The following is a 230,686-nucleotide window of genomic DNA, read 5'->3' on the forward strand; positions in this document are numbered from 1 at the left end:
ACGCGCACTGGACGCCGGTTTTGACCGAATGGCTGGACGCCATTTTGCAGGCGCCTCTCAACGAGACGGGCGTGAGTTTGAGCCAGCTATCCGCGCGTGAAAAACAGGTGGAGATGGAGTTTTATCTGCCGATTTCGCAGCCGTTGATGGCCAACCAGCTTGATGCGTTAATTCGCCAATACGATCCGCTCTCGGCGGGGTGCCCTGCGTTGGACTTTATGCAGGTTCGCGGCATGCTGAAAGGTTTTATTGACCTGGTATTTCGCCACCAGGGGCGTTATTACCTGCTCGATTACAAATCGAACTGGCTGGGTGAAGACAGCTCCGCCTATACGCAGCAGGCAATGGCCTCTGCCATGCAGGCGCATCGCTACGACCTTCAATACCAACTTTATACCCTCGCGCTGCATCGCTACTTACGCCATCGCATTGCTGATTACGATTATGAACGCCATTTTGGCGGCGTTATCTATCTCTTCCTGCGCGGCGTTGACAGTGAAAATCCGCAGCAGGGAATTTACGCGACCCGACCTGACGGAGAGTTGATTGCATTGATGGACGAGATGTTTGCCGGTGCGGTGCAGGAGACGATGTTATGACAATCCAGAAACGATTTCTGGAGGCTGTTGAGCAAAAACAGCTCCGGCCTCTGGATGCTCAGTTCGCGCTGGCGGTTGCCGGAAGTGACAACCCTGCCGTTGCGCTGGCTGCGGCGTTGCTCAGTCGTGAAGCGGGAGAAGGGCACGTCTGCTTACCGCTTTCACGGTTATCTCTGAGCGAGGACGCGCATCCTCTGTTAAGCGCCTGGCTCGCTGAAACGGGCGAACCAGAAGACTGGGCGGAATGTCTGCTGGCTTCCAGTGCGGTAAGCCGTGGCGAGCAACCCACGCCGCTGGTGCTGTACGGCGATCGCTTGTATCTGAACCGGATGTGGCACAACGAACGTACGGTAGCTCGCTTTTTCAGTGAAGTGAACCACGCTATTGAAGTGGATGAACAACGGCTGACCCACACGCTGGCGGCGCTGTTTCCGCCATCGGAGGGGGTTAACTGGCAAAAAGTAGCCGCTGCTGTTGCGCTCACCCGCCGGATATCGGTGATCTCAGGCGGACCGGGGACGGGAAAAACGACAACGGTCGCAAGGCTGCTGGCGGCGTTGATTCAAATGGCCGACGGTGAGCGCTGTCGTATTCGACTGGCGGCGCCAACGGGAAAAGCGGCTGCGCGCCTGACCGCCTCACTAGGCGCGGCGTTACGAGAACTACCGCTAACCGATGAGCAAAAGAAACGCATCCCCGATGACGCCAGTACGCTGCATCGATTATTAGGCGCTCAGCCTGGCAGTCAGCGCCTGCGTCATCATGCGGGAAACCCGCTGCATTTGGATGTGCTGGTGGTGGATGAAGCCTCGATGATTGATTTACCGATGATGTCGCGCCTTATCGATGCGCTGCCGCCGCACGGACGGGTGATTTTTCTGGGCGATCGCGACCAGCTCGCTTCCGTCGAAGCGGGGGCCGTGCTGGGGGATATCTGTGCTTTCGTCGGTGACGGGTTTACCCCGGAACGCGCCCGCCAGCTCAGTCGCCTGACCGGGAGCGCTATTCCTGCCGGTTCGGGAATTCAGGCAGCAGCGTTGCGCGACAGTCTGTGCCTGCTGCAAAAGAGCTACCGTTTCGGCAGCGATTCCGGAATCGGTCAGTTGGCCGCGGCGATTAATCGCGGCGACAAAACTGCGATAAAAACGGTGTTCCAGCAGGGATTTAGCGACATCGAAAAACGCACGCTACACAGCAGCGAGGATTATGCCGCGATGCTGGATGAGGCGCTGGCGGGATATGGGCACTACCTGGATTTGTTGCACGAGGGTGCGGAGCCGGGGGCTGTCATTCAGGCCTTCAATGAGTATCAACTGCTATGCGCCCTGCGGGAAGGTCCGTTTGGCGTTAGTGGTTTGAATGAACGCATTGAGCAGGTGATGGCGCAAAAACGTAAAATTCATCGTTCGACGCATAGCCGCTGGTATGAGGGAAGGCCGGTGATGATCGCGCGCAATGACAGTTCGCTGGGATTATTTAACGGTGATATCGGCATTGCCCTTGACCGTGGACAGGGCCTGAGGGTGTGGTTTGCGTTGCCGGATGGTTCTATCAAATCGGTGCAGCCCAGCCGCTTGCCTGAACATGAAACCACCTGGGCGATGACGGTGCACAAATCGCAGGGATCTGAGTTTGACCACGCGGCGTTGATTTTACCCAGCCAGCATTCACCCGTGGTTACCCGCGAGCTGGTCTATACCGCCGTTACCCGCGCGCGCCGCCGCCTGTCGCTGTATGCCGATGAGCGGATATTGAGCCGCGCCATTGCTACCCGCACTGAACGCCGCAGCGGACTGTCAGCATTATTTAATGACGGCATGATGTAGATGTAGGCCGGATAAGCGTCAGCGACATCCGGCCTAAAAAAGATGTGCCAGCGATGTAGGCCGAATAAGGCAGTTATGCCGCATCCGGCAACCACTCCTATGCCAAATCCGCCATCAGCACTTTTGACCGCCGCTGATAGTTGTACATCTCTTTCTTGCTTTCCGGCAGCAGGTCGATATCCACCGGCGTGAAGCCGCGTTCCTGGAACCAGTGGATGCTGCGTGTGGTTAACACAAACAGCTTGCTCAACCCCATTTGCCGGGCCTGCGCGGCGATTCGTTCCAGCAACACTTCCCCGCGTGACGAGCTACGGTAGTCCGGATGCACTGCTACACACGCCATTTCGCCAATTCTCTCTTCCGGGAAAGGGTACAGAGCGGCACAGGCGATGGTCAGGTTATCACGCTGAATAATGGTGAATTTGTCGATCTCCATTTCCAACTGCTCGCGCGAGCGGCGCACCAGAATACCTTGCTGCTCCAGCGGGCGGATAAGCTCCAGAATCCCGCCGATATCGTTAATGGTAGCGCGACGGATCTGCTCGGCACTTTCCATTACGATCTGCGTACCGATCCCGTCGCGGGAGAACAGTTCCTGCAGCAATGCACCATCTTCCTGATAACTGATCAGATGGCAACGGCGTACGCCACTGCGACAGGCCTTCACTGCCCCACGCAGGAAGCGCACCGTGCCGGAGCTGTAATCGCCTTTCTCTTCCTGCAACTCAACACGAGCCTGAGCTTCGTTAGGAAACAGCTCGGAAATAATATCGCCGTCATCGTTGGTGACACCCTGAGAGGAGCAAAAGCCGATCATTTTCTCGGCCTTCAGTTTGATAGCCAACTGCGTGGCGACCTCCTCTGACGTCAGGTTAAAGCTCTCACCGGTGACAGAAACGGCAACCGGGCCCATCAGCACAATTGCGCCGCTGTCTAACTGGCGGTGAATGGCATCTTCATCAATACGACGAATACGCCCGCTATGGCAGTAATCTACGCCGTCATCAACGCCCAGCGGCTGAGAGATAATAAAATTACCGCTAACCACATTGATGTGAGCACCCTGCAATGGCGTATTATTCAGGCTCATCGACAGGCGGGCGGTAATATCAAGCTGAAGTAATCCCGCAGCCTGCTTGACCAGCTCCAGCGTTTTAGCGTCGGTAACGCGCGTATTTTTGTGGTACACCGGCTCATGATGATGCGCCGCAAGATTGGCATCAATCTGCGGTCGTGCGCCATAGACCACGACCAGGCGGATGCCGAGGCTATGAAGAAGACCAATGTCATTGACGATACTGGAAAAGTTTTCATGCTCGATGGCTTCGCCGCCCAGCATAATGACAAACGTTTTTCCCCGATGGGTATTGATATAGGGAACAGAATGGCGGAATCCCTGTACCAGTTCGGTTCTACGCTCCTTCACCACGGCACACCCTCATTGCATGATTATTCGTAATTTGTGTATTTTTATTCTGTTTTTGCGCTGTGCGCAAGCGTAATTTTTACCCATGCCGAAGATTTTTCTCAGTAATGCCGTGAATATAAAAAGAATGTTTACCCTTTTATAGATGACAGATTATGCGTCATTCGCTAAAGTTTCCGGTCAATTCGGACGTTTTACGTATTACCTCTAAAAAAGATTTCTTTTGCTCGGGAGAAGCATGTCGGGATCCAATTCAGCAATCAGTCGCCGCCGTTTATTGAAAGGTGCGGGTGCTATGTGGCTTTTGAGCGTCAGCCAGGTGGGTCTGGCGGCCGTGAGTCAGGTCGTTGCCGTACGTATCTGGCCTGCGTCCAGCTACACTCGCGTCACGGTAGAATCTAACCGTCTGCTGAAATACAAACAGTTTGCCCTGAGTAATCCTGAGCGTGTGGTTGTGGATATTGAAGACGTTAATTTGAACTCGGTGCTCAAGGGTATTGGTACGCAGATTCGTCCTGACGATCCGTATATTAAGTCGGCGCGCGTTGGCCAGTTTGATCCAAAGACCGTGCGGATGGTGTTCGAGCTGAAACAGAATGTGAAGCCGCAACTTTTTGCGCTGGCTCCGGTGGCAGGCTTTAAAGAACGTCTGGTGATGGATCTCTATCCCGCGAATGCCCAGGACGTTCAGGATCCGCTGCTGGCATTGCTGGAAGATTACAACAAGGGCGATCTGGATAAACAGGTGCCACCTGCACAAAGTGGCCCGCAGCCGGGTAAAGCGGGGCGCGATCGTCCCATTGTCATTATGCTGGATCCAGGCCACGGCGGAGAAGACTCCGGTGCGGTGGGGAAATACAAGACGCGTGAAAAGGATGTGGTGCTGCAGATTGCCCGCCGCCTGCGAGCCCTCATAGAGAAAGAGGGCAACATGAAGGTCTTTATGACACGAAATGAAGATATCTTCATTCCGCTTAAAGTCCGCGTGGCGAAAGCGCAGAAGCAGCGTGCTGACCTGTTTGTCTCTATTCACGCCGATGCCTTTACCAGTCGACAACCCAGCGGTTCGTCGGTGTTTGCGCTCTCGACCAAAGGTGCGACAAGTACCGCCGCGAAATATCTGGCGCAGACCCAGAACGCCTCGGATCTCATTGGTGGCGTCAGTAAGAGCGGTGACCGCTATGTCGACCACACCATGTTCGACATGGTGCAGTCGCTGACCATCGCCGACAGTCTGAAGTTTGGTAAAGCGGTATTGAGTAAGCTTGGCAAAATCAACAATCTGCACAAGAACCAGGTTGAACAGGCCGGGTTTGCGGTACTAAAAGCGCCGGATATCCCGTCTATTCTGGTCGAAACGGCATTTATCAGTAACGTTGAGGAAGAGCGCAAACTCAAAACGGCGACCTTCCAGCAGGAAGTTGCAGAGTCTATTCTGGCAGGGATTAAAGCCTACTTCGCCGATGGGGCGACGCTGGCGAGAAGGGGATAACAAAAAAGCGCTGAAAAGCGCTTTTTTTATGGGCGGCAGAAACAAAAAAACACCCGTTAAGGTGTTTAATGTGTTGGTTGCGGGGGCCGGATTTGAACCGACGACCTTCGGGTTATGAGCCCGACGAGCTACCAGGCTGCTCCACCCCGCGTCACCGTACTGCTTATATTTTATCAAATTTGATTGGTTGCGGGGGCCAGATTTGAACTGACGACCTTCGGGTTATGAGCCCGACGAGCTACCAGGCTGCTCCACCCCGCGTCCGTCTTTTTGCTTCGTATTTCAAACTACATCAGCGTTGGCTTTCCTCGTTCACCTCAGTCACTTACTGGAGTAAGCTCCTAAGGATTCACTGCGTCGCCGCCTTGCTGTGATTCGAACTACTTTGCAAAAATCTTACATCAAATTTTAATTGGTTGCGGGGGCCAGATTTGAACTGACGACCTTCGGGTTATGAGCCCGACGAGCTACCAGGCTGCTCCACCCCGCGTCCGTGGATGCGCACTATACTCTGCTCGCATTTTCATGCAACCCTTTTTTCACCTTGATCACGTTTTTAGGGTGAAAATGAACAAAAACAACGCATTCTGGATTATTTTTTGCTCAAAATTTGCGTTCGGGTATGTATACGCATTTCATTAGGTTCGGGGGTTTGTTATCTTCGTCTCGCATTCAGGCAACATAAGACGAGAACAATGAAAGGACGTTGGGCAAAATATCTTCTGGCGGGAGCTGTAGTCGCGATGCTCGCCGCGTGTTCCTCAAAACCCACCGATCGTGGGCAGCAGTATAAAGACGGGAAATTTACCCAGCCTTTCTCACTGGTGAACCAGCCTGATGCGGTTGGCGCGCCAATCAATGCCGGTGATTTCGCCGAGCAGGTTAATCAAATTCGCAGCGCTTCGCCACGTTTGTACGGCAACCAGAGCGACGTCTACAACGCTATCCAGCAATGGTTACGTGCGGGCGGTGATACGCGCAGTATGCGCCAGTTTGGTATTGATGCCTGGCAAATGGAAGGGGCGGACAACTACGGTAACGTCCAGTTTACCGGTTACTACACACCGGTTATCCAGGCGCGCCATACGCGCCAGGGCGAGTTTCAGTATCCTATCTATCGCATGCCGCCAAAACGTGGGCGCTTACCCTCTCGTGCCGAGATCTACGCGGGCGCGCTAAGCGACAATTATATTCTGGCATACAGCAACTCCCTGATGGATAACTTCATTATGGATGTTCAGGGCAGTGGTTACATCGATTTTGGCGATGGCAGCCCGCTCAACTTCTTTAGCTATGCCGGGAAAAACGGCCACGCCTATCGCAGTATCGGTAAAGTGCTTATCGACCGTGGCGAAGTGAAAAAAGAAGATATGTCGATGCAGGCTATTCGCCACTGGGGTGAAACGCACAGCGAAGCCGAAGTGCGTGAGCTGCTGGAGCAGAACCCATCGTTTGTCTTCTTTAAACCGCAATCTTTTGCTCCGGTGAAAGGGGCCAGCGCGGTGCCGCTGATTGGCCGCGCGTCCGTAGCTTCTGACCGTAGTATCATTCCTGCGGGCACAACGTTACTGGCGGAAGTCCCGTTACTGGACAATAACGGCAAGTTTACCGGCCAGTACGAACTGCGCCTGATGGTGGCGTTAGATGTGGGTGGGGCTATTAAAGGGCAACACTTCGACATCTATCAGGGTATTGGCGCTGACGCCGGACACCGTGCCGGGTGGTATAATCACTACGGTCGCGTATGGGTACTAAAAACAGCGCCGGGTACGGGTAACGTGTTCAGCGGTTAATGGCGGGATGGCACTTCGCTTATCAAGCCTACATTATTGAGTAGGCCTGATAAGGCGTAGCCGACATCAGGCAGTCAGACTGCTCGGTATTAATGAATTTGAGGTTCTATGTCTGTGGTTATTAGCGATGCCTGGCGCCAACGTTTTGGCGGTACGGCACGTCTGTATGGCGAAAATGCGTTGCAGCTGTTTGCCCAATCACACGTTTGCGTTGTTGGGATTGGTGGAGTAGGGTCATGGGCGGCGGAAGCGCTGGCGCGAACCGGTATTGGCGCTATCACACTCATCGATATGGATGATGTGTGCGTCACCAATACAAACCGCCAGATCCATGCGCTGCGTGATAACGTCGGTCTGGCAAAAGCTGAAGTGATGGCGGAGCGTATCCGACAGATTAACCCGGAGTGCCGGGTGAACGTGGTCGATGATTTTGTTACGCCAGATAACGTTGCTGAATATATGAATGCGGGATTTTCGTACGTCATCGATGCGATTGATAGCGTGCGCCCAAAAGCGGCACTGATCGCGTACTGTCGGCGTAACAAAATTCCGCTGGTGACCACCGGTGGTGCGGGCGGACAGATCGATCCTACGCAGATTCAGGTCGTTGATTTGGCAAAAACCATCCAGGATCCGCTGGCGGCCAAGCTACGTGAGCGGCTGAAAAGCGATTTTGGCGTGGTGAAAAACAGCAAAGGCAAGCTGGGCGTGGACTGCGTGTTCTCGACCGAAGCGCTGGTTTACCCGCAGGCGGATGGCTCGGTATGTGCGATGAAAGCGACGGCGGAAGGGCCGAAGCGTATGGATTGCGCGTCCGGGTTTGGCGCGGCCACCATGGTGACAGCCACATTTGGCTTTGTTGCTGTCTCCCATGCGCTGAAGAAGATGATGGCGAAGGCCGCGCGTCAGGCCTGATAGTGTCGGATGTCGCTACGCTTATCCGACCTACGGTTCGTGCAGTGTTGTAGGCCGGATAAGACATATCAGCGTCGTCATCCGGCTTTCTGGGCCGCCTCGAGAATCGCCTCGTTCAGAGCATGTAGTCCCTGGCTACGCGAGGCGCTGAGCTGAGCGCGTAAACCCAGTTCGTCAAATAACGCCATCGGAGAACGCGCCAGTAACTCGGCTGCCGTTTTACCTTCGACCGCGGTGAGTAATACCGCCAACAGTCCACGTACTATTCGACCTTCGCTGTCGCCGAAGAAATGCAGAGTGCCATTCTCATGAAGAGTATGCCCCAGCCAGACGCGGTTTTCGCAGCCCGCAATTTCTTTGGCCTGCGCCTTTAGCGCATCCGGGAGCGCCGGCAACTGCTTACCCAGCAGAATCAGCTGGCGATATTTATCTTCCCACTGAGTAAGCGGGATAAAGGTATTGCGTAACGTCTCTTCGGTTACGGTTGTGCCAAACGGGTGTCCGGCGAACTGAGGGCTTGTCATTAATCCACCAATATTTCCAGCGCGCGGTCGACGGCTGCGACCAACGCATCCACATCGCTTTGGGTATTATAAGGGGCAAATGAGGCGCGTAGTGTTCCGGATACGCCAAGTTCCGCCAGCAGCGGTTGTGCGCAGTGTTGCCCCGCGCGCAGCGCAATGCCATATTCGGCCAATAGAGTGACCATATCGCTGTGATGAACACCCGCGAAATCAAAGGCTAACAGACTGGAGTCCTGGCAGCGGAAGGAACGAAAGCCAGGGCGTTTCGCGAGGGCATCTTCTGCCAGCGTCGCCAGACCCCGGCTCCAGTTTTCGGCCTGCGCAACGTCGACGTCCGCCAGCCATTCGAGCGCCGCGCTTAGCCCGATAACGCCTGCAACGTTAGGCGTACCGGCTTCCAGCTTCCATGGTGCGGGCTGAGTGGTGAAACCGTCAAAACTGACTTCGCTAATCATCTTACCGCCCCCAAGCCAGGGAGACATGGCTTCCAGCAGTTCCGGCTTACCGTACAGCACGCCAATACCGGTGGGGCCATATAGCTTGTGGCCTGAAAACGCATAGAAATCAATATCCAACTGCTGTACATCGGCAGGGTAATGCACAATCCCCTGGGCACCATCAACCATCACCACCATGCCAGCCGCATGGGCGAGCGTAATGGCGCGGACCAGATCCGGGCAGCCACCGGTGACGTTCGACATTTGCCCGAGCGCCAGAATGCGGCTGTGCGGGGTAATGAGCTGCGTGAGGCGCTCAACGTCTGGCAATAAATGGGGGGTGAGTGGGAGTTTGACGACCTTAGCCCCCGTTTGCTCCGCGACCATCAGCCAGGGAACGAGGTTGGCGTGATGTTCCGCTGCGCTAACGATAATCTCATCACCCGGTTGAAGGCGTGGACGCGCATAGCTTTGGGCAACCATGTTGATCGCTTCCGTTGTGCCGCGGGTCCAGACGATGGTTTTGTCATCCGACGCATTAATCAGGTGTGCGACTTTTTCCCGCGCGGCTTCATAGCGTGCGGTCAGGCGCTGGGCTTCAGCAAACTGGCTGCGATGGACGTTCCCGGCACTCAGGCTATAAAACTGATGGGTAGCTTCAATGACCGCCTGTGGCTTCAGCGCCGTAGCAGCACTGTCGAGATAGACGCCAGCATCGTTGAGTGCGGGAAATTGTGCGCGAAACTGCGCGGGGTTAAAAGCGTTCATGGTATTCCTCAGTTCAGTAAACCGATCGTGGCGCAAAAAGGGCATTGATACAAGGGTTGTGCTAACCATCGGAATACTCTGGATATCCTGGCAAAGCCCGTTCAGTGTCTTATGCTAAATAGCGTTAGGCGAACAATTTTGCCTGTTACGGAGTATGTTTTTAATAGCATAAATCGCTTTAAGGAGAAGAAGATGAAAAAGACTGCCGCCATTATTTCTGCCTGTATGCTGACTTTTGCCCTGAGCGCCTGTTCTGGTTCGAATTACGTGATGCACACCAATGATGGTCGATCAATCGTAGCTGATGGTAAACCACAGACCGATAATGAGACGGGGATGATTTCGTATAAAGACGCTAACGGCAACAAACAGCAGATTAACCGCACTGACGTGAAAGAGATGGTAGAACTGGAGCAATAATAGCCGGTCGGCCATCGACGAAACGTGGACAAAAAAAAGCACCGCAATTTGGCGGTGCTACATTAATCACTATGGACAGACAGGGTAAATGTACAGGAAGTGAAAAAGGGTAGCTTTGCTACCATGGTCTGAATCGCAGACCAATTGCAAACACAACAACACAACATCACAACCGTAAGCCAAAAGCCCACCAGAACACGCATTCCGATAAAACTTTTCGTTCCGGCTTCAGGAAGTGCCGCCACTATAGGTATTTGCTGGTAGAACCTCAACGGACAATTTATAATGGCTCAGATAAAAAAAACTAATAGGTTACAGCCTGTTAGCTAATTGTTAAATTCATTTAACATCAAAGCCTAAAAGTCATGTCAAAACGATTACCACCCTTAAATGCGTTACGTGTTTTTGATGCTGCAGCGCGTCATTTAAGCTTTACTCGCGCAGCAGAAGAGCTTTTTGTGACGCAGGCCGCAGTAAGTCACCAAATCAAGTCACTTGAGGATTTTTTGGGGCTAAAACTGTTTCGTCGACGCAATCGATCTTTGCTGTTAACGGAAGAAGGTCAAAGCTACTTTCTCGACATTAAAGAGATTTTTTCGCAATTAACCGACGCGACGCGTAAACTTCAGGCACGCAGTGCAAAAGGTGCGCTTACCGTTAGTTTATTGCCCAGTTTTGCGATCCAATGGCTGGTGCCCAGACTCTCTAGCTTTAACTCAGCTTATCCGGGAATCGATGTCAGGATCCAGGCGGTGGACCGTCAGGAAGACAAACTGGCTGATGATGTTGATGTGGCGATTTTCTACGGACGCGGTAACTGGCCGGGTCTGCGCGTTGAAAAATTGTACGCAGAATATTTATTGCCGGTCTGCTCTCCGCTGTTGCTTACCGGTGATAAACCGCTAAAGACACCGGACGACCTGGCAAAACACACGTTATTGCATGATGCGTCGCGACGAGACTGGCAAGCCTATACGCGCCAGCTTGGCCTGAATCATATCAACGTGCAGCAGGGACCTATCTTCAGCCATAGCGCCATGGTGCTACAGGCTGCAATCCATGGACAGGGGATCGCGCTGGCTAACAACGTCATGGCGCAGTCCGAAATTGAAGCCGGACGTCTGGTCTGTCCGTTTAACGATGTTCTGGTCAGCAAAAACGCATTTTATCTGGTTTGTCATGACAGTCAGGCAGAACTGGGTAAAATAGCCGCCTTCCGTCAGTGGATTCTGGCGAAAGCGGCCACGGAACAAGAAAAATTCCGCTTTCGTTATGAACAATAATTTACGTAGGGTATTCAAATGACCAGCCGTTTTATGCTGATTTTTGCCGCCGTAAGTGGCTTTATCTTTGTGGCGTTGGGCGCCTTTGGGGCACATGTTCTGAGCAAAACCCTCGGTGTTGTTGAAATGGGGTGGATTCAGACCGGCCTTGAGTATCAGGCGTTTCATACGCTGGCTATCTTTGGCCTGGCCGTCGCCATGCAACGGCGCATTAGTATTTGGTTTTACTGGAGTAGCGTGTTTCTGGCATTAGGTACAGTGCTGTTTAGCGGCAGCCTGTATTGTCTCGCGCTCTCTCATTTACGCCTGTGGGCGTTTGTTACCCCTGTCGGCGGCTTCAGCTTCCTCGTAGGCTGGGCGCTGATGTTAGTGGGCGCTATTCGATTGAAACGTAAGGGCGTTAGCCATGAATAAGGTTGTATTGTTGTGTCGCCCAGGTTTTGAAAAAGAGTGCGCCGCAGAAATTACGGATAAAGCAGGACGCCGGGAAATCTTCGGTTTTGCCCGCGTGAAAGACAATGCGGGTTACGTCATCTTCGAATGCTATCAGCAGGACGATGCTGAAAAGTTAGTGAAAGAGCTGCCGTTTAGTTCGCTGATTTTTGCTCGTCAAATGTTTGTGGTGGGCGAGCTGCTGCAATACTTACCGCCGGAAGATCGTATTACACCGATCGTTGGCATGTTGCAGGGCGTGGTGGAAAAGGGTGGCGATCTGCGAGTAGAAGTTGCCGACACCAATGAAAGCAAAGAGCTGGTTAAATTTTGCCGTAAATTTACCGTACCGTTGCGTGCAGCGCTGCGCGAAGCGGGCGTACTGGCAAAGTATGAAACGCCAAAGCGTCCGGTGGTTCACGTCTTCTTTATCGCCCCTGGCTGTTGTTATACCGGCTATTCCTGGCCTGACAATAACTCACCGTTTTACATGGGGATTCCGCGTCTGAAGTTTCCAGCCGATGCGCCGAGCCGTTCAACGCTCAAGCTGGAAGAAGCGCTGCACGTGTTTATCCCTGCCGATGAATGGGATGAGCGTCTGGCGAACGGAATGTATGCGGTGGATTTAGGCGCCTGCCCTGGCGGATGGACCTATCAACTGGTTAAACGCAATATGTGGGTTTACTCCGTGGATAACGGTCCGATGGCGCAAAGCCTGATGGATACCGGGCAGGTCACCTGGCTACGTGAAGACGGATTTAAGTACCGTCCGAATCGCAACAACATTTCGTGGATGGTCTGTGACATGGTGGAGAAGCCGGCGAAGGTTGCCGCGCTGATGGCGCAATGGCTGGTCAACGGCTGGTGTCGTGAGACGATCTTCAACCTCAAGCTGCCGATGAAAAAACGCTACGAAGAGGTATCACAGAACCTGGCTTACATTCAGGCCCAGCTTGATGAACATGGTGTAAATGCCCAGATTCAGGCGCGTCAGCTGTATCATGACCGTGAAGAAGTAACCGTTCACGTACGTCGTCTGTGGGCTGCCGTCGGCGGTCGTCGCGACGAGCGATAAGGCTACAACCCAGGCCGGATGGCGGCGTAATCGCCCTATTCGGCCTGGATTGCTTCAATCAGCTGTGTATCTGAAACAATATGCGTCACATCATCCAGATGCCCAATTCTGGCCTCTCCCGAACGATTAAATTTACTTTTATCGATCAGTAATAAAGACTGCGATGCACGCTTAAGCAGAATGGATTTGAAGTCTGCGTTGGTTGCATTTGAGTCCCAGAGCGCGCCGTCGCTGTCGATCCCTTCACAGGAAAAAATAAACAGGTCAATCTCGAGTGGTTTTAGCTGCGAGATAAGCGAGGGATTAACGTAGCAACCGTATTTGCGCTCAAGGCGACCGCCGGAGCTGATAAGCTGAATGTGTTCACGTTTAGCCAATTCCTGGCAGATGGGCTGGCTGTTGGTAAAAACGTGAATGTTGATGTCCGGTAACTGTCGCGCAAGATACCAGCAGGTAGAGCTGGCGTCTAAGGCAATCACCATACCTTCTTCGATCCATGCCAACGCTTCACGGGCGATATCCGCTTTGTGTGCATAGTGGCTTTTGAGTCGAATATGAAATGGGTCACCGCTGTCCTGATTTTCCCGGTGAATAACTTTGGCCCGACCGTGGTTGCGTAACACTTTTCCCTGGGTCTGTAACTCGCTGAGATCGCGGCGGATGGTCTCTTTGCTGACGTTAAGCTGCAAAGCCAGGGCTTCGGTTGTCAGGCTTTTGTGGTTAGTAAGCAGATCTACGATTGCCTGCTGGCGCGCCGCTTTCATGTTCTGATCCTCATCTTATGATGAATGCCCGTACCTGACGGGCATTCTGACCAGAGATTACGGCGTTACCCCTTTTTTTAAAAGAATATTCCCGTACTTTGCCCGCTCTCCTGTGATAACGATCGCAAACGCCTTTTGTGCTCGTTCGTAAAAGGCATAGCGGTCAATACGCGTGATGTCCGGGCAGGGGGTCTGCAATGAAAGCGCCTGACGATAGCGAGTCTCAACGTCAGGATCGAGAGTGTCACCTTCAACCGCAGCCATCATCACCAGCGGTGGGGCGTAGCTGTCCAGTTCAAATAGCGGAATAAGCGCCTGCAGCAGATCGCTGACCAGCAGACCGTCAGCGCGGATGACCTGTGGCCCCATGCTGTTGGCCGGGAAGTGGGCATCGGAAAAGATAATCTCATCGCCGTGTCCCATTTCGGCCAGCACTTTCAGTAAGTCGGGGGAAATTAAGGGAGATATCGTTTTAAGCATGTTACTCGACTCCTGTGAGTTCGGATTCGGTTTGCGGATAGAAGTAACGGTACTGATAGCGCACCTGTTCGCGTGCCTGCTCCGGAGAGGTAAATTCCCCGATGCCTGACCAGGCAAACATTGCGGCGCCTGCCACGGTGGTTTCGGCATCATCCAGCACTTTGACAGGGATCCCGAGAACGTTCGCTTTGATTTGGTTCCACAAGATGTTGCGGCTGCCCCCGCCAACTAATAGCAGTTCAGTGGCCTGGAAATGGCCGATTTTTTCCAGCGTTTGCAGATTCCGCTGCAGCTGTTCTGTCAGTCCTTCCAGCGCGGCGCGATAAAAGTGTCCACGGGTAGTATTGAGGGTAACCCCTTGCCAGCCCGCATTCTGACAGGCCAGCAGGTCGCAGTGCATCTTCACCCCTTCGGCACCAGCGGGAATATCCCGAGCTTCATCAATCAACGTTTGCCAGGGCGTGTCCGCGGTCCATAACAGCTTACGAACCCATTCAAGCACACCGGAGGCCAGCCACTGCATACCGGGATTGTTAAGCCCAGTCTGACTATCCAGCTCACAGGTGGAGCCCGCATAATGACTGAGCAGGGAGGTGTTTACCTGCGCACTGCGTACCATCAGAATTTCCCATGTGCCGGAAGAGAGTACCGGTTCATCCTGTTGGGCTCCTGCGCCAAATAGCGCAAACTGTGTGTCGTGTCCGGCAGAGATGACTGGAATACCCTCTGGAAGTCCGAGCTGGCTGGCGGCCTCGCGTTGCAGTACCCCAATTTGTTCGCCTGCTTCAACCAGGCGCGGAAACAGGCGACGCGGTATGCCTGTTGCCTGCAAAATGTCCTGGCTGAAATCACGTTGCTGGATATCCAGCATCTGGCTGGTTCCCGCCATGGTGATGTCAGTTGTGAACTCGCCGGTTAAACGTTGGTTGATAAGCGACGAGATAAACAGCCAGGCGTGCGCCTGTTCCAGTAATTGCGGGTGGTTCTCTTTCAGCCACACCAGTTTGTACAGCGTATTGAAGCTAAACGCCCCAACGCCGGAGATTTCCTGCAGTTGCTGCGGTGACATGTAGCGATGGATATTCTCCATTACCGCTGCGGTACGTGGGCATTTCCAGCTGATCACCGGGTACAGTTGTTTGCCGTTCTTATCCACCAGCGCGCCATCCACGCCGAAGGTGGTGACGGCGATCCCGCGAATTTGGCAGGCGGCCAATTGTGAGGAAAGCCGCTGACAGCAGTCGGCAAAGCGCTGCAGAATGGCCTCCAGCGACCATTGGTGCCAGGCACTGTTTTCTGCGGCGATGTCACTGGCGTTCGGGGTCGCTGCGCGGGCGACAATCTTTCCCTGTCGGTCAACGGCAATGGCCCGTACGTTGGTCGCGCCACAGTCGAGAACCAGAATAACCTCTTGTTTCATAATTGCTCCTGGGAGATTACCTATTGCCGGATGGCGGCTTCGCCTTATCCGGCCTACAAAACCGTGTGCTTCGTAGGCCGCGCCGCCATCAGGCAATCGCTCGATGTTTAACGCTTATACAGCGGACCGTAGTTCTGACAAGCGCGGTAATCCTGACCTTCCGTATCCATACCGTGGGCGGCCCAGGAGGAAGGACGATAAATTTTCTCGTCTTCCACGTTGTGCATGCACACCGGGATACGCAGCATGGCAGCCAGAGTGATAAAGTCCGCACCTACGTGACCAATCGTCAGCACCCCGTGGTTAGCGCCCCAGTTAGCCATGACGGAATAGACGTCGCTGAACGGGCCCTTGCCGGTTAAGCGCGGAGCAAACCAGGTGGTTGGCCATGTGGAGTTGGTACGCGCATCAAGCTGGTCGTGCATATCTTTCGGCAACTCCACGCTCCAGCCTTCCGCGATTTGTAGCACCGGCCCCAACCCTTTGATGATGTTGATACGGCTCATGGTGAACGGCACACCGCCTTCAGTCAGGAAGCGAGATGAGTAACCGCCCCCGCGGAAGTATTCGTGAATAGCCGGGCACCATTCGGTTGCCGCCAGGCATTCATCCGCCTCTTTCTGCGAGATTTCCCAGTGTGGTTTCATGGTCGGTTTACCTTCGCTGTCGCGCTGTTTGCAGGAACCGTCCAGTGCCGCAGAACCGGAGTTAATCAAGTGAATAATGCCGTGCTCAGCAAGACCGGTCAGCGGTTTACCCGTGACGCGTTCAACCGCCTCTGGCGACCAGTAGGTACGCACATCGGCAAAGACCTGGGCCGTGCCGGTGAGTTGATGGCCGAACAGCATCGCCACGCCGTTCAGGCTGTCGTTTTCGGTTGCGACAACGAACGGTTCACGAACGCCATTCCAGTCAAAGGAGCTGTTGAGCAACGCTTCGGCGGTATCGCCATTTGGGTATTGATCGGTCCAGTGACGCTGGCCCTGGAAGCCTGCGGCGATCGCGTTATAGCCCAGGGATTCTTCGACCAGACCTTTGTCTGCCAGCTTTTTGTTACCCTGCATCATGTCGCGAATGCACATAGCCATCAGCAGGCTTTCTTTTAGCACTGCGCGGCTTTGTTCTGCGTTACGCTTATATTGCTGCGCGTTCTGATCTTCGCCGTAGCGGAAGTTTTTGTCCGCCCACGCCAGCGCCATTTCCAGCTCGGTTTCATCATAGATTTTCTGGTCAATGCGACGACGCAGTTCGGTCATATCAACCGCCTGCACCTTCATACCCAGCCAGGATTCAAAGAAGTTATGGTCGACGATAGAACCGGCGATGCCCATTGATACACCACCGACAGACAGGTAGCTTTTCCCTTTCATACTGGCGACCGCTAAGCCGGCACGGGCAAAGCGCAGCAGTTTTTCTTCAACATCGGCAGGGATAGATGTGTCGTCTGCATCCTGTACGTCATGACCATAGATGGAGAAGGCAGGAAGGCCTTTTTGGCTGTGAGCTGCCAGTGCGGCGGCCAGGTAAACCGCCCCCGGACGTTCCGTGCCGTTGAAGCCCCAGATCGCTTTAGGGCGCATCGGATCCATGTCGATGGTTTCACTGCCGTAGCACCAACATGGGGTAACGGTAATCGTCACGCCAACATTCTGGCTGCTGAATTTTTCTTCACAGGCTGCGGATTCCGCCATGCCGGCGATACAGGTATCGGCAATCACACATTCAATTTGTGCGCCGCAGGCATGACGAAGTTTTTCAGTGATAAGCGCTGCGGTAGCTTTAGCCATATTCATGGTTTGCTCTTCGAGCGACTCACGTACACCCATACGACGTCCGTCAATAACCGGGCGAATACCAATTTTTGGTAAGCTGATTTTTTTCATCACAGATTCCTCACGTTATTCGGATAAATATTCAGTTGGCTGCCGTTTGTGAACGGAAGCGGGCAAAAATAAAGATGATGGCGAAGCAAAGCGCCGGGACCAGTTCAGCGGTCGGGATATTGCCAGCGGCATCGCTGACAAAGCCCATCACCGGGGTCACAATGCCGCCGCCAATGATGGTCATGACGATAAAAGACGAGCCGTATTTGGTGTCTTGTCCCAGATTTTTGATCCCCAGAGAAAAAATGGTTGGGTACTGAATCGACATAAATGCGCTGCACAACGTCAGGGCCAGCAGGCCGATCTGGCCACCGGTGAAGGCGGAAATCAGGCACAGAATCATGGCAAGCAGGGCATATGCGGCCAGCACTTTATGCGGCGCAAAGCGACTGATAAGCCAGGTGCCGGAGAAACGACCGATAAAGAAGCACACCATGGTGCCGGTCAGGTAGTTGGCGGCGAAACCTGGCGTCATGCCTGGGATCTCTTCGATTGCGTAGCGAATCAGGTAGCTCCAGCAGGCAGTTTGTGCACCGACGTAGCAGAACTGCGCCAGTACCGCCCAACGCCAGTGGCGAATGCGCACCAGGCGGGAAAGGGACGCGGAGAATGAACTCTGAGCGTTGTCACTGTGATCGTCACTTTGCAGGGTCGGAAACTTGGTAAACATGATCAGCAGGGCGACCAGCAAAACGACCGCGACGATGATCATATAAGGGGTTTGAACCGATAACACCAGGCTGTGCTTGTAGGCGCTTAGCTGTTCTGGCGCCATCTTATCGAGTACGTCTTGAGATTGATGTGGCACATTAGACAAAATAAGACTTTGCCCAAAAACAACCGCAATAATGGCACCAAATGAGTTAAAAGTTTGCGCGAGATTTAATCGGAAGTGACCGCCGCTTTCCGGGCCCAGTACGGTTACAAAGGGGTTGGCAGCCGTTTCCAGACAACCTAAGCCCGCCGCAATAATAAATAGACCGATCAGGAATAAGGTGTAATTCATTACCTCAGCCGCTGGCCAGAATAATGCTGCACCGATGGCATATAAAAATAATCCGGTAATAATGCCTGCTTTATAACTAAGTTTTTTCATCAGGATCCCGGCTGGGATTGGAATGACGAAATAACCAAAATAAAAAGCAGATTGAATCAGACCAGCCTGAAAGTTTGTTAATGTAAAAGCTTGCTGAAATTGTGGTAATAAAATGTCATTAAGATTATTGGCAACCGCCCAAAGAAAAAACAGTGAACAGAGTAACGCGAAGGGAATGACATAATTTTTTGTCTGCCCCCGCTCTACCGCATGAAAACTTTGTGTTTGTATTGATGTGTTTCCCATAGCATCCTCATCAGTTCATAAGCATGTTCAACAGCTTAAGAGTACGATTGGTGATTTTTACCAACCTGCTAATCCAGGTGAGTTCCGGTAACCTGCCAGATAAAATTGGCCTTCATGAATGAACTCATGAATTCATTTTCAAATAAAAACCGGCCATTAATATGATGGTGGTCACATTTATGCTCAGGGTGTGGGTTTATGTGATTATCATCACTTTAATTTCTTTAAAACAATGACCGTTTGAGAAAAATAAATTAAAAAGCCACAGGGATAATGCCCGAATTAATTAGTTAAGTGGAAAACGGGCAATGGTAACAATTTATTCGCAAATGACCGTTTTACAATGGTTTTATTAAGAACGGACATTTTGGAATTGTAATATTATGCCTGCATGTTTTTATTCAGCGTTATTAGTTGATGAACATCACAAAATCCAGTGCTAAAAATTCCCTTCTCTTTATTCAGCATGATGATAGTTAGCAAATACCCGCTTAAATCAACAGAGCGTCGAGGTATTAGCAATGTTCTGTTGTCGCATTTTGACTCACTGAGAGAGGTAAGTAATGGAACGAAATACGCTGGCACGGCAGATTATCAATACCTGCCTGGAAATGACCCGTCTGGGGTTGAATCAGGGGACTGCGGGTAATGTAAGTGTGCGTTACCAGGACGGGATGTTAATTACCCCGACGGGTATTCCGTATGACAAACTCACCGAATCCCACATAGTGTACATCAACGCTGAGGGGCAGCACGAGGAAGGGAAATTACCTTCCAGCGAGTGGCGGTTCCATATGGCCGCTTATCAGACGCGTCCCGATGCTCAGGCGGTGGTCCATAATCATGCCGTGCATTGTACTGCTGTTTCTATTCTCAATCGGCCAATCCCGGCAATCCATTACATGATTGCGGCGGCTGGCGGTAACTCAATTCCCTGTGCGCCATATGCGACATTTGGTACGCGTGAGCTTTCCGAGCACGTTGCGGTAGCGCTGAAAAACCGAAAAGCAACGCTGTTGCAGCATCATGGGCTGATCGCCTGCGAGGAAAATCTGGAAAAAGCCCTGTGGTTAGCGCATGAAGTGGAAGTGCTGGCGCAGCTTTATCTCAGCACGCTGGCGATTACCGATCCGGTTCCGGTACTGGACGATGAGGCTATCGCTATTGTGCTGGAAAAATTCAAAACATATGGATTGCGTATTGAGGAATAGGAGATAAAACGATGGCGAACAGAATGATTCTGAACGAAACGGCATGGTTTGGCCGGGGAGCTGTTGGCGCATTAACCGATGAAGTTATTCGTCGTGGTTATCGCAAAGCGTTGATTGTGACTGATAAAAATCTGGTGCAGTGCGGCGTTGTTGAGAAGGTGACTTCCCGAATGGATGCTTCAGGTCTGGCATGGGAAATCTATTCAGGCGTTATTCCTAATCCAACCATTGCGGTAGTGCAGGAAGGATTGAGTGTCTTTCAGCAAAGCGGCGCAGACTATCTGGTCGCCATTGGCGGTGGCTCCCCGCAGGACACCTGTAAAGCGATTGGCATTATTAACAATAACCCGGAGTTTGCGGATGTACGCAGCCTTGAAGGGTTATCGCCGACACGCTTCCCGAGCGTGCCAGTTATGGCTATCCCAACCACTGCGGGAACGGCGGCGGAAGTGACCATTAACTACGTGATCACTGACGAAGAGAATCGGCGTAAGTTTGTTTGTGTCGATCCACATGACATCCCGCAGGTGGCGTTCATTGATGCTGACATGATGGACGGCATGCCTGCTGCATTAAAAGCGGCTACTGGCGTAGATGCACTGACTCATGCCATTGAAGGCTACATCACGCGGGCTGCGTGGGCGCTTACCGATGCGCTGCACATTAAAGCCATCGAAATTATTGCCGGGTCATTACGCGGTTCCGTTGCGGGCGACAGCCAGGCGGGGGAAGCGATGGCTCTGGGCCAGTACGTTGCCGGGATGGGTTTCTCCAACGTAGGTCTGGGATTAGTGCATGGCATGGCACACCCGTTAGGCGCGTTCTACAACACGCCGCACGGCGTCGCGAATGCCATTTTGCTGCCGCACGTGATGCACTATAACGCCGAATTCACCGGGGAAAAATTCCGCGATATCGCCCGGGTAATGGGGGTTAAGGTTGAAGGACTGACGCTGGCAGAGGCACGCAAAGCGGCGGTGGATGCCGTCTTCGCCCTTAATCGCGATGTAGGTATCCCACTGCATCTACGCGATGTTGGCGTCCGTAAAGAGGATATTCCTGCGCTGGCGCAAGCCGCATTTGACGATGTTTGTACCGGGGGAAACCCGCGTGAAGCGAACCTTGGGGATATCGTTGAGCTGTACCATACCGCCTGGTAATCACCTGGCACTTATCCGGCCTACAGGGTTGTACAATAAGTAGGCCGGATAAGCGCAGTGCCATCAGGAAATAAGGCTACCGCGCCAGTCGTAGCTGCTGTAGGTTTCCGTCGATATGTAAGTCTGTTTGCAGCCGCGCGATATCGCGGCACAAAAATGCCATCTCCCGATGTTCTTCGAGTTTCTTGCGCCATTTCTCCGGTACGTCATCCAGGTGTTCATACAGCGCTTCCAGCGTTGGAAACTGTGCCAGCAGTTGTGTGGCACTTTTAGGACCAATACCGGCAACCCCCGGTATTTTAGAACTGCTGATCCCGGCCAGTCCCCAGTAATCTGGCAGCTGTTGCGGCAGTACGCCAAACTCTTTCTCGATAAACGGCGCATCCAGCCAGCGTTTCTGGAAATAATCGCGAATCCGCAGCGTTGGGGAGAGTAGCTGACAGTAGCCTTTATCGGTTGAGACGATAGTCGCCTGGTGTCCCGCCTGGCTAACTTTCACCGCCAGAGTGGCGGCTAAATCATCGGCTTCATTCCCGCTGGATACCCAGCAGCAGACGCCGCGCTGTTCAAAAGCGGCGCGTAAGGCGGGCATTTCCTGGTGTAAATCGTCAGGCATCGGCGGGCGACCGGCTTTGTAGTCAGGTAACCGTTGGTGACGCCAGCCGCTGTTACGCGCTTCGTCATCAAATACCGCCACGGCGTGCGTGGGCTGACTGTGCACAATCAGCTGATCGAGCGCGTGCTGGCATGTCTCCACGCAGGGGGAGCCCTGTACGGCGTGAATACGGCGGATGAGATTCAGTGCATCAACAATGAGCAGGTGGACGGCCACGGTGTTCTCCCTAACAAATTAGTCTGTAGGGTAACATTCACGACGAGTGGAGACGAGCATTGCGAAAGAGCGCTATCCGTAAGCCTGATAAGCGAAGCGCCATCAGGCAATAAAAGCCGGATGCGGCGAGCGCCTTATCCGGCCTACAGATACAAAAATGTGCTGAGAATTAATCGCAGGTGACAATCTTCATCGCCAGACCACCACGAGAGGTTTCGCGGTATTTGGCGTTCATGTCTTTACCAGTTTCGTACATGGTCTCGATAACTTTATCGAGGCACACGCGTGGTTCACTGGTACGGCGCAGCGCCATACGTGCAGCGTTCACCGCTTTAACCGAAGCAATGGCATTACGCTCAATGCACGGTACCTGAACCTGGCCGGCAACCGGGTCGCAGGTCAGACCCAGGTTGTGTTCCATACCGATTTCTGCCGCGATGCACACCTGCATTGGGCTACCACCCAGCAGTTCAGCCAGACCAGCCGCTGCCATGGAGCAGGCGACGCCAACTTCACCCTGACAGCCGACTTCGGCACCAGAGATAGAGGCGTTCATCTTGTACAGTGAACCAATGGCGCTCGCGACCAGCATGTAGCGTGCCAGCGAGTTAGCGTTCACTTCACGGATAAACTTGTCGTAATACGCCAGTACGGCAGGAACAATCCCGCATGCACCGTTGGTTGGTGCAGTCACCACGCGTCCACCGGCTGCGTTTTCTTCGTTCACGGCCAACGCGAACATGTTGATCCAGTCAACAACCGCCATCGGGTCGGTGGTGGTTTTGTCGCTGCTGACCAGCATGCGACGCAGCGCAGCAGCACGACGCGGAACGCGCAGTTTGCCCGGCAATACACCTTCGGTGGTGATGCCGCGTTCAATCCCGCTACGCATCACTTCCCAGACGTTAGCAAAGTGCTGTTCCAGCTCTTCTTTGCTGTGCAGCGCCAGTTCGTTTTGCATCATCAGACCGGAAAGCGACAGGCCGGTTTCCTGGCAATGACGTTGCAAATCAGCTGCGGATTTATACGGATATGGCACGTTTACCGGAGAGTTGTTCGGTAAACCAAAATGTTCTTCATCAACGATGAACCCACCGCCAATGGAATAGTAAGTCTGGCTGTAAATAGCCTTTTCGCCCGCCAGTGCGGTAATGCGCATCCCGTTTTCGTGCAGGGACAGATTGTCCGCATGGAAATTCATGCACTTGTCGACCGGGAACTCGACCTCATGTTGACCGTCTGCCAGCAGCAAACGCCCATGAGTATTCACATCCTGGATAAAGGACGGAATGGCATCAATGTCTACGGTATCCGGCAGATTACCCGCCAGGCCCATAATTATCGCGATGTCGGTATGGTGACCTTTCCCCGTCAGAGATAAAGAGCCATAGACATCAACCACTACGCGGGTTACGTCAGTGAGAATTCCGCGTGCAATCAGGTCATCCGTGAATTGTTTGCCTGCTTTCATCGGGCCAACAGTGTGGGAGCTGGAAGGGCCAATGCCGATTTTGAAAATATCGAATACGCTAATCATGAGGCGTCCATTGTGTATCGAGGTGCGCCGCCCCGAGGAGCGGCGCAGGGGAATTAACTGAACAGAGAGTAGAAAATAGCGGAGATAGCGATCAGGCCCATAATCACAACGAAGACGTTGCTGATATGGCCGCTGTACTTACGCATTGCCGGTACTTTCTGAATGGCATACATCGGCATCAGGAACAGAATCATCGCGATGATTGGGCCACCCAGGGTCTCAATCATGCCGAGGATGCTTGGGTTCAGCGTCGCCACAATCCAGGTGGTTACCAGCATGAACAGCGCAGTGATTTTGTTCAGTTTGTTGATTTCGATGGATTTGCCTTTGCCACGCAGAGACTTAATCACCATACCATTGAAGCCTTCACGTGCGCCCAGGTAGTGGCCCAGGAAGGATTTGGTGATAGCGATAATCGCGATGATCGGTGCCATCCAGGCAATAATCGGCGCGTTAAAGTGGTTCGCCAGGTAAGACAGAATCGAGATGTTCTGCTCTTTCGCTGCAGCCAGGTCCGCCGGAGTCAGGCTGAACACGCAGCTGAAGACGAAGAACATAACGGTCAGTACCATCATGATGTGAGCGAATGCCAGAATCTTGGAGCATTTTTTCTCTGCTTCATCACCGTACTCTTCACGCTTCGCCACGGCGAAGGAGGAGATGATCGGGGAGTGGTTGAAGGAGAACACCATTACCGGAATTGCCAGCCACAGGGTCAACAGCAGGCCGTTGCCGGTGGTTGCCGCAGAGTCAAAAGACATGGTTTCCAGAATCGCACCGCTCCACTGAGGGATCAGGTACAGCGCCAGCAGCATCAGAGCCGCAACAAACGGGAATACCAGGATGCTCATCGCCTTAACGATCATCTGCTCACCGAAGCGCACGATGGTCATCATGCCGACAATCAGGATCAGTGACAGGATTGCGCGCGGCGGCGGCGTAATCGCCAGCTGGTGGGTCAGGAAGCTTTCAACCGTGTTGGTGATCGCTACGCTGTAAACCAACAGAATCGGGTAGATAGCGAAGAAGTAGAGCAGGGTAATCAGTTTACCTGCACCAACACCAAAGTGTTCTTCTACAACTTCGGTGATGTCTTCACCCGGATTTTTACCGGACAGCACAAAGCGAGTCAGACCGCGGTGTGCAAAGAAGGTCATTGGGAAGGCAAGGATCGCCATGATGATCAGCGGGATCATACCGCCTACGCCTGCGTTAATCGGCAGGAACAATACACCCGCCCCAATCGCCGTGCCGTAAAGGCCCAGCATCCACATGGTGTCTGTTTTGCGCCATGCGCTGCGGGTCTGGCCCGTAACGATAGTGCTGGTTTGAGTGTTTTCCATCTATTTCTCCTGGAGGAAGCTTAAAAAGTCGGGTTTGGGGTCAATCCAATGAGAAAGTACCCGACTGTAAATCGAAATTCGTTGAGCGATTTTTATATAATTTTTCGCCGTAATAATTTTCGGGCGGAAAGATACATTTTAGTAATGAATGTATCAGTGATCGGGATCCCAAATGCAATAATCCACCTTTTATGTGGATAAATTTGGGCCATTAATCTGTTAAAAAATAGTCAAAGCGAATTTACGGGCGCGAAGGCTAACATTAACGACATATCTCGTGAAAGCGAAGGCGCGAAGATAGGCGTGTTCAGCTGTAAAAACTGTTGTTTTTAGATGATTTCGGCGACTAATAATAATTTTCTAAGATAAATCACGGTTGGTTTTTCAAGGTAATCGTTTGCGTGACGCGCTGTTTTTAATGAATCATCACTGGTATTTATATGATTGTCGGGGCTATGTGACTGGTATCACTAAAAAAAGCCGGGAGGCAAGTGCGCCAAACCCGGCTTTGATATGGACAAAACTGTCACCGCTATAGCGCTGCTAGCGGGTGTTGAAGGTTAGGCGCAGATCTCGTAACAAGGGATATACGCAGTGCCCGGTAACTTCATACGATGTTGTGCAACAAAGCCCTGCAGGAGATCGTCCATGCGTCGCATCATTTCGCGGTCACCGTGGATTTTGTACGGGCCAAACTCTTCAATAGCGCGGATCCCGACTTCCTTCACGTTACCTGCCACAATACCGGAGAATGCACGCCGTAAATCGGCGGCCAATACTTCAACGGGTTGATCCGGGTACAGCTTCAGGTTGGCCATGTTTTCATGGGACGGCTCGAACGGCATCTGCAGATCGGGCGCGATACGAATCGACCAGTTAAAGCTGTAAGCATCTCCTGTGTCGCGACGGTTTTCTTTCACCAGCGGCATCGCTTTTTTCATCAAACGCGCAACTTCCGCCGCATCGTCAATGATAATGCGATAGTGGCGACGCGCATCTTCCCCTAGCGTGTGCACGATAAATTCGTCCAGCACGCGGAAGTAATCCGCACTCTCTTTTGGTCCGGTCAGGATCAGCGGTAGAACCTGATCTTTGTTGGCCGGATTCATCAGGATCCCCAGCAGATACAGCAGCTCTTCTGCTGTCCCTACGCCACCCGGGAAGATGATAATACCGTGGGCGATACGCACGAACGCTTCCAGACGTTTTTCAATGTCCGGCATAATGATCAGTTCGTTTACCAGCGGGTTAGGCGGTTCAGCGGCGATGATTGACGGTTCGGTCATGCCAATAAAGCGGCTGTCTTTGTATCGCTGCTGGGCGTGACCGACCGCAGCGCCTTTCATTGGCGCTTCCATCGCCCCCGGACCGCAGCCGGTACAGATGTTCAGTTCGCGTAGACCCAGTTGGGTGCCGACGCGACGGGCATACAGGTACTCATTTTCGTTGATTGAGTGACCGCCCCAGCAGACGACCATGTTCGGCGCTTCACCAACGTGTAGCGCCCGCGCATTACGCAGGATCGAGAATACGAGGTTGGTAATATGTACCGAGCTTTCGAGATCCAGATGCTGAAAACGACCGGCGTTATGGATCTGTCCATTGACGAACAGAATGTCGCGCAGTACGGCAAACAGGTTAGCCTGTAGCGCACGAATAATGCGTCCATCAACAAACGCATCTTCAGGTGGGTTGATCAGTTCCAGCTTCACGCCCCGTTCGCGGCGCAGTACGTTAATATCGAAACTTTCAAAGCGGGACAGCAGTTCTTTACTGTTGTCGGTCAAACTGCCGGAGTTCAGAACGGCAAGCGAACAGTTACGAAACAGTTGATACAGGTCGCTGCTGGCCGTGCGTTTAAGCATATCGACTTCCAGCTGCGACAACATGTCCATTGAGCCAAGCGGGCTAATATGTGTAATCAAGTAAACTCCTTATGGGACGCAACACGTCATTCCCTATTGATTACAATAGCCCTGGCTTATGACCTTTCACAACCTTGCGCGCGGAATCCGGCACGCAAAATTGAGAAAAAAGATTACTGACGTACCAAACGACCGGTTGCCGGAGTGAAATCGGTGTTGGTGCGCCATGGGTTAATGTCCAGGCCGCCACGTCGCGTGTAGCGTGCATAGACGCTCAGTTTCTCTGGCTGGCAGAAGCGCAGAATGTCATTGAAAATACGTTCCACGCACTGCTCATGAAATTCATTATGGTGGCGGAAGGAGACCAGATAACGTAGCAGCTTCTCTCTGTCGATTTTCCGTCCACGATACTGAATTTGTATGGAGCCCCAGTCGGGCTGGTGGGTGATCAGACAGTTGGATTTCAGTAGATGGCTGACCAGCGTCTCTTCGACTGCCTTTTCACCGCTCACGGCATTTTCCAGATACGCAGTGCTGAACTGATAGTTGTCGATGACGATATCCTGATTGTCGATACAGGTCCCATTAAAGTGGGCTATCGGCTGCCCTTCCAGTTCGTCAAGGCGGTACAGCGCCACGCTGACATCGCCCTGAGCGCAGGCGCGCAGATCGTTTTCCAGCGTCTGGCGTACCGCGTCCCAGGAATCAAAACGCGTCTGGTTAAAACTGTTCAGGTACAGCTTAAAGCTTTTAGATTCAATCAGATTTACGCTGGTGTAATCCAGCTCCACATGACCGACCGCAACCTGCGGTAAGCCGTTGGCATTCAGCCACGACAGTTCATATAGCGTCCAGATATCCGCACCGTGAAAAGGCAAGTTATCGGCCTTTAAATCCAGCGGGTCGCGATTCAGGCTGCGCGGAACGCCCTGCAACAGACTTGCATCGTAATTGTCTCGGTAATCCGTTGATTTACCGAGTGTCAGGTCGTTAAGCGCCTGATGATTTTCATAAGAGGACATGTTTCACCGTCATAAACCAGATACACTATGCGACAAGTGTATCCTGGCTTTTGTGAAGAGAGAAATCAGTGGACGAATTGACAGCGCAGGCGTTGATAGCCTTTACGACGCGTTATTGCGACGCATGGCATGAAAAAAACAACAGTTGGCCGCTCAGCGAAGAGCTGTATGGCGTACCTTCTCCGTGCATCATTTCTTCCACAGACGATGCGGTATTTTGGCAGCCTCAACCTTTTGTCGGCGAAAATAACCTCAATGCGGTTGAACGGGCCTTTGATATTGTGGTACAACCTGCCGTTCACGCTTTTTACACCACCCAGTTTGCTGGTGATATGCACGCGCAGTTTGCGGATGAAAAGCTCACGCTGCTGCAAACCTGGAGTGAAGATGACTTCAGGCGCGTTCAGGAAAACCTGATTGGTCATCTGGTAACGCAAAAGCGCCTCAAGCTATCACCTACGCTTTTTATTGCCACACAAGATAATGAGCTTGACGTCATTTCGGTGTGCAATCTGTCCGGTGAAGTGTGCAAAGAAACGCTGGGAACCCGTAAACGAACGGTGCTGGCGGCCTCACTTGCGGAATTCCTCACTCAACTTAAGCCAGTTCTGTAATCCAGTTTGCCCTGAATCTTGTGAGAGATCTCTTACAAACCCTGTAGGACATTGCCAGGTGATAAGTAAAGACTTAATGAATTGATAAAATAATAATTTATTATTATTCAATTGGTTAGTGTTTTATTGTCAACTTTCATACGAAAATAATCGTAAGGGTAAGCCTGTAAGCATCTTGTAAGACAAAGCGAAACAGGCGATTCTATATCTGTCGACAAGGAGTCGCACAACGAAGAGAACATCAGGATGATGGCTCTTCGTCAGGACACACCAGGACGGTGTTGCAAGGACAGGCTTCAGGACGAAGCAAAGAGGAAGACGCTGGATGCGTTAAAGGACACCTCCAGGATGGAGAATGAGAGCCGGTCAGGATGTTCGGCGGGTCTGGATGGCCAGGATACTTCAGGATGAAGTTTTCACATCGGGGTGATGTGAGCAGGATGCAAAAGTTCAGGATGAACACGGTCGCAAGACCACAGGAAAAGTTGTCAAGGATGAGCAGGGAGCACTAAAAGTAGCTGGAATGCTGCGAAACGAACCGGGAGCACTGTTTTTACAGTGCTCCCTTTTTTTATTTCCCTCCACTAGTGCTATTCTTCGCGCCAGATTTTTCATCATTGAGGTTAATTTCATGACGACTCATGACCGTGTGCGCCAGCAGTTACACGCACTTGAAGCGCTACTGCGTGAACATCATCACTGGCGGATGGATGAGCCAGCAGAGCATCTGTTTACCAGTACGCAGCCTTTTTGTATGGATACCATGGAACCGGTCGAGTGGCTGCAGTGGGTGTTGATTCCCCGCATGCATACGTTGATTGATAACGCGCAGCCGCTTCCGCAGGCTTTTGCCGTCGCACCGTATTACGAAATGGCGCTGGCAGCCGATCACCCGCAACGCGACATTCTTCTGGCGGCATTGCAGGAGCTGGATGCGCTGTTTACAAGTGATAACGCCTGATGCTGGAAATTCTTTATCAGGACGAATGGCTGGTCGCCGTCAATAAACCTTCGGGCTGGTTGGTTCACCGCAGTTGGCTCGACCGGGATGAGAAAGTGGTGGTGATGCAAACGGTGCGCGACCAAATTGGTCAGCACGTATTTACCGCCCATCGACTCGACAGACCAACCTCCGGCGTGCTGCTGATGGGACTGTCCAGCGAAGCCGGGCGTTTGCTGTCCCAGCAGTTTGAACATCATCAAATTCAGAAACGCTATCATGCGATTGTGCGTGGCTGGCTGATGGATGATGCCGTGCTGGATTACCCGCTGGTCGAAGAGCTGGATAAGATTGCCGATAAGTTTGCCCGCGATGATAAAGGCCCGCAGCCTGCTGTCACCCATTATCGTGGCCTGGCAACGGTAGAAATGCCGGTAGCGACCGGGCGTTATCCGACTACCCGTTACGGGCTGGTGGAGCTGGATCCTAAAACCGGTCGCAAGCACCAGCTCAGACGCCATCTGGCGCACTTGCGCCATCCGATTATCGGCGATAGCAAGCACGGTGATTTGCGGCAAAACCGCAGCGCCGCAGAGCATTTCGGTTGCCAGCGATTGATGCTGCATGCCAGCCAGCTTGCGCTGACCCATCCTTTCACCGGTGAACCGCTGGTTATTCGCGCCGGACTGGATGACGTCTGGATGCAGGCGTTATCACAGTTTGGCTGGCGTGGACTTCTCCCTGAGAATGAAAGGGTTGAGTTCAGCGGGCTGTCAGGTCAGGATGAGCAGATAGATTCTTAAGTCCCAGGAGATTACGGTTATGGCGGAAATTGGAATTTTTGTCGGCACGATGTACGGAAACGCGCTGCTGGTTGCCGAAGAGGCCGAAGCTATTTTGACGGCGCAGGGTCATAAAGCTACGGTGTTCGAAGATCCGGAACTTAGCGACTGGCAGGCATATCAGGATAAATATGTACTGGTGGTGACTTCCACGACCGGGCAGGGCGATCTGCCGGATAGCATCGTGCCGCTGTTTCAGGGGATCAAAGATAATCTCGGTTTCCAGCCAAATCTGCATTACGGGGTAATTGGGCTGGGCGACAGTAGCTACGTTAATTTCTGCAATGGCGGCAAGCAGTTCGATGCGCTGTTGCAGGAACAAAGCGCCCACCGTGTAGGAGAAATGCTGCTGATTGATGCCAGCGAGCATCCTGAACCGGAAAGCGAATCCAATCCCTGGGTAGAAAACTGGGGAACCTTGCTTAAATAACTCCCTCGCCCGTACGGGCATGCAACCCCCATTTGAACCGCAAGCCGGGCCAGGCGAAGCCGCCACCCGGCAATAAAACCCCAATTACGTGAACTAACTTCCACTACTTTGGGCTTATGCCCCAAACAACTTCTCACTGTCTCCCTAATGTTGTGTTCATGCACGGTGAGGGCAAGTGGCACTCCTTCATATACTTTTCCCGTCAGTTCCCGGAATGGCAGCGAGTCAGAATAAAACGGCCCTGAGCTGTACCAACACTGCCACACACTAACCTCTCATTCTGATCACCCTACAGGTGCTGTACAGAATGAACTGGCGAAAGCCAGGATTCAGGAGTGCAACAATGAGTTCATTAAGTCAGGCGGCGAGCAGCGCGGAAAAACGCACTAACGCTCGCTACTGGATAGTGGTGATGCTGTTTATCGTCACATCCTTCAACTACGGCGATCGCGCCACCTTATCCATTGCCGGTTCGGAGATGGCCAAAGACATCGGTCTGGATGCGGTAGGGATGGGGTATGTATTCTCCGCTTTCTCATGGGCCTATGTTATCGGCCAGATCCCCGGCGGCTGGTTGCTCGACCGCTTTGGTTCAAAACGCGTTTATTTCTGGTCCATCTTTATTTGGTCCATGTTTACCCTGTTGCAGGGTTTTGTCGATATCTTCAGTGGCTTCGGCATTATCGTTGCGCTGTTTACTTTGCGCTTCCTCGTTGGTTTAGCTGAAGCGCCCTCTTTCCCCGGCAACAGTCGTATTGTGGCGGCGTGGTTCCCGGCACAGGAAAGGGGCACGGCGGTCGCTATCTTTAACTCTGCGCAATACTTTGCCACCGTTATCTTCGCGCCAATCATGGGTTGGCTGACCCACGAAGTGGGTTGGTCGCACGTGTTCTTCTTTATGGGCGGTCTTGGGATTGTTATCAGCTTCGTCTGGCTGAAGGTGATTCATGAACCTAACCAGCATCCAGGCGTAAACCAAAAAGAGCTGGAGTACATTGCCGAAGGTGGGGCGCTGATCAACATGGATCAGGCGGCAGCCAAAACAAAAGTGCCGTTTAGCGTGAAGTGGGGGCAAATCAAACAGCTGCTGGGTTCACGGATGATGATCGGGATTTACATCGGCCAATACTGCATTAACGCGCTGACCTACTTCTTTATCACCTGGTTCCCGGTTTATCTGGTACAGGCTCGCGGTATGTCGATTTTGAAAGCCGGTTTTGTTGCTTCGGTTCCGGCCATTTGCGGATTCGCCGGCGGCGTGCTCGGCGGCATTATTTCCGACTGGCTGATGCGCCGTACCGGTTCGCTGAATATCGCCCGTAAAACGCCAATCGTCATGGGGATGCTGCTATCGATGGTGATGGTGTTCTGTAACTACGTCAACGTCGAGTGGATGATCATTGGCTTTATGGCGCTGGCCTTCTTCGGTAAAGGCATCGGCGCGCTGGGATGGGCGGTGATGGCTGATACCGCACCTAAAGAGATCAGCGGTCTGAGCGGCGGTTTGTTCAACATGTTTGGCAACATCTCCGGCATCGTCACGCCAATTGCTATCGGCTACATCGTCGGGACTACCGGCTCGTTTAACGGCGCGTTGATTTACGTCGGGGTACATGCGCTGATTGCGGTGGTGAGCTATCTGGTGCTGGTGGGCGATATTAAACGTATCGAACTGAAACCTGTCGCAGGACAATGATGATGACAACACAATCGAGTCCCGTTATTACCGATATGAAGGTCATCCCGGTGGCCGGTCATGACAGCATGCTGCTCAATATTGGCGGCGCGCATAACGCATACTTTACTCGTAATATCGTGGTGCTCACCGATAATGCCGGAAACACCGGTGTCGGTGAAGCGCCTGGTGGTGAAGTGATTTATCAGACGCTGGTGGATGCGATTCCGCAGGTGTTGGGCCAGGAAGTGGCGCGCCTGAATAAGGTGGTGCAGCAGGTGCATAAGGGCAACCAGGCCGCTGATTTTGACACCTTTGGCAAAGGCGCCTGGACCTTTGAACTACGGGTCAATGCGGTAGCAGCGCTGGAAGCCGCATTGCTCGACCTGCTGGGTAAGGCGCTGAACGTGCCGGTTTGTGAACTGTTAGGGCCGGGCAAGCAGCGCGATGCGGTCACCGTACTCGGCTATCTGTTCTACGTGGGCGATCGCACAAAGACCGATTTACCGTATCTGGAAAGTACGCCGGGAAACCATGAGTGGTATCACCTGCGTCATCAGCAAGCGATGAACAGTGAGGCTGTGGTACGTCTGGCTCAGGCTTCGCAGGATCGCTACGGCTTTAAAGATTTCAAACTCAAGGGCGGTGTACTGCCTGGCGAGCAGGAAATCGACACCGCTCGTGCGCTGAAAAAATGCTTCCCGGATGCGCGTATTACGGTTGATCCCAACGGTGCCTGGCTGCTGGATGAAGCCATCTCCCTGTGTAAAGGGCTGAACGATGTTCTGACCTACGCTGAAGATCCATGCGGCGCTGAACAGGGTTTTTCTGGCCGCGAAGTGATGGCCGAGTTCCGCCGTGCAACCGGTCTGCCGGTAGCAACGAACATGATAGCCACCAACTGGCGTGAAATGGGCCATGCGGTGATGCTGAATTCAGTAGATATTCCGCTGGCCGATCCGCACTTCTGGACCCTTTCTGGCGCGGTACGCGTGGCACAGTTATGCGATGACTGGGGCCTGACCTGGGGCTGCCATTCTAACAATCATTTTGATATTTCCCTGGCGATGTTCACCCACGTTGGTGCGGCTGCGCCGGGTAATCCAACGGCTATTGATACCCACTGGATCTGGCAGGAGGGCGATTGCCGCCTGACCAAAAATCCGCTGGAGATTAAAAACGGAAAAATTGCGGTACCCGATGCGCCCGGTCTGGGCGTGGAACTGGACTGGGATCAGGTACAGAAAGCGCATGAAGCCTATAAGGCGCTGCCCGGCGGCGCGCGTAATGACGCAGGCCCAATGCAGTATCTGATCCCCGGATGGACTTTTGACCGTAAACGTCCCGTTTTCGGCCGCCACTAATTTTGAATAAGGACTTAATTATGAGCGCACAATTTTCTACCCCATTGGTTACCTCTATGCAGGTTATTCCGGTTGCGGGTCATGACAGCATGTTGATGAACCTGAGCGGCGCACATGCTCCGTTCTTCACGCGCAATATTGTGATTATTAAAGATAACTCCGGTCATACCGGCGTGGGTGAAATTCCCGGCGGCGAAAAAATCCGCAAAACTCTGGAAGATGCGATCCCGTTGGTGGTAGGTAAAACGTTAGGTGAATACAAAAACGTGCTGAATGCAGTACGCAATACTTTTGCCGATCGTGATGCGGGCGGTCGCGGTTTGCAGACCTTCGATTTACGTACCACTATTCATGTGGTTACAGGGATCGAAGCGGCCATGTTGGATCTGTTAGGTCAGCATCTGGGTGTAAACGTCGCCTCTTTGCTGGGGGATGGCCAGCAGCGTAGCGAAGTTGAAATGTTGGGTTATCTGTTCTTCGTGGGTAACCGTAAGGCAACGCCGCTGCCGTACCAGAGTCAGCCGGATGAGAAATGCGACTGGTATCGTCTGCGTCATGAAGAAGCGATGACCCCGGATGCGGTAGTGCGCCTGGCGGAAGCCGCGTATGAGAAGTATGGTTTCAACGACTTTAAACTGAAAGGCGGTGTGCTGGCCGGGGAAGAGGAAGCAGAATCTATCGTTGCGCTGGCGAAGCGCTTCCCGCAGGCCCGCGTCACGCTGGATCCGAACGGCGCGTGGTCGCTAAATGAAGCGATTAAGATCGGCAAATATCTGAAGGGTTCTCTGGCCTATGCGGAAGATCCGTGCGGTGCCGAGCAGGGCTTCTCTGGTCGTGAAGTGATGGCGGAGTTCCGCCGCGCCACCGGTCTGCCGACCGCCACCAACATGATCGCCACCGACTGGCGTCAGATGGGGCATACGCTGTCGTTGCAGTCTGTGGATATCCCACTGGCGGACCCGCACTTCTGGACTATGCAGGGTTCTGTCCGTGTGGCGCAGATGTGCCATGAGTTCGGGCTGACCTGGGGATCGCACTCTAACAACCACTTTGATATTTCGCTGGCGATGTTTACGCATGTTGCGGCGGCGGCTCCAGGAAAAATAACCGCTATCGACACCCACTGGATCTGGCAGGAAGGCAACCAGCGCTTGACCAAAGAGCCGTTTGAAATCAAAGGCGGCATGGTGCAGGTTCCGGCAAAACCGGGTCTGGGCGTGGAGCTGGATATGGATCAGGTCATGAAAGCGCATGAGCTGTACCAGCAACATGGACTGGGTGCGCGTGATGATGCGATGGGTATGCAGTATCTTATCCCGAACTGGACGTTTGATAATAAGCGTCCGTGCATGGTTCGCTAAGTGATCCAGGACCGCTCCTATAGAGTGAGCGGTTTTGCTCCTGGTGTATGCTTAACATAATCAACATGCGTAAGGATGCTTTATGAAAATAGTAATCGCACCCGATTCCTATAAGGAAAGTTTGAGTGCGCTTGAGGTGGCAACGGCTATAGAGCTGGGGTTTCGTGAGATCTGGCCCGATGCGGATTACGTGAAGATTCCGGTTGCAGATGGCGGTGAAGGAACGGTCGAAGCGATGGTTGCCGCAACGCAAGGTCACCTTGTGCATGTTGATGTTACCGGCCCTTTGGGCAACACAATTCAGGCATTTTATGGTTTATCTGGTGATGAGCGCTCGGCGTTTATCGAAATGGCGGCCGCCAGCGGACTGGAACAGGTTCCTGTGGGGTTACGCGATCCGCTGAAAACGACATCCTGGGGAACCGGGGAGTTAATTCGTCATGCGCTGGACGCTGGCGTTGAGCATATCATCATTGGGATTGGCGGTAGCGCCACCAATGATGGCGGTGCCGGGATGGTGCAAGCGCTGGGAGCAAAACTGCTGGATGCGCAAAATAACGAAATTGCGCAAGGCGGAATCGGTCTGGAATCTCTGTCCCGGATTGATATTTCTCAGTTAGACAGCCGTCTTGCCGGGTGCCGTATAGAAGTTGCTTGCGATGTGACCAACCCGTTGACTGGAAAAGAGGGCGCATCTGCGGTTTTTGGTCCGCAAAAAGGGGCTACGCCGGAGATGATTACCCGCCTGGATCGGGCGCTCACGCACTATGCGCGACTTATTGCCCGCGATCTGGACGTCAACGTGCTGGATCTGGCCGGTGGTGGTGCGGCGGGTGGTATGGGGGCGGCACTGTATGCGTTTTGCGGCGCACAGTTACGCTGCGGTATTGAGATAGTGACCGATGCGTTACACCTTGATGCCTGCGTTGCGGATGCGGATTTAGTGGTCACAGGTGAAGGACGCATTGATAGTCAGACCATTCACGGTAAGGTTCCGGTTGGCGTGGCGAAGGTCGCAAAGCGTTACAACAAGCCGGTTATCGGTATCGCAGGTAGCCTGACGGCCGATGTCGGTGTGGTCCACGAGCATGGGCTGGATGCGGTTTTCAGTGTCATCTATACCATCTGTACCCTGGATGAGGCGCTGAAGAACGCGAGCGACAACGTACGAATGACGGCGCGAAACGTAGCCGCAACGCTTAAAGCAGGGCAGCAATTACGCTGAGTTGTAGGTCGTATAAGGCGTTTACGCCGCATTCGGCGATGTGCCCGATGCGCGACGCTTATCGGGCCTACGGTAAACAGCGAAGCCTGTAGACCGGATAAGGCGTTTACTGCCCGATGCGCGACGCTTATCGGGCCTACGGTAAACAGTGAAACCTGTAGGCCGGATAAGGCGTTTACGCCGCATCCGGCGAATATCACCCCAATATCCGTTTCGCTTCGCGCGCAACGTTGTCCATTTCATCCAGAAGCTCTAAAAACTCAGGTTCCAGCTCTTCTTCTTTGGTTCCACTGCGTAGCTGTTGTTCAATGAGCTGACACAGGTTTTTCATGCGGGGGACACCACTATAACCGCAACTGCCGTGCAGCTTGTGAATCATATCCACTAGCCCTTCGGGGTTCTCTCCGACCAGTTGCTCTTCGATTTTGTTACGCACCTCAGGCAGAAAATCGATCAGCATTTGCAGCATATCCCGCGCCAAATCGTTCTTACCCGCGGCTTGCCTTAATGCCAGTTGCCAGTCGAGCGTCGTGTTCGGATTGACGACCGGCTCAAGAGGTTCTGCGGTGAGTGCCCGCAGCGATGTGCTTGCGCCCGGTTTGTAACGTAACAGCAGATTATGCAGCTTATCTTCCTCGATAGGCTTCGCCAGGTAATCGTTCATCCCGGCGCTGAGCAGCTTCTCTTTCTGCCCGGCCATGGCGTGTGCGGTGACCGCAATGACTGGTGTCTGCTGTTGATGAGGAAGCTGGTGGATCAGTTCGCAGGCACGAATGCCGTCCATGTCTGGCATCTGAATATCCATCAGGATCAGGTCAAACGGCATTTGTCTGGCGCGATCCACCGCCTGATGCCCGCTGTCGCAAAGCACGACGTGCTGGACCTTATCTTCCAGCAATGCGCCAATCAGCTTGAGGTTCGCCGGGTTGTCGTCTACCGCCATGACGGTCATCGCGATTTTGCTCTCATCTAACAGCAGCGGATCCGCGCTGTGGTTCAGCTGACAATACTCTGTCAGCGCAGGCAGTAAGCGGGTTGAGGTGAGAGGTTTCAACAGACACGCCGCCGCGCCGCCCTGTTTCAATTTCTCAGCGTTAATTTGTGCATGACAAGGCAAGGCTAGCAACAGGAAGTCGGTCATCGCTGCTGCGCTTGCCAGCCGCTCATGCTGCATGGTGAGTGGTTCGCGCATAGTGACCGGAATGCCCAGCAACAGAATGTCGTAGTGCTCCGCTGGCAACCCGGAGAACGAAGGGCTGTAAATCACCTCCAGCGGTGTTTCACTCAAGATATCTAACGTGCATTGTGCGGCGGTGGCGTTAGGTTCGACGTAGGCCAATCGTTTACCGGCAAGGCATCGGGTTGTCGAACGATCAATAAGCACGTTAGGGTTGAGATCGAGGCTGATATGGAACCAGAACGTGGAACCCCGATTAGGTTGGCTGTGGAAGGAGATATCCCCACCCATTTCGTTGACCAGTTTTTGCGTAATGACCAGACCTAGCCCGGTTCCGCCATGACGCCGGGAAATACTGGCATCCGCCTGACGGAAAGCCTGGAACAGGCGGGATTGATCGCGCTCAGGAATACCGATCCCGGTATCGCGGATTTGTACTTCAATTTGCACTTTCGTGTTACTAAGGGCTCGCTTCTCGACCAGAATGTCGATGTTGCCGCCCTCGGTAAATTTGATGGCATTGCCGACCAGATTGGTGATCACCTGCTGTAAACGCAGCGGGTCACCGATGACGTTGTCCGGTACGTCATTCTTAATATTCAGCGTCAGCTCAAGCCCTTTATCATGGGATGAATGCGCTAACAGCGTAACGACGTCATCCAGCGTGCTGCGCAGCGGGAACGGAATGCTTTCCAGAATCAGCTTGCCCGCCTCAAGTTTGGAGAAGTCGAGTACATCATTGATGATGGCCAGCAGATTGTTAGCCGAGCGTTCAATGGTATTCAGGTGATCGCGCTGTGTGGTGTTGAGCTCGGTTTTTAGCGTTAGACGGGTGAAGCCAATCACGCCATTCAGCGGTGTTCGCAGCTCGTGGGACATGTTTGCCAGAAACTCAGACTTAATACGTGCCGCTTCCTGGGCGCGTTTCTTCGCCAGATCCAGCTCGACGTTCTGGATTTCCATCTGCTCCAGCGTTTCGCGCAGGTCAGAGGTGGCCTGATCGATGTTGTGCTGCATCTCTTCATGGTAAGCAGCGAGAGACATCGCCATCGAGTTGATACCATTTTTGAGCATATCCAGCTCGCCCAGCATGAAACCTTCCACGCGGCTGTCGAGCTGTCCTCTACGTATTCGGTCAACGGTATTCACCATATTGCGAATCGGGCCGGTCACGTCGCGCATTAGACGCCAGCCGAAAATTAACGCAATACCAATACAAAACAGCATCATTACGCTGGAGATAAAGATCTCTTTGTACTGCTGCAATCGTACGGACTTAAGGTCCAGCTCAAGCGCCACATACCCCAGCATATTTTTGGTGTTTTTGGCGTCGCTTACGGCGGATTCATCCGGTGAATAGCTTTCCGATATAATAGGGGTTCGCAGGATCATGATATCCCCGTGCCGGGTGACGCTCAGCTTCCGGGGAAACGGTGAACCTGTCGCCAACTGCATTTCAGACGGATCGAGATGAAAATTTGAGGTGACGAACAGTCGGTTATTTTCGTCATAAACAGAAATTGCCCGCACGATATCGGAATGGCGACGATGCAGCACGCTGATAAGCTGGCCGATGGATTCCCTGTTTTGCAGGTTCATGCCATATTCGCTGGAGACCGCGAGTGGTTCAATGATGCTGGCACCAGCATCTTCCAGTTGACGCTGCAAGTCGTTATAGCGATGCACAACAAAAAAGATACTGAGCAACAAACCTATCAGGACGGTCGGGGCCAGGATCAGAATCATCATGCGTGCGCGCAGGCTGTAGTTGGTCATGGAGTTCCGTTATGGGACAATTAGGGTCACACTGTTAAATAGAGAAATATCTCGTCGATGGCGCAATTCTACTCTGCAAAACGACGCGTGACGACGCGTCAGATCATAACCGTTACCGTCAATGACCTTGATCCTTTCGGTCAGGGCGTCGCTCGCCATAACGGAAAGGCGTTGTTTATACCGGAATTGCTACCCCAGGAAAGCGCCGAGGTGGTGATTACCGAAGATAAAAAACAGCTTGCCCGCGCGCAAGTAAAACGACGTTTAAACGACAGCCCACAGCGTGAAGTGCCACGTTGCCCGCATTTTGGCGTGTGCGGCGGTTGCCAGCAGCAGCATGCCAGCATCTCATTGCAGCAGCGTAGCAAAAGCGCAGCGTTGTCGCGTTTAATGAAATGTGAGGTGTCGGATGTTATAGCTGATGCCCCGTGGGGCTATCGTCGTCGCGCACGTTTGAGTCTGAACTATCGGCCAAAAGAACAAAAATTGCAGATGGGGTTTCGCAAATCCGGTTCCAGCGACATTATCGATGTCAAACAATGCCCTATTTTGGTGCCCCAGCTTGAGGCGTTATTGCCCCATCTCAGAGCGTGTCTGGAAAGTCTGCAAGGGTTACGCCATCTAGGCCATGTCGAACTGGTGCAGGCGGGAAGCGGAACCCTGATGATTTTGCGCCACACGGCACCATTGAGTGCTGCGGATAAAGAAAAACTGGAATGCTTTTCGCATTCTCAGGGGCTGTCTTTGTTTCTGGCCCCGCAAAGCGAGATACTGGAATCAATATCAGAAGAATCGCCCTGGTATGATTCAAATGGACTACGGTTAACCTTCAGCCCGCGCGATTTTATTCAGGTCAATGAAGGGGTAAACCAACAAATGGTCGCCCGTGCGCTGGAATGGCTTGATGTGCAACCTGAAGATCGTGTACTCGATCTGTTCTGTGGCATGGGAAATTTTACCCTACCGCTGGCAACTCGGGCAGCAAGCGTGGTTGGCGTAGAAGGTGTTCCTGCGTTGGTGGAAAAAGGCCGAGAAAACGCGCTGAATAACGGATTACACAATGTGACATTCTTTCATGAAAACCTTGAGGAAGATGTTACCCGACAGCCGTGGGCGAAAAACGGATTCGACAAAGTATTGCTCGATCCTGCGCGTGCGGGGGCTGCAGGTGTGATGCAACATATTATAAAATTAGAACCTATACGCGTTGTTTATGTATCCTGTAACCCAGCAACGCTGGCTCGTGACAGCGATGCTTTGCTCAACGCTGGATACGCCATACGGCGACTGGCGATGCTCGATATGTTTCCGCACACTGGACACCTGGAATCAATGGTCCTGTTTGAGCGTTTGTAATGAATTTTGTACCCATTGGATTTCGGGTTGTAATGCAGCATGAAAGACGATGGGTAGGGCTTGTCGACTTCGACAGGCCTGGCCCCTTAAGGAGAGGACAATGGTTGCGGTAAGAAGTGCACATATAAATAAAGCTGGTGAGTTTGATCCAAAGAAATGGATCGCGAGTCTGGGGATCTCCAGCCAGCAGTCGTGTGAACGCTTAGCCGAAACCTGGGCGTACTGCCTCCAGCAGACACAGGGGCATCCGGATGCGGATCTGCTGCTGTGGCGTGGCGTGGAGATGGTAGAAATTCTCTCCATGTTGAGCATGGATATCGACACGCTGCGTGCAGCAATGCTGTTCCCTCTGGCTGATGCCAACGTGGTCAGTGAAGACATCCTGCGCGAGAGCGTGGGCAAATCCATTGTTCATCTTATCCACGGTGTGCGTGATATGGCGGCAATACGCCAGCTTAAAGCCACGCATACCGATTCAGTTTCTTCCGAGCAGGTCGATAACGTCCGCCGTATGCTGCTGGCAATGGTAGATGACTTCCGCTGTGTGGTCATCAAGCTGGCAGAGCGGATTGCCCATCTGCGTGAAGTGAAAGACGCGCCGGAAGATGAACGCGTTCTGGCGGCAAAAGAGTGCACCAATATCTATGCACCGCTGGCCAACCGTTTGGGAATCGGGCAATTAAAATGGGAGCTGGAAGATTATTGCTTCCGTTATCTGCACCCGGCTGAATACAAACGCATAGCCAAGCTGCTGCATGAACGTCGTATCGACAGGGAACATTACATTGATGAGTTCGTCGGTCATTTGCGCTCAGAGATGAAAACGGAAGGCGTCAAAGCCGAAGTGTATGGACGTCCGAAGCATATCTACAGCATCTGGCGCAAAATGCAGAAAAAGCAGTTGGCCTTCGATGAGCTGTTCGATGTACGCGCAGTGCGTATCGTGGCAGAGCGTTTACAGGACTGCTATGCCGCACTCGGGATAGTACATACTCACTATCGCCATCTGCCGGATGAGTTCGATGATTACGTTGCTAATCCGAAACCCAATGGCTACCAGTCAATCCATACGGTTGTACTGGGGCCGGGCGGGAAAACCATCGAAATTCAGATCCGTACCAAACAGATGCACGAAGATGCCGAACTGGGCGTCGCGGCGCACTGGAAGTACAAAGAGGGCACCGCTTCAGGCGCGGCGCGTTCTGGTCATGAAGATCGCATTGCGTGGCTGCGTAAGCTGATTGCCTGGCAGGAAGAGATGGCGGATTCCGGTGAAATGCTGGATGAAGTCCGTAGCCAGGTCTTTGATGACCGCGTGTACGTCTTTACGCCAAAAGGCGACGTTGTAGACTTACCTGCGGGCTCCACGCCGCTCGATTTTGCTTACCACATTCATAGCGATGTGGGGCATCGATGCATTGGCGCGAAAATTGGCGGGCGCATCGTACCGTTTACCTACCAGCTGCAGATGGGCGATCAAATTGAAATTATCACCCAGAAACAGCCAAACCCAAGCCGCGACTGGCTGAATCCTAACCTTGGCTACGTAACCACCAGTCGTGGGCGTTCGAAGATCCACGCCTGGTTCCGTAAACAGGACCGCGACAAAAACATCCTTGCTGGTCGCCAGATCCTCGACGATGAGCTGGCGCATTTAGGTATCAGCCTGAAAGAGGCGGAAAAACACCTGCTGCCGCGCTACAGCTTCAATGAGCTGGACGAGTTGCTGGCGGCGATTGGTGGGGGAGACATCCGCCTCAACCAAATGGTGAACTTCCTGCAGGCGCAGTTTAATAAGCCAAGCGCTGCCGAACAGGATGCCGCCGCGCTGAAACAGCTTCAGCAGAAAACGCAGGCACCGCAGAGCCGTCGTAAAGACGACGGTCGTGTGGTGGTGGAAGGGGTAGGTAACCTGATGCACCACATCGCCCGCTGCTGCCAGCCGATTCCTGGCGATGAGATTGTCGGGTTTATTACCCAGGGACGCGGTATTTCCGTGCACCGGGCGGATTGTGAACAGCTGGCTGAGCTGCGCTCCCATGCGCCGGAACGTATTGTTGATGCAGTCTGGGGCGAAAGCTACTCGGCAGGGTATTCGCTGGTGGTTCGCGTCCAGGCCAACGATCGCAGCGGCTTGTTACGTGATATCACTACGATTCTCGCCAACGAGAAGGTGAACGTGCTGGGAGTTGCCAGCCGAAGTGATACCAAACAACAGCTGGCCACCATCGATATGACCATCGAAATTTATAACCTGCAGGTGCTCGGGCGCGTGCTCGGCAAGCTGAACCAGGTACCGGATGTGATCGACGCACGTCGCTTGCACGGTAATTAATGATTTTGTAGGCCGGATAACCTTGTAGGCCTGATAAGACGCGTTAGCGTTGCCATCAGGCATTGCTATGTTGCCGGATGTCGGCTATCGCCTTATCCGGTCTACTGTATTGAAATTTCAGGATATCCCAATGAATCAAATCGACCGACTGCTCGGTATTATGCAGCGCCTGCGCGACCCGGAAAACGGCTGTCCGTGGGACAAAGAGCAGACATTCTCCACTATTGCCCCATACACCCTCGAAGAAACCTATGAAGTGCTGGACGCGATTGCGCGTGAAGATTTTGACGACCTGCGCGGAGAGCTGGGCGACCTGCTGTTCCAGGTGGTGTTTTACGCCCAGATGGCGCAGGAAGAAGGGCGCTTCAACTTCGATGATATTTGTGCTGCGATAAGCGATAAACTTGAACGCCGTCATCCACATGTTTTTGCTGATGTTTCTGCCAGTAACAGTACTGAGGTTTTGACCCGTTGGGAAAAAATCAAAAGTGAAGAACGTGCCCAGAAGGCACAGCATTCCGCACTCGACGATATTCCCCGCAGTTTACCGGCATTAATGCGCGCCCAAAAAATCCAGAAACGCTGCTCAAATGTTGGTTTCGACTGGAAAACATTAGGACCGGTTGTCGACAAGGTTTACGAAGAGATCGACGAAGTCATGTTTGAGGCTAAGCAGGTTGTTGTCGACCAGGCTAAACTGGAGGAGGAAATGGGCGATCTGCTGTTTGCTACGGTTAATATGGCCCGGCATTTAGGCACTCAAGCAGAGACCGCATTGCAGAAAGCGAACGAGAAGTTTGAGCGGCGTTTTCGTGAAGTTGAGCGAATTGTGGCTTCGCGCGGTCTGGAAATGACTGGTGTTGATCTGGAAACTATGGAAGAAGTCTGGCAACAGGTAAAACGGCAGGAAATTGATCTCTAAGGGATTTCGTCGGTCAAGGGCGATTTGTGTGATTTTTTAAATAACAAGCGCTTGATTTACGTCAAAAACATTTACCCAAAAGAGGCTATTTTCTCTTCCCGTTATGTTGATGAAACACCTTGTATACTGCCTCTTCGAGTTATTCGAGTCGCAACAAGGCGGCGACTGAAAGAATCCCCAGGAACATAGAAATGCTATGTGACTGGGGTGAGTGAAGGAAGCCAACACCGGTGCGGCTTGAAGAACGAAGGAGAGGGGATAATGAAAGTTTGTGGCGCTCGTCATGTTCGGGTATACTACTTTCCCGTCTTGGTAATTCCATCGTTTCACCCTAACTTCTCAGGTCCAGCATGACAACGAACTATATTTTTGTGACCGGCGGGGTCGTATCCTCTCTGGGAAAAGGCATTGCCGCAGCCTCCCTGGCAGCCATTCTTGAAGCCCGTGGCCTCAATGTAACCATGATGAAACTGGATCCGTACATCAACGTCGATCCAGGTACTATGAGCCCAATCCAACACGGGGAAGTGTTCGTTACCGAAGACGGCGCTGAAACCGACCTGGACCTGGGTCACTATGAGCGTTTCATTCGTACCAAAATGAGCCGCCGCAACAACTTCACTACGGGTCGTATCTACTCCGACGTTCTGCGTAAAGAGCGCCGTGGCGACTACCTGGGCGCAACAGTTCAGGTTATCCCGCACATCACGAATGCCATTAAAGAGCGCGTTCTGGAAGGCGGTGAAGGTCATGATGTTGTTCTGGTCGAAATCGGCGGAACCGTTGGGGATATCGAATCTCTGCCGTTCCTTGAAGCGATTCGCCAGATGGCCGTAGAAATTGGCCGTGAGCACACGCTGTTTATGCATCTGACGCTGGTTCCGTACATGGCGGCGGCTGGTGAAGTCAAAACTAAACCGACTCAGCACTCTGTAAAAGAGCTGCTTTCTATCGGTATTCAGCCAGATATCCTGATTTGCCGCTCCGATCGCGCAGTTCCGGCTAATGAACGTGCAAAAATTGCATTGTTCTGTAACGTTCCGGAAAAAGCGGTGATTTCTCTGAAAGATGTCGATTCCATCTATAAAATCCCGGGCCTGTTGAAATCTCAGGGCCTTGACGATTATATTTGTAAACGATTCAGCTTGAACTGTCCGGAAGCTAATCTGTCAGAATGGGAACAGGTTATCTACGAAGAAGCGAATCCGGCAGGCGAAGTGACTATCGGTATGGTCGGCAAGTACATTGAACTGCCGGATGCCTATAAGTCAGTTATCGAAGCGCTGAAGCACGGTGGTCTGAAGAATCGTGTCACCGTCAACATCAAGCTGATCGATTCGCAAGATGTCGAAACGCGTGGCGTTGAGATCCTGAAAGGTCTTGATGCAATCCTGATCCCAGGCGGCTTCGGCTACCGTGGTGTTGAAGGTAAAATCGCGACGGCGCGCTTTGCGCGTGAGAACAATATTCCTTATCTGGGCATTTGCCTGGGTATGCAGGTTGCGTTGATTGAGTTTGCACGTAACGTAGTGGGTATGGATAACGCCAACTCCACGGAATTTGTGCCAGACTGTAAGTACCCGGTGGTGGCCCTGATTACCGAATGGCGCGATGAAGACGGCAACGTCGAAGTCCGTACTGAGAAGAGCGATCTGGGCGGCACAATGCGCCTTGGTGCGCAGCAGTGTCAGTTGAGCGACGATAGCCTGGTTCGTCAACTGTACGGCGCGCCGACAATTGTTGAACGCCATCGCCACCGTTACGAAGTCAACAATATGCTGTTGAAACAGATTGAAGCTGCGGGTCTGCGTATTGCAGGCCGTTCCGGTGATGATCAGTTGGTCGAGATCATTGAGGTACCGAATCATCCGTGGTTCGTGGCCTGTCAGTTCCACCCGGAATTTACTTCCACGCCACGTGATGGGCACCCGCTGTTTGCCGGCTTTGTGAAAGCCGCCAGTGAACATCAGAAGCGTCAGGCGAAGTAAGAAGTAAATAAGTTAGAACGGCAATGCACCCATTAGGGTGCATTGTTTGTCTGGAGTTTTAGTTTAACTTGTACTGAGGAAAATCTAATGTCCAAAATCGTTAAAATCATCGGTCGTGAAATCATCGACTCCCGTGGTAACCCGACTGTTGAAGCCGAAGTACACCTGGAAGGTGGTTTCGTTGGTATGGCAGCAGCTCCGTCAGGTGCTTCTACTGGTTCCCGCGAAGCACTGGAACTGCGCGATGGCGACAAATCCCGTTTCATGGGTAAAGGCGTACTGAAAGCTGTTGCAGCTGTTAACGGCCCAATTGCTCAGGCTCTGCTGGGTAAAGATGCTAAAGATCAGGCTGGCATCGACAAGATCATGATCGATCTGGACGGTACTGAAAACAAATCCAACTTCGGTGCAAACGCCATCCTGGCTGTGTCCCTGGCGAACGCCAAAGCAGCAGCTGCTGCAAAAGGCCTGCCGCTGTATGCACACATCGCTGAACTGAACGGTACTCCGGGTAAATACTCCATGCCGGTTCCGATGATGAACATCATCAACGGTGGTGAGCACGCTGACAACAACGTCGACATCCAGGAATTCATGATTCAGCCGGTTGGCGCTAAGACTCTGAAAGAAGCCGTTCGTATGGGTTCTGAAGTGTTCCACAACCTGGCTAAAGTTCTGAAAGCTAAAGGTATGAACACTGCAGTTGGTGACGAAGGTGGCTACGCGCCGAACCTGGGTTCCAACGCTGAAGCTCTGGCTGTAATCGCTGAAGCGGTTAAAGCAGCTGGCTACGAGCTGGGCAAAGACATCACCCTGGCGATGGACTGTGCAGCTTCTGAATTCTACAAAGACGGTAAATACGTTCTGGCTGGCGAAGGCAACAAAGCATTCACCTCCGAAGAATTCACTCACTTCCTGGAAGAACTGACCAAACAGTACCCGATCGTGTCCATCGAAGATGGTCTGGACGAGTCTGACTGGGACGGTTTCGCATACCAGACTAAAGTACTGGGCGACAAAATCCAGCTGGTTGGTGACGATCTGTTCGTAACTAACACCAAGATCCTGAAAGAAGGCATCGAAAAAGGCATCGTTAACTCCATCCTGATCAAATTCAACCAGATCGGTTCTCTGACCGAAACTCTGGCTGCGATCAAAATGGCGAAAGACGCTGGCTACACCGCTGTCATCTCTCACCGCTCTGGCGAAACTGAAGACGCTACCATCGCTGACCTGGCTGTTGGTACCGCTGCAGGCCAGATCAAAACTGGTTCTATGAGCCGTTCTGACCGCGTTGCTAAGTACAACCAGCTGATTCGTATCGAAGAAGCTCTGGGTGAACAAGCACCGTACAACGGTCGTAAAGAGATCAAAGGTCAGGCGTAATCCTGTTCTTTAACTCTTAACGTAAAAACCCGCTGCGGCGGGTTTTTTTATGTCTGTAATTTATTCTTAATTGAAAATTTTGATGAACAATTTGATCTTTCTCACTTTGTTATTATTTTATTAAGAGTAATTTAATGATGTGGTTATTTTGTATGTATTTTTTATATTTATCATTAACAATAATAGAAATATTGAATGAATAACGAATTGGAAGACATACTGGCGAAAGCGGGCATGAAAAAAAAGGATGCTGCTATCCTGATAAAGTTGGCAAAACTGAAAAATATCAGCTTAAGTCGGGCATTTTTTCTCTATGCCTGGAAATATTATGCCTGGTGTGCGGCTTTGCTATTGGCTGTGATTTTTTCATCACTTTCTGAGGGTATAGATTTCTTCATAGTAAACGTTCTCTTCTGTATTGGTGTAGGTCTCATTTCACTCTTCTTTACGCCCTTTGTCACAAATTTAATCTGGAGCATTAAGATTCAATATAAATTGTTCGGGAAATAACAGGAGGTTATTTTGAGTAGTTATGGATTAATGAATTTGCAACGTGAAAAAGAAAAGATTGACCGGCTTGTCTATGATATCAGTTTTCAATATATTCATGATCCGGCTATAGGTTCAAAATATATGATTGAGGAACATAGATTTACATCAGATTGCCTTGATGAATATCGGTATGGGAAATTAGATTTCGGTAGGGCGATGGATAGATTACGTGAATACCATATGTCTTTAACTAAATATCATATGCAATTAAGGATGGGGGCTATTAAATTATATGCAATAGCTGAACGAGAAAGAGGACGGCACTCTTCGCTTACAATAACATTAAAGCGAGTTGGATTCATTAGTGGAGCAATGCAAGTTATCGGTGGGTTTGGTTTGTGTAAAGCAAGCCTTGATGCTGCATGTAAAAGTTATGGGATCCCTTTAATGATGCAGGGAAGTGAGAATGTTTGGGAAAATGGTTATTATTTATTATATCATGAGGATCCTAAGAGAATGCCTTTGAGGTATGCCTACCGCCAGGCAGCAAAGCTTTTGGGTGGGGATGACAAGGATGGTGATATTGCTTTTTCAACGGGAGATCTTATTCTGTCTTTCGGTTCAGCTTCAACGCGGATGTTGAGAACAGATTCATGGAAATTATTCCACTATATACAGGAAGATTATATTCGCAGCTGGAGAAACCTGGGAGTTGTTGGGGGGACTAATGAGTTAATTGGCGATACAGTTAGCGGATTCACTATTTATCAACTTCTTGGTGGAGAAAGTACTAACTGGACCGAATTGAGGGAATAAGGAAATGTTCTTCAAAACATATGATCAGAATGATAAAGCTTTAATTGAAAGTATTAAACTTGCGGGTTTAAGTGAATATAAAGTACAGAAACTTATCCGCTTTGCTAATGAAAATAAAGTAAATATACAAAAAGCCTATTTATTGACAGATGCAAATATCATTAAAGTTGATGTTATTCTGTTTTTAGTTATATCTTTTTTTGTCTTTTCGATTGCACAAGAATCTTCCAGGGAACTATGGGCTTTTTTTTTAATATTCGGCTTATCGTTTTTTGTTATTGAGTTAACCTGTCGGTTTCATAAAAATTATTTTAAAGTATGGAAAGTTTATATCAAGTTACGAGGGATTTAAATGAGAACCGGGGAATCTTACCTTAAACGGTCGCAGCGTATAACCCGTTCCCGGAGTCTGTGAGAATTTTTGCTTATTTTCAGACTGAGAATGCTAGCAGCATTCAGTCATGAGATGTTCCAGACTTAGCAAGAAGAGGGGGAACTTTGCCGGCGTCCCCATCATTATTGTTTGTAATCCTGTTCTTTGACTCTTAACGATAAAACATCGATGGCTTCAAAGCAGTAGCGGTAGGGTTGCACTCGCCGTTTGCTGACTCACATCGCTGTACTGATCATCCAGCGCAATCAGCGACGTGGTGAGCAGTTCTACTAACAGCATCACTCCCACCTTGGCATTTAGCGCGCCAGCACTCAACGGACCTTCCGGTTTGGCTGCGACCAGCTGAATATCACTCAGCGAAGCCAACGGGCTGCGCGGCGTATTACTTAACGCCAGTACGCGCACGCCTTGCTTACGCGCCAGTTTAACGACATGCAGTAGATCGCGCGTCGAACCTGAACTGGAAATCGCTACCACCAGCGTGTCTTTGTTAAGCGTTGTGGCGTTCATGGCTGCACGATGCATGTCACTGAACAATTGTGCAGGTTTGCCGAGGCGCAGGAGTTTGTAATGTAAATACTCACCCAGAATAGCGCTGGCCGCTACGCCATAAATCTGTACCGACTGGGCCTGATGCAGCGCCAAAGCGGCGGATTCCAGTAATGTCCTGTCGAGTAATTTTGCTGTGTCCTGCAGCGCTTGTACGGATTCATTGACCACATTGTCAATCTCATCTCCGCTGTGCTCTACCGGCTGTCCTTGCTGGAGATCGAGTGCCAGCGCCATTTTGAATTCGTTATAACCCTTACACCCTAGTGCGCGGCACAGACGTGTGACGCTCGCCTCGCTGGTGTCGCTTTCACGCGCCAGTTCGGTAATCGTCAGGTAGACAACTTTTGCCGGATCGCTGAGCACAAACTCTCCCAGCTTCTGCTGTGTTCGGCTATATCCGTCAACGCCCTGGCGCAATCTCAGCAGCAGGTTTTCATTTTCTGACATGCAAAATCCTTAATGCGTTTCTCTGTTGATAGTGTGGCGGAAAGCAGGGGAGAGATGCCAGTCATTTTAAAAAAGTATGATCGACTTCCTGGATTTTGATGATAATTTTCATTTTACAAATTAAATATGGTAAAAATTTTCATCATTAATCGGGGAGATGAAAAAATGATGCAAATGTTTAGCGGCGCTTCATCGGGCGCATGGTTCGAAAAGGCACAGCGGTTCGGCAAATCGTTCATGCTGCCGATTGCGGTACTGCCCGCTGCGGGGCTGTTGTTAGGGATTGGCGGCGCGCTGTCGAATCCAAACACATTGACTGCTTATCCGTTTTTGGACGTTGACTGGTTACAGGCAATCTTCACGATCATGACCAGCGCAGGTTCTATTGTGTTTGCCAACCTGTCGGTGCTCTTTGCGGTGGGTGTTGCAGTAGGACTGGCTAAAACGGATAAAGGCACCGCTGGGCTTGCGGCATTGCTGGCATTTCTGGTGATGAACGCCACCATCAACGCTTTATTGACGCTCAACGGAACGCTGGCACACGAGAATCCCGGTGCCGTAGGCCAGGGGATGACGCTGGGTATTCAGACACTGGAAACGGGGGTGTTCGGTGGGGTGGTGATTGGGCTTGTCACCTGCGCGCTGCATAGCCGTTTCAATAAAGTCTCATTACCTCAGTTCCTTGGTTTCTTCAGCGGTTCGCGCTTTGTACCGATTATTAGCTCCCTTGCCGCGATTGTCGTGGGTGCGGTCATGACGGTGGTTTGGCCGCATTTCCAGAAACTCATTTTTGGACTGGGTGGTCTGGTGGATGCGACAGGCTATCTGGGGACGCTGTTGTACGGCTTCATCCTGCGTATGCTTGGCCCACTGGGGTTACACCATATCTTCTATTTGCCGTTCTGGACGACGGCGCTTGGCGGTAGTGAAATCGTCAACGGCCAGTTAGTTGAAGGTACGCAGCGTATTTTCTTCGCGCAACTTGCCGATCCGAATACGCAGCAGTTCTATGCGGGCACCTCGCGCTTTATGTCAGGGCGCTTCATCACCATGATGTTTGGCCTGCTTGGCGCATGTCTGGCGATGTACCACACCGCCAAGCCTGAGAACAGAAAACTTGTCGCCGGTCTGCTGTTGTCTGCGGCACTGACCTCTTTCCTGACAGGGATCACTGAGCCTATCGAGTTCTCATTCCTGTTTGTCGCACCCGTGTTATACGTCATTCACGCCTTCTTCGATGGTCTGGCGTTTATGATCGCGCATATTTTACATATCACCATCGGGCAAACCTTTTCGGGTGGGCTTATCGATTTCCTCCTCTTCGGCGTGCTACAGGGGGAAGCTAAAACCAACTGGATGTACGTCCCATGGTGGGGATCCCGTGGTTCTTCCTTTACTACTTCACCTTCCGCTATTTGATTAACCGCTTTAACTGGTTGACACCAGGTCGTGAAAACGCAGCGCCGACTGAATCCGGCCTGCCGCAGAGTGAGCGAGCAGCGGCAGTGATCGCCGGGCTGGGAGGTAAAGAGAATCTGGAAGAGGTGGATTGTTGTGCCACACGCCTGCGCGTGACGGTGAAAGAGAGCAGCAAGGTCGATGAAGCGGCGCTGAAAGCGACCGGGGCCCGTGGCGTAATTATTCGCGGCAACGGGGTTCAGGTGATTTATGGCCCGCATGTCACCATCATTAAAAACGAAGTCGAAGAGATCTTATCGTAATGAAAACTGTACTGGATTCCCTGAAAGGTAAATTAATTGTCTCCTGTCAGGCGCTGGAAAATGAGCCTCTGCACAGCCCGTTTATTATGTCACGTATGGCGCTGGCGGCAGCGCAGGGCGGTGCGGTAGGTATTCGTGCGAACAGCGTGGTGGACATTCGTGCGATCAAAGAGAGCGTCTCCCTGCCGGTGATTGGGATTATCAAGCGTGATTATCCGGGTAGCGATGTGTTTATCACGGCCACTTTACAGGAAGTCGATGAACTGATGACCGTTGAGCCGGAAATTATTGCTCTGGATGCGACAGCGCGCCCGCGCCCCGGTGGGCAAACGCTGGAAGAACTGGTTACGCAGATCCGCGCTCGCTATCCGTCCGTACTGCTGATGGCGGATATTGCCACCGTAGACGAAGCGGTGACCGCCGAGCGCCTGGGCTTTGACTGTGTGGGCACTACGCTCTACGGCTATACCGCTGATACTGCCGGGCATGTGCTGGCGGAAAACGACTGCGGTTTTTTACGTGATGTGTTGGCTGCGGTTAGCGTACCGGTTGTGGCGGAAGGGAACGTTGATACTCCTGAACGTGCTGCACGATGCCTGGCATTAGGTGCCCATACCGTGGTGGTTGGTGGGGCTATCACGCGTCCGCAGCAGATAACGGCACGCTTTGTCGCAGCGATCGCCTCGTAAAGCATCGATGGGGCATGATACTTTGGCGGGGATCTGCGATAATTATCGTTTATCCCCATATTGAGAGCGCTATGCAGTACCCGATTAACGAGATGTTCCAGACCCTGCAAGGTGAGGGTTACTTTACCGGCGTCCCCGCCATTTTTATTCGTTTACAGGGATGCCCGGTTGGCTGTGCCTGGTGCGATACCAAACACACCTGGGATAAGCTTGAGGATCGGGAAGTCTCCCTGTACAGCATCCTGGCCAAGACCAAAGAAAGCGATAAATGGGGTGCTGCGAGCAGCGAAGATCTGCTGGCGGTCATTTCGCGTCAGGGCTATACCGCCCGTCACGTGGTGATCACCGGTGGCGAGCCCTGCATTCATGACCTGATGCCGCTGACTGACCTGCTGGAAAAGAACGGCTTTAGCTGCCAGATTGAGACCAGCGGCACGCACGAAGTACGCTGTACGCCGAATACCTGGGTGACCGTATCGCCGAAGGTGAATATGCGCGGTGGCTATGATGTGCTGTCACAGGCGCTGGAGCGCGCGAATGAAATCAAGCATCCGGTTGGTCGCGTTCGCGATATTGAAGCGCTGGATGAACTGCTGGCGACGTTGAGTGACGACAAACCGCGAATCATCGCCTTACAGCCAATCAGCCAGAAAGAAGATGCGACGCGTTTGTGCATTGATACCTGTATTGCGCGTAACTGGCGTCTGTCGATGCAGACCCATAAGTATCTGAATATTGCCTGATAACTGTGCCGGGGGCGTTTCGCTTACCCGGCCAGAGTTTGTTGCTCGTTGCAGGCCGGATAAGACGCATTGCCATCCGGCAAGCCTATAATCACTCGCCGCGGTATACGCAGCCCGCTGTGCAGGTTTCTTTCACCATTACGGCACTCAGCAGAGGGACCACAGGTTTAACCTGATCCCAAATCCATTTGGCCAGCACTTCGCTGGTTGGATTTTCTAAGCCAGGAATATCGTTCAAATAGTAGTGATCGAGTCTGTCGTAAGTCGGCTTAAACGCGGCTTTTAACTCAGCAAAATCCATGATCCAACCGGTATGCGGATCGACTTCACCGGTAATTTCAAGACGCACCATAAATGAGTGACCATGCAGACGGCCACACTTATGCCCTTCCGGTACATGCGGCAGGTGGTGAGCGGCTTCGAAGGTGAAATCTTTAAACAAGGTGGTGGACATTTTTTACTCTCAAGAATGCGAAAAACCGCGGTAGGGTACCGTAAAGAGGAAATTTTATCATTATTTATACACGCCATTCTTTAAGCTGCTTCTTTGTTGGCTGCCTTTGCTCGCCCCAGTCACTTACTCATGTAAGCTCCTGGGGACTTGCTCAGTTGCCGCCTCGATGCATCTTAAATTATTTACTGTATAAAAGGATGCTCAGCACCAAAGCTACATATTCATACAATCAATATTGATTAATTATTTATATATCAAATGTTTATATAATCTGTTTTGCTGTTAATAACTATAACTAAAACAGGTTAGTCCATTTGGTTATTTGTTATTTCCATCCCTTCTTTAATTGTTACTATCCCCGCCGTTAACCTTATCTTCAGTTTGGGTTTTATTGCTGAAATCCGCTTTGCTTACTGGAACATGACAACGCATGACGACACAGGCCCCACCTTCCGCTTTGCTACCGCTAAACCCGGAGCAACTGGCACGCCTTCAGGCGGCCACGACCGATTTAACTCCCGCACAGCTTGCGTGGGTTTCTGGCTATTTTTGGGGCGTGCTGAATCAGCAGCCTGTCAGCAACGCGGTGGCGACTGCGCCTGTCGCTGAAATGCCTGGCATTACGCTTATCTCCGCCTCGCAAACCGGTAATGCGCGCCGTGTGGCGGAAGCCCTGCGCGATGATCTGATCGCCGCGAAGCTCAACGTCACTCTCATCAACGCTGGCGACTATAAATTCAAACAAATCGCCAATGAAAAACTGCTGATCGTGGTGGCGTCGACGCAAGGGGAAGGTGAACCGGCGGAAGAAGCCGTGGCGTTGCATAAATTCCTGTTCTCGAAAAAAGCGCCGAAGCTTGATAACACCGCTTTTGCCGTGTTTGGTCTTGGCGATACCTCTTATGAGTTTTTCTGCCAGGCAGGAAAAGACTTCGACGCGAAATTGGCTGAGCTGGGCGGTGAACGTCTGCTCGACCGCGTCGACGCCGACGTCGAATACCAGGCCGACGCCGCGCAGTGGCGTGCTCGTCTGGTTGATGTCCTGAAAGCGCGTGCGCCTGCGGCACCGTCTGTGCAAGTTGCCGCCAGCGGTGCAGTAAATGAAGTACACACCAGCCCATACACCAAAGAAGCGCCGCTGACGGCGTCGCTTGCGGTGAATCAGAAAATTACCGGCCGCGACTCTGAAAAAGACGTGCGCCATATTGAAATTGATTTAGGCGATTCTGGCCTGCGTTATCAGCCGGGCGATGCGCTGGGCGTCTGGTATCAGAATGACCCGGCTCTGGTTAAAGAACTGGTTGAACTGCTGTGGCTGAAAGGTGATGAGCCGGTCACGGTTGAAGGCAAAACCCTGTCGCTCGCTGAAGCGTTGCAGTGGCATTTCGAGCTGACGGTTAACACCGGCAATATCGTAGAGAACTATGCCACCTTAACCCGCAGCGAAACTTTGCTGCCGTTAGTCGGTGACAAAGCACAGTTGCAGCATTACGCCGCAACCACGCCCATCGTCGATATGGTGCGCTTCTCTCCGGCACAACTGGATGCTCAGGCGTTAGTTGAACTGCTGCGTCCGCTGACGCCGCGTTTGTACTCCATTGCTTCTTCCCAGGCGGAAGTGGAAAGCGAAGTGCACGTCACCGTGGGCGTGGTGCGTTATGAGATAGAAGGTCGCGCTCGTACTGGTGGAGCTTCCAGTTTCCTCGCCGACCGCGTGGAAGAAGAAGGTGAAGTTCGCGTGTTCATTGAACACAACGACAACTTCCGTCTGCCGGCGAATCCGCAAACGCCGGTAATTATGATTGGACCGGGTACGGGGATTGCGCCGTTCCGTGCATTCATGCAGCAACGTGCGGCTGACGGAGCCGAAGGCAAAAACTGGCTGTTTTTTGGTAACCCACACTTTACCGAAGATTTCCTGTATCAGGTGGAATGGCAGCGTTACGTCAAAGAGGGCGTACTGAGCCGTATCGATCTCGCCTGGTCCCGCGATCAAAAAGAAAAAGTCTACGTACAAGATAAACTGCGCCAACAGGGCGCGGAACTGTGGCGCTGGATTAACGACGGTGCGCACATTTATGTCTGCGGCGACGCCAATCGCATGGCGAAAGACGTTGAGCGGGCGTTGTTGGAAGTGATTGCCGAATTCGGTGGTATGGATATCGAAGCGGCGGATGAATTTTTAAGTGAGCTGCGCATTGAGCGCCGTTATCAGCGAGATGTCTACTAATGAGCGAAAAACATCCAGGACCATTGGTGGTCGAAGGCAAACTGTCCGACGCTGAGCGTATGAAGCTGGAAAGCAACTATCTGCGCGGTACCATTGCCGAAGATTTAGACGACGGCCTGACCGGCGGGTTTAAAGGCGACAACTTCCTGCTGATCCGTTTTCACGGTATGTACCAGCAGGACGACCGCGATATCCGCGCCGAACGTGCCGAGCAAAAGCTGGAGCCGCGTCACGCGATGCTGCTGCGCTGTCGTCTGCCAGGTGGGGTGATCACCACCAAACAGTGGCAGGCGATCGATAAGTTCGCCCATGACAACACCATTTACGGTAGCATTCGTCTGACCAACCGTCAGACCTTCCAGTTTCACGGCATTCTGAAGAAGAACGTTAAGCCGGTACACCAAATGCTGCACTCCGTCGGCCTGGACGCGCTGGCGACAGCCAACGACATGAACCGTAACGTGCTGTGCACCTCCAACCCGTATGAATCTGAGCTGCACGCGGAAGCCTACGAGTGGGCGAAAAAGATCTCCGAACATCTGCTGCCGCGCACCCGCGCCTATGCAGAGATCTGGCTGGATCAGGAAAAAGTCGCGACTACCGACGAAGAGCCGATCCTCGGTCAAACCTATCTGCCGCGTAAGTTTAAAACCACGGTCGTGATCCCACCGCAGAACGACATCGATCTGCACGCCAACGACATGAACTTTGTGGCGATTGCGGAAAACGGCAAGCTGGTGGGCTTCAACCTGCTGGTGGGCGGCGGTTTGTCGATTGAGCACGGCAACAAGAAAACCTACGCCCGCACAGCAAGCGAGTTTGGTTATCTGCCGCTTGAGCATACGCTGGCCGTGGCGGAGGCTGTGGTGACCACGCAGCGTGACTGGGGTAACCGTACCGACCGTAAAAATGCCAAAACCAAATACACCCTTGAGCGCGTCGGCGTCGACACCTTCAAGGAAGAGGTTGAGCGCCGGGCGGGGATCAAGTTTGAGCCGATCCGTCCGTACGAGTTTACCGGTCGCGGCGATCGTATCGGCTGGGTGAAAGGGATCGACAATAAATGGCATCTGACGTTGTTTATTGAAAACGGCCGTATCCTCGATTATCCGGGCCGACCGCTGAAAACCGGTCTGCTTGAGATCGCGAAGATCCACAAAGGTGAGTTCCGCATTACCGCGAACCAGAACCTGATCATTGCCGGTGTTCCTGAGAGTGAAAAGGCGAAGATCGAGAAGATTGCGCAGAAGAGTGGCTTAATGAACGCGGTCACTCCGCAGCGTGAAAACTCGATGGCCTGCGTCTCGTTCCCGACCTGTCCGCTGGCGATGGCGGAAGCTGAGCGCTTCCTGCCAACGTTTATCGACAACATCGACACGCTGATGGCGAAGCACTGCCTGAGTGATGAAAACATTGTCATGCGTGTGACCGGCTGCCCTAACGGCTGCGGCCGCGCGATGCTGGCGGAAGTTGGTCTGGTGGGTAAAGCACCCGGGCGTTATAACCTCCATTTAGGGGGCAACCGTATCGGAACCCGAATTCCCCGGATGTTTAAAGAGAACATCACCGAGCCGGAAATTCTGGCATCGCTGGATGAACTGATTGGGCGCTGGGCGAAAGAGCGCGAAGCGGGTGAAGGCTTCGGTGACTTTACGGTGCGTGCGGGCATTATTCGCCCGGTGCTCGATCCCGCCCGGGATTTCTGGGAATAATGTGAAATTGACTTATCGGGTCTGCTGAATCGGTAGGCCTGATAAGCGCAGCGCCATCAGGCAAGGCAAACAGTGAGGAACTTATGTCCAAACTCGATCTCAACGCGTTGAACGAACTGCCGAAAGTTGAACGCGTTATGGCGTTGGCACAAACCAACGACCAACTGGAAAAATTGAGCGCCGAGGATCGCGTAGCGTGGGCGCTGGAAAATCTGCCTGGTGAATATGTACTGTCATCAAGTTTTGGTATCCAGGCGGCAGTGAGCCTGCATCTGGTAAATCAGGTTCGCCCGGATATCCCGGTGATCCTCACCGATACTGGCTACCTGTTCCCGGAAACCTATCAGTTTATTGATGAGTTAACGGACAAGCTTAAGCTTAATCTGCAAGTCTACCGGGCAAAGGAAAGTGCGGCCTGGCAGGAAGCACGCTACGGCAAACTGTGGGAGCAGGGCGTTGAGGGTATTGAAAAATACAATGACATCAACAAAGTCGAGCCGATGAACCGGGCGCTGCAGGAGCTGAACGCGCAAACCTGGTTTGCCGGTCTGCGTCGAGAGCAATCAGGCAGTCGTGCGCATTTGCCGGTGCTGGCTATCCAGCGCGGCGTGTTTAAAGTTCTGCCGATCATCGACTGGGATAACCGTACGGTTTACCAGTATCTGCAAAAACACGGTTTGAAATACCATCCGTTGTGGGATCAGGGCTATCTGTCGGTAGGCGATACCCACACCACCCGCAAATGGGAGCCGGGTATGGCGGAAGAAGAGACGCGTTTCTTCGGATTGAAGCGCGAGTGCGGACTGCACGAAGGGTAAATTACCCGTGATGAGCCAGCATTGTACAAATGCTGGCGTTATCGTTAGTTTCCCAACCCTGTCCGTTTATTGTAATAACCCGCTTCACCTTCTGGCGAAACCAGAATCATCTGCGCCGCTGGGCGATGTTGTTTCTTACGGAACAGCTCAAGCTGTTCATCGCTGGGGAGTAAAAAGTCGCCTGATTGTTTACGCCACCACGACAGGCGTACTGATAACCGGCTCATTTCCCATCGGAAATCGCCTTCATCGACGACGGGATGAAACTCACCCTCCTCATTTTGCCATGCGAGGTAAACATCCACGCTCTCTTCGCCCAGGCGAGTCGAAAATTCTCTGTCTTTGTCCCATAAAAAATCGCTGGCTTCCCGATCATAACCGAGATCGTGACGTAACAGATTTTGTGCGGCAACTGATCGTTGGCTGAGTACTTTACCGAAGGCAATATCGGAAAGTGTCTGTAAGCCCGCCGGAGCAGCTATCTCCTGCTTGTAGACGCCATCCACTAATGCTCTGGCGTTTTCTGGCATACGGATTTCTCCGTGCTGGCGCAGCACTGCCTGGGTACGCCACAAACAGGCATGATCGGCATAAACAAAGCCGGTTCCTTTTAGTTCTTGCCCCAGCCAGCCCTCTTCAGCTTGTTCCTGCCATTCCGGCACCAGAATATGCAATACCGGTGGCTGGCGACCATCAGGCAATGTGGGTTTACGCTGCCCATCAGCATCGCGGATATGACGTTGCAGACGACCAGCGCGCTGGATTAATAAATCAATGGGGGCCAGATCGGAGATCATCCAGTCAAAGTCCAGATCGAGGCTCTGTTCAACGACCTGCGTGGCGATCAATACTTTACCCCGTCGTTCTGAAACGGGAGCGTTATTACCGAACCAACTGAGCGTTTTATTTTCAATATCAATACGATCGGTAAAAGCGAAGCGACTGTGGAAAAGTAACAGATCCTGTTCTGGCAGCATTCCTTCGTGAAGTAACTGCTGGTAAACGTCTCGCGCATCATCCACCGTGTTACGAATCCAGCAAACACATTGCCCGGCTGCCACAACACGATAAATAATATCCAACGCTTGCTGGCGTTGCTGTATCCATTTTATGGTTACGGTACGTTGGACCTCGGGGCGCGTATCCAGCGGTTGCTCCAGCAGACCGCTGGAAGATAGATGGCTTAGCCAGGGGTAGCCCGCATCCTCGTTGGTTTCAGTAGCCGTAAAATCGGCACCGTCATTGAATGCGTGGAGTAGTTTCTCTCGTAAGGCGGCAGGAAGCGTCGCACTCAGAATAATGGCGCTGCCCCCCTGTGCGGCATGGAATCTCAATAGCCCTTCCAGTAATTTCACCATATAGCCATCGTAGGCGTGGACCTCATCCAGCAACAGAATTTTATCGCGCATTCCCAGCAGGCGGAGCGACTGGTGGCGAAAAGGCATGACGGCCATTAAGAGTTGATCAAGCGTTCCGACGCCAACTTCTGCCAGCAGCGCTTTTTTGCGTGAATCGGCAAACCATGCGTGGCACTCACTGTTCGCGTTACCATCATTGTGAGCATAATCTTTCGCCGTATCTCTATCTGGTTGCCAGATAGATTGTCGGAAGGCGTCAGTCATTTCTCGCCCACCGTGCGCCAGAATTAGCGAGGGTCTGGAATCATCGGTAAAAAGCGCGTGATAGGCCGCGGCCAGACGTTTATACATGGCGTTTGCAGTGGCCATAGTCGGTAGTCCAACGTAGAGACCGTGGCCTTTATTGGCTGACATTAAACGATGAGTCAGGATCAGCGCAGCCTCTGTTTTGCCGGCTCCGGTAACGTCTTCCAGAATAACCAACTGTGGGCCGGGGGCTGAGATATCTAATGTGGTTGCCCGCTCCTGCAGTGGGGTCAGCGTATGAATGAACGGAAATAATGCCTGGTGGCTCTGATAATGGCTATGCTGCGATAACGGGGGCATTTTAAGAATGGCCTGCTGCGCTTTTTCACAAGCAAGAGGCCAATAATCGACCAATGGCATAGGCTGGCTAAGCAGAGGGAACTGCGTTTCGTCAGATCCCATCCAGTCAGCGAGGGTGACGAGACCTGCAAAAAACCAGCTATGTTGCTTTAAGCATTTTCTGCCTGCTTTAGTCTTCCATTCCTGCGGGATCGTAAAGGGGAATAACTGACTTAATGCTTCCAGATAATGTGTTGCTGCAACAATATCTTCATCAGCGAATGCCAATGAACTTCTGTTCTTCATGGTTTCCGGTGGGATGCCATGATGTCCGGTGCTAATGAGCATCCAGGTATTTAAGGGGCTTTCAAATCTGGCACGGTTTTCAGATTCAATGCCTGCGATAATTTCATTACTACCTGAACACCACGCTTCAAATAATTTCCCCCACAAATAGAATCCTAAGGAATCATGTCTCTCAAATGCGGAAATCCCACTAACAGGAGGAAATAAAGGGGAGTCGGGGAATTCTGCATATCTTTGAAATCCTCTGGCGAATTTTCCAATATCATGACTGGCAAGAAACCAGATTAACCAGTTTTCGGCATCCGTGCCAGTAATGCCGCATTTCTGTAATATATCTTTAGAGTCAAATATATTGTTTTCAATTATGTAATACCCGCATGCGGCAACATCGAGGCAATGGTATGCCAATAAATGATAATTATTAATTATGTTTTTAGTTGATTTATTGGTTTTCCCCCAATATCGGAGGTAGTCAATGTTTTCTATTTGCGTCATCTTTTTACTGTAAGGAGGAAGATAAATGATGTCCATTTTAATACAGAGTAAGTAAATTATTGGGCTTTTTGAGAAAAACTGAGGTTACCCCCGCTGGCGCGGGGAACGTTTTGCTATTCAGACTGTATCTACGGTTTATCCCATAACTTAAGGGAACGTATTAAAGATAACAAATAATAATAAAAAATACATTGTATGATTTAAGACTGTATCTACTTTTTATTTATGTTTTCGTTTTTGAAAAAATGGAGTATAACTCCAATGGAAGTATTAAATGGAAATCTCAGAACGGAGCTTACCTGTGGGTAGGTAATATTTCAATTGGCTTGAGAAATAGTCTTACAGGAGTAATTCTATGGATTTAACCAGAGAGAAATGGCTTCCCGTCATATTCTCAAGCGGCGAGAAAAAGAGAATATCATTAAGCGAACTTCTGGATAACAATATTCAGGATCTTGCATACCCTCGGGCCGATTTTCAGGGGGCGGCATGGCAAATGCTGATTGGTATTTTGCAATGTACCGTCGCGCCGGAAGATAAAGAAGAATGGGCTGATATCTGGCATGACGGTATCGAATTCGAACAATGGGAGAAGACGTTAACAACGTTCTCTCTGGCTCTACAGTTCGGCGAGCAAAAGCCCTCCTTCCTGCAAAGTTTCGATCCTCTGGATAGCGAATATGGATCTATTGCCGGGTTGTTAGTCGATGCGCCTGGCGGCAATACGCTTAAGCTCAATAAAGATCATTTTGTTAAACGCGGCAATGTGGAGCAAATTTGCCCGCACTGTGCGGCGATAGCGCTGTTTGCGATTCAAGCCAATTCACCTGCCGGTGGGGCGGGCTACCGGGTCGGAATGCGCGGCGGTGGTCCGCTCACCACGCTGGTGGTACCGCAGGAAGAAGATAAATACCCACTCTGGAAAAAACTCTGGCTAAACGTCTTACCGCAGGAGGCTAAGCCTACCGTCGCACAGTATCCCCTTATTTTCCCGTGGCTTGCGCCGACAAAAACCAGTGAAAATGCCGGAAATGTGGTGACGCCGGAAAATGCCCACCCGTTGCAAGCTTACTGGGGAATGCCGCGGCGTATCGAGCTGGATTTCTCCCAGACTATGGCAGGTATCTGCGATTTGTGCGGAGAACATCATGAGTCGCTGTTACTGCAAATGCGCAGTAAAAACTATGGCGTTCAGTACGACAGTTGGCTGCATCCCTTCTCTCCTTATCGGCAGGCGCTGAAAGATCCTTCTGCGCCATGGCTGGCGTTAAAAGGGCAACCAGGCGGGTTAAGTTATAAAGACTGGCTGGGGCTGATGCTCAATCGCGAGGATAAGTTCAACAAAATGCAGCCTGCGAAGGTAGTTCGTGCCGCCGGTCAGCGGAACAACATGAGCCTGTGGTGTTTTGCATTTGATATGGAGAATGCCAAGGCTCGCTGCTGGTATCAGAACCGTATTCCCCTCATTAGTGTTTCCCATGAAGAGCAATTTCTTGCCGCGCTGAATACCGTGTTGGTGCTGGCTAGCGAGGCGTTGTCGTTATTAAGGAATGCCTTAAAGAGCGCCAAATTCGAGACGCCGAAAGAAGCCAAAATGGATTTCAGCATGGTTGATATCGCCTTCTGGCAGGAAACTGAGCCTGCTTTTCGGGTACTGCAAGAGGCGCTGGTTGCTGACCCATTACGTCAAAATCCGCTGACTCACCGCGCAGTTCGCCAGTGGGAGCAGGAATTAGCGCGTTATTTATTTCACGTTTTTGACCGTGATGCCCTGACCAACCCCGATTGCCCGGACGATATCCTGTTGCGCCAACTGACGGCCAGGCAGGATTTTGCCAGCAGCTATCGTAAACATAAAGCGCGCAAGGATGTGTTGGCGCTGGTCGAATAACCGAAGGATCTAAATATGCTGAACAGTAATACCGCAGCGTTATGCAGAATTCTCAACTCTGACGCGCAGAAAGCGCTCCTTGACTGGTTTGCCACGCTGTCTGAGCGCTATGAGCGCAAAGATGATAAACGAATCAACGGTCGAGCCTGGCGGGCTGAGTTGAAAAGAATGGCGCCGCCTTATGGCGTGATGATGTGCGAGGGGTATGACGCGCTTCGTCAGGCGCTACTGAAACATATGCCGCTGCAACCTCTTGATGAAATGGCGCTGGCGCTGTTTGTCAGCGTTGCCGCACATATTAAGAGTCATAAGGAAAAAGCCAGTTTTGCCGCGCAACTGGGGGAAAAGCTAAAAGGTTCCACGCCGTGCGTTTCTGCATTGCGTTTTGAACGTTTACAAAAAGCGTCCGACCCGGAGACGTTTTGTCTGTTGTTGATTCAGGCGGTGAAAATTCGTGGAACAGAAGGGGTGAATGTTCTGTCGCTGGCCGATGGAATATTCCTGTGGATGGAAGAGTGGCAACGACGCGAAAACCATCAGCCGGAACCCGCCAATCCCTTTGAACGCAACCGTACACGTTGGGCGAATGAATACCTTTCCATGTCGCGCGGCAAATAATCATTTTTAGAAGGATTTAACGATGACCTCTTTTATTCAACTGCATTTATTGACTGCTTATGCGCCTGCTAACCTGAACCGTGATGAATCCGGACGCCCGAAAACGGCTTATATGGGCGGTGTAGAGCGCCTGCGCGTTTCGTCGCAAAGCCTGAAACGCGCCTGGCGTGTGTCGGAAACCTTTGAGGGCGCGATGGATGGATTTATGGGTAAGCGTACCCGCCGAATTGGCGTGGATTATGTTTATCGCCCGATGACTGCCGCTGGCGTTATTGGGAAAACAGCGAAAAGCGCAGCGGAGAAAATTGCGGCGCAGTTCGGCAAACTGAAAAGTGACAAAAACGCGCCTGAAGAAAAGAATCTTGAAATTGAACAGATCGTTCACGTCAGCAACCATGAAATTAGTTTGATCAAACAGTTGGTCGATACGCTAATTGCCGAAAAACGCGAACCCAGCGATGAAGAAGTGAAGCTATTACGCAAAGAGCAGCGAAGCGTAGATATGGCGCTGTTTGGGCGTATGCTGGCGTCATCACCGGAGTTTAACGTAGAGGCGGCCTGTCAGGTCTCGCATGCGCTGGGCGTAAGCGCTGTGACCGTTGAATCTGATTTTTTCACCGCCGTTGACGATCTGAATAATAAAGAAGAAGACGCAGGCTCCGGACATATGGGCGAACAAGGTTTTGCCTCAGCGCTTTTCTATACCTATGTCTGCATTAGCCGCGATCTGTTGGTGGAAAACCTCGGCGGTAATGAAGATCTGGCGAAACGCGCCATCGCCGCGCTTACCGAAACGGCGTTAACGGTCTCTCCGACCGGAAAGCAAAACAGCTTCGCTTCTCGCGCCTACGCAACCTATGCGCTGGCGGAAATCGGTCAAAAACAACCGCGTTCTCTGGCGGCGGCGTTCTTCCAGCCAGTGCGTGATACCGATCAAATTCCCGCAGCAATCGCCCGTTTAACACAGCAGCGCGCGAGTTTCGATAGCGTATACGGGAATTGTGCTGATGATTATCGCGAGCTGAACGTTCAGGAAGGCACGGGTTCTCTGGCGGAATTACTGGCCTTTGTTAGCCAGTAAGGATGAATAATGAAGGAATATCTGGTTTTCCAGCTCTATGCACCGCTGGCGTCGTGGGGGGAAGAAGCATCTGGCGAGATTCGCCATTCTGCAACGGTTCCCACGCGATCCGCATTATTGGGGATACTTGCCGCTGCGCTAGGAATTCGTCGTGACGAAGAAGAGCGGCTGAATAGCTTTAATCAGCATTACCATCTGGCGGTACACGCGCTAGCTTCACAAGATCGCTGGTTGCGGGATTATCACACGGTTAGCGCGCCGCGAGAAAATAAAAAGTATCGCTACTACACGCGCCGGGATGAATTGACTCTCGCGCCGGATGAAGTAGGTACTCTGATCTCGCAGCGGGAATATCGCTGCGATGGCTACTGGCATGTGGCAATAAGTGTAACGCCCGATGCACCGCATACGCTTAGCGAAATGCGAGCGGCGCTACTGACCCCACATTTCCCTCTCTATTTGGGGCGAAAATCTTGCCCTCTGGCGTTACCGTTGGCACCACGTTTAATGACGGGCGCGTTAAAAGAGATATTCACTCAGGCTGTTGAGGAGCTGTCCGCTGCGGAGTTAAGCGGCTTTACCCTGCGTGAAGGCGTTTGTTACTGGGACGATCCTGACGAAGCGAGTTTGGTCTGGCAGCAAAAGCAGCATAGCAATAATCAACCTGTTAGCCGCCAGCGCTGGCAGTTTGGTAGCTATACCCGGTTCTATGGCCCCTTACAGGAGAGAACATAATGTATCTTTCTCGTATCCAGCTTCGGTTTAATCAATTGCGACCGGAAATGCTGGAAAAATGGCATTCAGCCAGGCCTTATGCCAGCCACCAATGGCTATGGCAGCTTTTTCCTGAACAAGAGTCACGTCAGTTTTTATTTCGTGAGGAAGCGCATGGCGGTTTTTTCATGCTTTCGGCGATACCGCCGTTAGCTCAGCATTCCCTGTTTCTCGTTGAAACCAAAGCGTTTAATCCACAGCTGACCAATGGTCTTATGCTTGATTTTCAACTTCGCGCAAATCCTGTCATTACTCGTAACGGTAAGCGCAGCGATGTGATGATGGATGCGAAGTTTCAGGCAAAAACGCAGGGAGTCGCGCAGGAACAATGGTGGGAGCTGCAACAGCAGGCTGCACAGGCCTGGCTGGAAAGGCAAGGGCAGCAGCATGGTTTCCGTTTGCTTGAGGAGGAGACTGATGATTTCGCCCAGTGGGCAGGCGCGGAACAGAGTGAAATGCAGGCGCGTTGTGGGTGTGTGCAAGCCTATCAACAACATCGTTTTGTCCGTAACGATCGGGAAGAGTCGATTGCTTTCAGTAGCGTTGATTTTAGTGGAACGCTTTGCATTACTGATGCCTCACGATTTGAACAGGCGCTGTATTCTGGATTAGGTAAGAGTAAAGCGCTGGGCTGCGGAATGCTGATGGTGAAAAGGAAGCGCTGATGGCCTGGCTACCGTTGAACCCCATCCCGTTAAAAGATCGCGTATCGATGATTTTTCTCCAGTATGGGCAGATTGATGTTATCGACGGCGCGTTTGTATTGATCGATAAAACGGGCGTTCGTACACATATCCCCGTTGGCTCGGTTGCCTGCATCATGCTAGAACCGGGGACGCGTGTTTCCCATGCGGCAGTACGTCTTGCCGCGACGGTGGGGACATTGCTGGTGTGGGTGGGGGAAGCAGGCGTTCGTGTTTATGCTTCGGGGCAGCCGGGCGGGGCTCGTTCAGACAAATTGCTTTATCAGGCGAAACTCGCACTGGATGAGGATTTGCGGCTGAAGGTAGTGCGTAAAATGTTTGAGTTACGTTTTGGCGAACCCGCGCCAAGCCGTCGTTCCGTTGAACAATTGCGCGGCATTGAAGGTAGTCGCGTACGGGCAACCTACGCATTGCTGGCGAAGCAATATGGCGTGAAGTGGCAGGGGCGTCGTTACGATCCGAAAGATTGGGAAAAAGGCGATGTGATTAATCAATGCATCAGCTCAGCAACTGCCTGTCTTTATGGTGTGACGGAAGCGGCGACATTGGCAGCTGGGTATGCGCCTGCGATCGGTTTTGTGCATACGGGGAAGCCACTATCTTTTGTTTATGACATCGCTGATATCATTAAATTTGATACCGTCGTACCGAAAGCATTCGAAATAGCAAAGCGTAATCCTACCGATCCCGATCGCGAAGTCCGCCTTGCTTGCCGGGATATTTTTCGTAGCGGTAAAACGCTGGCTAAATTAATACCTCTTATCGAAGATGTTCTCGCAGCAGGTGAAATCCAACCGCCGTTACCTCCTGAAGATTCACAGCCCATCGCAATCCCACTTCCTGTTTCTGTGGGGGATTCTGGCCATCGGAGTAACTAACGATGAGTGTGTTGGTTGTTGTTACAGAAAACGTACCACCTCGCTTGCGAGGCCGACTTGCCGTCTGGTTGCTGGAAATTCGAGCTGGTGTATACGTTGGTAATGTTTCAACGAAGATCCGCGAGATGATATGGCAACAGGTCTCCGTTCTGGCAGAAGAAGGGAACGTTGTCATGGCGTGGGCAACGAATACGGAGTCGGGCTTTGAATTTCAGACGTGGGGTGAAAACCGACGTATTCCGGTGGATCTCGATGGATTACGATTAGTGTCGTTTCTGCCTGTTTTAAATCAATGAGTTAGCGATCTTTAAAAATACGGAAAAGTTGGTGGATTTCTTGTATGCCAAAAAAGGCTTAAAATTCAGTTGGGTAGTTTTAGAGTGTTCCCCGCGCCAGCGGGGATAAACCGTATTACCGCGAAAACATGCCCGCGTTTAAGTCGTGTTCCCCGCGCCAGCGGGGATAAACCGAATCATTTATTTATCCCTGATTATTTATTAATGTGTTCCCCGCGCCAGCGGGGATAAACCGTACCACTGGCGCGGGCTGTCTTTCCAGTACATGTGTTCCCCGCGCCAGCGGGGATAAACCGGAATTTAACCTTCACGCCCTTCTCTGTGATTTGTGTTCCCCGCGCCAGCGGGGATAAACCGATTTAACCTCGGCAGGTGTGTTGAACGCCCCGGTGTTCCCCGCGCCAGCGGGGATAAACCGGCCGCGGATCAGGACGGCAATGAGCGCACCTAGTGTTCCCCGCGCCAGCGGGGATAAACCGGAAGGAGCTGGCTTTCCTCCGGCGGTTTAAAAGTGTTCCCCGCGCCAGCGGGGATAAACCGATTTTGTTCTTCCACATCATCAACTCCGTATGGTGTTCCCCGCGCCAGCGGGGATAAACCGCGCGTTCCCAAGCGTGGCCGCCTTTAAACCAGGTGTTCCCCGCGCCAGCGGGGATAAACCGTGTCGATCAGCACTAATTCGCCGGTGTTCAGGGTGTTCCCCGCGCCAGCGGGGATAAACCGCTGATCATCGTGAGCGAGAACGAACGCCTGTTGTGTTCCCCGCGCCAGCGGGGATAAACCGCGCTGGCATCAGGCGTACCGGCACTTTAATTCGTGTTCCCCGCGCCAGCGGGGATAAACCGTAAACCGTTGTCAGCCGCTTATGCATTGCCTCGTGTTCCCCGCGCCAGCGGGGATAAACCGGTGGGTTAAGTCGCTGTTGATAATACGATGTTGTGTTCCCCGCGCCAGCGGGGATAAACCGTGAGGTTTTGAGCGAAACAGTCGTTCGCTCGTGTGTTCCCCGCGCCAGCGGGGATAAACCGCCCCGGTCATTTCCTCTGATATCGACTAGTTTGTGTTCCCCGCGCCAGCGGGGATAAACCGTTTTATGCGACCGTTTAAACAGGCAGCGTGGCGTGTTCCCCGCGCCAGCGGGGATAAACCGAAAAAGATCTTGATAATGATGCTGATGTAAAAGTGTTCCCCGCGTCAGCGGGGATAAGGTAATTTTAGCGTTACGTATTGAGCCGATGATGTCGTATTCTCTGCTGGCACAGGGACGAAAATGATAGCCCAACGTCTTCATCTAAAAAGGTGCTAAGAGTTTTTACCCGCTTTTGCCAGTTCTTTTACCAGCGGCAGCATAATGCGTACCACGTCGCGGCTACGGTGCTCTATCCGGCCCGGTAACGCTTTATCAATGTGCTGCTGGTTATCCAGTCGCACATCGTGCCAGCTGTTGCCTGCCGGGAACGAGGCGCTTTTGGCGCGCTGTTGATAGCCATCTTTCTTGCCCAGGTTCCAGTTGGTCGCTTCAACGGAGAGAACGGAAATGCCCGCGTTGTCGAAGACCTCTGCATCGTTACAACATCCAGTGCCTTTCGGATAGTCTTTGTTCAGACCTGGATTGGTGCTGGCAACGATACCGCGGCTGTGCGCGATAGCCAGTGCCCGGTCGCGCGTCAGTTTTCGCACCGCTTCCGGGGTTTTCTTACCGCTATTGAAATAGAGCTTATCGCCGACGATCAGGTTATCGAGGTTGATAACCAGCAGCGTGTTTTTCTTCTCGGCGGCGCTCATTCGCTTCAGGATGTTCTCCGCGCCCAGTTTGCCTTCTTCCTCGCCGCTGGTGGCGATAAATCGAATACCGTACTGCGTCGGCACGTTTTTGAGTTTTTCCGCCAGTTCCAGCATTACGCCAACACCTGCGGCGTTGTCATCGATACCTTGCAGGGTTAATCCACCCAGATTGGCATCGGAGTCGGCGTCGCTTTGTGCGGCGTAGGTGTCGAGGTGCGCCATAATAATAATCTGCTGCGGCGCTTTGCCTTCATGTGCAGCAATAACGGTGCTTCCCGTTACGTTATGCCAGTTTTTACGGTTATCTTTGGCGGTATAAACATAACGGCTATTAAACGTCCGAATATCGCTGCTATAACCCATCTGCTGAAATTGTTGACGTATATAATCAGCAGACAACATTTCTGCCGGAGATCCCGTCACGCGGCCTGGGAAAAACGTTGCGATATATCGAGCCTGGGTATTTGCGATATCTCCGGGCTTCGAAGATGTTGCCTGTGCGGGAAGGATGAAGCACGCGCCGAGCGCCATGGCTGCAAGAAGGTGGCGCAATGCGAGAAACATGATGAGTCCTTAAATACCAAGCAGAAATTTTCAGCCGCTAAATAGCTGCGCGGAATAGTAGATCACTGAAAGGGAACTCAGCCCGGATTGTGCGATCTGATCAATCGCCAAACCAACCAAAATCACCAACCGGACTGAGCGATGCCGATCATAGTACCAATACCCCGTGGCGAACGACGCCTGATGCAGAAAGCTATTCATAAAACGCGTGATAAAAATCATGCCCGCAGACTCACGGCCATGCTGATGCTTCATCGGGGTGAACGGGTCAGCGATGTTGCCAGAACTCTCTGTTGTGCCCGTTCATCCGTTGGTCGCTGGATTAACTGGTTTACGCACTCAGGTATTGAAGGCCTGAAATCCTTACCCGCAGGGCGCTCCCGACGCTGGCCTTTTGAACATATCTGCACCCTGTTACGTGAGCTGATAAAGCATTCTCCCGGCGATTTTGGTTATCAACGTTCACGCTGGAGCACCGAATTACTGGCAATAAAAATCAATGAGATAACCGGTTGCCAGTTACATGCAGGAACCGTTCGCCGCTGGTTGCCATCTGCGGGGCTTGTATGGCGCAGGGCCGCGCCAACTCTGCGTATCCGTGACCCACATAAAGATGAAAAGATGGCGGTAATCCACAAAGCGCTGGATGAATGCAGCGCAGAGCATCCGGTATTTTATGAAGATGAAGTGGATATCCACCTTAATCCTAAAATCGGTGCGGACTGGCAGTTGCGCGGACAGCAGAAACGGGTAGTGACGCCGGGGCAGAACGAAAAATACTATCTGGCCGGCGCACTGCACAGTGGCACGGGTAAAGTCAGCTACGTGGGCGGCAACAGCAAAAGTTCAGCGCTGTTTATCGCTCTGCTGAAGCACCTGAAAGCCACTTACCGGCGGGCGAAAACAATCACGCTGATCGTTGATAACTACATTATCCATAAAAGCCGCGAAACACAGCGCTGGTTGAAAGCAAATCCCAAGTTCAGGGTAATTTACCAGCCGGTTTACTCGCCGTGGGTGAATCATGTGGAACAGCTATGGCAGGCACTTCATGACACGATAACCCGTAATCATCAGTGCCGCTCAATGTGGCAGTTACTGAAAAAGGTCCGCCATTTTATGGAAACCGCCAGCCCATTCCCCGGAGGAAAACATGGTCAGGCAAAAGTGTAGCGGTATTAGGCGCAGCTATTTAGTATGAAACCGTGATCGAGGTAAAACAATTTCATTTGCTCTTAAATGCCCGAATTCCGGTAGCTTAAGCACTTTTTGATATTTGCTTTTCCGGATCGTTATTCCTTTGAGGAACTACTCATTCCAATTCGTAATTTCATTCGCCCCCTTGCCCTCCCTATAGTCAGGTTATCTGAGCATCGTTAGCAAAATAACGGCATTACATAGGAACGGTTATGGATCAAAAACGACTTACCCACCTGCGGCAACTGGAAGCGGAAAGCATCCATATCATTCGTGAGGTGGCCGCCGAGTTTTCTAATCCGGTGATGATGTATTCCATCGGCAAAGATTCCAGCGTAATGCTGCATCTGGCGCGTAAAGCGTTTTATCCGGGCACGCTGCCGTTCCCATTGCTGCACGTTGATACCGGCTGGAAATTCAGCGAAATGTACGAGTTTCGTGACCGCACGGCGAAAGCCTACGGCTGCGAACTGCTGGTGCATAAAAACCCGGAAGGGGTGGCGATGGGCATCAACCCGTTTGTCCACGGTAGCGCCAAGCATACCGACATTATGAAAACTGAAGGGCTGAAGCAGGCACTGAATAAATACGGTTTCGATGCCGCGTTTGGCGGTGCTCGTCGTGACGAAGAGAAATCGCGTGCCAAAGAGCGTATTTACTCTTTCCGCGATCGTTTTCATCGCTGGGATCCTAAAAATCAGCGCCCGGAGCTGTGGCACAACTACAACGGGCAGATTAACAAAGGCGAAAGCATTCGCGTCTTCCCGCTCTCTAACTGGACTGAACAGGATATCTGGCAGTACATCTGGCTGGAAAATATCGACATCGTGCCGCTGTATCTGGCGGCGGAGCGTCCGGTGCTGGAACGCGACGGCATGCTGATGATGATTGATGACGACAGAATCGATCTGCAACCCGGTGAAGTGATTAAAAAACGCATGGTGCGTTTCCGTACGCTCGGTTGCTGGCCGCTGACAGGCGCGGTGGAGTCGAATGCGCAGACGCTGCCGGAAATTATCGAAGAGATGCTGGTTTCAACCACCAGTGAACGTCAGGGCCGCGTGATTGACCGCGACCAGGCGGGCTCCATGGAGCTGAAGAAACGTCAGGGGTATTTCTAAGGAGCCGCCATGAACACGACACTTGCACAACAAATTGCTAATGAAGGCGGCGTTGAAGCCTGGATGGTTGCCCAGCAACACAAAAGTCTGCTGCGCTTTTTAACCTGCGGTAGCGTGGATGATGGGAAAAGTACCCTGATTGGCCGCCTGCTGCACGACACGCGTCAGATTTATGAAGACCAGCTTTCATCGCTGCACAATGACAGTAAACGTCACGGCACTCAGGGCGAAAAGCTTGATCTGGCGTTATTGGTTGACGGCTTGCAGGCCGAGCGCGAGCAGGGCATCACCATCGACGTGGCGTATCGTTATTTCTCTACCGAGAAGCGTAAATTTATTATTGCGGACACTCCCGGGCATGAGCAGTACACCCGTAACATGGCGACCGGTGCGTCGACCTGCGACCTGGCGATCCTACTGATCGATGCGCGTAAAGGCGTGCTGGATCAGACTCGTCGTCATAGCTTTATCTCCACGCTGCTTGGGATCAAACACCTGGTAGTGGCGATCAACAAAATGGATCTGGTGGACTTTAGCGAAGAGACATTTAACCGCATTCGCGAAGACTATCTTACTTTTGCTGAACAACTGCCGGGCAACCTGGATATCCGGTTTGTGCCGCTCTCTGCGCTGGAAGGCGATAACGTGGCTTCGCAAAGCGCCAGTATGCCGTGGTACAGCGGTCCGACGCTGCTGGAAGTGCTGGAAACCGTTGAGATCCAGCGCATTGTTGATACTCAGCCGATGCGCTTCCCGGTGCAGTATGTGAACCGACCGAATCTGGATTTCCGTGGTTATGCCGGAACGCTGGCCTCCGGTAGCGTGAAGGTTGGACAGCGCGTCAAAGTGTTGCCGTCCGGCGTGGAGTCGAGCGTGGCGCGGATCGTAACCTTTGATGGCGATTTACAGGAAGCGCATGCGGGTGAAGCGATCACCCTGGTGCTGAAAGATGAGATCGATATCAGCCGGGGCGACCTGCTGCTTGATGCCGGTGAAACGCTGCCGACAGTACAAAGCGCTGCAGTTGATGTGGTGTGGATGGCGGAACAACCGTTGTCGCCCGGGCAGAGCTACGACATAAAAGTCGCAGGCAAGAAGACCCGCGCACGCGTTGATAGCGTGCAGTATCAGGTCGATATAAACAACCTGACCCAACGTGACGTTGAAGCGCTGCCGCTGAACGGCATCGGTCTGGTTAATCTGACTTTTGATGAGCCGCTGGTGCTGGATACCTATCAGCAGAATCCGGTTACGGGCGGGCTGATTATCATTGACCGCCTGACTAACGTTACCGTTGGCGCGGGACTGGTGCGTGAGCCAATCGTCCAGGAGCTTGCCACAGCTTCTCAGTTCAGCGCGTTTGAGCTGGAGCTTAATGCACTGGTGCGTCGCCACTTCCCACACTGGGGTGCGCGCGATCTGCTGGGAGGAAAATAATGGCGCTGCATGACGAAAACGTCGTCTGGCATGCCCATCCTGTTACACCGCAACAGCGGGAACAACGCCACGGTCATCGTGGTGTTGTGCTGTGGTTTACCGGGCTGTCAGGTTCCGGTAAATCCACGGTAGCAGGGGCGCTGGAAGAGGCGCTGCATAAGCTAGGGGTGAGCACCTATCTGCTGGATGGCGATAACGTGCGTCACGGTCTGTGCAGCGATCTTGGGTTTAGCGATGCCGATCGCAAGGAGAATATTCGTCGGGTTGGTGAAGTGGCTAACCTGATGGTAGACGCCGGCCTGGTGGTGTTGACTGCGTTTATCTCTCCACATCGCGCCGAGCGAAAAATGGTTCGCGAGCGCGTGGGCCAAGGGCGTTTTATTGAGGTTTTTGTCGATACGCCATTAGCAACGTGCGAAGCTCGCGATCCAAAAGGGCTGTATAAAAAAGCGCGAGCGGGGGAGTTGCGCAATTTCACCGGAATTGACTCGGTTTACGAAGCGCCTGAATCGCCAGAGATTCATCTTGATGGTGAACAATTGGTAACAAATTTGGTTCCTCAATTATTAGACCTGCTGAGGCAGGAAGATATTATCAGATCCTGAGACACCCGAGCTTGCATGCCCGGTCAGTCACGGTCACAGGATTAGATATGCGTAACAGCCATAACATTACTATTACAGAGTCAGATACCTTCGCCGCCGACGACGAAACTACCTGGTCACTCCCAGGAGCCGTGGTCGGTTTTGCCGCGTGGTTGCTGGCGCTGGGATTCCCGTGTCTGATGTATGGCCCTAACACACTGTTTTTCTTCCTCTATACCTGGCCCTTTTTCCTCGCGTTGTTGCCCGTGGCGATTGTCGCGGGTATTGCCCTGCATTCGCTATTGAAGGGGAGATTGCTGCTGAGTATTGCCTGTACCCTGCTGGTGGTTGGCGCAATGTTTGGCGCACTGTTCCTGTGGCTACTGGGTTAGGCATACGTCCTTTCACGCGATCGCCGCTGTTGTTCACTGTCTGGCCATAATTCAAACCGTAACCAACAATGAGATTATGTTCTCCTTACATGGGGTATACGTAACAACGGGCAAATGTGGTACATTTGCCCGCGTTGTCGCGGCATTCCCGTCCGTTGATGTAAAGTTGTCAGCGGAGTTTATGGGATGTTGATGCCGTTTTTCAGGGGGCAGGATGGGTAAACTTACGTTGCTGTTGCTGGCTTTATTAGTCTGGCTACAGTATTCGCTGTGGTTCGGTAAGAACGGCATACATGACTATAGTCGCGTCAACGATGATGTTGCGGCGCAGCAAGCTACAAACGCGAAACTGAAAGCGCGTAACGATCAGCTTTTTGCCGAAATTGACGATCTCAATGGCGGGCAAGAGGCTATCGAAGAGCGCGCGCGTAACGAACTCAGTATGACTAAGCCAGGCGAAACCTTTTATCGTCTGGTGCCTGACGCGTCTAAACGCGCTCAGACTGCAGGGCAAAACAATCGATAAACCGTCCAGGGATTTAACATGGCAGCCACTTTAATGGACGTTTGCGCCGTGGTGCCGGCTGCCGGGTTTGGCCGCCGAATGCAAACAGAGTGTCCTAAGCAGTACCTCTCTATTGGCAATAAAACCATTCTCGAACACTCGGTTGATGCGCTGCTGGCTCATCCCCGGGTGACGCGAGTCGTCATCGCTATTAGCCCAGGCGACAGTCGCTTTGCCCAACTTCCACTCGCAGCGCACCCGCAAATTACCGTGGTGGATGGTGGCAACGAGCGTGCCGATTCTGTCCTTGCTGGTTTGCAAGCCGCAGGTGAGGCCAGTTGGGTTCTGGTGCATGATGCCGCGCGTCCGTGTCTGCATCAGGAAGATTTATCTCGTTTGCTGGCAATAAGTGAAACCAGCCGCATCGGCGGGATCCTTGCCGCGCCGGTGCGCGACACGATGAAACGCGCGGAGCCGGGCCGAACAGACATCGCCCATACGGTCGATCGCACCGATTTATGGCATGCGTTGACGCCGCAGTTTTTCCCTCGCGAGCTGTTGCATGACTGTCTGACCCGTGCGCTAAACGAAGGCGCAACCATTACGGACGAAGCCTCGGCGCTTGAATATTGCGGTTTTCATCCGCTGCTGGTCGAAGGACGCGCTGACAACATCAAAGTCACCCGCCCGGAAGACCTGGCGCTGGCGGAATTTTATCTGACCCGAACTATCTAGACACATCATTCTTCAGGCTGCCTGGAGATGTTGTGTATATCAGGAGAAGGCATAATGCGAATTGGACACGGTTTCGACGTACACGCTTTTGGCGGAGTTGGCCCAATTATCATTGGTGGTGTGCGCATCCCGTATGAAAAAGGATTGCTGGCGCATTCTGATGGCGACGTGGCGTTACACGCGTTAACCGATGCACTGCTGGGCGCGGCTGCGCTGGGGGATATCGGTAAACTCTTCCCGGACACCGACCCGGCCTTTAAAGGTGCAGATAGCCGTGAATTATTACGTGAAGCCTGGCGGCGTATTCAGGCTAAAGGCTATACGCTTGGTAATGTGGATGTGACGATTATTGCTCAGGCGCCGAAGATGCTGCCGCACATTCCGCAGATGCGCGTGTTTATTGCCGAAGATCTCGGCTGCCATATGGATGATGTTAACGTGAAAGCGACCACCACGGAAAAACTCGGTTTTACCGGGCGTGGGGAAGGGATTGCCTGTGAAGCGGTGGCGTTACTCATTAAGGCAACAAAATGACTGCGTTTGAAGATCTGACGTATATCCACGGCAAACCACAAGGCCATGGCGTTCTGAAAGCGAATCCGGAAGACTTTGTCGTCGTCGAAGATTTAGGCTTCGAACCGGATGGCGAAGGTGAGCACATTTTGGTGCGTATCCTGAAAAACGGCTGTAATACCCGTTTTGTGGCTGACGCGCTGGCGAAGTTCCTGAAAATTCACGCCCGTGAAGTGAGCTTTGCTGGCCAGAAAGACAAGCATGCAGTCACGGAACAGTGGCTGTGCGCGCGCGTGCCGGGCAATGCAATGCCTGATTTAAGCAAATTTGAACTCGAAGGCTGTAAAGTGCTGGAGTACGCGCGCCACAAGCGTAAGCTGCGTTTAGGGGCGCTGAAAGGTAACGAATTTACGCTGGTGCTGCGTGAAGTGAGCCAGCGAAATGACGTTGAAGCGCGTTTGCAGACGATTAGCGAGCGCGGCGTACCGAACTATTTTGGTGCTCAGCGTTTTGGTATTGGCGGCAGCAACCTGCAAGGGGCGCTGCGTTGGGCGCAAAGCGATACGCCGGTGCGCGATCGCAATAAGCGCAGTTTTTGGTTGTCGGCGGCCCGTAGTGCGTTGTTTAATCAGATAGTCAGTGAACGCTTGAAAAAAACAGACTTTAATCAAGTTGTTGACGGCGATGCGCTACAATTGTCGGGACGCGGAAGTTGGTTTGTCGCCACGCAGGAAGAACAAACCGAATTACAGCGTCGCGTCGATGATAAAGAATTGATGATTACAGCAGCATTACCGGGCAGCGGTGAGTGGGGAACTCAGCGCGACGCGCTGGCGTTTGAAGAAGCCGCTATTGCTGATGAAACCGCGCTGCAGTCGCTGTTGTTGCGCGAGAAAGTAGACGCATCGCGTCGTGCTATGTTGCTGTATCCACAACAATTAAGCTGGAACTGGTGGGATGACGTAACCGTTGAGTTACGTTTCTGGCTACCGGCAGGTAGCTTCGCCACCAGTGTTGTAAGGGAACTTATTAACACAATGGGTGATTATGCGTATATTGCTGAGTAACGATGATGGGGTCCACGCACCCGGTATACAAACGCTGGCGAAAGCGCTGCGTGAGTTTGCTGACGTACAGGTGGTTGCCCCGGATCGTAACCGCAGTGGCGCGTCTAACTCGCTGACGCTGGAATCCTCACTTCGCACGTTCACCTATGATAACGGTGATATCGCCGTACAAATGGGTACACCTACCGATTGCGTCTATCTGGGCGTGAACGCATTAATGCGTCCGCGTCCGGACATTGTCGTGTCTGGTATTAACGCAGGTCCTAATCTGGGCGATGATGTTATCTATTCCGGTACCGTTGCGGCGGCGATGGAAGGTCGTCACCTGGGCTTTCCTGCGCTGGCGGTCTCACTTGATGGGCATAAACACTACGATACTGCTGCCGCAGTAACTTGCCGTATCTTACGGGCGCTGAGTCGCGAACCGCTGCGCACCGGGCGAATTTTGAATATCAACGTGCCGGATTTACCGCTGGATCAGATTAAAGGTATCCGCGTCACCCGCTGTGGTAGCCGCCATCCTGCGGATCAGGTGATCCCACAGCAGGACCCGCGCGGTAATACGCTGTACTGGATCGGGCCGCCGGGCGAAAAGTGCGACGCCGGACCGGATACAGATTTTGCCGCCGTCGATGAAGGCTATGTTTCCATTACGCCGCTGCATGTCGATTTAACCGCCTACGGCGCGCATGAAGTTGTTTCTGACTGGTTAGACAGCGTGGGAGCCGACACGCAATGGTAAGCAGACGCGTACACACTCTTCTTGAACAATTACGTGCGCAGGGCATCAGAGATGAGCTTGTTCTCGATGCACTTGCCGCCGTGCCGCGTGAAAAATTCATTGATGAGGCGTTTGAACATAAGGCCTGGGATAATATTGCCCTGCCGATTGGTCAGGGGCAGACGATTTCGCAACCCTATATGGTTGCGCGGATGACCGAGCTGCTTGAGTTAACGCCGCAGTCCCGGGTGCTGGAAATTGGTACCGGCTCTGGCTACCAAACGGCGATTCTGGCGCACCTGGTGCATCATGTGTGCTCTGTTGAGCGCATTAAAGGTTTGCAGTGGCAGGCGCGTCGTCGACTTAAACAGCTTGATTTACATAATGTTTCTACCCGTCATGGTGATGGATGGCAGGGCTGGCAAGCGCGAGCCCCGTTTGACGCTATCATTGTTACGGCAGCGCCGCCTGAGATCCCAACCGCATTGATGATGCAGTTGGATGAAGGCGGTATTCTCGTCTTACCCGTGGGCGACGAGCATCAGTTTCTGAAACGGGTGCGTCGTCGGGGAGGCGAATTTATTATCGATACCGTGGAGGCCGTACGTTTCGTTCCCTTAGTAAAAGGGGAGCTTGCGTAGATACAGGCTCTGAATACCTGGAGTTTTCCTGGATATTCTGGAATTAGTAAGCGTATCGTGGTCACGTTTCCAGTGCCCAGTCCGATGCCTTGCACGGTGATTACGTCACTGGTTTTAACCAAATTTTCCTGGGGGATAAATGAGCGCGGGAAGCCACAAATTTACCGTCCGCCGCATTGCGGCATTGTCACTGGTTTCATTATGGCTGGCAGGTTGTTCAAATACCTCGAATCCACCTGCACCGGTCAGTTCCGTTGATGGCGGTGCATCAACGAACACCAATTCCGGCATGCTGATTACGCCTCCACCAAAAATGGGCTCGACGTCGACAGTACAGCAAACGCCACAGATCCAGCCGGTGCAGCGTCCGACCACACAGTCAACACAGATCCAGCCTGTTGCGGAACAGCCTGTGCAGATGGAAAACGGTCGTATTGTGTACAACCGTAAGTATGGGAACATTCCGAAAGGTAGCTATACGGGCGGCAGTACCTATACTGTTAAGAAAGGCGATACCCTTTTCTATATCGCCTGGATTACCGGGAACGATTTCCGTGATCTCGCACAACGCAATAACGTTCCGGCCCCGTATGGCCTGAATGTCGGTCAAACTCTGCAAGTGGGCAACGCGTCGGGTACACCGATTACTGGTGGGAATGCCATCACCCAGGCGGATGCAGCACAGCAAGGAGTTGTGACCAACCCTGCACAAAATTCCACCGTTGCTGTTGCTTCGAAACCAACAATTACGTATTCTGAGGATTCAGGTGAACAAAGTGCTAATAAAATGTTGCCGAACAACAAGCCTGCTGGGACCGTTGTCACAGCGCCTGTAACGGCTCCAGCAGTTAGCGCAACCGAATCAACTGCAAGCTCAACGTCAACCAGCTCGCCAATCTCTACCTGGCGCTGGCCGACTGACGGCAAAGTAATCGAAAACTTCGCGGCTACTGAAGGTGGCAATAAAGGGATCGATATTGCAGGCAGTAAAGGACAGGCTATTGTCGCGACCGCAGATGGACGCGTCGTATATGCCGGTAACGCACTGCGCGGTTACGGTAATCTTATTATCATCAAACATAACGATGATTACCTGAGTGCCTACGCCCATAACGATACAATGCTGGTCCGGGAACAACAAGAAATCAAGGCGGGGCAGAAAATAGCTACCATGGGTAGCACCGGAACCAGTTCAACACGCTTGCATTTTGAAATTCGTTACAAGGGGAAATCCGTAAACCCGCTGCGCTATTTACCGCAGCGATAATTCGGCGGAACCAGGCTTTCACGTGCTAGTTCCGTTAGGGATCACGGGTAGGAGCCACCTTTATGAGTCAGAATACGCTGAAAGTTCATGATTTAAATGAAGATGCGGAATTTGATGAGAACGGAGTAGAGGCTTTTGATGAAAAAGCCTTGAGTGAAGAGGAACCCAGTGATAACGACCTGGCTGAAGAAGAGCTGTTATCGCAGGGGGCCACACAGCGTGTGTTGGACGCGACTCAGCTTTACCTTGGTGAGATTGGTTATTCACCACTGTTAACAGCCGAAGAAGAAGTTTATTTTGCGCGTCGCGCACTGCGTGGGGATGTCGCTTCTCGCCGTCGCATGATTGAAAGTAACCTGCGTCTGGTGGTGAAAATTGCTCGTCGTTATGGCAATCGTGGTCTGGCATTGCTGGACCTGATTGAAGAGGGCAATCTGGGACTGATCCGTGCCGTCGAGAAGTTTGACCCGGAACGCGGGTTCCGCTTCTCAACATACGCAACCTGGTGGATCCGCCAGACGATTGAACGGGCGATTATGAACCAAACCCGTACGATCCGACTGCCGATCCACATTGTAAAAGAGCTGAACGTCTATCTGCGTACCGCGCGTGAGTTGTCGCATAAACTGGACCACGAACCGAGCGCAGAAGAGATTGCTGAACAACTGGATAAACCGGTTGATGACGTCAGCCGTATGCTCCGACTCAACGAGCGTATTACCTCGGTAGACACCCCGCTGGGTGGCGATTCCGAAAAAGCGTTGCTGGATATTCTGGCCGATGAAAAGGAAAACGGCCCGGAAGACACCACGCAAGACGATGATATGAAACAGAGCATCGTCAAATGGCTGTTCGAACTGAACGCCAAACAGCGTGAAGTGCTGGCACGTCGTTTTGGTCTGCTGGGGTACGAAGCTGCGACACTGGAAGATGTGGGCCGTGAAATTGGTCTCACCCGTGAACGTGTTCGCCAGATTCAGGTTGAAGGTCTGCGTCGTCTGCGTGAAATCCTGCAGACTCAGGGACTGAATATCGAAGCGCTTTTCCGCGAGTAAGCACAAGTTCTATCAAGAAAGGCCAGTCTCATTGGGACTGGCCTTTTTCTATGTTTGTTGCCTGATGGCACTGCGTTTATCAGGCCTGCGGGGAGCAGGACTTTGTAGGCCGGATAAGACATTTATGTCGCCATCCGGCAGATTAGTTCATCATCTTACGCACCAGACGTGTGAACTGCTCGCGTTCTTCTTCGCTAAGTCTGCCCAGAAACTCATCATCCACGCTATCGCCTAACGGAGTTGCGCTGGCCAGTAATGCTTCTCCTTGCGCGGTCAAATAAACAAACCGTCGACGCTTATCTGCCGGGTCATGTTCACGCCTGACCAGCTCCCGTTTTTCCATTCGGCTCAGCATTTCCGCAAGGGTTGCTTTGGTACAGACTGCGGCTTCGGTCAGGTCAACCTGCTCAATGCCGGGACGTTCAGCAATGGCGCGCATCACCGCATACTGTGGTTTGGTCAGATCCGGTAATTCATGTTGCCAGCGGGACGTATGCTGCTGGAAGAGCTGACGTAAAAGGTGAAATGCTTTATTTCGTAACGGCATGAGCGCTCCGGAATTCCTGTCAGTCTCTATCATAGCGGGTTACGCATCTTTTTTTAACAATTGCGGCTTTAGCGATCTGTGCTCGATGACCTTGCCCGAAATGTTATGTGAGAGTATTTTAATCAAAACGTTCGTACACGAACAAAAAATCGAGAAACTAAATGAGACTGATTGTCGGAATGACCGGGGCAACCGGTGCGCCCCTTGGTGTGTCGCTATTGCAGGCGCTGCGGGAAATGCCCGAGGTGGAAACCCATCTGGTGCTGTCAAAGTGGGCCAAAACCACTATTGAACTGGAAACACCGTACAGCGTCCGTGATGTGTCTGCGTTGGCCGATTTTTGCCACAACCCGGCGGACCAGTCGGCAACCATCTCCTCTGGATCGTTTCGTACTGACGGCATGATCATTATCCCCTGCAGTATGAAAACGCTGGCCGGTATTTGTGCAGGCTACGCGGAAGGGCTGGTGGGGCGCGCTGCTGATGTGGTGCTGAAAGAAGGGCGCAAGCTGGTTCTGGTTCCGCGTGAAATGCCGCTTAGCACGATTCATCTGGAAAACATGCTCGCACTTTCCCGCATGGGCGTGGCGATGGTCCCGCCGATGCCCGCGTATTACAACCACCCGCAAACGGTCGATGACATCACTCAGCATATCGTTGCGCGTGTGCTCGATCAGTTTGGTCTGGAACACCCCAACGCCCGTCGCTGGCAGGGTTTACGGCAGGCGCAGAATTTTTCACAGGAGAATGAATAATGGCATTTGATGATTTGCGCAGCTTTTTACAGGCGCTGGATGACCAGGGGCAATTGCTGAAAATCAGTGAAGAAGTTAACGCCGAGCCGGATCTGGCTGCGGCAGCCAATGCGACCGGGCGCATTGGTGACGGTGCGCCAGCGCTGTGGTTTGACAATATTCGTGGTTTTACCGATGCCCGCGTGGCGATGAACACTATTGGTTCGTGGCAGAATCACGCCATCTCTTTAGGCCTGCCGCCAAATACCCCGGTGAAAAAACAGATTGATGAGTTTATTCGCCGTTGGGATAAATTTCCGGTTACGCCGGAGCGTCGCGCCAATCCGGCGTGGGCCGAAAACTGTGTTGATGGTGATGAGATCAACCTGTTTGATATTCTGCCGCTGTTTCGCCTGAACGATGGCGACGGCGGTTTCTATCTTGATAAAGCCTGCGTGGTGTCGCGCGATCCGCTGGATCCGGACAACTTTGGCAAACAGAACGTCGGCATTTATCGTATGGAAGTGAAGGGTAAACGCAAGCTTGGCCTGCAGCCGGTGCCGATGCACGATATCGCGCTGCACCTGCATAAAGCCGAAGAGCGCGGTGAAGATCTGCCGATTGCCATCACGCTGGGTAACGATCCGATCATCACCCTGATGGGGGCCACGCCGCTGAAGTACGATCAGTCGGAATACGAAATGGCGGGAGCACTGCGTGAAAGCCCGTATCCGATCGCTACCGCGCCGCTCACCGGCTTTGACGTGCCATGGGGTTCAGAAGTGATCCTCGAAGGGGTCATTGAAGGTCGTAAGCGTGAAATCGAAGGGCCGTTTGGCGAGTTTACCGGGCACTATTCCGGTGGACGTAATATGACGGTCGTGCGTATCGATAAAGTCTCTTATCGCACCAAACCTATTTTTGAATCGCTGTATCTGGGGATGCCGTGGACGGAGATTGACTACCTGATGGGGCCGGCAACCTGCGTACCGCTGTATCAACAGTTGAAAGCCGAATTCCCGGAAGTGCAGGCGGTGAATGCCATGTATACCCACGGTTTGCTGGCGATTATCTCCACCAAAAAACGCTACGGTGGCTTTGCCCGCGCGGTGGGGCTGCGCGCAATGACGACGCCGCATGGCCTGGGTTACGTGAAAATGGTGATTATGGTTGATGAGGATGTAGATCCGTTCAACCTGCCGCAGGTGATGTGGGCGCTGTCTTCGAAGGTCAATCCGGCGGGCGATCTGGTGCAATTGCCGAATATGTCGGTGCTGGAGCTTGATCCGGGTTCCAGTCCGGCGGGGATTACCGACAAGTTAATTATTGATGCGACCACGCCGGTTGCGCCGGATAACCGTGGGCACTACAGCCAGCCGGTATGTGATTTACCGGAAACGAAAGCCTGGGCAGAAAAACTGACCGCCATGCTGGCCAACCGTAAATAAGGAGTAGCAGATGATTTGTCCACGTTGTGCCGATGAACATATTGAAGTGATGGCAAACTCGCCGGTAAAAGGAGTCTGGACGGTATATCAGTGCCAGCATTGTCTATACACCTGGCGTGATACTGAGCCGCTACGCCGTACCAGCCGCGAGCACTACCCGCAAGCGTTTCGCATGACGCAGAAGGATATTGATGACGCACCGATGGTGCCGAGTATTCCACCGCTGCTGGCAGAAGATAAGCGCTAATCAACACGCCGGGTGCGGCTTTGCCTTACCCGGCCTACATATAGTGATATTTTATAGGCCCGATAAGCGTATCACCATCGGGCATTACGGCGTTACACCAGACTCTTCAACCGGTAGATCCACTCCAGCGCCTGGCGAGGCGTTAGCGAATCCGGGTCGAGATTTTCCAGTGCTTCAACGGCGGGTGACGTTTCTTCCGGAGCTGACAGGAGCGACATCTGTGTGCCGTCGACCTGGGTCGCAGCAACATTCGGCGCGATGCTTTCCAGTTCGCGCAGTTTTTGCCGCGCGCGTTTAATAACCTCTTTCGGCACGCCTGCCAGGGCTGCTACTGCCAGACCATAGCTCTTGCTCGCCGCACCATCCTGTACGCTGTGCATGAAGGCGATGGTATCGCCGTGCTCTAACGCATCCAGATGCACATTCGCGACGCCTTCCATTTTCTCCGGTAACTGAGTCAGTTCGAAGTAGTGGGTGGCAAATAACGTTAATGCTTTGATTTTATTGGCTAAATTTTCTGCGCACGCCCACGCCAGCGACAGGCCGTCGTAGGTGGAGGTCCCGCGTCCAATCTCATCCATCAGCACCAGGCTGTTCTCGGTGGCGTTATGCAGAATGTTGGCGGTTTCGGTCATTTCTACCATGAAGGTGGAACGACCGGAGGCCAGATCATCCGCCGCGCCCACGCGGGTAAAGATGCGGTCGATAGGCCCGATCTCCACTTTCTGCGCCGGAACGTAGCTGCCGATGTAGGCCAGCAGCGCAATTAACGCAGTCTGGCGCATATAGGTACTTTTACCCCCCATGTTCGGGCCGGTGATAATCAGCATCCGTCGCTGAGGCGAGAGGTTAAGTGGGTTGGCGATAAACGGCTCGGTCAGCACCTGTTCAACCACCGGATGACGTCCCTCGGTAATACGAATACCAGGCTTGTCGGTGAAGGTCGGGCAGGTGTAATTCAGGGTATAAGCGCGTTCCGCAAGGTTGACCAGTACGTCCAGTTCTGCCAGCGCGCTGGCGCTTTGTTGCAAATCAGCCAGGTGCGGCAGCAGCATGTCGAACAGCTCATCGTACAGCTGTTTTTCCAGCGCCAGCGCTTTGCCTTTTGATGTCAGAACTTTGTCTTCGTACTCTTTCAGCTCCGGAATAATGTAGCGTTCGGCGTTTTTCAGCGTCTGGCGACGCACATAGTTAATCGGCGCCAGATGACTTTGCCCGCGACTGATCTGAATGTAGTAGCCGTGAACGGCGTTAAACCCAACCTTCAGCGTATCAAGGCCGGTGCGCTCGCGCTCACGGATTTCCAGTCTGTCCAGATAGTCAGTTGCGCCATCAGCCAGCGCTCGCCACTCGTCCAGTTCTTCGTTATAGCCGGGGGCGATGACGCCACCGTCGCGAACCAGCACAGGTGGAGCTTCCACTACGGCACGTTCCAGCAGTTCACGCAGCTCAGCAAACTCACCCATTTTCTCGCGCAGCATCTGTACGGGGGCACTGTCTACGCTTTCCAGTTGTGCGCGCAGTTCCGGTAATTGCTGGAATGCATGACGCATACGGGCCAGATCGCGCGGACGCGCGGTACGCAGGGCCAGACGTGCAAGGATACGTTCAAGATCGCCGACCTGACGCAGCACGGGTTGCAATTCACCGGTGGAATCCTGTAGCGCGCCGATGGTCTGTTGGCGCTCAGTGAGGACTTTGGTGTCGCGGACCGGCATATGCAGCCAGCGCTTGAGCATACGGCTGCCCATCGGCGTCACGGTGCAGTCGAGTACTGAAGCCAGCGTGTTTTCAACACCGCCCGCCAGGTTCTGGGTAATTTCCAGATTGCGGCGCGTGGCGGCATCCATAATGATACTGTCCTGCTGACGTTCCATGGTGATGGAACGAATATGCGGCAGCGAGGTACGCTGGGTATCTTTTACGTATTGCAGCAGGCAGCCAGCCGCGCATAATCCACGCGGGGCGTTTTCTACGCCAAAGCCAATCAGATCCCGCGTGCCAAACTGCAGGTTTAGCTGCTGGCGAGCGGTATCGATTTCAAATTCCCATAGCGGACGACGACGTAATCCGCGACGTCCCTCAATCAGTGAAGTTTCAGCGAAATCTTCGGCATACAACAGTTCAGCGGGATTGGTGCGCTGCAATTCTGCGGCCATGGTCTCGCGGTCGGCGGGTTCGCTAACACGAAAACGCCCGGAGCTGATATCCAGCGTTGCGTAACCATAACCTTTACTGTCCTGCCAGATAGCGGCCAGCAGGTTGTCCTGGCGTTCCTGTAACAGCGCTTCATCACTGATGGTGCCTGGCGTGACGATACGCACCACTTTGCGCTCGACCGGACCTTTGCTGGTCGCCGGATCGCCAATCTGTTCACAAATAGCGACGGATTCACCCTGGTTGACCAGCTTGGCGAGGTAGTTTTCTACCGCATGGTGAGGAATGCCCGCCATCGGGATTGGCTCGCCCGCAGACGCGCCGCGTTTGGTCAGGGAGATATCAAGCAGCTGAGACGCACGTTTCGCATCGTCATAAAACAGTTCGTAAAAGTCGCCCATGCGGTAAAACAACAGTATCTCCGGGTGCTGGGCTTTCAGCTTGAGATACTGCTGCATCATTGGGGTGTGGTTCGTGAAGTCCGTATCAAGTGACTCTTTCATATCGCTTTTGCTCTTTTTTTAATCTTTTTGGGGACCTGGGCAGTCTCACGTGAGCCCCTGGAAACTCACATAAACCCACAAATTTGTCATTCGAAAGCCGCCTGATGGGCAGTAACGACGAGCGTTGGCTCTACCTGAATGGTCTATCTTATCACCGACAACGACCGAGATTCATCCGTAGGTTTTACCGCCAGGGTGCTGACGGATTATTGATTTTCCGGCAAAGCATAATTCTGGCAGTACAGATAGGGGATCCCCTCTTTGGTAATCAGGTATGTCGCGCTGTTCAGTGCAAAAAAATCGACGTTGGATACGCTGGTGTTGGTCAGGAAAAAATCGGGGAGGAGTTCCTGAATAAGGCTGGCGGGAGCTGTTTCGCGATTGGAAATTTGGATTTTCTGTGAAATCCAAACCGGGCTTGAGCCGTAGCTGGATTGTGTAAAAAGTACCATGCGTTGCACGGTTTGCTCATTATTTTCGGCATCTTTGATAATACCATCAATATTCACAATACCTTTACTGCCCCCGGTTTTAATATCAATAATCCCTCGGAACGAGCTTGTATTGCGTACAATTTCGATGGCAGAGCGGCAGGTGAGATCATGTAACTCGCCATTGTTCTTACTGTACCGATAGACGACAGTAAGAATAAGCGCAGCAAAACAAAGCAGCAGGATAATACCTGTCTGGATGCGGTACGTTCGGGGATATAAGTTCATTAGCTATCATACCGTGGGTAATATACCGACTGACAGGCATTTTCTTGCCTGGCTTTTATCGGTGAGCGACACACCAGTACGGACAGTTTCTTAGACTCAGGATAGGTCGTGATATAGATAAATTTATGGCTCTGACACAGTCCTGGGTTTTTGTCGATAAACGCGGTATGCCGGGAGAAATTACTGGCATCGTTATTGAAATAATACTGACAGCCAGTGGGTGCTTTATCCGCAGTTATATAGCCGGAGAAATAATCATCGCTGGCTTGCCACGGATATAATATAAGCACACAAATTATCAGGGTAAGTGCCAACATTACTGTTTCTGCAGCCGTTATCAAAGGTTGACGCGGTGTGTCAGCCAAAAATTCCTCAATGGTGGCATCTGGCGCTAAGGATTCTTCAGCAGAAGCAGAGTTCTCCTCCGGTGTTTCAATGACCTGAATATCAAACTCTTCTTGAATGATCAGCCCTTTGCGGGGGATCGTTGTGATCAGCGGTTGTTCAAGCTCCAGCTGCAGTAAGCTTTTACGCAACGAGAGAATGCTTTGATAAAAGGCGTTGAAACTCACCTGCCGGTGATTTTTACCCCAACCGAATTCCAGTAATTCGTTTTGAGAAACCACTTGCCCGCGATGTTGAATAAGTAATAAAAGACATAACGACGCTGATTGTTTGAGTTTTATCCGCTGATTGGGGTGATCTACCCGCGCCAGACATTGTGTGGCTGGCGTAAATATTATTCTATTTTCAATCAGATAACTGACATTGCCAGTCTCAGACATATTGTCTCTACTCTTGATGATGCGTCTGGTGGTTGTTTAGTCATGATACCACTGAGCCTATAAAGACCACCAGCATGGACCTGATCCCACAGCGAGAACCGCGAAGTGTTGCAATTTGGTATCATGATATAACAAGAATGATAACTTTTTAATGAAAATAAAACCCATTAAAATCAATTAATTGTATCTTTTTGGCTACTCTGCAAAGAACAGAAAGATGAAAAAATGTCGACAAAGATGATTGCCATTAATTCTTTATGGACAGCGCCATATACTGCCTGACACCACCACGCGAAAACAGCATGAACCTTAACGCGTCAATGGCACCAGGGAATGCCGGTGGTAGATGTAGATGGGAATAAATGTCAGCTTGTTTGCGAGCTGACATTTATTTTTAGTGCTGAGTAAATTTAACCATCTTTTTGACTAAGCCATAATTTGCGGTAGAGAGTCCCATGTTCCAGAAAGAAATTGAAAATGCTGTAGTGCTCGTTGGCGATGAAATGAAGAAGTCGGATAATGCCTGGCTGTCGTTACGTAAAAAACGTCAGCGTATTGATTTGAAGACCGATGGACAAATCTTATTTCTGGAGAAAGGGACTGTCTCTGTTTATCGTGTGGAAAACGATTTAGTCACGGTGAGTATTTCTGCACCTGCTATTCTCGGCCTGCCACAAATGCGTACGGAAGTGGCTGGCCACTATTTGCGTTGTGATACCGATTGTGAAATGTGGGCGATGAGCGTCCAAAATGCCGATCACCTGTTTACGACCAAAAACTTATGGAAGCAGGCGTTTGATATCTTAACGCATCATCTTCAACGTTATTTTCAGCGTGAAGCGTTGCAGTCGCACCGTACTATTCGTGAGCAGATTATTGAACACGTAAAATATATCTGGTCGATGGAACCAGAGGTTCGCGAGAAAACATCCGTGTATACTTTTATTTTGACCCGTAACCATATTTCACGTAGTGCTATCCATAAGGTGTTACAGGAGCTGGTTAATGACGGGAAAATCACCCTGAATCGTGGAAAGCTCTCTTTTTGCACGCCGTTATAAATTCATGCGCTCCCCGGCAAAATGTAAGGGAGCGCAACCGATCAACGTTCTCTGAGTGCTTCCGCGCGTGCGCGAATAATCGGTTTTAACAGGTAGCTCAGAATCGTTTTCTTGCCGGTGAGAATATCGACGCTCGCCACCATGCCGGGAATGATCAGCATCGGATGCTCTTTTGTTCCCAGGTAATTTTTATCCGTCTGCAAACGCACAATATAAAAGCTTCGCCCCTGCTTATCGGTAACGGTGTCCGGGCTTATCTGCACTACTTCGCCTTGCAGACCGCCATAGATGGTGTAATCGTAAGCGGTAAATTTCACCATCGCATGTTGACCCGGATGGAGGAAGGCGATATCGCGCGGCTGGATTTTGGCTTCGATTAACAGTTTGTCATCCAGCGGAACGATTTCCACCAGATCGCTGCCCGGTTGAATGACGCCGCCGATAGTATTCACCATCACCTGCTGGACGATACCCCGCACCGGTGAGGTGACCATGGTACGGTTCACCCGATCCTCCAGTGCTTTAACACTTGCTTGGGTTTTACTCAGATTGGTGCGAGCTTCATTGAGTTGGGCCAGCGCATCGCTCTGGAAACGGCCACGGCTTTCACCGATTTTATTCTCAATCTCTTTAATTTCTGACGTGGCCTTGGGGAGCGACAGGCTAATAGAATTGAGCTGCCCGGCGGTTTCCACTTCGGTACGACGCAGTCGCAACAGTTCGACTTTTGAAATGGCGCCTGAAGCGAGCAGCGGCTCGGACATTTTGATTTCCTGACGGATTAACCCGAGGCTGTGCTTAAACTGATCCTCCTTTGACTCAAAGTCGCGCAGCTCCTGTTTTTTCTGCACCAGCTGTTCTTCGAGCCCGGAAATTTCGTTGTGAAATTGTTCCCGACGGCTGTTGTACAGCTCGGTTTCTCCCCGGGCGACTTCCGGCGCCTGGCTGGCTATCTCGGGTGAAATCACAAAGTCCCGGTTTTCAACTTCCGCGGTCAGGCGTTCTACCTTGGCGCGCAGACCGAGTTTGTCGGCTTCAGTTTCACCCACGTTGGAGGCGAAGCGCGTGTCATCTAGGTGCAGTAGTGGAGTTCCGGCGTTAACGATTTGCCCTTCATGCACGTACAGCTCGGTGACAATTCCCCCTTCCAGGTTCTGGATTTTTTGCAGTTTTGATGAAGGGATCGCTTTGCCTTCACCGCGTGTCACTTCATCAATTTTTGCAAAACCAGCCCAGATGAAGGACAGCGCCACCAGCGCGAGGATCACCCACAACGTCAGTCGTATCACTCTTGGGGCGTCATCAATTATGGCCTGACTGATCTCATTAATACTGTCGGTTTGATTTTCATCACGACCGCGAAAATAGTGCTGCATATAGCTGCGGGCACGAGTCAGAAGATCAGCGAGACGCATTAATTTGCCCCTTTTTCAACGCATCCATCACTACCCCTTTCGGACCGTCTGCGATGATGCGACCTTTATCAACAATAATCAGACGGTCAACCAGCGACAGCATGGAAGCGCGGTGCGTGACCAGTAATAACGTTTTTCCCGCAATACAGGGGGCCAGCGCGTGTTTGATCTTCTCTTCGCTGGTGTTGTCCATCGAACTGGTGGGTTCATCCAGTAGCAGGAGAGGGGGATCAAGCAACAGTGCGCGCGCGAGCGCCACCGCCTGCCGTTGCCCGCCGGAAAGCTGGGAGCCGCGTTCGCCGACCTGCAGGTTATAGCCGTCAGGATGCAGGCGTGCGAATTCGTTGACGCCAGCCAGTTCTGCCGCTCGCAGCATGGTTTCGTCATCGACATAGCGCGCTCCGCACAGCAGGTTATCGCGCAGCGTGCCGTTGAATAGCTGGATGTCCTGTGGCACGTAGCCGATGCTGTGGCGCAGATCGTTCACATCCAGCTGACGAGAGTCGATACCATCGATCAGCAGGTTCCCGGCGCTCGGCTGGTATAAATTGACGATTAGTTTACTCAGCGAACTTTTACCGGAACCGCTGCGCCCGATAATGCCGATGCGCTCACCGGGCTGAATGGTCAGATTAATTTTGTGCAGCGACAGGTTTTGTTGCTCCGGATAGCTGAAATCCACATCGCGAAATTCAATACTGCCCTGTAACTGTTCACGCTTGAGTGGGTTTTCATCCGCACGGCGCTCCTGCGTCAGCGACATCATTTTCTCAGTGTTTTTGATGGTCAGTTTCGCCTGCTGATAGCGGGCGATAAGGCCAGTGAGCTGACCCAGCGGCATCAAGGCGCGACCATTGAGCATGTAGCAGGCGATCAAGCCACCCATACTCAGTTTGCCGTCGATAATCATGTACACCCCGACGATGATCATCACCACGCCTGAAATTTGCTGGAACCAGCCGGTGAGGTTGCTGGCCAGGCTGGACAAGGTTTTCACCCGCAGTTCGAGACGGCTCAGGCTACCCAGCGTTTGTTCCCACTGGAACTGGCGTTCGCTTTGGGCATTATTCACTTTGATGGCATCCAGACTGCTCAGGGTTTCAATCAGTAGTGCCTGACGTTCGCTGGCGAGGCTCATGGTTTTTGCCACCGCAGCGTTGACCGGCTTTTGTAGTGCCCAACTGCACAATAGGGCAATCGGTAATGTCAGTACCGGGATCCATGCCAGCGCGCCGCCGATAATGCCAATAACAACCAGCAGTAACAGGGTGAAGGGCAAATCGATAATTGTCGTCAAAGTGAGGGATGAGAGGAAATCACGCAGTGACTGAAACTCGTGAATGTTTTGTGCAAAGCTGCCCACGCGCGCCGGGCGCTCTTTCATCTCCATACCGACAATGCGCTCAAACAGGGTTGAAGAGATGATGAGATCGCTTTTCTTACCTGCAATATCAAGGCAGATACCGCGCAGCATTTTTAAAATCAGATCAAAGACAAAAGCCAGGCAGATGCCGACTGCCAGCACCCATAGTGTGACCGTTGCCTGGTTTGGCACGACGCGGTCATACACATTCATGGTAAAGAGCGGTGTGCCGAGCGCAATCAGGTTGATTAACAGACTGGCCAATACCGCATCCATATACAGAAAACGCGACAGCTTCAGCGTGTCTTTAAACCAGGATTTGGTGCGCGGCAGAAAGGCCTCTGCCTGCAAATCGAATTCGTGGCGCGGATGCGCAAAAATGACTTTGCCCGCATAGTTTTGCTCAAGCGTGGCGGCATCAACGCAAATTTCCCCACCTTCGCTTTCGCTGGGCATAAAGCGGGCGCTGCCGTCATCGTTCCATGCCAACAACACCCCGGTTCCCCCTGCGTTCAATAACAAGACAGCAGGCAGAGACATTGCCGGAATTTTATCGAGCGTGCGCGTGACGACTCGCGCCTTTAAACCGGCCCTTGCCGCTGCGCGTGGAAATATATTCAGCGTGAGCCGATCGTTTTCTAATGGCAGGCCACTGCTTAATGTTGAACGACTCGCCGGTTTACCGTGCAGAGAACACAGAATCAGTAAGCTATCTAATAACGGGTCGTCATTATGGCTACGTGGGTCGTGATGTTGAGAATTAGGACGAGCGTAATTCTCAGGGACGTCATTTAATAATTCGGCTTGTGCACTCATTTTTGCAACCATTCTGACCGTGCACGGTTAAATAATAGCAAGCTAATTATAAGCGTGCAGGTCAGAGATTTATTGGGGGTTAATAATTATTAATGAAGTTCCGGTAAGCTATTTTCTTCTGCTGAATCTACCGGTTGTCCTGAAGGCGGCGGTGTGATTTTTAGAATATTCATTAATTCCCCGGTGCGTTCGCTAATACGATAGCCACTGGTCATGGCCAGATAACGTAATTCAACAAGACGGCGTTTAGAGGAGAACACTTCATTTTCACTATCGAGTAAATCCAGCAGCGTGCGCTCGCCAAGACTAAATTGATCCTGATAAGCCGTGCGCACTTTGACGCTGCGGTCGGCATATTCTTCCGCCGAAGGAAGCTGAGCGCGTGCGTTTTGCAGTGCGGTCCAGGCCAGGCGCAGCTCCTGATTCAGCTGGCGCAGCGTGTTATTACGTACATCCTGAGCCTGCTTGTGCAGATAAGCGCGGGAGTTCATGTTGGCTTTGTCGCTGCCGCCCTGGTACAGGTTGTAGTGCAGTTTTACCATCGCTTCCCACTCTTCGGTGTGTGCGCTGGTGGTATCGGTGTTGTTGCTAATCCCGCGGGAAAGCTCAACGTCCACACGTGGATAGAAGGTGGATTTCGACGCTTCATACTGCTGGTGCGCAGCTTCGATGTCCGCATTGGCAGACTTCAGTAATGGATTATTTTTTTCCATCCGACTTTTGGCATCTTCCAGCGAGGTTGGCAGCTGAGAGTCAATGCTCTCTGGCTGGCTTAAGCCCTGCGGATCCATGCCCGTCACGCTGACAAAGGTGGTTTTCGCGTCTTCAAGGTTAGTCTGCTCGGTCAGCAGGTTGTTTCGCGCCTGCGCCAGACGCGCTTCGGCCTGCATAAAATCCCCGGAGCGCCCAACGCCCTGATCGGTACGCAGTTTTATCTGGTCGTAAATGCGCTCGTGGTTCGCCAGATCGTCTTCAGCAAGGCGAACAAACTCTTCGCGTTGCAGCACGTCGAAATAGGCCTGAATCACCGCATAAGCGGTGCTTTCACTGGTGTTCATCACACCGTAGGCGCGTGAGTCAACGGTCGCTTTTTGTCGCGCCACTTCGCTGTTGGTCGCAAAGCCGTTAAACACATTCTGCTCGAGGCTGATAGTCGCCTCGTTAGGTGATTGAGTCAGACCGTTATTCCGCCCTGTAGCGCGGGTAGTTGCATCATCAACATTTTTGCGCCCGGCCTCGGCATTTAAATTCAGTGATGGCAAATAGCCACCTTGTGCCGCCCGCAGTTCTTGCTCCGAGGAATAACGGCTATTTATTGCAGCATTAACTTCAGGATGATTCGCTAATGCATCTTTAACGGTATTTTGTAAGTCTTCTGCGTTTACTGCATTTATTGAAAAACATGAAAGCAGAAAAACTAAAAACTTCTTCATGACATGAATGCCCTATATCTCACGGTTATGACATCCAGGTGTCGTCGCTATCATCCATTTTTACAAACACGTTATATTAATTAACAAATATGAATTGTCTTAATTGATGACTGTAATCAGCTATTCAGCGACATGTTTTGTCACATCGTGTTTTATTTTTGGTTATTTTTTATTATATTCATTTGCCAGTCAAGTCTCATGTAATTGCATTCTATAAAATGTGTTTTTTTCTACATTGAGATATTAATGTTTACATTAATTGAATGTGATATTTGTTCGTTAATATATTAACGAGTTTATAAAAATAATGATGGTAATTAAGTGAGGTTACGGTGAGCAAATTACTCGGTGTGATCAAAGCAATTATTGGACAGGTTTACGTAGTTGACGCCAATGGTGCACAACGACTGGTTCATGAAGGCGACAGGGTATATAGCGGTGAAGAAATTGTGACCGGTGCCAGCGGCGCGGTAAGTATCTCTTTACCAGACGGAAAAACGCTGGATATAGGCCGTAATAGCCATTGGGGTGAGCACGGGTTACAGGTTAGCCATCATCCGGAAAGTAGTGCTCAGGATATTGCCGCCGCACAAAAGGCCATTGCCGATGGCGCTGACCCGACGCAGGTGCTGGAAGCCACCGCGGCGGGTAATGAAGCACCGGTAACATTAGAAGGTGGCGGCGGGGGGCACACTCTGGTTCAGCTTGAATTGACCGGGCAGGTGGTTGATCCGACAGCAGGTTTTAACACCAAAGGTCTGGGAAGCCCGAACTGGGATATCAATCTGCCGATAGGGGGCGTTACCGCAGGTTCCGCGAGTGTTTTCCCGCCTGAGGTACAAATTACCGAGTTTGCCGGCAACGACGGTTTCATTAACAAAAGCGAATTCCATCAGACCCATTTAAGCGGCACCAGCAATCAAAATCACATCACACTCACCTTCACCGATAGCCAAAAAAACACATTCACCGTTACTGTTCCGGTGAGCAACGGGCACTGGAATATTGATACCGATCTGGGGGGACTGGTCCCGGGAAATGTAACAGTGGTGGCAATAGCCACCGATGTGACGGGACGGACGGCAGAAAGTTTTGATCATGCGCTGATTGATATTACCGGACCACACATCGACATTACCGTTGATAATGTCACGCCGGATAACCTCATTAACTACGAAGAGTCGCGTCAACCGCAAACCCTGATCCACGGGTCGGTCGGCGGCGATACTAAACCCGGCGATATCGTTACTTTATTGGTTGATGGTAAAGAATATACCGGTGTTGTTACCGACCCAGGAAATGGGACGCTGACTTATACCATCCCGGTACTGACCCAGGGGTTACTGCATGAACCGAACATCCACGCCACGTTAACCTCTACTGACGACGCAGGAAATACCACCATTGTTTCCACAGATCATCATGTCGATAACGACCTGTATGCGCAAAATGCCGTGACCATTGAAACGGTGGCGAATGATGATGTCGTCAACGCTAATGAGTTTCGTATGCCGACCATTATTTCTGGCATTGCCAGCGGTGATGCGAAAGCGGGTGATCCGGTCACGTTGACCATTCAGGGCAAAGCGTTTCACGGTACGGTTTTCGACGATCATGGCCAGCTACGCTATGAAATCGTTGTGCCTTCCGCAACCCTCAACGAGGGGGCTAACGATGTGCAGGTGACGCTGGTAAGCCATGACGCGGTAGGCAATGAAGCCACTGCCGTGACGCACCGCACCGTGGTACTGGACACCCAGGCGGCCAACGCCATCAGCATTGATACCGTGGCAGGGGATAATGTCGTGAACCGCAGTGAGTCGCGGATGCCGACGCTGATCAGCGGGGCGGTGACCGGGGATGCGCAGCCGGGCGATAACGTTGCGGTGGTGGTGAACGGCAGGACCTTTACCGGCCTGGTGGTGACCGATGAACACGGGGCGCTGCGCTATGAAGTGGCGGTCGACTCGTCGGTACTGACCGAAGGCAGTAACAATGTGGAAGTGACGGTGACCGGGGTGGATACGGCAGGCAACACCGCGGTGGCGGTGCAGCACACCACGGTGGTACTGGATACCCAGGCGGCCAACGCCATCAGCATTGATACCGTGGCAGGGGATAATGTCGTGAACCGCAGTGAATCGCGGATGCCGACGCTGATCAGCGGGGCCGTGACCGGGGATGCGCAGCCGGGCGATAACGTTGCGGTGGCGGTGAACGGCAGGACCTTTACCGGCCTGGTGGTGACCGATGAACACGGGGCGCTGCGCTATGAAGTGGCGGTCGACTCGTCGGTACTGACCGAAGGCAGTAACAATGTGGAAGTGACGGTGACCGGGGTGGATACGGCAGGCAACACCGCGGTGGCGGTGCAGCACACCACGGTGGTACTGGATACCCAGGCGGCCAACGCCATCAGCATTGATACCGTGGCAGGGGATAATGTCGTGAACCGCAGTGAATCGCGGATGCCGACGCTGATCAGCGGGGCCGTGACCGGGGATGCGCAGCCGGGCGATAACGTTGCGGTGGCGGTGAATGGCAGGACCTTTACCGGCCTGGTGGTGACCGATGAACACGGGGCGCTGCGCTATGAAGTGGCGGTCGACTCGTCGGTACTGACCGAAGGCAGTAACAATGTGGAAGTGACAGTGACCGGGGTGGATACGGCAGGCAACACCGCGGTGGCGGTGCAGCACACCACGGTGGTGCTGGATACCCAGGCGGCCAACGCCATCAGCATTGATACCGTGGCAGGGGATAATGTCGTGAACCGCAGTGAATCGCGGATGCCGACGCTGATCAGCGGGGCCGTGACCGGGGATGCACAGCCGGGCGATAACGTTGCGGTGGCGGTGAATGGCAGGACCTTTACCGGCCTGGTGGTGACCGATGAACACGGGGCGCTGCGCTATGAAGTGGCGGTGGACTCGTCGGTACTGACCGAAGGCAGTAACAATGTGGAAGTGACGGTGACCGGGGTGGATACGGCAGGCAACACCGCGGTGGCGGTGCAGCACACCACGGTGGTGCTGGATACCCAGGCGGCCAACGCCATCAGCATTGATACCGTGGCAGGGGATAATGTCGTGAACCGCAGTGAGTCGCGGATGCCGACGCTGATCTGCGGGGCCGTGACCGGGGATGCACAGCCGGGCGATAACGTTGCGGTGGCGGTGAATGGCAGGACCTTTACCGGCCTGGTGGTGACCGATGAACACGGGGCGCTGCGCTATGAAGTGGCGGTGGACTCGTCGGTACTGACCGAAGGCAGTAACAATGTGGAAGTGACGGTGACCGGGGTGGATACGGCAGGCAACACCGCGGTGGCGGTGCAGCACACCACGGTGGTGCTGGACACCCAGGCGGCCAACGCCATCAGCATTGATACCGTGGCAGGGGATAATGTCGTGAACCGCAGTGAATCGCGGATGCCGACGCTGATCAGCGGGGCCGTGACCGGGGATGCACAGCCGGGCGATAACGTTGCGGTGGCGGTGAATGGCAGGACCTTTACCGGCCTGGTGGTGACCGATGAACACGGGGCGCTGCGCTATGAAGTGGCGGTGGACTCGTCGGTACTGACCGAAGGCAGTAACAATGTGGAAGTGACAGTGACCGGGGTGGATACGGCAGGCAACACCGCGGTGGCGGTGCAGCACACCACGGTGGTGCTGGATACCCAGGCGGCCAACGCCATCAGCATTGATACCGTGGCAGGGGATAATGTCGTGAACCGCAGTGAATCGCGGATGCCGACGCTGATCAGCGGGGCCGTGACCGGGGATGCACAGCCGGGCGATAACGTTGCGGTGGCGGTGAACGGCAGGACCTTTACCGGCCTGGTGGTGACCGATGAACACGGGGCGCTGCGCTATGAAGTGGCGGTGGACTCGTCGGTACTGACCGAAGGCAGTAACAATGTGGAAGTGACGGTGACCGGGGTGGATACGGCAGGCAACACCGCGGTGGCGGTGCAGCACACCACGGTGGTGCTGGATACCCAGGCGGCCAACGCCATCAGCATTGATACCGTGGCAGGGGATAATGTCGTGAACCGCAGTGAGTCGCGGATGCCGACGCTGATCTGCGGGGCCGTGACCGGGGATGCACAGCCGGGCGATAACGTTGCGGTGGCGGTGAATGGCAGGACCTTTACCGGCCTGGTGGTGACCGATGAACACGGGGCGCTGCGCTATGAAGTGGCGGTGGACTCGTCGGTACTGACCGAAGGCAGTAACAATGTGGAAGTGACGGTGACCGGGGTGGATACGGCAGGCAACACCGCGGTGGCGGTGCAGCACACCACGGTGGTACTGGATACCCAGGCGGCCAACGCCATCAGCATTGATACCGTGGCAGGGGATAATGTCGTGAACCGCAGTGAATCGCGGATGCCGACGCTGATCAGCGGGGCCGTGACCGGGGATGCACAGCCGGGCGATAACGTTGCGGTGGCGGTGAATGGCAGGACCTTTACCGGCCTGGTGGTGACCGATGAACACGGGGCGCTGCGCTATGAAGTGGCGGTGGACTCGTCGGTACTGACCGAAGGCAGTAACAATGTGGAAGTGACAGTGACCGGGGTGGATACGGCAGGCAACACCGCGGTGGCGGTGCAGCACACCACGGTGGTGCTGGACACCCAGGCGGCCAACGCCATCAGCATTGATACCGTGGCAGGGGATAATGTCGTGAACCGCAGTGAGTCGCGGATGCCGACGCTGATCAGCGGGGCCGTGACCGGGGATGCGCAGCCGGGCGATAACGTTGCGGTGGCGGTGAACGGCAGGACCTTTACCGGCCTGGTGGTGACCGATGAACACGGGGCGCTGCGCTATGAAGTGGCGGTCGACTCGTCGGTACTGACCGAAGGCAGTAATAATGTGGAAGTGACAGTGACCGGGGTGGATACGGCAGGCAACACCGCGGTGGCGGTGCAGCACACCACGGTGGTGCTGGACACTAAAGCGCATAACACCGTCAATATTCATGATGTCACCGCCGACAACACCCTGAACTTTACTGAGCTGTCGGCGGCGAAGCAGGTGATTACCGGAAACGTGCGCGGGGAAGACGCGAAAGCGGGCGACCCGGTGCTGGTAGAGATTAACGGCTACCAGTATCACGGCCAGGTGATTGATACCGGGAAAAATACCCTCGGTTATCGCATCGAGGTGGATTCTGCGGCGTTCTCTGACAACGTCGGTCATGTGCTGAAAGAGGTGACGGTCCATGTCAGCGTCACCTCCCACGATGCGGCGGGCAATCTGGCGATTGCCACCAGCAGCCATGATGTGCATATCGACAACTTCGCGGAAAACACGGTACATATCGATACCGTCGCGGGTGATGACCTTATTAATATTAAGGAATTTTCCGCGAACGGCGGCTTTACGCAGATCGCCGGTACCGTAACCGGCGTGGATGCGAAGATAGGGGATGCGGTTACCCTGGCACTGAAGGGCGGCGAGGTGATTCACAGTGTGGTTATCGCGCTGGCGGGCGGTGGACTGGGCTATAGCATCCCGGTAAATAGCCATAAGCTGGTAACTCATCCGGAATTTACGGTTTCTGTTACCTCTACGGATCCGGCAGGGAACAGCGTCACGCATTCTGAAACCAAAACCATCAGCGCCGATCTGTATACGCAGTCGTATATCACCATTGATGACGTGACGGCTGATAACTTTATCAACATCAAGGAATCGACGGACAATCACGGCAAGACCACCATCAGTGGCACGGTGAGCGGCGATGCAAAAGAGCATGACACCGTTCAGCTGGTGATTAATGGTCAACACTATTCGGGGGAAGTGGAGAAGCTGGCGAACGGCAATCTGGTCTACCATATCCCGGTGGATACCCAGAACCTGGTCAACAACCCGGTGATTCATGCCAGCATCCATACCACGGACGAGCATGGCAACGAAATGACGGCGGTGACGAAACACCACGTTGGGCTGGATCTGGACGCCAGCGCCATTATCGAGATCGATACCGTTGCAGGCGATGACATTATCAGTAAGGCAGAGTCCGATCTGCATACCACCACCATCACCGGGCCGGTCGGCGGCGACGCGCATAAAGGCAATGACGTCACCTTAACCTTCAATGGCCAAACCTATCATGGCACGGTATTTGAACGGCCTGATGGCTCTCTGGGCTATAGCATTCCTGTCAGCACCGACAACCTGCAGGATGGCAGAGACCAGAAGGTTTATGTCTCCATCTCAACCGTTGACAAACACGGCAACCCAGCAACGGCAACAGCCGAGCATGCGGTGCATATCGATCTGCACGCAGAGGCAACCATTACGGTTGATGATGTGACTGCCGATAACACCCTGAACCATAGCGAGCTGAATATGGCTCAGCAAATCATCTCCGGCACCGTCGGCGGGGATGCGAAAGTTCATGATGTTGTCAGGCTTGAGATCAATGGCCGCACGTTTACGGGTGAAGTCATTACGCTGAATAACGGCAAACTGGGCTACCAAATCCCGGTCGATCCGTCGGCGTTCAGCGACAACCAGGGCGACCAGGATAAATATGTCAACATCAGGGCGACGGTTGTCTCGCATGATGCGGTAGGCAACGAAGTGACGGCGATCAGCAACCACAGCGTGCATATCGACAACTTTGCGGTAAACCAGGTGCATATTGGTACCATTGCCGGTGATGACGTTATTAATATCAAGGAGTTTTCCGCAAACGGCGGTATCACGCAGATCGCCGGTACCGTCACCGGCGTGGATGCGGCGGCCGGGGATGTGGTGGAGTTGCAGCTGGATGGCGTCCCGGTGATGCAAGGCGTTGTTGTCACGCTGGCGGGCGGCAAGCTGGGCTATAGCTTCCCGATGAATACCCATATGCTGATGAGTCATCCGGAAATTACCATTTCGGTCACCTCCAGCGATGCGGCAGGGAACAGCGTCACGCATTCTGCGACGAAAACCATTAGCGCTGATATGTACACCCAATCGCATATCACCATTGATGGCGTGACGGATGATAACTTCATCAACATCAAAGAATCGACGGACCATAACGGTAAGACCACCATCAGCGGCACGGTAAGCGGCGATGCGAAAGAGTACGATACCGTTGAGCTGGTGATTAATGGTCAGCACTACTCAGGCACGGTGGAGAAGCTGGCGAACGGTGGCCTCGGCTATCATATCCCGGTGGACACCCAGAACCTGGTCAACGATCCGGTGATTCATGCGAGCATTCACACCACGGATAGTCATGGTAACGAAACCACGGCAACCGCGGATCGTACCGTGGGTCTGGATCTGGACGCCAGCGCCTCTATCGGCATCGATACCGTCGCAAGTGATGACATTATCAGTAAAGCCGAGTCCGACCTGCATAAGACGATCATCACGGGGCCGGTTGGCGGCGATGCGCAGAAAGACGATGTTGTCACCTTAACCTTCAATGGCAAAACCTATAGCGGCAAGGTTATTGAACTCTCTAACCACTCGCTGGGCTACAGCATTGAAGTCAGCACCGATAATCTGAAAGATGGCAGCGACCAGAAGGTCCATGTCTCCATTTCAACCGTCGATGAACACGGTAACCCGTCAACGGTAACGCACGACCATATGGTGCATATCGATCTGCACGCGGAAGCGACGATTACGATTGATCCGGTGACGGATGATAACGTACTCAACCATTTCGAGTTGGACAAGACCTGGCAGTTGGTTAGCGGCGTCGTGGGTAAAGACGCCCAGGTTGACGATGATGTGCGCGTTGAGATTAACGGTAACACCTATACCGGCAAGGTTATCGTTCTGGGCAACGGTCAATTGGGGTATCAAATCCCGGTTCTGTCCTCTGACTTTAGCGACAACCAGAGCAACCAGGACAAAGATGTCACCTTCAAGGCTACCGTAACGTCGCACGATGCCGTGGGGAACGAAGTTGTCAAGTCCACGACGCATACAGTAAAAATTGATAACCACGCCCAGGCAGGGATTACCATTGATACCGTGGCGGGCGACAATATGATTAACGGCGCCGAGTCCACAAAACACACCACCGAAGTGATGGGTACCGTTTCTGGTGATGTGCACATGGGCGATAAAGTGATTGTTACCGTCAATGGTCACCACTACGACGCAACGGTACAGAAACTCCCGGAGCACAATAATGCGCTGGGCTATAAGCTGGATGTGCTGACGGGCGATCTGGTGAAAGATCCGCATATCGTTGCGCAGGTGGTTGGGGTCGATAATGCTGGCAACCAGCAGAGAGCTGAAGCCACGCATGATTTGGCGGTGGATTTGCACGCGAAAGCGCTGCTGACTATCGATCCGGTCACTGGCGACAATATGATTAACGGCGCGGAGTCGCATAATCAGTTTACGATGGTCACCGGTAAAGTCGGCGGCGATGTGCATGTAAACGACATCGTGTATCTGACCGTCAATGGTCACACTCTGACCGGGAAAGTCATCGATCAGGGTGGGCATCTCGGGTATAGCATCAAAGTCAGTACTGCCGATCTGCTGTCCGACCCGCATTTAACGGCGACTGTTAGCACCACCGATGTTGCGGGTAACCCGGCAACGGCCAATGCTCAGACCACGGTGGTGATCGATACCCTCATCGACGCGACAATTACTATTGATTCCGTTACGCCAGACAACACGCTGAATTATGATGAGCAGCATCAGACCACCACCGTCGTGACCGGCACCGTGACCGGTGAAGTTCACAAGGGTGACCCGCTGGTCATGACGATCAACGGCGTCACTTATAAGGGGTCGGTGGACGATATCGGTGGTCATCTGGGCTACCGTATTATCGTCAATACCGCCGATCTGGTCGCCAGCCCGCATATTGAAGTTTCCATGGACGTTACCGATGCAGCGAAGAACCATGCGCATGTGGTGGCGCACCATGACGTTAATCTGGATGACCGGGCCGTTGCCGCAATCACCATCGATCGCGTGACGGGTGATGACGTTCTGAACGGTACTGAACTGCAGGCGCCGAAAACGATCATCAGCGGTACGGTGGGCGGCGATGCGCAAAAGGGGAATATCGTTCATCTGGTGATTGGCGGCCATGCAGTCGATGCGACGGTTGTTGAACTGCCGAAGCTGGGGGCGCTGGGCTATAGCATCGAGGTTGATACCCAGTGGCTGAAAAACGATCCAAATATTACGGCGACGATTACCACCCATGATGCCGCAGGAAATACCGCGACGGCGGATGCGACAAGCACGGTGAAAATAGACGATCGCGCCGAGGCTATCGTCCATATTGACCCGCTGGTGACGGATCATAATGATGATGTTATCAGCTACAAAGATGCGCATAACCCGCTGACCACCGTGACCGGTACCGTGGGTGGCGATGTACGAGTGGGGGATCTGGTTGAACTGACCATCAACCATCAGACCTACTATGCCCCGGTGCAGGATGGCAGCAACGGTCAGCACGTGTTTAGCACTCAGGTTTCAACGCTCGATCTGCTGATGGATCCGAATATCCATGCCGAGGTGACGGCAAAGGATGCGGCTGGCAACGTTGCGTACGGGCATGATGATAGGCCGGTGGAGATTGATACCGTTGCTCAGATTGGCATCACTATTGACTCAGCTAAAAACTGGGTTCCGCAAGACCTTGCTGCTGGAGCCAGACCTGATTATGTGACGGTTGTGGGACATGTTGATCATGATGCGCAATTCGGCGATCTTATCCATATTGACGTAGGTCATGGAAACAGATTGGACACCACTGTTATCACCTTACCGGATGGGAAGCTGGGATACACACTGAACATTAGCACTGATTATTGGGATGATGACGGCAATATTACTGTAACTGTCATTGGCCACGACAATCATGGCAATGTCGCTATGGCGGTGGCACATCAATATTATGACCTACCTTGGGTAGCACAAATTCCTGTTGCTGGCGGTAGCAGTTTTAATACCAATTTGCCGCCAATCACTACATCTACAACCGGCACAGGAACCTCGCTACCACAGAAACCGCATGTCCACCTCACCGTCGATCCGGTGACGGGCGATGATGTAATCAACCAAGTTGAAGAGGGTAAATCCACTACGCCGATTCGTGGTCTGATAACTGGGGATGTAAGCGTCAATGATACGGTTATTGTCACCATTAACGGCAATCAATACCCTGGCAAAATGATCGCGATTCCTGGCCTGCCGGGTGAATTAGGCTATCAGGTTGATGTTCCTACCGACGTACTTAAGGCGCACCCGACATTTGAGGTATCAATTACCGTCAGTAACTCCGCGGGTAGCGACACCTCGAGCGTGCTGAAAACCATTCAGGTCGATATCGATAACCCAGTCCACATCACCATGGACAATGTCGCCGGTGATGACGTTATCAATGGTTCGGAAGCGAAAAGCGGCACAACAACGATCAGCGGTACGGTCAGCGGCGAAGGCATCCATGACGGTAGCGTAGTCTCGCTGCAGGTGAATGGTAATACTTTAACCGCTGTGGTACATGCAGGCACCACGGGATGGGTCTGGTCGCAGGATGTCAGCATCAACGATCTGCGTAATAACCCGGACATTACCGCGTCGGTAAGCGCTACCGATGCTGCCGGAAACACTGGTACTGACTCGACGTCGAAGCACGTTGAGGTCGATCTCAACGCTGATGCGGGCGTTACGATTGATAACATCACAACTGATAACGTACTGAACTCGCAAGAAGTTGGACAAGCAAAGACCACGGTGAGTGGTTCCGTTTCCGGCGATGTTAAACCCGGTGAAAACGTGACCTTGACGGTCAATGGTCATGATTACAATGCCGTTATTAATGCAAGTAATCACTACACAGTTGATGTAAATACGTCAGACCTGGTAGCTGACCATACCATCGACGCTAAAGTGACCGGCCACGACAAGGCTGGCAACGTTCAGGACACCAGTATCATCAAAGCGTTTTCTGTCGATACCACGGCATCGGCAGCGGTAACGGTTAATACCGTGGGCGGTGACGACGTTATCAATGCCGCTGAGATTCAGGCTGGCAAGGTTGAAGTCAGCGGTACCGTGGATGGTGACGTACACAAAAACGACAAGGTCTATATCACCGTTAATGGCAACCAGGTTGAGGCCACTGTCATTGAGCTGCCGCATATGAACGGGCAGTTGGGGTATAAAGCATTCGTGAGTACCACGGATCTTCAGACTGATCCGACTATTCATGTCAGCGTGACGGGTCATGATACGGCAGGGAATATCCAGACTGCGACGTATGACAAAACCGTGATAATTGACGATCGCGTGGATGCGACAATTGTCCTGGACCCAGTGTCCAATGATGACGTGTTGAATAACGTTGACGCCGGGCAACCGACCACCATCATCACCGGTTCTGTGACCGGCGACGTTGAGGTCGGCGATCAGGTTACCGTCACCGTCAATGGCAAAGATCTGCCGGCGATAGTCTCCGACAGCGGCGGTAAGAAGGTGTTCCGCGTTGAAGTCAGTACGGTTGATTTGGTTCATGACCAGCATATTACTGCCCATGTCGTCGCCCATGACGATGCCGGTAACCGCCAGCAGATTGATACCGATAAGACGATCCTCATCGACCGCGTGGCTTCAGGTAGCGTCGACATTGACAGCATCACGGTGGATAACGTCCTCAACCACCAGGAGCTGTCGGGGCAGAAGGTGACCATCACCGGCCATGTCGGCGGTGACGCGCAGCTTTATGATCCGGTTACCTTGACCATCGGCGGGCATAAGTATCAAGGGAGCGTCATCACCCTGAGCGGCGGCGGTCTGGGCTATCAGATTAACGTGGATTCGGCGGTTCTACGTAGTGATGCGCACAAAGTTATTGACGTTGAGCTTACCGGCCATGACGCGCCGGGGAACCCGTTCACCGCAAAATCGACACATACCTATTCCGTTGATGAGCAGGCCAACGGTGCAATTACCATTAATGACCACATCGCAGGCGACAACGTCGTTAACCTGAATGAATCGAAGTCAGACACGGTGATTAAATTTACGGTTTCCGGCGACACTCACCCGACCGATGTCGTTGATGTTAGCGTCAATGGCAACAACATGAAGGCTTCGTTGGTACCTGGCTCCTCGACGGTTTATCAGGTTGCGGTTCCGGGAACGTATCTGAATGAGGGCGATAATAAGATTGAGGTGAAAACGACGTTACACGATGACGCAGGGAATACGTTAGACGTGCACGATCAGAAAAACGTGGTGCTGGATACTCATGCCGATGGTGCGATTACTATCAATGACGGCATCGCAGCAGATAACGTCGTTAACCTGAAAGAATCGCAGTCAGACACAGTGATTCGCTTTACGGTCTCTGGGGATACCCATTCTACCGATGTTGTTGAAGTGAATATCAACGGTCACCTTATGAAGGCTACGCTGGCACCTGGATCATCAACGGTTTACCAGGTTGCTGTCCAGAGCGCATATCTGAAGGAAGGTATCAATGATATTGATGTGAAAACGACGTTACACGACGACGCGGGTAATACAATCGATGTGAGCGATCACAAAACCATCGTCCTTGATACACACGCTGACGCCAGTATCGTGGTAGATAAGATCGCCGGTGATAACCACATCTCGCGTGCCGAATCACACGATACCGTCACGCATATTACCGGCAGCGTAAGCGGTGATGTAAATGATGGCGATCATATTAAAGCGCTGGTAAATGGTCATCAGTACGATGCCATTCTTCATCAGGGTATTAATGGGTTGACCTATGACATTGAGGCCGATACCTCCGCATTCCGTGCCGGTCATAACCGTGTGAACGTATTGGTCGAGGCGCATGATAACCACGGTAATATTACGCCTTATAGCCAAACGCTGAACGTGACGATGGACGAGCCTGCACCAGTGAAAGGACATACGGTGGATAAAGGGAATCATGCTGCGATGCAACAGGCGCTGCATAACCTGTTCGACGACAACGCATTATCTCTGTCTTATGCACCAGCAGCGACCGGACACGGTCAGGCGACAGCGGTACTCAGCGCCGATGATAAGGCGAAGGGGGTGCTTGAAAAAGTCGATCTCAGCGATCTGGCGCGTGAACTGCATGAAGGTGTGGATATTGCGAAGTACATTCAAAGCGGCGGCGATCATCACCTGATCGCCAGTCCGGCAAAAGTGGCGCATGGAATAGATACCGCGCTGTCTACTCCGGCAAGCGGCGATCTGCATTCTCCGACCTACTCGTTGGATCACCTGATTGCTAAACCCGATCAAAACCACACTCACTAACGATTGCCTGCTGCCCTGTGTAAACAGGGCAGCAGCGTCATGCAAAATGAAAAGGCACTGATATGAATTCTGATTCATCTGCTGCAAACGTGCAGGCAGAAGGCGTGGCAAAAAGTCCTGAAAATGACAACCAGCAGGCTTTAGCGATGCTGCAAAAAAGCGACCTGGAGATGGTTCGCGTGCTCGACGATTTGATTTACCTGTTGATCCGTAAAGGCGTGATTGCCATTACCGATCTTCCGCCGATGGCGCAGGTTAAATTAATGAATCGCGCGAACGCGCGCCAGGAACTTGGCGGGTTAGAACAACTGCTTGGCAACGATGATCGTATATTTTAGCTGATGCAGGCAGTTTGTAGGCCGGATAAGCGTAGCGCCATCCGGCTATACAAAGGCGTATCAAGACGCCAGTTTTATCACAATGGTGCGGGCTCACCTAATAATTGCCCCATTGCACCATCAATCCCTAATTCTTGCAGCACCATAAGCTCACCTTCCGTTTCAACTCGCTCGGCAATGAGCGGTAAATCAATACTGCGCGTGGCACTGCACAATACTTCAATAAACAAACGCTTATCATTTTCCTCATCAATTTTGCGGATATAGCTGCTGTCGATTTTCAGATAGGCAAGACCCCATTGCGACAGATGACCGATCATATCGAAACGGCTACCGAAGTGTTGCAGTCCCAGCGCGCAGCGATGCTGACCTACGGCTTTAACAAATGCCGCCATCTGATGGGGGCCTGGTAACTGATTTTCATCCAGTTCCAGAATCAGCTTGCTGGCTAATTTCGGTGAGTACCGTAACGGATTGAGCAGGTCTGCAATGGCGGTCGCGCTGGCGACAGAACTGCCAGAAATACTCAACGCTAGTTTTCCGGGCGCGGTTTTCAACTGGTTCAATGTGAGCTTCAACATGACTTTATCGAGTCGATGACTCCAGCCAAAGCGGTGGATCCAGGGCAAGAACCGCCCCGCGGTAATGGCGTTACCCTGCTCATCAATAATGCGCGACAGTACCTTGTAATGCAGGATTTTGTCCGGCTGGCGGCAATCGACCACCGGCTGATAAACCAACTGAAACTGTTGATTTGTCAGCGCATGCTCCAGACGAACAAACCACAAATGCTGATCTTCTGTAGCTGCAGGTATTTCGGTGGTAGGAACGACCTGATGGTTGGTGTGTGTTTCCGCTTCAACCAGCAGGCGATCGGCCTGGATCAGCAATGACTGGGCATTTTCTCCGGCGCTGAATGGCACCATGCTGGTATAGGCAACCGGCTGTTGGTCTGACATTCCAGTAGCGTAAAAGGCCGTGAGTTTCTGAGACAATGAATTACACAGCTCCAGCATTTCTCCGTGCGTCACGCCAGGGCAGAGTAGGGCGAATTCACCGCCGCGAATGCGGGCGAGCGTGCTGTCGAGAGGGGCATACTTTTCTCTGTGTGCGTTCAGCAGGTTGGCGATGTTGAGCAACAGCTTATCAGTATGCGGTCCGCCAAAGCGCTGATTCAGGCCACCTAAATCCTGAACGCGAACCAGCATCAGATATCCTGGTGCCGTATCGGCATCACTCAGTCGCGCCTGGAGCTGCATATCGAATGCCCGGCGGTTGGCTACCCCGGTCTGGCTGTCGAGATAAGCTTCATTGTGCAGGCGTTCGCTGTAGATAGCTTGTTCTTCAAATAACGATTTAAGCTTAGCTGCCATTAAATTCATGGCGCCTACAACGCGGCGTAATTCCGGCGTTTTGGGTAACTCGTGGAGTGTCAGAAACTCGCGACGGGTAATAGCTTCGGATTGTTTTGCCATGTAATTGAGTGGGCGCAGCAGTTTGCGCAGCAGCAGAATACCGGCGATTAAGCAGGCAAGGCTACAGGACAGCATCCACAACAGATTGCCTAAGGTATTGTCCCACAGACGCTGCACGGCAAAGATAGGATCGCTGGTCACTTCCACGCGAGCTGCCTGCTGCCAGCCGCGCATAATCGTTGCTTCACCGGTTTGCGGGGTGACATCCACCAGATCGACGAACCAACCGGGAACGTTGGGAATTGTCGCTACCGCGCTACGCTCAAGCATTATTTTGCCGTTTGCCAGATCGACGATGCGGATTTTTTTGTAGTAGCCGCTATCGAAAATGGAGCTGACCATCAGCTCGATCATTGCCGGGTCGTTGACGTTGGGCGTCAGCGAAACGCCTAAATAGCTGCGCGGAATAGTAGATCACTGAAAGGGAACTCAGCCCGGATTGTGCGATCTGATCAATCGCCAAACCAACCAAAATCACCAACCGGACTGAGCGATGCCGATCATAGTACCAATACCCCGTGGCGAACGACGCCTGATGCAGAAAGCTATTCATAAAACGCGTGATAAAAATCATGCCCGCAGACTCACGGCCATGCTGATGCTTCATCGGGGTGAACGGGTCAGCGATGTTGCCAGAACTCTCTGTTGTGCCCGTTCATCCGTTGGTCGCTGGATTAACTGGTTTACGCACTCAGGTATTGAAGGCCTGAAATCCTTACCCGCAGGGCGCTCCCGACGCTGGCCTTTTGAACATATCTGCACCCTGTTACGTGAGCTGATAAAGCATTCTCCCGGCGATTTTGGTTATCAACGTTCACGCTGGAGCACCGAATTACTGGCAATAAAAATCAATGAGATAACCGGTTGCCAGTTACATGCAGGAACCGTTCGCCGCTGGTTGCCATCTGCGGGGCTTGTATGGCGCAGGGCCGCGCCAACTCTGCGTATCCGTGACCCACATAAAGATGAAAAGATGGCGGTAATCCACAAAGCGCTGGATGAATGCAGCGCAGAGCATCCGGTATTTTATGAAGATGAAGTGGATATCCACCTTAATCCTAAAATCGGTGCGGACTGGCAGTTGCGCGGACAGCAGAAACGGGTAGTGACGCCGGGGCAGAACGAAAAATACTATCTGGCCGGCGCACTGCACAGTGGCACGGGTAAAGTCAGCTACGTGGGCGGCAACAGCAAAAGTTCAGCGCTGTTTATCGCTCTGCTGAAGCACCTGAAAGCCACTTACCGGCGGGCGAAAACAATCACGCTGATCGTTGATAACTACATTATCCATAAAAGCCGCGAAACACAGCGCTGGTTGAAAGCAAATCCCAAGTTCAGGGTAATTTACCAGCCGGTTTACTCGCCGTGGGTGAATCATGTGGAACAGCTATGGCAGGCACTTCATGACACGATAACCCGTAATCATCAGTGCCGCTCAATGTGGCAGTTACTGAAAAAGGTCCGCCATTTTATGGAAACCGCCAGCCCATTCCCCGGAGGAAAACATGGTCAGGCAAAAGTGTAGCGGTATTAGGCGCAGCTATTTAGCGCCGTTGCGGCATCCTGGGCATGTGAAAGGAGTTGGTTATTGGACTGATTGCGAGAACTCTCCAGCGTCACAATAAAATTGCCGCTGAACACAACCATCATAAAGAGAGAGATTGCCAGAAGTAACTGTTTAAAAAGAGACACGGGCGATTCCTATTTATCCATCGGGAAGCCTTCTTCCCGCATTTTGGTGAAAACTTGCTGCCAGCGAGAAAGCCTCTTGCTGTCCCCAACGCGTTTATTGTTTTGATTGCCGGGAAGCCAAAGGCCAGTGTTGTTAAAGGAGTAGACGGGTAATAAGTCCATGCGCTGCGTAGCAGGCGAAATGGTGCTGGCCAGGCTGTCGAGCACCAGAGGAATCGCCCCAGGGGTGGCGTACCAGGTGAGCACCATATGCGCGCGATTTAAACGCAGGGCTTTAACGTAGGTGATGCGAAGTTTGTCTTCTGACACGCCCAACTGGCGGAGGGTGAAATATTTGGCGATTGCGTAGTCTTCACAATCCGCCTCACCTTTGCGCAGCGACTCGATAGGGGTTGCCCAGTAATCGACGTTATGCCAGACATCAATATCTTCGGTATAGCGGATCTTCTCGTTAAAGAATTGGTTTACGGTGCGTAATTGCGTTTGCTCGTCAGCATTACGCAACTGGAGCAGAAGCTGTTGCCAGGCGCGGATCCGTTGCTGTGCTTCTGGTGTTGCCGGGCCATATAGCGCATCGGACTTTTGTTGAATATTGGCAAAATCCCAGGCCGCGCGTAGCGAATGGGCTGACAGCAATAGCAGCAGCGTCCCGGGGATTTTCCACAGGCGTAGCAGGCGGTGGCGTAAGCAGCGGCGGATAATGTTCAATGGCTATGCTGGCAACTGCCCGGTGACGGGTTTTTCAGCTTTTCGCAGGACCAGGGGGACAACCACTTTTTACGTAATTGCACGTTGGCCGGCGAGGCAAAAAAATCTTTCAGCGTACTGTCAACAAACGTCACAAACTGCGGATCGTTTTTCCTCATCATAATGGCATAGTGCATCTCATTGCCGATGCTCTCAGAAGAGACGCTGAACAGTTCAGGTTGCTCGCTATGATTAATCAGCGGCCAGGCCAGAATGTCATCGACAAAGAAAGCGGCGGATTCATTATGCGCCATTTTCTCAAATGCGCCGTTTATGGTGGTGGTGGTAATCGTTGAAATATTAAGGTGTTGCTCTCTGTTGGCTTTATTAAATTCCAGCAAATCTTTAGAGCTACCGGTCAGACTTACCGTGCGTCCTTTTAGATCGGCAATTGAATTTATATTATTTTTACGCAAAGAGATGATACGCATTTTCGCGGTGTAGTAGTTGAGCGAAAATGAAACGCTGGAGGTCCGCTCCGGTGCGTTAGTATTTACACCACAGTCCATATCTATTTTCCGTGTGTTTAATGCGGAGAAGCGTTCTGCAAAATTCACGGGAATATAATGAATGGTTAAGCTGTTGAGCTTCAAATACTGGCGCAACTTATCGGCAATCATGTTACATACCGCGATGGTATAACCCGTGACTTTGCCATTGTGGTCAGTAAAAGAAAACGGTGGCAGCTGGCGATAACCCACGTTGAGCACGCTGCTGTTCTGAATATGATCGAGCGTCGCGGCGTTCTGCTGCGCCATCAGCGCGGGGGTGATACCGATGCCTGCCAGTAAAAACAGCCATTGCACTATGCGGTTCACCCTTGTCATCTCACGATTAATTATATTTTTCATAATCAAAACTGATCTTCTTTTTAGCAGACGTTAATGCTTTCAGGTTATCTGACATGGGAATGTTTAAATTAATGGCTTTCGGCGGGATCGGTGACTGAAACCATTTATTGTACAGCGCAGTAAATTCGTTGCTGGCCATCAGCGAGGAGAGAGTGTCATCAACAAATTCTTTAAATTCTTTATCGTGTAACGGGAGTAACAAGCCGGCCGGTAGCGGGGCGCTGAGCGCAATGTCGGAAAGTTTATAGTCTCCAGGATTAGGCGTTTGCGCGATCATCCCTTTGAGTAAAACCGTACTGGAGATCAGTGCAGAATACTCACCATTCTTCAGTTCATTGAAGGCGGTAATGTTGTTGGTATCGAGTTGAATATTAATATCCAGGTCATTGGCGGCATTCACTTTTTGCAGTTGCTCAACGTAAATCGTGCCGCTTTTTACCAGTACGCTATGTCCGGAAAGCTCTGCCAGATTGTCGTTGCTTTCATTTTTACGCATGACGAAGCGGGTACTTGAAAAATAAAACGGCAGCGAGAACTCGCTAATGCTGTGGCGACTTTTCGAATAAAAGGCCGGGATACACATGATGTCTGCCATGTGATTTTTAATCAGGACAAACTGCGAGGCCGAGTTAGCTTTTACCCACTCGACCTTCAGGTTTTTAAGCTGAAGTTTTGTCTTGAGCGCGCTGACGATACTGTTGCAAATATCAATGGAATAGCCGGCAGGTACGTTGCCATTCTGCCAGGAGAAAGGAAACGCATCATCCTGATAACCAAGGGTAATGCTTTTCTTGCTGGCGATTTGCTCCAGCGTGTGCAACGGCAGGGCTGAGCCTGCTAAGCATGGCGTTGCTGAAACAATTAACAGGGCAAAAATCGTCAGCATGCGCTTTACCGGGCGAAAGAAGTCAGACATTGCACAGTCCTTCTTCAATGACCTCTTTGGCAAATGCGGAAAGCACTTCACGCTCGCGCAGCGGATAGCTAAAGAAATAGCCCTGAACATTCTGGCACTCAATGTCGCGCAGAATGTCACGCTGCTGCGCGGTTTCTACCCCTTCAGCGGTGACCGACATATTGTACTTATGGGCAAACTGAATCAGCATCACAATCAAATACTGACTGGCATTATCTTGCTGGAGCTTATCGACCAGCGTGCGCGCAATCTTGATGCGAGTGAAAGGATAGATCAGCAGATAATCCAGCGCCGCGTAGCCGGTGCCTAAATCATCCATCGCGATTTCAATGCCCAGTGAGCGGATCTCTTGCAGCACGGGCAAGGCAATCGACTTATCCAGCTTTTCGGATTCGGTAATTTCTATTTCAAGGCGCTCGGCTGAAAGTTGACTGATGCGTAACGCATCTTTGATAACGTCAACCAGTCCTGGGCTGTGCAGCTGGTAGGCCGATATATTGACGGCTACCCTGATACGCTCCGGCCATTTGGCAGCGGCTTCACAGGACTGACGAATAATCCATTCGCCCAAACGGACAATCAGACCGGAGTTCTCGGCGATGTTGATAAAATAATCAGGGTAAATCAGACCCTTGGTGGGATGATTCCAGCGTATCAGCGATTCGTAGCCATATACGCTTTCATCTTCCAGATTGATGATTGGCTGGTAATGAAGCTCGAATTCCTTGTTATCAATACCATCGATGATTTCCTGATTAATAAACAGACTGTGGGTATGCTTCATCACCATGCCGTCTTCGAAGAAATGGAAGCAACCCCGGCCATGATGTTTTGAGGCGTACATGGCAAGGTCGGCATTGATCATCAACGCCGAGGTATTATTGCTCTGATACGGCGCGGTGGTGATACCGATACTGCAGCTGATGGAAAAAGTATGCGTACTCCAGGTAAACGGGGTGCTCAGCGCACGAATAATCCGCTTCGCCAGCCGATTCGCTTCTTTGATGGCGTTATCGCTGACATGTTGCAGAATGGCGAATTCATCACCGCCCAGACGCGCTGCGATATCGTTAGGTCCCAGCAAGAGCTGCAGGCGCTGGGCAACGCTGATTAACAGCTCATCGCCCGCTTTATGACCAAAGGTGTCGTTTACTGGTTTGAAGTTGTCGAGGTCAATCAACAGCAGGTTAAACGGTTTTTCATCCTGATGGATTTCACTGACGCGCTTATCTAACGCCTGGCCAAACGAAACGCGGTTGGGCAATCCGGTCAGTGAATCATGATGGGCCATATGCTCCATCTTTTGCGACATTTCATGCATTCGTTGCAGATAGCCACGTTCTTTCATGGCGACGCGCAATTTTTCAATCGCCCCGGCCAGATGTCCAATCTCATCGTCCTGATCAAGATAGGGCGTTATACAGTCCGTCTCTTCATGGGCGATGCGGGTAAGGGAGTTAATCAGCAGCGGAACCGGACGGAATAAACGGCGCATAAACATCGTGACCAGTGCCAGCGTTACCAGCAAAATCAGGACAAAAATGATACTGCTTTTTTTCAGCATCGCATCGTAGGTGGCGTAGAGATCGCTTTTTTTACCAATGCTGCTTATCAGGCTACCGAGGATCTCACCTGAAGGCGTCAAAATAGGAACGGCGCTGATAAAGCACTCTTCGCCATTAATTTGGGCGAAGCCAACATAGTAGTTACCCAGCACATCGCGCGGCAGACGACCGGGGAAAGAGATGATCCCTTCACCCTCTTCTGACTTGTTGTTGATGCCAACAAACCCTTTCTCCGGCGTATACAGAAACAACCAGGTGGGGCTATGCGTCTGTACTGATGCCAGTGCCAGAACGTCAACCGGGTTATAACCGGTTTGCATAATAGAGTCGGTGTCACCAATCTGTCTGTCGGAGACAATGCGGGATATCTGCCCTGCATCGCTGGTTTCGACCGAAACGGTGGTATACACGTTGCGGATGATGTAGGTCATAATCTGTGCATTCGCTTCAGCCCGCTGTACCCACTGCTGATAAGAAAAGTTATCTATCAGGCTCCAGTTGGTAAACGCGCCAGCACTAAACGCAATAACGATACCCGCCAGCAAGAATTGCGTTATTTTGCCAGTGATTGAATGTTGCCACCCTTTTATTGCTTTAAGGGAAAACAGAGACTTTGCCACGGATTATGTTAATTCCTGAAAAGATTGTTCGGTGCTAAAATTAATTTCTGTTATTACTTGATGGAATATTATTGTTGCAAATAAGTAGATGAAAGATGTGAAACGTAATGACGTAACAAATAACTAACATTGAACCATGGTGAGTAATGACAAAAATAACGGTATGCGAATATAGATAACGCTGCTCTTTTCGTCAATAGGCAAAAGTGTACATAAAAATACATTTTCTGAATGCCCCTTTCAGGATATTAATGTTGACATTCATGGTGCTTGAGAAGATTTTTTATACGTACTGGTTGGAGGTGTTGGGAAACTGACAGCGGCTTTTTTGTTTTTTGCGGAACATCAATGAATTAGCGGTTTTTTGGACAGGCGTTTTAGTGATTTAATCCCCACAGGATGTCCATTTTTGTCTATAAATGGGTATTTATTTCCTGATTTGATATGAATAATATGCTCTCTTCATTATAGAACCTTATTTTATTTTCTCAGTGCGCGGTCAATGTTGACAATTTTGCTATGGTTCATCGGCTGACCCAAAAGGATTTGTTTGTGACATTCGAGTCTGGATTAAAGTCCTATTGGTATAGTGCATAGCGGATAAATTGATTTGGACGCAATAATAAATTCAAACACGATAAAAAACATTCGGGAATGGTGCCTGCCACTTGTCTTACCTGGCCTTTTTTACCCGCTGGCACAATATCTTAACGGTTATAGCATTCTCAATAATACTATTTTAACAGTTTACGATCTCAAGCTAGCCGTATTTTCTGCCGCATTGGTCTTGTTTGGTTTTCGGGTGTTGCCGGGATTTCTTCTGTTCCTGACGGTCATGTTTGTGGTCGGTCCGCAAAATGAACGGGTAGATGCGTTGTGCCTGATCATCGCGTCGACCTTAAGTTATGCCGCGTACCGCAAATTCACCGGCAGACGCAGCTGCGTTAGCTTTGGTCGCATCAAAATTAGCTTTAATCGTCTGCTCTGGCTTTGTGGCTACAACGTCCTGCTGTATCTGGTGTTCAGCAAACTCTTTGCAATGTTTGTCGCCCACGGACAACGCCCCGATGTGGATAACATTCCGGCGTTGAGTCTGGGCATGCTGGTACGTATTCAGGGGATCATCAACGGTTGCCTGACGGGGATCCCTTTATTTTACAAGATTTACCGCATCATTCGTCGACCGTCTTTCCTGTTGACCTTTCTGCGGGCCATTGCCGAACAGTGTAAAGGCAATATCGGCGTCTACGGCGTTATATCCTGGTGCATCTTGCTGTTTTTTCTGATGTTCTTCTTAACATCACCGGATAATTTGGATGTTTTTTTCTCTATCTATAGCCTGATCCTGTTATTTCCGTTGATGTTGTGGGGAGCAATCAAGATTGGCCACTTGTTCACAATGCTGGTGTGGACGATCGTATTAATCATCTTAGGCAAACATAACGACAGCTATATCGCCAGCGATGTTAACTTCATGCTGCATCAGGCGCTGGTTTCGACGTTGATCTTTGTCTTTTCGCTCACCATTGTGATCATGGGGGTACTGGCAAAATTTACCCGTCAGCGCTTTAACCAGGCGCTGCTGTTGGGGCTGACTGACCCGATGACAGGCATGGCAAATTTACGGGCGCTGAAGACGGAGCTATTTACCACTGAACGCGCGACTGTATGTCTGATACAGATCCCCGAGCTGGAGCTTTTTTCGCGTCGCTATGGTTTTCATTTCCGCGCCCGCTACCAGAAGATCCTTGCTGAGCATTTGCGCAGACATCTGGTGAAAAGCGAGAAAGTCTATTACCACGCGGGTTATGATCTGCTCATCCGGCTGGAAAATGGCACCTGGGAGCGGCTATGCGATCTGTATCAGGCCGCCAACAGTTTTCGTCTCTTTTACAACAACCATCGGTTGGGTTTTCGCAGTGGTTTGGGCTATTGCCTGATTAACGATCTGAGCGATGACATTTATCAGTTGGTGGGGAAACTGGGCATGGTGGCGGGTTTATCACTCACCAACGGCAGGCCGGAAAACCTTGAGGCGCAGCATAGCCGGATCCTTGGCAACCACATTGTTGATAAAACGGAAATTCGCACTGCGCTGCAAAATGCGCTGGATAACAATGCGTTTGTCCTGATGGCACAGCCGATAGTCAGTACCCACGGTGAAGCGCCGTATCATGAAATATTGATCCGTATGCTTAACGAACGGGGAGAATTTATTCCACCGAACAGTTTCCTGCCGGTTGCTCATGATGCGGGACTGGCACCGGATATCGATCTCTGGGTTATCGAAAATACCCTCAAATTTATGCGTAACCACCCACAGCATTGTTTTTCTATTAACCTGGCACCGGTGACGGTGTGTCGTTCAAATATTGTCATGAAGATCACCCAACTCCTGCACGACTACGCGGTGGAGCCACAGCGGATTATTTTTGAAATAACGGAAGCAGATACGTTATCAGACAAAGAACAAACCGTGGAAACGCTACGTTTAATACGTCAGCTGGGATGTCGGGTGGCAATTGATGACTTTGGCACCGGGTTTGCGAGTCATGCGCGCTTGATGAACATCGAAGCAGATATCCTGAAAATAGATGGCTCTTTTATTCGACGGATCACCGAAAGTGAAATTAGTTACTACATCGTTGAGTCATTCTGCCGCGTTGCTGAAATGAAAAAAATGCAGGTGGTCGCTGAATTTGTCGAGAACGCCACTATTCAAGCCTGTCTGGAAAAAATGAATGTGGGCTGGTTACAGGGATATCACATTGGCAAACCTACGCCGCTGTTCACGCTCGAATCACAGGGCGCTAGCTCCTGATGACCAAAAAAAGAGTAATTTCTTCTCAGGTAGAGAATAAAAATCATGAGTGACATTATTAAAGTAAAAAATCGAACGGCGAATACCACCAGTGAGGGACCGCGCGCTCGACTATTGTCCTGGCTGCACAACATCCATCCCGGTGTGGCGATGAAGCTCGGTATGATTTTGGTTGTTTGTATCGCAACGTTGCTGATTGGCGCCTCTTTTATATTATCGTCTTATCTTTCCAGAGAATTGCAGGTCAATGCGCTTGAGATGATTAAAACCAACACGCGGATATTCCACAACAGTATTTCTAACGAGTTTCAGCGTGTGACTCGTGATGCGGAACATTACAGCAATGTTTATATTAATAATTATCAAAACGTTGCCAATAAACCGCTGCGTTATATGGACTCTACTGAATTAAAAGCGGTGCTGAGCAACCCGAACACCAACGCGCACTTCACCGAATTAACCAGCGTATTTGCCAGTACGTTTATTCTGCAAGGCGAGCAATTTGTACGTGTCAGCAGTACGTTACTGGCGAGTTCAGGCAATACGGCAACAGCAACAGCGCTAGGGCATGATAATCCTGCGTTGCCGCTGCTTTTGAAAAATAAACCCTTTTCCGGTGTGGTCACACTGTTCGGTAAACAGTTTATTAGTCACTACGAACCGATTGCCGACAAATATGGTCAGGTCGTGGGGGCCGTCGCGGTGGGTTTCGACGTCAAACAGAGTTTGCAACCGATCATTCAGCGTTTGTTGAATGTGCATATTGGTAAAGATGGCTACGCCTATGTGCTGGATGCCGGATTTGAACCTGGTCGTATGTTGGTCCACCCCTCGTTGAGCAACCAGCAGGCAATTAATATTACCGATGCCAATGGTTTTAAGCTGTTTGCCGACATGCTCGAACACAAGAATGGCATCACTTACTACAACTGGGTGAGCGGTTATGGCGCATTGCCGAAGACCAAAGTTGCCGTTTATGAATACGTTGAAGGGATAAACTGGATAATCGCCACCACCAACTATGTTGATGATGTCGCCAAGAGCAGCAATCTGGTGCGTAACGGTCTGCTGCTGTTTACCGCGCTGCTGCTGCCCATCATTTTACTGCTGATTGCTGTGGCCAGCCGTTTCCTGATTTCCCGGCGCTTAAATCGTGTCCTGGGGATTGCACAAACCATTGCCGAAGGCGACTTAACGGTGGATGTTCAGGTCGATCACCACGATGAGATCGGCGAACTGCTGAGTGCGGTGGAGATGATGCGTCAGCGTCTGCACTCGTTGGTAGGCGGTATGGTTTCTCATGCAAATTCGGTACATCAGGCATCTTTGCATATTACCGAAGCGGTCGATGGGCAGGCATCAACCAGCGTGGAAACCTCATCTTCAGTGGCTGAAATTACCTCCACCATGGAAGAGCTGTCTGCCTCATCGACACAGATAGCCGAACACTCACGGGCGGTTGTGGATATTGCCAACCAGACGCTCGAGGACTGCAATAAAGGCTCCGAGTCGATGTCGCAATTGCTGATGCGTATGACGGATATTGATACCGACAATCAGCAAAATATGCGTGAAATCATGATGCTTGGTAATAAGTCGACGGAAATCAGTCGCGTGATGGTGATCATTAACAGCGTCGCGGATCAGACGAAACTTATCGCCTTTAACGCAGCGCTCGAAGCTGCCAGCGCCGGGGAAGCCGGTAAGCGTTTCTCGGTGGTGGCGGCTGAAATCCGCCGTCTGGCGGATTCGGTGACGGAATCGACGGTTGAAATTGAAAATAAGATCAACGAGATCCAAAACGCGATTAATCGTCTGGTGCTGAACGCGGAAAAAGGCGGCGAGAGCATTAAAGCGGGCGCAATAGCCTGTAAAGTCAGTGCTGAACATCTGAACGATATCGTTGTTACGGCTGAGCAAACCTCGACGGCGGCGCTACAAATATCGCTATCAACACAGCAACAGAAAACGGCGAGTAATCAGGTGGTCATGGCGCTACGTGAGATCGTTGTTGCCAGTAACTATACCTCGCAATCTATCAAAGACATTCTGGTTGTCAGTCAGGATATGACACAACTGTCGAAAGCGCTGAAAGAGGCTTCGTCCTCATTCACACTGACGGAAACAGATGCATGAATAGCAGCAACATTCGGGTGCTGATCCTCGACCTGGGCAGCGCATCGCGTAATGAGCTGGTCAGGCAACTGGAGGATCACCCGCACATTAAGGTGGTGGGGCAAGCAGCCCATCGCAGACAGGCGATCCGACTGTTGCAACAGCTGATGCCGGACCTGCTGATTCTGACGCTGGATATTTCGAGCGCCGATAACGTCGAGATCGTGGAAACGATCATGGCAACCAGCGCAATCCCGATCCTTGTCATGAGATTTTGTCCAGAGAATCAATGGGATGATGACTACATTTCCCGTGGTGCGTTGGCGGTGTTGCACCATAGCAGTGATTCACCACTCTCAACGGATGCTTTGCATCGTAAAGTAGAATTATTGGTCGGTGTAAAAGTCATTCGACATATCAAGGGATTACGCTATCCAAGCGAACCGGTAATCCCCACTGCACGACCGATGACAGACGTTGTAAAAACGCCACAAGACTGGCCTTTTGTGCTGGCGATTGCCTGTTCGACGGGCGGGCCGCAGGCGCTAAGTAAGCTGTTACAGGATCTGCCCGGTACGTTCCCGTGCCCGGTACTTATTGCCCAACATATTGCCGATGGCTTCGCGAAAAATATGGTGCATTGGCTGGATAGCGTGACCGATCTGAAGGTGCGACTGGCGCAGGAGGACGATCGGGTGGAAGCGGGGTATGTGTATATATTGCCGCCGGAGCAGCACCTGATCGTCAAAAGCAACCAGCGTTTAGCGGCGATCCCAAGACAGGAAAGCGACGTTTACCATCCCAGTTGCAACCTGTTGCTGGAGTCGGTGGCTGAGGTGTTTCGCGAAAAAGCCGTCGGACTGATTATGACCGGCATGGGCAGCGATGGCTGCCGCGGCATTGAGCTTATTGTCCGCCGTGGCGGAACAACGCTGGCGCAGGACGAAGAAAGTTCGGTGGTATTCGGTATGAATAAGAACGCGATCGACAAGCAACTAATACACCGCACGATCCCTCTGGATGGCCTTGCTGCGGTACTGCTTTCGATGGCTTGCCACGGGCATGTTGAGAGTAAATTTCCATGATCCCTAATCTTCCTGACTACGCTCGCCTGATCAAAGAACGGGTCGGTTTGCACTTCGATAACGCCATGGAAGCATTGCTGAAAACGGCGCTGGGTCGGCGAATGGCCGAGCGAAAAATCAATGATTACTATGAATACTATGAACAACTGCGTAGCTCGCAGAATGAGTTTGATAGTTTCATCACGCTGATTACGATTAACGAAACCTATTTTTTCCGTGAAAGCGATACGCTGGATTTAATCTGCGATAAATGGATCCCGCGTCTGTTGCAACAGCGCAGCGGCCCGGTGCGTATTCTGAGTGCCGGATGCTCTTCCGGAGAGGAAGCCTACTCGTTGGCGATCAAGCTGCATGAGAAATACCTCGGCGGGATGGCCCAGCGCATCGAAATTTACGGCTGTGATATTGACCCGGCAATCCTGGCAAAAGCCCGCAACGCCTGCTATTCAAGCTACTCGTTTCGCGGCGTCGACCCGAGTATTCAGCAACGCTACTTTACCCGCTCGGGAAACCTCTACCGGCTGCATGATGAGATCCGTGAGAAGGTCTCCTTCCATCGCACCAACATTATAAAAGAACAGTTACTGCCGGAAGTGGACATCATTTTGCTGCGCAATGTGTCCATCTATTTTGATACGCCAACGCGTCGCGAGCTGCACGGTAATTTGCTGAAGATGTTGCAACCGCAGGGAGCCTTATTTTTTGGCAATGCGGAAACGCTGGCTAACAATTTCGACATTCTGAAGCTGGAGCAGGAAGAGGGGATTTTCTATTTTTGCCACCATCGTGAAGCGGCAAGGGTTGTGCCTGTCCCCAGAGTTGCGGTGCGCATTCCGCAGTCGAGAGTGGTGGTTGAACAGGTTCCTCTGGTGCCCACGGCGCAGCAGAGTAATGACTGGCTGAAGAAAGCGCGCGCCAGTCTCGATGAAAAATGTTTTTCTGAAGCTGAAAAGTGTATCGCCTGTGTATTACGTGACGATCCCCGTAATCAGGATGCGCTTTTGATCCAGGGCGTTATTGCCCTCGAGCAGCGTGAATTTTCTCAAACAGCCGGAAACGCACAGCAGATCCTCGCGCAGGATGAGTGGTCGGCAGAGGCCAAAATGCTGCTCGGCCTGGCGATGATGTGGCAACACCAGACCCAGCAGGCCATCGCCTGGTTCAAGCAGGTGGTTTATCAGGAACCCGGCTACTGGCCTGCGCACTATTATCTGGCTGAAATGTACCGGCAAAGCGAGTTATACCAGCCTGCTCAACGGACTTATCGTGTGGTGATGCAGTTACTGAACGACGAGATAAACAATCCGTCATCGGTTTGTCGTCTGCGTTTGCCAATGGTATTTCCTGGCAATACGTTTCGTTTCCTGTGTGAACATCAACTGGCGCAATTCGCCCATCAAAGTGGCTAATAAGAGCGATTATGGCTATCGATCTGAAAAAATTCGTTCTGCGCTTTATTGATGAAGGGAGAGGTCATTTGCAGACGATCAGCGAAGGGGCGTTTCTCCTCTCCGCTGATGAACATACCGACGCCTGGATAGGTGAGATGTTTCGCGCTGCGCATACCCTGAAAGGGGGCGCGCGGATGCTGAAGCTGCAAAGTATTGCCGATGTCACGCATCATCTTGAAGATGTATTGAGTGAACTGCGTGATAACAAACTGACGCCGGACAGGTCGCTGGGCAATCTGATCCATGAGTCTGTGGAGTATCTTTCTGGTCAGCTTACCCAGCTTTTTGTCAGCGAAGGGGATAATCAGTTGCCACCAGCGGATGCCGGGCTGTGCGAACGCCTTGCCCGTGCCAGTCGGGGAGAGGATATCACGCTGGCTGTCGAAACTGCCGGGGCAACAGAAAAACCGGTAGTCCCAGCGCCTACGACACCTTCCAGCATGGATGCCGGTATTAAGCAGGCGGATTTCGTTCGGGTAAAGCTGAACAAGCTCGATGGACTGATCGACATTCTGGGGGAGGTGCTCGCCGGACATGATCGCCTGGAACAGCAGATACAAAACCTGAGTCAACTGGTACCACGGTTACCGGGATTAAGCGCTGAACAGCTTCGCCAGCAGATCCACGACTTTAGCGCCCAGTTAAAAGAAAGCGTTCAGCTCCAGCATTTGCAGATGTTTGAACTATACGATGTGGCGGCGCGGATCCGTATGCTGCCACTTTCAACATTGTTTGAACCCATTTCGCTGCAGGTCAGCGAACTGGCTTCCACACTGAACAAGCAGGTGGTGTGCCGCTTTGTTGGCGGAGAAGTGGAAATCGACCGCCAGCTCATTGATCGGCTTTCGGAGTCGCTGACGCATCTACTGCGTAATGCCGTCGATCACGGGATTGGTGAGATCGATGAACGTCTGGCGCTCGGTAAATCCACTCGTGGCACGATTACCATCACTACTCAGCAGGACGGCAGCGGGATATTACTGCGTATCGAAGATGATGGCCGTGGTCTGAACTATGAGGCCATCAGCGCGAAGGCGGTCAGTAAAGGTCTTGTTCCCGCTTCAATGGTCGGGCAGCTCTCCGAGCAAGAATGTAATGAGCTGATTTTTCATCCCGGCTTTTCGACCAGCAAGATAGTCTCCGAGCTTTCTGGTCGCGGCGTTGGTCTTGATGTGGTGCGCAAAACGGTGGTGACCGACCTGCAAGGCGATTTGCAGGTTTATAGCCGTCCGGGAGTCGGAACCAGCTTTAACCTGCGGTTGCCTGTTTCGTTAACCATGATGCGGATTTTGCAATTTGAAGAGCAGGGGCACCTTTTTGGACTGGCTGCGCAGTATGTGGTTGAGGTGGTGGAATGCACGCCACAGGGGATCAGCGATATCGCCGGACGTCCTGCCATTATCTTGCATAACGAGTTTATCCCGGTGGTTTGCGTAGGCAGCTTACTGGGCATTCATGAACGCCAGAGCAGCTTTTCAACGCCCGGACAGCGATTAATCGTGGTGCAGAACCAGTACAGCAAAATGGCGCTGCAAGTGGATAAGCTCCTCGATGAACGCAAGATGATGATCAAACCGTTACCGAAGCATATGCAACAGCAGTCGCTGGTCTCCGGGATGGTACAAATACCGGATAACCAACTGGTCAGCATCCTGCACGTTCCCGCGCTGATGGCGATGGCGCAACAATCACGGCAAACCAGTACACCAGCGCCCGCCACGAACGTAACGCAGGATGCCTGGCATGTGCTGGTGGTTTATGACTCACTGAATACCCGTGAGATAGAAAAGAACGTGCTGGAAGCGCACGGCTATCAGGTGACTCTGGCAGAAGACGGGCTGTCGGGGCTGCAAAAAGCGAAACTGACCCAGTTTGATGCCGTACTGACGGATGTCGAAATGCCGTTTATGGATGGTTTCACCTTCACCAAATCGTTGCGTGGGGAGAAAAACTACCAGCATACGCCAATCATCATCGTGACGTCCCGCGCGAAGGAAGAGGACCGGCGACGGGGGATTCAGGTGGGCGCGGATGCCTACATCGCCAAGGGCGATTTCGAGCAGGACAGTTTGATAAAAACATTAAAAATGCTTTTGTGCTGATGGCGCAAAATCGAGAGAGAAAATGCGAATTTTATTAGTTGATGATGATCTTTTTGCGGCTGAACTGGCATCCATATTTTTGCAAATGGACGGCTACGATGTGGTGATTGTGGAAAGCGCGATTTCCGCCCTGGCGTGCCTGGACTCGGATAACAACATCGACCTGGTGATTAGCGATCTGCATATGCCAGAGATCAGTGGGTTGGATTTGCTGGCGCTGTTACGCGCTCAGGATTGGGCTAAGCCTTTTATTTTACTGAGTGCCAATGAAGTAACGGGCAGCGACGCTCTGTACGACCGTTGGGTGAAAAAAGATGAAAACCTCGCGGAAAATCTGGGGGCTGCTGTCAATGCGCTACTGCAACCATCTGCGATTAACTGAATAAGCCTACGTGTTTGATGAAACAAGAAAATAAGCATATAGCGATGGCGGCAGCGCAGGAAAAAATAGCGCGTTTGCGGCAGGGGTTTCTACGCCGAATTCCCGACATGCTGGCACAAGCGGAAAGATTACTCGTTCAACTGGTCGCAGAGCCTAGCGAAGCCTGTCGCAAACAGCTACATATCCTGCTGCACAGTATTCACGGTTCGGCAGGGTCCTTTGGCTTTAGCCCGCTGGCGAATGCCTCAGCAGAAGGTGAGCGTTTACTAACAGAACCGGAAACAGAGCAAAGCACATTGCATTACGATGAGCTGCGGCGAATCATCAGGTGGTTGTACACCCTGACCCAGGAGCAGCTCAATCTTGAACATCGTATCAGCGATACGGAGTTCACATTACCGATCGCCGCGCAGCGCCCGGAAGAGGGATATGTTCGGCGGGCCAGTAAGCCTATCTACCTGTGTGATGATGATATTGACCAGGTCGAGCTTCTCGCGACCCAACTGCGCTGTTTTGGTTTTACCTGCCATGTGTTCGCGAACACGCAGGATTTCACTCAGGCCGTATTGTCGCAACCGCCTGCCGTGGTGATTATGGATGTTAGCTTTCCGGACAACGCCTACGGTGGACCGCTGGCAATGTCGGATTTGAAACAAAAAGTGGGCAAACCTTTCCCTGTGCTGTTCCTCTCGTGTCATAGCGATTTCAATGCCCGCGTCAACGCCATCAAATCTGGCTGCGATGGCTACTACGTAAAACCTGCGTCTATCACCGATTTAGTCCAGGAACTTCATCGCCTGACTCAACCGTCGCTGAAAAAGCCTTACCAGGTATTGTTGATCGATGACGAACCGGCGGTGGCTGAATACAACGCGGAGATGCTGCGCTTGGCGGGCATGGAAGTGCATGTGCTGGAAAAACCTCACTATCTACTGCATGTACTCAATGCGCAGCCGATCGATTTGGTGTTGATGGATTACCACATGCCGGAATTCAGCGGTGAGGAACTGACAAAACTGATTCGCCAAATACCGCAGCATATTGGCCTGCCTATCGCCTATCTCTCCAGCGAGACCAACAAGCATGCGCAGTTGGGAGCAATGAGTATCGGCGCGGAGGATTTTATCCTCAAACAGAGCGACCCAGAGGAGCTGATCCGCGCCGTATCGATCCGCGCGGAGAGAATGCGCGTCCTGCGTGCACGCATGTCGCAGGACAGTCTGAGCGGGTTATATAACCACTCAACGACCACCCATTTTCTCAAAAGCGCGATTGCCGAGTCGAACTACAGCGGCAACCCGTTTTGTATGGTGATGGTGGACCTGGATCGCTTCAAAAGCGTTAACGATACCTACGGTCATGCGGTCGGTGACCAGGTAATTGTCGGTATTTCTCAGTTGTTCTCCCATCGCTTACGCAGCACCGATATCGTTGGCCGTTACGGTGGTGAAGAGTTTGTCATCATTATGCCCAACACCAGCAGTGACAAGGCCGCGCGCGTGGTCGAACGATTGCGCAGGGATTACGAGCAGGTCACGTTTTCCGTTAACGACGCTAGTTTTCACAGTACCTTCAGCGCGGGTATTGCCCAGTGGCAGTTTGGCGATCGGATTGAAACGCTACGCGAACGCGCCGATCAGGCGCTGTATGCCGCGAAACAAAATGGCCGTAACACTTTCTGCATTGCCGAGTAAAAGGAGTCAATATGAGCCAACAGCTGGAGCATATTCTTGCGCTGAACCATGGTGAAAAACCGGAGTGTGAAAACGTTGATGAACCCCAGCGCACGCTGGTGTTATTTCAACTGGCGGGTAAAAATTTTGCCTTCTATGGGGCGCAAATTAAAGAGATCCTTGCAGAGCGCCCGATCTCCTGGGTTCCCTGCTGCGCGCCAATGCTTGAAGGGGTCATCAACTATCGTGGACGGGTGGAATCGGTGATGAGACTGGACAGCCTGATCGATAAACCTACCGTTAATTCGGCAGGTAAGCGCACTATTTTGATTGGATGCGCCGAGAAAATGCAAAGTGGGATCCTGATAGATAAACTGATTGATGTGTTGGAAGTCGCCGAAAGCCAGATTCATTTGCCAGGAGATTCGTTGCCCCCGGCGTTACAAAGCATCGCTGTGGGGGTGGTTAACGTGATAGAAACCTGGTACACGCTGCTCGATCTGAATCTGGTCTTTGAGCGTTATCAGGAGACCAGCGGTTATGACGGCACCCACTAATCTGGCGGCGGTACGTATTACTTTGGGAGCGCTAACGTTGTATATACCGGCAAACCAGGTTGGTGTGTGTTCGTTAGTGACTCAGGTTGTGCCTGAAATCCCCCGATTTAGCCAGTGGCTGGGGATTGCGGATGAGCCGCAGGAGGGATGGCATTTGCATTTACGCGTCCCGGACAGTGGCGTTGAAACCGGCTGGTACCTATGGGGACAACTTGAGAATGTGATGCTCTCCGGCGACATTATTTTTGCTGTACCTCCGCTTCTGGCGCGTAACTGTCATCTGCCTGCGCTTCGTGCCCTGGTGGGACGTGAGGCGTTTAGCCCGCTATTAAGCTGGCGCTGACACGCTGCGGGAGCTTTAACGGTCCCGCAGCATGAGAAGGCTGGGAGTGCTAAATCCCGTTACTGGATATAAGCATCAACAGCCCGACTGACCAGCTTAGTCATAAAGTTGTCAATCTTATCAATGGTCTGCTTGTCCTGAAGATCGTAGGTTTTTGCTACGTCATCCAGGTTTTCATAACCGACCCAAATTCGCCCGATCTTATCCTGCCATACGGAGACACGTAACGGCAGATCCAGCGCGACACCCTGTTTATCCTGCATCAGTTTTGTGCCGACTTTAGGGTTACCAAATACCAGGACTTTAGTTGGCCTGAGGTTCATTCCCGCGCCCTCGGCATTTTTCTCGTGATCAATTTCGGTGAATACCGGAACGCCTTCGCTTTTCAGAATGGCTTTCAGTCGGGAGACCGTCTCATCGACTGAGAATTTACTTTCCTGGTTTTTGATCTTCTCTGAATTTAACCCAGAACCCAGCCCGATTTTATAGGCTTCAGCGATATCACGAGCCACCTGAGTCATGTCTACGCCTTCTTTGTTGGTCAGCATTGTCACGCAAACCAGTTCATCACCGGCGGTAAAGCGGCTCAGATAGGCACTAAAGCCACCTGTGGTTCCTTTGATTTCCAGAAAACCAGGATGGCGGGTAAATTCCCAGCCGGCCATGGCAGGCACGACTTTGCCATTTTTCAGTTTTGCCGGGCTATAGATAATGTCGCGTAGCTTTTTGTCTTTAACCAGCGTGCTGCCGGCAAGACCGATATCCCACTTACTGATGTCTTCCGCTGACGACCACAGACCACCGTAGGCGAACAGATTATCAGTGGCGATCGCGCTGACAGGCGCCAGTTTGTCACCCGCTGCGACGTAACCTGTTGCAGGCTCAACAGGGTTGATCCAGTCAATTTCTGACTTAAATTTCGAATGCTGATTATGTTGCTTATCAGGCGTCGGGCGATCAAGGAATGCTTTCGTTGGCATGTCTTTTGCGAACATGGTGCTTTGCAGACCTAACGGCGCAATTTGGTATTTGTTGACGAAGTCTACGTAACTCATTCCGCTGACTTTCTCGATAGCCATACCTAACAGGATAAAGTCAGTTGCGCTGGAGTTGATGTCCGTGCCATTTTTAAATTCGAGCGGTTTATCTTTAACAAGATCAACCAGCTGCGCAGGTGTATATTTTTGCTCTTGTTTATAGCCGAAAGATCTGAAATCAGGGATCCCGGATGAGTGCTGCATTAATTCCAGAATCGTAATGTTATGCCAGCTTTCCGGCAGGCCAGGCAAATAAACACTCACAGGAGTATTAAGATCCAATTTACCTTGGGAAGGTGCGAATAAGCAGGTCATTTCTTCCCAAGCTGACTCGCTGATTAAAATTTCGCGGATCTGGGCCGATTTTTTTCCCGCAAACACATCGAATCAGCCTATTTAGGCTATTTTTTCCACCATTTCTGGCGTTATTTCCGGTTTTTACTGAGATCTCTCCCACTGACGTATCATTTGGTCCACCCGAAACAGGTTGGCCAGGGTGAATAACATCGCCAGTTGGTTATCGTTTTTCAGCAGCCCTTTGTATCTGGCTTTCACGAAGCCGAACTGCCGCTTGATGATGCGAAACGGGTGCTCCACCCTGGCACGGATGCTGGCTTTCATGTATTCGATGTTGATGGCCGTTTTGTTCTTGCGCGGATGCTGCTTCAAGGTTTTTACCCTGCCGGGACGCTCGGCGATCAGCCAGTCCACATCCACCTCGGCCAGCTCCTCGCGCTGTGGCGCTCCTTGGTAGCCGGCATCGGCTGAGACAAATTGCTCCTCTCCATGAAGCAGATTACCCAGCTGATTGAGGTCATGCTCGTTGGCCGCGGTGGTGACTAGGCTGTGGGTCAGGCCACTCTTGGCATCGACACCAATGTGGGCCTTCATGCCAAAGTGCCACTGATTGCCTTTCTTGGTCTGATGCATCTCCGGATCGCGTTGCTGCTCTTTGTTCTTGGTAGAGCTGGGTGCCTCAATGATGGTGGCATCCACCAAAGTGCCTTGGGTCATCATGACGCCTGCTTCGGCCAGCCAGCGATTGATGGTCTTGAACAATTGACGGGCCAGTTGATGCTGCTCGAGCAGGTGGCGGAAATTCATGATGGTGGTGCGATCCGGCAGGGCGCTATCCAGGGATAATCGGGCAAACAGGCGCATGGAGGCGATTTCGTACAGGGCATCTTCCATGGCACCGTCGCTCAGGTTGTACCAATGCTGCATGCAGTGAATACGCAGCATGGTCTCCAGCGGATAGGGCCGTCGGCCATTGCCCGCCTTGGGATAAAACGGCTCGATGACAGCGGTCATATTCTGCCATGGCAGAATCTGCTCCATGCGGGAGAGGAAAATCTCTTTTCGGGTCTGACGGCGCTTAGTGCTGAATTCACTATCGGCGAAGGTGAGTTGATGGCTCATGATGTCCCTCTGGGATGCGCTCCGGATGAATATGATGATCTCATATCAGGAACTTGTTCGCACCTTCCTTAGTGAATTTTGGCGAGCTCCTGTCCACGATAAAAAATGGTGCAGAAGGGAGCGTCGCTCTGCCGTTTAAAGCTCACGTCATACGTTTAAATGAGAACTTGCGGGCCGGCGAAATCAACGCCACGGCGACCTTTGATATGATTTACCGCTAGCAGTTATTTTTTAAGCGTAAGGATGTTTTGCAGGAAATGATATTGCCGATCTTGTCGGCAATATCAATACGTCGAAAAATCAGCGTCATTCCACTCTGAAAGTGTTGTCGAGTTTGCTGTAACCCAGCCCGTTGATTTTTTTCACTTTGATCTGCACCGGAATGCGTTCTTTCATTGCTTCGACGTGGCTGATCACGCCAATGGTTTTACCGCTAGCGTTCAGTGCATCCAGTGCGTCCAGCGCGGTATCCAGCGTTTCGCTGTCCAGCGTACCGAAGCCTTCGTCGAGGAACAGGGAGTCAATTCGCGTTTTGTGGCTGACCAGATCGGACAATGCCAGCGCCAGCGCCAGACTCACCAAGAAGCTCTCGCCGCCGGAGAGCGTACGCGTGTCACGCACCGCATCGGCTTGCCAGGTATCGACCACTTCCAGCTCCAGCGCTTCGCTGGCCTTGCGCTGCAACAAATAGCGACCGTGCAGACGGGTTAGCTGGTTGTTGGCAAGCCAGACCAGGTTATCCAGCGTCAGTCCCTGGGCAAATTTGCGGAACTTATCTCCCTCTTTCGAGCCGATCAGCGCATTCAGATAGCCCCAGTCTTCGACCTGCTGCGCGACTTTTTCAATCTCCTGCATCAGCGCCTGCTGCTGCTGGCGGTTTTCAGTATCCTGCCTGAGCTGCTGGCGAATTTCTCCCTGACGAGTGGTGTTATCCCGCAGCAGTTGGGTGAGCTGCGCCAGCGTGTCGCGAAGATGTTGTGCCGTGAGCGTGAGATCCACCCCGGTTGGTTGCTGCTGTTGATGAGTCACCAGCGCCTGCTGGGCCTGATTAAGCAGCGTTTGTGCCTGTTGTTGCTGGTTTTCCAGCGATTGTTTCAACAGCTCAAGACGGTTGAAGGTCTCTTCATCCAGCAGGGCGGCAATAAAGGCGTCACGGTTGTCAAAGATGCTGGCCTGCAATGCGGCATCAAACTGCGCCTGAATGTCTGCGGCGCGCTGAACGTCCTGTGCTTCCTGCTGCTGCAAGGTTTGCCACTGTCCCTGTAAAGAGAGGCAATCGTCGTGCACCTGCCGCCAGTTTTCCAGCGACAGATCCTCAATGATTTCAGAAAGAGCCTCAGATTCAGGCAGCGTTTCCAGCAGCGGCGCAAGCTGGGCAATCCGGGCCTGTATCTCGGTCAGTTCATTCTGGCGCTGTTGCCACATTTGCGCTTCGTTCGCCCGTTCGCTTAACCATGGGGAGACTTCGTCCTCGGGCGGAAGGGCCAGACCATGACGGTCCAGCTCTGAGGTTAACGTCGCCTGGCGCTGGTCAATATGCTGTTGGAGTTGAGTAATCTGTTCGGTATGCGCGGCGATTTGCGCCTGCAGGGTATGACGCAAGCTTAACTGGTGAAGCTGTTGTTCGTACTCTTCCTGAGCGGCCAGCCACGGGGCAATGTCATCCTGCGGTTGTAGCGATACGTTGAGGCTGGCGGTAACGGTCAGCCACTCTTGAGTAAGTGCTTGCTCCTCCTGAGAAAGCCTCTGTGCTTCATGTTCATCGCGCTGAAGTTGCTGCGTTATCGCCTCAAGCTGCCCGCGCAGGGTTGAACCCTCATCGGCCAGCGTTTTGACCTCTTTTTCCAGCGCTTCACGTCGTGCCTGATTTACGCTCAGCTCAAGCGTCTGGTAACGCGCGATAGCCGGATGTGTAGTAGAGCCACAAAGCGGACAAGGTTTGCCGGATTCCAGTAATGCCCGATGGCTTTCCAGATCTTTGATGCGGGCTTCCTGCTCGCAAATGAGTCTCACATCGGCAAGTTGCTGATTTTTATCTTTATAGCGCTGACGTTTCTCGGCAAGTACCGTGTTGCGCTGGGTCAACTCTTGCTGGCGCTGCACCAGTGAAGCGCGTAGCTGTGCCAGCTGCTTTTGCTTCGGGGCGATTTGCCCGTGCAGATTACTGAGGCGCTGGCGTAGTGGACGAAGCTGCACATGTTGAGCCAGCGCTTCTGTCACTTCCTGCGGCGAAAGGGTCAACGTGGGAGGCTGCAGGGCATCGAGTTTACGTGTGTCGTTCTCCCGCAGCTGCTGCCACTGGTGTAGCTGGGCGCTGGCGTCGGACTGTTGCGCCAGCAGCGCTTTCCATCCTGCCAGTTCGCTACTCCATAAGCGGAAGCGGTCATGTTCGTTCAGCCAGTCGGTTAACGTCTGTTGTTCGGCGAGTATCGCGGTCGATTGCGTGTGCGCCTGCTGACGGATGCGCCCGCGCAGCGCTAAGCTGCTTTGTAAGCGAGTATTCACTTCCTTAATCTTCTGGCGCGTACGCTCGATAGTAGCCGTTTGTTCCTGGATTCGCTCCCAGTGAGGGCGCAATGCTCTGGCCGGCTGCGCCAGGCTCAGCGCTGCCAGCTGCGGCTGCGCGTCTTCTTGCGCCTGAAGTGCTGCCTGTAATGCCTGCTGGTGGCGGTTTATGTCCGTCTGAAGCTCATTTTGCCGAATAAGCCAGTTGAGGTGCTGTTGCTGGATTTGTTGGCTGGTAAGGTATTGTTTTTCTTCGTCAGTAAGTACCTGCAAACTTTCCGTCAGGGACTGCACCTGCTCTGGTGCTAACAGCGCCACGCCGCTGGCCTGGGCCTGCAGTTTTTCCAGCTCCGTACGCGCCGACTTGTGCTTTTCAAACACCATGGCGGAGATTTGGCCGTAGATCTCAGTACCAGTTAACTCTTCCAGAAGCTCGGCGCGCTCTTTCGGTTTGGCATTAAGAAAGGCGGCAAACTGGCCCTGAGACAGCAGCATCGAACGGGTAAAACGCCCGTAATCCAGCCCGGTAAGCTCGGCTGTCATCTCCAGCTTGTCTTTGACTTTATCGGCGAGGATTTTACCGTCAGCGCAGCGGGCCAGCTCTACGCGCGGGACCTGCAGGTTGCCCTCGGGCTGATTGCGCGCCCGGTTCTGGCTCCAGAATGCGCGGTAGGCTTCGCCGCGCACCTCAAACTCAACTTCGGCCAGACACTCCGCGGTATCGCGAGTCATCAGGTCGTTTTGCGACTGTGACACGGTATTCAGGCGCGGTGTTTCGTGGTACAGGGCGAGGCAAATCGCGTCCAGCAGGGAGGTTTTCCCCGCGCCCGTTGGCCCGGTAATGGCGAACAACCCGTTGCTGGCAAAAGGTTCTGCTGTGAAATCGACTTTCCATTCTCCCTTCAGGGAGTTGAGGTTCTTCAGGCGCAGGCTGAGAATTTTCATGCTTCACTCTCCCCGGCAAGCGTGTGTAAGGTTGCGCTAAAAAGCTGATTCAGCCGGTTGCGCTGAGGCTCCTCGAGCTCTTCCAGCGCCAGGCGGCGGTCAAAAACCTCTGTTACACTCAGCTCGCTTAACGTTTCGCGTCGTTCATTGGCCATAATTCGTTCGCGCTGTTCCCTACTGCGGCGCACCAGTAACACCTCGACCGGTAAATCTTCGGTTAAGGCCTGGATCTTACGTTGCATGTCATGCAGATAGTCGTCGGTGGTGATTTCAATATCCAGCCATATCGGCGGCTCTTGTGGCACGTTACGCCACTGCTCAAGCTGGGCGGTAATGGCGGCTAAATCGCCTTTCAGTACCGCAAGCGGCTGGGTGACCGGTACGGTGAGATTTTCAACGGCGCTGAGTTTCCCCGCTTCAAAGCTCACCAGATGTACACATTTGCTTTTGCCGCACTCGTCAAAACTGAGGGCAATCGGCGAACCGCAGTAGCGAATATGGTCCGTCCCGCCGATAACCTGCGCCCGGTGAATATGCCCCAGTGCGATGTAGTCCGCGGGTGGGAAATTTTGCGCCGGAAAGGCGTCCAGCGTACCGATATAAATGTCACGTACGGCGTCACTTTTACTGGCGCCAACGGTGGTCAAATGCCCGGTCGCAATGATGGGCAGGTTTCGATCGCCACGCAGCGTGCAGGCGTCCTGATACTGCTGCTGGTAATAGTCGGTGATCGCCCCCAGCAGATGCTGCTGTTTTTCTTGTCCGGTTAGCCCGGCCTGGCTGGTAATGATGTCACGTGGTCGTAAGAAAGGAACCGGACACAGGATCGCTCCCGGCGTGCCATCACGTTGCGGCAGCACCTGCGGCGCATGGCCGGCGCTGGCAACGACCGTGGTGTTGAGAAACGCCAGAATATCGCGGGATTCATTGAGCGTGGCGACGGAATCGTGGTTGCCTGCCAGCACGACCAGATGACAGCCAGTTTGCTGCAAATTGACGACAAAACGGTTATACAGCTCACGGGCGTAGCTTGGCGGTGAGCCGGTATCGAAAATATCACCCGCCACAATAATGGCATCCACCTGCTGGGATTGTGCCGTCTCCAGCAGCCAGTCGAGAAAGGCCTGATGTTCAGCGGCGCGGCTCTTGCTGTAGAAATTTTGGCCCAGATGCCAGTCAGACGTGTGAAGGATGCGCATAAGAGTTCCATGACGATAAAACAGTGGCGGGGATTATAACCTTTCAGAGACGGTAATATCTTGTCTCCGGGCTGTCATAATTCGTCTGGCTGCGTTAAACCTGGACTATCTTTTCATAAATCTGTCATAAAACTGACGCATAATGGCACCGTATTGATGGCAAACGATTTAATTATAAACAGGGCAAATCATGGCGAGACGTATTCTGGTCGTAGAAGATGAAGCTCCAATTCGTGAAATGGTCTGCTTCGTGCTCGAGCAAAACGGTTTTCAACCCGTAGAAGCCGAAGACTATGACAGTGCTGTGAACCAACTCAATGAACCCTGGCCGGATCTCGTCCTGCTTGACTGGATGCTTCCCGGCGGCTCGGGTCTACAGTTTATTAAGCATCTCAAGCGCGAAGCCATGACGAGGGAGATCCCCGTGATGATGCTGACGGCGAGGGGAGAAGAGGAAGATCGCGTCCGGGGTCTGGAAACCGGTGCGGATGACTATATTACCAAGCCGTTTTCTCCCAAGGAGCTGGTGGCGCGTATTAAAGCTGTGCTGCGTCGAATTTCCCCCATGGCGGTGGAAGAGGTTATTGAGATGCAGGGGCTGAGTCTTGATCCCACTTCGCATCGCGTAATGACCGGCGAAGAACCGCTGGATATGGGGCCGACCGAATTCAAACTGTTGCACTTCTTTATGACTCACCCCGAACGCGTATACAGTCGTGAACAACTCCTCAATCATGTCTGGGGAACCAATGTCTACGTAGAAGACCGGACAGTGGATGTGCATATCCGCCGCTTGCGTAAAGCGCTGGAGCACAGCGGACACGATCGTATGGTGCAAACAGTTCGCGGGACGGGATATCGTTTTTCGACCCGCTTTTGACTGACAAGAATCAGGGCCTGATGGATTAGGCCGTTTATGGAGTAAGACGTTTGCTAGAACGATTGTCATGGAAAAGGTTGGTACTGGAGCTGATCCTGTGCTGCATACCGGCATTTATCCTTAGCGCTTTTTTCGGTTACCTGCCCTGGTTTTTACTGGCGTCGGTAACGGGCCTGCTTATCTGGCATTTCTGGAATTTATTACGTTTATCCTGGTGGTTATGGGTCGACAGAAGTATGACGCCGCCACCGGGGCGAGGCAGTTGGGAGCCGTTGTTATATGGGCTGCATCAAATGCAGCTTCGCAACAAAAAGCGCCGTCGAGAACTGGGTAACCTGATTAAACGTTTTCGCAGCGGGGCGGAATCACTACCCGACGCGGTGGTGTTGACCACCGAAGAAGGCGGTATCTTCTGGTGTAACGGACTGGCTCAGCAGGTTCTGGGACTGCGTTGGCCGGACGATAGCGGGCAAAATATTCTTAACCTGCTGCGCTACCCGGAATTCACACAATATCTGAAAACGCGCGATTTTAGCCGGCCAATCAATCTGGTGCTCAATACCGGACGGCATCTGGAAATTCGCGTGATGCCCTATACCGATAAGCAATTGTTGATGGTGGCGCGCGACGTTACCCAGATGCACCAACTGGAAGGTTCACGGCGTAACTTTTTCGCCAACGCCAGCCATGAGTTGCGCACACCGCTGACGGTGCTGCAAGGCTACCTGGAAATGATGCAGGAGCATCCGCTGGAAGGGACAACGCGCGAAAAAGCACTGCATACCATGCGTGAACAAACGTACCGTATGGAAGGCCTGGTGAAACAGCTGCTGACGCTGTCAAAAATTGAAGCTGCGCCGACGTTGCAGCTGAATGAGAAAGTCGATGTACCCATGATGCTGCGCGTGATCGAGCACGAAGCGCAAACCCTGAGCCAGCATAAACATACGTTTACCTTTGATGTCGATAACAGCCTGAATGTGCGAGGCAACGAGGAGCAGTTGCGTAGCGCTATCTCGAATCTCGTGTACAACGCGGTTAACCACACACCAGCAGGAACGCACATTACCGTACGCTGGCATCATGTGGCGTCGGGGGCGGAGTTTTGCGTGGAAGACAACGGTCCGGGCATTGCCCCCGAGCATATTCCACGTTTGACCGAACGTTTTTATCGTGTGGATAAGGCGAGATCGCGACAAACGGGTGGTAGCGGGCTGGGGCTGGCTATCGTGAAACATGCGCTGCATCACCACGACAGCCGTTTGAACATCGAAAGCGAACCAGGCAAAGGGACGCGATTTAGTTTCATGATCCCGGAACGTTTCATTGCCAAAAGTAACGGCTAAGACGTATTCGTAAGATAATCTTTCCAAAAGCCAGCGCAAGCTGGTTTTTTTTATGTGGTCAATAGATGCCTCCTGAATTTCACGACGTTTGATTGTTTTTTGTTCGAACTATTACCCATACCTTTTTCCATGAAATGGTGTTTTGTGCTAACCCTATTTTTCATATCGCTATATTGTTCTGGTTTTTTGATCCCACCTTGCTTTAAAACGTTATAAGCGTTTAAATTGCGCTCCAGGTGCTGTCATACCGACTGCATTTACGCGGTAAATCGAAAAACTATTCTTCGCCGCGCCAGGTCGGGAGTGTTTCCCGCTGGAATTGAGCAAAAATGCCGCTGTATTGTCCCCCAGGGAAAGGCAAAAATTTACTATTTTCAACACCACATCCACAGGCAGTAAGACTTTATGACCCATCAGTTAAAATCGCGCGATATTATCGCTTTGGGATTTATGACATTTGCACTGTTCGTTGGTGCAGGTAACATCATCTTCCCCCCAATGGTTGGTTTGCAGGCAGGTGAACACGTCTGGACTGCGGCTTTTGGCTTTTTGATTACGGCCGTTGGCCTGCCGGTACTTACCGTTGTCGCGCTGGCGAAAGTCGGCGGTGGTGTGGACCGACTGAGCACGCCTATCGGTAAAGTTGCCGGTCTGCTGCTGGCGACCGTTTGCTATCTGGCCGTTGGGCCGTTATTCGCTACCCCGCGTACCGCGACGGTCTCTTTCGAAGTCGGGATTGCACCGCTGACTGGTGACTCTGCGCTGCCGCTGTTTATCTATAGCGTTATCTATTTCGCGATTGTCATTCTGGTTTCGCTTTATCCGGGCAAACTGCTGGATACGGTGGGTAATTTCCTGGCACCGCTGAAAATCCTGGCGCTGGTGGTCCTGTCTGTCGCTGCAATCGTCTGGCCAGCAGGCCCGATCAGTAATGCGATGGAAGCCTATCAAACTGCGGCGTTTTCTAATGGCTTCGTGAACGGGTATCTGACCATGGATACGCTGGGCGCGATGGTGTTTGGTATTGTTATCGTTAACGCCGCTCGCTCGCGTGGTGTTACTGAAGCGCGTCTGCTGACTCGTTATACCGTTTGGGCGGGTTTAATGGCGGGTGTGGGCTTAACGCTGCTGTATCTCGCGCTGTTCCGTCTGGGTTCAGATAGCGCGATTCTGGTCGATCAGTCTGCTAACGGCGCGGCGATTCTGCATGCGTATGTTCAGCACACCTTTGGCGGTGCAGGAAGCTTCCTGCTGGCGGCGCTGATTTTCATCGCCTGTCTGGTCACCGCGGTTGGCCTGACCTGTGCGTGCGCAGAGTTCTTTGCCCAGTACGTTCCACTGTCTTATCGCACGCTGGTATTTATCCTCGGCGGCTTCTCGATGGTGGTTTCTAACCTGGGTCTGAGCCATCTGATTCAGATCTCTATTCCGGTGCTGACGGCTATCTATCCGCCATGTATCGCACTGGTTGTATTAAGCTTTACCCGCTCATGGTGGCATAATTCTTCCCGCGTCATTGCTCCTGCGATGTTTATCAGCCTGATTTTTGGTATCCTTGATGGCATTAAAGCTTCTGCAATTGGCGACGTGTTACCGGCCTGGACCCAGCGTTTACCGCTGGCGGAGCAGGGGCTGGCGTGGTTGATGCCAACAGTCGTGATGGTGGTCCTGGCAGTTATCTGGGATCGCGCCGCGGGTCGACAAGTGACCTCCAGCGCACACTAATATCACTGACAATAAGTTTTAACCACGGGGCTATTAACATGGCCCCGTGGTTTTTTTATTGTGTTAACAGGTTAGGAATCGATGGAAAGTAATAACAAGCTAAAGCGTGGGCTGAGCACCCGGCACATCCGCTTTATGGCATTAGGTTCAGCAATTGGTACCGGGCTGTTTTACGGCTCGGCCGACGCTATCAAAATGGCGGGGCCAAGCGTATTGCTGGCCTATATTATCGGCGGTGTCGCGGCGTACATTATTATGCGTGCGCTGGGCGAAATGTCTGTTCATAACCCGGCAGCCAGCTCCTTCTCGCGCTACGCGCAGGAAAACCTCGGACCGCTGGCAGGCTACATTACCGGCTGGACCTACTGTTTTGAAATCCTGATTGTCGCCATTGCCGATGTGACAGCCTTCGGCATATACATGGGCGTCTGGTTCCCGGCGGTACCGCACTGGATTTGGGTACTCAGCGTGGTGCTGATTATCTGCGCCATCAACCTGATGAGCGTGAAGGTGTTTGGTGAGCTGGAGTTCTGGTTCTCGTTCTTCAAAGTCGCCACCATTATCATCATGATTGTCGCCGGTTTCGGTATCATCATTTGGGGGATTGGCAACGGCGGGCAACCAACCGGTATCCATAACTTATGGAGCAACGGTGGCTTCTTCAGCAACGGCTGGCTCGGCATGGTGATGTCGCTGCAAATGGTGATGTTTGCCTATGGCGGGATTGAGATTATCGGGATTACCGCAGGCGAAGCCAAAGACCCGGAAAAATCTATTCCGCGCGCCATCAACTCCGTACCAATGCGTATCCTGGTATTTTATGTGGGGACGCTGTTCGTCATTATGTCTATCTACCCGTGGAACCAGGTGGGTACCGACGGTAGCCCGTTCGTTATGACGTTCCAGCATATGGGCATTACTTTTGCTGCCGGGATCCTCAACTTTGTGGTTCTGACTGCGTCGCTGTCGGCTATTAACTCTGACGTCTTCGGTGTGGGGCGTATGCTACACGGCATGGCGGAGCAGGGCAGTGCCCCGAAAATGTTCGCCAAGACGTCGCGTCGTGGCGTGCCGTGGGTAACGGTAATGGTGATGACTATCGCGCTGCTGTTTGCGGTGTATCTTAACTACATCATGCCGGAAAATGTCTTCCTGGTGATCGCCTCTTTGGCGACTTTCGCCACGGTATGGGTGTGGATTATGATCCTGTTGTCGCAGATTGCTTTCCGTCGTCGTCTGCCGCCGGAAGAGGTCAAAGCGCTGAAATTTAAAGTACCGGGTGGGGTAACGACGACCGTTGTTGGCCTGATTTTCCTGGTCTTTATCATCGCGCTTATCGGCTATCATCCGGATACCCGCATTTCGCTGTACGTCGGCTTTGCGTGGATTGTCCTGCTGCTGGTTGGATGGGGATTCAAGCGCCGTCGCGAGCGCCAACTGGCTGAAGCACAGTAATATTTTTGCCGGGTAGCTTTGCGTTACCCGGCAAGTTTCTCCTCCCCCGAACTCCTCCCCCAATAAACGTTTAGATGATGAGTGATCCTGCACTTCGCTATGGCAAGGTGACGTCATTATCATCAAAGGGGATATGTGATGTTGAACGCCTGGCACCTTTCGGTTGCCCCATTTGTTAAGCAAAACAAAGATCAACTGACGATTACATTATGGCTGGCGGGGGAAAATCCGCCCCAGCGGGTGACGCTACGCGCAGAAAACGATAACGAAGAGATTTCGCTGGCTATGCACAAGCAGCGCAGCCAGCCGCAGCCGGGTGTGACCGCGTGGCGAGCGGCGATCGATCTCTCCAGCGGGCAGCCTCGTCGACGCTATAGCTTTAAATTACTTTGGCTCGATCGTCAGCTGTGGTTCACCCCGCAGGGATTCAGCCGTTTTCCGCCTGCGCGTCTGGAGCAGTTTGCGGTTGATGTGCCGGATAATGGTCCGCAGTGGGTTGCCGATCAGATTTTCTATCAAATTTTCCCGGACCGTTTTGCCCGCAGCCAGTCGCGTGAAGCGGGCCAGGATAACGTCTATTACCACCACGCCGCCGGACACGACATCGTGCGGCGCGAATGGGACGAACCGCTTACGGCTCAGGCCGGTGGCTCCACGTTTTATGGCGGGGATTTGGACGGCATCAGCGAAAAGCTACCGTACCTGAAAACGTTAGGGGTCACGGCGCTGTACCTGAATCCTGTATTTACCGCCCCGAGCGTGCATAAATACGATACCGAAGATTACCGTCATGTTGATCCGCAATTTGGCGGCGACAGGGCGCTACTGCGTCTGCGGCACAACACCCAACAGCAGGGCATGCGTCTGATTCTCGACGGCGTCTTTAACCATAGCGGCGATTCGCACGCCTGGTTTGACCGACATAATCGGGGGACAGACGGGGCGTGCCATAATCCAGAATCCCCCTGGCGCGACTGGTATCATTTCTCAGCCGACGGCGTTGCGCTCGGCTGGCTGGGATATTCCAGCTTACCTAAGCTGGACTTTTCCTCGGAAAGCCTGGTGAATGAAATTTATCGTGGTGAAGACAGTATCGTCCGCCACTGGCTGAAAGCGCCGTGGAGTATGGACGGCTGGCGTCTTGATGTGGTGCACATGCTGGGAGAGGCCGGAGGCGCACGTAACAACCTACAACATGTGGCCGGAATTACGCAGGCGGCAAAAGAAACCCAGCCAGAGGCGTATGTGGTGGGTGAGCATTTTGGCGATGCGCGCCAGTGGTTGCAGGCTGATGCAGAAGATGCCGCCATGAACTATCGCGGCTTTACTTTCCCCCTCTGGGGATTTCTCGCCAATACCGATATCTCATACGACCCGCAATCCATTGATGCCCAGACCTGTATGGCATGGATGGATAACTACCGCGCGGGGTTGTCGCATCAGCAACAGCTGCGGATGTTTAATCAGCTCGACAGCCACGATACCGCCCGCTTTAAATCTCTGCTCGGTAAAGACGTCGCACGGTTACCGCTAGCGGTGGTGTGGCTGTTTACCTGGCCTGGCGTGCCCTGTATTTACTACGGTGACGAAGTGGGGCTGGACGGGAACAACGATCCGTTTTGTCGCAAACCGTTCCCGTGGCAGCCTGAAAAACAGGACGCTACTCTGCTGGCGTTGTATCAGCGGCTGGCAAAATTACGCCACCAGAATCAGGCGCTGCGCCACGGTGGTTGCCAGGTGATTTACGCCGAGGATAACGTGGTAGTGTTTGTTCGCGTGCTAAACCGACAGCGCGTCCTGGTAGCGATTAACCGTGGCCACGCTTGTGAAGTGGTCCTGCCAGCCTCGCCATTACTGAGCGTAAGTCAATGGCAGCACAAAGAGGGCAACGGCATGCTTGCCGACGATATCCTGACGTTGCCGGCGATCTCCGCCTCGGTATGGATAGGTCATTGATATAAGCGCGCAATCTCCGGGCTTGCCAGCAGCGTTTCCCGCCACCAGCGCTGTGCCAGCCCATCGCGGTTATTGCGCCATGCCATATAAGCCACGTCTTTTTGGCGAAATGAGATAACCGTTTTTTCCATCAGCTCGCCCGTGGTAAGCCACGGGCTGGCAATATGGCGGGGGAGAAATCCGCAGCCCATACCGGCTCGTAGTAGCATCACCTTACTGTGGAAGTCATCGACGCGGATTTGCGCCTGTTCCTCCATCAGATTGGTTTGTAACGGATGGCAGAAGCGGGCGCTGTCGCTGATAACAATCGCCCGATGCAGGCATAACTGTTCGTTGGTCAGGCCGTCTGCTGCTGCGGCCAGCGGATGCTCAGGCGCAACGACAAACACATTGTCCAACGTGCCGAGCATTTTATAGGACCAGGCTGCAGACGTTGGCGGTTCATTAATTGCCCCCAGAATAATATCGGCTCCATTATGGGTCAGCTCCTCCCAGGAGCCCGCCAGCGTATGGTGGGTAAAACTGAGGCGAGTTTGCTTATTCAGCGCATGAAATTCATCGATAATGGGCAACAGCGCGGCGAAAGGGAAGGAGTCGTCCAGCGCAATTGCCAGCTCTTTTTCCCAGCCTGAACTCAGCTGTACCGCCTGCTTTTCGAGATCTTTTGCCGCATTCAGCAGCAAACGCCCTTTTTCCAGCATCATCTGTCCGGTATCGGTAAATTTTGCCCGGTGCCCGGAACGGTCAAGCAGCTCGATATTCAAATCGCTTTCCAGCTTCTGAATCATATAGCTGAGTGCGGCAGGGGTTTTAAACAGCGACTCGGCCGCTGCGGCAAATGAACCCTGTTTGTCGAGAGCGTCGAGAATAAGCAAAACATCCAGATTAATGCGCATAAGCAGAAAATATCCTGAAAATTAAACCCTTCTGTTGTACCGAATGAAGAAAAACAATGCCAGTGAATAAATTAGATGAGTCATGCGCATTTTTTTGATGTTGTTTAGGATATATCGCAACACAAAATTAATAGTTTCACAGGATGGTAAGTTTTCTTTAATAACTCGTTAGAAATTTCCCGCTATACTCAACAAGCTTTCTGATTCAGGATCCTGCTGCTGACGGCAGATACAGACCGTTGCCTTTTAACTTATTGATTAAGAAGGTGTGCTATGTCTATTCGGGAACTGATTGACCCTCAAAACTCTACGCTTATTTTTATTGATCATCAGCCGCAAATGTCATTCGGTGTGGCGAATATTGATCGCCAGACTTTAAAAAATAATACCGTGGCATTAGCGAAAGCCGGGAAAATATTCAATGTTCCGGTGATTTATACTTCTGTAGAAACCAAAAGTTTTAGCGGATATATCTGGCCGGAATTGTTAGCGGTTCATCCTGATGTCAAACCCATTGAACGCACCTCAATGAACTCCTGGGAAGATGCGGCGTTTGTGAAAGCGGTGGAAGCGACCGGGCGTAAAAAACTGATTATCTCCGCGCTGTGGACCGAAGTATGTCTGACTTTTCCGGCGCTGATGGCACTGGAGGCAGGCTATGAAGTTTATGTGGTAACGGATACCTCCGGCGGCACGTCCGTAGATGCTCATGAGCGTTCTATCGACCGCATGGTACAGGCAGGTGCCGTACCCGTAACTTGGCAACAGGTTCTTCTCGAGTACCAGCGCGACTGGTCCCGCAAAGAAACCTACGACGCCGTAATGGATCTGGTACGCGAGCACAGCGGCGCCTACGGTATGGGCGTGGATTATGCCTATACCATGGTGCATGGCGCGCCGGAACGTAAAGCTTAAATACACGTCATCTTTCATGTTGCATCTTTGTTGTCTTCGCTTGTGTACCCCGGTCACTTACTTATGTAAGTGACCGGGGATCCACAACCTTGCCGCCTCGATGCACCATGAATGATTTTGTGTATTGCTTTCCTGGCCTAAGTGGCCTGTTTCCTGTCAACAAGGAACCCTTCATGGCGCAGAACAAACATGTGACGTTGGTAATTACTCACACTCTGCTACCTGAGCAGGCGCAGCGGTATGAGCAGTGGCTGGGGAAAATCATGCCTGTAGCGGCTGAATTTCCCGGTCATCTCGGGGCGAATGTGATTCGCCCCGCAGATGGCAACAACCTGTGGAACATCATTATCCGCTTCGACACGCTTGAGCATCTGTATAGCTGGACCCAGTCCGATACGCGCCGCGTGTTGGTCGAAGAGATTGCTCCACTGCTGGCTGAAGGTGACAAAACTGAAATTCGCACCGAAGCAGCATTCTGGTTTACGCCGCCCGCGTCCCATGTACGCCAGCCCAAACGCTGGAAACAGTTTCTGATAACCCTGCTGGTGATATTTCCCAGTACCAATCTGGTGCCGTGGTTGACCGGCATTGTACTGCCTGCAATGAAGGGCTCGTTACTCCTGCATCTCATCAATGATGCTTTTGTGGTTGCGCTGGTGGTCTGGTTCTGGATGCCCATCGTAACCCGTCTGTTTGCCGGATGGCTGAAAAAAGCCTGACCGGTATCTCAGGAGATTGTTATGTCTCAAACTGCCACACTGATTCTGACTCACGGAAAAATTCATACTCTCGACAGGCAAAGTCCGCAGGTCGAGGCGGTGGCGATCGCCAACGGAAAGATCCTGGCGACCGGTAGCCACGAACGGGTAATGAGCTTTGCCGCCGAAGGGACGCAGGTTGTCGATCTGCAAGGACATACGGTGATTCCGGGCCTGAACGATTCGCACCTGCACCTTATTCGTGGTGGACTGAATTACAACCTGGAATTGCGTTGGGAAGGCGTGCCGTCACTGGCGGACGCGCTACGCATGCTCAAAGACCAGGCTGACAGAACGCCGTCGCCACAATGGGTACGCGTGGTGGGCGGCTGGAGTGAATTCCAGTTTGCCGAACGTCGCATGCCAACCCTCGAAGAACTGAATGAAGCCGCTCCTGATACTCCGGTTTTTGTTCTGCATCTCTACGACCGGGCTTTGCTCAACCGCGCCGCGCTGAAAGCGGTTGGCTACACCAAAGCGACGCCGGATCCGGCGGGCGGTGAGATTGTGCGTGATAGCAACGGCAACCCAACCGGAATGCTGATCGCTAAACCGAACGCCATGATCCTTTACTCGACGCTGGCAAAAGGACCAAAACTGCCGCTGGAAATGCAGGTTAATTCGACCCGCCAGTTTATGCGTGAACTGAACCGCCTGGGACTGACCAGCGCCATCGATGCGGGCGGCGGCTTCCAGAACTACCCGGAAGATTACGAGATCATTGAGCAGTTACACGCTAACAAACAGATGACGGTACGTATTGCCTACAATCTGTTTACCCAGCGTCCGAAGCAGGAACTGGAAGACTTTGAACGCTGGACCGATATGCTCAAGCCAGGGCAGGGAACCGACTTCTATCGTGCCAACGGGGCGGGGGAAATGCTGGTCTTTTCTGCAGCGGATTTTGAAGACTTCCTTCAGCCACGTCCGGATCTGCCGGAGGGTATGGAAGATGAGCTGGAGCGCGTGGTGCGACATCTGGTGGAGCATCGCTGGCCGTTCCGCCTGCACGCCACCTACGATGAATCTATCAGCCGAATGTTGGACGTATTTGAGAAAGTTAATCGTGATATCCCGTTCAATGGCCTGCACTGGTTCTTCGATCACGCCGAAACAATTACTGAACGGAACATTGAGCGTGTAAAAGCACTGGGCGGCGGGATTGCGGTCCAGCACCGTATGGCGTTCCAGGGAGAGTATTTTGTCGATCGCTACGGCAAAGACGCGGTTAAACATACGCCGCCGGTGGCGAAAATGCTGGCGGCTGACGTTCCGGTCGGGCTGGGGACTGACGCCACCCGCGTGGCCAGCTACAACCCGTGGACCGCGCTCTACTGGCTGGTTTCGGGCCGTACCGTTGGCGGGATGGCAATGTACGATGATAACAACCGTCTGCCGCGTGATGTTGCCCTGGAACTGTGGACGGCCGGTAGCGCCTGGTTTTCCAGCGAGCAGGGTAAGAAAGGGCGCATCGAGAAAGATCAACTGGCCGACCTGGTGGTGCTGTCTAAAGATTACTTCAGCGTGCCGGAAGAAGAGATCAAAGGTATCGAGTCGGTGATGACCGTTGTTGATGGCAAAGTGGTTTACGCCGCCGGGCATTTCACCCCGCTGGCACCACCTGCTATTCCGATTGTGCCGGACTGGTCGCCAGTGGTGAAGGTGCCAGGGCATTATCGCTCAGCACCACCTGCTGCGGCGAAAATTGGCGCAATGGTGCAGATGCACCAGTGCTGCGGCAGCTGCGGCGTACACGGTCACCAGCATGATATTGCGCGGAAATCGGGGATTCCGGTGTCAGATGACCGGGCTTTCTGGGGCGCGCTTGGCTGCTCCTGCTTCGCGTTTTAATCGCTTATCGGATCTGCTAACAATAAAAAAGGCCCGCATTTGCGGGCCTTTTGTTGATTCATGCCAATTACAGGCTGGAAACGTTCTCGGTCAGGTATTTTGCCACGCCGTCCGGAGACGCGTTCATACCTTCTTTACCTTTTTCCCACTGTGCCGGGCAAACGTCGCCGTGCTCTTCGTGGAACTGCAGCGCGTCAACCATGCGCAGCATTTCGTCGATGTTACGACCCAGCGGCAGATCGTTAACCACCTGGTGGCGAACAACGCCGTTAGCGTCGATCAGGAAAGAACCGCGCAGCGCAACGCCCGCTTCCGGGTGCTCGATGCCGTAGGCTTTCTGGATTTCGCGTTTGATGTCAGCAACCATTGCGTATTTCACTGCACCAATGCCGCCTTTGTCGACAGGGGTGTTACGCCATGCGTTGTGGACAAATTCAGAGTCGAAGGAAACGCCAACAACTTCAACGCCGCGCTTCTGGAATTCTTCGTAACGCTTGTCGAATGCGATCAGTTCAGACGGGCAAACGAAGGTGAAGTCCATCGGCCAGAAGAACAGAACGGTGGTTTTACCGTTGGTATGCTGTTTGAAGTTGAAGTTTTCAACGATCTCACCGCTACCCAGTACCGCAGCTGCTGTGAAATCCGGAGCCTGACGAGTTACCAGTACCATATAATTCTCCTGCAAAGTTAAGGGGTTTTTGGAACGCAACGCGGGCCAGTATAGAGAGTGTTCGGGAATAAGACAAAGAGGCGCTGGCAATCAATGAGACAGGTTTTGTCTATCAATCTTTTGCCGGACGGCGGCTACTGCTTATCCGGCGGGGAATGCGGGCTGCGATCAAAGGGTTTTACACCGCGCCTGTTCCATCATTTGCGGATAAAACTGCCAGAATCGTTCTTCTAACGCATCGTAATGCGTATCGAGGTCATACCATGAGTCGCGTAGGGCATCGAGCCGTGGACGGCGGCTGGCCATGCCGTTCAGGACGTTCTGGATAAAATCCATGTCCCGGTAGCGCTCAAGCCATTTCTCTGACCATATATAGTTGTTCAGATTGATAAAGCGCGGCGGCGATTCCGGCAAAATAGTGGTTACCTGGGTACGGGCATAGCGCACAAAGTCCGTCAGCGGGAAGTCAGGGGAGATTTCCGACCAGTGACGCGACAGAAAATGATCCCACATAACGTCCAGCGTAATCGGCGCGACGCGGCGCGTTTCGCTACGAAACCACTCTTTGGCTTCACGCACCTGCGGTAAGTTATCGGTCATCACGTCGATACGACGATGCATGAAGATGCCTGCTACCACATCAGGCGAGTAGTGCGTTTCCGGATTACCCCGGACAAAATCGGCCAGCAGATTGCCGGAAAGCGAGCTATCGGCAAGATGAGCGAGATGCAAATGTGCAAGAAAATTCATAGTTAAACGTTTATCCAGAGGGGTAAAGGTTGCAGGGAGAACGCCCCGGCACTAGACTACCCGCCTCTTATTTTAGTCTGAGTCAGTGTCATGCGCGTTACCGATTTCACCTTTGAACTACCCGAATCCCTGATTGCCCACTATCCGCAAGCTGAGCGCAGTAGCTGCCGCTTGCTGTCTTTGGACGGGCCGACGGGCGCGCTGACGCACGGTACTTTCACCGATTTGCTCGATAAGCTCAACCCTGGAGACTTGCTGGTCTTTAACAATACCCGCGTCATTCCTGCGCGTCTGTTTGGTCGTAAAGCCAGCGGCGGCAAGATTGAAGTGCTGGTCGAGCGTATGCTGGATGACAAACGTATTCTGGCGCATATTCGTGCCTCGAAAGCGCCGAAACCGGGTGCCGAGCTGCTGCTGGGCGACGACGAAAGTATTAAAGCGACGATGGTCGCCCGCCATGACGCGCTGTTTGAAGTTGAGTTTAACGACGAACGCAGCGTGCTGGATATCCTCAACGCCATCGGCCATATGCCGTTGCCGCCGTATATCGACCGTCCGGATGAAGACGCCGACCGCGAGCTGTACCAGACCGTGTACAGCGAAAAACCGGGTGCCGTCGCTGCGCCGACCGCGGGTCTGCATTTTGACGATCCGCTGCTGGCTAAACTGCGCGATAAAGGCATTGAAATGGCGTTCGTCACCCTGCACGTTGGAGCGGGTACTTTCCAGCCGGTGCGCGTAGACACCATCGAAGACCACATTATGCATTCCGAATATGCGGAAGTGCCGCAGGATGTGGTGGACGCGGTGCTGGCGGCGAAAGCGCGCGGTAATCGCGTGATTGCGGTAGGTACCACCTCCGTGCGTTCGCTAGAAAGTGCGGCGCAGGCGGCCAAAAACGATCTCATCGAGCCGTTCTTCGGCGATACACAAATCTTTATTTATCCAGGCTATAAATATCAGGTGATTGATGCTCTGGTCACCAACTTCCACCTGCCGGAATCAACGCTGATTATGCTGGTTTCCGCATTTGCTGGTTATAAAAACACCATGCACGCCTATCATGAAGCGGTAAAAGCGGAATATCGCTTTTTTAGTTACGGGGATGCCATGTTTATCACGTACAATCCGCAGGCTATTTCTGAGCGTGTCGGGGAGTAAGTCTCCGGCATGAGTGTTTAAAACGTCGGACTGTTTTTCTGACGCAGGAGTGAAGATGAAATTTGAACTGGATACCACAGACGGTCGCGCTCGCCGTGGCCGCCTGGTTTTTGATCGTGGCGTAGTAGAAACGCCTGCTTTTATGCCGGTCGGTACTTACGGCACAGTAAAAGGCATGACGCCGGAAGAAGTTGAAGCGACCGGCGCACAGATTATCCTCGGCAACACTTTCCACCTGTGGCTGCGTCCGGGTCAGGAAATCATGAAACTGCACGGCGATCTGCACGATTTCATGCAGTGGAAAGGGCCGATCCTCACCGACTCCGGCGGCTTCCAGGTGTTCAGCCTGGGCGATATCCGTAAGATAACCGAGCAGGGCGTGCATTTCCGTAACCCGATCAACGGCGATCCGATTTTCCTCGATCCCGAGAAGTCGATGGAGATTCAATACGATCTCGGTTCCGATATCGTGATGATCTTCGATGAATGTACACCGTATCCGGCCGACTGGGACTATGCTAAACGCTCAATGGAGATGTCTTTGCGTTGGGCGAAGCGCAGCCGTGACCGTTTTGATAGTCTCGGCAACAAAAATGCGCTTTTTGGCATCATTCAGGGCAGTGTTTACGAAGATTTACGTGATATCTCCGTCAAAGGTCTGGTAGATATCGGCTTTGATGGCTACGCTGTCGGCGGTTTGGCTGTCGGTGAGCCGAAGGAAGATATGCACCGCATTCTGGAACATGTTTGCCCGCAGATTCCGGCAGATAAACCGCGTTACCTGATGGGCGTCGGCAAACCAGAAGATCTGGTTGAAGGCGTGCGTCGCGGTATCGATATGTTTGACTGCGTGATGCCAACGCGAAATGCCCGTAATGGTCATTTGTTTGTGACTGACGGCGTGGTAAAAATTCGTAACGCGAAACATAAAAGCGACACCAGTCCGCTCGATGCTGAGTGTGATTGTTACACCTGTCGCAATTATTCGCGCGCTTACTTGCATCATCTCGACCGTTGCAACGAAATATTGGGCGCGCGACTCAACACGATTCATAACCTTCGCTACTACCAGCGTTTGATGGCGGGTTTACGCAAGGCTATTGAAGAGGGTAAATTAGAGAGCTTCGTGACCGATTTTTACCAACGTCAGGGTAGACCAGTTCCACCTGTGAACGTTGATTAATTTTAATAATGAGGGAATTTGAATGAGCTTTTTTATTTCTGATGCGGTAGCGGCAACAGGTGCTCCGGCGCAGGGCAGCCCGATGTCTCTGATTCTGATGCTGGTGGTGTTTGGTCTGATTTTCTATTTCATGATCCTGCGCCCACAGCAAAAGCGTACCAAAGAACACAAGAACCTGATGAACTCCATTGCGAAAGGCGATGAAGTACTGACTAACGGTGGTCTGGTGGGTCGCGTGACTAAAGTAGCAGAATCTGGCTACATCGCTATCGCGCTGAACGACACCACTGAAGTGGTTATCAAACGTGATTTCGTAGCTGCCGTTCTGCCGAAAGGCACCATGAAGGCGCTGTAATTTATTGTTTTCCCAAAGGGAACTGCCGTGTTAAACCGTTATCCTTTGTGGAAGTATGTCATGCTGATCGTCGTTATTGTCGTCGGTCTGCTCTATGCGCTTCCCAACCTGTATGGTGAGGATCCGGCTGTTCAAATCACTGGCGTGCGCGGTGCTGCCGCCAGTGAGCAAACGCTGATCCAGGTCCAGAAAACGTTACAAGAAGATAAAATCACACCTAAGTCTGTGGCTCTGGAAGAGGGTGCTATTCTCGCGCGCTTCGACTCCACTGATACCCAACTGCGCGCACGTGAAGTATTAATGGGCGTACTGGGCGATCAGTACGTCGTGGCGCTTAACCTTGCTCCGGCAACCCCGCGCTGGCTGGCTGCCATTCACGCAGAACCGATGAAACTCGGTCTTGACCTGCGTGGCGGCGTTCACTTCCTGATGGAAGTGGATATGGACACCGCGCTGAGTAAGTTGCAGGAACAAAATATCGATAGCCTGCGCAGCGATCTGCGTGAAAAAGGCATTCCTTATACTACCGTTCGCAAAGAAGATAACTACGGTCTGAGCATCACTTTCCGTGATAGCAGCGCCCGTGATGAAGCTATCTCTTACCTGAGCAAACGTCACCAGGATCTGGTTATTTCCAGCCAGGGCAGCAATGCTCTGCGTGCGGTAATGACCGATGCGCGCCTGAGCGAAGCCCGTGAATACGCGGTACAGCAGAACATCAACATTCTGCGTAATCGTGTTAACCAACTGGGTGTTGCTGAGCCGGTGGTACAACGTCAGGGTGCTGACCGCATTGTGGTCGAACTGCCGGGTATTCAGGATACCGCGCGTGCGAAAGAAATTCTGGGCGCAACCGCGACGCTGGAATTCCGTCTGGTAAATACCAACGTTGACCAGTCTGCTGCGGCATCCGGGCGTGTACCGGGTGACTCGGAAGTGAAACAATCTCGTGAAGGTCAGCCGGTTGTGCTGTACAAGCGCGTGATCCTGACCGGTGACCATATCACCGACTCCACTTCCAGCCAGGACGAATACAATCAGCCGCAGGTTAACATCTCGCTGGATAGCGCAGGTGGTAACATCATGTCCAACTTCACCAAGGACAACATCGGTAAGCCGATGGCGACCCTGTTCGTGGAGTACAAAGACAGCGGTAAGAAAGATGCCAACGGTCGTGCAGTACTGGTGAAGCAGGAAGAGGTGATTAACATCGCCAATATCCAGTCTCGCCTGGGTAATAGCTTCCGTATCACCGGTATCAACAACCCGAACGAAGCACGCCAGCTTTCCCTGCTGTTACGTGCCGGTGCGTTGATTGCGCCGATTCAGATTGTTGAAGAACGTACCATCGGCCCAACCCTGGGTATGCAGAACATTAAACAGGGTCTGGAAGCATGTCTGGCCGGTCTGGTGGTGTCTATCCTGTTCATGATCTTCTTCTATAAGAAGTTCGGTCTGATTGCGACCAGTGCGCTGATTGCTAACCTGGTGCTGATTGTCGGTATTATGTCGTTGCTGCCGGGTGCTACGCTGAGTATGCCGGGGATTGCGGGGATCGTCTTAACCCTTGCCGTCGCGGTCGATGCGAACGTACTGATCAACGAACGTATCAAAGAAGAGTTGAGTAACGGGCGTTCGGTGCAGCAGGCCATCAATGAAGGTTATGCGGGCGCATTTAGCTCCATCTTTGATGCGAACATTACGACGCTGATCAAGGTCATCATCCTGTACGCAGTTGGCACCGGGGCAATTAAAGGGTTCGCGATTACTACCGGTATTGGTGTGGCGACGTCGATGTTTACCGCGATTGTCGGTACACGTGCCATCGTAAACCTGTTGTATGGCGGCAAGCGCGTCAAAAAGCTGTCAATCTGAGGAGTGCGAAGTGGCACAGGAATATACTGTTGAACAATTGAACCACGGCCGTAAAGTCTGGGACTTTATGCGCTGGGACTACTGGGCTTTCGGCATTTCAGGTTTCCTGCTGATTGCGGCCATCGTGGTGATGGGCGTACGCGGGTTTAACTGGGGGCTCGATTTCACCGGTGGTACGGTTATTGAAATCACGCTGGAAAAACCGGCCGATATGGACGTGATGCGCGATGCGCTGGAGAAAGCGGGCTTCGTTGATCCGCTTCTGCAGAACTTCGGCAGCAGCCACGACATTATGGTACGTATGCCGCCAACTGAAGGTGCAGACGGCGGTCAGGTGCTGGGTAGCAAAGTGTTGAGTGTGATTAACGAATCCACCAACCAAAACGCCGCGGTGAAGCGAATTGAATTCGTGGGTCCGAGCGTGGGTGCAGACCTGGCGCAAACCGGTGCGATGGCGCTGATGGCGGCGTTGATCTCCATCCTGGTGTACGTCGGTTTCCGCTTTGAGTGGCGACTGGCGGCAGGGGTAGTTATCGCGCTGGCGCACGACGTGATTATCACACTTGGGATCCTGTCGTTGTTCCATATCGAGATTGACCTGACTATCGTCGCATCACTGATGTCGGTAATCGGTTACTCGCTGAACGACAGTATCGTTGTATCTGACCGTATTCGTGAAAACTTCCGCAAAATTCGTCGCGGTACGCCTTACGAAATCTTTAACGTGTCACTGACTCAAACGCTGCACCGTACGTTGATTACGTCCGGTACAACGTTGATGGTTATTCTGATGCTGTTCCTGTTCGGTGGTCCGGTACTGGAAGGCTTCTCGCTGACGATGCTGATCGGTGTTTCCATCGGTACTGCGTCTTCTATCTACGTGGCATCGGCGCTGGCGCTGAAGCTGGGTATGAAGCGTGAGCACATGCTGCAGCAGAAGGTCGAGAAAGAAGGGGCGGATCAACCGTCGATTCTGCCTTAACCCATCCTGGAGTGAAGATACTGGAATCCCGATCGCAAGGTCGGGATTTTTTTTGCCTGTGAATTAGCGACAGGTAATTATCTTTTCCTGTCGCCACACTACTGACAGTATGCTGTCAGTAGCCCTGCCTTATAGTCCTCCTGAGATTACCCACACAGGCAGGAGGAAGTATGAGCAACGTAATTAATTGGTTTGAAATCCCCGTGGCACAAATGGACCGCGCCATCGCTTTTTATGAGCCAGTAATGCAGGTTTCTTTGCGCCGGGAGAACATGGACTGCGCTGAGCTCGCCGTATTTCCGCATCAGGATCCCGCTCCCGGCGGGGCGCTGGCTAAATTTGACGGTATTACGCCTTCAACGCAGGGCGCTATTATTTATCTGCATACGGACGATTTGGCTGCAACGCTTGAACGCGTCGCCACTGCTGGCGGTCAGTGCGTGTTTGGCCCACTAGAACTGGGTCAGGACATTGGTACGATTGCGCTATTTACTGACAGCGAAGGCAATCGTGTTGGTTTACATCAACCCGCGTAATATTTTCAGCACTGAGGATTAAAATGAGCAGACGCGCCGACCGCTTGTTTCAGATTGTGCAAATCCTGCGTGGCAGGCGAGTGACAACGGCGGCGCTGCTGGCAGAGCGTCTTGAGGTTTCTGAACGGACGATTTATCGCGATATCCGCGATCTCTCTTTATCCGGTGTGCCTATTGAAGGCGAAGTGGGCAGCGGATACCGCTTAATGGCCGGGTTTGATCTACCGCCGTTGATGTTAACGCATCACGAATCAGAAGCATTGATGGTAGCGATTCGATTGCTGAAAACATGGGGTGGGGATTCACTCTCACAGGCGTTGGAATCCGCGCAGGAAAAAGTGTTGGCGATATTGCCGCCAGAGAGTCGGCGCAGAGCCGAGCAAACGCGGATTTTCGCGCCAGATTTTGGTAATCAGCCGCATTCACGCAGTGCCTTCGATCTCATACATCGCGCGGTTTCAGCACAGCAGGTGCTGGCGCTGCATTATCGCGATGAGTCCGGGAACCTCTCCTGGCGCGACGTTCAGCCGCTGGGATTATTTTTCTGGGGCGAGCACTGGCTGCTGGTTGGCTGGTGCGAGAAGCGTGACGATTATCGTTGCTTTCGCGTTGATCGATGTCTGAAGATTACGCCACTCGACAGGCATTTTCGCGAATCGGCAGATCGCTCGCTAAGTGACTTTTTGCGTAAAGTACGCTGTGAAGACCAGCCATAAAAAAGCCAGCGGTTAAGCTGGCTTGTCTGCGAAACATTGTCTGGATTAGAAGTTGTAACCTACGACCAGGTAACCACCCCAACCGGTAGATTTCGCGCTGAAGTCGCCTTCGCCCCAGTTCAGGGTATCTCCACCTTTCCACTGGCCGCCGTTATGGAAGTAACGCGCTACGACGGAGTAGTGCCAGTGATCGTAGTTCAGCGCCAGGACGTGGCTGGATGCGATAGAGTTGCTGGTGCGGTTCGGATCATCACCCAAATCTGAGCCCCAGTCGAAGTTGGTGAAGCCGATGTAGGTCAACTGGCCGCCCCAAACCTGGGTGATCGGCACAAAGTATTTCACTTTGAAACGGTAGCCATCCCACTCGTTTTCGTTGGATGCGCCATAGTTCTGCCACTGGTATTTAGCATACACGTTCAGGGACAGACCCATCGGCAGACCGGTATCGATATCGGTACCCAGACCCATATACCAGGTGCTCTGGCGGCTGGCTTTGTTATCACCCATATCGTAGATGTAGTTGTTGGCGAAATACCATTCTTTGAACGGACCAAAGCTCAGGTCAGCACCGGTCAGTTTGTCGATGGAGAAACGCGGTTCGATTTCCATAAACAGCGGGGAGCCGTCAGACCAAATACCTTTATCGTTGCCGTTACCCCAGTCGAAGGTTTTCGGAATATCGATGTAGCCATAGAAGTCAAACCAGTCTTTTTTGGCAAACGCTTCGTATTCCAGATACACGTCGTTGTTCAGTTTCGGGGAGAAACGGGTGTGATAGCTACCCACCACGTTGACACTCTGGTGCCACCAGTCGGACAGATATTGCGGTTTGTCATTTTCTGCTGCGTTGGCAGTAAAAGACGAGGAGAGCGCCAGCACTGCACCGGCTGCAAGTAATGTTTTTTTCATATGTATGCCACTGTTTGAAATCCCTTTCGGGAGTGAAAAATGCGCAATTTGCGTTTCTAAATATTTCGTAATTCTTCGGAGCCTATTATAAAAATCATTGTTCACAAAAATATGTCTTGTTTCACAGTTCTATCATTTACGTAATCGATTGCGTTCACGTTTGCGTACTTTAGGCGGCGAATTGTACTGGCTCCCATGAATGTTGCCAAGTTTTACCAGAAATATCGGTTATGTCAGGGGAGTAACAAAAAGAAGCAGAGTGATGTTGCGGAACGCACAAAACGTTCCGCAAAAAAGTTTATTGGCTAACAGGCTGGACATCGTGGATGCGCACAAATCCTAACTGATCTGGAGTGAGGCCATTTATCTGTAACGGAATGTCTACGTCGCTGGGAGCAAGAATACTCGCCGGAGCGTTGACCAATTGGTTATGAACGTTCACTTCCTGATAGTTGTCCGTGGTGCCCTGAATTTGCCCGTACTCGACGGTGGCGCTAAAGGCGGGTAAAGGCGTGTTGGATTCACCCTGAATTCGTAGCGTCAGGCGCGTACCATCGGCGTTCGGCGCAATGTTCACCAGCGACATGCGTAAGGTGCCAATCTGGCTGTCCAGTCGTGCCGGGGTTTTGGAGCCCGGCAGCAGATAGGCGCCGCTGGTTGATTTTGCATTCAACATATTTTGTTGCGTAATTTTTACCGTTTCCTGATTAAGCTGCGTCATCTCTTTATTCAACGTGCTAACGCTTTGATGCATCTGGCGTACTTCGCTTTGCTGTGCGCAGGCACTAAGACTAAAGAGACTTCCCACCAGGAGAATTCTTAGGTAACGTCTTGTCATTGTGATTACTTCCTTCATTGTCGCGATAACATAATGGTAGTGTGCACTGAGCACGAAGGCATCGATCCTTTGTCTCAAAAGCGCAGCGCCTTTGTTGTCACGGCAGTTCAGGGTAAAATAGATTCTGTTAACCACTGAGGTACAGGACGCCGTATGCATTGCCCATTCTGTTTCGCCGTAGACACTAAGGTAATTGACTCTCGTCTTGTAGGCGAGGGCTCCTCGGTACGCCGCCGTCGGCAGTGTCTGGTTTGTAACGAACGTTTCACCACTTTTGAAGTGGCTGAACTTGTCATGCCGCGCGTTGTGAAAAGCAACGATGTGCGTGAACCCTTTAATGAAGAAAAGCTGCGCAGCGGCATGCTCAGAGCGCTTGAGAAACGGCCTGTCAGCGCAGATGACGTCGAAATGGCGTTAAACCATATCAAATCACAGCTGCGTGCGACGGGCGAGCGTGAGGTGCCGAGCAAGATGATTGGCAACCTGGTGATGGAGCAGTTGAAAAAGCTCGATAAAGTCGCCTACATCCGCTTTGCCTCTGTCTACCGGAGTTTCGAAGACATCAAAGAATTTGGCGAAGAGATTGCTCGCCTACAGGACTAAGCCATGCAGGATGAATTGTACATGGCGCGCGCGCTAAAGCTTGCTGCGCGCGGACGTTTTACCACTCACCCCAACCCCAACGTGGGCTGCGTGATTGTGAAAGATGGGGAGATCGTCGGTGAAGGATATCATCACCGAGCGGGCGAACCACATGCCGAAGTTCATGCTCTGCGGATGGCCGGAGAAAAAGCGCAGGGGGCAACTGCCTACGTGACGCTTGAACCCTGCAGTCATCATGGTCGCACGCCGCCGTGTTGCGATGCGCTGATTGCGGCGGGGGTGTCGCGTGTGGTTGCGGCGATGCAGGATCCCAATCCGCAGGTCGCAGGACGTGGGCTCTACCGTTTGCAGCAGGCGGGTATCGACGTCAGCCACGGGCTGATGATGAGCGAAGTTGAGCAGCTGAATAAAGGCTTCCTCAAGCGCATGCGTACGGGATTCCCGTATCTTCAGCTTAAGCTTGGCGCGTCGCTTGATGGCCGTACAGCGATGGCCAGCGGTGAAAGCCAGTGGATCACCTCGCCACAGGCGCGCCGCGATGTGCAACGCTTGCGCGCGCAAAGCCATGCCATTTTAACCAGCAGTGCGACGGTGCTGGCAGACGACCCTCAGCTTACCGTGCGTTGGTCGGAGCTTGGGGAGTCAACTCAGGCGAGTTACCCGCAGGAAGAGCTGCGTCAGCCAATCCGCATTGTTCTTGATAGCCAGAATCAGGTCACACCGGCGCACCGAATTGTGCAACAGCCTGGAGAAACCTGGATTGTCCGGACTGAAGACGACCCTCGTAGCTGGCCGGAGACGGTGCGCAGCCTGAAGGTGCCGGAACATAACGGGCATCTGGATCTGGTGGTGCTAATGATGCAACTGGGCAAACAGCAAATTAACAGCATTTGGGTTGAAGCAGGCCCAACGCTCGCCGGGGCATTATTACAGGCCGGTTTGGTCGATGAGCTAATCGTGTATGTTGCGCCTAAACTGTTAGGCAGCGATGCGAGAGGATTATGTGTGCTTCCAGGCCTTGAGAAACTGGCTGACGCACCCCATTTCAAATTCAATGAGATACGCCAGGTGGGCCCGGACGTTTGCCTGCATTTAACGACTGCGTGAGGCTTTCTGATTTAGAGGAAGCAGCGCACAGAATATTATGATAAAATCCGCCCCCCTTACGGGGCCATAAATCGAACCCGAAGGAAGAATATGAACATTATTGAAGCTAACGTTGCTACCCCGGACGCTCGCGTCGCCATCACCATTGCGCGTTTCAACAACTTTATCAATGACAGCCTGCTGGAAGGTGCTATCGACGCCCTGAAACGTATTGGCCAGGTTAAAGATGAAAACATTACCGTTGTTTGGGTTCCTGGTGCATATGAGCTGCCACTGGCGGCTGACGCACTGGCAAAAACCGGTAAATACGACGCGGTGATTGCGCTCGGTACGGTGATCCGTGGCGGTACCGCGCACTTCGAATATGTGGCTGGCGGTGCAAGCAATGGCCTGGCGCATGTCGCTCAGGACAGTGGCATTCCGGTAGCCTTCGGTGTTCTGACCACCGAAAGTATTGAACAAGCCATCGAACGTGCTGGCACTAAAGCCGGTAACAAAGGCGCAGAAGCTGCACTGACTGCGCTTGAAATGATTAATGTATTGAAAGCCATCAAGGCCTGATTTTTGTAAGGGGAAATCCGTGAAACCTGCTGCTCGTCGCCGCGCCCGTGAGTGTGCCGTCCAGGCGCTCTACTCCTGGCAGTTGTCCCAGAACGACATCGCTGATGTTGAATACCAGTTCCTGGCGGAACAGGACGTTAAAGATGTCGACGTTCTGTATTTCCGTGAACTGCTGTCCGGGGTGGCGACTAACAGCGCGTACCTGGATGGATTAATGAAGCCTTACCTGTCTCGTCTGTTGGAAGAGCTGGGTCAGGTAGAAAAAGCCGTACTGCGTATTGCGCTGTTTGAATTGTCTAAACGTAGTGATGTGCCGTACAAAGTGGCCATCAACGAAGCGATTGAACTGGCAAAAACCTTCGGCGCTGAAGATAGCCACAAATTCGTGAACGGCGTACTGGATAAAGCAGCACCTGTGATTCGCCCCAACAAAAAGTAATCCCGAGGCCGGCTGGATGGTGGAACCTGTTTCCGCTGTCCCCGGCTTTTTCTTTTTTTTCTGCTGAGGCATAACGTATGGCATGTGGCGAGTTTTCCCTGATTGCCCGTTATTTTGACCGCGTAAGAACTTCTCGTCTTGATGTCGAAACCGGTATTGGTGACGACTGCGCACTTCTGAACATCCCTGAAAAACAAACGCTGGCGATCAGTACCGATACGCTGGTGGCAGGCAACCACTTTCTCCCCGACATTGATCCGACCGATCTCGCCTGGAAAGCACTGGCGGTGAATTTGAGCGATCTGGCGGCGATGGGGGCGGATCCTGCGTGGCTGACGCTGGCGCTCACGTTACCTGACGTCGATGAAGCCTGGCTGGAAGCCTTCAGCGATGGCCTGTTTGAACTCCTCAATTACTATGATATGCAGCTGATTGGCGGTGACACCACGCGTGGGCCGCTGTCGATGACGCTGGGTATTCATGGCTACGTCCCCGTTGGGCGGGCCTTAAAACGCTCTGGCGCGAAACCGGGTGACTGGATTTATGTTACCGGCACGCCGGGCGACAGTGCGGCCGGGCTGGCGATTTTGCAGAACCGATTGCAGGTTGCAGATGCAACAGACGCGGACTATCTTCTGCAACGCCATCTGCGTCCCACGCCGCGTATTTTGCAGGGACAAGCCCTGCGCGATCTGGCCAGTGCGGCTATCGATCTCTCCGATGGCCTGATTTCTGATTTGGGACACATCGTCAATGCCAGCGGCTGTGGCGCGCGGGTTAACGTTGAGTCGCTGCCATACTCCACGGCATTGTCACAGCACGTTGAGCCGGAACAGGCCCTACGCTGGGCGCTCGCGGGTGGCGAAGATTATGAGTTATGCTTTACCGTACCGGAAATTAATCGTGGTGCGCTGGACGTGGCGCTGGGAAATCTCGGCGCAGCGTTTACCTGTATTGGGCAGATGAGCGCCGATGTGGAAGGCATTCACTTTACGCGCGATGGAAAACCCGTCACGTTTGACTGGAAAGGATATGACCATTTTGCCGCGCCTTAAAAAAGATGTCGCCAAAAGCCGCCTGAGTATGCGCAATCCGTGGCACCTGTTAGCCACCGGTTTTGGCAGCGGGCTGAGCCCAATTGTTCCTGGCACGATGGGATCGCTGGCGGCAATCCCTTTTTGGTATTTAATGACCTTCCTGCCGTGGCAGCTGTATTCGCTGGTGGTGATGTTATCTATCTGTATCGGCGTTTATCTGTGCCATCAAACGGCGAAAGATATGGGCGTGCACGATCACGGTAGCATTGTCTGGGACGAGTTTGTCGGGATGTGGATTACCCTGATGGCGCTGCCGACCAACGACTGGCAGTGGGTTGCCGCCGGATTTGTGATTTTCCGTATTCTGGATATGTGGAAGCCGTGGCCGATTCGTTGGTTTGATCGCAACGTGCATGGCGGGACGGGGATCATGATCGACGATATTGTGGCCGGAATACTCTCTGCCGGAATTTTGTATTTTATCGGTCATCACTGGCCGGTAGGTATCATTTAACCCTTTTCAGGGACTATTGTAGGCCCGATAAGCGCCGCGACATCGGGCGTTCAGTGCCGGATGCGCTATGCTTATCCGGCCTACAATCTTCAACCGCGCTTATTTAAATCCCACCACCGGATGCTGTTTGTACGGCGTTTCCAGCTCGGCAATTTGCTCCGGCTTCAACGTTAAATCTACCGCGTTGAGCAACTCATCCAGCTGTTCCTCACGTGAAGAACCAATAATTGGCGCTGCCACGCCGGGTTTGCTCAGCAGCCAGGCCAGCGCAACCTGTGCCCGCGTTACACCCAACTCCTCACTGACACCGGTCAGTCGTGCGGCGATTTGCGCGTCGTTTTCATCGCTCTCGTTGTACAAATTTTTACCGACTTCATCGGAAACCAGACGTGCGGTCGTTTCTCCCCAGGGACGCGTCAGGCGACCGCGCGCCAGCGGGCTCCATGGGATAACGGCCACGCCTTCCTGATAGCAAAGCGGCAGCATTTCGCGTTCTTCTTCGCGGTAGATCAGGTTGTAGTGATCCTGCATGCTGACGAACTGCGCCCAGCCGTGTTGCTTCTGTAAGGCCAGAGCCTGGGCAAACTGCGAAGTGTGCATGGATGAGGCGCCAATATAGCGAGCTTTACCGGCTTTCACGACGTCGTTTAGAGCCTCCAGCGTTTCTTCGATTGGCGTGTTGTAATCCCAGCGGTGAATTTGCAGGATGTCCACATAGTCCATACCCAGGCGTCTGAGGCTGTCGTCGATTGAGCGCAGGATTTGTGCGCGGGATAAACCTTCCGCTAAATCATCCACCTGGTGAAAGACCTTGGTAGCGACCACGACATCTTCGCGGCGGGCGAAATCACGCAGCGCGCGGCCGACAATCTCTTCGCTGCTGCCAGCGGAGTAGCTGTTGGCGGTATCGAAAAAGTTAATGCCGCCCTCAAGGGCGTGTTTGATTATCGGGCGGCTGCTTTCTTCAGGTAGCGTCCAGGCGTGATTGCCGCGATTGGGTTCGCCAAATGTCATGCAACCCAGGCAAAGGCGGGAGACCCGTAGGTCGGTTTTTCCTAAGATGTTGTATTTCATCAATCCACTCCTGCTTAGCTCGTGATGAATTAAGCATAGCAGGAGCGGGGAGGGGATTATGCCAGCCAGGCCTTGATTTTGGTCTCAATTCCGGCGGCATTCAGACCCAGATCGGCACGAGCTTCATCCTGAGTTCCCTGCGGGATGAAGAAGTCAGGTAGGCCAATGTTCAGCACCGGGACGGGCTTACGATGGGCCATCAGCACTTCGTTTACGCCGCTGCCAGCACCCCCCATAATGGCGTTCTCTTCAATGGTAACCAGCACCTCGTGTTGGGCAGCCATTTCAAGGATCAACGTCTCATCCAGTGGTTTTACAAAGCGCATATCGACCAGCGTGGCGTTCAGCGACTCTGCGACCTGAGCGGCTTCCGGCATCAGGGTGCCGAAGTTGAGAATCGCCACTTTTTCCCCGTGACGTTTCACGATGCCTTTACCAATTGGCAGTTGTTCCAGCGGGGTCAGCTCAACGCCTACCGCGTTACCGCGTGGGTAGCGCACGACCGTTGGACCATCGTTGTAGTGATAGCCGGTGAACAGCATCTGGCGGCATTCGTTTTCATCACTCGGGGTCATGATGACCATTTCCGGGATGCAGCGCAGGAAGGAGAGATCGAACGCCCCCTGGTGGGTTTGTCCATCTGCGCCAACAATCCCTGCCCGGTCAACGGCGAACAGGACCGGCAGTTTCTGGATGGCTACATCGTGCAGCACCTGATCGTAGGCGCGTTGCAGGAAGGTCGAGTAAATGGCTACCACCGGCTTGTAGCCGCCAATCGCCAGACCGGCAGCAAACGTCACAGCGTGCTGCTCGGCAATCGCCACATCGAAATAGCGGTCCGGGAACTTACGTGAAAACTCCACCATTCCGGAACCTTCGCGCATTGCCGGGGTGATTGCCATCAGCTTATTGTCTTTCGCTGCGGTCTCGCACAGCCAGTCACCGAAAATTTTTGAATAGCTCGGCAGACCGCCGCTGCTTTTCGGCAGGCATCCGCTGGACGGATCGAATTTGGGTACCGCGTGGAAGGTTATCGGATCTTTTTCCGCAGGCTCGTAGCCACGACCCTTTTTGGTCATGATGTGCAGGAACTGCGGGCCTTTCAGATCGCGCATGTTTTTGAGCGTAGTAATAAGCCCCAGCACGTCGTGACCGTCCACCGGACCGATATAGTTAAAGCCCAGTTCTTCAAACAGAGTCCCCGGCACAACCATACCTTTAATGTGTTCTTCGGTACGTTTGAGCAGTTCTTTAATCGGCGGCACGCCGGAGAAGACTTTCTTCCCGCCTTCGCGCAGCGATGAGTAGAGTTTGCCAGAGAGCAGCTGTGCCAGATGATTGTTCAGCGCGCCAACGTTCTCTGAAATCGACATTTCGTTGTCGTTGAGGATAACCAGCATGTCGGGCCTAATATCGCCCGCGTGGTTCATCGCTTCAAACGCCATCCCTGCGGTGATGGCACCATCACCAATCACACACACGGTACGGCGCTCTTTACCTTCTTTCTCGGCGGCAACGGCAATACCGATACCTGCGCTGATGGAGGTTGAAGAGTGCCCAACGCTCAGTACGTCATACTCGCTTTCACCGCGCCATGGGAACGGATGCAGGCCGCCTTTCTGACGAATGGTGCCGATTTTATCGCGGCGACCAGTCAGAATTTTGTGCGGATAAGCCTGATGTCCCACATCCCAGATTAACTGGTCAAACGGGGTGTTGTAGACATAGTGCAGCGCGACGGTGAGTTCCACCGTGCCCAGACCAGAGGCGAAGTGCCCGCTGGAACGGCTTACGCTGTCGAGCAAATAGCGGCGCAGTTCGTCGCAAAGCTTTGGCAGGCTCTCTTTTGGCAGCAGACGTAACTCCTGGGTGGAGTCGACCAGCGCCAGGGTCGGGTATTTGGCTATATCAAAACTCATCGCAAGCTCATGGGATATGTTGGTTTATTTATCACGCTGGATTATGTAGTCCGCTAGCGCTTCCAGTGCCGAGGTATCGAGTGACTGTGCGGCCAGCAGACTTAGCGACTGGCGGGCGTCCTCGATTAAATCCCGGGCTTTATTCTGGGCTTGCTCAAGACCCAGAAGTGCAGGATAGGTACTTTTGCCAAGCTGCTGGTCAGCACCCTGACGTTTACCCAATGTTGCAGTATCGCCTACCACATCCAGGATGTCATCCTGAACCTGGAAAGCCAGACCGATGCTTTCTGCGTATTTGTCGAGTATTGGCAGGCATTCTCGCCCTTTATCGCCAGCACTTAACGCCCCCAAACGCACGGCGGCGCGAATCAATGCTCCGGTTTTATGGCGGTGAATCCGCTCCAGTGCATCCAGCTCAACCTGATGACCTTCAGCTTCCAGATCCAGCGCTTGACCGCCGCACATACCGGCGATGCCGCTGGCCTGAGCCAGTTCAGAGATCATCGCGATGCGGTCACGGTCAGTGACTTCCGGCATTGGGGCGTCGCTGATAATGGAGAATGCCAGCGTTTGTAGCGCATCTCCGGCCAGGATCGCATTTGCCTCGCCAAATTTTACGTGGCAAGTCGGCAGACCGCGTCGCAGGTCATCGTCATCCATCGCGGGCAAATCATCGTGCATCAGCGAATAGGCATGAATGCATTCGACGGCGGCAGCGGGAGCATCAAGCGTACTCAGGCTGACACCAAACATCTGACCGGTCGCATACACCAGGAACGGGCGCAGGCGTTTACCGCCTAATAATGCGCCATATTGCATGGTTTCTACCACGGGAGTGTTCTGAAAGGGCAGTGGCGCGATAAAACGGCTCAGTGCCTGGTTTGCCTGCTCAACGCAAGCCTGTAGCTGCTGCGTAAAATCCATTTACTCATTATCCGGTGTAAAAGGCGTAAGGGCGGCGTCTTCAGTATCTGACAGCAGGATTTGTACGCGCTGTTCAGCCTGTTGCAATTTGACCTGTCCCTGACGCGCCAACTGTACGCCACGTTCGAATTCGTTCAACGCTTCTTCTAACGGCAGGTCGCCGCCTTCCAGACGGGTAACAATTTGTTCCAGCTCGCTCAGCGCGGTTTCAAAACTGGCGGGCGCTTCATTTTTCTTCGGCATAATGAATGTCTGACTCTCTGTATTGGCAGCACAAGACTATGGTAACGGACTCGCACTGATAAGCAAATAACGCGCAATGTGCACAGTAGCCGCGTGATGGTGATATACTTGCGCGCCTGGATGCAGTCGCGGGTATGGGCTGCTGTATTTTTTTCCATTACAAGTCATTCAGACTTGCCTAAGAACCATTGCCGCCATGAAGTTTATCATTAAATTGTTCCCAGAAATCACCATCAAAAGCCAATCTGTGCGTTTGCGCTTTATAAAAATTCTGACAGGGAACATTCGTAACGTTTTAAAGCACTATGATGAAGACCTTGCCGTTGTCCGTCACTGGGATCACGTTGAGGTTCGCGCTAAAGATGAAAGCCAGCGCCTGGATATTCGCGACGCGCTGACCCGTATTCCGGGTATCCACCACATTCTCGAAGTAGAAGACGTGCCGTTTACCGATATGCACGATATTTTCGAGAAGGCACTGGTGCAGTATCGCGATCAACTGGAAGGTAAAACCTTCTGTGTTCGCGTGAAGCGTCGCGGGAAGCATGAGTTTAGCTCCATTGAGGTGGAACGTTATGTTGGCGGTGGACTGAACCAACATATTGAATCTGCACGCGTGAAGCTGACGAAGCCGGATGTGACCGTTAATCTTGAAATCGAAAACGACCGTCTGCTGCTGGTTAAAGGCCGCTATGAAGGTATTGGTGGTTTCCCGATTGGGACGCAGGAAGACGTACTGTCGCTGATTTCCGGCGGTTTCGACTCTGGTGTATCCAGCTACATGCTGATGCGTCGCGGCTGCCGTGTACACTATTGCTTCTTTAACCTTGGCGGCGCAGCGCATGAAATCGGCGTTCGCCAGGTGGCGCATTACCTGTGGAACCGCTTCGGTAGTTCGCATCGCGTGCGTTTTGTTGCTATCAACTTTGAACCGGTGGTCGGTGAGATCCTGGAGAAAGTTGATGACGGCCAGATGGGCGTGGTTCTCAAACGTATGATGGTTCGCGCGGCGTCGAAAGTCGCTGAGCGCTACGGCGTACAGGCGCTGGTAACCGGTGAAGCACTGGGCCAGGTGTCCAGCCAGACGCTGACCAACCTGCGTCTGATCGATAACGTTTCTGACACCCTGATCCTGCGCCCGCTTATCTCCCATGATAAAGAGCACATCATCAATCTGGCGCGTGAAATTGGCACCGAAGACTTTGCCCGTACCATGCCGGAATACTGCGGTGTAATTTCAAAAAGCCCGACGGTGAAAGCGATCAAAGCGAAGATTGAGGCCGAAGAAGAAAACTTCGATTTCTCTATCCTCGATAAAGTGGTTGAAGAAGCGAACAATATCGATATTCGCGATATCGCCCAGCAGACGCAGCAGACCGTGGTAGAAGTGGAAACCGTGAGCGGTTTCGGCCCGAATGACGTAATCCTTGATATCCGTTCTGTGGATGAACAGGATGATAAACCGCTGAAGGTTGAAGGTGTGGACGTCGTTTCTCTGCCATTCTACAAGCTGAGCACTAAATTCGGCGATCTGGACCAGAGTAAAACCTGGCTGCTGTGGTGTGAACGCGGGGTGATGAGCCGTCTGCAGGCGCTTTATCTGCGCGAGCAGGGCTTTGAGAACGTGAAGGTGTATCGCCCGTAATTGAGTAAACACCGTGTTGTAGGCCGGATAAGGCGGTTACGCCTCCATCCGGCAATATAACGATATTATTCAAAACGAACGGGAAGTGTCTTCCCGTTCGACTCCCAGACCCCCTGATAGACACCGTCTTTTAATTCCAGCGTTATCTTCTCTTGCGTTTTTTCAGCCGCAGATGTCTTCAGTTCATAATGTTGATTGTCGGCTGTGTCGCATTTGCCGGTCAATTCAATCGGTGCGCCAAATTTTTGGTAAAAGTAAGCCCCTTCAAAAAAATCACCGTATTTGCAGTCCACCTTCAACACAATATGCATGCTTTTTCCCAGCGTGCCGTACATGACTTTGCCGTCAATGCCGGGCGCTGGCGAAACTGGTGTTGTACTCTTTGCTGTAGTCAGATATTGGCCGTACGGTGTGAGTCGATTTTGCAGTTCCGCGGTTGGGATTTTCGTTGTGAAATCACCCAACTCGTCGAGCGCACGGCTGGCGTGGTTGCTACAGCGTCCGTTCAGGAAAGCCAGATGGTCTTTTTGCAGGGAGAATTTGTCGATGTAGTACAAACCGTCGGTGTAGGTTGCGCACGATGCGTAGAATTCGGCATAGTTAAAATCTTCACCTTTCTCTTCTTTTATTTGTTCTGGTGTTTGCGAATTATGCGCCGTAACAAAGGTATCGATTTGGCCGCGGATATCTTTTCTGGTGCGGGTGTTTAATTCGGCGATTGTAGCCCGGGAAAAGAGATCGTTAAGGGTAATTGCCGCACCGCTGGCTAAATCGAAGCTGATCGGCACATTGTACGACTCGCAATACGCCCCGCAACCTTCGATAAACATATTCATGGTCAGGATTTTTGCGTCGCGATACTCAACCGTGTAGTCAAGGTTTGCGGTGGGATTCATGGCTGATTTCGCAAACTGATTTACTGTGGCCTGTGGAGTATTGCCCGGTAGCTGATTGATAAAGCTTGCGAAAATATAATCGTTAATGCGTTTTGCAACGTTGGGGTTATCCGTCGAGGAAAACCATGGCAAGCGATACTGCATTTCAGTGCTTCCGGGATAGCGATATTCAATACTCTTTATTTCGAGTTGTGTCGCTGTGGCATAACCGGAAAGGAGCAGTAAAGCCACTCCACTCAGATATCCTTTCATTATGATTCCTTATAAGGGAGTGGCTCGAAGATTTACTCGTAGTAGTTATAGATTCCCGCGGCCATCACCAGTTGTGACGCCACCTCGTGAGCTTTTTCGCGACTCACCAGAAGATCAATGATTTTCAAACCGAAATCAATGGAAGTCCCCGGTCCCTGGCTGGTTAACAGGTTGACGCGAGGATCCCATACGACGCGCTTGTCCTGCCACTGGTCAGCGGGAATTTGGTCTTTCAGCGCCGGAAAACCGGTCATGTTACCGATGGGGAAAATATCGTGTGGGACGAGTACGGTGGCGGCCGCGGCGCAAATTGCCGCGACAATGCGCCCGGAACGATGAAACTGTTTCACGGTTTCGATAAGCAGCGGGCTGTCGCGAAAACACTCGGCGCCTTTAATACCGCCCGGCAGCACGATAATGTCGAAATCGCCGTCAGCAACTTCGACTAATGGCGCATCCGCCAACAGCTTCACTCCGCGTGAGCAGACGATCGTCAGGTCGCCATCGCTGGCGACGCTGGCGGTCGTGACCTTAATTCCGCCGCGAACCAGCAGATCGATAGTGGTGACCGCTTCGGTCTCTTCACTACCAGGGGCGAGACATACCAGTGCTTGAGCGCTCATACTCACTTTCCTTTCTCTTTACCATTTCAAACAGTTGGGCGTTTTCCGGGACGGCGATGCCGTGCGCGCGGGCGCGTTTTAACAAATATCCGGTAATGTAGTCGATCTCTGTATGACGCAGGGCACGAATGTCTTGCAGCATTGATGAGATATTTTCCGCCGTACTGTCAATCACTTGCTCGACATAATAGCGTAAATCATCCACAGATGTGTGGTGGCCTTCGCGTTCAATGACCGCGGCCACTTCCTCGCAGATGAGTGCTATTTTTTCAGGATGATGGCGTAACTCGCCGTTTGGGCAATTCCATAATGCGGTCAGCGGGTTAATGACGCAGTTGACGGCCAGCTTTCGCCACAGCTCGGCGCGAATAGTATCGTGCCAGGCGACGTCCGGTAGCACCTCTTGCAGGACTTCAGCCAGATAACTGAAATCACCGTCTTGTTCACGTGCCGGACCAATGCGTGTTGTTCCCTGAGCGACATGAATGATGACGTTGCCGTCACGGCGTGCCGCGTGGGTGGTGGTGCCTATCAGCAGAGGTTGCTTAATGTTATGCAGCTCTTCAATTGTCCCCATGCCGTTGTGAATCAGCAGAATGGGAGTAGTTTCAGGCAGAATTGCGGCCAGGCCTTTTACCGCATCAGAAACCTGCCAGGCTTTAAGGGTGACCAGTAGCAGGTCGCTTTTTGCCAAAAAGTCGGGGTCGTTTGCCGTCAGGGATTCATTAAAAACTGACCCATCCGTGTCGATCAGGTTTACGCTGCAATAGGGTTGCGGTACGCGTAGCCACCCTTGCACCTCATGTCCATGTTTGCATAGCGCGGTAAGCCAAAGCTGTCCTAGCGCTCCACATCCCAGTACGGTAATTTTCATTCTTCCTCCTCACCTGCAACAGCACCAGGTGTTAATCCATATCGGCCGTACCCCATTATTGTTCGCAGGTATCAGTACCACGTACAATTAAAGGATACAGCCTAGTATAGCGCTGTCTGTTGGGTAACTTTGCAGGTATTATGCTTCGCATCAAAAATGAAGGGAGAGGAAAAGATGCCATCTTTCGATATTGTCTCTGAAGTTGATCTTCAGGAAGCCCGTAACGCGGTAGATAACGCCAGCCGTGAAGTGGAGTCACGCTTTGATTTTCGTGGCGTTGAAGCGACTTTTGAGCTGAATGAGTCAAATAAGACGATTAAGGTGCTGAGCGAGTCTGATTTCCAGGTCAATCAGTTGCTGGATATTCTGCGTGCCAAGCTGCTCAAACGCGGTATTGAAGGCACGTCGCTGGACGTACCAGAAACCTTCGTGCACAGCGGTAAAACCTGGTTTGTTGAAGCTAAGCTGAAACAAGGCATTGAAAGCGCAGTGCAAAAGAAAATCGTTAAGCTGATCAAAGACAGCAAACTGAAGGTGCAGGCGCAGATTCAGGGCGAAGAAATCCGTGTAACCGGCAAGGCGCGTGACGACCTGCAATCCGTCATGGCACTGGTTCGCGGCGGCGACCTCGGTCAACCGTTCCAGTTCAAGAACTTCCGCGATTAAGTCGTTATGTCAGATGGCGTAAGCCGCCATCTGACAAATCTCATCTTCACGCCTGGCTGATGGCCTGCTCAACCTCAAATCGATTGGTGACTTTGCTGTCGATTTTCACGTAGGCCGAATGCTCTTTCGCCACAATTAACACTTCGCTTATTCCTTCTTTAGCCAGCAGACGCTGCTTCAGGGTGTCATCCGCAGCAATTTCAGGTGGGATTTCCACCCGCAGGCTGCTGACATACGGCGGCTCTTTCATTGTACTTGCCACCAATAACCACACCGCCGCCAGAAGCGCACCGGCCAGGAATACGGCCTGACCATCGAACATTTCGACCACCCAACCGCCGAGCGAACCGCCAATCGCCACGCCAAGAAACTGGCTGGTGGAGTAAACGCCCATCGCCGTGCCTTTATAGCCAGCCGGAGACTCTTTACTGATAAGAGAGGGGAGGAGGGCTTCCATCAGGTTAAAGGCGAGGAAGAATATCTGCACACCCGCAATCAACCCCCAGAAACGCACGTTAGCGCTCCACAATACAATCTCTGCAATAAGTATCAGTAACACGCAGGCGAGGAACACGCGTTTCATCTTGCGCTTCACTTCGGCGTAAATGATGAATGGCACCACGGAAACAAAGGACAGCAGCATCGTCACCAGATAAATTTTCCAGTGCTCTGCTGCAGGGAAGCCTGCTTTCGCCAGTTGGCCTGGTAAAGCGACGAAGGTGGACATCAGCAATATGTGCAGACACATGATGCCAAAGTTGAGCTTCAGCAGTTTGGGTTCTGCCAGCACTTTGCTGAAGCTGCCTTTTACCATGCCCGACTCGCGGTTCAGCACGTGGGTAGTGCTATTGGGAACGACCCAAATGGTCAGCACGATACCCGTGGTAGCAAGGGCTGCAATCATCCAGAACAGCGCGTGTAGCCCCAGCGCATGGGTAACGATTGGTCCCAGCACCATCGCAATGGCGAAGGTGATACCAAAGCTGACGCCGATAAACGCCATCGCTTTGGTACGGTTTTGCTCACGGGTTAAGTCGGAAAGCAGCGCCATTACGGCAGCCGCAATGGCGCCAGAGCCTTGTAAAGCCCGACCAAGAATAATGCCCCAGATTGAATCGGAGAGAGCAGCAATTATGCTGCCGAGAACGAATACCGCCAGCCCGCCGACAATAAGCGGCTTACGACCGATGCGGTCAGAGAGCAGGCCAAAGGGGATCTGGAAGACGGCCTGGGCCAGACCGTAAATGCCGATAGCAAGGCCTATCAGCGCTTCGCTGGCACCCTGTAGCGCCATACCGTACGTGGTCAGAACCGGCAGGACCATAAACATGCCAAGCATGCGCAACGAGAATACGGTCCCTAAACCCCAGGTGGCGCGCAACTCACCGGGCGTCATTTTGTAATCGTTCATTCCCACCTCTGTATTAATTTCGCGCCTAGTGTAAAGCGCTAAGCAGGCTGGGTAAATATGCGCTTTATTAACAAATGTTGGGGTTGTGAGGGGCGTCGGCTGGAGACGAAAATGCCGGATAGCGATCTGAACGTAACTTATCCGGCCTACAAGCTATGTGCTTTTTTGTAGGCCGGATAAGGCGTCAGCCGCCATCCGGCATAGAAGGTGTGACGATTAACTTACCAGACGTAAGTCAGCAGGTTCTGCGAGTTTGGCACCATAAAGTCGACGGACATCATCACGGAAAGCGCGGTAATGGCGATGATGGAGAAACCGAACAGCTTGCGCGCCCAGACTCTGTCATCTTCCACTTTATAACCGCGCAGCGCCATGCCCAACCACCAGACGCTCACCGCCGCCGCAACAATCAGGTATTTATAACCTGCATAGCCGCCCAGGGTTAGCATCAGCGTGGCGATAGCAAACGCCACGATGTACAGCGTGATATGGTTCTTCGCGACCGAAATACCTTTCACCACCGGCAGCACCGGGATGTTGGCAGCCTGATAATCCTTGAAGCGGAAAATCGCAATCGCGTAAGAGTGCGGCATCTGCCACAGGCTGAAAATAGCCAGCAGAATCAGCGCACCGCTATCGAACTCACCGGTTACGGCACAGTAGCCAATCACCGGCGGCGCAGCGCCGGAGAGTGAGCCAATCAGCGTGCCATAAACGGAATGGCGCTTCATGTACAGGCTATAAACGCCCACATAGACCACGAAGCCCATTACCCCCAGCCAGCAGGCCAGAGGATTCGCGCCAAACCACAGCAGCATAAAGCCAGCAATACCCAGCAGGGTGGCGTATACCAGCGAGACCGCAGGGGAAATCAGACCTTTAACCAGCACGCGGTTTTTGGTCCTCTCCATCTTCCTGTCGATATCCCTGTCGATGTAGTTGTTAAATACACAACCCGACGCCACAACCAGTGACACCCCAACCAGCGTGTAGATAAACAGGGGATAATCAATGCTGCCTTTCGAGGCCAGCAGGAATCCCCCAATCACCGAGATCAGGTTGCCAAAGATGATGCCTGGTTTCGTTACTTGCAGGTATTGCTTAAACATCATAATCGCCGCTCTTAGTGCATCATCATGTTGTAGTTAAGGTTCCACATAATCCAGATGGAGCCCACAACCAGGATGGCGATGATTAGCACAGTAAAGACAAAGGCCGTCATGTTCCAACCTTCATCAGATTTGCTATTCATGTGCAGGAAGCACACCAGGTGCACCAGAATCTGTACCACAGCCATTGCCAGAATAGTTCCCAGAATGACGGCCGGTGAGGCAGAACCTGTCATCACCATCCAGAACGGAATGACCGTCAGGATGATCGACAGGATAAAACCTGTCATGTAGGTTTTTACGCTGCCATGGGATGCGCCGCCGCTCTCGTTAGAATGACTCATTACATCGCCCCCATCAGATAAACAACAGTGAACACACAGATCCACACCACATCCAGGAAGTGCCAGAACAGGCTCAGGCACATGATGCGGGTACGGTTAGTACTGGTCAGACCGCGACGAGCAACTTGCACCATCAGCACCGCCATCCAGATAAGACCGGAGGTGACGTGCAGACCGTGCGTACCGACCAGCGCGAAGAACGCAGACAGGAAGCCGCTGCGATCCGGGCCCATACCGTTAACAATCAGGTGATGGAATTCATAGAGTTCCATCCCGATGAATCCGGCACCGAACAAGAAGGTCAACGCCAGCCAGGAGATAACCTGGCTCTTGTTGTTCTTGTACATGGCAATCGCTGCCATGCCGTAAGTAATGGAGCTGAATAACAGCAGGAATGTTTCAACCAGAACGAACGGCAGTTCAAAAATGTCCTTACCTGTCGGGCCACCTGCGGTGCCGTTCACCAGAACGGCATAGGTTGCAAACAGAATAGAGAACAGAATGCAGTCGCTCATCAGGTAGACCCAGAATCCGAAGATCTTGGTCTGGCCTGCATCGTGGTGCCCGTGTTCGTGCGCGTGGGCAGTCGCGTGCGTTAAAGTATCAGTTGCCATTTTTCAGCCCTGCCTTAGTAATCTCATCGAAATGCTGGTTTTCCAGTTTTTCGACTTCCGGGACCGGCACGTAGTAATCCACGTCTTCATCAAAGCTTTTCACAATCCAGCTGATGATCATGCCTGCGAAGCTTGCAATCGCCAGCCACCAGATATGCCAGATCATGGCGAAACCAAACAGTGTTGCGAAGGCGGTAATGACGATACCGGCACCGCTGTTCTTCGGCATATGAATTTCTTCATAGTGCGCAGGCTGCTTGTACGCTTCACCTTTTTCTTTCATTTCCCAGAAGGCATCACGCTCGTGAACGTGCGGCACAACGGCAAAGTTATAGAACGGAGGCGGGGAAGAGGTTGCCCACTCCAGCGTACGACCACCCCATGGGTCACCGGTCAGGTCACGGTTCTGCTCGCGGTCGCGAATAGAAACGAAGATCTGAATCAGCTGGCACAGGATACCCAGTGCAATCAGCGCGGCGCCGCAGGCGGCAACGACCAGCATCGGATGGAACTGTGGATCAATCTGCTGGCTGAGGCGACGGGTCATACCCATGAAGCCCAGCACGTACAGCGGCATAAATGCTACGAAGAAGCCGATGATCCAGAACCAGAATGCGCGTTTACCCCAGGTTTCGTTCAGCGTGAAGCCAAACGCTTTTGGCCACCAGTAGGTCATACCAGCGAAGCATCCAAATACGACACCGCCGATGATAACGTTATGGAAGTGCGCAATCAGGAACAGACTGTTGTGCAGAACGAAGTCCGCACCCGGCACCGCCAGCAGTACACCGGTCATGCCGCCGACTGAGAAGGTGACGATAAAGCCAATCGTCCACAGCATTGCTGAGTGGAATACGATACGGCCCTGATACATGGTGAACAGCCAGTTGAAGATCTTCACCCCGGTCGGGATGGCGATAATCATGGTGGTGATACCGAAGAAGGCGTTTACGTTAGCGCCTGCACCCATGGTGAAGAAGTGGTGCAGCCAAACAACGAACGACAGAACGGTGATACACACGGTTGCCCACACCAGCGAGGTGTAACCAAACAGACGTTTACGTGAGAAGGTTGCCGCGATTTCGGAGAACACACCGAAGACTGGCAGAACCAGAATGTACACTTCCGGATGGCCCCAGGCCCAAATCAGGTTGATGTACATCATCATGTTGCCGCCCATATCGTTGGTAAAGAAATGGGTGCCCAGATAGCGATCCAGGGTCAGCAACGCGACGGTAACCGTCAGGATTGGGAAAGAAGCGATGATCAGGATGTTCGCGCACAGAGATGCCCAGCTAAACACCGGCATCTTGAACATGGTCATTCCTGGCGCACGCATCTTAATGATGGTCACAAAGAAGTTGATACCGGTCAGGGTTGTACCAATACCGGACAACTGGACTGCCCATATCCAATAGTCGACCCCGACGCTTGGACTGTACTCTATTCCCGAAAGTGGCGGATACGCCAGCCAACCGGTCTGCGCGAATTCACCCACGCCCAGAGAAAGGTTAACCAGGATTACGCCGACAACGGTGAACCAGAAGCTCAGGTTGTTCAGGAACGGGAATGCAACGTCACGTGCGCCGATCTGCAGCGGAACCACCAGGTTCATCAGACCGATAACAAATGGCATTGCCACGAAGAAGATCATAATCACGCCGTGAGCCGTGAAGATCTGGTCGTAGTGGTGAGGAGGCAGGAAGCCTGCTTCACCTGCAGAAGCCAGCGCTTGCTGACTACGCATCATGATGGCGTCGGCAAAGCCACGAATCAACATGACGATTGCGACGATGACATACATGATGCCAAGGCGTTTGTGGTCAACAGAAGTCAGCCACTCTTTCCACAGGTAGGTCCACTTACCGAAGTAAGTGATAAGGCCCAGTAAGGCCGCACCACCGATGATAATGGCAGCAATCGTAACCATGACAATAGGTTCATGGAACGGAACTGCATCCAGCGTCAATTTTCCGAACATCGTATTCTTCCTCGGCCCCTTAGTGAGCGGATTCCGCGTGGCTCATGTCCATGCCTTCCATTCCTTCGTGTGCGCTGTGCTCACCTTCGGGTTGGGTCATGTCCATGCTCTTACCGTGAGCCATAAATTTGTTAATAACATCTTTAAACAAATCCGGTTTCACGTTGGAGAAGTATTCCACCTGGTTGTATTCGCTTGGCGCAGCCACTTTCTCGAACGCTGCCATGTCGCTCATGGTGTTCGTGGACTGTTTAGCTTTAGCAACCCATTGGTCGAATTCGGCGCGGTCCTTTGTTGCGATAGCCTTGAACTTCATACCGGAGAAGCCTGGTCCGCTATAACTTGCGGAGATACCATCATAAGTACCGACTTCGTTGGCGATCAGATGCAGTCGAGTCTGCATACCGGCCATGGCATAAATCTGGCTACCCAGACGCGGGATAAAGAAGGAGTTCATCACGGAGTTGGAAGTCACTTTGAATTCAACCGGAGTATTCGCCGGGAAGGCGATTTCATTCACGGTAGCGATACCCTGTTCCGGATAGATGAAGAACCATTTCCAGTCCATGGAAACCACTTCGATGGTAATGGGCTTCTCGTCATGCGCCAGCGGTTTGCTTGGCTCAAGAGCGTGAGTGGTTTTCCAGGTCAGAACGGCAAGGAAAATGATGATTAAGATCGGCACCGTCCAGACCACAGCTTCCACTTTATTGGAGTGTGACCAGTTCGGGCTGTACTTCGCATCTTTATTGCTTGCACGATACTTCCAGGCAAAACTAACAGCCATCAAGATGGCGGGAATAACGACAATCAACATCAGGCCAAATGCCGTCAGTATCAATGACCGTTGTTCCAGTCCAATCTGTCCTTTAGGGTCAAGCAGCGCAGAATTACAGCCACTGAGTAATGCAGTGCCTGCAATTAATGACAACCATCCCAAACTTTTATTGTATTTCCTGAGTCTCATTTAACGACCTCAATTCCACGGGACCGGGTGGCGTTTAAAGTGTGAGGGCATTTTACGGGAAGGTTACATTACTGTAAACATCTCTAGATCTGTGTTACTGGGTTCTGCCGTGCATGTCACATATGTTGCAATATATGTCGCTTTGGCTTTAAGAACCTGTTGCAACATCACGTTATAACGAAAGCGGGCAGGTGGGGGGCGTACTGAGGGCAATTGGTATAACCAATACGAAAATAAAACAATTGCTTAACAATTGATTATCAATAAACGGACAATTGAGGAACAAAAAATAAATCTTTCTTGGCTGAATCGAGTAAGGAAAATAGTATATATAAAAGGCGTCAATAATTTCCAAATTCTTTGGCGCACAAAATAACAAATATTATTTTTAGCAGTTGTTGCTTATTTCGCCGTTATAATTACGTAGGGTGATTACAACGACCAAATATGCTCGTCATACTTCAAGCTACAGGTGTGTTGGCTTTCCTCGCTCACCCCAGTCACTTACTTATGTAAGCTCCTGGGGATTTGCTGCGTCGCCGCGTGATTCGGCCTCTCGGCCTCTCCCCTACGGGGCCAGCGCAAGCGCTGTTCAAAACGCTCACGCCTTTTGTCCCGTAACTCGAATTATTTAGAGCATAAATATGCAACATCATGCCAGACGGGTTTTGCGCAATGCCAGATAATCAAGCAATCCACCAAAAACGACCCCGCAGACCGCGACTACCACTGAGACTTCAAGCAGTTCCGGCAGGAAGGAGAAGTTGGTGTAATCCAGCGCGTTCATGGTTAACAGCAGCAGCCAAACCAGCAGCAGGCAGCAGCCCGCAACTAGCGTCATTAATGCCAGACTGTATGCTCCACGAAATTCCGTGCGCGGAATGAAGCTTTCATTTTGCCAGCTATGTTCCAGGGTCTGGCGACATACCAGCAGCAGTATCAGACCGGGGATCGCGGCAAACACGGAGAACAGATAAAACGTCGGCCAGCCGTGTGCTTCGACAAACCAACCCGCTACCGGGCCAACGTAAACGCGACCAACGGCTGAAAGCGCGGAGAGCAGGGCGAACTGGGTCGCTGAGAAGGACTTATTGCACAGCGTCATTAATAAAGCGACAAATGCCGCCGTGCCCATTCCGCCGCACAGGTTTTCAAAGAAGACGGCCGCCGCCATGCTGAACATGTGTTTGTCAGTGATGGACAGTAGCCAGTAGCCCGCATTCGACGCCCCTTGCAAGATGCCGAAAATAAGCAATGCGCGGAACAGAGAGAGGCGCTGCATCAGGATCCCACCGTACAGCGCGCCAACAATGGTGGCCAGTAACCCCAGCGTCTTATTCACCACGCCAACTTCACCCGCATCAAACCCAACGCCGCGGATTAAAAAGGTGGTGGTCAGGCTCATGGCGAAAGCATCCCCGAGCTTATACAGCACAATAAGCAGCAGGATCAGCCATGCATTGTTACGACCAAAGAAGTCTCGCAGCGGAGCCGCAACCGCCTGTTCCAGCGTTTTAGGCACCGGAATGGTGTCAGTCGGTTCAGGTGCTAACAGGGTGGCGATGATACAGGGAATCAACAGCGCAGCCATCAGCCAGTACATCCCTTGCCAGCCCAGCCAGCGATCGGCCATCCACAAGGCCAATCCGCCTGAAACCAGCATCCCTAATCGATAGCCCAGCACGCTGATAGCCGCGCCGGTACCGCGGTCTTCTGCGGGCAATACGTCGGTTTTCCAGGCATCAAAGACGATATCCTGCGATGCCGAGCAAAAAGCGATCACTACTGCGAGTGCGGCCATCCAGCGTAACTGTGTGCCAGGCTCCAGAAAGCCCATCGCAGCGATAGAAATTAACAACAGCACCTGGGTCGCCAGCAGCCAGCCGCGACGTCGACCTAAAAACGGTGGCGTGTAACGGTCCATCAACGGGGACCAGAGAAATTTAAATACGTAGGCCTGACCGACCAGGGAAAAGAAACCGATGGTTTTAAGATCGATATTCTCGACTGTCATCCACGCCTGAAGCGTACCGGAGGTGAGTGCGAGCGGTAAACCGGAGGCGAACCCCAGAATGAGCAGGATAGCTGAACGTGGTTGCTGAAAAATACGTAAGTATTGACTGGACATGGGCTTCTATAGGCCCGACGAACGCCGGGCCATATGGGCAGAAATTAACGAGCGTTCTGCTTGATGAAATCGTGAACGCTGGTGTCCTGAGACATATCAGCGATGGTGTCGGTCAGCACGCTGTTAACGGCATCAGCGATATTTTTGTTAGAGGCTTGCAGTGCACCTTCAACAGAATAGCTTGCGCGGTAGTTTTTGGTCATCTTGTTGCCGTTGGCGGCGGTCGCAATGATGGCGATGTCTGCTTTGGTGGCGATGTTATAGCGCACGCTACCCTGAGACACGTCAGCATACAGCTGGCTAACAATGATTTGCAGGTTGACTGCACCGTTCGGTCCAATCATATAACCGCGTGCGGTCATCTGTTTTTCCAGTACTTCTTGCAGCAGGAAACGCAGGTCGCGGGACGCGGTCAGGGTCACCAACTGGTTGTCGCGGGTGACTTTTGCCAGCGCTTGATCCTGGCGCTGGTCGGCTCCGTTGATGCTAACGGTCACACCCATCAGGCTTGGGTCCTGCTGCGGCAGGGTAATTTTCGGGGAGACTTCAATAGTGGTCGGCGGTGTTGCGCATCCAGCTAACATAAACAGCGCGACAAACGGGACGAGAATTTTTTTAAACATGCCAGGGCTCTCAGCGAATCTAAATTGTATGGTTAGAGAAAATTCCCGCCATCATAACATCGCCAACGATGAGGGGAAGTGGGTAACGCATGTAAATTCATTGTGTTGTCCGTTTTATGACTTTGTGGAGACTATAAACGGACTTTTTGCAATAAATTGGAGTGAGGAATCAGTGAACTTCATCCGTTTGAATGAGAAAATCAGACAAGCGCTAATTTTTTGTTGCTAAGGTGTAATGAAAACGGTAAAAGCGGCTAGTATTTAAAGGGATGGGTGACATCTCAGCGTTGTCGGAGGAAAAATTTCATGATGATTCGTGAGCAAATAGAAGAAAAATTAAGGGCAGCGTTCGAACCCGTGTTCCTCGAAGTTGTGGATGAAAGCTATCGTCACAATGTCCCGGCTGGTTCTGAAAGCCACTTTAAGGTTGTACTGGTTAGCGATCGCTTTACAGGTGAACGTTTTCTTAATCGTCATCGGATGATTTACAGCACGTTAACGGCGGAGCTTTCCACAACCGTTCATGCGCTTGCCCTGCATACCTACACTATTAAGGAGTGGGAAGCGTTGCAGGATACGATTTTTGCATCGCCTCCGTGTCGTGGGGCGGGAAGCATCGCGTAAAAACGGATTTGCAACAACCGACGCTTTTCCAGTATGTTGCTACAGATTATGTGAAAACGGCCTGCGGGCCGTTTTGTTTTGTCTGAATTCTGGGGCAGTCGTACAGTATTCAGACAAAAATTAGCCGGGAATTGTGAAAAAAGCCGCAGCAACGCGCGATAACCGTTCTCGACTCATAAAAGTGATGCCGCTATAATGCGCGTCTTATTTTTCGGAATGTCTTCGGGATGATTCTGACGACAGGGAATGTGATTGCTTATGAGAACATCCCAGTTCCGCGAAGCCAACAACCTGTGCTTGCGGAGAAGAGTTGACCGAGCACTGTGATTTTTTGAGGTAACAAGATGCAAGTTTCAGTTGAAACCACTCAAGGCCTTGGCCGCCGTGTAACGATTACTATCGCTGCTGACAGCATCGAGACCGCTGTGAAAAGCGAGCTGGTCAACGTAGCGAAGAAAGTGCGTATTGACGGTTTCCGCAAAGGAAAAGTACCGATGAATGTTGTTGCTCAGCGTTATGGCGCGTCTGTTCGCCAGGACGTTCTGGGTGACCTGATGAGCCGCAACTTCGTTGACGCGATCATCAAAGAAAAAATCAATCCGGCTGGCGCACCGAACTACGTTCCGGGCGAATACAAACTGGGTGAAGATTTTACTTACGCGGTAGAGTTTGAAGTTTACCCGGAAGTTGAGCTGACTGGCCTGGAAGCAATCGAAGTTGAAAAACCGGTTGTTGAAGTTACCGACGCTGACGTTGACGTAATGCTGGACACCCTGCGCAAGCAGCAGGCTACCTGGAAAGACAAAGACGGCGCTGCTGATGCAGAAGACCGTGTAACCATCGACTTCACCGGTTCTGTAGACGGCGAAGAGTTCGAAGGCGGCAAAGCGTCTGACTTCGTACTGGCGATGGGCCAGGGTCGTATGATCCCGGGCTTTGAAGAAGGCGTTAAAGGCCACAAAGCTGGCGAAGAGTTCACTATCGACGTGACCTTCCCGGAAGAATACCACGCTGAAAACCTGAAAGGTAAAGCTGCGAAGTTCGTTATCAACCTGAAGAAAGTTGAAGAACGCGAACTGCCGGAACTGACTGAAGAATTCATCAAACGTTTCGGCGTTGAAGATGGTTCCGTAGCAGGTCTGCGCGCTGAAGTCCGTAAAAACATGGAACGCGAGCTGAAAGGCGCTGTGCGTAACCGCGTTAAGTCTCAGGCGATCGAAGGTCTGGTAAAAGCTAACGACATCGACGTTCCGGCTGCTCTGATCGACAGCGAAATCGACGTTCTGCGTCGTCAGGCTGCACAACGTTTCGGCGGCAACGAGAAACAAGCTCTGGAACTGCCGCGTGAACTGTTCGAAGAACAGGCTAAGCGTCGCGTAGTTGTTGGTCTGCTGCTGGGCGAAGTGATTCGTACCAACGAACTGAAAGCTGACGAAGATCGCGTTAAAGGCCTGATCGAAGAGATGGCTTCTGCTTACGAAGATCCGAAAGAAGTTGTTGAGTTCTACAGCAAAAACAAAGAGCTGATGGACAACATGCGTAACGTCGCTCTGGAAGAGCAGGCTGTTGAAGCCGTTCTGGCGAAAGCGAAAGTGACTGAAAAAGCCACTTCCTTCAACGAACTGATGAATCAGCAGGCGTAATTCGTCGCTTTTTTAGCTCGAATTTCGTACGCAAGCCCGTCACCTTTTGGTGGCGGGTTTTTTTTTGTCACGCATTTTGCATGGGAAGAGTGCGAAAACAGCGTTTCAGTGTTAGCGTTACAACAAAAGATTGTTATGCTTGAATTATGGCGATGTCGTACCCATTACTGAGGGACTAGCTGATAATCCGTCCATAAGGTTACAATCAGCACAGCAGGTTTTTTCAAATTTTATCCAGGAGACGGAAATGTCATACAGCGGCGAACGAGATAACTTTGCACCCCATATGGCGCTGGTGCCGATGGTCATTGAACAGACCTCACGTGGTGAGCGCTCTTTTGATATCTATTCTCGTCTACTTAAGGAACGCGTCATTTTTCTGACCGGCCAGGTCGAAGACCATATGGCTAACCTGATCGTGGCGCAGATGCTGTTCCTGGAAGCAGAAAACCCAGAAAAAGATATCTACCTGTACATCAACTCCCCTGGTGGAGTGATCACTGCCGGGATGTCTATCTATGACACCATGCAGTTTATTAAGCCGGACGTCAGCACCATTTGTATGGGCCAGGCGGCCTCAATGGGTGCGTTCCTGCTGACCGCCGGGGCGAAAGGCAAACGTTTTTGCCTGCCTAACTCTCGCGTCATGATCCACCAGCCTCTGGGCGGTTACCAGGGCCAGGCAACGGATATTGAAATTCATGCCCGTGAAATCCTGAAGGTAAAAGGGCGCATGAACGAACTTATGGCGCATCATACGGGTCAATCTCTTGAGCAGATTGAACGTGATACCGAGCGCGATCGCTTCCTCTCCGCTTCTGAAGCGGTAGAGTACGGTCTGGTCGACTCGATTTTGACCCATCGTAATTAATGCCCAGTGCGCAGGTGTGCCGCTATAATTACCTGGAGCGGCACAACGCTGACTAGCGTCTTGCGCCTGAGAATGGCATTTGCGTCGTCGTGTGCGGCACAAAGAACAAAGAAGAGGTTTTGACCCATGACAGATAAACGCAAAGATGGCTCGGGCAAATTGTTGTACTGCTCTTTTTGCGGCAAAAGCCAGCATGAAGTGCGTAAGCTGATTGCCGGTCCATCCGTGTATATCTGCGACGAATGTGTTGATTTATGCAACGACATCATTCGCGAAGAGATTAAGGAAGTAGCACCGCACCGTGAACGCAGTGCGCTGCCGACGCCACATGAAATTCGCAACCACCTGGACGATTACGTTATCGGTCAGGAGCAGGCGAAGAAAGTGCTGGCGGTCGCGGTATACAACCATTACAAACGTCTGCGCAACGGTGACACCAGCAATGGCGTCGAGTTGGGCAAAAGTAACATCCTGCTGATTGGCCCGACGGGTTCCGGTAAAACGCTGCTGGCTGAAACGCTGGCGCGCCTGCTGGACGTTCCGTTCACCATGGCTGATGCCACCACGCTGACCGAAGCCGGTTATGTGGGTGAAGATGTTGAAAATATTATTCAGAAGCTGTTGCAGAAGTGCGATTACGACGTGCAGAAAGCACAGCGTGGGATCGTCTATATCGATGAGATCGACAAGATTTCTCGTAAGTCTGATAACCCATCTATTACCCGTGACGTTTCCGGCGAAGGCGTACAGCAGGCGCTGTTGAAACTGATCGAAGGTACGGTTGCTGCCGTTCCGCCACAGGGTGGTCGTAAACATCCTCAGCAGGAATTCCTGCAGGTTGATACCTCCAAGATCCTGTTTATCTGCGGTGGTGCATTTGCCGGTCTGGATAAAGTCATTGCTAACCGTGTTGAAACCGGCTCCGGCATTGGTTTTGGCGCAACGGTAAAAGCACAGTCTGATAAAGCCAGCGAAGGTGAACTGCTGTCGCAGGTCGAACCGGAAGATCTGATCAAATTTGGTCTGATCCCTGAGTTCATCGGTCGTCTGCCGGTTGTGGCAACACTGAGCGAGCTGAGCGAAGAAGCGTTGATCCAGATCCTCAAAGAGCCGAAAAACGCCCTGACCAAGCAATACCAGGCGCTGTTCAATCTTGAAGGTGTCGATCTGGAATTCCGTGAGGAAGCGCTGGATGCGATCGCTAAGAAAGCGATGGCGCGTAAAACCGGTGCTCGTGGTCTGCGTTCTATCGTCGAAGCCGCGCTGCTCGACACCATGTACGATCTGCCTTCTATGGAAGACGTCGAAAAAGTGGTGATCGATGAGTCGGTGATTGGCGGTCAGAGCAAGCCATTGCTGATTTACGGTAAGCCGGAAGCGCAGCAGGCATCTGGCGAATAATTCATCAATTCATACAGACATTTAATTAAAAAGGGGGGATTTTATCTCCCCTTTTATTTTTCCGTAAACATGGCGTTGAATGTGTGGGAAACATCCCCATATACTGACATACATGTTAAAGGTGGTGTGAAGCACAGTCGTACCATCTGATTACCTGGCGGAAACTAAACTAAGAGAGAGCTCTATGAATCCTGAGCGTTCTGAACGCATTGAAATCCCCGTATTGCCGTTGCGCGATGTGGTGGTTTATCCGCACATGGTCATACCCTTATTTGTAGGGCGGGAAAAATCTATCCGTTGTCTGGAAGCGGCTATGGACCATGATAAAAAAATCATGCTGGTCGCACAGAAAGAAGCGTCAACGGATGAGCCGGGTGTAAACGATCTTTTCACCGTCGGGACCGTGGCCTCTATTTTGCAGATGCTGAAACTGCCTGACGGCACCGTAAAAGTGCTGGTCGAGGGGTTACAGCGTGCGCGTATTTCTGCGCTGTCTGACAACGGCGAGCATTTCTCTGCGAAAGCAGAGTACCTTGACTCGCCTGCTATTGATGAGCGCGAACAGGAAGTGCTGGTGCGTACCGCTATCAGCCAGTTCGAAGGCTATATCAAGCTGAACAAGAAAATCCCACCAGAAGTGCTGACGTCGCTGAACAGCATTGACGATCCTGCACGTCTGGCGGATACCATCGCTGCACACATGCCGCTGAAGCTGGCTGACAAGCAGTCCGTGCTGGAGATGTCCGACGTTAACGAACGTCTGGAATATCTGATGGCGATGATGGAGTCTGAAATCGATCTGCTGCAGGTTGAGAAACGCATTCGCAACCGTGTGAAAAAGCAGATGGAAAAATCTCAGCGCGAGTACTATCTGAACGAGCAGATGAAAGCTATTCAGAAAGAACTCGGTGAGATGGACGATGCACCGGACGAAAACGAAGCGTTGAAGCGTAAAATCGACGCGGCGAAAATGCCGAAAGAGGCAAAAGAGAAAGCGGAAGCAGAACTGCAGAAGCTGAAAATGATGTCTCCTATGTCGGCGGAAGCGACTGTGGTGCGTGGCTACATCGACTGGATGGTACAGGTGCCGTGGAATGCGCGTAGCAAGGTCAAAAAAGACCTGCGTCAGGCGCAGGAAATCCTCGATACCGACCATTATGGTCTGGAGCGCGTCAAAGACCGTATCCTTGAGTACCTCGCGGTTCAAAGCCGTGTAAATAAAATCAAGGGGCCGATCCTGTGTCTGGTTGGACCGCCGGGGGTAGGTAAAACCTCTCTGGGGCAGTCCATTGCGAAGGCAACAGGGCGTAAATACATCCGTATGGCGCTGGGCGGCGTGCGTGATGAAGCCGAAATTCGTGGCCACCGCCGGACCTATATCGGTTCTATGCCGGGTAAACTGATCCAGAAAATGGCCAAAGTGGGCGTTAAAAACCCGCTGTTCCTGCTTGATGAGATCGACAAAATGTCTTCCGACATGCGTGGCGATCCGGCTTCCGCACTGCTTGAGGTGCTGGATCCAGAGCAGAACGTGGCGTTCAGCGATCACTACCTGGAAGTGGACTACGATCTCAGCGACGTAATGTTTGTTGCGACCTCTAACTCCATGAATATTCCGGCACCGTTGCTGGATCGTATGGAAGTGATCCGTCTGTCCGGTTATACCGAAGACGAAAAGCTGAACATTGCCAAACGTCACCTGTTGCCGAAACAGATTGAGCGTAATGCGCTGAAAAAAGGTGAGCTGACGGTCGACGATAGCGCCATTGTGGGCATTATTCGTTACTACACCCGTGAAGCAGGCGTACGTAGTCTGGAACGTGAAATCTCTAAACTGTGCCGTAAAGCGGTGAAACAGCTGCTGCTGGATAAATCGCTGAAACATATTGAGATCAATGGCGACAACCTGCACGATTATCTGGGTGTACAGCGCTTTGACTATGGCCGCGCGGACAACGAAAACCGCGTTGGTCAGGTGACGGGTCTGGCGTGGACGGAAGTGGGCGGCGATCTGCTGACTATCGAAACCGCCTGCGTACCGGGTAAAGGTAAGTTGACCTACACCGGTTCTCTGGGTGAAGTCATGCAGGAGTCGATTCAGGCTGCGCTGACCGTGGTGCGTGCGCGTGCGGAAAAACTGGGTATTAACCCGGACTTTTACGAAAAACGCGACATCCACGTTCACGTACCTGAAGGGGCTACGCCGAAAGACGGTCCAAGTGCGGGTATTGCTATGTGTACTGCGCTGGTTTCTTGTCTTACCGGTAACCCAGTTCGCGCCGACGTGGCGATGACGGGTGAGATCACCCTGCGTGGTCAGGTTCTGCCTATCGGTGGTTTGAAAGAAAAACTGCTGGCGGCACACCGTGGCGGCATTAAGACGGTCTTAATTCCCGATGAGAACAAACGTGACCTGGAAGAGATTCCGGACAACGTAATTGCCGATCTTAATATTCACCCGGTGAAACGTATTGAGGAAGTTCTGACTCTTGCATTGCAAAATGAACCCTCTGGAATGCAGGTTGTGACGGCAAAATAGTGACCTCGCGCAAAGAGCATTAATAAAAACAGGGCTGGCAGGCCATTTCGGGCTTGCCAGCCTTTTTTTGTATAGCTAATTTAGATAACGGATTAGGCTTGCCATCATTAACGGGTGTTGTAAGGGCATGGCAGGCCTGATATAACTGCTGCGCGGTCGCACTTTGAAGGATTCAGGTGCGATATAAATTATAAAGAGGAAGAGAAGAGTGAATAAATCTCAACTGATCGACAAAATTGCTGCAGGGGCTGATATCTCTAAAGCTGCGGCTGGACGTGCGTTAGATGCAATTATTGCTTCTGTTACCGAATCTCTGAAAGAAGGTGATGACGTAGCGCTGGTAGGTTTTGGTACTTTTGCCGTTAAAGAGCGTGCTGCCCGTACTGGTCGCAACCCGCAAACAGGTAAAGAGATCACCATCGCCGCGGCTAAAGTACCGGGCTTCCGTGCAGGTAAAGCACTGAAAGACGCGGTAAACTAAGTGATTTCCCCTTTGGGGATGTGACGAAGTACAAGGGCGCATCGACTGATGTGCCTTTTTTATTTGTAATTCCGGTACTTTCTACGCGTTGTGGGCTGACAATTGCCCCTGTTTCTTGTCACAATAGACCTTTGTGCGCAGCGTTCAGGAAACGCTATGCTGCGTGAAGCATATATACTCAAAATCCTTGTTGCCGTTGTTGTCATCAACGCGGGGGCAGCAGAGAGGATAACGCGTATAGTCATCTACAGCGGAGTGTGGTTACACCATGATGGACAGCTTACGCACGGCTGCTAACAGTCTCGTGCTCAAGATTATTTTCGGTATCATTATCGTGTCGTTCATTTTGACCGGCGTGAGTGGTTACCTGATTGGCGGGGGCAATAACTTCGCCGCCAAAGTGAATGGCCAGGAGATCAGCCGCGGGCAGTTCGAGAATGCGTTCAACAGCGAACGTAACCGCATGCAGCAACAGCTGGGCGATCAATACTCCGAGCTGGCCGCGAACGAAGGTTATATGAAAACGCTGCGTCAGCAGGTGCTGAATCGTCTTGTTGACGAAGCACTGCTGGATCAGTATTCCCGCGAGCTTAAGCTCAACATCAGCGACGATCAGGTTAAACAGGCCATTTTCGCCACGCCTGCGTTCCAGGTGGACGGCAAGTTTGATAACAACCGCTACAACGCGATTGTCAATCAAATGGGAATGACTGCAGACCAGTATGCTCAGGCATTACGTAATCAGCTTACGACACAGCAGCTGATTAACGGTGTTGCCGGTACGGACTTCATGCTGAAAGGCGAAACGGACGAACTGGCGGCGCTGGTCGCACAGCAGCGTATCGTGCGCGAGGCGACGATTGACGTTAACGCACTGGCCGCGAAGCAGTCTGTTACCGAGCAGGAAGTTGCCAGCTACTACGAGCAGAATAAAAACAACTTTATGACGCCGGAACAGTTCCGCGTGAGCTACATCAAGCTGGACGCTGCTGCTATGCAGGAGACGGCCAGCGATGCTGATATTCAGTCTTACTATGACCAGCATCAGGATCAGTTCACTCAGCCGCAGCGTAACCGCTACAGCATCATTCAGACCAAAACGGAAGATGAAGCTAAAGCGGTACTGGACGAGCTGAACAAAGGCGGTGATTTTGCTGCGCTGGCGAAAGAAAAATCTGCCGATATCATCTCTGCCCGTAAAGGCGGCGATATGGGATGGCTGGAAGATTCCACCACCCCGGATGAGCTGAAAAATGCTGGTCTGAAAGAAAAAGGCCAACTGTCTGGCGTAATTAAGTCTTCCGTTGGTTTCCTCGTTGCGCGTCTTGACGACGTACAGCCTGCGCAAGTTAAACCGCTGAGCGAAGCCCGTGACGAGATTGCGGCAAAAGTGAAGCAGGAAAAAGCGCTGGATGCGTACTATGCGCTGCAGCAGAAAGTCAGCGACGCGGCCAGCAATGATAACGAATCTCTGGCGGGTGCAGAGCAGGCTGCGGGTATGAAAGCGGTTGAAACGGGCTGGTTTAGCCGTGACAGCCTGCCGGAAGAACTGAATTTCAAACCAGTCGCTGACATCATTTTCAATGGTGGTCTGGTTGGTGAGAACGGTACGCCTGGCAGTAACTCCGATATCATCACCGTGGACGGCGATCGTGCGTTCGTGCTGCGTATTGCAGAGCACAAAGCCGAAGCCGTGAAGCCACTGGCTGAAGTGAAAGAGCAGGTAACTGCGCTCGTTAAGCACAATAAAGCAGAGCAGCAGGCGAAGCTTGATGCCGATAAACTGCTGGCGGATCTGAAAGCCGGTAAAGGCGATGAAGCGATGAAAGCGGCGGGTCTGAGCTTTGGCGAGGCGAAAACGCTGAGCCGTACGGGTCAGGATCCGCTGAGCCAGGCTGCCTTTGGTCTGAGCCTGCCGGCGAAAGACAAACCGAGCTACGGCGTCGCGAACGACATGCAGGGTAACGTTGTTCTGTTGGCGTTGGACGAGGTGAAAGCCGGTTCTATGCCTGAAGCGCAGAAGAAAGCGATGGTTCAGGGGATCACTCAGAACAACGCGCAGATTGTCTTCGAAGCGCTGATGAGCAACCTGCGTAAAGCCGCAAAAATTAAAATCGGGGATGCGCTGGAACAGCAGCAATAACCGAGGCAGTTCGCAAAAAATTGCAAAAAGTTGTATCTACCAAAGGCCGCTTTCGCGGCCTTTTCCATTTCTGATATTTGCCGTTTGTCTGCCGTTCTGCACCTCGCTATCGTGATTCCACTGTTAACAAACAAGGAGAAAACAGTATGAAACATGGAATCAAAGCTCTGCTTATCACTCTTTCATTGACCTGCGCTGGTATGGCCCAAACCGCATTGGCGGCTGAGCCTGTCGCCAAAAGCCAGGCGACTCAAACCAAAGCGGAAAACCCAGGGGCGGCACAAAGCAAAGCCACACAGCCCGCTAAAGCAAGCGACGATGAGGGCACCAGGGTAAGCATCAACAACGCTTCTGCGGAGGATTTAGCGCGAGTTATGAATGGCGTGGGTCTAAAGAAAGCGCAGGCGATTGTGAGCTATCGTGAGGAGTACGGGCCGTTTAAAACGGTGGACGATTTAAAGCAGGTGCCGGGCATGGGCAGTTCACTGGTTGAGCGTAACCTGGCAGTTTTAACACTTTAATAACTTGCAGAGCGCTGAAAGTTTGCCAGACTGTAGAGGTCATACCAGTTATGACCTCTTTACCCAAAAATCTGTTCCTATAAAAACAACGTAAGGCTCCTGCGCTATGCAAACACAAATCAAAGTTCGTGGTTTTCATCTTGATGTCTATCAGCACGTTAACAATGCCCGCTATCTGGAGTTTCTGGAAGAAGCCCGCTGGGATGGTCTGGAAAACAGCGACAGCTTTCAGTGGATGACAGCACACAACATCGCTTTTGTGGTCGTGAATATTAATATCAACTACCGCCGTCCTGCGGTGCTGAGCGACCTGCTGACTATCACCAGTCAAGTTCAACAGTTAAATGGCAAAAGTGGTGTGTTAAATCAGACCATTACTCTGGAGCCGGAAGGGCAGGTGGTGGCAGACGCGCTGATTACGTTCGTCTGTATTGATTTGAAAACGCAAAAAGCGTTGCCGCTGGAAGGGGAGTTGCGCGAAAAACTGGAGCAGATGGTGCAGTAGTGGCTGCGACTGCCGGAAGGCGACGCTCAAGCGTCTTATCCGGCCTACAAGAGTTGCTGCAACTGCATGTAGGCCGGATAAGCAAAGCGCCATCCGGCAATACAATCACTTTAACCCGGTTTTCTGCTTCATTGCCGCCATCACTGCCGATTTATCCGCCAGATAATGGTTCAGGCCGTTGGCACGCAGATTACACGCCGCACAGTGACCGCAACCGTCACCTTTGATGCCGTTATAGCAGGTCAGCGTTTCTTCGCGTACCAGGTCCAGCTTGCCCCAATAATCGGCCAGTGCCCAGGTTTCGGCTTTATCGATCCACATCAGTGGGGTTTCAAAGCGAATATCTTTCGCCATCCCCAGGCTTACAGCATGGTTCAGGGCTTTAACGAACTCATCGCGACAGTCCGGATAGCCGGAGAAATCGGTCTCACAAACGCCGGTAATGACCGCCTCTGCCTGCACCTGGTACGCGTAAATTGCTGCCAGCGTTAAGAACAGAATATTGCGTCCTGGCACAAAGGTATTGGGAATGCCGTTCGCATCCGGTTCGTAATCGGGTACCGGAATGTTATCGCGGGTCAGGCTGCTGACAGCCAGTTCACTGAGCAATGTGACATCAAGCACTTTGTGCGCGCGCGCGCCAAGTTTTAAGGCCAGGTCACGTGCGACATCAATCTCAGCGCGATGGCGCTGACCATAATCAAAGGTCACGCAGTGCACTTCATCATACTGATGCAGCGCTTGCGCCAGACAAGTCGTGGAGTCCTGACCTCCACTGAATACAACAACGGCACGTTTCATGGCTTTTCCTGACAAAATAACGAAGCCCTTATGGTAGCGCCTGGGCGTGCCGTCGACCAGCTTCTTCACGCGGAAGGAGGTGGCAGCCAGGCTTCGGTAAACTCGAACCAGCCACGAGGATTCAGGCGTACGCCGTTCACGCCCGGTGGCGCGCTGATGCGATAGTGATAATTGAACAGTGGCGTCAGGGTAGCGTCATGCATTAGCGTGGCGAAAACTTGTTGTAAAGCCGCGTGGCGATCGTCCTCATCGGCCTGAATTTGAAGGGCATCCAGGGTCGTTTGCAAATGTGTATATGCTGGCGCATTCAATACATGTGACCAGAGCTGATCACAGCGCAACCACTGTTCGAGAGTATATTCAGGTGCCTCACCAATCAGCCTGTCGCCCATCATCAGATCGGCCTGGGCTAAGGGATGATCGCCATCCCAGTTTTTAGCATTATGAAAAATAAGCGTTAATTCACAGCCGAGCAGCGCCAACGCCTGGCGAAGCTGTTCAGCCATAGCGTGAAGTTCTACCGGCAGGTGATAAGCCAGCGTCAGCTTTTCCGGCAGCGCTACCTCGTCGAGTTCATCCCATTGCGGGATAGTCCATCCGGGGAGCAGTGCATTGCTTGGCGTGATCAGATTTTCATCCACTTCAAGCGTTTGTAGCAGGGAAGAACGGTGGATGATATTGATCAGTCTACGGGCCTGCTGCGTATTCAGTCGCGCGCTTTTTCTGAGCGTGAGATAGCAAAAACCAAGACTGATCCCGCTGCTTACCTGGCTTAGCATAGGCAACTCTTCGGGTTTACCAATCGCAATTTGCACCGGATGGCGACAGCTGGTGCCCAGATCCTGGGAGAAGAGCTGCGGGGTTATCCAGTATTCAATGGCTTTTAGCAGCGGATGACTCAGATGGTAGTGATCGTGACTCTCGATACGCACCAGCTCAGGAGTAAACAGCGTCAGCCGGAACGGGCCGGTACCCACAAACGGGTGCTCAGGATGCGCCAGGTGACTGCTGTAGCTTGCCAGACGGTGCGCCAGCCAGTAGTCGGGACGATGCAGAATAAAGGTCAGACACTGGGGATGCGTCACCTCAATGCGCTTTACGCTGATAAACAGCTTATTCAGCGCGGGGAGTTCTAACAGCTTCAGCAACTGCTGATGTAGCTGTGTGCTGCTGACCGCATCGCCGTTATGCCAGTACAGGGTGGAACGAATATAGAAATCCCAGCGCAGGCCGTCAGCGGAGATATTCCAGTGGTGGGCTAAGTCTCCACAGGGACGTTGCGTAGTGCTGTCAAACCGGGTCAGGCCAGAGAAAACTTGTCCAGCGAGGTGTTGCTCTGCGCGACCGGGGAGAAATCCGGGGTGCAAGGGGTCGAGCTGGCGGTAATAGGGAATACGTAGGGTTGGCGTGTCGTTTTGCCACTGACCGCCCATAAACGGTTGTAGCAGTGTTCTTAATTCGCCCGGCGCCAGCTGAGCCAGTTCCAGTACGCTAAGCTGCTCTCCCTTTTGCAGCGCCTGTTCCATCATGGTGTTGCGCAGTGAATCTGGCGTCACTAAAAACCGCAGCTGCCCGCGTTTCCCGCGCCCCGACTGAGCATGCCACTCCAGCCAGCCCGCATCCTGCGCTTGCTTTAGCAGGGTACGCACATGGCGTTCGCTACAAAAACAGCGTTCGGCCAGTTCCCCGACGGTCACCGACTGCGGTTCGCCGTTCGAGGGCAGCCACAGGCGTTGGTACTGGTTCAGGCGATTAAGCAGACGCATTGATACTTTTTCCTTCAGGATGTTCGCTAACGGTTTATGCGTAGAGAAACCCGGAACAATTCATTTTATCTATTCACTATTACTTCCGTATATCTCAGGTGATACTGGATCACAAGTTAACCGCGTCACAGTGTGGAGAAAGAAATGGCTCGTCTGGCTGCATTTGATATGGATGGCACCCTTTTGATGCCGAATCACCATTTAGGTGACGAAACGCTTTCAACGCTGTCGCGCCTGCGTGAACGCGATATTACTCTGACATTTGCTACCGGTCGCCATGTGCTTGAGATGCGCCATATTTTAGGCTCGATCTCGCTGGACGCCTTTTTGATCACGGGTAACGGCACGCGCATTCACTCTGTTGAGGGCGATGTGTTACACCGTCAGGATCTGGATCCGAATGTCGCGGATATTGTGTTGCATCAGAAGTGGGACACTACCGCCAGCATGCATGTCTTTAATGACAATGGCTGGTTCACCGGACAAGAGATCCCCTCGCTGCTGCAGGCGCATGTGTATAGCGGATTTCGCTACCAGATCGTCGATGTGAAACGTATTCCGGCGCATCAGGTTACGAAAGTCTGTTTCTGTGGCGATCATGACTCTTTGATCCAATTGCGAATTCAACTGAATGAAGCGCTGGGTGAACAGGCGAATCTCTGTTTTTCCGCGTTTGATTGCCTTGAGGTGCTGCCGCTGGGCTGTAATAAAGGATCCGCGTTGGCGGTATTGAGCGACCATTTAGGTTATTCAATGGCCGAGTGTATGGCGTTTGGCGATGCCATGAACGATCGCGAAATGTTAGGCAGCGTTGGGCGCGGCCTGATTATGGGTAACGCGATGCCGCAACTGATTGCTGAACTGCCTCATTTATCGGTGATTGGGCATTGCCGTAATCAGGCAGTGTCACACTTTTTGACGCATTGGCTGGACAATCCACATCTACCTTATTCCCCCGAATGAGAGATCCCTTCCAGCAAGCCAGACTTCGCGTCTGGCTTTTTTTTATCCCATTAATGGGTGTTCAGTAGTTGGGCAAGCTCCGCTTTCCACGGCGTTAAATCACCGATGTGCGCGTCGACCCACTGTGGGTTGTAGTAGGTTTCCAGATAGCGTTCGCCGCTGTCACACAACAGTGTCACCAGCGAACCGGTAACGCCTGCATCGCGCATACGGGCGGCAAGTTGTAGCGTTCCCCACATGTTTGTGCCGGTAGAGGCGCCGACCTTGCGGCCCAACTGCGTTTCCAGCCAGTGTGCGGTGGCCACGCTTGCGGCATCCGGCACGCGCAGCATTTCATCGACCACGTCAGGAATGAAAGACGGTTCGACACGCGGGCGGCCAATGCCTTCAATTTTACTTCCTACCGGACTGCGTAACGTGGCATCGCGATCCTGCCAGAAGGGCAGAAAGACCGAGTTTTCCGGGTCTACCACCATCAGTTGAGTATCGTAGCCCTGACAGCGAATATAGCGGCCAATGGTTGCTGAGGTGCCACCGGTTCCGGCGCTCATCACAATATGGCGGGGAACGGGGTTGGGCTCGCACTGCATCTGACGAAAGATGCTGTCGGCGATATTATTATTGCCGCGCCAGTCGGTGGCGCGCTCAGCGTAAGTGAACTGGTCCATGTAATGACCGTTCAGCTCACGCGCCAGTTGCTCAGAGGCCGCATAGATTTCGCAGGCGCTTTCCACGAAATGACAGCGACCGCCGTAAAATTCAATCTGTTCAACTTTACGTTTTGCCGTACAGGAAGGCATGACGGCAATAAATGGCAACCCTAACAGTCGAGCGAAATAAGCCTCAGAGACCGCCGTTGAACCGGACGATGATTCAATGATGGTGGTGCCTTCTTTGATCCAGCCATTGCACAATCCGTACAGAAACAGTGAGCGCGCCAGACGATGCTTCAGACTCCCGGTCGGATGCGTGCTCTCATCTTTTAAATAGAGCTGAATGCCCGGGAACGCCGGTAGCGACAGGCGAATGAGATGCGTATCCGCAGAACGCTGATAATCCGCGTTGATTTCATTGATGGCGTTTTTAACCCAGGAGCTATTCATCATTAATAGATATCCATTTGTCATTTTGTGCCCAGAATAGCGAAAAGCACGGAAAAAATTGTTGCCATTTAGCCTTTAAAATAGAATGTAAGGAGAAAATTCTTCTCTGTGGAGTGGATATGTTAGACAAAATTGACCGCAAGCTACTCGGCTTACTGCAACAGGACTGCACCCTTTCTTTGCAGGCATTAGCAGATGCCGTTAATCTGACTACCACCCCCTGCTGGAAACGTCTCAAACGACTTGAGGATGACGGTATCCTGCTGGGCAGAGTCGCCCTGTTGGATCCAGAAAAACTGGGGCTGGGACTCACCGCGTTTGTGCTGATCAAAACTCAGCATCACAGCAGCGAATGGTATTGCCGCTTTGTCACTGAAGTGACCGGAATGCCCGAGGTTCTGGGGTTCTGGCGTATGGCAGGGGAGTATGACTACCTGATGCGAGTGCAGGTTGCTGATATGAAAAGCTATGATGAATTCTATAAGCGCCTGGTGAACAGCGTACCGGGCCTGTCTGACGTCACCTCCAGCTTTGCCATGGAACAGATTAAATACACAACTGCTCTACCTATTGAATAATTCTCCCGGCGCTTATTGCCGGAAATCTTGTCAGGATATAACGCGTGCGATTATTTGCTCAATTAAGCTGGTACTTCCGCCGGGAGTGGCGTCGCTACCTCGGGGCAGTGGCCTTGCTTATCATCATCGCTATCCTTCAGCTTATTCCGCCGAAAGTGGTCGGGATCATTGTGGATGGCGTGACGACTCAACGCTTCACCACCGAGCGGCTGCTGATGTGGGTGGGGACAATTGCCCTGATTGCCGTGGTGGTTTATTTGCTGCGTTATGTCTGGCGCGTGCTGCTGTTTGGCGCATCCTACCAACTGGCGGTTGAACTGCGGGAAGATTATTACCGTCAGTTGAGTCGCCAGCATCCAGAATTTTATCTGCGGCACCGTACGGGCGATCTGATGGCGCGTGCCACCAACGATGTCGATCGCGTCGTATTTGCCGCCGGAGAAGGGGTGCTGACGCTGGTAGATTCGCTGGTTATGGGGTGTGCGGTGCTGATCGTGATGTCAACGCAGATAAGTTGGCAACTGACGCTCATTGCGCTGCTGCCGATGCCGGTGATGGCGTTGATGATCAAACGTTACGGTGATCGACTCCATAACCGTTTTAAGCTGGCGCAGGCGGCGTTTTCCAGTCTCAACGATCGTACTCAGGAAAGCCTGACCAGTATTCGTATGATCAAGGCCTTTGGGCTGGAGGATCGGCAGTCGGCATTATTTGCCGCTGATGCTGAAGATACCGGTAAGAAAAACCTGCGTGTGGCGCGCATTGACGCCCGCTTTGATCCTACGATTTATATCGCCATTGGTATGGCTAACCTGCTGGCGATTGCCGGGGGAAGCTGGATGGTGGTTCACGGCTCGCTGACGCTCGGGCAGCTCACCAGCTTTATGATGTATCTCGGTCTGATGATTTGGCCGATGCTGGCGCTGGCCTGGATGTTTAACATCGTAGAACGCGGCAGCGCCGCGTATAGCCGAATTCGCGCCATGCTGGCAGAAGCGCCGGTAGTGGATGACGGTACTGAACCGGTGCCGGAAGGACGCGGCGAGCTGGCGGTGGCGATTCGCGAATTTTGTTACCCTCAAACCACCCACCCGGCGCTGGAAAATGTGAATTTCCAGCTCAAACCTGGACAGATGCTGGGCATCTGTGGTCCGACCGGCGCGGGAAAAAGTACGGTACTGTCGCTGATCCAGCGTCATTTTGATATCACCCAGGGCGATGTGCGCTTTCATGATATCCCATTAACGCGCTTACAGCTGGATAGCTGGCGCAGCCGACTGGCGGTTGTCAGCCAGACACCATTCCTGTTTTCCGATACCGTCGGTAATAACATCGCCTTAGGACGCCCGCAGGCCACGCAGGAAGAGATCGAGCATGTGGCGCGCCTTGCCAGCGTTCATGAGGATATTTTACGTCTTCCTCAGGGCTACGACACCGAAGTGGGCGAACGCGGGGTGATGCTGTCAGGCGGGCAAAAACAGCGTATTTCTATCGCTCGAGCGTTACTGCTGAACGCTGAAATTCTGATTCTGGATGATGCGCTGTCGGCGGTGGACGGTCGTACCGAGCATCAGATCCTACATAACCTGCGCCAGTGGGGCGAAGGCAGAACCGTGATTATCAGCGCACACCGTTTATCGGCTCTGACGGAAGCCAGCGAGATTATCGTGATGCAGCATGGGCATATTGCTCAGCGCGGTGAGCATGAATCTTTAGTGCAACAGCCCGGTTGGTATCGCGACATGTACCGCTATCAGCAACTTGAAGCGGCGCTGTCTGATGCACCAGAGATAAACGAGGAGGCGGCTAATGCGTAGTTTCGGGCAATTATGGCCAACTCTGAAAAGACTGCTGGCGTATGGTTCCCCATGGCGAAAACAGCTGGCGATTGCGGTAGTTATGCTGTGGGTGGCGGCTGCGGCGGAAGTCAGCGGTCCGCTGCTCATTAGCTATTTTATCGATAACATGGTGGCGAAGAACAATCTGCCATTGGCGATGGTTGCCGGGCTGGTTGCGGCCTATGTCGGTCTGCAACTGCTGGCGGCAGGTCTGCATTACGCTCAGTCATTGCTGTTTAACCAGGCGGCGGTTGGCGTAGTACAACAGTTACGCACCGACGTAATGGACGCTGCGCTGCGTCAGCCGCTCAGTGCTTTTGATACTCAGCCCGTCGGGCAGCTTATCTCCCGCGTGACCAATGATACTGAAGTTATTCGCGACCTTTACGTGACGGTGGTCGCAACGGTCCTGCGCAGCGCGGCCTTAATCGGCGCGATGTTAGTGGCAATGTTCAGCCTGGAATGGCGCATGGCGCTGGTGGCAATGGCCATTTTCCCAGCCGTGCTGGTGGTGATGGTGATTTACCAACGCTACAGCACCCCGATTGTGCGCCGGGTGCGCGCTTATCTGGCGGATATTAACGATGGCTTTAACGAAGTCATCAACGGCATGAGCGTTATCCAGCAGTTCCGCCAGCAGGCAAGGTTTGGCGAGAGAATGGGCGAGGCCAGCCGCTCGCACTATATGGCGCGTATGCAAACCCTGCGACTGGATGGTTTTTTGCTGCGTCCGCTGCTGAGCCTGTTCTCGGCACTGATCCTCTGCGGTTTGCTGATGCTGTTCAGTTTTACCTCTGGCACCTCCATCGAGGTTGGCGTGCTGTACGCGTTCATCAGCTACCTCGGCCGTTTGAACGAACCGCTGATCGAGCTGACCACCCAGCAATCAATGCTGCAGCAGGCGGTTGTCGCTGGTGAGCGAGTGTTCGAACTGATGGACGGGCCTCGTCAGCGCTATGGTGAAGACGATCGCCCGCTCAAAAGCGGAGACATTGAGGTGGATAACGTTTCATTTGCCTATCGCGACGACAATCTGGTGCTGCAAAACATCAGTCTGTCCGTGCCTTCGCGCAGCTTTGTGGCTTTGGTCGGACACACAGGCAGCGGCAAAAGCACGCTGGCCAGCCTGCTGATGGGATATTACCCGCTGACGCAGGGGGAAATCCGCCTTGACGGACGTCCGTTGTCTTCTCTGAGCCACGGTGCGTTACGTCAGGGCATCGCGATGGTGCAGCAGGATCCGGTGGTGATGGCGGATACCTTCCTGGCAAACGTCACGCTGGGTCGCGATATCTCAGAAGAGCGGGTCTGGCAGGCGCTGGAGACCGTGCAACTGGCTGAACTGGCTCGGGGCTTGAGCGAGGGGATTCATACCCGGCTGGGCGAGCAGGGCAATAATCTCTCCGTTGGGCAGAAACAGCTGCTGGCGCTGGCGCGGGTATTGGTTGAAACGCCGCAGGTGCTGATCCTCGATGAAGCCACGGCCAGTATTGATTCCGGTACTGAACAGGCCATTCAGCACGCGCTGGCGGCGGTCCGTGAACACACTACGCTGGTGGTGATTGCGCATCGGTTATCGACGATTGTCGATGCGGATACCATTCTGGTGCTGCATCGCGGTCAAGCGGTTGAGCGTGGTACGCACCAGCAATTACTGGCGGCGCAAGGCCGTTACTGGCAGATGTATCAGCTGCAGCTGGCGGGCGAAGAGTTAGCCGCCAGCACGCAAGAGGATGCTGTTATCGCCTGACGGCGCAGTGCTTATCCGGCCACGCGGTATCGTAGGCCGGGTAAGGCGTTTACGCCGCCATCCGGCAATCAACAATCTGGTGCAAAAATGTAACGCACTATGCACCGTTATAGTGCGTTTTTTCTTTTTCTCTCCCGATAGTACCCGGCGAACCTGAATCATTCCGCGTTTTTCATTCCTGGCACACCCCTTGCAATATTCCTCTCGTGTATCTGCAGCCACTACTGAATTCTGACTGGAGGGGATCTATGAAGCTGGTTACCGTGGTAATCAAACCGTTCAAACTGGAAGACGTCCGTGAAGCACTGTCGTCTATTGGTATTCAGGGGCTGACCGTCACCGAAGTGAAGGGATTTGGCCGACAGAAAGGTCATGCTGAGCTGTACCGTGGGGCTGAATATAGCGTCAATTTTCTGCCAAAGGTGAAGATTGATGTGGCGATTGCCGACGACCAACTGGATGGCGTGATTGATGTCATCAGTAAGGCGGCATACACCGGAAAAATTGGCGACGGCAAAATCTTCGTCGCCGAGCTGCAACGTGTGATTCGTATTCGTACCGGCGAAGCCGACGAAGCCGCACTGTAACTTCTGGCACACAGTGATAGGAAACCAAAAAATGAAGATAGCAACGATGAAAACGGGTATTGCTTCACTGGCGCTACTGCCGGGACTGGCAATGGCGGCACCGGCGGTTGCGGATAAAGCAGATAACGCTTTTATGATGATCTGTACCGCGCTGGTGCTGTTTATGACTATCCCTGGCATTGCGTTGTTCTACGGCGGTTTGATTCGCGGTAAGAACGTGCTGTCGATGTTGACTCAGGTGACGGTGACATTCGCTCTGGTTTGTATTCTATGGGTGGTTTATGGCTACTCACTGGCCTTTGGCGAAGGGAATAATTTCTTCGGCAACTTCAACTGGGTATTGCTGAAGAACATCGCGCTGACGGCGGTCACGGGGAGCTTCTACCAGTACATTCACGTTGCTTTTCAGGGATCTTTTGCCTGCATCACCGTTGGGCTGATTGTCGGGGCGCTGGCTGAGCGTATTCGTTTCTCTGCGGTGCTGATTTTTGTGGTGGTGTGGTTAACGCTGTCGTACATCCCCATTGCACATATGGTCTGGGGCGGCGGATTGCTGGCTTCTCACGGCGCACTGGATTTTGCCGGCGGGACGGTCGTGCACATCAACGCAGCGATTGCCGGTCTGGTTGGTGCGTATCTGATTGGTAAACGCGTCGGTTTTGGCAAAGAAGCCTTTAAACCGCATAACCTGCCGATGGTCTTCACCGGTACCGCTATTCTCTACATTGGTTGGTTTGGCTTTAACGCCGGTTCAGCGGGAACGGCGAATGAAATTGCTGCACTGGCCTTCGTCAATACCGTGGTCGCCACCGCTGCCGCCATCCTCGGATGGATCTTCGGTGAATGGGCGCTGCGTGGCAAACCGTCTCTGCTGGGCGCCTGTTCTGGCGCTATTGCGGGTCTGGTGGGCGTAACACCTGCATGTGGCTACATCGGTGTCGGCGGGGCGCTGATTATCGGTGTGGTTGCGGGGTTGGCTGGCCTGTGGGGCGTAACCATGCTGAAGCGTTTTCTGCGCGTGGACGATCCGTGTGATGTGTTTGGCGTGCACGGCGTGTGCGGTATTGTTGGCTGCATCCTGACCGGGGTTTTCGCTGCCAGCTCACTGGGCGGCGTGGGCTTTGCTGAGGGCGTGACCATGGGGCATCAGCTGCTGGTGCAACTGGAAAGCGTGGCGATCACCATCGTCTGGTCCGGCGTGGTGGCCTTCATTGGCTATAAGCTGGCGGATATGACGGTGGGTCTGCGCGTACCGGAAGAGCAGGAACGCGAAGGTCTGGATGTGAACAGTCACGGCGAGAACGCTTACAACGCTTGATGTTTCAATCTGCCGGATGGTAACGCTTTTGCGCCACCATCCGGTAATTCTCAATTGCGATTACGCATTACCCCTTCCTGCACGGTAGAGGCGACCAGCACGCCGTCCTGCGTATAAAACTCCCCGCGTACAAAACCTCTGGCACCGGAGGCAGAAGTACTCTCGACGTTATACAACAACCACTCATTAATATTGAACGGACGGTGGAACCACATTGAATGGTCAATGGTGGCGATCTGAATCCCTTTTTCCAGAAAACCAATCCCGTACGGTTGCAGCGCTACAGGCAGGAAGTTCAGATCTGAGGCATAACCCAGCAGATATTGATGGACGCGCAGATCGTCCTGCAGCTCGCCGTTTGCACGGATCCATACCTGGCGCGCCGGAGGTGCGACGTGACCTTTTAAGGGGTTATGAAATTCAACCGGGCGCACTTCCAACGGACGATCGTTGATAAATTTTTCTTTCAACAGCGGCGGCAGCAAATGCGCCACTGACCGGGCAATTTCTGTTTCTGATTTCAGCTCATCGGGACCCGGCGCATCCGGCATGGTTTTCTGATGTTCAAATCCGTCTTCCGGTGCCTGGAAAGAGGCGGTCATGTAAAAAATGGGTTTACCATTCTGAATTGCGGCAACGCGGCGCGCGCTGAAGCTGTTACCATCACGCAAGACTTCTACATCATAGATGATGGGTTTTTGGCTATCGCCGGGGCGTAAAAAGTAGCTGTGGAAGGAGTGCACCAGACGCTCTTCCGGTACGGTTTCTTTGGCGGCATACAGCGCCTGACCGACAACCTGTCCCCCAAAAACCTGACGTAACCCTAAGTCTTCACTTTGGCCCCGAAAGAGTCCTTCTTCAATTTTTTCCAGATTTAACAATGTCAGCAAATTTTTCAGCGCCAGACTCATACGTGCTCTCCAGGTTATATCGATCTCGCAGCGAGGTAGGCAGAGTATAACGCAATTTTGAAAGTGGTCCGATGGGTGCAATTGTCTGAATTAAAGGCCTATTACAGGCAAAAACAGCTGTCTTGTGCCACACTTAGTCACGTTATGTTTTTGTTAACCACTCTTCTGGCGAGGAAAGTTCTCGCTGGTGCATAGATGATAAGGAGAATTTAATGAAACTCGTGCACATGGTAAGTGGTTTAGCGGTTGCGGTCGCTCTGGCGGCCTGTGCTGATAAAAGTGCAGATATTCAGACACCTGCGCCAAGCCCTAATACGTCAATTGCTGACACACAGTCTAAAATTCAACAGCCAAATGTTTCTGGTACGGTATGGATCCGCCAGAAAGTGGCCTTGCCACCCGATGCGGTGCTGACCGTCACGCTGTCAGATGCGTCGCTGGCCGATGCACCGTCAAAAGTGCTGTCGCAAAAAGCTGTCCGTACTGAAGGTAAGCAGGCGCCATTCAGCTTTGTATTACCATTTAACCCGGCAGATATTCAGCCTAACGCCCGTATTCTGCTGAGTGCGGCAATTACGGTTAATGACAAACTGGTCTTTATTACTGATACCGTTCAGACTGTCATTAATCAGGGTGGTACGAAAGCTGACCTGACGCTGGTCCCTGTACAGCAAACAGCAGTACCGATTCAGGCAAGCGGTGGGGCAGCCACCACGGTGCCATCAACGTCACCAACCCAGGTGAATCCTTCTTCTGCCGTTCCTGCTCCCACGCAGTACTAAGGCAGTCGTAACCCTCTCCGCCTGGAGAGGGTTAGTACACCCAGCGATAGCGCTGTAAATCTATCTGCCCGCTTCCTGAAACCACTATTCCTTCTGCCAGCAACGCCTGACGTTGCCGTTGTAAGTCGGGGCCGGTCAGCGAAATGGCACCATGACGATTAACCACCCGATGCCAGGGCAAAGTGCTGCCTTCGGGGAGACGCTTAAGCACGCCGCCGACCTGGCGCGCAGCGCGCGGCGAACCGGCAAGCCTGGCAACATCGCCATACGTGGTGACGAAACCTTCGGGGATTGACGCGACGATTTGCCAGACGCGTTGGGGGAAAGTGTCTTGTATATCCATTATTTATTCCTGCGCTAATCCTCCAGCATAATGCCGAATGGCGAGGGAGTGAAGCCGCATTGCACAAGAAAACAGCATCCGATGCTGGATGGGTTGCAATTACAGGGTGCAGCAGTGATAATGCGCCTGCGCGTTGGTTAACAACGCTCTCAATGGGGGCTCTGTTGGTTCTCCCGCAACACTACTCTGTTTACCAGGTCAGGTCCGGAAGGAAGCAGCCAAGGCAGATGACGTGTGTGCCGGGATGTAGCTGGCAGGGCCCCCACCCAATTCTGCCGTCCGGCAATTTCCCTTCTTCTTATCTTCTTTTCTTTGTCATCGTATTGTCATTTTATTGTCATTAAATGCTGTCAATGTGTTTCGGGGATGTTATTTGTTGCTTTTGCCGCCGCCATCGCGCTGTAACGACAGGGTCTTACATCCGGTGTGTTTTGGCTGACCACAAGGATTTTCTACGATGTCGACCGCTGTATTGAATGTCAAAATTGATGAGGCGCTAAAAGAAAAGCTTCGCCATTACGCTGAAGTGCATAACGAAAATTTAAGTGTTGCAACGGAAAAACTGCTGCTGATTGCGTTTACCGCCGTTGAAGAGGCAGGAGTCTCCGCTGAGGATATCGATAGCCAGCATACGGAAGAGTCCGTAGTTGAAGCACTGACTCCTAAAGAAATCAAAGCATTGCGCAGACTACTGAAGAAGAAAAAATGAAACAACAACCGCTCTCAACCGCCAGTAATTACGGCGAAGCTTGTGATTTACTACGCTCCGGTTATGTGAAACATGTCCGCCTGAGCTGGAATGTCGGCAGCGACGAGTTCTTCCGTATTGCCTCCGACTGGTGTGATGCTGGGGCAAAAATTAAGAAAGACGGTGAAAATTTCGTGATTTCACTGAAGGGTTTTCCGGTTCCCCCTCAGCGGTAATATCACCGGGACTCTTTCATCCATCCCGGCTTATAAGGGCGAGTCCTTTGACTCGTCGCTTAGATTATTTTGCGTACTTTCCCGCTGCTGGCCTGCAAACGCAGGTTATCCCAAATGGGTTGTAACACCCTGAAGGCGGCACGCGCTGTGTCATCCGGTAACGTGAAAGGCATACGCAAAAAACGATCGAATGCGCCATCAAGCCCAAACCGCGTACCGGTTCCTAATTGAATGCCTACGCTTTCGGCGCGCGTAGCGAATAGCGTTGCCAGCGTATCGGGCAGTTCAACCCAAAAAGAGAGTCCTCCCTGTGGCTGGGTAAACTGCCACTCCGGGAAATGTGCGTTCATCAGGCTCGAGCACAGATCGCGCTGCGATGTGAGTAGCCGTCTTCTGTCAGGAAGAAAGTCGGCGGCGTTATCCAGCAGCCAACTGGTGGCGAGTTGTTCAAGCACGGGGGAGCCTAAATCGAAGGTGTCGCGGGTTTGTACCAGCGCCGCAATGGTTCGCGCCGGCGCCCGGATCCAGCCCAGACGTAATCCCCCCCAAAAGCTTTTCCCGGCTGAACCCAATAGAATGATCGGCGCGTCGCGATTGAATGCGGCAAGCGGCGGCGGCGGCGGGGCGTCATACCACAGGTTCACCATCGTCTCATCGACCACCAGGGTAGTGCGGGTTCGTTCGGCAATATCCGCCACGACCTGGCGAGTTGCAGCGTCCATGCAACGCCCGGTCGGATTGTGAAAGTCCGGCATCAGGTAGGCCATTCTCGGTGCGGTTTGTGCGATGGTGGCGACCAGACCCGCGGTATCCCAACCGTGCTCGGGTAGCGACACGCCGACGGGGCGACAGGATGCGCCTTGAATCGCGGCAATCGCCAGCGGATAAGTGGGGTGATCGACCACTACGCGATCGCCGGGGCCGGTGAGCAAACGCAGGATCAGCGCCAGGCCGCTGACTGCACCATTCACGACCATGATTTCATCGGGCTGCGTCGGGAGCCCGCGATCGTAATAATGCTGAGCGATGGACTCACGCAATACCGACAGCCCCTGCGGCAAATACCCGGAGCTCAGCAAATGCTGTGGCATAGCAAACAGCGCCTGCTGGTAAGCCTGATGAATTTCGGGACCGGCACTTAGTGCCGCCGTGGACAAATCAAGCGCTGTGCCGGTGCTGGTCCGGGTTGGCACATGGCGAATATGTTCCGGCAGGATCACCCGTGAGCCGCTACCATGACGGCTTTCCAGATATCCCTCTTCACGCAGTTGCGCCATAGCGCTGGCGACGGTAGTTCGACTTACTAGCAGGACGACGGCGAGCTCGCGTTCACCCGGTAAGCGGCTATCCAGCGCCAGTCGACCATCGAGAATAAGCAGACGTAACGCTTCTGCCAGCTGTCGCCAGATGGGCGTTCGCGAGGGGCTTTCCTGCCAGTGTCCGAGCAGGCGTTGCAAAGACTGACTTCCATAACGGCGAGATGACATAGCAGTCCACTTTTTGAAAACTGGACATTAATCATAGTGCCAATTGCGGTGAAGATGAAAGTTATCCGAGAGTGAGAGGGGAAAAGCATGCTGCGTCGTTTACTTCAGCTATTTATCGGGCTGACGCTGTACGGTGTGTCGACGGCGATGTTTGTCCGTGCCGATTTAGGGGCCGATCCGTGGAACGTGTTTCACCTGGGTGTAGCCAATTTATTGTCAATGAATATCGGCGTGGTGATTATTGCCGTGGGCGTGTTGGTACTGCTGGCGTGGATACCGCTGCGCCAGCGACCAGGCTTTGGCACGCTGAGCAACGTGATTATGATCGGGCTGGCGGCAGATGCCGCGCTGCTGGTGATTCCTGGATTTGAATCCCTGCTGGCGCGCAGTGGGCTGCTGGTGTCAGCGGTAATATTGAATGCGTTAGCAACCAGCCTGTACATTGGCGCAGGTTTTGGCGCCGGTCCGCGTGATGGTCTGATGACCGGTATCCACGCGCGTACCGGCTGGCCAGTACGACGAATTCGAACCGCAATCGAAGTGTCGGTGCTGCTTATCGGTTGGCTGCTGGGGGGAACCGTGGGGGTTGGTACGGTGCTGTATGCCTTGGCTATCGGACCGTTGATTCAGCTTTGCCTGCCGTGGTTTCGGCATCAGCCGCAGTCACGTACGCGTATCAGGAATGCACCTGGGGCGCGATCGCCTACTGGCGACTAAACTTAACCTCGACTGACGCGGCCGGAATCGGCTTGCCGCGCAGTACACTTCGGAGGTTTTTCTCATGAAGTATGTTGATGGCTTTGTGGTTGCCGTACCCGCTGAAAACAAGGAGGCGTACATTGCGATGGCGGCAAAAGCAGCTCCGCTTTTCAAGGAGTTCGGTGCATTGCGCGTAGTGGAGTGCTGGGCAGATGATGTCCCCGACGGCAAACTGACCGATTTTCGCATGGCTGTGAAAGCACAGGAGCATGAAGAAGTGGTATTCAGCTGGATTGAATACCCTTCCAAAGAGGTCCGCGATGCGGCGAATCAGAAGATGATGTCCGATCCCCGTATGAAGGAGTTCGGTGAATCTATGCCATTTGATGGCAAGCGAATGATCTACGGTGGATTTGCGCCCATTATGGAAGAGTGATGTGACTGGCTGTGCGGCGTGCCGCCAGCCATCTCAACATCAACAGCAATGTTAAAGCCGTTTTTCTGCCCACAGAATAAATTCCGCCTTCGGCAGCGCTTTGCTGTACAGCCAGCCCTGACCGTACTGGACGCCGTGCTGGCGTAGCCAGGCTTCCTGATTCTCGGTTTCGATACCTTCCGCCACCATCTCCAGCTTCAACGTTTTCGCTATCTCGATAATATGTGGCGTCACGTTGTTGTACTCCAGTGCATCAACGAACGATTTGTCTATCTTCAGGATATCGACATCCAGATCCTGTAAATAGCTCAGGCTGGAATAGCCGGTGCCAAAATCATCGATATAGATCGAGTGGCCTGCCTGACGGTATTTAGCAATAAACGGCGCGCTGTTTTTCGGGTCGGCAAACTCGCGTTCGGTTAGTTCCAGCGCGATTTGCGTAGGCTTAAGTTGCCAGTGGTTCACTTTCTGGCTTAACAGAGCAGGAAGCGTTTCGGAGGCGAGATCGGCTGACTCAAGATTGATGGATATATGCTGCTCCGGATGCTGACGCAGCCATTTACCTAAATCTTCAAATACGCTTTCAATAATCAACCGTGTGAGAGGCTCTGTCAGCCCGGTCTCTTGCGCCAGCGCGACGAAAATTTCTGGCGACAGATAGCTTCCGTCAGCCTGTTGCCAGCGAGCCAGTGCTTCAGCCCCGACGACTTTTCCCGTTTTGAGCGAGATAATCGGTTGGTAGTAGACCTTGATATCCCGATGCTGGATAGCGTCCTGTAATTGGTGATGGGGCGACTGTAAGCGGCGCAAAATGCGCAAAACAAAGGCGGCGGTGAGCAAGCCGATAAGAATGCCTGCCGGAAGCCAGATCAGCGCCTGTCGGTGCCAGGTTTTTTGTAACGGCAGGGTAGATGCCCAGGTTACGATCGTGATACCCAGTTCTGGGAAGGGGCGAGCGTTAAAAATATTGCCATCCTTCTGAAAATGGGTAATCGAGCTCTCTTGTTTTACATGCTGTAAAACGTCCGATGGCAGGTTGGCGCTACTGGCAACGACTATGTTGCGCACGGTTCCAATGATAGTGACTTCAATCGGCCATGAGCCAAACGGGATGACGTCGATGAAAGAGCCTGGATCGACCATCACAACATAATGTTCGCTCCCTAATGCCGCCATAAAACGCTTGATACCTAAATCGTTTTGCGTAGTAAGCCATGCGCGATATCCATCAGGCGTGACTTTCATCGCTGATGGAAACGCGGCGGCCTTACTTCTTTTTTCCAGGGATGAGCATTGTGGAACATTATCTTTGAGGTACAGCACTTCCTGAATATAGCGATAGCTATAGGACAAACGACGCATTTCCAGCAAATGCTCGTCACTGCAAGGCACTCCCTGAAAAGCTTCAATATTGCGTAATGCTTTTTTCGCCTGCTCGCCTACGCGTTCCGTACGTAATGCGACTCGAGTTGAGAACATGTCGAGTTCATCGATAAATTTCGTTTCGACCTGACGATGTGCCAGCCACAGGCTTAAACCTACAGGCGCGAGGATGGAAAGGAACAGTACCCCAGTCACCAGGCTTATCAAATGTCGTGTTGTCACAGTGATATCCTTATTTACACAGCGTAGGGAAAGTATATCCGAAACCCCAAAAAGCTATTCGATTGGCATCATATATTTACGGCCATTTATCATCCCGTTTAAATCTCTGTAGCGTAAATCAGGTTGTGGTTTGTACAAGAGTGGTGTATTTTGATGGTTATGTTATAACGTAACAAATTGAGGTTGCCATGAAACCGGATATTCATCCTTTTTACCGTACCGTAGTGTTTCACGATACCAGTGCTAATGAATTCTTTAAGGTCGGTTCGACCATCAAGACTGAGCGTGAAATTGAGTTTGAGGGGAAAATGTACCCGTACGTGACCCTCGATATCTCTTCTAAATCACATCCGTACTATACCGGGAAACAAAAAACCTTTGATAATGAAGGTAGTGCAGCACGTTTCCAAAAACGTTTTGGTCATTTTATTGGCGTTAAGCGGGGTTAAAATGCAGGTACTCAATTCACTTCGCAGCGCAAAACAGCGCCATCCTGACTGCCAGATAGTAAAACGCAAAGGGCGTTTGTACGTTATCTGCAAAACGAATCCGCGCTTTAAAGCAGTACAGGGGCGTAAAAAAAGACGTTAGTTTCTTTGCCAGCATTTCAGGGATTAAAGTGCGTTACTTTCGCAGGAACGCACTTTTTTTATCTGTGCTGAGATGCCGTTACTGGCTGGTCTGGGCGCGGGTAAGCGAAAAGACATCGTAAAACGAGAGTTCGCCTTTGCGCGATATCATCTTTTGCAGCTGTGCTTTATGTTCGCTATCCACGGACGGTGAGTGCAGGATAGTATCGATGAGCGAGGAGGGGACAAAGCGAGTGTTGTACCATTCTCCGTTATAGCAAACTCTAAAATCCAGAACGTCGATATCTTCAAAGCGGTATCGTGGCGCAACGTCGAAAAAGAAAAAGCCGTTGAGTACAACGAACAGTACCACCAGCAGCCATACCGAATCGACTAACGTTTCTGACTGTAGCATCACCGCCAGCGTGGCAAACCACGCAACATACATGCCGATAAACAGCCCAGGGTGTTTGCGAATAAAGCTGATGCTAAAGCGCGGTTTGTTGTCGCGCTTCTCGCGAATATTTAAGTCGTCGATTGTTTCAGTAAGCAGGCGCTGTATTTCTGTCATCTCTTGCCTTCGTGATATCTGCAAAATTCAGGAGGGATCGCCCTATTTTAAAAGGGGATACCCTTTGAAGAAAGTAACAGATTAACCGCAATTTAGCATAACAGTTACATTTAAGATCACAGCGTTTTGATGATCCTTGCGGGATTGCCCCCAACCACGGTGTTTGCCGGAACGCTTTTAGTGACCACTGCGCCTGATGCCACAACCACGTTATCGCCCAGCGTGACGCCGGGATTGATCACTGCACGGCCACCTATCCAGACATTATTGCCGATAGTCACGGGCTTTCCGAACTCCAGGCCACTGTTGCGCTCGGTAGCATCCAGCGGATGGGTCGCGGTATAGATATGAACGCCTGGTGCCAGCATGCAGTTGTCGCCAATATGAATTGGACAGACGTCGAGCATAACGCAGTCGAAGTTGGCGTAAAAGTCTTTACCAAGATAGATGTTATAACCGTAATCACAACGGAAAGAGGGTTCAATATAGGCTCCCTCACTCTGACCTAACAGATCGTGCAGGATTGCCTGACGCTCATTTTTTTCATCGGGAGCGGTGAGGTTGTAGCGATGGATCAACTGACGAGCGCGTAGTCGGTCACTGCGCAGCGTTTCATCTGCCGGGCGATAGTATTCGCCGGCGATCATTTTTTGCTTTTCATTACGCATTACGAATTCCCTGTGTACTGAAGGTTATTTCAGCACAGTAAAACGTAATGCAAACAAGGGGAACGTTCCCGCTTCTTTGCTGTGATCATAGTCACGCGATTTGAATTAAATAACCATTGTAAATACGAAAATGGTCAGCCAGACAACGGTACCGCTATACCTGACTTAACCTTGAGTGCAATTAGCGAATGAATTTCCAAACAGAAGTTGGAATCTTGTCGTAAAGCTTATTCATGGTCAATTCAGCAAGGCGATGATCTGCTGCTGAGTAAAATACAGCCAGTTCGTTGTCGGACAATTCATATTTATTTTTTTCAATAACGCGCTCTAGCGTATCAATTGTCTGGCAACGTCGCAGGCGCATCAAATAATCTGTTTTAGTTAATGGTTTATCGGACATAACTCTTACCTATGATTGTAATAATTTTTAACAAGACAAACTAACAGGATTAGCCCTGGTGGCATTGACAAAACAGCGAAACAGTCGATTACCTGACTTCCGCCATTTCTGCAGATCCTGCGTATTAATACCATAACTGCTGAACAACATAAAAGTGTCATCCAGGTATTCATCTATCTGCGCGATCAGCTTATTGTCCTCATTGTACTTAATTTTATAATTAAGTGCGAAGGTTGCAATATGCTCTATCAGTTCATTGAGCTGCAAGCTGGTTGCAGAGGTAGGGTCATTAACCCAGCCATGGTTACTTTGTTCAAGGTTTGCAAGACAGTCATGATACAGAGTTTCGCAGAGAAATTTAAGCTGCGCGATATCATGTCTTTTGGGTGAGTATTCATCCATAACGCATCCCCTTCTTAGTGGCTTAAACTAACCGAACACCTTTCGGGATGGATACAACAACTACCTGGAACTTGCCCGCGACTCCTGATGATTTAACTATAATCTACTCTAAAAAAGATTTCATCGTCATATCACGAAAAATTACAATTATGTAAAATTATGATGCTACGTCATTTTTACATTTTAACAGATAAATGCCGCTATTCGAAATGGGACAATTTCTTTATTCTTCGGGCAATCATCGGGTTATCTTGTTTAGGTTTAGCAACGAAAGGCAACAACCAACAATGTGAACCAGTGGATAGGATTAATCTTAATATTTATTAAAGTAAATAAGAACTCTCGCTGTTTTTTTAAGAATAGCCTTTAAGGCTGCAAGGATTATATCGCTTATTTATCCGATAGAAAATAAACGGAATGGCAATAAGTGATTTTTATGATTTTTCCAGAAAAAAGGCCGCTTGCGCGGCCTTATCTTTAGAGATGTATCAATGATGCTCTACTGAGTGGCTATGCTCAATATCTTCATTTTTGCGGCTAAAGCGGCGGCGTACCACCACAAAGAACACCGGAACAAAGAAGATCGCCAACACGGTTGCCGTCACCATCCCGCCCATTACGCCAGTACCAACGGCGTTCTGTGCACCGGAACCTGCGCCGGAGCTGATGACCAGCGGCATTACGCCCAGAATAAAGGCCAGTGACGTCATCAGGATTGGACGTAAACGCATGCGTACTGCGTCCAGCGTCGCCTCTATCAGACCTTTACCTTCTTTATCCATCAAGTCTTTGGCGAATTCGACGATAAGTATCGCGTTCTTCGCCGACAACCCAATGGTTGTGAGCAGGCCTACCTGGAAGTAAACGTCGTTGGTCAGGCCGCGGAACGTTGCTGCCAGCAATGCACCGATAACACCCAGCGGTACAACCAGCATTACGGAGAACGGAATTGACCAGCTCTCGTACAGCGCTGCCAGACACAAGAACACGACGATCAGTGAAATGGCATACAGGGCAGGGGCCTGGTTGCCGGACAGTCGTTCCTGGTAGGACATACCGGTCCAGTCATAACCGATACCGGATGGCAGTTTGCTGGCCAGTTGCTCCATCATGGCCATGGCTTCACCGGTACTTTTACCCGGAGCGGCCTGGCCTAAGATTTCCATGGAAGGCAAACCGTTATAGCGTTCCAGACGCGGTGAACCGTATTCCCAACGTGAGGTAGAGAAGGCGGAGAACGGTACCATCTGTCCATCGCTGCCGCGGACATACCAGTTTCCAATATCTTCCGGCAACATACGGTATTTCGCTTCAGACATGACGTAAACTTTCTTCACACGACCACGGTCGATGAAGTCATTCACGTAGCTTCCGCCCCATGCTGCACCCAGCGTTGTATTAATATCACTAATGGAAACGCCCAGAGCCTGCGCTTTTTCCTGATCGATATCGATCTTGAACTGCGGCGTATCTTCCAGACCGTTAGGACGAACACCGACCAACAGATCAGGATGCTTCGCGACTTCACCAAACAGTTGGTTACGCGCCTGAGTCAGCTTCTCATGGCCCAGACCTGCCTGGTCAATCAACTGGAAGTCGAAACCGGTCGCGGTCCCTAACTCCACAATCGCTGGCAGGTTAAAGGCAAAGACCATCGCGTCTTTGATCTGCGAGAATGCGCCCATTGCACGTTGAGTAATCGCTTCAACTTTGTTCTCTTTACCTGGACGTTCACTCCAGTCTTTCAAAGAGACGAATGCGATACCGGTGTTCTGACCACGACCTGCAAAACCGAAGCCGTTAACGGCAAACACCGATTCAACGTTCGCTTTTTCTTTGGTCAGATAGTAATCCGTCATTTCGTCCAGCACCTTCTGGGTACGCTCTTGCGTTGCACCCGCTGGCAGCTGAGCCATAGACAGGAATACCCCCTGGTCTTCGTCTGGCAGGAACGAACTTGGCAGACGAACGAACAGATAGGCCATGCCCACGACGATGATCAGATACAGCGCCAGATAACGACCGGTGCTGCGCAGAATACCGCCTACGCTATCGGTGTAATGGTGCGTACTCTTATCGAACATGCGGTTAAACCAGCCGAAGAAGCCTTTTTTGCCTTCTCCGTGATCGCCTTTAGCAATCGGTTTGAGCATGGTCGCACACAGGGCAGGGGTCAGAATCAATGCCACCAGTACAGACAACGCCATCGCGGAAACAATGGTGATGGAGAACTGACGGTAAATTGCACCGGTAGACCCCCCGAAGAACGCCATTGGGATAAATACCGCTGACAGTACCATCGCGATACCCACCAGTGCGCCCTGAATCTGGCCCATTGATTTACGCGTTGCTTCCTTCGGCGGTAGTCCTTCCTCAGCCATTACACGTTCAACGTTCTCGACCACAACGATGGCGTCATCCACCAGCAGGCCGATGGCGAGCACCATCCCGAACATCGTCAGGGTGTTTATCGAGAAGCCGAAAATCGCAAGGACGGCAAACGTACCCAAGAGCACCACCGGCACGGCGATAGTCGGAATCAGCGTCGCGCGGAAGTTCTGCAGGAACAGATACATTACCAGGAACACGAGGATGATTGCTTCCGCCAGCGTTTTCACTACTTCGTGAATAGATATTTTCACGAACGGCGTGGTGTCATACGGGTAAACGATCTTCAGACCTGACGGGAAGAACGGTTCCATCTTCTTCAGTTCATCGCGGATAGCGTTTGCTGTATCCAGGGCGTTAGCACCTGTCGCCAGCTTGATACCCAGACCGGATGCCGGTTTACCGTTGAACTTCGCAATGATGTCGTAGTTCTCACCGCCCAGTTCCACTTTCGCCACGTCACGCAGACGAACCTGGGAACCATCCTGATTCACTTTCAGCAGAATTTTGCTGAACTCATCAGCGGAGGTCAGACGGGTTTGCGCGATGATTGACGCGTTAAGCTGCTGGCCTTTCACCGGTGGTGTACCACCTAACTGACCGGCTGCAACCTGGGCGTTCTGCGCTTTGATGGCGCTGATTACATCAACCGGCGTCAGCTGGAAGTTGTTCAGTTTGTTCGGATCCATCCAGATACGCATCGCGTACTGAGAACCGAACAGCTGAACATCACCCACACCTGAAGTACGGCTGATGGCATCCTTCATGTTGGCGCCAACGTAGTCGGAAATATCCTCCTGCGTCATGGTGCCGTTGGTGTTGATAACACCGACAACCATCAGGAAGCTGCTGGATGACTTCTCAACGCTAACCCCTTGTTGCTGTACTTCCTGAGGCAGCAACGGCATGGCCAGCTGCAGTTTGTTCTGCACCTGTACCTGCGCGATATCCGCATCAGTACCAGACTGGAAGGTTAGGGTGATCTGCACGGTACCCGTGGAGTCACTGTTAGAGGACATGTACATCAGGTTATCGATACCGTTCATGTTCTGTTCGATAACCTGCGTAACAGTATCCTGTACTGTTTTGGCATCAGCGCCAGGGTAGGTCGCGGAGATCGTCACTGCTGGCGGTGCAATAGTTGGATATTGCGCTACCGGCAATTTGAGGATCGCGAGCCCCCCTGCCAACATGATGATAATGGCGATCACCCACGCAAATATTGGGCGATCGATAAAGAAATTAGGCATGTCTTAACGGCTCCTGTTTAAGTTAAGACTTGGACTGTTCAGGCTGGCTACCGCTTTGGCCTTGCTGGTTGTTATCAGCGGTGATTTCCTGCGCTTTTACCTGCGCGCCAGGACGTACTTTCTGCAGCCCAGTGACAATCACGCGGTCGCCCGGCTTAAGTCCATCAGTGACTAACCATTTGTCGCCAATCGCTTGTGCCGCGACAATTTGACGAGTTTCAACTTTGTTGTCTGCACCGATAACCAATGCACTGGCATCGCCACGCGGTGTACGGGTAACGCCTTGCTGTGGAACCAGTAATGCCGTTGGGTTAATCCCTTCTTCCAGACGTGCGCGAACGAACATACCCGGCAGTAAGGTGTGATCCGGGTTAGGGAAGATGGCGCGTAACGTAATCGACCCGGTAGTTTGATCAACCGTCACATCAGAAAATTCCAGCGTGCCGGACTGCGGGAATTTAATGCCGTCATTGGTTACCAGTTCGACTTTCGCTTTGCCGTTCTCTTGCTTCAGCGTGCCGTTGGCCAGCTCTTGTTTCAGGCGCAGGAAGTCGTTGCTTGACTGCGTCACGTCCACGTAGATCGGGTCCAACTGTTGAACGGTCGCCAGTGCGGTCGCTTGACCGTTTTGCACCAGAGCACCTTCCGTAACGGATGATTTACCAATGCGGCCGCTGATCGGCGACGTCACTTTGGTATAGGCCAGATTGATGCGTGCAGTTTCTACCGCGGCTTTCGCGGCGACAACGGCGGCGTTCGCCTGCTGTGCGTCTGCCTGCGCGCTATCGTAATCCTGTTGACTGATGTACTTAGTACCCAACAGTTTCTGATAACGTTTAACCGTCAGTTGAGCGATATTTGCTGCGGCTTGTGCTTTGGCCAGATCGCCTTTTGCGCTTTCATAAGCGGCCTGGTAAGTTGCAGGATCAATCTGATAGAGAGACACACCCGCTTCGATATCGCCACCTTCCGTGAAATTACGCTTCAGGATAATACCGCTAACCTGAGGGCGAACTTCTGCAATGCGAAACGCACTGGTGCGACCCGGAAGCTCAGTTGTTATCTGTAGAGGTTCAGTTTTGAGCGTAACAACTCCAACCTCTGGCATCTGCTGGCCCCCTTGTTGGGCCTGTTTGTCGTCACATCCTGTTAGCGCTAAGCTGCCTGAGAGCATCAGAACGACTGCCAGAGGCGTTAACCCTCTGTTTTTGTTCATATGTAAACCTCGAGTGTCCGATTTCAAATTGATCAATGGCTTAAAGCCCATAAACCCATTGCTGCGTTTATATTATCGTCGTGCTATGGTACATACATTCACAAATGTATGTAAATCTAACGCCTGTAAATTCACTGACATATGGCACGAAAAACCAAACAACAAGCACAGGAAACACGACAGCATATTCTCGATGTTGCTCTGCATTTGTTTTCGCAACAAGGGGTATCATCCACCTCGCTTGCGGAGATCGCAAAAGCCGCTGGTGTCACGCGCGGCGCAATCTATTGGCATTTCAAAAACAAGTCGGATTTATTCAGTGAAATCTGGGAGCTAGCAAAACCTAACATTGATGAGTTAGAGACTGAGTATCAGGCAAAATTCCCCGACGATCCACTATCAGTATTAAGAGAAATTTTAATTTACGTTCTTGAAGCTACCGTGACAGAAGAACGCCGACGTTTGTTGCTGGAAATTATATTCCACAAATGCGAGTTTGTCGGGGAAATGGCCTCTGTTCAGTTAGCTCAACGCCATCTTTGTATTGAAAATTACGATCGTATCGAACAAACATTGCGGCACTGTATGGATGCCAATATGCTGCCGGAAAACCTGAACACCCGTCGCGTGGCGGTCCTGTTGCGTAGCTATATTACCGGAATCATAGAAAACTGGTTATTTGCCCCCGAATCGTTTGATCTGAAAAAAGAAGCTCGGGAATACGTGGCTGTGCTGCTGGAGATGTGCCTTATGTGCCCAACTCTGCGGCTTGGCGTGGCGGAAATCCACTAAACGTTTTGGGCCAGTACCAGGAATTCTCCTGGTCGTTTTGCCTGCTGCTATTCTACCGGTCACAGCCGTGATATTCTTGCCGCTTGACTATTTTCGGTCACTTTTCCGGTTCAGAAACGTTCATTCTCATGACTATGTTGCAGCTCTATAAACGTTCACAGCATCTTATTGCTATTACCATTCTTTTCTTCATTCTCTTGCTATCTTGCCAGTCGTCTGCTTTTGCGCGGGCGCAACAGAGTGGTGAACTGCCGACGAAAGCGGATATTCAGAGCCAACTGGACGCGCTGAGTAAACAAAAAGATCTCTCCGCGCAGGATAAGCTGGTCCAACAGGATCTCATCGATACCATCGCCACGTTGGATAAAATCGATCGCGTGAAAGATGAGACCGTACAGCTTCGCCAGAAAGTTGCCCAGGCACCGGAGAAAATGCGTCAGGCGACGGATGCGTTAAATTCGCTCAGCGATGTCGATAACGACGATGAAACGCGAAAAACGCTGAGTACACTCTCCTTGCGACAGCTTGAGTCGCGCGTGGCACAGGTTTTGGATGACCTGCAAAGTGCGCAAAACGATCTTGCCGCTTACAACAGCCAACTGGTGTCGCTCCAGACGCAGCCAGAGCGTGTGCAGAATGCGATGTACACCGCGTCGCAGCAAATGCAGCAAATTCGTAATCGACTCGATGGCAACAATGTGGGAGAGGCTGCGTTACGCCCCAGCCAGCAGGTGTTGCTGCAGGCACAGCAGGCGCTGCTGAGTGCGCAGATCGACCAACAGCGTAAGAGCCTCGAAGGTAATACTGTTTTGCAGGATACCTTGCAAAAACAACGTGATTACGTAACAGCTAACAGTAACCGGCTTGAACATCAGCTCCAGCTTCTGCAAGAAGCGGTGAACAGCAAACGACTGACGTTAACCGAAAAGACAGCTCAGGAAGCGGTAACGCCGGATGAAGCCGAGCGTATTCAGTCAAATCCGTTAGTGAAGCAGGAACTGGACGTTAACCATCAGCTCAGTCAGCGTCTGATAGCCGCGACCGAAAACGGCAACAACCTGATGCAGCAGAATATCAAAGTCAAAAACTGGCTTGACCGAGCGCTGCAATCCGAACGCAACATTAAAGAACAGATTGCTGTCCTGAAAGGCAGCCTGCTGCTGTCGCGTATTCTGTATCAGCAACAACAAACGCTGCCGTCGGCGGATGAACTTGCCGATATGACCAACCGGATCGCCGATTTGCGTCTGGAACAGTTTGAGATAAACCAGCAGCGTGATGCGCTATTCCAGAACGATGCGTTTGTCGCCAAACTGGAAGAAGGGCACAGCAACGAAGTGAATGGTGAAGTCCATGATGCCCTGCTGCAGGTTGTGGATATGCGCCGTGAACTGTTGGATCAGCTGAACAAGCAGCTGGGCAACCAGTTGATGATGGCAATTAACCTGCAAATCAATCAACAGCAGCTAATGAGCGTGTCGAAGAACCTGAAAGGGATCCTCACGCAGCAAATCTTCTGGGTTAATAGTAACCGTCCGATGGACTGGGACTGGATCAAAGCCTTCCCGCAAACGCTAAAAGACCAGTTTAAGTCGATGAAAATCACAGTGAACTGGGAAAAAGCCTGGCCCGCCGTCTTTATTGCGTTCCTGGCGGGGCTGCCACTGCTGCTTATTGCCGGGTTAATCCGCTGGCGTTTGAAATGGTTGAAAGAGTATCAGGCGAAATTAGCCGCCGCAGTAGGGAACCTGCGTAATGACAGTCAGCTCAATACGCCAAAAGCGATTCTGATCGATCTGATCCGAGCGTTACCGGCGTGCCTGATTATCCTCGCCTTGGGCCTGATTCTGCTTACCATGCAGTTGAATATCAGCGACCTGCTGTGGGCGTTCAGTAAGAAGATGACAGTCTTCTGGCTGGTGTTTGGTCTGTGCTGGAAGGTGCTGGAAAAAGATGGCGTGGCAATTCGTCATTTTGGTATGCCAGCGAAACAGACCAGTCACTGGCGCCGCCAGATCGTGCGTATTAGCCTGGCGCTGTTACCGCTCAACTTCTGGTCGGTCATTGCTGAGCTGTCGCCGCTTAATTTGATGGATGATGTGCTGGGTCAGGTAGTTATTTTCCTCAACCTGCTGCTGATCGCCTTCCTGGTATGGCCAATGTGTCGTGAAAGCTGGCGCGACAAAGAGTCGCATGGCTTGCGTCTGGTTACCATTACTGTCCTCTCAATTATCCCGATTGCATTAATGGTGCTGACGGCGACAGGGTATTTCTACACCACGTTGCGCCTGGCCGGTCGTTGGATTGAAACGGTCTATCTGGTTATCCTCTGGAACCTGCTGTATCAGACGGTACTGCGTGGATTGAGCGTGGCGGCACGGCGTATCGCCTGGCGCCGTGCCCTAGCGCGTCGTCAGAACCTGGTGAAAGAAGGGGCGGAAGGAGCCGAGCCGCAGGAAGAACCGACCATTGCGCTTGAGCAGGTGAACCAGCAAACGCTGCGCATCACCATGCTGGTAATGGTTGCCCTGTTTGGTGTTCTGTTCTGGGCTATTTGGTCTGATTTGATAACTGTATTCAGCTACCTCGATAGCATTACGCTCTGGCATTACAACGGCACCGAAGCGGGAGCTGCGGTGGTGAAAGACGTCACCATGGGCAGCCTGCTGTTTGCGATTATTGCGTCAATGGTCGCGTGGGCGCTGATCCGTAACTTACCCGGCCTGCTGGAAGTGCTGGTGCTGTCGCGACTGAAGATGCGTCAGGGCGCTTCGTATGCGATCACCACGATCCTTAACTACGCGATCATCGCCATCGGCGCGATGACGGTCTTCGGATCGCTCGGTGTTTCATGGGATAAGCTACAGTGGCTGGCAGCAGCCCTGTCGGTTGGTCTTGGTTTTGGCTTGCAGGAAATCTTCGGTAACTTTGTTTCGGGTCTGATTATTCTGTTTGAACGCCCGGTCCGCATCGGCGATACCGTGACTATCGGTACGTTCTCAGGAACGGTCAGCAAGATCCGTATCCGTGCCACCACTATTACCGACTTCGATCGCAAAGAGGTGATCATCCCGAACAAAGCATTTGTGACGGAGCGTTTGATCAACTGGTCGCTTTCCGATACCACCACGCGCCTGGTGATCCGCATCGGCGTGGCCTACGGTTCGGATCTGGATAAAGTGAAGAAAGTGCTGTTGCAGGCGGCGATGGAACACCCGAAAGTGATGCACGATCCAGAGCCTGCGGTGTTCTTTACCGCCTTCGGTGCCAGCACGCTGGATCATGAACTGCGTTTATACGTGCGTGAACTGCGCGATCGTAGCCACACGGTTGATGAACTGAACCGTGCGGTCGATCGTTTGTGCCGTGAAAACGACATTGATATCGCCTTTAACCAGCTCGAAGTGCATCTGCATAACGCGAAAGGTGATACCGTGACCGAGGTTAAGCGTGACATCATTAAAGGTGATGATCCGACGCCTTCGGTAGGTTAATAGATAAACTCATCAGGCCTGCGAGCTTCGATTCATTCGTAGGCCTGATAAGTGCAACGCTTTCAGGCATTCCAGCTATATCGCGTTTTTTGAACAAGAGAGCTGTTTCTTTTCGTAATCCCGTTTAACAATCTCCAGCGCCTTCAGTACGGTTTCAGGCGCAACCTGATTTTCCTCAAGTAAAACAATCAAATCGACGGCCAGTTTGACCTCGTCCGGGGCGTTCTCTAATGACATAAATTCTCCGGGGATTAACGGGTTAAACGCGCCAGCACGTTTTCTATTCTTGCCAGAGCATGGCGACAGCGCGCCAGCCGCGCCTCGAATGCTTCTACTTCACGATGCAGTTTTTGCTGTTCTTCAAAGCCGGTAGCCTGAGCCAGACGCTCTTTGCGTTCACGCGTCATTTCAACCAGACGGCGTTCAAATTCCTGATGTTGGACCCGCTTGCGCTGCCAGCGCGCCAGACCTGGAGAAGCGCTGTCCCACTCTCGAAGGGACCAACTGGCGGTTTCACGTGAAATCGCCTCTAACTGTGAGGCAAGGTGTTCCGCAAGCCAGGTGATTTGTGGGAGTTGCTGCTGCTCAACGGCGCGGCGCAGGGCAGTAAGATTATCGTCAGCTTCTTCCAGGCAGGCCTGCAGCAACGTGCTGCGCGTGTGAAACAGATGCCTGTCAAAGCGGGCGCTAAGCGTTGTGTGGTGCGCCAGCGGGGCGCAATGTTGTCGCAAGCGGTTAAGCTGGTTTTCGAGCATCTGTAACAGCATGGCGGTTTTCACAACAACACTCCGATGAAAATGAGAACCGTTATGCTAAAGTAGCGATTCTCTGTGTTAAGTACTCATATTATGCAACGCATTATTCTAATCATCATTGGCTGGATAGCGGTAGTGCTAGGTACGCTGGGCGTTGTATTGCCTCTGTTGCCGACGACGCCGTTTATACTGCTGGCCGCCTGGTGTTTTGCCCGCTCATCGCCGCGTTTTCACGACTGGTTGCTTTACCGTTCGTGGTTCGGCGGGTATTTGCGCCACTGGCAAAAACACCGTGCGATGCCGCCGGGAGCAAAACCGCGCGCTATTTTGTTGATCCTGGTGACGTTTGGCATTTCACTGTGGCTGGTCAATATGATGTGGGTGCGCGGCCTGCTGCTGGTTATTCTCGCCTGTTTACTGATTTTTATGTGGCGGATCCCGGTGATTGATGAAAAACAACAAAAGCAGTAAAGCGCAATAATCGCTGTTGCAATTGTCTCTCACAGCCAGTAAATTCGACCGTTTTCGAGCACAGGCGCAGGTGGTCAAAGGTTAAGCAAGTGTAACCTTGGCTCTTATATAGACACAAAATCATTCAAGATACGTCGAGGATGAAGTGTTTAGTGCGCCGTGAAGTAATACTGTATTAATCAGGCACAAACTTATGACCGCGACAGCACAGCAGCTTGAGTTTCTCAAAAATAGCATCAAAAGCATCCACGACTACCCAAAACCGGGCATTCTCTTTCGTGATGTCACCAGTTTACTGGAAGACCCGAAAGCCTACGCCCTCAGCATTGAATTGCTGGTTGAACGCTACAAAAATGCGGGTATCACTAAAGTGGTTGGCACCGAAGCGCGTGGCTTCCTGTTTGGCGCGCCGGTAGCGTTGGGGCTGGGCGTCGGCTTTGTTCCGGTACGCAAACCCCGTAAGCTTCCGCGTGAAGTTATTGCTGAGACCTATGAGCTGGAGTACGGCACCGATCAGCTGGAAATCCACGTTGATGCCATCAAACCTGGCGATAAAGTGCTGGTTGTGGACGACCTGCTGGCAACTGGCGGCACGATTGAAGCGACCGTGAAGCTGATCCGCCGTCTGGGTGGTGAAGTTACCGATGCTGCTTTTATCATTAACCTGTTTGATCTGGGCGGCGAACAGCGTCTGGAAAAACAGGGGCTTACCTGTTATAGCCTGGTTCCATTCCCGGGCCACTAATTTAGGGCTATCTTTTTTGCCATTTTGGCCCCGGTCAGTGCTCGAAATCCTCACGTACTGCGTGTACGCTCCGGTTTCTGTGCGCTGCCCGAAACCAAACTGACTGCAACGATAACGCCCGAATATAACGTGTCAACCTCGCCGTCGCTGCGAGGTTGTGTTAGCATTATCCCCTTGTGAATCCACCCTCCAGCCTTTCAGAGCCTGCCAATGAGTTATCAGGTCTTAGCCCGAAAATGGCGCCCACAAACCTTTGCTGACGTCGTCGGCCAGGAACATGTGCTGACGGCACTGGCGAACGGCTTGTCGCTAGGGCGTATTCATCATGCTTATTTGTTTTCCGGCACCCGTGGCGTCGGGAAAACCTCTATCGCCCGCTTACTGGCGAAGGGATTAAACTGTGAAACCGGTATCACCGCTACGCCGTGCGGCGTGTGCGATAACTGCCGGGAAATCGAGCAGGGGCGTTTTGTCGATCTGATTGAAATCGACGCCGCCTCACGCACCAAAGTCGAAGACACCCGTGACCTGCTGGATAACGTCCAGTATGCGCCTGCGCGCGGTCGCTTTAAGGTCTACTTGATCGACGAAGTGCACATGCTGTCGCGCCACAGTTTTAATGCCTTACTGAAAACGCTCGAAGAGCCGCCCGCGCACGTTAAGTTCCTGCTGGCGACTACCGATCCGCAGAAGCTGCCGGTGACTATCCTGTCGCGCTGTCTGCAATTCCATCTTAAAGCGTTGGATGTCGAACAGATTCGCCATCAGCTTGAGCATATCCTCAAAGAAGAGCATATCGCCCATGAACCACGTGCACTGCAACTGCTGGCTCGCGCCGCGGACGGCAGCCTGCGTGATGCGCTGAGCCTTACCGATCAGGCGATCGCCAGCGGCGATGGTCAGGTCTCGACCGAGGCGGTAAGCACCATGCTCGGCACGCTGGACGACGACCAGGCGCTCTCGCTTGTTGAAGCGGTTGTGGCTGCGGACGGCGAACGCGTTATGGCGCTGGTAAACGACGCCGCCGCGCGCGGTATCGAATGGGAAGCGCTGCTGGTTGAGATGTCGGCTTTGCTGCATCGTATTGCCATGGTTCAGCTTTCGCCTGCCGCGCTCGGCAGCGATATGGCCGCCATTGAACAGCGTATGCGTGAACTGGCGCGAATTGTTCCGCCAACCGATGTGCAGCTTTACTACCAAACTTTGTTAATCGGCCGCAAAGAACTGCCGTATGCGCCGGACAGGCGAATGGGCGTCGAAATGACGCTGCTGCGTGCGCTGGCTTTTCATCCGCGCATGCCGCTCCCGGAACCTGAAGTTCCACGACAGTCGTTTGCCCCGGTCGCACCCACTGCGGTGATGACCCCGACGCAGGTGCAGCAGCAGCCTGCGCCTGCACAACAGCAACAGAATGTGCCGCTCTCCGATGCCACCAGTCAGGTGTTGGCGGCGCGTAGCCAGTTGCAACGCGCTCAGGGAGCAACCAAAGCAAAAAAGAGTGAACCGGCAGCCGCTTCCCGCGCGCGGCCGGTGAATAATGCTGCGCTGGAAAGACTGGCTTCGGTGTCGGAACGTGTTCAGGCGCGTCCGGCGGTCTCTGCGCTGGAAAAAGCACCGGCGAAGAAAGAAGCGTATCGCTGGAAAGCGACCAATCCTGTTGCAGAGGTTAAAGAAGTCGTTGCCACGCCGAAAGCGCTGAAAAAAGCGCTTGAGCATGAAAAAACGCCGGAACTGGCGGCAAAGCTTGCGGCTGAAGCCATTGAACGCGACCCGTGGGCCGCCCAGGTGAGTCAGCTCTCGCTGCCTAAACTGGTGGAGCAGGTGGCGCTTAATGCCTGGAAAGAAGAGAATGGCAACGTAGTTTGCCTGCACCTGCGTTCCACGCAGCGACACCTAAATTCCAGCGGCGCGCAGCAAAAACTGGCTGAAGCACTGAGTTCCTTAACGGGGTCAACGGTTGAATTGACCATCGTTGAAGATGATAATCCAGCGGTGCGTACGCCGCTGGAGTGGCGTCAGGCCATTTATGAAGAGAAGCTCGCGCAGGCGCGTGAGTCGATTATTGCGGATAATAACATCCAGACGCTGCGTCGTTTTTTCGATGCGGAGCTGGACGAAGAGAGTATTCGCCCCATTTGATCGTGAGCCTAATGGTTTGACGGTCGTCATCCCTTAACGTGATTGAGAGAGAAGCCTATGTTTGGTAAAGGCGGTCTGGGTAACCTGATGAAACAGGCCCAGCAGATGCAAGAAAAAATGCAGCAGATGCAGGAAGAAGTCGCCAAGCTGGAAGTGACCGGCGAATCTGGCGCGGGTCTGGTAAAAGTGACCATTAACGGCGCGCACAACTGCCGTCGCGTGGAGATCGATCCAAGCCTGCTGGAAGACGACAAAGAGATGCTGGAAGACCTGGTTGCTGCGGCATTCAACGACGCGGCGCGTCGCATTGAAGAGACGCAGAAAGAGAAGATGGCCTCTGTTTCCTCCGGAATGCAGCTGCCGCCTGGCTTTAAGATGCCGTTCTGATGCAAACCAGCCCGCTGTTAACTCAGCTTATGGAAGCACTGCGCTGTCTGCCGGGCGTTGGCCCGAAGTCGGCGCAGCGCATGGCGTTCACGCTACTTCAGCGCGATCGCAGCGGCGGGATGCGTCTGGCACAGGCGTTAACGAAGGCAATGTCGGAAATCGGCCATTGTGCCGATTGCCGCACCTTCACAGAGCAAGACGTCTGCAACATTTGCTCGAACCCGCGTCGCCAGGAAAACGGTCAGATTTGTGTGGTGGAGAGTCCGGCGGACATCTACGCCATTGAGCAAACCGGGCAATTTTCCGGACGTTACTTCGTGCTGATGGGACACCTGTCACCGCTGGACGGTATTGGCCCTGATGATATCGGGCTGGATCGTCTCGAACAGCGACTGGCGTCTGAGCAAATCAACGAACTGATCCTGGCGACCAATCCTACGGTCGAAGGAGAGGCGACCGCCAACTATATTGCTGAGCTTTGCATGCAATATGGCGTTGAAGCCAGCCGTATCGCCCATGGCGTACCGGTCGGCGGCGAGCTGGAAATGGTCGATGGCACTACGCTGTCGCACTCTCTGGCAGGGCGACACAAGATTAAATTCTGAACAAACGGAGGCCGCGACGGCGGCTTCCGCTTGAAATCCTTCCCGCTTGTCCCCATTTCACCCTCAACGTGTTTTTACCATTGAAAATGGCATTGTTGAGGTAGATCTACATGAAAGGACAAGAAACTCGTGGTTTTCAGTCAGAAGTAAAACAGCTTCTGCACCTGATGATCCATTCTCTGTATTCCAATAAAGAAATCTTCCTGCGTGAGCTTATCTCTAACGCCTCGGATGCGGCAGACAAGCTGCGTTTCCGCGCCCTGTCTAACCCGGACCTGTATGAAGGGGACGGTGAGCTGCGTGTACGTGTTTCCTTCGATAAAGATAAACGTACGTTGACCATTGCCGATAACGGCGTGGGGATGAACCGTGATGACGTTATCGATCATCTGGGGACCATTGCGAAATCCGGTACTAAATCTTTCCTCGAATCCATGGGATCCGATCAGGCGAAAGACAGCCAGTTGATCGGCCAGTTCGGGGTGGGTTTCTACTCTGCGTTCATCGTGGCGGACAAAGTCACCGTGCGTACCCGCGCTGCGGGCGATAAGCCGGAAAACGGCGTGTTCTGGGAATCTGCGGGCGAAGGTGAGTACACCGTTGCCGACATCACCAAAGACGATCGCGGCACCGAAATCACCCTGCATCTGCGTGAAGGCGAAGATGAGTTCCTTGATGACTGGCGCGTACGTTCCATCATCAGCAAATATTCCGACCATATCGCGCTGCCGGTAGAGATCGAAAAATCCGAAGAAAAAGACGGCGAGACCGTGGTTTCCTGGGAAAAGATCAACAAAGCGCAGGCGCTGTGGACCCGTAACAAGTCGGAAATCAAAGACGACGAATACAACGAGTTCTACAAGCATATCGCCCACGACTTCACTGACCCGCTGACCTGGAGCCACAACCGTGTGGAAGGTAAGCAGGAGTACACCAGCCTGCTGTACATCCCGTCCCAGGCTCCGTGGGATATGTGGAACCGCGATCACAAGCATGGTCTGAAACTGTACGTCCAGCGTGTGTTTATTATGGACGATGCCGAGCAGTTCATGCCGAACTACCTGCGCTTTGTGCGCGGTCTGATAGATTCCAACGATCTGCCGCTGAACGTTTCCCGTGAGATCCTGCAGGACAGCACCGTCACCCGTAACCTGCGCAGCGCGCTGACCAAACGCGTACTGCAGATGCTGGAAAAACTGGCGAAAGACGACGCGGAGAAATACCAGACCTTCTGGAAACAGTTCGGCCTGGTACTGAAAGAAGGCCCGGCGGAAGATCACGCCAACCAGGAAACGATCGCTAAGCTGATGCGCTTCGCGTCTACGCACACTGACTCCTCCGCACAGACCGTGTCGCTGGAAGACTACGTGTCGCGGATGAAAGAAGGGCAGGAGAAAATCTACTACATCACCGCAGACAGCTATGCGGCAGCGAAGAGCAGCCCGCACCTGGAACTGCTGCGTAAGAAAGGCATAGAAGTCCTGCTGCTTTCTGACCGCATCGATGAGTGGATGATGAACTACCTGACCGAGTTCGACGGTAAGGCATTCCAGTCTGTTGCCAAAGCTGACGAGTCCATCGACAAGCTGGCGGATGAAGTTGATGAATCGGCAAAAGAAGCGGAAAAAGCGCTGACGCCGTTCGTTGAGCGCGTGAAAACCCTGCTGGGCGACCGCGTGAAAGAAGTGCGTCTGACTCACCGTCTGACCGACACGCCAGCCATCGTCACCACCGATGCGGATGAAATGAGCACCCAGATGGCGAAACTGTTTGCCGCTGCGGGCCAGGCCGTACCGGAAGTGAAATATATCTTTGAACTCAACCCGGACCACGTGCTGGTAAAACGCACGGCAGATACCCAGGACGAAGCGCAGTTCAAAGAGTGGGTCGAACTGCTGCTGGATCAGGCGCTGTTTGCTGAGCGCGGCACGCTGGAAGACCCTAACCAGTTCATCCGTCGTATGAACCAGTTGCTGGTGTCCTGATACCCGTAATGTAATGCCGGATGGCGTTAACGCTTATCCGGCCTACAGCATCTCGTAATAGTATGCCGGATACGGTGTTTCCACCGCCATCCGGCATTTTCTCGCCTTATTTTTAATTTTCCCACCGTTAACCGTTTCAGCGTCGGGCGTCTTTCTTGAGCCAATTGCGTGATGGTGGTATCGTTTAGCGCTTTTTAAAAAATATCGACAACCTTTAAGGGGATTTTCGTAATGCGTATCATTCTGCTTGGCGCTCCGGGCGCGGGTAAAGGAACTCAGGCTCAGTTCATCATGGAGAAGTATGGTATTCCGCAAATCTCCACCGGTGATATGCTGCGTGCTGCCGTGAAATCTGGCTCCGAGCTGGGCAAACAAGCGAAAGACATCATGGACGCCGGTAAGCTGGTGACTGATGAGCTGGTGATCGCGCTGGTAAAAGAGCGTATTGCTCAGGAAGACTGCCGTAATGGTTTCCTGCTGGATGGCTTCCCGCGTACTATTCCGCAGGCAGACGCCATGAAAGAAGCGGGCATCAACGTGGACTACGTTCTGGAGTTCGATGTTCCTGACGAACTGATCGTTGACCGTATCGTGGGTCGTCGCGTACACGCTGCTTCTGGCCGCGTTTACCACATCAAATTCAACCCGCCTAAGGTTGAAGGTAAAGATGACGTGACCGGCGAAGAGCTGACCACCCGTAAAGACGATCAAGAAGAAACTGTACGTAAGCGCCTGGTGGAATACCATCAGATGACCGCTCCGCTGATCGGCTACTACTCTAAAGAAGCGCAGGCGGGTAACACCAAATACGCGAAAGTTGATGGTACTCAGGCCGTTGCTGACGTGCGCGCAGCGCTGGAAAAAATCCTCGGCTAATTTTTTCGCGTAATAAACCTCTTATCAGGCCTGCCATTATCGCGTAGGCCTGATAAGCGTAGCGCCATCAGGCAAATTCTCGTCTTACCTCTCACAGCAATTAGTTCTTCTTTATCGCTTTTCCGCTACAATTATCAACAATTTGAATCGATAAGAGGCGGTAATGCGTCAGACGAAAACCGGTATCCTGCTGGCAAACCTCGGCACTCCCGATGCCCCAACCCCCGAAGCCGTTAAGCGCTACCTGCGCCAGTTTTTAAGCGATCCACGCGTAGTTGATACGTCACCTGCACTGTGGTGGCCGCTGCTGCGCGGGGTGATTTTACCGTTGCGTGCGCCACGCGTAGCCAAGCTGTACCAGTCAATCTGGATGGAAGACGGTTCTCCGCTGATGGTTTATAGCAAGGCACAACAGCGGGCGCTGGCAGAACGCCTACCAAATACCCCTGTCGCGCTGGGAATGAGCTACGGTTCGCCGTCGCTTGAAAGCGCGGTCGATGAACTGTTGGCAAGCGGGGTTGAACACATGGTGGTGTTACCGCTGTACCCGCAATATTCCTGTTCGACGGTAGCGGCCGTCTGGGACGAACTGGCGCGTATCTTAGCGCGTAAACGCGGTATTCCTGGCGTTTCATTTATTCGTGATTACGCCGATGACAGCAGCTACATCGATGCGCTGGCGAAGAGTGCCCGGGATTCATTTGCTCAACACGGTGAACCTGATTTGCTGCTGCTCTCCTACCACGGCATTCCGCAGCGTTACGCCGATGAAGGTGATGACTACCCGCAGCGCTGTCGCGATACCACCCGAGAGCTGGTTTCAGCGCTTGGTCTGCCGCCAGAAAAAGTAATGATGACCTTCCAGTCTCGCTTTGGTCGCGAACCGTGGCTGACGCCGTATACCGACGAAACGTTAAAAATGCTGGCGGAGAAAGGGACACAACATATCCAGGTTATGTGTCCGGGCTTCTCGGCAGATTGCCTCGAAACGCTGGAAGAGATAGCGGTACAAAACCGGGAGATTTTCCTCGAGGCTGGCGGTAAGCAATATGAGTATATTCCGGCGCTTAATGCCGCACCGGAACATATCGAAATGATGGTTAAACTGACCGATGCTTACCGTTAAAGCTGGGCTCTGAAGTAACGAGCGCCTTCCCGCAACGCATCGTCGGCGGTTTTCATCATTCGCGAATAGTGCAGGAAGGCGTGCAGCGTACCGGGGTACATTTTGTACTGGCAGGGCTGCTGATGCGCCTGCAACGTCTGGAATAGTAAGCGGCTATCGTCAATCAGCGGATCAAACTCAGCGCCAGCGATAAAACACGGTGGCACGTCACGTGTCAGATCGTTATTAAACAGGCAATAATACGGTGACTCGCGATCGTCAGCGCTACGCAGGTACGCGTTTTCGTACATCTGCAAGTCCTCGCGGGTTAACCCATCCCACGCTCCGCCCATCAGCCGTCGGCTCAGTGAATCCTGCAGGCCGTAAAGCCCATACCACAACAGCACCCCAGCCACCTTGCCGCAGACAATGCGTTTATCCCGCAGCCACAGCGCACTGGCAAGCGCCAGCATGGCTCCGGCGGAATCGCCCGCAAAACCGATATGATTCACATTAAGAGAATAGTCGCCAGCGTGCTGATGAAAATACTGGCAGACGGCGGCAATCTCTTCAATGGCTTGCGGGAAACGGGCTTCCGGCGCAAGTGAATAGTCGATACCAATTACCGTGCACTGCGTATAGCGCGCCAGCAAGCGCATAATACGGTCGTGGGTATCCAGATTACCGAGAATAAAACCGCCGCCGTGCAGATAATACAACGTTGCCAGGCTATGAGGCTGCGGTGAGTAAATACGTGTGGCCACGGGGCCGCATGCGGTAGAAATAACGCATTCGCGGGTATTCATCTCTGGGGCATCGGCATTCCACAACTGCCGTTCATGAATGTAGTGTTGGCGCTGGGCCACGAAGTCATCTGCAGCGGGCCACGGCGGCAGATCGTCGCGATGAAAATTCACCACGCTTTTCATTTCATCCGAAATTCTGTCGAGTACGGGGATCTTGTTTTCCGGCTTCATAAAACGCTCCTTGTGAAGGTGAGTTATTGTAGAAATTAATCCCGTATAAACTGCGATCTCACCGTCTGATATTGAAACTTAGCGCCGCATCGCATGCGTGGCAGGGAATGTGCTACCATGCATCGCTCAGTTAACCACCCGTAAAATCGACCATGAAATTTCCCGGTAAACGCAAATCCAAACACTATTTTCCCGTCAGCGCGCGCGATCCGTTGCTGCAACAAATTCAGCCAGAAAATGAAACCAGCGCAGCCTGGGTGGTAGGTATCGACCAGACGCTGGTGGATATTGAAGCCAAAGTGGATGATGACTTTGTAAAACGTTATGGATTAAGCGCCGGGCATTCTCTGGTGATTGCCGATGATGTCGCAGAAGCGCTCTACCAGGAACTGGTGCGTGAAAACTTGATCACCCATCAGTTTGCGGGCGGTACTATCGGTAACACGATGCACAACTACTCTGTACTGGCGGATGACCGCTCGGTGCTGCTGGGCGTGATGTGCAGCAATATCGAGATTGGCAGCTATGCGTACCGCTATTTATGCAATACCTCCAGCCGTACCGACCTGAACTACCTGCAAGGCGTTAACGGACCGATTGGCCGCTGCTTTACGCTGATTGGCGAGTCAGGTGAGCGTACCTTCGCAATCAGCCCTGGGCATATGAATAAGCTACGGGCGGATAGCATCCCTGAATCGGTGATTGCCGGAGCGTCCGCGCTGGTGCTG

At 52.4% G+C, this 230,686-nt stretch carries 194 protein-coding genes, 3 tRNA genes, 1 other RNA gene, 2 pseudogenes, 1 CRISPR repeat array and 1 other annotated feature (2 of these 202 only partly in view); of the genes and pseudogenes, 126 read left to right on the plus strand and 74 right to left on the minus strand.

All coding sequences use genetic code 11. The features are described from left to right. Both recB and recD read left to right on the plus strand, forming a co-directional pair. Positions 1–599, plus strand: partial view of an exodeoxyribonuclease V subunit beta gene (recB, locus tag C2U43_RS05280; protein WP_103284768.1) — the final stretch only. It extends 2,947 nt beyond the left edge of the window; only the last 599 of its 3,546 coding nucleotides appear in the window; its start codon lies beyond the left edge, outside the window; the stop codon is at positions 597–599. Further along, positions 596–2,425: an exodeoxyribonuclease V subunit alpha gene (gene recD / locus C2U43_RS05285; RefSeq protein WP_103284769.1), complete on the plus strand. Its 1,830-nt coding sequence runs from the start codon at positions 596–598 to the stop codon at positions 2,423–2,425. The genes recB and recD overlap by 4 nt, the downstream gene beginning before the upstream one ends. 97 nt (positions 2,426–2,522) lie before the next feature. On the opposite strand, the gene argA is transcribed toward recD, so the two are convergent. Continuing rightward, the gene (argA, locus tag C2U43_RS05290) at positions 2,523–3,854 is read right to left on the minus strand and encodes an amino-acid N-acetyltransferase (RefSeq protein ID WP_003034012.1); all 1,332 of its coding nucleotides are present in this window, start codon (positions 3,852–3,854) and stop codon (positions 2,523–2,525) included. Positions 3,855–4,089: 235 nt separating this feature from the next. On the opposite strand from argA, the gene amiC reads away from it, so the two are divergent. Then, positions 4,090–5,343, plus strand: a complete 1,254-nt coding sequence (gene amiC / locus C2U43_RS05295; protein ID WP_048215635.1) for an N-acetylmuramoyl-L-alanine amidase AmiC — start codon at positions 4,090–4,092, stop codon at positions 5,341–5,343. A 74-nt stretch (positions 5,344–5,417) separates the two neighbouring features. Here the strand turns inward: amiC and C2U43_RS05300 are convergent. The 3 genes from C2U43_RS05300 to C2U43_RS05310 form a co-directional block, all read right to left on the minus strand. Beyond that, a tRNA-Met gene (locus tag C2U43_RS05300) sits at positions 5,418–5,494 on the minus strand. A gap of 33 nt (positions 5,495–5,527) precedes the next feature. Further along, positions 5,528–5,604, minus strand: a tRNA-Met gene (locus tag C2U43_RS05305). A gap of 152 nt (positions 5,605–5,756) precedes the next feature. After that, positions 5,757–5,833 (minus strand) — tRNA-Met (locus C2U43_RS05310). 205 nt (positions 5,834–6,038) lie between these two features. Between C2U43_RS05310 and mltA the strand changes: the two genes are divergently transcribed. Both mltA and tcdA read left to right on the plus strand, forming a co-directional pair. Beyond that, positions 6,039–7,136, plus strand: coding sequence for a murein transglycosylase A (mltA, locus tag C2U43_RS05315; RefSeq protein ID WP_103284770.1), 1,098 nt, complete (start codon positions 6,039–6,041; stop codon positions 7,134–7,136). A gap of 108 nt (positions 7,137–7,244) precedes the next feature. Further along, complete coding sequence (gene tcdA, locus C2U43_RS05320; RefSeq protein WP_003825630.1) at positions 7,245–8,051, plus strand: tRNA cyclic N6-threonylcarbamoyladenosine(37) synthase TcdA; 807 nt, start codon at positions 7,245–7,247, stop codon at positions 8,049–8,051. 77 nt (positions 8,052–8,128) lie between these two features. Here tcdA and csdE read toward each other — a convergent pair whose 3' ends face one another. Beyond that, entirely contained in the window at positions 8,129–8,575 is a 447-nt protein-coding gene (csdE, locus tag C2U43_RS05325) for a cysteine desulfurase sulfur acceptor subunit CsdE (protein ID WP_048236692.1), read from the minus strand. Then, positions 8,575–9,780, minus strand: coding sequence for a cysteine desulfurase CsdA (gene csdA / locus C2U43_RS05330; RefSeq protein WP_103284771.1), 1,206 nt, complete (start codon positions 9,778–9,780; stop codon positions 8,575–8,577). Before csdA ends, csdE begins: the two co-directional genes overlap by 1 nt. Before the next feature lie 192 nt (positions 9,781–9,972). Here csdA and C2U43_RS05335 point away from each other — a divergent pair, with 192 nt between their 5' ends. The 4 genes from C2U43_RS05335 to rlmM all read left to right on the plus strand — a co-directional run bounded on the left by C2U43_RS05335 (position 9,973) and on the right by rlmM (position 12,990). Then, positions 9,973–10,200, plus strand: a complete 228-nt coding sequence (locus C2U43_RS05335) for a YgdI/YgdR family lipoprotein (RefSeq protein WP_003825635.1) — start codon at positions 9,973–9,975, stop codon at positions 10,198–10,200. 365 nt (positions 10,201–10,565) lie between these two features. Further along, on the plus strand, positions 10,566–11,483 hold the full coding sequence (gcvA, locus tag C2U43_RS05340) for a glycine cleavage system transcriptional regulator GcvA (RefSeq protein ID WP_003034035.1): 918 nt from the start codon (positions 10,566–10,568) through the stop codon (positions 11,481–11,483). Between the two features lie 18 nt (positions 11,484–11,501). Then, positions 11,502–11,897, plus strand: coding sequence for a DUF423 domain-containing protein (locus C2U43_RS05345; RefSeq protein WP_003034037.1), 396 nt, complete (start codon positions 11,502–11,504; stop codon positions 11,895–11,897). After that, positions 11,890–12,990, plus strand: a complete 1,101-nt coding sequence (gene rlmM / locus C2U43_RS05350; RefSeq protein WP_003034040.1) for a 23S rRNA (cytidine(2498)-2'-O)-methyltransferase RlmM — start codon at positions 11,890–11,892, stop codon at positions 12,988–12,990. The genes C2U43_RS05345 and rlmM overlap by 8 nt, the downstream gene beginning before the upstream one ends. Before the next feature lie 35 nt (positions 12,991–13,025). Here rlmM and fucR read toward each other — a convergent pair whose 3' ends face one another. From fucR to fucP, 5 genes are all read right to left on the minus strand, one after another. Further along, positions 13,026–13,754, minus strand: a complete 729-nt coding sequence (gene fucR / locus C2U43_RS05355) for an L-fucose operon activator (RefSeq protein ID WP_003825642.1) — start codon at positions 13,752–13,754, stop codon at positions 13,026–13,028. Between the two features lie 57 nt (positions 13,755–13,811). Then, complete coding sequence (gene fucU, locus C2U43_RS05360) at positions 13,812–14,234, minus strand: L-fucose mutarotase (protein WP_048236690.1); 423 nt, start codon at positions 14,232–14,234, stop codon at positions 13,812–13,814. Position 14,235: 1 nt separating this feature from the next. Then, on the minus strand, positions 14,236–15,654 hold the full coding sequence (gene fucK / locus C2U43_RS05365) for an L-fuculokinase (RefSeq protein WP_103284772.1): 1,419 nt from the start codon (positions 15,652–15,654) through the stop codon (positions 14,236–14,238). A 107-nt stretch (positions 15,655–15,761) separates the two neighbouring features. Beyond that, entirely contained in the window at positions 15,762–17,537 is a 1,776-nt protein-coding gene (gene fucI / locus C2U43_RS05370; protein ID WP_003825648.1) for an L-fucose isomerase, read from the minus strand. Positions 17,538–17,568: 31 nt separating this feature from the next. Then, complete coding sequence (fucP, locus tag C2U43_RS05375) at positions 17,569–18,879, minus strand: L-fucose:H+ symporter permease (protein ID WP_008785696.1); 1,311 nt, start codon at positions 18,877–18,879, stop codon at positions 17,569–17,571. A gap of 563 nt (positions 18,880–19,442) precedes the next feature. Here fucP and fucA point away from each other — a divergent pair. Further along, positions 19,443–20,090 carry an L-fuculose-phosphate aldolase gene (fucA, locus tag C2U43_RS05385; RefSeq protein ID WP_003825656.1) on the plus strand — a complete coding sequence of 216 codons (648 nt, stop codon included), beginning with the start codon at positions 19,443–19,445 and terminating at the stop codon, positions 20,088–20,090. Between the two features lie 11 nt (positions 20,091–20,101). Then, positions 20,102–21,250 (plus strand): lactaldehyde reductase, encoded by a 1,149-nt coding sequence (gene fucO / locus C2U43_RS05390; protein WP_103284773.1) that lies wholly within the window; start codon positions 20,102–20,104, stop codon positions 21,248–21,250. Positions 21,251–21,326: 76 nt separating this feature from the next. Here the strand turns inward: fucO and xni are convergent, their stop codons facing one another. The 5 genes from xni to queF all read right to left on the minus strand — a co-directional run bounded on the left by xni (position 21,327) and on the right by queF (position 27,849). Then, entirely contained in the window at positions 21,327–22,082 is a 756-nt protein-coding gene (xni, locus tag C2U43_RS05395) for a flap endonuclease Xni (RefSeq protein WP_003825659.1), read from the minus strand. Positions 22,083–22,251: 169 nt separating this feature from the next. Next, positions 22,252–23,619, minus strand: a complete 1,368-nt coding sequence (locus C2U43_RS05405; protein ID WP_003034070.1) for an L-serine ammonia-lyase — start codon at positions 23,617–23,619, stop codon at positions 22,252–22,254. Positions 23,620–23,672: 53 nt separating this feature from the next. Beyond that, a complete protein-coding gene (locus C2U43_RS05410) occupies positions 23,673–24,962 on the minus strand; it encodes an HAAAP family serine/threonine permease (RefSeq protein WP_003034073.1) in 1,290 nt (429 codons plus the stop codon). 560 nt (positions 24,963–25,522) lie between these two features. After that, on the minus strand, positions 25,523–26,887 hold the full coding sequence (gene ppnN / locus C2U43_RS05415) for a nucleotide 5'-monophosphate nucleosidase PpnN (RefSeq protein ID WP_003034076.1): 1,365 nt from the start codon (positions 26,885–26,887) through the stop codon (positions 25,523–25,525). A 113-nt stretch (positions 26,888–27,000) separates the two neighbouring features. Then, positions 27,001–27,849, minus strand: a complete 849-nt coding sequence (gene queF, locus C2U43_RS05420) for an NADPH-dependent 7-cyano-7-deazaguanine reductase QueF (protein ID WP_103284774.1) — start codon at positions 27,847–27,849, stop codon at positions 27,001–27,003. A 68-nt stretch (positions 27,850–27,917) separates the two neighbouring features. On the opposite strand from queF, the gene syd reads away from it, so the two are divergent. From syd to C2U43_RS05465, 8 genes are all read left to right on the plus strand, one after another. After that, positions 27,918–28,463: a SecY-interacting protein gene (gene syd, locus C2U43_RS05425; protein ID WP_032944836.1), complete on the plus strand. Its 546-nt coding sequence runs from the start codon at positions 27,918–27,920 to the stop codon at positions 28,461–28,463. A gap of 631 nt (positions 28,464–29,094) precedes the next feature. Continuing rightward, complete coding sequence (locus C2U43_RS05430; protein ID WP_003825670.1) at positions 29,095–29,424, plus strand: YqcC family protein; 330 nt, start codon at positions 29,095–29,097, stop codon at positions 29,422–29,424. Then, entirely contained in the window at positions 29,424–30,206 is a 783-nt protein-coding gene (gene truC / locus C2U43_RS05435; protein WP_003825671.1) for a tRNA pseudouridine(65) synthase TruC, read from the plus strand. The genes C2U43_RS05430 and truC overlap by 1 nt, the downstream gene beginning before the upstream one ends. Positions 30,207–30,225: 19 nt before the next feature. Next, positions 30,226–30,675, plus strand: a complete 450-nt coding sequence (locus C2U43_RS05440; RefSeq protein ID WP_003825676.1) for a flavodoxin — start codon at positions 30,226–30,228, stop codon at positions 30,673–30,675. Positions 30,676–31,018: 343 nt separating this feature from the next. Beyond that, positions 31,019–32,371 (plus strand): galactarate/glucarate/glycerate transporter GudP, encoded by a 1,353-nt coding sequence (gene gudP, locus C2U43_RS05450; protein WP_008785689.1) that lies wholly within the window; start codon positions 31,019–31,021, stop codon positions 32,369–32,371. Positions 32,372–32,373: 2 nt separating this feature from the next. Beyond that, positions 32,374–33,714 carry an enolase C-terminal domain-like protein gene (locus C2U43_RS05455; RefSeq protein ID WP_048215648.1) on the plus strand — a complete coding sequence of 447 codons (1,341 nt, stop codon included), beginning with the start codon at positions 32,374–32,376 and terminating at the stop codon, positions 33,712–33,714. Positions 33,715–33,734: 20 nt separating this feature from the next. Further along, on the plus strand, positions 33,735–35,075 hold the full coding sequence (gudD, locus tag C2U43_RS05460; protein WP_003034111.1) for a glucarate dehydratase: 1,341 nt from the start codon (positions 33,735–33,737) through the stop codon (positions 35,073–35,075). An 82-nt stretch (positions 35,076–35,157) separates the two neighbouring features. Then, on the plus strand, positions 35,158–36,300 hold the full coding sequence (locus tag C2U43_RS05465; RefSeq protein WP_060683310.1) for a glycerate kinase: 1,143 nt from the start codon (positions 35,158–35,160) through the stop codon (positions 36,298–36,300). 196 nt (positions 36,301–36,496) lie between these two features. Here C2U43_RS05465 and barA read toward each other — a convergent pair whose 3' ends face one another. Beyond that, positions 36,497–39,253 carry a two-component sensor histidine kinase BarA gene (gene barA, locus C2U43_RS05470; RefSeq protein WP_103284775.1) on the minus strand — a complete coding sequence of 919 codons (2,757 nt, stop codon included), beginning with the start codon at positions 39,251–39,253 and terminating at the stop codon, positions 36,497–36,499. Between the two features lie 57 nt (positions 39,254–39,310). Here barA and rlmD point away from each other — a divergent pair, with 57 nt between their 5' ends. The 8 genes from rlmD (at position 39,311) to C2U43_RS05515 (ending at position 48,900) form a co-directional block, all read left to right on the plus strand. Beyond that, positions 39,311–40,609 carry a 23S rRNA (uracil(1939)-C(5))-methyltransferase RlmD gene (gene rlmD / locus C2U43_RS05475; RefSeq protein ID WP_103284776.1) on the plus strand — a complete coding sequence of 433 codons (1,299 nt, stop codon included), beginning with the start codon at positions 39,311–39,313 and terminating at the stop codon, positions 40,607–40,609. A 100-nt stretch (positions 40,610–40,709) separates the two neighbouring features. Further along, on the plus strand, positions 40,710–42,944 hold the full coding sequence (relA, locus tag C2U43_RS05480; RefSeq protein ID WP_003825690.1) for a GTP diphosphokinase: 2,235 nt from the start codon (positions 40,710–40,712) through the stop codon (positions 42,942–42,944). A gap of 130 nt (positions 42,945–43,074) precedes the next feature. Further along, positions 43,075–43,866 carry a nucleoside triphosphate pyrophosphohydrolase gene (gene mazG / locus C2U43_RS05485; protein ID WP_103284777.1) on the plus strand — a complete coding sequence of 264 codons (792 nt, stop codon included), beginning with the start codon at positions 43,075–43,077 and terminating at the stop codon, positions 43,864–43,866. 350 nt (positions 43,867–44,216) lie between these two features. Continuing rightward, positions 44,217–45,854, plus strand: a complete 1,638-nt coding sequence (pyrG, locus tag C2U43_RS05495) for a glutamine hydrolyzing CTP synthase (protein WP_003034127.1) — start codon at positions 44,217–44,219, stop codon at positions 45,852–45,854. 87 nt (positions 45,855–45,941) lie between these two features. Then, positions 45,942–47,240, plus strand: coding sequence for a phosphopyruvate hydratase (gene eno / locus C2U43_RS05500; RefSeq protein WP_003034129.1), 1,299 nt, complete (start codon positions 45,942–45,944; stop codon positions 47,238–47,240). 195 nt (positions 47,241–47,435) lie between these two features. Continuing rightward, entirely contained in the window at positions 47,436–47,750 is a 315-nt protein-coding gene (locus C2U43_RS05505; RefSeq protein WP_071445298.1) for a hypothetical protein, read from the plus strand. A 12-nt stretch (positions 47,751–47,762) separates the two neighbouring features. Further along, a complete protein-coding gene (locus C2U43_RS05510; protein WP_071445300.1) occupies positions 47,763–48,548 on the plus strand; it encodes a DUF4225 domain-containing protein in 786 nt (261 codons plus the stop codon). A 4-nt stretch (positions 48,549–48,552) separates the two neighbouring features. Next, a complete protein-coding gene (locus C2U43_RS05515) occupies positions 48,553–48,900 on the plus strand; it encodes a hypothetical protein (RefSeq protein WP_071445302.1) in 348 nt (115 codons plus the stop codon). A 216-nt stretch (positions 48,901–49,116) separates the two neighbouring features. Here C2U43_RS05515 and C2U43_RS05520 read toward each other — a convergent pair whose 3' ends face one another. Beyond that, positions 49,117–49,941, minus strand: a complete 825-nt coding sequence (locus C2U43_RS05520; protein WP_071445304.1) for a MurR/RpiR family transcriptional regulator — start codon at positions 49,939–49,941, stop codon at positions 49,117–49,119. A gap of 165 nt (positions 49,942–50,106) precedes the next feature. Here C2U43_RS05520 and C2U43_RS05525 point away from each other — a divergent pair. From C2U43_RS05525 to queE, 3 genes and pseudogenes are all read left to right on the plus strand, one after another. After that, positions 50,107–51,662: pseudogene (locus C2U43_RS05525) on the plus strand (maltose/glucose-specific PTS transporter subunit IIC). Beyond that, positions 51,662–52,351, plus strand: coding sequence for an N-acetylmannosamine-6-phosphate 2-epimerase (locus C2U43_RS05530; protein ID WP_032944829.1), 690 nt, complete (start codon positions 51,662–51,664; stop codon positions 52,349–52,351). Before C2U43_RS05525 ends, C2U43_RS05530 begins: the two are co-directional and overlap by 1 nt. A 71-nt stretch (positions 52,352–52,422) precedes the next feature. Further along, positions 52,423–53,094: a 7-carboxy-7-deazaguanine synthase QueE gene (gene queE / locus C2U43_RS05535; RefSeq protein ID WP_003034139.1), complete on the plus strand. Its 672-nt coding sequence runs from the start codon at positions 52,423–52,425 to the stop codon at positions 53,092–53,094. Between the two features lie 91 nt (positions 53,095–53,185). Here the strand turns inward: queE and queD are convergent, their stop codons facing one another. Then, on the minus strand, positions 53,186–53,548 hold the full coding sequence (gene queD / locus C2U43_RS05540; protein ID WP_003825707.1) for a 6-carboxytetrahydropterin synthase QueD: 363 nt from the start codon (positions 53,546–53,548) through the stop codon (positions 53,186–53,188). Positions 53,549–53,978: 430 nt separating this feature from the next. Here queD and cysJ point away from each other — a divergent pair, with 430 nt between their 5' ends. The 3 genes from cysJ to cysH all read left to right on the plus strand — a co-directional run bounded on the left by cysJ (position 53,979) and on the right by cysH (position 58,308). Continuing rightward, positions 53,979–55,778, plus strand: a complete 1,800-nt coding sequence (gene cysJ / locus C2U43_RS05545; protein WP_103284778.1) for an NADPH-dependent assimilatory sulfite reductase flavoprotein subunit — start codon at positions 53,979–53,981, stop codon at positions 55,776–55,778. Next, positions 55,778–57,490 carry an assimilatory sulfite reductase (NADPH) hemoprotein subunit gene (cysI, locus tag C2U43_RS05550; RefSeq protein ID WP_103284779.1) on the plus strand — a complete coding sequence of 571 codons (1,713 nt, stop codon included), beginning with the start codon at positions 55,778–55,780 and terminating at the stop codon, positions 57,488–57,490. The genes cysJ and cysI overlap by 1 nt, the downstream gene beginning before the upstream one ends. An 83-nt stretch (positions 57,491–57,573) precedes the next feature. Next, on the plus strand, positions 57,574–58,308 hold the full coding sequence (cysH, locus tag C2U43_RS05560; RefSeq protein ID WP_044713393.1) for a phosphoadenosine phosphosulfate reductase: 735 nt from the start codon (positions 57,574–57,576) through the stop codon (positions 58,306–58,308). Positions 58,309–58,352: 44 nt separating this feature from the next. Here the strand turns inward: cysH and C2U43_RS05565 are convergent, their stop codons facing one another. Continuing rightward, a complete protein-coding gene (locus tag C2U43_RS05565) occupies positions 58,353–61,052 on the minus strand; it encodes a CRISPR-associated helicase/endonuclease Cas3 (protein ID WP_103284780.1) in 2,700 nt (899 codons plus the stop codon). A 355-nt stretch (positions 61,053–61,407) separates the two neighbouring features. Here C2U43_RS05565 and casA point away from each other — a divergent pair, with 355 nt between their 5' ends. Genes casA through cas2e form a run of 7 tightly spaced genes read left to right on the plus strand, consistent with a single transcriptional unit; the run spans position 61,408 to position 67,294 of the window. Further along, the gene (gene casA, locus C2U43_RS05570; protein ID WP_103284781.1) at positions 61,408–62,943 is read left to right on the plus strand and encodes a type I-E CRISPR-associated protein Cse1/CasA; all 1,536 of its coding nucleotides are present in this window, start codon (positions 61,408–61,410) and stop codon (positions 62,941–62,943) included. 15 nt (positions 62,944–62,958) lie between these two features. Continuing rightward, a complete protein-coding gene (gene casB / locus C2U43_RS05575; protein WP_079934196.1) occupies positions 62,959–63,561 on the plus strand; it encodes a type I-E CRISPR-associated protein Cse2/CasB in 603 nt (200 codons plus the stop codon). Between the two features lie 22 nt (positions 63,562–63,583). Then, complete coding sequence (gene cas7e / locus C2U43_RS05580) at positions 63,584–64,642, plus strand: type I-E CRISPR-associated protein Cas7/Cse4/CasC (RefSeq protein ID WP_079934197.1); 1,059 nt, start codon at positions 63,584–63,586, stop codon at positions 64,640–64,642. Positions 64,643–64,651: 9 nt separating this feature from the next. Further along, complete coding sequence (gene cas5e, locus C2U43_RS05585) at positions 64,652–65,377, plus strand: type I-E CRISPR-associated protein Cas5/CasD (RefSeq protein ID WP_103284782.1); 726 nt, start codon at positions 64,652–64,654, stop codon at positions 65,375–65,377. Continuing rightward, the gene (gene cas6e, locus C2U43_RS05590) at positions 65,377–66,081 is read left to right on the plus strand and encodes a type I-E CRISPR-associated protein Cas6/Cse3/CasE (RefSeq protein ID WP_103284783.1); all 705 of its coding nucleotides are present in this window, start codon (positions 65,377–65,379) and stop codon (positions 66,079–66,081) included. The genes cas5e and cas6e overlap by 1 nt, the downstream gene beginning before the upstream one ends. Continuing rightward, positions 66,081–66,998: a type I-E CRISPR-associated endonuclease Cas1e gene (cas1e, locus tag C2U43_RS05595; protein WP_103284784.1), complete on the plus strand. Its 918-nt coding sequence runs from the start codon at positions 66,081–66,083 to the stop codon at positions 66,996–66,998. Before cas6e ends, cas1e begins: the two co-directional genes overlap by 1 nt. A gap of 2 nt (positions 66,999–67,000) precedes the next feature. After that, on the plus strand, positions 67,001–67,294 hold the full coding sequence (gene cas2e, locus C2U43_RS05600) for a type I-E CRISPR-associated endoribonuclease Cas2e (protein WP_079934201.1): 294 nt from the start codon (positions 67,001–67,003) through the stop codon (positions 67,292–67,294). Positions 67,295–67,378: 84 nt separating this feature from the next. Continuing rightward, positions 67,379–68,505: direct repeats of the CRISPR family, unit length 29 nt; unit sequence GTGTTCCCCGCGCCAGCGGGGATAAACCG. 91 nt (positions 68,506–68,596) lie between these two features. On the opposite strand, the gene C2U43_RS05605 is transcribed toward cas2e, so the two are convergent. Beyond that, on the minus strand, positions 68,597–69,643 hold the full coding sequence (locus C2U43_RS05605) for an aminopeptidase (RefSeq protein ID WP_103284785.1): 1,047 nt from the start codon (positions 69,641–69,643) through the stop codon (positions 68,597–68,599). A 141-nt stretch (positions 69,644–69,784) separates the two neighbouring features. Between C2U43_RS05605 and C2U43_RS05610 the strand changes: the two genes are divergently transcribed. From C2U43_RS05610 to rpoS, 13 genes are all read left to right on the plus strand, one after another. Further along, positions 69,785–70,816 (plus strand): IS630-like element ISEc33 family transposase, encoded by a 1,032-nt coding sequence (locus tag C2U43_RS05610; protein WP_001752311.1) that lies wholly within the window; start codon positions 69,785–69,787, stop codon positions 70,814–70,816. A 236-nt stretch (positions 70,817–71,052) separates the two neighbouring features. After that, the gene (gene cysD, locus C2U43_RS05615) at positions 71,053–71,961 is read left to right on the plus strand and encodes a sulfate adenylyltransferase subunit CysD (RefSeq protein ID WP_003034152.1); all 909 of its coding nucleotides are present in this window, start codon (positions 71,053–71,055) and stop codon (positions 71,959–71,961) included. Positions 71,962–71,970: 9 nt separating this feature from the next. Further along, positions 71,971–73,398 carry a sulfate adenylyltransferase subunit CysN gene (gene cysN, locus C2U43_RS05620; protein WP_008785677.1) on the plus strand — a complete coding sequence of 476 codons (1,428 nt, stop codon included), beginning with the start codon at positions 71,971–71,973 and terminating at the stop codon, positions 73,396–73,398. Next, positions 73,398–74,003, plus strand: coding sequence for an adenylyl-sulfate kinase (cysC, locus tag C2U43_RS05625; protein ID WP_060683317.1), 606 nt, complete (start codon positions 73,398–73,400; stop codon positions 74,001–74,003). The genes cysN and cysC overlap by 1 nt, the downstream gene beginning before the upstream one ends. 47 nt (positions 74,004–74,050) lie before the next feature. Beyond that, positions 74,051–74,374 (plus strand): DUF3561 family protein, encoded by a 324-nt coding sequence (locus C2U43_RS05630; protein WP_103284786.1) that lies wholly within the window; start codon positions 74,051–74,053, stop codon positions 74,372–74,374. Positions 74,375–74,588: 214 nt separating this feature from the next. Further along, on the plus strand, positions 74,589–74,900 hold the full coding sequence (ftsB, locus tag C2U43_RS05635; RefSeq protein WP_003034163.1) for a cell division protein FtsB: 312 nt from the start codon (positions 74,589–74,591) through the stop codon (positions 74,898–74,900). 18 nt (positions 74,901–74,918) lie between these two features. Next, entirely contained in the window at positions 74,919–75,614 is a 696-nt protein-coding gene (ispD, locus tag C2U43_RS05640; RefSeq protein ID WP_003825722.1) for a 2-C-methyl-D-erythritol 4-phosphate cytidylyltransferase, read from the plus strand. Between the two features lie 54 nt (positions 75,615–75,668). Then, positions 75,669–76,148: a 2-C-methyl-D-erythritol 2,4-cyclodiphosphate synthase gene (ispF, locus tag C2U43_RS05645; protein WP_003034167.1), complete on the plus strand. Its 480-nt coding sequence runs from the start codon at positions 75,669–75,671 to the stop codon at positions 76,146–76,148. Continuing rightward, positions 76,145–77,194, plus strand: a complete 1,050-nt coding sequence (gene truD / locus C2U43_RS05650) for a tRNA pseudouridine(13) synthase TruD (protein ID WP_103284787.1) — start codon at positions 76,145–76,147, stop codon at positions 77,192–77,194. The genes ispF and truD overlap by 4 nt, the downstream gene beginning before the upstream one ends. Beyond that, on the plus strand, positions 77,175–77,936 hold the full coding sequence (surE, locus tag C2U43_RS05655; protein WP_003825728.1) for a 5'/3'-nucleotidase SurE: 762 nt from the start codon (positions 77,175–77,177) through the stop codon (positions 77,934–77,936). Before truD ends, surE begins: the two co-directional genes overlap by 20 nt. Further along, a complete protein-coding gene (locus tag C2U43_RS05660) occupies positions 77,930–78,556 on the plus strand; it encodes a protein-L-isoaspartate(D-aspartate) O-methyltransferase (protein WP_003034172.1) in 627 nt (208 codons plus the stop codon). Before surE ends, C2U43_RS05660 begins: the two co-directional genes overlap by 7 nt. Positions 78,557–78,740: 184 nt before the next feature. Further along, entirely contained in the window at positions 78,741–79,823 is a 1,083-nt protein-coding gene (gene nlpD, locus C2U43_RS05665) for a murein hydrolase activator NlpD (protein WP_223849051.1), read from the plus strand. 62 nt (positions 79,824–79,885) lie between these two features. Next, positions 79,886–80,878, plus strand: a complete 993-nt coding sequence (rpoS, locus tag C2U43_RS05670; RefSeq protein ID WP_000081498.1) for an RNA polymerase sigma factor RpoS — start codon at positions 79,886–79,888, stop codon at positions 80,876–80,878. 142 nt (positions 80,879–81,020) lie between these two features. Here rpoS and C2U43_RS05675 read toward each other — a convergent pair whose 3' ends face one another. After that, positions 81,021–81,425, minus strand: coding sequence for a MarR family winged helix-turn-helix transcriptional regulator (locus C2U43_RS05675; RefSeq protein WP_032944816.1), 405 nt, complete (start codon positions 81,423–81,425; stop codon positions 81,021–81,023). A gap of 161 nt (positions 81,426–81,586) precedes the next feature. Between C2U43_RS05675 and C2U43_RS05680 the strand changes: the two genes are divergently transcribed. Genes C2U43_RS05680 through C2U43_RS05690 form a run of 3 tightly spaced genes read left to right on the plus strand, consistent with a single transcriptional unit; the run spans position 81,587 to position 83,854 of the window. Beyond that, a complete protein-coding gene (locus C2U43_RS05680; protein WP_103284788.1) occupies positions 81,587–82,180 on the plus strand; it encodes a non-oxidative hydroxyarylic acid decarboxylases subunit B in 594 nt (197 codons plus the stop codon). After that, complete coding sequence (locus C2U43_RS05685; RefSeq protein WP_048215658.1) at positions 82,180–83,607, plus strand: non-oxidative hydroxyarylic acid decarboxylases subunit C; 1,428 nt, start codon at positions 82,180–82,182, stop codon at positions 83,605–83,607. Before C2U43_RS05680 ends, C2U43_RS05685 begins: the two co-directional genes overlap by 1 nt. Positions 83,608–83,617: 10 nt before the next feature. Beyond that, complete coding sequence (locus C2U43_RS05690) at positions 83,618–83,854, plus strand: non-oxidative hydroxyarylic acid decarboxylases subunit D (RefSeq protein ID WP_032944812.1); 237 nt, start codon at positions 83,618–83,620, stop codon at positions 83,852–83,854. 92 nt (positions 83,855–83,946) lie between these two features. Here C2U43_RS05690 and mutS read toward each other — a convergent pair whose 3' ends face one another. From mutS to C2U43_RS05705, 3 genes are all read right to left on the minus strand, one after another. Next, the gene (gene mutS, locus C2U43_RS05695) at positions 83,947–86,514 is read right to left on the minus strand and encodes a DNA mismatch repair protein MutS (RefSeq protein ID WP_103284789.1); all 2,568 of its coding nucleotides are present in this window, start codon (positions 86,512–86,514) and stop codon (positions 83,947–83,949) included. A gap of 206 nt (positions 86,515–86,720) precedes the next feature. Continuing rightward, the gene (locus C2U43_RS05700; protein WP_103284790.1) at positions 86,721–87,233 is read right to left on the minus strand and encodes a hypothetical protein; all 513 of its coding nucleotides are present in this window, start codon (positions 87,231–87,233) and stop codon (positions 86,721–86,723) included. After that, the gene (locus C2U43_RS05705; protein WP_103284791.1) at positions 87,233–88,018 is read right to left on the minus strand and encodes a winged helix-turn-helix domain-containing protein; all 786 of its coding nucleotides are present in this window, start codon (positions 88,016–88,018) and stop codon (positions 87,233–87,235) included. Before C2U43_RS05705 ends, C2U43_RS05700 begins: the two co-directional genes overlap by 1 nt. A gap of 455 nt (positions 88,019–88,473) precedes the next feature. Here C2U43_RS05705 and C2U43_RS05710 point away from each other — a divergent pair, with 455 nt between their 5' ends. Next, positions 88,474–89,079, plus strand: a complete 606-nt coding sequence (locus C2U43_RS05710) for a helix-turn-helix domain-containing protein (protein WP_008785664.1) — start codon at positions 88,474–88,476, stop codon at positions 89,077–89,079. 41 nt (positions 89,080–89,120) lie between these two features. On the opposite strand, the gene C2U43_RS05715 is transcribed toward C2U43_RS05710, so the two are convergent. From C2U43_RS05715 to C2U43_RS05725, 3 genes are all read right to left on the minus strand, one after another. Then, positions 89,121–90,494, minus strand: coding sequence for an HlyD family type I secretion periplasmic adaptor subunit (locus C2U43_RS05715; RefSeq protein WP_103284792.1), 1,374 nt, complete (start codon positions 90,492–90,494; stop codon positions 89,121–89,123). Beyond that, entirely contained in the window at positions 90,481–92,673 is a 2,193-nt protein-coding gene (locus C2U43_RS05720) for a type I secretion system permease/ATPase (protein ID WP_233899583.1), read from the minus strand. Before C2U43_RS05720 ends, C2U43_RS05715 begins: the two co-directional genes overlap by 14 nt. A gap of 89 nt (positions 92,674–92,762) precedes the next feature. Further along, positions 92,763–94,106 carry a TolC family outer membrane protein gene (locus C2U43_RS05725; RefSeq protein WP_103284794.1) on the minus strand — a complete coding sequence of 448 codons (1,344 nt, stop codon included), beginning with the start codon at positions 94,104–94,106 and terminating at the stop codon, positions 92,763–92,765. Between the two features lie 332 nt (positions 94,107–94,438). Here C2U43_RS05725 and C2U43_RS05730 point away from each other — a divergent pair, with 332 nt between their 5' ends. After that, positions 94,439–107,395 (plus strand): retention module-containing protein, encoded by a 12,957-nt coding sequence (locus C2U43_RS05730; protein WP_103284795.1) that lies wholly within the window; start codon positions 94,439–94,441, stop codon positions 107,393–107,395. Positions 107,396–107,457: 62 nt separating this feature from the next. After that, entirely contained in the window at positions 107,458–107,733 is a 276-nt protein-coding gene (locus C2U43_RS05735) for a hypothetical protein (protein WP_003825832.1), read from the plus strand. Positions 107,734–107,810: 77 nt separating this feature from the next. Here C2U43_RS05735 and C2U43_RS05740 read toward each other — a convergent pair whose 3' ends face one another. Then, positions 107,811–109,616, minus strand: a complete 1,806-nt coding sequence (locus tag C2U43_RS05740; protein ID WP_327004446.1) for a bifunctional diguanylate cyclase/phosphodiesterase — start codon at positions 109,614–109,616, stop codon at positions 107,811–107,813. Between the two features lie 85 nt (positions 109,617–109,701). On the opposite strand from C2U43_RS05740, the gene C2U43_RS05745 reads away from it, so the two are divergent. Then, positions 109,702–110,733 (plus strand): IS630-like element ISEc33 family transposase, encoded by a 1,032-nt coding sequence (locus C2U43_RS05745; protein ID WP_001752311.1) that lies wholly within the window; start codon positions 109,702–109,704, stop codon positions 110,731–110,733. A gap of 5 nt (positions 110,734–110,738) precedes the next feature. Here C2U43_RS05745 and C2U43_RS29330 read toward each other — a convergent pair whose 3' ends face one another. The 5 genes from C2U43_RS29330 to C2U43_RS05765 are packed head-to-tail and all read right to left on the minus strand — an operon-like array spanning position 110,739 to position 115,599. Then, positions 110,739–110,900 carry a hypothetical protein gene (locus C2U43_RS29330; RefSeq protein ID WP_158654526.1) on the minus strand — a complete coding sequence of 54 codons (162 nt, stop codon included), beginning with the start codon at positions 110,898–110,900 and terminating at the stop codon, positions 110,739–110,741. Positions 110,901–110,909: 9 nt separating this feature from the next. Next, positions 110,910–111,602: a cysteine protease LapG gene (gene lapG, locus C2U43_RS05750; RefSeq protein ID WP_442861431.1), complete on the minus strand. Its 693-nt coding sequence runs from the start codon at positions 111,600–111,602 to the stop codon at positions 110,910–110,912. Positions 111,603–111,604: 2 nt separating this feature from the next. After that, on the minus strand, positions 111,605–112,474 hold the full coding sequence (locus tag C2U43_RS05755; protein WP_225280790.1) for a transporter substrate-binding domain-containing protein: 870 nt from the start codon (positions 112,472–112,474) through the stop codon (positions 111,605–111,607). Between the two features lie 7 nt (positions 112,475–112,481). Beyond that, the gene (locus C2U43_RS05760; RefSeq protein ID WP_071446382.1) at positions 112,482–113,414 is read right to left on the minus strand and encodes an amino acid ABC transporter substrate-binding protein; all 933 of its coding nucleotides are present in this window, start codon (positions 113,412–113,414) and stop codon (positions 112,482–112,484) included. Next, complete coding sequence (locus tag C2U43_RS05765) at positions 113,407–115,599, minus strand: putative bifunctional diguanylate cyclase/phosphodiesterase (protein WP_103284798.1); 2,193 nt, start codon at positions 115,597–115,599, stop codon at positions 113,407–113,409. Before C2U43_RS05765 ends, C2U43_RS05760 begins: the two co-directional genes overlap by 8 nt. 610 nt (positions 115,600–116,209) lie before the next feature. Between C2U43_RS05765 and C2U43_RS05770 the strand changes: the two genes are divergently transcribed. From C2U43_RS05770 to C2U43_RS05810, 9 genes are read left to right on the plus strand one after another with little or no spacing between them, the layout of a single operon-like run. After that, positions 116,210–118,420, plus strand: a complete 2,211-nt coding sequence (locus C2U43_RS05770) for a sensor domain-containing phosphodiesterase (RefSeq protein WP_008785653.1) — start codon at positions 116,210–116,212, stop codon at positions 118,418–118,420. A 45-nt stretch (positions 118,421–118,465) separates the two neighbouring features. Further along, positions 118,466–120,556, plus strand: coding sequence for a methyl-accepting chemotaxis protein (locus tag C2U43_RS05775; RefSeq protein WP_008785652.1), 2,091 nt, complete (start codon positions 118,466–118,468; stop codon positions 120,554–120,556). Beyond that, entirely contained in the window at positions 120,553–121,620 is a 1,068-nt protein-coding gene (locus C2U43_RS05780) for a chemotaxis protein CheB (RefSeq protein ID WP_103284799.1), read from the plus strand. Before C2U43_RS05775 ends, C2U43_RS05780 begins: the two co-directional genes overlap by 4 nt. Next, the gene (locus C2U43_RS05785; RefSeq protein WP_008785650.1) at positions 121,617–123,029 is read left to right on the plus strand and encodes a CheR family methyltransferase; all 1,413 of its coding nucleotides are present in this window, start codon (positions 121,617–121,619) and stop codon (positions 123,027–123,029) included. Before C2U43_RS05780 ends, C2U43_RS05785 begins: the two co-directional genes overlap by 4 nt. A gap of 11 nt (positions 123,030–123,040) precedes the next feature. Continuing rightward, complete coding sequence (locus C2U43_RS05790; protein ID WP_103284800.1) at positions 123,041–125,173, plus strand: hybrid sensor histidine kinase/response regulator; 2,133 nt, start codon at positions 123,041–123,043, stop codon at positions 125,171–125,173. 22 nt (positions 125,174–125,195) lie between these two features. Continuing rightward, positions 125,196–125,555: a response regulator gene (locus C2U43_RS05795; protein ID WP_008785648.1), complete on the plus strand. Its 360-nt coding sequence runs from the start codon at positions 125,196–125,198 to the stop codon at positions 125,553–125,555. Between the two features lie 17 nt (positions 125,556–125,572). Further along, entirely contained in the window at positions 125,573–127,249 is a 1,677-nt protein-coding gene (locus C2U43_RS05800) for a diguanylate cyclase (protein WP_057068091.1), read from the plus strand. Between the two features lie 11 nt (positions 127,250–127,260). Further along, positions 127,261–127,785 carry a chemotaxis protein CheW gene (locus C2U43_RS05805; RefSeq protein WP_103284801.1) on the plus strand — a complete coding sequence of 175 codons (525 nt, stop codon included), beginning with the start codon at positions 127,261–127,263 and terminating at the stop codon, positions 127,783–127,785. After that, the gene (locus C2U43_RS05810) at positions 127,769–128,128 is read left to right on the plus strand and encodes a hypothetical protein (RefSeq protein ID WP_003825861.1); all 360 of its coding nucleotides are present in this window, start codon (positions 127,769–127,771) and stop codon (positions 128,126–128,128) included. The genes C2U43_RS05805 and C2U43_RS05810 overlap by 17 nt, the downstream gene beginning before the upstream one ends. A gap of 59 nt (positions 128,129–128,187) precedes the next feature. Here C2U43_RS05810 and C2U43_RS05815 read toward each other — a convergent pair whose 3' ends face one another. The 4 genes from C2U43_RS05815 to sbcD all read right to left on the minus strand — a co-directional run bounded on the left by C2U43_RS05815 (position 128,188) and on the right by sbcD (position 135,233). Next, positions 128,188–129,480 carry a serine hydrolase gene (locus C2U43_RS05815; RefSeq protein ID WP_233899588.1) on the minus strand — a complete coding sequence of 431 codons (1,293 nt, stop codon included), beginning with the start codon at positions 129,478–129,480 and terminating at the stop codon, positions 128,188–128,190. A gap of 123 nt (positions 129,481–129,603) precedes the next feature. Beyond that, entirely contained in the window at positions 129,604–130,584 is a 981-nt protein-coding gene (locus tag C2U43_RS05825) for an IS5-like element ISKpn26 family transposase (protein WP_000019450.1), read from the minus strand. Between the two features lie 306 nt (positions 130,585–130,890). After that, complete coding sequence (sbcC, locus tag C2U43_RS05830) at positions 130,891–134,034, minus strand: exonuclease subunit SbcC (RefSeq protein WP_103284802.1); 3,144 nt, start codon at positions 134,032–134,034, stop codon at positions 130,891–130,893. Beyond that, on the minus strand, positions 134,031–135,233 hold the full coding sequence (gene sbcD, locus C2U43_RS05835) for an exonuclease subunit SbcD (protein ID WP_103284803.1): 1,203 nt from the start codon (positions 135,231–135,233) through the stop codon (positions 134,031–134,033). The genes sbcC and sbcD overlap by 4 nt, the downstream gene beginning before the upstream one ends. A gap of 190 nt (positions 135,234–135,423) precedes the next feature. On the opposite strand from sbcD, the gene phoB reads away from it, so the two are divergent. The 5 genes from phoB (at position 135,424) to malZ (ending at position 142,595) form a co-directional block, all read left to right on the plus strand. Further along, a complete protein-coding gene (phoB, locus tag C2U43_RS05840) occupies positions 135,424–136,113 on the plus strand; it encodes a phosphate response regulator transcription factor PhoB (protein WP_103284804.1) in 690 nt (229 codons plus the stop codon). A gap of 50 nt (positions 136,114–136,163) precedes the next feature. Next, positions 136,164–137,459, plus strand: coding sequence for a phosphate regulon sensor histidine kinase PhoR (gene phoR, locus C2U43_RS05845; protein ID WP_008783921.1), 1,296 nt, complete (start codon positions 136,164–136,166; stop codon positions 137,457–137,459). 405 nt (positions 137,460–137,864) lie between these two features. Further along, a complete protein-coding gene (brnQ, locus tag C2U43_RS05855) occupies positions 137,865–139,184 on the plus strand; it encodes a branched-chain amino acid transporter carrier protein BrnQ (protein ID WP_003021501.1) in 1,320 nt (439 codons plus the stop codon). Positions 139,185–139,265: 81 nt separating this feature from the next. Further along, positions 139,266–140,639, plus strand: a complete 1,374-nt coding sequence (gene proY, locus C2U43_RS05860; RefSeq protein WP_003021504.1) for a proline-specific permease ProY — start codon at positions 139,266–139,268, stop codon at positions 140,637–140,639. A gap of 138 nt (positions 140,640–140,777) precedes the next feature. After that, positions 140,778–142,595, plus strand: a complete 1,818-nt coding sequence (gene malZ / locus C2U43_RS05865) for a maltodextrin glucosidase (protein ID WP_103284805.1) — start codon at positions 140,778–140,780, stop codon at positions 142,593–142,595. On the opposite strand, the gene C2U43_RS05870 is transcribed toward malZ, so the two are convergent. Further along, on the minus strand, positions 142,589–143,491 hold the full coding sequence (locus C2U43_RS05870) for a LysR family transcriptional regulator (protein ID WP_103284806.1): 903 nt from the start codon (positions 143,489–143,491) through the stop codon (positions 142,589–142,591). The two genes, malZ and C2U43_RS05870, sit on opposite strands and share 7 nt — an antisense overlap. A gap of 273 nt (positions 143,492–143,764) precedes the next feature. On the opposite strand from C2U43_RS05870, the gene C2U43_RS05875 reads away from it, so the two are divergent. The 3 genes from C2U43_RS05875 (at position 143,765) to C2U43_RS05885 (ending at position 147,015) form a co-directional block, all read left to right on the plus strand. Beyond that, positions 143,765–144,406, plus strand: coding sequence for a hydrolase (locus C2U43_RS05875; protein ID WP_003021513.1), 642 nt, complete (start codon positions 143,765–143,767; stop codon positions 144,404–144,406). Positions 144,407–144,579: 173 nt separating this feature from the next. Then, a complete protein-coding gene (locus C2U43_RS05880) occupies positions 144,580–145,125 on the plus strand; it encodes an antibiotic biosynthesis monooxygenase (protein WP_071445889.1) in 546 nt (181 codons plus the stop codon). Positions 145,126–145,146: 21 nt separating this feature from the next. Further along, entirely contained in the window at positions 145,147–147,015 is a 1,869-nt protein-coding gene (locus tag C2U43_RS05885) for an amidohydrolase (protein WP_100272841.1), read from the plus strand. Positions 147,016–147,082: 67 nt separating this feature from the next. Here C2U43_RS05885 and C2U43_RS05890 read toward each other — a convergent pair whose 3' ends face one another. Both C2U43_RS05890 and acpH read right to left on the minus strand, forming a co-directional pair. Then, positions 147,083–147,685 carry a peroxiredoxin gene (locus C2U43_RS05890; RefSeq protein WP_003021524.1) on the minus strand — a complete coding sequence of 201 codons (603 nt, stop codon included), beginning with the start codon at positions 147,683–147,685 and terminating at the stop codon, positions 147,083–147,085. 168 nt (positions 147,686–147,853) lie between these two features. Beyond that, on the minus strand, positions 147,854–148,435 hold the full coding sequence (gene acpH / locus C2U43_RS05895; protein ID WP_003830978.1) for an ACP phosphodiesterase: 582 nt from the start codon (positions 148,433–148,435) through the stop codon (positions 147,854–147,856). A 90-nt stretch (positions 148,436–148,525) separates the two neighbouring features. On the opposite strand from acpH, the gene queA reads away from it, so the two are divergent. The 7 genes from queA to C2U43_RS05930 all read left to right on the plus strand — a co-directional run bounded on the left by queA (position 148,526) and on the right by C2U43_RS05930 (position 155,243). Next, entirely contained in the window at positions 148,526–149,596 is a 1,071-nt protein-coding gene (gene queA, locus C2U43_RS05900; RefSeq protein WP_003021529.1) for a tRNA preQ1(34) S-adenosylmethionine ribosyltransferase-isomerase QueA, read from the plus strand. A gap of 55 nt (positions 149,597–149,651) precedes the next feature. Beyond that, positions 149,652–150,779: a tRNA guanosine(34) transglycosylase Tgt gene (gene tgt, locus C2U43_RS05905; protein ID WP_003021535.1), complete on the plus strand. Its 1,128-nt coding sequence runs from the start codon at positions 149,652–149,654 to the stop codon at positions 150,777–150,779. Positions 150,780–150,801: 22 nt separating this feature from the next. Beyond that, positions 150,802–151,134 carry a preprotein translocase subunit YajC gene (yajC, locus tag C2U43_RS05910; RefSeq protein WP_003021544.1) on the plus strand — a complete coding sequence of 111 codons (333 nt, stop codon included), beginning with the start codon at positions 150,802–150,804 and terminating at the stop codon, positions 151,132–151,134. Between the two features lie 27 nt (positions 151,135–151,161). After that, positions 151,162–153,009 carry a protein translocase subunit SecD gene (secD, locus tag C2U43_RS05915; RefSeq protein ID WP_003021547.1) on the plus strand — a complete coding sequence of 616 codons (1,848 nt, stop codon included), beginning with the start codon at positions 151,162–151,164 and terminating at the stop codon, positions 153,007–153,009. 10 nt (positions 153,010–153,019) lie between these two features. Beyond that, positions 153,020–153,991 carry a protein translocase subunit SecF gene (gene secF / locus C2U43_RS05920; RefSeq protein ID WP_003021550.1) on the plus strand — a complete coding sequence of 324 codons (972 nt, stop codon included), beginning with the start codon at positions 153,020–153,022 and terminating at the stop codon, positions 153,989–153,991. A 170-nt stretch (positions 153,992–154,161) separates the two neighbouring features. Continuing rightward, complete coding sequence (locus tag C2U43_RS05925) at positions 154,162–154,527, plus strand: VOC family protein (protein ID WP_008783926.1); 366 nt, start codon at positions 154,162–154,164, stop codon at positions 154,525–154,527. 23 nt (positions 154,528–154,550) lie between these two features. Continuing rightward, on the plus strand, positions 154,551–155,243 hold the full coding sequence (locus C2U43_RS05930; protein WP_032942528.1) for a helix-turn-helix transcriptional regulator: 693 nt from the start codon (positions 154,551–154,553) through the stop codon (positions 155,241–155,243). 45 nt (positions 155,244–155,288) lie between these two features. On the opposite strand, the gene C2U43_RS05935 is transcribed toward C2U43_RS05930, so the two are convergent. Beyond that, positions 155,289–156,152, minus strand: coding sequence for a nucleoside-specific channel-forming protein Tsx (locus C2U43_RS05935; protein WP_003021561.1), 864 nt, complete (start codon positions 156,150–156,152; stop codon positions 155,289–155,291). Positions 156,153–156,450: 298 nt separating this feature from the next. Beyond that, positions 156,451–156,990 (minus strand): DUF3251 domain-containing protein, encoded by a 540-nt coding sequence (locus tag C2U43_RS05940; RefSeq protein WP_020996578.1) that lies wholly within the window; start codon positions 156,988–156,990, stop codon positions 156,451–156,453. Between the two features lie 153 nt (positions 156,991–157,143). Between C2U43_RS05940 and nrdR the strand changes: the two genes are divergently transcribed. The 6 genes from nrdR to pgpA all read left to right on the plus strand — a co-directional run bounded on the left by nrdR (position 157,144) and on the right by pgpA (position 161,251). Continuing rightward, positions 157,144–157,593 (plus strand): transcriptional regulator NrdR, encoded by a 450-nt coding sequence (gene nrdR, locus C2U43_RS05945; RefSeq protein WP_003021571.1) that lies wholly within the window; start codon positions 157,144–157,146, stop codon positions 157,591–157,593. Positions 157,594–157,596: 3 nt separating this feature from the next. Then, positions 157,597–158,700 carry a bifunctional diaminohydroxyphosphoribosylaminopyrimidine deaminase/5-amino-6-(5-phosphoribosylamino)uracil reductase RibD gene (gene ribD, locus C2U43_RS05950; protein ID WP_008783929.1) on the plus strand — a complete coding sequence of 368 codons (1,104 nt, stop codon included), beginning with the start codon at positions 157,597–157,599 and terminating at the stop codon, positions 158,698–158,700. A 90-nt stretch (positions 158,701–158,790) separates the two neighbouring features. Continuing rightward, a complete protein-coding gene (gene ribH, locus C2U43_RS05955; protein WP_003021575.1) occupies positions 158,791–159,261 on the plus strand; it encodes a 6,7-dimethyl-8-ribityllumazine synthase in 471 nt (156 codons plus the stop codon). 19 nt (positions 159,262–159,280) lie between these two features. Then, a complete protein-coding gene (gene nusB, locus C2U43_RS05960; RefSeq protein WP_000801129.1) occupies positions 159,281–159,700 on the plus strand; it encodes a transcription antitermination factor NusB in 420 nt (139 codons plus the stop codon). A gap of 77 nt (positions 159,701–159,777) precedes the next feature. Beyond that, complete coding sequence (gene thiL, locus C2U43_RS05965) at positions 159,778–160,755, plus strand: thiamine-phosphate kinase (protein WP_103284807.1); 978 nt, start codon at positions 159,778–159,780, stop codon at positions 160,753–160,755. Then, positions 160,733–161,251, plus strand: a complete 519-nt coding sequence (gene pgpA / locus C2U43_RS05970) for a phosphatidylglycerophosphatase A (protein WP_003021578.1) — start codon at positions 160,733–160,735, stop codon at positions 161,249–161,251. The genes thiL and pgpA overlap by 23 nt, the downstream gene beginning before the upstream one ends. 99 nt (positions 161,252–161,350) lie before the next feature. Here pgpA and yajO read toward each other — a convergent pair whose 3' ends face one another. Genes yajO through xseB form a run of 4 tightly spaced genes read right to left on the minus strand, consistent with a single transcriptional unit; the run spans position 161,351 to position 165,411 of the window. Continuing rightward, positions 161,351–162,325 carry a 1-deoxyxylulose-5-phosphate synthase YajO gene (yajO, locus tag C2U43_RS05975; protein WP_103284808.1) on the minus strand — a complete coding sequence of 325 codons (975 nt, stop codon included), beginning with the start codon at positions 162,323–162,325 and terminating at the stop codon, positions 161,351–161,353. A gap of 56 nt (positions 162,326–162,381) precedes the next feature. Continuing rightward, on the minus strand, positions 162,382–164,244 hold the full coding sequence (dxs, locus tag C2U43_RS05980) for a 1-deoxy-D-xylulose-5-phosphate synthase (protein WP_003830996.1): 1,863 nt from the start codon (positions 164,242–164,244) through the stop codon (positions 162,382–162,384). A gap of 24 nt (positions 164,245–164,268) precedes the next feature. Beyond that, positions 164,269–165,168: a (2E,6E)-farnesyl diphosphate synthase gene (ispA, locus tag C2U43_RS05985; RefSeq protein ID WP_008783932.1), complete on the minus strand. Its 900-nt coding sequence runs from the start codon at positions 165,166–165,168 to the stop codon at positions 164,269–164,271. Next, positions 165,169–165,411, minus strand: a complete 243-nt coding sequence (gene xseB / locus C2U43_RS05990; protein WP_003021586.1) for an exodeoxyribonuclease VII small subunit — start codon at positions 165,409–165,411, stop codon at positions 165,169–165,171. A gap of 196 nt (positions 165,412–165,607) precedes the next feature. On the opposite strand from xseB, the gene thiI reads away from it, so the two are divergent. Further along, positions 165,608–167,056 carry a tRNA uracil 4-sulfurtransferase ThiI gene (gene thiI / locus C2U43_RS05995; protein ID WP_008783933.1) on the plus strand — a complete coding sequence of 483 codons (1,449 nt, stop codon included), beginning with the start codon at positions 165,608–165,610 and terminating at the stop codon, positions 167,054–167,056. A 65-nt stretch (positions 167,057–167,121) separates the two neighbouring features. Here the strand turns inward: thiI and C2U43_RS06000 are convergent, their stop codons facing one another. From C2U43_RS06000 to panE, 3 genes are read right to left on the minus strand one after another with little or no spacing between them, the layout of a single operon-like run. Further along, complete coding sequence (locus C2U43_RS06000) at positions 167,122–168,204, minus strand: hypothetical protein (RefSeq protein ID WP_103284809.1); 1,083 nt, start codon at positions 168,202–168,204, stop codon at positions 167,122–167,124. A gap of 32 nt (positions 168,205–168,236) precedes the next feature. Continuing rightward, positions 168,237–168,827 carry a protein deglycase YajL gene (yajL, locus tag C2U43_RS06005; RefSeq protein ID WP_008783935.1) on the minus strand — a complete coding sequence of 197 codons (591 nt, stop codon included), beginning with the start codon at positions 168,825–168,827 and terminating at the stop codon, positions 168,237–168,239. Beyond that, entirely contained in the window at positions 168,790–169,701 is a 912-nt protein-coding gene (panE, locus tag C2U43_RS06010) for a 2-dehydropantoate 2-reductase (RefSeq protein ID WP_008783936.1), read from the minus strand. Before panE ends, yajL begins: the two co-directional genes overlap by 38 nt. 174 nt (positions 169,702–169,875) lie before the next feature. On the opposite strand from panE, the gene C2U43_RS06015 reads away from it, so the two are divergent. Then, positions 169,876–170,367 (plus strand): YajQ family cyclic di-GMP-binding protein, encoded by a 492-nt coding sequence (locus tag C2U43_RS06015; protein WP_003831002.1) that lies wholly within the window; start codon positions 169,876–169,878, stop codon positions 170,365–170,367. Between the two features lie 46 nt (positions 170,368–170,413). Here the strand turns inward: C2U43_RS06015 and C2U43_RS06020 are convergent, their stop codons facing one another. The 8 genes from C2U43_RS06020 to C2U43_RS06055 all read right to left on the minus strand — a co-directional run bounded on the left by C2U43_RS06020 (position 170,414) and on the right by C2U43_RS06055 (position 179,544). After that, the gene (locus C2U43_RS06020) at positions 170,414–171,778 is read right to left on the minus strand and encodes an MFS transporter (RefSeq protein ID WP_057067573.1); all 1,365 of its coding nucleotides are present in this window, start codon (positions 171,776–171,778) and stop codon (positions 170,414–170,416) included. A gap of 221 nt (positions 171,779–171,999) precedes the next feature. Beyond that, a complete protein-coding gene (cyoE, locus tag C2U43_RS06025; RefSeq protein ID WP_003831005.1) occupies positions 172,000–172,890 on the minus strand; it encodes a heme o synthase in 891 nt (296 codons plus the stop codon). 11 nt (positions 172,891–172,901) lie between these two features. Further along, positions 172,902–173,231: a cytochrome o ubiquinol oxidase subunit IV gene (locus C2U43_RS06030; RefSeq protein WP_003831006.1), complete on the minus strand. Its 330-nt coding sequence runs from the start codon at positions 173,229–173,231 to the stop codon at positions 172,902–172,904. Beyond that, complete coding sequence (locus C2U43_RS06035) at positions 173,231–173,845, minus strand: cytochrome o ubiquinol oxidase subunit III (protein WP_003831007.1); 615 nt, start codon at positions 173,843–173,845, stop codon at positions 173,231–173,233. Before C2U43_RS06035 ends, C2U43_RS06030 begins: the two co-directional genes overlap by 1 nt. Next, the gene (gene cyoB / locus C2U43_RS06040; protein ID WP_003831008.1) at positions 173,835–175,826 is read right to left on the minus strand and encodes a cytochrome o ubiquinol oxidase subunit I; all 1,992 of its coding nucleotides are present in this window, start codon (positions 175,824–175,826) and stop codon (positions 173,835–173,837) included. The genes C2U43_RS06035 and cyoB overlap by 11 nt, the downstream gene beginning before the upstream one ends. A gap of 19 nt (positions 175,827–175,845) precedes the next feature. Beyond that, complete coding sequence (cyoA, locus tag C2U43_RS06045; protein WP_103284810.1) at positions 175,846–176,793, minus strand: cytochrome o ubiquinol oxidase subunit II; 948 nt, start codon at positions 176,791–176,793, stop codon at positions 175,846–175,848. A 652-nt stretch (positions 176,794–177,445) separates the two neighbouring features. Continuing rightward, the gene (gene ampG, locus C2U43_RS06050) at positions 177,446–178,921 is read right to left on the minus strand and encodes a muropeptide MFS transporter AmpG (RefSeq protein ID WP_048214791.1); all 1,476 of its coding nucleotides are present in this window, start codon (positions 178,919–178,921) and stop codon (positions 177,446–177,448) included. Positions 178,922–178,965: 44 nt separating this feature from the next. Next, the gene (locus C2U43_RS06055) at positions 178,966–179,544 is read right to left on the minus strand and encodes a lipoprotein (RefSeq protein ID WP_016152050.1); all 579 of its coding nucleotides are present in this window, start codon (positions 179,542–179,544) and stop codon (positions 178,966–178,968) included. A gap of 306 nt (positions 179,545–179,850) precedes the next feature. Here C2U43_RS06055 and bolA point away from each other — a divergent pair, with 306 nt between their 5' ends. From bolA to fadM, 9 genes are all read left to right on the plus strand, one after another. After that, positions 179,851–180,168: a transcriptional regulator BolA gene (bolA, locus tag C2U43_RS06060; protein WP_003021619.1), complete on the plus strand. Its 318-nt coding sequence runs from the start codon at positions 179,851–179,853 to the stop codon at positions 180,166–180,168. A gap of 344 nt (positions 180,169–180,512) precedes the next feature. After that, positions 180,513–181,811 (plus strand): trigger factor, encoded by a 1,299-nt coding sequence (gene tig, locus C2U43_RS06065; protein WP_003021622.1) that lies wholly within the window; start codon positions 180,513–180,515, stop codon positions 181,809–181,811. 247 nt (positions 181,812–182,058) lie between these two features. Continuing rightward, positions 182,059–182,682 (plus strand): ATP-dependent Clp endopeptidase proteolytic subunit ClpP, encoded by a 624-nt coding sequence (clpP, locus tag C2U43_RS06070; protein WP_003021624.1) that lies wholly within the window; start codon positions 182,059–182,061, stop codon positions 182,680–182,682. A 126-nt stretch (positions 182,683–182,808) separates the two neighbouring features. Continuing rightward, complete coding sequence (gene clpX, locus C2U43_RS06075) at positions 182,809–184,083, plus strand: ATP-dependent protease ATP-binding subunit ClpX (RefSeq protein WP_003831013.1); 1,275 nt, start codon at positions 182,809–182,811, stop codon at positions 184,081–184,083. A gap of 184 nt (positions 184,084–184,267) precedes the next feature. Then, positions 184,268–186,622 carry an endopeptidase La gene (gene lon, locus C2U43_RS06080; RefSeq protein ID WP_003831014.1) on the plus strand — a complete coding sequence of 785 codons (2,355 nt, stop codon included), beginning with the start codon at positions 184,268–184,270 and terminating at the stop codon, positions 186,620–186,622. 190 nt (positions 186,623–186,812) lie between these two features. Continuing rightward, positions 186,813–187,103, plus strand: coding sequence for a nucleoid-associated protein HU-beta (gene hupB, locus C2U43_RS06085; protein WP_219352570.1), 291 nt, complete (start codon positions 186,813–186,815; stop codon positions 187,101–187,103). A 268-nt stretch (positions 187,104–187,371) separates the two neighbouring features. Beyond that, positions 187,372–189,246, plus strand: coding sequence for a peptidylprolyl isomerase (gene ppiD, locus C2U43_RS06090; RefSeq protein ID WP_003831016.1), 1,875 nt, complete (start codon positions 187,372–187,374; stop codon positions 189,244–189,246). Positions 189,247–189,392: 146 nt separating this feature from the next. Then, entirely contained in the window at positions 189,393–189,767 is a 375-nt protein-coding gene (locus tag C2U43_RS06095) for a helix-hairpin-helix domain-containing protein (RefSeq protein ID WP_008783945.1), read from the plus strand. Positions 189,768–189,873: 106 nt separating this feature from the next. Beyond that, entirely contained in the window at positions 189,874–190,272 is a 399-nt protein-coding gene (gene fadM / locus C2U43_RS06100; protein ID WP_003021636.1) for a long-chain acyl-CoA thioesterase FadM, read from the plus strand. Between the two features lie 105 nt (positions 190,273–190,377). On the opposite strand, the gene queC is transcribed toward fadM, so the two are convergent. Both queC and C2U43_RS06110 read right to left on the minus strand, forming a co-directional pair. Further along, the gene (gene queC / locus C2U43_RS06105; RefSeq protein WP_043015404.1) at positions 190,378–191,073 is read right to left on the minus strand and encodes a 7-cyano-7-deazaguanine synthase QueC; all 696 of its coding nucleotides are present in this window, start codon (positions 191,071–191,073) and stop codon (positions 190,378–190,380) included. A gap of 65 nt (positions 191,074–191,138) precedes the next feature. Further along, positions 191,139–192,839 carry an SgrR family transcriptional regulator gene (locus C2U43_RS06110; RefSeq protein WP_103284811.1) on the minus strand — a complete coding sequence of 567 codons (1,701 nt, stop codon included), beginning with the start codon at positions 192,837–192,839 and terminating at the stop codon, positions 191,139–191,141. Positions 192,840–192,983: 144 nt separating this feature from the next. Here C2U43_RS06110 and cof point away from each other — a divergent pair, with 144 nt between their 5' ends. After that, positions 192,984–193,802: an HMP-PP phosphatase gene (gene cof, locus C2U43_RS06120; protein WP_008783948.1), complete on the plus strand. Its 819-nt coding sequence runs from the start codon at positions 192,984–192,986 to the stop codon at positions 193,800–193,802. 50 nt (positions 193,803–193,852) lie between these two features. On the opposite strand, the gene C2U43_RS06125 is transcribed toward cof, so the two are convergent. Continuing rightward, the gene (locus tag C2U43_RS06125) at positions 193,853–194,908 is read right to left on the minus strand and encodes a PLP-dependent cysteine synthase family protein (protein WP_220471131.1); all 1,056 of its coding nucleotides are present in this window, start codon (positions 194,906–194,908) and stop codon (positions 193,853–193,855) included. A gap of 116 nt (positions 194,909–195,024) precedes the next feature. On the opposite strand from C2U43_RS06125, the gene decR reads away from it, so the two are divergent. The 5 genes from decR (at position 195,025) to amtB (ending at position 200,976) form a co-directional block, all read left to right on the plus strand. Next, positions 195,025–195,483 (plus strand): DNA-binding transcriptional regulator DecR, encoded by a 459-nt coding sequence (gene decR / locus C2U43_RS06130; RefSeq protein WP_003831023.1) that lies wholly within the window; start codon positions 195,025–195,027, stop codon positions 195,481–195,483. A 44-nt stretch (positions 195,484–195,527) separates the two neighbouring features. Then, positions 195,528–197,300 carry a SmdA family multidrug ABC transporter permease/ATP-binding protein gene (locus C2U43_RS06135; protein WP_020996575.1) on the plus strand — a complete coding sequence of 591 codons (1,773 nt, stop codon included), beginning with the start codon at positions 195,528–195,530 and terminating at the stop codon, positions 197,298–197,300. Beyond that, a complete protein-coding gene (locus C2U43_RS06140) occupies positions 197,293–199,071 on the plus strand; it encodes a SmdB family multidrug efflux ABC transporter permease/ATP-binding protein (protein ID WP_103284812.1) in 1,779 nt (592 codons plus the stop codon). The genes C2U43_RS06135 and C2U43_RS06140 overlap by 8 nt, the downstream gene beginning before the upstream one ends. A gap of 248 nt (positions 199,072–199,319) precedes the next feature. Next, positions 199,320–199,658, plus strand: a complete 339-nt coding sequence (gene glnK / locus C2U43_RS06150; protein WP_003021657.1) for a P-II family nitrogen regulator — start codon at positions 199,320–199,322, stop codon at positions 199,656–199,658. A gap of 31 nt (positions 199,659–199,689) precedes the next feature. Next, entirely contained in the window at positions 199,690–200,976 is a 1,287-nt protein-coding gene (amtB, locus tag C2U43_RS06155; RefSeq protein ID WP_008783954.1) for an ammonium transporter AmtB, read from the plus strand. Positions 200,977–201,026: 50 nt separating this feature from the next. Here amtB and tesB read toward each other — a convergent pair whose 3' ends face one another. After that, positions 201,027–201,887, minus strand: a complete 861-nt coding sequence (gene tesB, locus C2U43_RS06160) for an acyl-CoA thioesterase II (protein WP_003831027.1) — start codon at positions 201,885–201,887, stop codon at positions 201,027–201,029. A gap of 212 nt (positions 201,888–202,099) precedes the next feature. Between tesB and C2U43_RS06165 the strand changes: the two genes are divergently transcribed. Continuing rightward, complete coding sequence (locus C2U43_RS06165; protein ID WP_103284814.1) at positions 202,100–202,669, plus strand: YbaY family lipoprotein; 570 nt, start codon at positions 202,100–202,102, stop codon at positions 202,667–202,669. 31 nt (positions 202,670–202,700) lie between these two features. Here the strand turns inward: C2U43_RS06165 and C2U43_RS06170 are convergent. Continuing rightward, a pseudogene (locus tag C2U43_RS06170) lies at positions 202,701–203,090 on the minus strand (MGMT family protein). 84 nt (positions 203,091–203,174) lie between these two features. Here C2U43_RS06170 and ffs point away from each other — a divergent pair. From ffs to C2U43_RS06185, 3 genes are all read left to right on the plus strand, one after another. Then, an RNA gene (gene ffs / locus C2U43_RS06175) (signal recognition particle sRNA small type) lies at positions 203,175–203,271 on the plus strand. A 198-nt stretch (positions 203,272–203,469) separates the two neighbouring features. Then, on the plus strand, positions 203,470–203,721 hold the full coding sequence (locus tag C2U43_RS06180) for a hypothetical protein (protein ID WP_003831029.1): 252 nt from the start codon (positions 203,470–203,472) through the stop codon (positions 203,719–203,721). Beyond that, positions 203,718–203,936 carry a hypothetical protein gene (locus C2U43_RS06185; protein ID WP_008783956.1) on the plus strand — a complete coding sequence of 73 codons (219 nt, stop codon included), beginning with the start codon at positions 203,718–203,720 and terminating at the stop codon, positions 203,934–203,936. Before C2U43_RS06180 ends, C2U43_RS06185 begins: the two co-directional genes overlap by 4 nt. Positions 203,937–203,995: 59 nt before the next feature. Here the strand turns inward: C2U43_RS06185 and yczR are convergent, their stop codons facing one another. Beyond that, a complete protein-coding gene (gene yczR / locus C2U43_RS06190; protein ID WP_103284815.1) occupies positions 203,996–205,423 on the minus strand; it encodes a MocR-like transcription factor YczR in 1,428 nt (475 codons plus the stop codon). An 87-nt stretch (positions 205,424–205,510) separates the two neighbouring features. Here yczR and yczE point away from each other — a divergent pair, with 87 nt between their 5' ends. Together yczE and C2U43_RS06200 are read left to right on the plus strand one after the other, a co-directional pair. Then, positions 205,511–206,140 carry a membrane protein YczE gene (yczE, locus tag C2U43_RS06195; protein ID WP_048214785.1) on the plus strand — a complete coding sequence of 210 codons (630 nt, stop codon included), beginning with the start codon at positions 205,511–205,513 and terminating at the stop codon, positions 206,138–206,140. 64 nt (positions 206,141–206,204) lie between these two features. Then, positions 206,205–206,558: a DUF1428 domain-containing protein gene (locus tag C2U43_RS06200; protein ID WP_008783959.1), complete on the plus strand. Its 354-nt coding sequence runs from the start codon at positions 206,205–206,207 to the stop codon at positions 206,556–206,558. 51 nt (positions 206,559–206,609) lie between these two features. On the opposite strand, the gene C2U43_RS06205 is transcribed toward C2U43_RS06200, so the two are convergent. After that, positions 206,610–208,163: an EAL domain-containing protein gene (locus tag C2U43_RS06205; RefSeq protein WP_103284816.1), complete on the minus strand. Its 1,554-nt coding sequence runs from the start codon at positions 208,161–208,163 to the stop codon at positions 206,610–206,612. A gap of 188 nt (positions 208,164–208,351) precedes the next feature. Here C2U43_RS06205 and C2U43_RS06210 point away from each other — a divergent pair, with 188 nt between their 5' ends. Next, positions 208,352–208,612, plus strand: a complete 261-nt coding sequence (locus C2U43_RS06210; RefSeq protein ID WP_008783961.1) for a type B 50S ribosomal protein L31 — start codon at positions 208,352–208,354, stop codon at positions 208,610–208,612. Between the two features lies 1 nt (position 208,613). After that, positions 208,614–208,754, plus strand: coding sequence for a type B 50S ribosomal protein L36 (gene ykgO / locus C2U43_RS06215; RefSeq protein ID WP_005125190.1), 141 nt, complete (start codon positions 208,614–208,616; stop codon positions 208,752–208,754). A 78-nt stretch (positions 208,755–208,832) separates the two neighbouring features. Here ykgO and C2U43_RS06220 read toward each other — a convergent pair whose 3' ends face one another. The 6 genes from C2U43_RS06220 to acrA all read right to left on the minus strand — a co-directional run bounded on the left by C2U43_RS06220 (position 208,833) and on the right by acrA (position 215,627). After that, a complete protein-coding gene (locus tag C2U43_RS06220) occupies positions 208,833–209,303 on the minus strand; it encodes a YlaC family protein (RefSeq protein ID WP_103284817.1) in 471 nt (156 codons plus the stop codon). 116 nt (positions 209,304–209,419) lie between these two features. Further along, positions 209,420–209,971 carry a maltose O-acetyltransferase gene (gene maa, locus C2U43_RS06225; RefSeq protein WP_003835924.1) on the minus strand — a complete coding sequence of 184 codons (552 nt, stop codon included), beginning with the start codon at positions 209,969–209,971 and terminating at the stop codon, positions 209,420–209,422. A 181-nt stretch (positions 209,972–210,152) separates the two neighbouring features. Further along, positions 210,153–210,371, minus strand: coding sequence for an HHA domain-containing protein (locus C2U43_RS06230; RefSeq protein WP_002892050.1), 219 nt, complete (start codon positions 210,369–210,371; stop codon positions 210,153–210,155). Positions 210,372–210,398: 27 nt separating this feature from the next. Continuing rightward, positions 210,399–210,773, minus strand: a complete 375-nt coding sequence (tomB, locus tag C2U43_RS06235) for an Hha toxicity modulator TomB (protein ID WP_003021733.1) — start codon at positions 210,771–210,773, stop codon at positions 210,399–210,401. A gap of 488 nt (positions 210,774–211,261) precedes the next feature. Then, positions 211,262–214,411: an efflux RND transporter permease AcrB gene (acrB, locus tag C2U43_RS06240; RefSeq protein WP_008783964.1), complete on the minus strand. Its 3,150-nt coding sequence runs from the start codon at positions 214,409–214,411 to the stop codon at positions 211,262–211,264. 22 nt (positions 214,412–214,433) lie between these two features. After that, positions 214,434–215,627 (minus strand): multidrug efflux RND transporter periplasmic adaptor subunit AcrA, encoded by a 1,194-nt coding sequence (gene acrA / locus C2U43_RS06245; RefSeq protein ID WP_020996573.1) that lies wholly within the window; start codon positions 215,625–215,627, stop codon positions 214,434–214,436. 141 nt (positions 215,628–215,768) lie between these two features. Between acrA and acrR the strand changes: the two genes are divergently transcribed. After that, positions 215,769–216,419, plus strand: a complete 651-nt coding sequence (acrR, locus tag C2U43_RS06250; protein ID WP_003831045.1) for a multidrug efflux transporter transcriptional repressor AcrR — start codon at positions 215,769–215,771, stop codon at positions 216,417–216,419. Positions 216,420–216,547: 128 nt separating this feature from the next. Then, complete coding sequence (mscK, locus tag C2U43_RS06255; RefSeq protein WP_071445854.1) at positions 216,548–219,913, plus strand: mechanosensitive channel MscK; 3,366 nt, start codon at positions 216,548–216,550, stop codon at positions 219,911–219,913. Positions 219,914–219,988: 75 nt separating this feature from the next. Here mscK and rsmS read toward each other — a convergent pair whose 3' ends face one another. Both rsmS and priC read right to left on the minus strand, forming a co-directional pair. Then, positions 219,989–220,150, minus strand: a complete 162-nt coding sequence (gene rsmS, locus C2U43_RS06260; RefSeq protein WP_008783967.1) for a pleiotropic regulatory protein RsmS — start codon at positions 220,148–220,150, stop codon at positions 219,989–219,991. A gap of 14 nt (positions 220,151–220,164) precedes the next feature. Next, positions 220,165–220,692 carry a primosomal replication protein N'' gene (gene priC / locus C2U43_RS06265; RefSeq protein WP_182315468.1) on the minus strand — a complete coding sequence of 176 codons (528 nt, stop codon included), beginning with the start codon at positions 220,690–220,692 and terminating at the stop codon, positions 220,165–220,167. 69 nt (positions 220,693–220,761) lie between these two features. Between priC and C2U43_RS06270 the strand changes: the two genes are divergently transcribed. The 8 genes from C2U43_RS06270 (at position 220,762) to hemH (ending at position 229,002) form a co-directional block, all read left to right on the plus strand. Then, positions 220,762–221,139 carry a DUF454 family protein gene (locus C2U43_RS06270; protein WP_008783969.1) on the plus strand — a complete coding sequence of 126 codons (378 nt, stop codon included), beginning with the start codon at positions 220,762–220,764 and terminating at the stop codon, positions 221,137–221,139. 193 nt (positions 221,140–221,332) lie between these two features. Further along, positions 221,333–221,884: an adenine phosphoribosyltransferase gene (apt, locus tag C2U43_RS06280; RefSeq protein ID WP_003021759.1), complete on the plus strand. Its 552-nt coding sequence runs from the start codon at positions 221,333–221,335 to the stop codon at positions 221,882–221,884. Positions 221,885–222,094: 210 nt separating this feature from the next. Beyond that, a complete protein-coding gene (dnaX, locus tag C2U43_RS06290; RefSeq protein WP_003831049.1) occupies positions 222,095–224,023 on the plus strand; it encodes a DNA polymerase III subunit gamma/tau in 1,929 nt (642 codons plus the stop codon). Further along, positions 223,356–223,420 (plus strand) — a sequence feature (DnaX frameshifting element). (Overlaps the previous gene by 65 nt.) A 57-nt stretch (positions 224,024–224,080) precedes the next feature. Further along, complete coding sequence (locus C2U43_RS06295) at positions 224,081–224,410, plus strand: YbaB/EbfC family nucleoid-associated protein (protein ID WP_003021764.1); 330 nt, start codon at positions 224,081–224,083, stop codon at positions 224,408–224,410. Continuing rightward, positions 224,410–225,015 (plus strand): recombination mediator RecR, encoded by a 606-nt coding sequence (gene recR / locus C2U43_RS06300; protein WP_003021767.1) that lies wholly within the window; start codon positions 224,410–224,412, stop codon positions 225,013–225,015. The genes C2U43_RS06295 and recR overlap by 1 nt, the downstream gene beginning before the upstream one ends. Positions 225,016–225,125: 110 nt before the next feature. After that, a complete protein-coding gene (gene htpG, locus C2U43_RS06305; protein WP_032942554.1) occupies positions 225,126–227,000 on the plus strand; it encodes a molecular chaperone HtpG in 1,875 nt (624 codons plus the stop codon). A 231-nt stretch (positions 227,001–227,231) separates the two neighbouring features. Beyond that, positions 227,232–227,876: an adenylate kinase gene (gene adk, locus C2U43_RS06315; RefSeq protein WP_003021773.1), complete on the plus strand. Its 645-nt coding sequence runs from the start codon at positions 227,232–227,234 to the stop codon at positions 227,874–227,876. A gap of 163 nt (positions 227,877–228,039) precedes the next feature. Then, a complete protein-coding gene (gene hemH / locus C2U43_RS06320; protein ID WP_003831052.1) occupies positions 228,040–229,002 on the plus strand; it encodes a ferrochelatase in 963 nt (320 codons plus the stop codon). Here the strand turns inward: hemH and aes are convergent. Continuing rightward, positions 228,999–229,958 carry an acetyl esterase gene (gene aes / locus C2U43_RS06325; protein WP_003831053.1) on the minus strand — a complete coding sequence of 320 codons (960 nt, stop codon included), beginning with the start codon at positions 229,956–229,958 and terminating at the stop codon, positions 228,999–229,001. The genes hemH and aes overlap by 4 nt on opposite strands. A 152-nt stretch (positions 229,959–230,110) precedes the next feature. On the opposite strand from aes, the gene gsk reads away from it, so the two are divergent. Then, on the plus strand, positions 230,111–230,686 hold the 5' end (the start) of the coding sequence (gsk, locus tag C2U43_RS06330) for an inosine/guanosine kinase (RefSeq protein ID WP_003021781.1). 729 nt of this gene lie beyond the right edge of the window; the window shows 576 of its 1,305 coding nt (coding positions 1–576); its start codon is at positions 230,111–230,113; its stop codon lies off the right edge, out of view.

The sequence above is a fragment of the Citrobacter freundii complex sp. CFNIH9 genome (assembly GCF_002903305.1).
GTDB lineage: Bacteria > Pseudomonadota > Gammaproteobacteria > Enterobacterales > Enterobacteriaceae > Citrobacter > Citrobacter portucalensis.

What these genes read in the sequence shown, in the direction of transcription:
- recD (WP_103284769.1), top strand. Translation starts at nt 596, where the DNA reads ATGACAATCCAGAAACGATTTCTGGAGGCTGTTGAGCAAAAACAGCTC.
- amiC (WP_048215635.1), top strand. Translation starts at nt 4,090, where the DNA reads ATGTCGGGATCCAATTCAGCAATCAGTCGCCGCCGTTTATTGAAAGGT.
- mltA (WP_103284770.1), top strand. Translation starts at nt 6,039, where the DNA reads ATGAAAGGACGTTGGGCAAAATATCTTCTGGCGGGAGCTGTAGTCGCG.
- tcdA (WP_003825630.1), top strand. Translation starts at nt 7,245, where the DNA reads ATGTCTGTGGTTATTAGCGATGCCTGGCGCCAACGTTTTGGCGGTACG.
- csdE (WP_048236692.1), bottom strand. Translation starts at nt 8,575, where the DNA reads ATGACAAGCCCTCAGTTCGCCGGACACCCGTTTGGCACAACCGTAACC.
- csdA (WP_103284771.1), bottom strand. Translation starts at nt 9,780, where the DNA reads ATGAACGCTTTTAACCCCGCGCAGTTTCGCGCACAATTTCCCGCACTC.
- C2U43_RS05335 (WP_003825635.1), top strand. Translation starts at nt 9,973, where the DNA reads ATGAAAAAGACTGCCGCCATTATTTCTGCCTGTATGCTGACTTTTGCC.
- gcvA (WP_003034035.1), top strand. Translation starts at nt 10,566, where the DNA reads ATGTCAAAACGATTACCACCCTTAAATGCGTTACGTGTTTTTGATGCT.
- C2U43_RS05345 (WP_003034037.1), top strand. Translation starts at nt 11,502, where the DNA reads ATGACCAGCCGTTTTATGCTGATTTTTGCCGCCGTAAGTGGCTTTATC.
- rlmM (WP_003034040.1), top strand. Translation starts at nt 11,890, where the DNA reads ATGAATAAGGTTGTATTGTTGTGTCGCCCAGGTTTTGAAAAAGAGTGC.
- fucR (WP_003825642.1), bottom strand. Translation starts at nt 13,754, where the DNA reads ATGAAAGCGGCGCGCCAGCAGGCAATCGTAGATCTGCTTACTAACCAC.
- fucU (WP_048236690.1), bottom strand. Translation starts at nt 14,234, where the DNA reads ATGCTTAAAACGATATCTCCCTTAATTTCCCCCGACTTACTGAAAGTG.
- fucK (WP_103284772.1), bottom strand. Translation starts at nt 15,654, where the DNA reads ATGAAACAAGAGGTTATTCTGGTTCTCGACTGTGGCGCGACCAACGTA.
- fucI (WP_003825648.1), bottom strand. Translation starts at nt 17,537, where the DNA reads ATGAAAAAAATCAGCTTACCAAAAATTGGTATTCGCCCGGTTATTGAC.
- fucP (WP_008785696.1), bottom strand. Translation starts at nt 18,879, where the DNA reads ATGGGAAACACATCAATACAAACACAAAGTTTTCATGCGGTAGAGCGG.
- fucA (WP_003825656.1), top strand. Translation starts at nt 19,443, where the DNA reads ATGGAACGAAATACGCTGGCACGGCAGATTATCAATACCTGCCTGGAA.
- fucO (WP_103284773.1), top strand. Translation starts at nt 20,102, where the DNA reads ATGGCGAACAGAATGATTCTGAACGAAACGGCATGGTTTGGCCGGGGA.
- C2U43_RS05405 (WP_003034070.1), bottom strand. Translation starts at nt 23,619, where the DNA reads ATGATTAGCGTATTCGATATTTTCAAAATCGGCATTGGCCCTTCCAGC.
- C2U43_RS05410 (WP_003034073.1), bottom strand. Translation starts at nt 24,962, where the DNA reads ATGGAAAACACTCAAACCAGCACTATCGTTACGGGCCAGACCCGCAGC.
- queF (WP_103284774.1), bottom strand. Translation starts at nt 27,849, where the DNA reads ATGTCCTCTTATGAAAATCATCAGGCGCTTAACGACCTGACACTCGGT.
- C2U43_RS05430 (WP_003825670.1), top strand. Translation starts at nt 29,095, where the DNA reads ATGACGACTCATGACCGTGTGCGCCAGCAGTTACACGCACTTGAAGCG.
- truC (WP_003825671.1), top strand. Translation starts at nt 29,424, where the DNA reads ATGCTGGAAATTCTTTATCAGGACGAATGGCTGGTCGCCGTCAATAAA.
- C2U43_RS05440 (WP_003825676.1), top strand. Translation starts at nt 30,226, where the DNA reads ATGGCGGAAATTGGAATTTTTGTCGGCACGATGTACGGAAACGCGCTG.
- gudP (WP_008785689.1), top strand. Translation starts at nt 31,019, where the DNA reads ATGAGTTCATTAAGTCAGGCGGCGAGCAGCGCGGAAAAACGCACTAAC.
- C2U43_RS05455 (WP_048215648.1), top strand. Translation starts at nt 32,374, where the DNA reads ATGACAACACAATCGAGTCCCGTTATTACCGATATGAAGGTCATCCCG.
- gudD (WP_003034111.1), top strand. Translation starts at nt 33,735, where the DNA reads ATGAGCGCACAATTTTCTACCCCATTGGTTACCTCTATGCAGGTTATT.
- C2U43_RS05465 (WP_060683310.1), top strand. Translation starts at nt 35,158, where the DNA reads ATGAAAATAGTAATCGCACCCGATTCCTATAAGGAAAGTTTGAGTGCG.
- barA (WP_103284775.1), bottom strand. Translation starts at nt 39,253, where the DNA reads ATGACCAACTACAGCCTGCGCGCACGCATGATGATTCTGATCCTGGCC.
- rlmD (WP_103284776.1), top strand. Translation starts at nt 39,311, where the DNA reads ATGGCGCAATTCTACTCTGCAAAACGACGCGTGACGACGCGTCAGATC.
- relA (WP_003825690.1), top strand. Translation starts at nt 40,710, where the DNA reads ATGGTTGCGGTAAGAAGTGCACATATAAATAAAGCTGGTGAGTTTGAT.
- mazG (WP_103284777.1), top strand. Translation starts at nt 43,075, where the DNA reads ATGAATCAAATCGACCGACTGCTCGGTATTATGCAGCGCCTGCGCGAC.
- pyrG (WP_003034127.1), top strand. Translation starts at nt 44,217, where the DNA reads ATGACAACGAACTATATTTTTGTGACCGGCGGGGTCGTATCCTCTCTG.
- eno (WP_003034129.1), top strand. Translation starts at nt 45,942, where the DNA reads ATGTCCAAAATCGTTAAAATCATCGGTCGTGAAATCATCGACTCCCGT.
- C2U43_RS05505 (WP_071445298.1), top strand. Translation starts at nt 47,436, where the DNA reads ATGAATAACGAATTGGAAGACATACTGGCGAAAGCGGGCATGAAAAAA.
- C2U43_RS05515 (WP_071445302.1), top strand. Translation starts at nt 48,553, where the DNA reads ATGTTCTTCAAAACATATGATCAGAATGATAAAGCTTTAATTGAAAGT.
- C2U43_RS05520 (WP_071445304.1), bottom strand. Translation starts at nt 49,941, where the DNA reads ATGTCAGAAAATGAAAACCTGCTGCTGAGATTGCGCCAGGGCGTTGAC.
- C2U43_RS05530 (WP_032944829.1), top strand. Translation starts at nt 51,662, where the DNA reads ATGAAAACTGTACTGGATTCCCTGAAAGGTAAATTAATTGTCTCCTGT.
- queE (WP_003034139.1), top strand. Translation starts at nt 52,423, where the DNA reads ATGCAGTACCCGATTAACGAGATGTTCCAGACCCTGCAAGGTGAGGGT.
- queD (WP_003825707.1), bottom strand. Translation starts at nt 53,548, where the DNA reads ATGTCCACCACCTTGTTTAAAGATTTCACCTTCGAAGCCGCTCACCAC.
- cysJ (WP_103284778.1), top strand. Translation starts at nt 53,979, where the DNA reads ATGACGACACAGGCCCCACCTTCCGCTTTGCTACCGCTAAACCCGGAG.
- cysI (WP_103284779.1), top strand. Translation starts at nt 55,778, where the DNA reads ATGAGCGAAAAACATCCAGGACCATTGGTGGTCGAAGGCAAACTGTCC.
- cysH (WP_044713393.1), top strand. Translation starts at nt 57,574, where the DNA reads ATGTCCAAACTCGATCTCAACGCGTTGAACGAACTGCCGAAAGTTGAA.
- C2U43_RS05565 (WP_103284780.1), bottom strand. Translation starts at nt 61,052, where the DNA reads ATGACGCAAATAGAAAACATTGACTACCTCCGATATTGGGGGAAAACC.
- casA (WP_103284781.1), top strand. Translation starts at nt 61,408, where the DNA reads ATGGATTTAACCAGAGAGAAATGGCTTCCCGTCATATTCTCAAGCGGC.
- casB (WP_079934196.1), top strand. Translation starts at nt 62,959, where the DNA reads ATGCTGAACAGTAATACCGCAGCGTTATGCAGAATTCTCAACTCTGAC.
- cas7e (WP_079934197.1), top strand. Translation starts at nt 63,584, where the DNA reads ATGACCTCTTTTATTCAACTGCATTTATTGACTGCTTATGCGCCTGCT.
- cas5e (WP_103284782.1), top strand. Translation starts at nt 64,652, where the DNA reads ATGAAGGAATATCTGGTTTTCCAGCTCTATGCACCGCTGGCGTCGTGG.
- cas6e (WP_103284783.1), top strand. Translation starts at nt 65,377, where the DNA reads ATGTATCTTTCTCGTATCCAGCTTCGGTTTAATCAATTGCGACCGGAA.
- cas1e (WP_103284784.1), top strand. Translation starts at nt 66,081, where the DNA reads ATGGCCTGGCTACCGTTGAACCCCATCCCGTTAAAAGATCGCGTATCG.
- cas2e (WP_079934201.1), top strand. Translation starts at nt 67,001, where the DNA reads ATGAGTGTGTTGGTTGTTGTTACAGAAAACGTACCACCTCGCTTGCGA.
- C2U43_RS05605 (WP_103284785.1), bottom strand. Translation starts at nt 69,643, where the DNA reads ATGTTTCTCGCATTGCGCCACCTTCTTGCAGCCATGGCGCTCGGCGCG.
- C2U43_RS05610 (WP_001752311.1), top strand. Translation starts at nt 69,785, where the DNA reads ATGCCGATCATAGTACCAATACCCCGTGGCGAACGACGCCTGATGCAG.
- cysD (WP_003034152.1), top strand. Translation starts at nt 71,053, where the DNA reads ATGGATCAAAAACGACTTACCCACCTGCGGCAACTGGAAGCGGAAAGC.
- cysN (WP_008785677.1), top strand. Translation starts at nt 71,971, where the DNA reads ATGAACACGACACTTGCACAACAAATTGCTAATGAAGGCGGCGTTGAA.
- cysC (WP_060683317.1), top strand. Translation starts at nt 73,398, where the DNA reads ATGGCGCTGCATGACGAAAACGTCGTCTGGCATGCCCATCCTGTTACA.
- C2U43_RS05630 (WP_103284786.1), top strand. Translation starts at nt 74,051, where the DNA reads ATGCGTAACAGCCATAACATTACTATTACAGAGTCAGATACCTTCGCC.
- ftsB (WP_003034163.1), top strand. Translation starts at nt 74,589, where the DNA reads ATGGGTAAACTTACGTTGCTGTTGCTGGCTTTATTAGTCTGGCTACAG.
- ispD (WP_003825722.1), top strand. Translation starts at nt 74,919, where the DNA reads ATGGCAGCCACTTTAATGGACGTTTGCGCCGTGGTGCCGGCTGCCGGG.
- ispF (WP_003034167.1), top strand. Translation starts at nt 75,669, where the DNA reads ATGCGAATTGGACACGGTTTCGACGTACACGCTTTTGGCGGAGTTGGC.
- truD (WP_103284787.1), top strand. Translation starts at nt 76,145, where the DNA reads ATGACTGCGTTTGAAGATCTGACGTATATCCACGGCAAACCACAAGGC.
- surE (WP_003825728.1), top strand. Translation starts at nt 77,175, where the DNA reads ATGCGTATATTGCTGAGTAACGATGATGGGGTCCACGCACCCGGTATA.
- C2U43_RS05660 (WP_003034172.1), top strand. Translation starts at nt 77,930, where the DNA reads ATGGTAAGCAGACGCGTACACACTCTTCTTGAACAATTACGTGCGCAG.
- rpoS (WP_000081498.1), top strand. Translation starts at nt 79,886, where the DNA reads ATGAGTCAGAATACGCTGAAAGTTCATGATTTAAATGAAGATGCGGAA.
- C2U43_RS05675 (WP_032944816.1), bottom strand. Translation starts at nt 81,425, where the DNA reads ATGCCGTTACGAAATAAAGCATTTCACCTTTTACGTCAGCTCTTCCAG.
- C2U43_RS05680 (WP_103284788.1), top strand. Translation starts at nt 81,587, where the DNA reads ATGAGACTGATTGTCGGAATGACCGGGGCAACCGGTGCGCCCCTTGGT.
- C2U43_RS05685 (WP_048215658.1), top strand. Translation starts at nt 82,180, where the DNA reads ATGGCATTTGATGATTTGCGCAGCTTTTTACAGGCGCTGGATGACCAG.
- C2U43_RS05690 (WP_032944812.1), top strand. Translation starts at nt 83,618, where the DNA reads ATGATTTGTCCACGTTGTGCCGATGAACATATTGAAGTGATGGCAAAC.
- mutS (WP_103284789.1), bottom strand. Translation starts at nt 86,514, where the DNA reads ATGAAAGAGTCACTTGATACGGACTTCACGAACCACACCCCAATGATG.
- C2U43_RS05700 (WP_103284790.1), bottom strand. Translation starts at nt 87,233, where the DNA reads ATGAACTTATATCCCCGAACGTACCGCATCCAGACAGGTATTATCCTG.
- C2U43_RS05705 (WP_103284791.1), bottom strand. Translation starts at nt 88,018, where the DNA reads ATGTCTGAGACTGGCAATGTCAGTTATCTGATTGAAAATAGAATAATA.
- C2U43_RS05710 (WP_008785664.1), top strand. Translation starts at nt 88,474, where the DNA reads ATGTTCCAGAAAGAAATTGAAAATGCTGTAGTGCTCGTTGGCGATGAA.
- C2U43_RS05715 (WP_103284792.1), bottom strand. Translation starts at nt 90,494, where the DNA reads ATGCGTCTCGCTGATCTTCTGACTCGTGCCCGCAGCTATATGCAGCAC.
- C2U43_RS05720 (WP_233899583.1), bottom strand. Translation starts at nt 92,673, where the DNA reads ATGAGTGCACAAGCCGAATTATTAAATGACGTCCCTGAGAATTACGCT.
- C2U43_RS05725 (WP_103284794.1), bottom strand. Translation starts at nt 94,106, where the DNA reads ATGAAGAAGTTTTTAGTTTTTCTGCTTTCATGTTTTTCAATAAATGCA.
- C2U43_RS05735 (WP_003825832.1), top strand. Translation starts at nt 107,458, where the DNA reads ATGAATTCTGATTCATCTGCTGCAAACGTGCAGGCAGAAGGCGTGGCA.
- C2U43_RS05745 (WP_001752311.1), top strand. Translation starts at nt 109,702, where the DNA reads ATGCCGATCATAGTACCAATACCCCGTGGCGAACGACGCCTGATGCAG.
- C2U43_RS05755 (WP_225280790.1), bottom strand. Translation starts at nt 112,474, where the DNA reads ATGACAAGGGTGAACCGCATAGTGCAATGGCTGTTTTTACTGGCAGGC.
- C2U43_RS05760 (WP_071446382.1), bottom strand. Translation starts at nt 113,414, where the DNA reads ATGTCTGACTTCTTTCGCCCGGTAAAGCGCATGCTGACGATTTTTGCC.
- C2U43_RS05775 (WP_008785652.1), top strand. Translation starts at nt 118,466, where the DNA reads ATGAGTGACATTATTAAAGTAAAAAATCGAACGGCGAATACCACCAGT.
- C2U43_RS05780 (WP_103284799.1), top strand. Translation starts at nt 120,553, where the DNA reads ATGAATAGCAGCAACATTCGGGTGCTGATCCTCGACCTGGGCAGCGCA.
- C2U43_RS05785 (WP_008785650.1), top strand. Translation starts at nt 121,617, where the DNA reads ATGATCCCTAATCTTCCTGACTACGCTCGCCTGATCAAAGAACGGGTC.
- C2U43_RS05790 (WP_103284800.1), top strand. Translation starts at nt 123,041, where the DNA reads ATGGCTATCGATCTGAAAAAATTCGTTCTGCGCTTTATTGATGAAGGG.
- C2U43_RS05795 (WP_008785648.1), top strand. Translation starts at nt 125,196, where the DNA reads ATGCGAATTTTATTAGTTGATGATGATCTTTTTGCGGCTGAACTGGCA.
- C2U43_RS05800 (WP_057068091.1), top strand. Translation starts at nt 125,573, where the DNA reads ATGAAACAAGAAAATAAGCATATAGCGATGGCGGCAGCGCAGGAAAAA.
- C2U43_RS05805 (WP_103284801.1), top strand. Translation starts at nt 127,261, where the DNA reads ATGAGCCAACAGCTGGAGCATATTCTTGCGCTGAACCATGGTGAAAAA.
- C2U43_RS05810 (WP_003825861.1), top strand. Translation starts at nt 127,769, where the DNA reads ATGACGGCACCCACTAATCTGGCGGCGGTACGTATTACTTTGGGAGCG.
- C2U43_RS05815 (WP_233899588.1), bottom strand. Translation starts at nt 129,480, where the DNA reads ATGACCTGCTTATTCGCACCTTCCCAAGGTAAATTGGATCTTAATACT.
- C2U43_RS05825 (WP_000019450.1), bottom strand. Translation starts at nt 130,584, where the DNA reads ATGAGCCATCAACTCACCTTCGCCGATAGTGAATTCAGCACTAAGCGC.
- sbcC (WP_103284802.1), bottom strand. Translation starts at nt 134,034, where the DNA reads ATGAAAATTCTCAGCCTGCGCCTGAAGAACCTCAACTCCCTGAAGGGA.
- sbcD (WP_103284803.1), bottom strand. Translation starts at nt 135,233, where the DNA reads ATGCGCATCCTTCACACGTCTGACTGGCATCTGGGCCAAAATTTCTAC.
- phoB (WP_103284804.1), top strand. Translation starts at nt 135,424, where the DNA reads ATGGCGAGACGTATTCTGGTCGTAGAAGATGAAGCTCCAATTCGTGAA.
- brnQ (WP_003021501.1), top strand. Translation starts at nt 137,865, where the DNA reads ATGACCCATCAGTTAAAATCGCGCGATATTATCGCTTTGGGATTTATG.
- proY (WP_003021504.1), top strand. Translation starts at nt 139,266, where the DNA reads ATGGAAAGTAATAACAAGCTAAAGCGTGGGCTGAGCACCCGGCACATC.
- malZ (WP_103284805.1), top strand. Translation starts at nt 140,778, where the DNA reads ATGTTGAACGCCTGGCACCTTTCGGTTGCCCCATTTGTTAAGCAAAAC.
- C2U43_RS05870 (WP_103284806.1), bottom strand. Translation starts at nt 143,491, where the DNA reads ATGCGCATTAATCTGGATGTTTTGCTTATTCTCGACGCTCTCGACAAA.
- C2U43_RS05875 (WP_003021513.1), top strand. Translation starts at nt 143,765, where the DNA reads ATGTCTATTCGGGAACTGATTGACCCTCAAAACTCTACGCTTATTTTT.
- C2U43_RS05880 (WP_071445889.1), top strand. Translation starts at nt 144,580, where the DNA reads ATGGCGCAGAACAAACATGTGACGTTGGTAATTACTCACACTCTGCTA.
- C2U43_RS05885 (WP_100272841.1), top strand. Translation starts at nt 145,147, where the DNA reads ATGTCTCAAACTGCCACACTGATTCTGACTCACGGAAAAATTCATACT.
- C2U43_RS05890 (WP_003021524.1), bottom strand. Translation starts at nt 147,685, where the DNA reads ATGGTACTGGTAACTCGTCAGGCTCCGGATTTCACAGCAGCTGCGGTA.
- acpH (WP_003830978.1), bottom strand. Translation starts at nt 148,435, where the DNA reads ATGAATTTTCTTGCACATTTGCATCTCGCTCATCTTGCCGATAGCTCG.
- queA (WP_003021529.1), top strand. Translation starts at nt 148,526, where the DNA reads ATGCGCGTTACCGATTTCACCTTTGAACTACCCGAATCCCTGATTGCC.
- tgt (WP_003021535.1), top strand. Translation starts at nt 149,652, where the DNA reads ATGAAATTTGAACTGGATACCACAGACGGTCGCGCTCGCCGTGGCCGC.
- yajC (WP_003021544.1), top strand. Translation starts at nt 150,802, where the DNA reads ATGAGCTTTTTTATTTCTGATGCGGTAGCGGCAACAGGTGCTCCGGCG.
- C2U43_RS05925 (WP_008783926.1), top strand. Translation starts at nt 154,162, where the DNA reads ATGAGCAACGTAATTAATTGGTTTGAAATCCCCGTGGCACAAATGGAC.
- C2U43_RS05930 (WP_032942528.1), top strand. Translation starts at nt 154,551, where the DNA reads ATGAGCAGACGCGCCGACCGCTTGTTTCAGATTGTGCAAATCCTGCGT.
- C2U43_RS05935 (WP_003021561.1), bottom strand. Translation starts at nt 156,152, where the DNA reads ATGAAAAAAACATTACTTGCAGCCGGTGCAGTGCTGGCGCTCTCCTCG.
- C2U43_RS05940 (WP_020996578.1), bottom strand. Translation starts at nt 156,990, where the DNA reads ATGACAAGACGTTACCTAAGAATTCTCCTGGTGGGAAGTCTCTTTAGT.
- nrdR (WP_003021571.1), top strand. Translation starts at nt 157,144, where the DNA reads ATGCATTGCCCATTCTGTTTCGCCGTAGACACTAAGGTAATTGACTCT.
- ribD (WP_008783929.1), top strand. Translation starts at nt 157,597, where the DNA reads ATGCAGGATGAATTGTACATGGCGCGCGCGCTAAAGCTTGCTGCGCGC.
- ribH (WP_003021575.1), top strand. Translation starts at nt 158,791, where the DNA reads ATGAACATTATTGAAGCTAACGTTGCTACCCCGGACGCTCGCGTCGCC.
- thiL (WP_103284807.1), top strand. Translation starts at nt 159,778, where the DNA reads ATGGCATGTGGCGAGTTTTCCCTGATTGCCCGTTATTTTGACCGCGTA.
- pgpA (WP_003021578.1), top strand. Translation starts at nt 160,733, where the DNA reads ATGACCATTTTGCCGCGCCTTAAAAAAGATGTCGCCAAAAGCCGCCTG.
- yajO (WP_103284808.1), bottom strand. Translation starts at nt 162,325, where the DNA reads ATGAAATACAACATCTTAGGAAAAACCGACCTACGGGTCTCCCGCCTT.
- dxs (WP_003830996.1), bottom strand. Translation starts at nt 164,244, where the DNA reads ATGAGTTTTGATATAGCCAAATACCCGACCCTGGCGCTGGTCGACTCC.
- ispA (WP_008783932.1), bottom strand. Translation starts at nt 165,168, where the DNA reads ATGGATTTTACGCAGCAGCTACAGGCTTGCGTTGAGCAGGCAAACCAG.
- xseB (WP_003021586.1), bottom strand. Translation starts at nt 165,411, where the DNA reads ATGCCGAAGAAAAATGAAGCGCCCGCCAGTTTTGAAACCGCGCTGAGC.
- thiI (WP_008783933.1), top strand. Translation starts at nt 165,608, where the DNA reads ATGAAGTTTATCATTAAATTGTTCCCAGAAATCACCATCAAAAGCCAA.
- C2U43_RS06000 (WP_103284809.1), bottom strand. Translation starts at nt 168,204, where the DNA reads ATGAAAGGATATCTGAGTGGAGTGGCTTTACTGCTCCTTTCCGGTTAT.
- yajL (WP_008783935.1), bottom strand. Translation starts at nt 168,827, where the DNA reads ATGAGCGCTCAAGCACTGGTATGTCTCGCCCCTGGTAGTGAAGAGACC.
- panE (WP_008783936.1), bottom strand. Translation starts at nt 169,701, where the DNA reads ATGAAAATTACCGTACTGGGATGTGGAGCGCTAGGACAGCTTTGGCTT.
- C2U43_RS06015 (WP_003831002.1), top strand. Translation starts at nt 169,876, where the DNA reads ATGCCATCTTTCGATATTGTCTCTGAAGTTGATCTTCAGGAAGCCCGT.
- C2U43_RS06020 (WP_057067573.1), bottom strand. Translation starts at nt 171,778, where the DNA reads ATGAACGATTACAAAATGACGCCCGGTGAGTTGCGCGCCACCTGGGGT.
- cyoE (WP_003831005.1), bottom strand. Translation starts at nt 172,890, where the DNA reads ATGATGTTTAAGCAATACCTGCAAGTAACGAAACCAGGCATCATCTTT.
- C2U43_RS06030 (WP_003831006.1), bottom strand. Translation starts at nt 173,231, where the DNA reads ATGAGTCATTCTAACGAGAGCGGCGGCGCATCCCATGGCAGCGTAAAA.
- C2U43_RS06035 (WP_003831007.1), bottom strand. Translation starts at nt 173,845, where the DNA reads ATGGCAACTGATACTTTAACGCACGCGACTGCCCACGCGCACGAACAC.
- cyoB (WP_003831008.1), bottom strand. Translation starts at nt 175,826, where the DNA reads ATGTTCGGAAAATTGACGCTGGATGCAGTTCCGTTCCATGAACCTATT.
- cyoA (WP_103284810.1), bottom strand. Translation starts at nt 176,793, where the DNA reads ATGAGACTCAGGAAATACAATAAAAGTTTGGGATGGTTGTCATTAATT.
- ampG (WP_048214791.1), bottom strand. Translation starts at nt 178,921, where the DNA reads ATGTCCAGTCAATACTTACGTATTTTTCAGCAACCACGTTCAGCTATC.
- C2U43_RS06055 (WP_016152050.1), bottom strand. Translation starts at nt 179,544, where the DNA reads ATGTTTAAAAAAATTCTCGTCCCGTTTGTCGCGCTGTTTATGTTAGCT.
- bolA (WP_003021619.1), top strand. Translation starts at nt 179,851, where the DNA reads ATGATGATTCGTGAGCAAATAGAAGAAAAATTAAGGGCAGCGTTCGAA.
- tig (WP_003021622.1), top strand. Translation starts at nt 180,513, where the DNA reads ATGCAAGTTTCAGTTGAAACCACTCAAGGCCTTGGCCGCCGTGTAACG.
- clpP (WP_003021624.1), top strand. Translation starts at nt 182,059, where the DNA reads ATGTCATACAGCGGCGAACGAGATAACTTTGCACCCCATATGGCGCTG.
- clpX (WP_003831013.1), top strand. Translation starts at nt 182,809, where the DNA reads ATGACAGATAAACGCAAAGATGGCTCGGGCAAATTGTTGTACTGCTCT.
- lon (WP_003831014.1), top strand. Translation starts at nt 184,268, where the DNA reads ATGAATCCTGAGCGTTCTGAACGCATTGAAATCCCCGTATTGCCGTTG.
- ppiD (WP_003831016.1), top strand. Translation starts at nt 187,372, where the DNA reads ATGATGGACAGCTTACGCACGGCTGCTAACAGTCTCGTGCTCAAGATT.
- C2U43_RS06095 (WP_008783945.1), top strand. Translation starts at nt 189,393, where the DNA reads ATGAAACATGGAATCAAAGCTCTGCTTATCACTCTTTCATTGACCTGC.
- fadM (WP_003021636.1), top strand. Translation starts at nt 189,874, where the DNA reads ATGCAAACACAAATCAAAGTTCGTGGTTTTCATCTTGATGTCTATCAG.
- queC (WP_043015404.1), bottom strand. Translation starts at nt 191,073, where the DNA reads ATGAAACGTGCCGTTGTTGTATTCAGTGGAGGTCAGGACTCCACGACT.
- C2U43_RS06110 (WP_103284811.1), bottom strand. Translation starts at nt 192,839, where the DNA reads ATGCGTCTGCTTAATCGCCTGAACCAGTACCAACGCCTGTGGCTGCCC.
- cof (WP_008783948.1), top strand. Translation starts at nt 192,984, where the DNA reads ATGGCTCGTCTGGCTGCATTTGATATGGATGGCACCCTTTTGATGCCG.
- C2U43_RS06125 (WP_220471131.1), bottom strand. Translation starts at nt 194,908, where the DNA reads ATGATGAATAGCTCCTGGGTTAAAAACGCCATCAATGAAATCAACGCG.
- decR (WP_003831023.1), top strand. Translation starts at nt 195,025, where the DNA reads ATGTTAGACAAAATTGACCGCAAGCTACTCGGCTTACTGCAACAGGAC.
- C2U43_RS06140 (WP_103284812.1), top strand. Translation starts at nt 197,293, where the DNA reads ATGCGTAGTTTCGGGCAATTATGGCCAACTCTGAAAAGACTGCTGGCG.
- glnK (WP_003021657.1), top strand. Translation starts at nt 199,320, where the DNA reads ATGAAGCTGGTTACCGTGGTAATCAAACCGTTCAAACTGGAAGACGTC.
- amtB (WP_008783954.1), top strand. Translation starts at nt 199,690, where the DNA reads ATGAAGATAGCAACGATGAAAACGGGTATTGCTTCACTGGCGCTACTG.
- tesB (WP_003831027.1), bottom strand. Translation starts at nt 201,887, where the DNA reads ATGAGTCTGGCGCTGAAAAATTTGCTGACATTGTTAAATCTGGAAAAA.
- C2U43_RS06165 (WP_103284814.1), top strand. Translation starts at nt 202,100, where the DNA reads ATGAAACTCGTGCACATGGTAAGTGGTTTAGCGGTTGCGGTCGCTCTG.
- C2U43_RS06180 (WP_003831029.1), top strand. Translation starts at nt 203,470, where the DNA reads ATGTCGACCGCTGTATTGAATGTCAAAATTGATGAGGCGCTAAAAGAA.
- C2U43_RS06185 (WP_008783956.1), top strand. Translation starts at nt 203,718, where the DNA reads ATGAAACAACAACCGCTCTCAACCGCCAGTAATTACGGCGAAGCTTGT.
- yczR (WP_103284815.1), bottom strand. Translation starts at nt 205,423, where the DNA reads ATGTCATCTCGCCGTTATGGAAGTCAGTCTTTGCAACGCCTGCTCGGA.
- yczE (WP_048214785.1), top strand. Translation starts at nt 205,511, where the DNA reads ATGCTGCGTCGTTTACTTCAGCTATTTATCGGGCTGACGCTGTACGGT.
- C2U43_RS06200 (WP_008783959.1), top strand. Translation starts at nt 206,205, where the DNA reads ATGAAGTATGTTGATGGCTTTGTGGTTGCCGTACCCGCTGAAAACAAG.
- C2U43_RS06210 (WP_008783961.1), top strand. Translation starts at nt 208,352, where the DNA reads ATGAAACCGGATATTCATCCTTTTTACCGTACCGTAGTGTTTCACGAT.
- ykgO (WP_005125190.1), top strand. Translation starts at nt 208,614, where the DNA reads ATGCAGGTACTCAATTCACTTCGCAGCGCAAAACAGCGCCATCCTGAC.
- C2U43_RS06220 (WP_103284817.1), bottom strand. Translation starts at nt 209,303, where the DNA reads ATGACAGAAATACAGCGCCTGCTTACTGAAACAATCGACGACTTAAAT.
- maa (WP_003835924.1), bottom strand. Translation starts at nt 209,971, where the DNA reads ATGCGTAATGAAAAGCAAAAAATGATCGCCGGCGAATACTATCGCCCG.
- C2U43_RS06230 (WP_002892050.1), bottom strand. Translation starts at nt 210,371, where the DNA reads ATGTCCGATAAACCATTAACTAAAACAGATTATTTGATGCGCCTGCGA.
- tomB (WP_003021733.1), bottom strand. Translation starts at nt 210,773, where the DNA reads ATGGATGAATACTCACCCAAAAGACATGATATCGCGCAGCTTAAATTT.
- acrB (WP_008783964.1), bottom strand. Translation starts at nt 214,411, where the DNA reads ATGCCTAATTTCTTTATCGATCGCCCAATATTTGCGTGGGTGATCGCC.
- acrA (WP_020996573.1), bottom strand. Translation starts at nt 215,627, where the DNA reads ATGAACAAAAACAGAGGGTTAACGCCTCTGGCAGTCGTTCTGATGCTC.
- acrR (WP_003831045.1), top strand. Translation starts at nt 215,769, where the DNA reads ATGGCACGAAAAACCAAACAACAAGCACAGGAAACACGACAGCATATT.
- mscK (WP_071445854.1), top strand. Translation starts at nt 216,548, where the DNA reads ATGACTATGTTGCAGCTCTATAAACGTTCACAGCATCTTATTGCTATT.
- rsmS (WP_008783967.1), bottom strand. Translation starts at nt 220,150, where the DNA reads ATGTCATTAGAGAACGCCCCGGACGAGGTCAAACTGGCCGTCGATTTG.
- C2U43_RS06270 (WP_008783969.1), top strand. Translation starts at nt 220,762, where the DNA reads ATGCAACGCATTATTCTAATCATCATTGGCTGGATAGCGGTAGTGCTA.
- apt (WP_003021759.1), top strand. Translation starts at nt 221,333, where the DNA reads ATGACCGCGACAGCACAGCAGCTTGAGTTTCTCAAAAATAGCATCAAA.
- dnaX (WP_003831049.1), top strand. Translation starts at nt 222,095, where the DNA reads ATGAGTTATCAGGTCTTAGCCCGAAAATGGCGCCCACAAACCTTTGCT.
- C2U43_RS06295 (WP_003021764.1), top strand. Translation starts at nt 224,081, where the DNA reads ATGTTTGGTAAAGGCGGTCTGGGTAACCTGATGAAACAGGCCCAGCAG.
- recR (WP_003021767.1), top strand. Translation starts at nt 224,410, where the DNA reads ATGCAAACCAGCCCGCTGTTAACTCAGCTTATGGAAGCACTGCGCTGT.
- htpG (WP_032942554.1), top strand. Translation starts at nt 225,126, where the DNA reads ATGAAAGGACAAGAAACTCGTGGTTTTCAGTCAGAAGTAAAACAGCTT.
- adk (WP_003021773.1), top strand. Translation starts at nt 227,232, where the DNA reads ATGCGTATCATTCTGCTTGGCGCTCCGGGCGCGGGTAAAGGAACTCAG.
- hemH (WP_003831052.1), top strand. Translation starts at nt 228,040, where the DNA reads ATGCGTCAGACGAAAACCGGTATCCTGCTGGCAAACCTCGGCACTCCC.
- aes (WP_003831053.1), bottom strand. Translation starts at nt 229,958, where the DNA reads ATGAAGCCGGAAAACAAGATCCCCGTACTCGACAGAATTTCGGATGAA.